At 41.1% G+C, this 230,686-nt stretch carries 218 protein-coding genes and 1 other annotated feature (2 of these 219 only partly in view); of the genes, 179 read left to right on the top strand and 39 right to left on the bottom strand.

The window, feature by feature from the left end; translation table 11 throughout:
- The 11 genes from atpA to PXH68_RS05580 form a co-directional block, all read left to right on the top strand.
- Positions 1-1,060, top strand: the 3' portion of a protein-coding gene (atpA, locus tag PXH68_RS05630; RefSeq protein ID WP_248028378.1) for a F0F1 ATP synthase subunit alpha. The gene continues 446 nt to the left of window position 1, outside the view; the window shows 1,060 of its 1,506 coding nt (coding positions 447-1,506); its start codon lies beyond the left edge, outside the window; the stop codon is at positions 1,058-1,060.
- Positions 1,061-1,071: 11 nt separating this feature from the next.
- Positions 1,072-1,950, top strand: coding sequence for a F0F1 ATP synthase subunit gamma (locus tag PXH68_RS05625; RefSeq protein ID WP_002936012.1), 879 nt, complete (start codon positions 1,072-1,074; stop codon positions 1,948-1,950).
- Between the two features lie 19 nt (positions 1,951-1,969).
- Positions 1,970-3,376, top strand: coding sequence for a F0F1 ATP synthase subunit beta (gene atpD, locus PXH68_RS05620; RefSeq protein ID WP_248028370.1), 1,407 nt, complete (start codon positions 1,970-1,972; stop codon positions 3,374-3,376).
- 9 nt (positions 3,377-3,385) lie between these two features.
- Positions 3,386-3,802 (top strand): F0F1 ATP synthase subunit epsilon, encoded by a 417-nt coding sequence (locus PXH68_RS05615; protein ID WP_158456956.1) that lies wholly within the window; start codon positions 3,386-3,388, stop codon positions 3,800-3,802.
- A gap of 100 nt (positions 3,803-3,902) precedes the next feature.
- The gene (locus PXH68_RS05610; protein ID WP_158456954.1) at positions 3,903-4,124 is read left to right on the top strand and encodes a DUF1146 family protein; all 222 of its coding nucleotides are present in this window, start codon (positions 3,903-3,905) and stop codon (positions 4,122-4,124) included.
- 14 nt (positions 4,125-4,138) lie between these two features.
- Entirely contained in the window at positions 4,139-5,422 is a 1,284-nt protein-coding gene (murA, locus tag PXH68_RS05605; RefSeq protein WP_248028369.1) for a UDP-N-acetylglucosamine 1-carboxyvinyltransferase, read from the top strand.
- Positions 5,415-5,606, top strand: a complete 192-nt coding sequence (locus tag PXH68_RS05600) for a DNA-directed RNA polymerase subunit beta (protein WP_172043436.1) — start codon at positions 5,415-5,417, stop codon at positions 5,604-5,606. The genes murA and PXH68_RS05600 overlap by 8 nt, the downstream gene beginning before the upstream one ends.
- A gap of 29 nt (positions 5,607-5,635) precedes the next feature.
- Positions 5,636-6,475 carry a DNA/RNA non-specific endonuclease gene (locus tag PXH68_RS05595; RefSeq protein ID WP_248028368.1) on the top strand — a complete coding sequence of 280 codons (840 nt, stop codon included), beginning with the start codon at positions 5,636-5,638 and terminating at the stop codon, positions 6,473-6,475.
- A 251-nt stretch (positions 6,476-6,726) separates the two neighbouring features.
- On the top strand, positions 6,727-7,770 hold the full coding sequence (gene pheS, locus PXH68_RS05590; protein ID WP_205031236.1) for a phenylalanine--tRNA ligase subunit alpha: 1,044 nt from the start codon (positions 6,727-6,729) through the stop codon (positions 7,768-7,770).
- 466 nt (positions 7,771-8,236) lie between these two features.
- A complete protein-coding gene (gene pheT, locus PXH68_RS05585) occupies positions 8,237-10,636 on the top strand; it encodes a phenylalanine--tRNA ligase subunit beta (RefSeq protein WP_248028367.1) in 2,400 nt (799 codons plus the stop codon).
- A gap of 54 nt (positions 10,637-10,690) precedes the next feature.
- On the top strand, positions 10,691-10,957 hold the full coding sequence (locus PXH68_RS05580; protein WP_248028366.1) for a DUF2087 domain-containing protein: 267 nt from the start codon (positions 10,691-10,693) through the stop codon (positions 10,955-10,957).
- Positions 10,958-10,977: 20 nt separating this feature from the next.
- Here PXH68_RS05580 and PXH68_RS05575 read toward each other — a convergent pair whose 3' ends face one another.
- Together PXH68_RS05575 and PXH68_RS05570 are read right to left on the bottom strand one after the other, a co-directional pair.
- Positions 10,978-11,280 carry a hypothetical protein gene (locus PXH68_RS05575; protein ID WP_024384807.1) on the bottom strand — a complete coding sequence of 101 codons (303 nt, stop codon included), beginning with the start codon at positions 11,278-11,280 and terminating at the stop codon, positions 10,978-10,980.
- A 73-nt stretch (positions 11,281-11,353) separates the two neighbouring features.
- Positions 11,354-12,394: an endonuclease/exonuclease/phosphatase family protein gene (locus PXH68_RS05570; protein WP_248028365.1), complete on the bottom strand. Its 1,041-nt coding sequence runs from the start codon at positions 12,392-12,394 to the stop codon at positions 11,354-11,356.
- A gap of 149 nt (positions 12,395-12,543) precedes the next feature.
- Here PXH68_RS05570 and PXH68_RS05565 point away from each other — a divergent pair, with 149 nt between their 5' ends.
- Both PXH68_RS05565 and PXH68_RS05560 read left to right on the top strand, forming a co-directional pair.
- Positions 12,544-13,293 carry a polyphosphate polymerase domain-containing protein gene (locus PXH68_RS05565; RefSeq protein WP_248028364.1) on the top strand — a complete coding sequence of 250 codons (750 nt, stop codon included), beginning with the start codon at positions 12,544-12,546 and terminating at the stop codon, positions 13,291-13,293.
- A gap of 43 nt (positions 13,294-13,336) precedes the next feature.
- Positions 13,337-14,038 carry a DUF4956 domain-containing protein gene (locus tag PXH68_RS05560; RefSeq protein WP_316715499.1) on the top strand — a complete coding sequence of 234 codons (702 nt, stop codon included), beginning with the start codon at positions 13,337-13,339 and terminating at the stop codon, positions 14,036-14,038.
- A 31-nt stretch (positions 14,039-14,069) separates the two neighbouring features.
- On the opposite strand, the gene PXH68_RS05555 is transcribed toward PXH68_RS05560, so the two are convergent.
- Positions 14,070-14,552, bottom strand: coding sequence for an NUDIX hydrolase (locus PXH68_RS05555; RefSeq protein ID WP_248028362.1), 483 nt, complete (start codon positions 14,550-14,552; stop codon positions 14,070-14,072).
- Between the two features lie 180 nt (positions 14,553-14,732).
- Between PXH68_RS05555 and folE the strand changes: the two genes are divergently transcribed.
- From folE to PXH68_RS05530, 5 genes are read left to right on the top strand one after another with little or no spacing between them, the layout of a single operon-like run.
- Positions 14,733-15,296: a GTP cyclohydrolase I FolE gene (gene folE / locus PXH68_RS05550; protein ID WP_248028361.1), complete on the top strand. Its 564-nt coding sequence runs from the start codon at positions 14,733-14,735 to the stop codon at positions 15,294-15,296.
- Between the two features lie 8 nt (positions 15,297-15,304).
- On the top strand, positions 15,305-16,117 hold the full coding sequence (gene folP / locus PXH68_RS05545) for a dihydropteroate synthase (protein WP_248028360.1): 813 nt from the start codon (positions 15,305-15,307) through the stop codon (positions 16,115-16,117).
- Positions 16,110-16,472, top strand: a complete 363-nt coding sequence (gene folB / locus PXH68_RS05540) for a dihydroneopterin aldolase (RefSeq protein ID WP_248028359.1) — start codon at positions 16,110-16,112, stop codon at positions 16,470-16,472. The genes folP and folB overlap by 8 nt, the downstream gene beginning before the upstream one ends.
- Positions 16,469-16,963 carry a 2-amino-4-hydroxy-6-hydroxymethyldihydropteridine diphosphokinase gene (folK, locus tag PXH68_RS05535; protein ID WP_248028358.1) on the top strand — a complete coding sequence of 165 codons (495 nt, stop codon included), beginning with the start codon at positions 16,469-16,471 and terminating at the stop codon, positions 16,961-16,963. Before folB ends, folK begins: the two co-directional genes overlap by 4 nt.
- Before the next feature lie 21 nt (positions 16,964-16,984).
- Complete coding sequence (locus PXH68_RS05530; protein ID WP_205031226.1) at positions 16,985-18,295, top strand: GntP family permease; 1,311 nt, start codon at positions 16,985-16,987, stop codon at positions 18,293-18,295.
- Positions 18,296-19,042: 747 nt separating this feature from the next.
- Here the strand turns inward: PXH68_RS05530 and PXH68_RS05525 are convergent.
- On the bottom strand, positions 19,043-19,576 hold the full coding sequence (locus PXH68_RS05525; protein WP_248028357.1) for a TetR/AcrR family transcriptional regulator: 534 nt from the start codon (positions 19,574-19,576) through the stop codon (positions 19,043-19,045).
- Positions 19,577-19,746: 170 nt separating this feature from the next.
- Between PXH68_RS05525 and PXH68_RS05520 the strand changes: the two genes are divergently transcribed.
- Both PXH68_RS05520 and PXH68_RS05515 read left to right on the top strand, forming a co-directional pair.
- Entirely contained in the window at positions 19,747-32,364 is a 12,618-nt protein-coding gene (locus tag PXH68_RS05520) for a collagen-flanked surface repeat-containing protein (RefSeq protein WP_316715498.1), read from the top strand.
- A 215-nt stretch (positions 32,365-32,579) separates the two neighbouring features.
- On the top strand, positions 32,580-36,122 hold the full coding sequence (locus tag PXH68_RS05515) for a pneumococcal-type histidine triad protein (RefSeq protein ID WP_316715497.1): 3,543 nt from the start codon (positions 32,580-32,582) through the stop codon (positions 36,120-36,122).
- A 97-nt stretch (positions 36,123-36,219) separates the two neighbouring features.
- On the opposite strand, the gene PXH68_RS05510 is transcribed toward PXH68_RS05515, so the two are convergent.
- On the bottom strand, positions 36,220-37,368 hold the full coding sequence (locus tag PXH68_RS05510; protein ID WP_248028354.1) for a cobalamin-independent methionine synthase II family protein: 1,149 nt from the start codon (positions 37,366-37,368) through the stop codon (positions 36,220-36,222).
- 247 nt (positions 37,369-37,615) lie between these two features.
- Here PXH68_RS05510 and PXH68_RS05505 point away from each other — a divergent pair, with 247 nt between their 5' ends.
- Positions 37,616-38,743, top strand: a complete 1,128-nt coding sequence (locus PXH68_RS05505) for an MFS transporter (protein ID WP_248028500.1) — start codon at positions 37,616-37,618, stop codon at positions 38,741-38,743.
- Between the two features lie 534 nt (positions 38,744-39,277).
- Here the strand turns inward: PXH68_RS05505 and PXH68_RS05500 are convergent.
- The gene (locus PXH68_RS05500) at positions 39,278-39,448 is read right to left on the bottom strand and encodes a DUF3042 family protein (RefSeq protein ID WP_032502441.1); all 171 of its coding nucleotides are present in this window, start codon (positions 39,446-39,448) and stop codon (positions 39,278-39,280) included.
- A gap of 68 nt (positions 39,449-39,516) precedes the next feature.
- On the opposite strand from PXH68_RS05500, the gene miaA reads away from it, so the two are divergent.
- From miaA to PXH68_RS05320, 36 genes are all read left to right on the top strand, one after another.
- Positions 39,517-40,401, top strand: a complete 885-nt coding sequence (miaA, locus tag PXH68_RS05495; RefSeq protein WP_248028353.1) for a tRNA (adenosine(37)-N6)-dimethylallyltransferase MiaA — start codon at positions 39,517-39,519, stop codon at positions 40,399-40,401.
- Positions 40,394-41,644: a GTPase HflX gene (gene hflX, locus PXH68_RS05490; protein WP_248028352.1), complete on the top strand. Its 1,251-nt coding sequence runs from the start codon at positions 40,394-40,396 to the stop codon at positions 41,642-41,644. The genes miaA and hflX overlap by 8 nt, the downstream gene beginning before the upstream one ends.
- Positions 41,628-42,257, top strand: coding sequence for a cystathionine beta-lyase (locus PXH68_RS05485; protein WP_248028351.1), 630 nt, complete (start codon positions 41,628-41,630; stop codon positions 42,255-42,257). Before hflX ends, PXH68_RS05485 begins: the two co-directional genes overlap by 17 nt.
- A 10-nt stretch (positions 42,258-42,267) precedes the next feature.
- A complete protein-coding gene (gene rnz / locus PXH68_RS05480) occupies positions 42,268-43,197 on the top strand; it encodes a ribonuclease Z (RefSeq protein WP_248028350.1) in 930 nt (309 codons plus the stop codon).
- Positions 43,194-43,949 carry an SDR family NAD(P)-dependent oxidoreductase gene (locus PXH68_RS05475; RefSeq protein ID WP_248028349.1) on the top strand — a complete coding sequence of 252 codons (756 nt, stop codon included), beginning with the start codon at positions 43,194-43,196 and terminating at the stop codon, positions 43,947-43,949. The genes rnz and PXH68_RS05475 overlap by 4 nt, the downstream gene beginning before the upstream one ends.
- A gap of 78 nt (positions 43,950-44,027) precedes the next feature.
- Entirely contained in the window at positions 44,028-45,575 is a 1,548-nt protein-coding gene (gene cls / locus PXH68_RS05470; protein ID WP_248028348.1) for a cardiolipin synthase, read from the top strand.
- A gap of 113 nt (positions 45,576-45,688) precedes the next feature.
- Positions 45,689-47,905 carry a single-stranded-DNA-specific exonuclease RecJ gene (recJ, locus tag PXH68_RS05465; RefSeq protein WP_248028347.1) on the top strand — a complete coding sequence of 739 codons (2,217 nt, stop codon included), beginning with the start codon at positions 45,689-45,691 and terminating at the stop codon, positions 47,903-47,905.
- 11 nt (positions 47,906-47,916) lie between these two features.
- Complete coding sequence (locus tag PXH68_RS05460; RefSeq protein ID WP_248028346.1) at positions 47,917-48,981, top strand: DUF3114 domain-containing protein; 1,065 nt, start codon at positions 47,917-47,919, stop codon at positions 48,979-48,981.
- A gap of 77 nt (positions 48,982-49,058) precedes the next feature.
- Positions 49,059-49,571 carry an adenine phosphoribosyltransferase gene (locus PXH68_RS05455; protein WP_158455273.1) on the top strand — a complete coding sequence of 171 codons (513 nt, stop codon included), beginning with the start codon at positions 49,059-49,061 and terminating at the stop codon, positions 49,569-49,571.
- Positions 49,572-49,663: 92 nt separating this feature from the next.
- On the top strand, positions 49,664-50,596 hold the full coding sequence (metA, locus tag PXH68_RS05450) for a homoserine O-acetyltransferase MetA (RefSeq protein ID WP_248028345.1): 933 nt from the start codon (positions 49,664-49,666) through the stop codon (positions 50,594-50,596).
- 7 nt (positions 50,597-50,603) lie between these two features.
- Positions 50,604-51,290 (top strand): DnaD domain-containing protein, encoded by a 687-nt coding sequence (locus PXH68_RS05445; protein WP_248028344.1) that lies wholly within the window; start codon positions 50,604-50,606, stop codon positions 51,288-51,290.
- Position 51,291: 1 nt separating this feature from the next.
- Complete coding sequence (locus PXH68_RS05440; RefSeq protein ID WP_248028343.1) at positions 51,292-51,978, top strand: tRNA (adenine(22)-N(1))-methyltransferase; 687 nt, start codon at positions 51,292-51,294, stop codon at positions 51,976-51,978.
- A complete protein-coding gene (locus PXH68_RS05435) occupies positions 51,965-52,759 on the top strand; it encodes a Nif3-like dinuclear metal center hexameric protein (protein WP_248028342.1) in 795 nt (264 codons plus the stop codon). Before PXH68_RS05440 ends, PXH68_RS05435 begins: the two co-directional genes overlap by 14 nt.
- Before the next feature lie 107 nt (positions 52,760-52,866).
- The gene (locus tag PXH68_RS05430; RefSeq protein WP_248028341.1) at positions 52,867-53,691 is read left to right on the top strand and encodes a ZIP family metal transporter; all 825 of its coding nucleotides are present in this window, start codon (positions 52,867-52,869) and stop codon (positions 53,689-53,691) included.
- 75 nt (positions 53,692-53,766) lie between these two features.
- A protein-coding gene (locus PXH68_RS05425) for an IS3 family transposase (RefSeq protein ID WP_316715495.1) occupies positions 53,767-55,112 on the top strand; the annotation gives its coding sequence in 2 pieces (ribosomal slippage) (positions 53,767-54,208 and positions 54,208-55,112; 1,347 coding nt in all).
- 111 nt (positions 55,113-55,223) lie between these two features.
- Positions 55,224-56,093 carry a glucose-1-phosphate thymidylyltransferase RfbA gene (gene rfbA, locus PXH68_RS05420; RefSeq protein ID WP_158455261.1) on the top strand — a complete coding sequence of 290 codons (870 nt, stop codon included), beginning with the start codon at positions 55,224-55,226 and terminating at the stop codon, positions 56,091-56,093.
- A complete protein-coding gene (locus tag PXH68_RS05415; protein WP_002937119.1) occupies positions 56,093-56,686 on the top strand; it encodes a dTDP-4-dehydrorhamnose 3,5-epimerase family protein in 594 nt (197 codons plus the stop codon). Before rfbA ends, PXH68_RS05415 begins: the two co-directional genes overlap by 1 nt.
- Entirely contained in the window at positions 56,686-57,171 is a 486-nt protein-coding gene (locus tag PXH68_RS05410) for a phosphoribosylanthranilate isomerase (protein WP_248028503.1), read from the top strand. Before PXH68_RS05415 ends, PXH68_RS05410 begins: the two co-directional genes overlap by 1 nt.
- A gap of 189 nt (positions 57,172-57,360) precedes the next feature.
- On the top strand, positions 57,361-58,407 hold the full coding sequence (gene rfbB / locus PXH68_RS05405; protein ID WP_248028504.1) for a dTDP-glucose 4,6-dehydratase: 1,047 nt from the start codon (positions 57,361-57,363) through the stop codon (positions 58,405-58,407).
- 54 nt (positions 58,408-58,461) lie between these two features.
- Positions 58,462-59,313 (top strand): dTDP-4-dehydrorhamnose reductase, encoded by an 852-nt coding sequence (gene rfbD / locus PXH68_RS05400; RefSeq protein ID WP_248028505.1) that lies wholly within the window; start codon positions 58,462-58,464, stop codon positions 59,311-59,313.
- Between the two features lie 88 nt (positions 59,314-59,401).
- Complete coding sequence (gene cps2T, locus PXH68_RS05395; protein ID WP_248028506.1) at positions 59,402-60,550, top strand: beta 1-4 rhamnosyltransferase Cps2T; 1,149 nt, start codon at positions 59,402-59,404, stop codon at positions 60,548-60,550.
- Positions 60,547-61,488, top strand: coding sequence for a glycosyltransferase family 2 protein (locus PXH68_RS05390; RefSeq protein WP_248028507.1), 942 nt, complete (start codon positions 60,547-60,549; stop codon positions 61,486-61,488). Before cps2T ends, PXH68_RS05390 begins: the two co-directional genes overlap by 4 nt.
- Positions 61,485-62,207 carry a glycosyltransferase family 2 protein gene (locus PXH68_RS05385; RefSeq protein ID WP_248028508.1) on the top strand — a complete coding sequence of 241 codons (723 nt, stop codon included), beginning with the start codon at positions 61,485-61,487 and terminating at the stop codon, positions 62,205-62,207. The genes PXH68_RS05390 and PXH68_RS05385 overlap by 4 nt, the downstream gene beginning before the upstream one ends.
- A gap of 1 nt (position 62,208) precedes the next feature.
- A complete protein-coding gene (locus tag PXH68_RS05380) occupies positions 62,209-62,565 on the top strand; it encodes a DUF2304 domain-containing protein (protein ID WP_158455249.1) in 357 nt (118 codons plus the stop codon).
- Positions 62,555-64,306, top strand: a complete 1,752-nt coding sequence (locus tag PXH68_RS05375; RefSeq protein WP_248028509.1) for a hypothetical protein — start codon at positions 62,555-62,557, stop codon at positions 64,304-64,306. The genes PXH68_RS05380 and PXH68_RS05375 overlap by 11 nt, the downstream gene beginning before the upstream one ends.
- Positions 64,307-64,309: 3 nt before the next feature.
- A complete protein-coding gene (locus tag PXH68_RS05370) occupies positions 64,310-65,275 on the top strand; it encodes a glycosyltransferase (RefSeq protein WP_248028510.1) in 966 nt (321 codons plus the stop codon).
- Positions 65,276-65,294: 19 nt separating this feature from the next.
- A complete protein-coding gene (locus PXH68_RS05365; protein ID WP_248028511.1) occupies positions 65,295-66,116 on the top strand; it encodes a LicD family protein in 822 nt (273 codons plus the stop codon).
- A gap of 2 nt (positions 66,117-66,118) precedes the next feature.
- Positions 66,119-66,841 carry an IspD/TarI family cytidylyltransferase gene (locus tag PXH68_RS05360; RefSeq protein WP_248028512.1) on the top strand — a complete coding sequence of 241 codons (723 nt, stop codon included), beginning with the start codon at positions 66,119-66,121 and terminating at the stop codon, positions 66,839-66,841.
- Positions 66,842-67,900 (top strand): NAD-dependent epimerase/dehydratase family protein, encoded by a 1,059-nt coding sequence (locus PXH68_RS05355; protein WP_158455239.1) that lies wholly within the window; start codon positions 66,842-66,844, stop codon positions 67,898-67,900.
- Positions 67,901-67,902: 2 nt separating this feature from the next.
- A complete protein-coding gene (locus PXH68_RS05350; RefSeq protein WP_248028513.1) occupies positions 67,903-68,847 on the top strand; it encodes a glycosyltransferase in 945 nt (314 codons plus the stop codon).
- A 6-nt stretch (positions 68,848-68,853) separates the two neighbouring features.
- A complete protein-coding gene (locus PXH68_RS05345) occupies positions 68,854-69,792 on the top strand; it encodes a glycosyltransferase (RefSeq protein ID WP_158455235.1) in 939 nt (312 codons plus the stop codon).
- A gap of 12 nt (positions 69,793-69,804) precedes the next feature.
- A complete protein-coding gene (locus PXH68_RS05340; RefSeq protein WP_248028514.1) occupies positions 69,805-71,157 on the top strand; it encodes a DUF2142 domain-containing protein in 1,353 nt (450 codons plus the stop codon).
- A 2-nt stretch (positions 71,158-71,159) separates the two neighbouring features.
- Complete coding sequence (locus tag PXH68_RS05335; protein ID WP_205031634.1) at positions 71,160-72,572, top strand: oligosaccharide flippase family protein; 1,413 nt, start codon at positions 71,160-71,162, stop codon at positions 72,570-72,572.
- Complete coding sequence (locus PXH68_RS05330; protein ID WP_158455229.1) at positions 72,569-73,399, top strand: glycosyltransferase; 831 nt, start codon at positions 72,569-72,571, stop codon at positions 73,397-73,399. Before PXH68_RS05335 ends, PXH68_RS05330 begins: the two co-directional genes overlap by 4 nt.
- Positions 73,392-74,537 (top strand): glycosyltransferase family 4 protein, encoded by a 1,146-nt coding sequence (locus PXH68_RS05325; protein WP_158455227.1) that lies wholly within the window; start codon positions 73,392-73,394, stop codon positions 74,535-74,537. Before PXH68_RS05330 ends, PXH68_RS05325 begins: the two co-directional genes overlap by 8 nt.
- 1,333 nt (positions 74,538-75,870) lie before the next feature.
- Positions 75,871-76,359, top strand: coding sequence for an EbsA family protein (locus PXH68_RS05320; RefSeq protein WP_248028515.1), 489 nt, complete (start codon positions 75,871-75,873; stop codon positions 76,357-76,359).
- On the opposite strand, the gene PXH68_RS05315 is transcribed toward PXH68_RS05320, so the two are convergent.
- Positions 76,348-76,545, bottom strand: coding sequence for a ferredoxin (locus tag PXH68_RS05315; RefSeq protein WP_158455223.1), 198 nt, complete (start codon positions 76,543-76,545; stop codon positions 76,348-76,350). The two genes, PXH68_RS05320 and PXH68_RS05315, sit on opposite strands and share 12 nt — an antisense overlap.
- A gap of 46 nt (positions 76,546-76,591) precedes the next feature.
- Between PXH68_RS05315 and PXH68_RS05310 the strand changes: the two genes are divergently transcribed.
- The 5 genes from PXH68_RS05310 (at position 76,592) to rplT (ending at position 79,121) form a co-directional block, all read left to right on the top strand.
- Positions 76,592-77,104: an SAG1386/EF1546 family surface-associated protein gene (locus PXH68_RS05310; RefSeq protein WP_248028516.1), complete on the top strand. Its 513-nt coding sequence runs from the start codon at positions 76,592-76,594 to the stop codon at positions 77,102-77,104.
- Between the two features lie 9 nt (positions 77,105-77,113).
- Positions 77,114-77,791, top strand: a complete 678-nt coding sequence (gene cmk / locus PXH68_RS05305; RefSeq protein ID WP_248028517.1) for a (d)CMP kinase — start codon at positions 77,114-77,116, stop codon at positions 77,789-77,791.
- A gap of 26 nt (positions 77,792-77,817) precedes the next feature.
- Positions 77,818-77,947: a sequence feature (ribosomal protein L20 leader region), on the top strand.
- A 25-nt stretch (positions 77,948-77,972) separates the two neighbouring features.
- Positions 77,973-78,494 (top strand): translation initiation factor IF-3, encoded by a 522-nt coding sequence (infC, locus tag PXH68_RS05300; protein ID WP_158455217.1) that lies wholly within the window; start codon positions 77,973-77,975, stop codon positions 78,492-78,494.
- Positions 78,495-78,518: 24 nt separating this feature from the next.
- Complete coding sequence (gene rpmI / locus PXH68_RS05295) at positions 78,519-78,719, top strand: 50S ribosomal protein L35 (RefSeq protein WP_012027223.1); 201 nt, start codon at positions 78,519-78,521, stop codon at positions 78,717-78,719.
- A 42-nt stretch (positions 78,720-78,761) separates the two neighbouring features.
- Positions 78,762-79,121: a 50S ribosomal protein L20 gene (rplT, locus tag PXH68_RS05290; RefSeq protein WP_024531755.1), complete on the top strand. Its 360-nt coding sequence runs from the start codon at positions 78,762-78,764 to the stop codon at positions 79,119-79,121.
- A 58-nt stretch (positions 79,122-79,179) separates the two neighbouring features.
- Here the strand turns inward: rplT and PXH68_RS05285 are convergent.
- Positions 79,180-80,525 (bottom strand): IS3 family transposase gene (locus PXH68_RS05285; RefSeq protein ID WP_316715493.1). Its coding sequence is split into 2 segments (ribosomal slippage): positions 79,180-80,084 and positions 80,084-80,525, totalling 1,347 coding nucleotides; the frame shifts between segments, so codons are not numbered across the junction.
- A 483-nt stretch (positions 80,526-81,008) separates the two neighbouring features.
- Positions 81,009-83,189 carry an LTA synthase family protein gene (locus tag PXH68_RS05280; protein ID WP_248028108.1) on the bottom strand — a complete coding sequence of 727 codons (2,181 nt, stop codon included), beginning with the start codon at positions 83,187-83,189 and terminating at the stop codon, positions 81,009-81,011.
- Between the two features lie 120 nt (positions 83,190-83,309).
- Between PXH68_RS05280 and PXH68_RS05275 the strand changes: the two genes are divergently transcribed.
- The 9 genes from PXH68_RS05275 (at position 83,310) to PXH68_RS05235 (ending at position 91,948) form a co-directional block, all read left to right on the top strand.
- Entirely contained in the window at positions 83,310-84,473 is a 1,164-nt protein-coding gene (locus PXH68_RS05275; protein ID WP_248028110.1) for a class I SAM-dependent rRNA methyltransferase, read from the top strand.
- Entirely contained in the window at positions 84,470-85,144 is a 675-nt protein-coding gene (gene aroD, locus PXH68_RS05270) for a type I 3-dehydroquinate dehydratase (protein WP_248028112.1), read from the top strand. The genes PXH68_RS05275 and aroD overlap by 4 nt, the downstream gene beginning before the upstream one ends.
- Positions 85,145-86,311, top strand: a complete 1,167-nt coding sequence (aroC, locus tag PXH68_RS05265; RefSeq protein ID WP_205031627.1) for a chorismate synthase — start codon at positions 85,145-85,147, stop codon at positions 86,309-86,311.
- Positions 86,312-86,319: 8 nt separating this feature from the next.
- Positions 86,320-87,423 carry a prephenate dehydrogenase gene (locus PXH68_RS05260; protein ID WP_248028114.1) on the top strand — a complete coding sequence of 368 codons (1,104 nt, stop codon included), beginning with the start codon at positions 86,320-86,322 and terminating at the stop codon, positions 87,421-87,423.
- Positions 87,424-87,432: 9 nt separating this feature from the next.
- Complete coding sequence (locus PXH68_RS05255; RefSeq protein WP_248028115.1) at positions 87,433-87,771, top strand: YlbF/YmcA family competence regulator; 339 nt, start codon at positions 87,433-87,435, stop codon at positions 87,769-87,771.
- A 464-nt stretch (positions 87,772-88,235) separates the two neighbouring features.
- The gene (locus PXH68_RS05250) at positions 88,236-89,195 is read left to right on the top strand and encodes an ABC transporter substrate-binding protein (protein ID WP_248028117.1); all 960 of its coding nucleotides are present in this window, start codon (positions 88,236-88,238) and stop codon (positions 89,193-89,195) included.
- Positions 89,196-89,219: 24 nt separating this feature from the next.
- On the top strand, positions 89,220-90,194 hold the full coding sequence (locus PXH68_RS05245) for an ABC transporter substrate-binding protein (protein WP_248028120.1): 975 nt from the start codon (positions 89,220-89,222) through the stop codon (positions 90,192-90,194).
- Between the two features lie 50 nt (positions 90,195-90,244).
- Entirely contained in the window at positions 90,245-91,138 is an 894-nt protein-coding gene (locus PXH68_RS05240; RefSeq protein WP_205031623.1) for an ABC transporter permease, read from the top strand.
- Between the two features lie 9 nt (positions 91,139-91,147).
- Positions 91,148-91,948: an ABC transporter ATP-binding protein gene (locus PXH68_RS05235; protein WP_158455197.1), complete on the top strand. Its 801-nt coding sequence runs from the start codon at positions 91,148-91,150 to the stop codon at positions 91,946-91,948.
- Between the two features lie 144 nt (positions 91,949-92,092).
- Here PXH68_RS05235 and aroB read toward each other — a convergent pair whose 3' ends face one another.
- Genes aroB through PXH68_RS05215 form a run of 4 tightly spaced genes read right to left on the bottom strand, consistent with a single transcriptional unit; the run spans position 92,093 to position 96,142 of the window.
- Positions 92,093-93,160 carry a 3-dehydroquinate synthase gene (aroB, locus tag PXH68_RS05230; protein WP_248028122.1) on the bottom strand — a complete coding sequence of 356 codons (1,068 nt, stop codon included), beginning with the start codon at positions 93,158-93,160 and terminating at the stop codon, positions 92,093-92,095.
- Between the two features lie 12 nt (positions 93,161-93,172).
- Entirely contained in the window at positions 93,173-94,042 is an 870-nt protein-coding gene (locus PXH68_RS05225; protein WP_248028124.1) for a shikimate dehydrogenase, read from the bottom strand.
- Between the two features lie 42 nt (positions 94,043-94,084).
- A complete protein-coding gene (locus PXH68_RS05220; RefSeq protein ID WP_248028125.1) occupies positions 94,085-95,110 on the bottom strand; it encodes a 3-deoxy-7-phosphoheptulonate synthase in 1,026 nt (341 codons plus the stop codon).
- Positions 95,111-95,119: 9 nt separating this feature from the next.
- Positions 95,120-96,142, bottom strand: a complete 1,023-nt coding sequence (locus PXH68_RS05215; RefSeq protein ID WP_248028174.1) for a 3-deoxy-7-phosphoheptulonate synthase — start codon at positions 96,140-96,142, stop codon at positions 95,120-95,122.
- A 261-nt stretch (positions 96,143-96,403) separates the two neighbouring features.
- Between PXH68_RS05215 and aroA the strand changes: the two genes are divergently transcribed.
- From aroA to PXH68_RS05055, 32 genes are all read left to right on the top strand, one after another.
- Complete coding sequence (gene aroA / locus PXH68_RS05210; protein WP_248028126.1) at positions 96,404-97,684, top strand: 3-phosphoshikimate 1-carboxyvinyltransferase; 1,281 nt, start codon at positions 96,404-96,406, stop codon at positions 97,682-97,684.
- Positions 97,685-97,692: 8 nt separating this feature from the next.
- Positions 97,693-98,184 carry a shikimate kinase gene (locus PXH68_RS05205; protein ID WP_248028127.1) on the top strand — a complete coding sequence of 164 codons (492 nt, stop codon included), beginning with the start codon at positions 97,693-97,695 and terminating at the stop codon, positions 98,182-98,184.
- Positions 98,175-99,002 (top strand): prephenate dehydratase, encoded by an 828-nt coding sequence (gene pheA, locus PXH68_RS05200; RefSeq protein WP_248028128.1) that lies wholly within the window; start codon positions 98,175-98,177, stop codon positions 99,000-99,002. Before PXH68_RS05205 ends, pheA begins: the two co-directional genes overlap by 10 nt.
- Positions 99,003-99,017: 15 nt before the next feature.
- A complete protein-coding gene (locus PXH68_RS05195) occupies positions 99,018-100,385 on the top strand; it encodes an LCP family protein (protein WP_248028129.1) in 1,368 nt (455 codons plus the stop codon).
- 85 nt (positions 100,386-100,470) lie between these two features.
- Positions 100,471-101,829 carry a 23S rRNA (uracil(1939)-C(5))-methyltransferase RlmD gene (gene rlmD / locus PXH68_RS05190; protein WP_248028130.1) on the top strand — a complete coding sequence of 453 codons (1,359 nt, stop codon included), beginning with the start codon at positions 100,471-100,473 and terminating at the stop codon, positions 101,827-101,829.
- 209 nt (positions 101,830-102,038) lie between these two features.
- Positions 102,039-102,530: a hypothetical protein gene (locus PXH68_RS05185; RefSeq protein WP_248028131.1), complete on the top strand. Its 492-nt coding sequence runs from the start codon at positions 102,039-102,041 to the stop codon at positions 102,528-102,530.
- Between the two features lie 20 nt (positions 102,531-102,550).
- The gene (locus PXH68_RS05180) at positions 102,551-103,081 is read left to right on the top strand and encodes an HNH endonuclease (protein ID WP_248028132.1); all 531 of its coding nucleotides are present in this window, start codon (positions 102,551-102,553) and stop codon (positions 103,079-103,081) included.
- A gap of 724 nt (positions 103,082-103,805) precedes the next feature.
- Complete coding sequence (locus tag PXH68_RS05175) at positions 103,806-104,582, top strand: nucleotidyltransferase domain-containing protein (RefSeq protein ID WP_248028133.1); 777 nt, start codon at positions 103,806-103,808, stop codon at positions 104,580-104,582.
- Positions 104,583-104,646: 64 nt separating this feature from the next.
- Positions 104,647-105,285 carry a hypothetical protein gene (locus PXH68_RS05170; protein ID WP_248028134.1) on the top strand — a complete coding sequence of 213 codons (639 nt, stop codon included), beginning with the start codon at positions 104,647-104,649 and terminating at the stop codon, positions 105,283-105,285.
- 2 nt (positions 105,286-105,287) lie between these two features.
- Positions 105,288-106,319, top strand: coding sequence for a hypothetical protein (locus tag PXH68_RS05165; RefSeq protein WP_248028135.1), 1,032 nt, complete (start codon positions 105,288-105,290; stop codon positions 106,317-106,319).
- A 15-nt stretch (positions 106,320-106,334) separates the two neighbouring features.
- Entirely contained in the window at positions 106,335-107,699 is a 1,365-nt protein-coding gene (locus PXH68_RS05160; protein WP_248028136.1) for an AAA family ATPase, read from the top strand.
- Positions 107,700-107,764: 65 nt separating this feature from the next.
- The gene (gene pynA / locus PXH68_RS05155; protein ID WP_248028137.1) at positions 107,765-108,460 is read left to right on the top strand and encodes a pyrimidine 5'-nucleotidase PynA; all 696 of its coding nucleotides are present in this window, start codon (positions 107,765-107,767) and stop codon (positions 108,458-108,460) included.
- Positions 108,461-108,470: 10 nt separating this feature from the next.
- A complete protein-coding gene (ldcB, locus tag PXH68_RS05150; RefSeq protein WP_248028138.1) occupies positions 108,471-109,238 on the top strand; it encodes an LD-carboxypeptidase LdcB/DacB in 768 nt (255 codons plus the stop codon).
- A 71-nt stretch (positions 109,239-109,309) separates the two neighbouring features.
- Complete coding sequence (locus PXH68_RS05145; protein ID WP_205030815.1) at positions 109,310-109,756, top strand: VOC family protein; 447 nt, start codon at positions 109,310-109,312, stop codon at positions 109,754-109,756.
- 76 nt (positions 109,757-109,832) lie between these two features.
- Positions 109,833-110,288 (top strand): ATPase, encoded by a 456-nt coding sequence (locus tag PXH68_RS05140; RefSeq protein WP_248028139.1) that lies wholly within the window; start codon positions 109,833-109,835, stop codon positions 110,286-110,288.
- A gap of 23 nt (positions 110,289-110,311) precedes the next feature.
- On the top strand, positions 110,312-111,565 hold the full coding sequence (locus PXH68_RS05135; RefSeq protein ID WP_248028140.1) for a DUF2130 domain-containing protein: 1,254 nt from the start codon (positions 110,312-110,314) through the stop codon (positions 111,563-111,565).
- A 93-nt stretch (positions 111,566-111,658) separates the two neighbouring features.
- Positions 111,659-112,534, top strand: coding sequence for a tRNA pseudouridine(55) synthase TruB (gene truB / locus PXH68_RS05130; protein ID WP_248028175.1), 876 nt, complete (start codon positions 111,659-111,661; stop codon positions 112,532-112,534).
- A gap of 35 nt (positions 112,535-112,569) precedes the next feature.
- Positions 112,570-113,490: a bifunctional riboflavin kinase/FAD synthetase gene (locus PXH68_RS05125; RefSeq protein ID WP_248028141.1), complete on the top strand. Its 921-nt coding sequence runs from the start codon at positions 112,570-112,572 to the stop codon at positions 113,488-113,490.
- Positions 113,487-114,221, top strand: coding sequence for a potassium channel family protein (locus PXH68_RS05120; RefSeq protein ID WP_248028142.1), 735 nt, complete (start codon positions 113,487-113,489; stop codon positions 114,219-114,221). Before PXH68_RS05125 ends, PXH68_RS05120 begins: the two co-directional genes overlap by 4 nt.
- 88 nt (positions 114,222-114,309) lie before the next feature.
- Positions 114,310-114,711: a Spx/MgsR family RNA polymerase-binding regulatory protein gene (locus tag PXH68_RS05115; RefSeq protein ID WP_205030810.1), complete on the top strand. Its 402-nt coding sequence runs from the start codon at positions 114,310-114,312 to the stop codon at positions 114,709-114,711.
- An 8-nt stretch (positions 114,712-114,719) separates the two neighbouring features.
- Positions 114,720-114,998 (top strand): UPF0223 family protein, encoded by a 279-nt coding sequence (locus PXH68_RS05110; protein ID WP_158455107.1) that lies wholly within the window; start codon positions 114,720-114,722, stop codon positions 114,996-114,998.
- On the top strand, positions 114,979-115,761 hold the full coding sequence (locus PXH68_RS05105) for an inositol monophosphatase family protein (RefSeq protein WP_316715491.1): 783 nt from the start codon (positions 114,979-114,981) through the stop codon (positions 115,759-115,761). Before PXH68_RS05110 ends, PXH68_RS05105 begins: the two co-directional genes overlap by 20 nt.
- On the top strand, positions 115,746-117,050 hold the full coding sequence (locus tag PXH68_RS05100) for an RsmF rRNA methyltransferase first C-terminal domain-containing protein (RefSeq protein ID WP_248028144.1): 1,305 nt from the start codon (positions 115,746-115,748) through the stop codon (positions 117,048-117,050). The genes PXH68_RS05105 and PXH68_RS05100 overlap by 16 nt, the downstream gene beginning before the upstream one ends.
- Before the next feature lie 136 nt (positions 117,051-117,186).
- Positions 117,187-118,056 (top strand): phosphate ABC transporter substrate-binding protein PstS family protein, encoded by an 870-nt coding sequence (locus tag PXH68_RS05095; RefSeq protein WP_248028145.1) that lies wholly within the window; start codon positions 117,187-117,189, stop codon positions 118,054-118,056.
- 2 nt (positions 118,057-118,058) lie between these two features.
- Positions 118,059-118,976 (top strand): phosphate ABC transporter permease subunit PstC, encoded by a 918-nt coding sequence (gene pstC / locus PXH68_RS05090; protein WP_172044202.1) that lies wholly within the window; start codon positions 118,059-118,061, stop codon positions 118,974-118,976.
- The gene (gene pstA, locus PXH68_RS05085; RefSeq protein ID WP_158455092.1) at positions 118,966-119,850 is read left to right on the top strand and encodes a phosphate ABC transporter permease PstA; all 885 of its coding nucleotides are present in this window, start codon (positions 118,966-118,968) and stop codon (positions 119,848-119,850) included. The genes pstC and pstA overlap by 11 nt, the downstream gene beginning before the upstream one ends.
- Positions 119,851-119,875: 25 nt before the next feature.
- On the top strand, positions 119,876-120,679 hold the full coding sequence (gene pstB, locus PXH68_RS05080) for a phosphate ABC transporter ATP-binding protein PstB (RefSeq protein ID WP_158455090.1): 804 nt from the start codon (positions 119,876-119,878) through the stop codon (positions 120,677-120,679).
- Positions 120,680-120,690: 11 nt separating this feature from the next.
- Positions 120,691-121,449, top strand: a complete 759-nt coding sequence (gene pstB / locus PXH68_RS05075) for a phosphate ABC transporter ATP-binding protein PstB (RefSeq protein WP_158455087.1) — start codon at positions 120,691-120,693, stop codon at positions 121,447-121,449.
- Positions 121,450-121,493: 44 nt separating this feature from the next.
- The gene (gene phoU / locus PXH68_RS05070; protein WP_158455084.1) at positions 121,494-122,150 is read left to right on the top strand and encodes a phosphate signaling complex protein PhoU; all 657 of its coding nucleotides are present in this window, start codon (positions 121,494-121,496) and stop codon (positions 122,148-122,150) included.
- A gap of 245 nt (positions 122,151-122,395) precedes the next feature.
- Positions 122,396-122,749 (top strand): hypothetical protein, encoded by a 354-nt coding sequence (locus PXH68_RS05065; RefSeq protein ID WP_248028146.1) that lies wholly within the window; start codon positions 122,396-122,398, stop codon positions 122,747-122,749.
- 121 nt (positions 122,750-122,870) lie between these two features.
- On the top strand, positions 122,871-123,545 hold the full coding sequence (locus PXH68_RS05060) for a response regulator transcription factor (protein ID WP_158455078.1): 675 nt from the start codon (positions 122,871-122,873) through the stop codon (positions 123,543-123,545).
- Positions 123,535-124,932, top strand: coding sequence for a sensor histidine kinase (locus PXH68_RS05055; protein ID WP_248028147.1), 1,398 nt, complete (start codon positions 123,535-123,537; stop codon positions 124,930-124,932). The genes PXH68_RS05060 and PXH68_RS05055 overlap by 11 nt, the downstream gene beginning before the upstream one ends.
- 103 nt (positions 124,933-125,035) lie before the next feature.
- On the opposite strand, the gene rpsT is transcribed toward PXH68_RS05055, so the two are convergent.
- The gene (rpsT, locus tag PXH68_RS05050) at positions 125,036-125,284 is read right to left on the bottom strand and encodes a 30S ribosomal protein S20 (RefSeq protein ID WP_187321597.1); all 249 of its coding nucleotides are present in this window, start codon (positions 125,282-125,284) and stop codon (positions 125,036-125,038) included.
- A gap of 58 nt (positions 125,285-125,342) precedes the next feature.
- Positions 125,343-126,263 (bottom strand): type I pantothenate kinase, encoded by a 921-nt coding sequence (gene coaA / locus PXH68_RS05045; RefSeq protein WP_158455069.1) that lies wholly within the window; start codon positions 126,261-126,263, stop codon positions 125,343-125,345.
- Positions 126,264-126,371: 108 nt separating this feature from the next.
- On the opposite strand from coaA, the gene PXH68_RS05040 reads away from it, so the two are divergent.
- From PXH68_RS05040 to PXH68_RS05000, 9 genes are all read left to right on the top strand, one after another.
- Positions 126,372-126,962 carry a class I SAM-dependent methyltransferase gene (locus PXH68_RS05040; protein ID WP_248028148.1) on the top strand — a complete coding sequence of 197 codons (591 nt, stop codon included), beginning with the start codon at positions 126,372-126,374 and terminating at the stop codon, positions 126,960-126,962.
- Positions 126,959-128,236, top strand: coding sequence for a pyrimidine-nucleoside phosphorylase (locus tag PXH68_RS05035; RefSeq protein ID WP_248028149.1), 1,278 nt, complete (start codon positions 126,959-126,961; stop codon positions 128,234-128,236). Before PXH68_RS05040 ends, PXH68_RS05035 begins: the two co-directional genes overlap by 4 nt.
- A 15-nt stretch (positions 128,237-128,251) precedes the next feature.
- Positions 128,252-128,914, top strand: a complete 663-nt coding sequence (gene deoC / locus PXH68_RS05030) for a deoxyribose-phosphate aldolase (RefSeq protein ID WP_248028150.1) — start codon at positions 128,252-128,254, stop codon at positions 128,912-128,914.
- Entirely contained in the window at positions 128,901-129,290 is a 390-nt protein-coding gene (locus tag PXH68_RS05025) for a cytidine deaminase (protein ID WP_205030801.1), read from the top strand. Before deoC ends, PXH68_RS05025 begins: the two co-directional genes overlap by 14 nt.
- Positions 129,291-129,373: 83 nt before the next feature.
- A complete protein-coding gene (locus PXH68_RS05020) occupies positions 129,374-130,435 on the top strand; it encodes a BMP family lipoprotein (protein WP_205030800.1) in 1,062 nt (353 codons plus the stop codon).
- A gap of 134 nt (positions 130,436-130,569) precedes the next feature.
- On the top strand, positions 130,570-132,105 hold the full coding sequence (locus tag PXH68_RS05015; RefSeq protein WP_248028151.1) for an ABC transporter ATP-binding protein: 1,536 nt from the start codon (positions 130,570-130,572) through the stop codon (positions 132,103-132,105).
- Entirely contained in the window at positions 132,098-133,159 is a 1,062-nt protein-coding gene (locus tag PXH68_RS05010; protein WP_248028152.1) for an ABC transporter permease, read from the top strand. The genes PXH68_RS05015 and PXH68_RS05010 overlap by 8 nt, the downstream gene beginning before the upstream one ends.
- A 1-nt stretch (position 133,160) precedes the next feature.
- Positions 133,161-134,114 carry an ABC transporter permease gene (locus PXH68_RS05005; protein WP_158455046.1) on the top strand — a complete coding sequence of 318 codons (954 nt, stop codon included), beginning with the start codon at positions 133,161-133,163 and terminating at the stop codon, positions 134,112-134,114.
- Between the two features lie 573 nt (positions 134,115-134,687).
- Positions 134,688-135,221 carry a dihydrofolate reductase family protein gene (locus PXH68_RS05000; protein WP_248028153.1) on the top strand — a complete coding sequence of 178 codons (534 nt, stop codon included), beginning with the start codon at positions 134,688-134,690 and terminating at the stop codon, positions 135,219-135,221.
- Between the two features lie 34 nt (positions 135,222-135,255).
- Here PXH68_RS05000 and PXH68_RS04995 read toward each other — a convergent pair whose 3' ends face one another.
- A complete protein-coding gene (locus tag PXH68_RS04995; protein WP_158455040.1) occupies positions 135,256-136,239 on the bottom strand; it encodes an L-lactate dehydrogenase in 984 nt (327 codons plus the stop codon).
- Between the two features lie 190 nt (positions 136,240-136,429).
- On the opposite strand from PXH68_RS04995, the gene gyrA reads away from it, so the two are divergent.
- From gyrA to radC, 3 genes are read left to right on the top strand one after another with little or no spacing between them, the layout of a single operon-like run.
- The gene (gene gyrA / locus PXH68_RS04990) at positions 136,430-138,874 is read left to right on the top strand and encodes a DNA gyrase subunit A (RefSeq protein ID WP_248028154.1); all 2,445 of its coding nucleotides are present in this window, start codon (positions 136,430-136,432) and stop codon (positions 138,872-138,874) included.
- 1 nt (position 138,875) lies between these two features.
- A complete protein-coding gene (locus tag PXH68_RS04985) occupies positions 138,876-139,619 on the top strand; it encodes a class A sortase (RefSeq protein WP_248028155.1) in 744 nt (247 codons plus the stop codon).
- Between the two features lie 60 nt (positions 139,620-139,679).
- Positions 139,680-140,372 carry a RadC family protein gene (gene radC, locus PXH68_RS04980; protein WP_205030794.1) on the top strand — a complete coding sequence of 231 codons (693 nt, stop codon included), beginning with the start codon at positions 139,680-139,682 and terminating at the stop codon, positions 140,370-140,372.
- On the opposite strand, the gene PXH68_RS04975 is transcribed toward radC, so the two are convergent.
- From PXH68_RS04975 to PXH68_RS04950, 6 genes are all read right to left on the bottom strand, one after another.
- Entirely contained in the window at positions 140,369-141,004 is a 636-nt protein-coding gene (locus tag PXH68_RS04975; RefSeq protein ID WP_158455031.1) for a redox-sensing transcriptional repressor Rex, read from the bottom strand. The two genes, radC and PXH68_RS04975, sit on opposite strands and share 4 nt — an antisense overlap.
- A 145-nt stretch (positions 141,005-141,149) precedes the next feature.
- Positions 141,150-141,350 carry a DUF4649 family protein gene (locus PXH68_RS04970; RefSeq protein ID WP_158455028.1) on the bottom strand — a complete coding sequence of 67 codons (201 nt, stop codon included), beginning with the start codon at positions 141,348-141,350 and terminating at the stop codon, positions 141,150-141,152.
- Positions 141,351-141,352: 2 nt separating this feature from the next.
- The gene (locus tag PXH68_RS04965) at positions 141,353-141,700 is read right to left on the bottom strand and encodes a DUF1831 domain-containing protein (protein ID WP_158455025.1); all 348 of its coding nucleotides are present in this window, start codon (positions 141,698-141,700) and stop codon (positions 141,353-141,355) included.
- Between the two features lies 1 nt (position 141,701).
- On the bottom strand, positions 141,702-142,817 hold the full coding sequence (locus tag PXH68_RS04960; protein ID WP_248028156.1) for a cysteine desulfurase family protein: 1,116 nt from the start codon (positions 142,815-142,817) through the stop codon (positions 141,702-141,704).
- An 8-nt stretch (positions 142,818-142,825) separates the two neighbouring features.
- Positions 142,826-143,803: a ribose-phosphate diphosphokinase gene (locus PXH68_RS04955; protein ID WP_158455019.1), complete on the bottom strand. Its 978-nt coding sequence runs from the start codon at positions 143,801-143,803 to the stop codon at positions 142,826-142,828.
- Positions 143,804-143,913: 110 nt separating this feature from the next.
- Positions 143,914-144,492, bottom strand: a complete 579-nt coding sequence (locus tag PXH68_RS04950) for a CYTH domain-containing protein (protein WP_205030791.1) — start codon at positions 144,490-144,492, stop codon at positions 143,914-143,916.
- Positions 144,493-144,678: 186 nt separating this feature from the next.
- Here PXH68_RS04950 and PXH68_RS04945 point away from each other — a divergent pair, with 186 nt between their 5' ends.
- The 8 genes from PXH68_RS04945 (at position 144,679) to mutY (ending at position 153,166) form a co-directional block, all read left to right on the top strand.
- Complete coding sequence (locus PXH68_RS04945; protein ID WP_205030790.1) at positions 144,679-145,350, top strand: GTP pyrophosphokinase; 672 nt, start codon at positions 144,679-144,681, stop codon at positions 145,348-145,350.
- Positions 145,334-146,152, top strand: coding sequence for an NAD kinase (locus PXH68_RS04940; RefSeq protein ID WP_248028176.1), 819 nt, complete (start codon positions 145,334-145,336; stop codon positions 146,150-146,152). The genes PXH68_RS04945 and PXH68_RS04940 overlap by 17 nt, the downstream gene beginning before the upstream one ends.
- On the top strand, positions 146,153-147,046 hold the full coding sequence (locus PXH68_RS04935) for an RluA family pseudouridine synthase (protein WP_248028157.1): 894 nt from the start codon (positions 146,153-146,155) through the stop codon (positions 147,044-147,046).
- 20 nt (positions 147,047-147,066) lie between these two features.
- Positions 147,067-148,053 (top strand): phosphate acetyltransferase, encoded by a 987-nt coding sequence (gene pta / locus PXH68_RS04930; protein ID WP_158455007.1) that lies wholly within the window; start codon positions 147,067-147,069, stop codon positions 148,051-148,053.
- 1 nt (position 148,054) lies between these two features.
- Complete coding sequence (locus PXH68_RS04925) at positions 148,055-149,779, top strand: ABC transporter ATP-binding protein (protein WP_248028158.1); 1,725 nt, start codon at positions 148,055-148,057, stop codon at positions 149,777-149,779.
- Entirely contained in the window at positions 149,776-151,500 is a 1,725-nt protein-coding gene (locus PXH68_RS04920; RefSeq protein WP_248028159.1) for an ABC transporter ATP-binding protein, read from the top strand. Before PXH68_RS04925 ends, PXH68_RS04920 begins: the two co-directional genes overlap by 4 nt.
- Positions 151,493-151,909, top strand: a complete 417-nt coding sequence (locus PXH68_RS04915) for a PaaI family thioesterase (protein ID WP_248028160.1) — start codon at positions 151,493-151,495, stop codon at positions 151,907-151,909. The genes PXH68_RS04920 and PXH68_RS04915 overlap by 8 nt, the downstream gene beginning before the upstream one ends.
- 102 nt (positions 151,910-152,011) lie before the next feature.
- The gene (mutY, locus tag PXH68_RS04910) at positions 152,012-153,166 is read left to right on the top strand and encodes an A/G-specific adenine glycosylase (protein ID WP_248028161.1); all 1,155 of its coding nucleotides are present in this window, start codon (positions 152,012-152,014) and stop codon (positions 153,164-153,166) included.
- Between the two features lie 596 nt (positions 153,167-153,762).
- Here the strand turns inward: mutY and PXH68_RS04905 are convergent.
- The 4 genes from PXH68_RS04905 to PXH68_RS04890 all read right to left on the bottom strand — a co-directional run bounded on the left by PXH68_RS04905 (position 153,763) and on the right by PXH68_RS04890 (position 157,367).
- Positions 153,763-155,481 (bottom strand): phospho-sugar mutase, encoded by a 1,719-nt coding sequence (locus PXH68_RS04905; protein ID WP_248028162.1) that lies wholly within the window; start codon positions 155,479-155,481, stop codon positions 153,763-153,765.
- A 90-nt stretch (positions 155,482-155,571) separates the two neighbouring features.
- Entirely contained in the window at positions 155,572-156,141 is a 570-nt protein-coding gene (locus PXH68_RS04900) for an ECF transporter S component (protein WP_248028163.1), read from the bottom strand.
- Positions 156,131-156,676, bottom strand: a complete 546-nt coding sequence (gene coaC / locus PXH68_RS04895; RefSeq protein ID WP_158454995.1) for a phosphopantothenoylcysteine decarboxylase — start codon at positions 156,674-156,676, stop codon at positions 156,131-156,133. Before coaC ends, PXH68_RS04900 begins: the two co-directional genes overlap by 11 nt.
- A 4-nt stretch (positions 156,677-156,680) precedes the next feature.
- Entirely contained in the window at positions 156,681-157,367 is a 687-nt protein-coding gene (locus PXH68_RS04890) for a phosphopantothenate--cysteine ligase (RefSeq protein WP_248028164.1), read from the bottom strand.
- Between the two features lie 202 nt (positions 157,368-157,569).
- Here PXH68_RS04890 and PXH68_RS04885 point away from each other — a divergent pair, with 202 nt between their 5' ends.
- Positions 157,570-159,240, top strand: coding sequence for a formate--tetrahydrofolate ligase (locus tag PXH68_RS04885; protein ID WP_248028165.1), 1,671 nt, complete (start codon positions 157,570-157,572; stop codon positions 159,238-159,240).
- Positions 159,241-159,284: 44 nt separating this feature from the next.
- On the opposite strand, the gene PXH68_RS04880 is transcribed toward PXH68_RS04885, so the two are convergent.
- Entirely contained in the window at positions 159,285-160,094 is an 810-nt protein-coding gene (locus PXH68_RS04880; RefSeq protein ID WP_248028166.1) for a PrsW family glutamic-type intramembrane protease, read from the bottom strand.
- 184 nt (positions 160,095-160,278) lie between these two features.
- On the opposite strand from PXH68_RS04880, the gene PXH68_RS04875 reads away from it, so the two are divergent.
- Positions 160,279-161,595 (top strand): FAD-containing oxidoreductase, encoded by a 1,317-nt coding sequence (locus tag PXH68_RS04875; protein ID WP_248028167.1) that lies wholly within the window; start codon positions 160,279-160,281, stop codon positions 161,593-161,595.
- A 66-nt stretch (positions 161,596-161,661) separates the two neighbouring features.
- On the opposite strand, the gene PXH68_RS04870 is transcribed toward PXH68_RS04875, so the two are convergent.
- Positions 161,662-162,438 (bottom strand): DUF6261 family protein, encoded by a 777-nt coding sequence (locus PXH68_RS04870; RefSeq protein ID WP_248028168.1) that lies wholly within the window; start codon positions 162,436-162,438, stop codon positions 161,662-161,664.
- Positions 162,439-162,789: 351 nt separating this feature from the next.
- Between PXH68_RS04870 and PXH68_RS04865 the strand changes: the two genes are divergently transcribed.
- Genes PXH68_RS04865 through PXH68_RS04850 form a run of 4 tightly spaced genes read left to right on the top strand, consistent with a single transcriptional unit; the run spans position 162,790 to position 164,856 of the window.
- Complete coding sequence (locus PXH68_RS04865) at positions 162,790-163,407, top strand: DUF5052 family protein (RefSeq protein ID WP_248028169.1); 618 nt, start codon at positions 162,790-162,792, stop codon at positions 163,405-163,407.
- Complete coding sequence (locus PXH68_RS04860) at positions 163,408-163,905, top strand: GNAT family N-acetyltransferase (RefSeq protein ID WP_248028170.1); 498 nt, start codon at positions 163,408-163,410, stop codon at positions 163,903-163,905.
- 1 nt (position 163,906) lies between these two features.
- The gene (locus PXH68_RS04855; RefSeq protein WP_248028171.1) at positions 163,907-164,560 is read left to right on the top strand and encodes a DNA alkylation repair protein; all 654 of its coding nucleotides are present in this window, start codon (positions 163,907-163,909) and stop codon (positions 164,558-164,560) included.
- 8 nt (positions 164,561-164,568) lie between these two features.
- On the top strand, positions 164,569-164,856 hold the full coding sequence (locus PXH68_RS04850) for a DUF1905 domain-containing protein (RefSeq protein ID WP_248028172.1): 288 nt from the start codon (positions 164,569-164,571) through the stop codon (positions 164,854-164,856).
- Between the two features lie 363 nt (positions 164,857-165,219).
- On the opposite strand, the gene PXH68_RS04845 is transcribed toward PXH68_RS04850, so the two are convergent.
- Positions 165,220-166,422 (bottom strand): IS110 family RNA-guided transposase, encoded by a 1,203-nt coding sequence (locus tag PXH68_RS04845; RefSeq protein WP_316716070.1) that lies wholly within the window; start codon positions 166,420-166,422, stop codon positions 165,220-165,222.
- Between the two features lie 339 nt (positions 166,423-166,761).
- Here PXH68_RS04845 and PXH68_RS04840 point away from each other — a divergent pair, with 339 nt between their 5' ends.
- From PXH68_RS04840 to PXH68_RS04795, 10 genes are all read left to right on the top strand, one after another.
- Positions 166,762-167,838: an aspartate-semialdehyde dehydrogenase gene (locus PXH68_RS04840; RefSeq protein WP_248028653.1), complete on the top strand. Its 1,077-nt coding sequence runs from the start codon at positions 166,762-166,764 to the stop codon at positions 167,836-167,838.
- A 76-nt stretch (positions 167,839-167,914) separates the two neighbouring features.
- Positions 167,915-168,850 (top strand): 4-hydroxy-tetrahydrodipicolinate synthase, encoded by a 936-nt coding sequence (gene dapA / locus PXH68_RS04835; RefSeq protein WP_205030767.1) that lies wholly within the window; start codon positions 167,915-167,917, stop codon positions 168,848-168,850.
- 355 nt (positions 168,851-169,205) lie between these two features.
- On the top strand, positions 169,206-170,540 hold the full coding sequence (locus PXH68_RS04830; RefSeq protein ID WP_248028652.1) for an FAD-dependent oxidoreductase: 1,335 nt from the start codon (positions 169,206-169,208) through the stop codon (positions 170,538-170,540).
- On the top strand, positions 170,540-172,012 hold the full coding sequence (locus tag PXH68_RS04825) for a helix-turn-helix domain-containing protein (protein WP_248028651.1): 1,473 nt from the start codon (positions 170,540-170,542) through the stop codon (positions 172,010-172,012). The genes PXH68_RS04830 and PXH68_RS04825 overlap by 1 nt, the downstream gene beginning before the upstream one ends.
- A gap of 207 nt (positions 172,013-172,219) precedes the next feature.
- Positions 172,220-173,731 (top strand): glycerol kinase GlpK, encoded by a 1,512-nt coding sequence (gene glpK / locus PXH68_RS04820; RefSeq protein ID WP_158454967.1) that lies wholly within the window; start codon positions 172,220-172,222, stop codon positions 173,729-173,731.
- 21 nt (positions 173,732-173,752) lie between these two features.
- Complete coding sequence (glpO, locus tag PXH68_RS04815; protein ID WP_248028650.1) at positions 173,753-175,582, top strand: type 1 glycerol-3-phosphate oxidase; 1,830 nt, start codon at positions 173,753-173,755, stop codon at positions 175,580-175,582.
- A gap of 94 nt (positions 175,583-175,676) precedes the next feature.
- Positions 175,677-176,030 (top strand): Lin0368 family putative glycerol transporter subunit, encoded by a 354-nt coding sequence (locus PXH68_RS04810; protein ID WP_205030763.1) that lies wholly within the window; start codon positions 175,677-175,679, stop codon positions 176,028-176,030.
- Between the two features lie 12 nt (positions 176,031-176,042).
- On the top strand, positions 176,043-176,378 hold the full coding sequence (locus PXH68_RS04805) for a Lin0368 family putative glycerol transporter subunit (RefSeq protein ID WP_248028649.1): 336 nt from the start codon (positions 176,043-176,045) through the stop codon (positions 176,376-176,378).
- A 131-nt stretch (positions 176,379-176,509) separates the two neighbouring features.
- Positions 176,510-177,472: a VOC family protein gene (locus PXH68_RS04800; RefSeq protein ID WP_316716057.1), complete on the top strand. Its 963-nt coding sequence runs from the start codon at positions 176,510-176,512 to the stop codon at positions 177,470-177,472.
- Positions 177,465-178,073, top strand: coding sequence for an alpha/beta hydrolase (locus PXH68_RS04795; RefSeq protein WP_248028647.1), 609 nt, complete (start codon positions 177,465-177,467; stop codon positions 178,071-178,073). Before PXH68_RS04800 ends, PXH68_RS04795 begins: the two co-directional genes overlap by 8 nt.
- Before the next feature lie 23 nt (positions 178,074-178,096).
- On the opposite strand, the gene pepF is transcribed toward PXH68_RS04795, so the two are convergent.
- Positions 178,097-179,887 carry an oligoendopeptidase F gene (gene pepF, locus PXH68_RS04790; protein WP_248028646.1) on the bottom strand — a complete coding sequence of 597 codons (1,791 nt, stop codon included), beginning with the start codon at positions 179,885-179,887 and terminating at the stop codon, positions 178,097-178,099.
- A gap of 128 nt (positions 179,888-180,015) precedes the next feature.
- Between pepF and PXH68_RS04785 the strand changes: the two genes are divergently transcribed.
- The 3 genes from PXH68_RS04785 (at position 180,016) to PXH68_RS04775 (ending at position 182,852) form a co-directional block, all read left to right on the top strand.
- Positions 180,016-180,354, top strand: a complete 339-nt coding sequence (locus PXH68_RS04785; protein WP_158454955.1) for an ATP cone domain-containing protein — start codon at positions 180,016-180,018, stop codon at positions 180,352-180,354.
- A 185-nt stretch (positions 180,355-180,539) separates the two neighbouring features.
- On the top strand, positions 180,540-181,535 hold the full coding sequence (locus tag PXH68_RS04780; protein WP_248028645.1) for a YhdH/YhfP family quinone oxidoreductase: 996 nt from the start codon (positions 180,540-180,542) through the stop codon (positions 181,533-181,535).
- A gap of 165 nt (positions 181,536-181,700) precedes the next feature.
- A complete protein-coding gene (locus PXH68_RS04775) occupies positions 181,701-182,852 on the top strand; it encodes an iron-containing alcohol dehydrogenase (RefSeq protein ID WP_248028644.1) in 1,152 nt (383 codons plus the stop codon).
- An 80-nt stretch (positions 182,853-182,932) separates the two neighbouring features.
- Here the strand turns inward: PXH68_RS04775 and PXH68_RS04770 are convergent, their stop codons facing one another.
- Entirely contained in the window at positions 182,933-183,886 is a 954-nt protein-coding gene (locus PXH68_RS04770; protein WP_248028643.1) for a polysaccharide deacetylase family protein, read from the bottom strand.
- A gap of 92 nt (positions 183,887-183,978) precedes the next feature.
- On the opposite strand from PXH68_RS04770, the gene PXH68_RS04765 reads away from it, so the two are divergent.
- From PXH68_RS04765 to PXH68_RS04710, 12 genes are all read left to right on the top strand, one after another.
- On the top strand, positions 183,979-185,265 hold the full coding sequence (locus PXH68_RS04765) for a homoserine dehydrogenase (RefSeq protein ID WP_205030757.1): 1,287 nt from the start codon (positions 183,979-183,981) through the stop codon (positions 185,263-185,265).
- Between the two features lie 2 nt (positions 185,266-185,267).
- Positions 185,268-186,131 (top strand): homoserine kinase, encoded by an 864-nt coding sequence (thrB, locus tag PXH68_RS04760; RefSeq protein ID WP_205030756.1) that lies wholly within the window; start codon positions 185,268-185,270, stop codon positions 186,129-186,131.
- 123 nt (positions 186,132-186,254) lie between these two features.
- Positions 186,255-187,163, top strand: a complete 909-nt coding sequence (murB, locus tag PXH68_RS04755) for a UDP-N-acetylmuramate dehydrogenase (RefSeq protein ID WP_248028642.1) — start codon at positions 186,255-186,257, stop codon at positions 187,161-187,163.
- Between the two features lie 17 nt (positions 187,164-187,180).
- On the top strand, positions 187,181-188,335 hold the full coding sequence (locus PXH68_RS04750) for an ABC transporter ATP-binding protein (protein ID WP_248028641.1): 1,155 nt from the start codon (positions 187,181-187,183) through the stop codon (positions 188,333-188,335).
- The gene (locus PXH68_RS04745; RefSeq protein WP_158454941.1) at positions 188,319-189,119 is read left to right on the top strand and encodes an ABC transporter permease; all 801 of its coding nucleotides are present in this window, start codon (positions 188,319-188,321) and stop codon (positions 189,117-189,119) included. The genes PXH68_RS04750 and PXH68_RS04745 overlap by 17 nt, the downstream gene beginning before the upstream one ends.
- Entirely contained in the window at positions 189,119-189,889 is a 771-nt protein-coding gene (locus PXH68_RS04740) for an ABC transporter permease (protein WP_158454940.1), read from the top strand. Before PXH68_RS04745 ends, PXH68_RS04740 begins: the two co-directional genes overlap by 1 nt.
- Positions 189,889-190,959 carry an ABC transporter substrate-binding protein gene (locus PXH68_RS04735; RefSeq protein ID WP_248028640.1) on the top strand — a complete coding sequence of 357 codons (1,071 nt, stop codon included), beginning with the start codon at positions 189,889-189,891 and terminating at the stop codon, positions 190,957-190,959. Before PXH68_RS04740 ends, PXH68_RS04735 begins: the two co-directional genes overlap by 1 nt.
- 177 nt (positions 190,960-191,136) lie before the next feature.
- Positions 191,137-195,981, top strand: a complete 4,845-nt coding sequence (locus PXH68_RS04730) for a S8 family serine peptidase (RefSeq protein ID WP_248028639.1) — start codon at positions 191,137-191,139, stop codon at positions 195,979-195,981.
- Positions 195,982-196,164: 183 nt separating this feature from the next.
- Complete coding sequence (gene nth, locus PXH68_RS04725) at positions 196,165-196,788, top strand: endonuclease III (RefSeq protein WP_248028638.1); 624 nt, start codon at positions 196,165-196,167, stop codon at positions 196,786-196,788.
- Positions 196,789-197,079: 291 nt separating this feature from the next.
- Positions 197,080-198,063, top strand: coding sequence for a GMP reductase (gene guaC, locus PXH68_RS04720; protein ID WP_205030751.1), 984 nt, complete (start codon positions 197,080-197,082; stop codon positions 198,061-198,063).
- Between the two features lie 91 nt (positions 198,064-198,154).
- A complete protein-coding gene (locus tag PXH68_RS04715; protein WP_248028637.1) occupies positions 198,155-199,498 on the top strand; it encodes an MATE family efflux transporter in 1,344 nt (447 codons plus the stop codon).
- Entirely contained in the window at positions 199,495-199,866 is a 372-nt protein-coding gene (locus tag PXH68_RS04710; protein WP_248028636.1) for a hypothetical protein, read from the top strand. The genes PXH68_RS04715 and PXH68_RS04710 overlap by 4 nt, the downstream gene beginning before the upstream one ends.
- Before the next feature lie 45 nt (positions 199,867-199,911).
- Here PXH68_RS04710 and PXH68_RS04705 read toward each other — a convergent pair.
- Positions 199,912-201,263, bottom strand: a protein-coding gene (locus PXH68_RS04705) for an IS3 family transposase (protein WP_316715559.1) whose coding sequence is annotated in 2 segments (ribosomal slippage) — positions 199,912-200,807 and positions 200,807-201,263 — 1,353 coding nt in all. Because the reading frame shifts where the segments join, the coding sequence is not laid out codon by codon here.
- A gap of 74 nt (positions 201,264-201,337) precedes the next feature.
- The gene (locus tag PXH68_RS04700) at positions 201,338-201,520 is read right to left on the bottom strand and encodes a 4-oxalocrotonate tautomerase (RefSeq protein WP_002934978.1); all 183 of its coding nucleotides are present in this window, start codon (positions 201,518-201,520) and stop codon (positions 201,338-201,340) included.
- A gap of 116 nt (positions 201,521-201,636) precedes the next feature.
- On the opposite strand from PXH68_RS04700, the gene PXH68_RS04695 reads away from it, so the two are divergent.
- The 10 genes from PXH68_RS04695 (at position 201,637) to PXH68_RS04650 (ending at position 211,316) form a co-directional block, all read left to right on the top strand.
- Positions 201,637-202,941 carry an excalibur calcium-binding domain-containing protein gene (locus PXH68_RS04695; protein WP_248028877.1) on the top strand — a complete coding sequence of 435 codons (1,305 nt, stop codon included), beginning with the start codon at positions 201,637-201,639 and terminating at the stop codon, positions 202,939-202,941.
- A gap of 384 nt (positions 202,942-203,325) precedes the next feature.
- Complete coding sequence (locus PXH68_RS04690; protein WP_158454926.1) at positions 203,326-203,901, top strand: thymidine kinase; 576 nt, start codon at positions 203,326-203,328, stop codon at positions 203,899-203,901.
- A gap of 328 nt (positions 203,902-204,229) precedes the next feature.
- Positions 204,230-205,309 carry a peptide chain release factor 1 gene (gene prfA, locus PXH68_RS04685; protein ID WP_029998270.1) on the top strand — a complete coding sequence of 360 codons (1,080 nt, stop codon included), beginning with the start codon at positions 204,230-204,232 and terminating at the stop codon, positions 205,307-205,309.
- The gene (gene prmC / locus PXH68_RS04680) at positions 205,309-206,142 is read left to right on the top strand and encodes a peptide chain release factor N(5)-glutamine methyltransferase (RefSeq protein ID WP_248028878.1); all 834 of its coding nucleotides are present in this window, start codon (positions 205,309-205,311) and stop codon (positions 206,140-206,142) included. Before prfA ends, prmC begins: the two co-directional genes overlap by 1 nt.
- Positions 206,129-206,731, top strand: a complete 603-nt coding sequence (locus tag PXH68_RS04675; protein WP_205030746.1) for an L-threonylcarbamoyladenylate synthase — start codon at positions 206,129-206,131, stop codon at positions 206,729-206,731. The genes prmC and PXH68_RS04675 overlap by 14 nt, the downstream gene beginning before the upstream one ends.
- Before the next feature lie 118 nt (positions 206,732-206,849).
- Positions 206,850-208,109: a serine hydroxymethyltransferase gene (glyA, locus tag PXH68_RS04670; RefSeq protein WP_248028879.1), complete on the top strand. Its 1,260-nt coding sequence runs from the start codon at positions 206,850-206,852 to the stop codon at positions 208,107-208,109.
- Entirely contained in the window at positions 208,109-209,083 is a 975-nt protein-coding gene (locus PXH68_RS04665) for a nucleoid-associated protein (RefSeq protein WP_248028881.1), read from the top strand. The genes glyA and PXH68_RS04665 overlap by 1 nt, the downstream gene beginning before the upstream one ends.
- Positions 209,080-209,685, top strand: coding sequence for a lysozyme family protein (locus PXH68_RS04660; RefSeq protein ID WP_248028899.1), 606 nt, complete (start codon positions 209,080-209,082; stop codon positions 209,683-209,685). Before PXH68_RS04665 ends, PXH68_RS04660 begins: the two co-directional genes overlap by 4 nt.
- 67 nt (positions 209,686-209,752) lie before the next feature.
- Positions 209,753-210,532 (top strand): SDR family NAD(P)-dependent oxidoreductase, encoded by a 780-nt coding sequence (locus tag PXH68_RS04655; protein WP_248028883.1) that lies wholly within the window; start codon positions 209,753-209,755, stop codon positions 210,530-210,532.
- Positions 210,525-211,316, top strand: coding sequence for a DUF6287 domain-containing protein (locus PXH68_RS04650; RefSeq protein WP_248028884.1), 792 nt, complete (start codon positions 210,525-210,527; stop codon positions 211,314-211,316). Before PXH68_RS04655 ends, PXH68_RS04650 begins: the two co-directional genes overlap by 8 nt.
- A 390-nt stretch (positions 211,317-211,706) precedes the next feature.
- Here PXH68_RS04650 and PXH68_RS04645 read toward each other — a convergent pair whose 3' ends face one another.
- Together PXH68_RS04645 and guaA are read right to left on the bottom strand one after the other, a co-directional pair.
- On the bottom strand, positions 211,707-212,465 hold the full coding sequence (locus tag PXH68_RS04645; RefSeq protein WP_248028885.1) for a hypothetical protein: 759 nt from the start codon (positions 212,463-212,465) through the stop codon (positions 211,707-211,709).
- Between the two features lie 236 nt (positions 212,466-212,701).
- The gene (guaA, locus tag PXH68_RS04640) at positions 212,702-214,252 is read right to left on the bottom strand and encodes a glutamine-hydrolyzing GMP synthase (protein WP_248028886.1); all 1,551 of its coding nucleotides are present in this window, start codon (positions 214,250-214,252) and stop codon (positions 212,702-212,704) included.
- 256 nt (positions 214,253-214,508) lie between these two features.
- On the opposite strand from guaA, the gene PXH68_RS04635 reads away from it, so the two are divergent.
- The 12 genes from PXH68_RS04635 (at position 214,509) to PXH68_RS04580 (ending at position 223,954) form a co-directional block, all read left to right on the top strand.
- A complete protein-coding gene (locus PXH68_RS04635) occupies positions 214,509-215,207 on the top strand; it encodes a GntR family transcriptional regulator (RefSeq protein ID WP_158454906.1) in 699 nt (232 codons plus the stop codon).
- An 86-nt stretch (positions 215,208-215,293) separates the two neighbouring features.
- Positions 215,294-215,626, top strand: a complete 333-nt coding sequence (locus tag PXH68_RS04630; RefSeq protein WP_158454904.1) for a putative DNA-binding protein — start codon at positions 215,294-215,296, stop codon at positions 215,624-215,626.
- Positions 215,627-215,636: 10 nt separating this feature from the next.
- The gene (gene ffh / locus PXH68_RS04625; RefSeq protein WP_248028887.1) at positions 215,637-217,211 is read left to right on the top strand and encodes a signal recognition particle protein; all 1,575 of its coding nucleotides are present in this window, start codon (positions 215,637-215,639) and stop codon (positions 217,209-217,211) included.
- Positions 217,212-217,404: 193 nt separating this feature from the next.
- Complete coding sequence (locus tag PXH68_RS04620; RefSeq protein ID WP_044681634.1) at positions 217,405-218,073, top strand: SatD family protein; 669 nt, start codon at positions 217,405-217,407, stop codon at positions 218,071-218,073.
- Between the two features lie 3 nt (positions 218,074-218,076).
- The gene (locus PXH68_RS04615; RefSeq protein ID WP_172061737.1) at positions 218,077-218,817 is read left to right on the top strand and encodes a DUF3307 domain-containing protein; all 741 of its coding nucleotides are present in this window, start codon (positions 218,077-218,079) and stop codon (positions 218,815-218,817) included.
- Between the two features lie 65 nt (positions 218,818-218,882).
- Positions 218,883-219,404 (top strand): AAA family ATPase, encoded by a 522-nt coding sequence (locus PXH68_RS04610; protein ID WP_248028888.1) that lies wholly within the window; start codon positions 218,883-218,885, stop codon positions 219,402-219,404.
- Between the two features lie 547 nt (positions 219,405-219,951).
- Positions 219,952-220,428 carry a Panacea domain-containing protein gene (locus PXH68_RS04605; protein WP_044692863.1) on the top strand — a complete coding sequence of 159 codons (477 nt, stop codon included), beginning with the start codon at positions 219,952-219,954 and terminating at the stop codon, positions 220,426-220,428.
- Positions 220,428-220,940: a hypothetical protein gene (locus tag PXH68_RS04600; protein ID WP_052506624.1), complete on the top strand. Its 513-nt coding sequence runs from the start codon at positions 220,428-220,430 to the stop codon at positions 220,938-220,940. Before PXH68_RS04605 ends, PXH68_RS04600 begins: the two co-directional genes overlap by 1 nt.
- Before the next feature lie 125 nt (positions 220,941-221,065).
- Positions 221,066-222,076 carry a hypothetical protein gene (locus PXH68_RS04595; protein ID WP_248028889.1) on the top strand — a complete coding sequence of 337 codons (1,011 nt, stop codon included), beginning with the start codon at positions 221,066-221,068 and terminating at the stop codon, positions 222,074-222,076.
- Positions 222,077-222,098: 22 nt separating this feature from the next.
- Positions 222,099-222,488: a hypothetical protein gene (locus PXH68_RS04590; protein ID WP_248028891.1), complete on the top strand. Its 390-nt coding sequence runs from the start codon at positions 222,099-222,101 to the stop codon at positions 222,486-222,488.
- A 72-nt stretch (positions 222,489-222,560) separates the two neighbouring features.
- Entirely contained in the window at positions 222,561-222,860 is a 300-nt protein-coding gene (locus PXH68_RS04585) for a hypothetical protein (protein ID WP_248028892.1), read from the top strand.
- Positions 222,861-222,925: 65 nt separating this feature from the next.
- Positions 222,926-223,954, top strand: a complete 1,029-nt coding sequence (locus tag PXH68_RS04580) for a restriction endonuclease PLD domain-containing protein (RefSeq protein WP_248028893.1) — start codon at positions 222,926-222,928, stop codon at positions 223,952-223,954.
- 66 nt (positions 223,955-224,020) lie between these two features.
- Here the strand turns inward: PXH68_RS04580 and PXH68_RS04575 are convergent, their stop codons facing one another.
- The 3 genes from PXH68_RS04575 to PXH68_RS04565 are packed head-to-tail and all read right to left on the bottom strand — an operon-like array spanning position 224,021 to position 226,536.
- The gene (locus PXH68_RS04575) at positions 224,021-225,241 is read right to left on the bottom strand and encodes a DNA cytosine methyltransferase (RefSeq protein ID WP_248028895.1); all 1,221 of its coding nucleotides are present in this window, start codon (positions 225,239-225,241) and stop codon (positions 224,021-224,023) included.
- The gene (locus PXH68_RS04570; RefSeq protein ID WP_316716039.1) at positions 225,231-226,325 is read right to left on the bottom strand and encodes a DNA cytosine methyltransferase; all 1,095 of its coding nucleotides are present in this window, start codon (positions 226,323-226,325) and stop codon (positions 225,231-225,233) included. Before PXH68_RS04570 ends, PXH68_RS04575 begins: the two co-directional genes overlap by 11 nt.
- A complete protein-coding gene (locus tag PXH68_RS04565; RefSeq protein ID WP_248028925.1) occupies positions 226,312-226,536 on the bottom strand; it encodes a helix-turn-helix domain-containing protein in 225 nt (74 codons plus the stop codon). The genes PXH68_RS04570 and PXH68_RS04565 overlap by 14 nt, the downstream gene beginning before the upstream one ends.
- Before the next feature lie 168 nt (positions 226,537-226,704).
- On the opposite strand from PXH68_RS04565, the gene PXH68_RS04560 reads away from it, so the two are divergent.
- A complete protein-coding gene (locus PXH68_RS04560; RefSeq protein ID WP_248028926.1) occupies positions 226,705-227,754 on the top strand; it encodes a restriction endonuclease PLD domain-containing protein in 1,050 nt (349 codons plus the stop codon).
- A gap of 12 nt (positions 227,755-227,766) precedes the next feature.
- Here PXH68_RS04560 and PXH68_RS04555 read toward each other — a convergent pair whose 3' ends face one another.
- Complete coding sequence (locus PXH68_RS04555; RefSeq protein WP_316716036.1) at positions 227,767-228,453, bottom strand: helix-turn-helix domain-containing protein; 687 nt, start codon at positions 228,451-228,453, stop codon at positions 227,767-227,769.
- Positions 228,454-228,582: 129 nt separating this feature from the next.
- On the opposite strand from PXH68_RS04555, the gene PXH68_RS04550 reads away from it, so the two are divergent.
- Both PXH68_RS04550 and PXH68_RS04545 read left to right on the top strand, forming a co-directional pair.
- On the top strand, positions 228,583-229,845 hold the full coding sequence (locus PXH68_RS04550; protein WP_248028928.1) for a site-specific integrase: 1,263 nt from the start codon (positions 228,583-228,585) through the stop codon (positions 229,843-229,845).
- Positions 229,845-230,686 carry the 5' end (the start) of a hypothetical protein gene (locus PXH68_RS04545; RefSeq protein ID WP_316716035.1) on the top strand. It continues 1,009 nt past the right edge of the window, so the window shows 842 of its 1,851 coding nt (coding positions 1-842); its start codon is at positions 229,845-229,847; its stop codon lies beyond the right edge, outside the window. Before PXH68_RS04550 ends, PXH68_RS04545 begins: the two co-directional genes overlap by 1 nt.

Genomic DNA, 230,686 nt, shown 5'->3' with positions numbered 1-230,686 from the left:
TCTTAAGGCTATTGACGCTTTGGTTCCGATTGGTCGTGGTCAGCGGGAATTGATTATCGGGGACCGTCAGACAGGTAAAACATCAGTTGCTATCGATGCCATCCTTAACCAAAAAGGACAAGATATGATTTGTATCTATGTGGCGATTGGTCAAAAGGAGTCAACGGTTCGTACTCAGGTGGAAACCCTTCGTCAGTACGGTGCCTTGGATTATACTATCGTGGTGACAGCTTCGGCTTCACAACCGTCTCCATTGCTTTTCTTGGCTCCTTATGCTGGGGTTGCGATGGCAGAAGAGTTCATGTATGAAGGCAAACATGTCTTGATTGTTTATGATGATTTGTCAAAACAGGCGGTAGCCTATCGTGAGTTGTCCCTCTTGCTTCGTCGTCCTCCAGGTCGTGAGGCTTATCCAGGGGATGTCTTCTACTTACATAGCCGTTTGCTTGAGCGTTCAGCTAAAGTTTCAGATGAATTAGGTGGCGGTTCCATTACAGCTCTGCCATTTATCGAAACCCAGGCAGGGGATATTTCAGCCTACATCGCAACTAACGTGATTTCGATCACAGACGGTCAAATCTTCTTGAAGGATGACTTGTTCAACTCTGGTATCCGTCCAGCCATTGATGCGGGTTCTTCTGTATCTCGTGTAGGTGGTTCAGCTCAAATTAAAGCTATGAAGAAGGTGGCAGGTACTCTTCGTATCGATTTGGCTTCTTATCGGGAACTAGAAGCCTTCACTCAATTTGGTTCGGATTTGGATGCAGCAACTCAGGCCAAACTCAACCGTGGTCGTCGGACTGTGGAAGTGTTGAAACAACCATTGCATAGGCCACTTCCAGTTGAAAAACAGGTTTTGATTTTGTATGCTTTGACAAATGGCTTCTTGGATTCAGTGCCAATTGATGATATTTTGGCATTTGAAGAAGAACTGTACGCATATTTTGATTTGCACTACGATAGTCTTTTGGATGTTATTCGCACAACAAAAGATCTTCCTGATACAGATGAATTGAATGCTGCTATCCAAGCTTTCAAAGACCAGTCTGTCTTTAAGTAAAGGAGTGAATAATGGCAGGTTCTCTCAATGAAATCAAGTCAAAAATTGCATCTACTAAGAAAACCAGTCAAATCACCGGTGCCATGCAGATGGTTTCGGCTTCTAAATTAGCCAAATCAGAGCAATTAGCGCAATCCTTTCAAATCTACGCTAGCAAGGTTCGTCAGATTACAACGGACCTCTTGCGTGGAGAATTGATGGCTTCAGATACAAGCAATCCAATGCTGATTCGTCGTCCAGTTCAAAAATCTGGTTATATTGTCATTACCTCTGACAGTGGACTAAAAGGTTCTTATAATTCCAGTATTTTGAAGGCTGTGATGGGGATGATTGAACAGGACCATGACTCGAAAGATGAGTATGAGATTATTGCTATTGGTAGTATGGGAGCTGATTTCTTCCGTGCTCGTGGTATCAATCCTGTCTTTGAATTGCGTGGTTTAGCAGACAATCCAAGTTTTGAAGAGGTTCAAAAAATCATTTCTAAGTCTGTTGAGATGTACAAGAATGAACTCTTTGATGAGTTGTATGTTTGTTATAACCACCATGTCAATAGTTTGACCAGTCAGGTGCGTGTACAACAGATGCTTCCTGTAGAAGATTTGGACCACAATGAAGCAGATGGTTATACAGCTACCTTTGAGTTGGAACCAAACCGTGAGGTTATTTTGGAACAACTCTTGACTCAATATGCAGAATCAACTATTTATGGAGCGATTTTGGATGCCAAAACTGCTGAAAATGCAGCAGGTATGACAGCCATGCAGACAGCAACGGATAATGCTAAGAATGTCATTAACGATTTGACAATCCAATACAATAGGGCTCGGCAGGCAGCGATTACTCAGGAAATTACTGAGATTGTAGCTGGTGCCTCAGCCCTTGAGTAATAGAAATAGAGGAAATAGAATGAGTTCAGGCAAAATTACTCAGGTTGTCGGACCAGTTGTAGACGTTGCGTTTGCAGCAGAAGATAAACTTCCTGAGATTAACAACGCACTCGTTGTATATAAAAATGATGATTCCAAACAAAAAGTCGTGCTTGAAGTGGCTTTGGAACTTGGTGATGGCGTTGTACGGACCATTGCCATGGAATCAACGGATGGATTGACACGTGGGATGGAAGTTCTCGATACAGGTCGTCCCATCTCTGTTCCAGTCGGTAAAGAAACGCTGGGTCGTGTCTTCAATGTGTTGGGAGATACCATTGACCTTGAAGAGTCTTTTCCGGCAGATTTTGAACGTGAGCCTATCCATAAGAAAGCGCCGGCTTTTGACGAATTATCTACTTCAAGCGAAATTTTGGAAACAGGGATTAAGGTTATCGACCTCCTAGCACCTTATCTAAAAGGTGGTAAGGTTGGTCTCTTCGGTGGTGCCGGTGTTGGTAAAACCGTCCTTATCCAAGAATTGATTCACAATATTGCCCAAGAACACGGTGGTATCTCTGTATTTACCGGAGTTGGCGAGCGTACCCGTGAAGGGAACGATCTTTACTGGGAAATGAAGGAATCAGGTGTTATTGAAAAAACGGCCATGGTATTTGGTCAGATGAATGAGCCACCAGGAGCTCGTATGCGTGTTGCTCTTACTGGTTTGACCATTGCGGAATACTTCCGTGATGTGGAAGGGCAGGATGTTCTTCTGTTCATCGATAATATCTTCCGTTTCACGCAGGCTGGTTCAGAAGTGTCTGCCCTCTTGGGTCGTATGCCATCAGCCGTTGGTTATCAGCCAACACTTGCGACAGAAATGGGACAGTTGCAGGAGCGGATTACTTCAACGAAGAAGGGTTCTGTTACATCCATTCAGGCTATTTATGTGCCTGCCGATGACTATACAGACCCAGCCCCAGCAACTGCTTTCGCCCATTTGGATTCAACAACTAACTTGGAACGGAAATTGACCCAACTGGGTATCTATCCAGCGGTTGATCCATTAGCATCCTCTTCACGTGCCCTTGCTCCAGAGATTGTGGGCGAGGAGCATTATGCCGTTGCCATGGAAATCAAACGTGTCCTTCAACGCTACCAAGAATTGCAAGATATTATTGCCATCTTGGGGATGGATGAATTGTCTGATGAAGAGAAGACTTTGGTTGGTCGCGCTCGTCGCATCCAATTCTTCTTGTCACAGAACTTTAATGTGGCAGAGCAGTTTACTGGGATGCCAGGTTCTTATGTTCCAGTTAAAGAAACCGTCAAAGGCTTCAAGGAAATCTTAGAGGGTAAACATGACCATCTTCCAGAAGATGCCTTCCGTAACGTTGGTTCAATTGAAGATGTACTTGCCAAAGCGGATAAGATGAAGTTTTAGAGGTGAATCATGGCTCAAATGACCGTTCAAATCGTAACGCCGGATGGCATCAAATACGATCACCACGCTGCCTTTGTTTTGTGTAAAACAAAAGAAGGGGAGTTGGGAATCTATCCAGGTCACTTGGAATTGATTGCTGTTTTGGAAATCGATGAAATCAAAGTTCGTCGGGTAGATGATGAAAACCATGTGGACTGGATTGCGGTCAATGGTGGTATCATCGAAGTAAATAAAGACCTGATTACCATTGTTTCTGACTCAGCAGAGCGGGAACGTGATATTGATGTCAGTCGTGCAGAACGTGCCAAATTACGGGCTGAAAGAGAGCTGGAAGAAGCTCACAATGCCCACAATATTGATTTGGAAATGCGCGCTAACATTGCTTTGCAACGAGCTATTAACCGGATTCGTTGTGGTAATCGTTAACAGCTAGGAATTTTCCTAGCTTTTTTTGTTTGATAGGATTTCAGAGGAGGGGCTGTGTTTCTTTTGGCAAATTTTTGGGGAAGTTTGTTATAATAGAGTCATGCTTAATTCATTATTTCAATTATTCAGTCACTTGTTATTTATATACCTCTCCCATATATTGTTGACATCGGTCATTGATTGGAAATCAGTTTTTAAGGGGAGTCGAGAGACTGGAAAGATTCAGGTCTTACTTCTCTTTTTCGCCATTGCTTTGGGCTATATCGTGTCAGGCTTCTTCCTAGATATCGTTGCCCTCAGTAAGCTATTTGTACTTCAATAGAAAAGAGAGAACTTATGGATCAAATTATAGTAACTGGAAGTAAAAATCCCTTGCAAGGAAAGGTCGCGATAGAAGGAGCAAAAAATGCTGTTCTGCCCTTGTTAGCAGCAACGATTTTAGCTTCAGAAGGGACTTCAACTTTAACCAATGTTCCTATTTTATCGGATGTATTTACCATGAACAACGTTGTACGTGGTTTGGATATTGATGTGACCTTTGATGAGGAAGAAAAACAGGTTATCATTGATGCAAGTGGTCAGATTGGTAGTCAGGCACCCTATAAATATGTGAACCAAATGCGGGCTTCAATTGTTGTACTCGGTCCAATTTTGGCACGAAATGGCTATGCCAAGGTCTCTATGCCAGGTGGCTGTACAATTGGCAGTCGTCCCATTGATTTACACTTACAAGGTTTAGAGGCGATGGGGGCACGTATTACGCAACGCTCAGGTTACATTGAAGCGCATGCGGAGAAATTAAAGGGAGCACATATCTTCATGGATTTCCCAAGCGTAGGTGCTACTCAAAACCTGATGATGGCAGCTTGTTTGGCTGAGGGAAAAACTGTTATTGAGAATGCGGCTCGGGAACCTGAAATTGTTGATTTGGCGATTTTCTTGAACAAGATGGGAGCCAAAGTACGTGGTGCAGGTACCGAAACTATTACCATTCAAGGTGTTGAACATCTTAAAGGAGCAGTTCATCAGGTAGTTCAAGATCGGATTGAAGCGGGAACATTTATGGTTGCAGCTGCCATGACAGGTGGTGATGTACTGATTCAGGACGCTATTTGGGAACATAATCGTCCCCTTCTCTCAAAACTTCAGGAGATGGGAGTCGAGGTGCTTGAGGAAGACGAAGGTATTCGAATTCGATCAACGGTGACTGACCTTAAACCTGTTTCTGTCACAACCCTGCCTCATCCAGGATTTCCAACGGACATGCAAGCCCAATTTACAGCCTTGATGTCAGTTGTAAAAGGTCAGTCAACCATGGTTGAGACAGTTTTTGAAAATCGCTTCCAGCACTTGGAAGAAATGAGACGGATGAATGTCCATTCAGAAATCTTGCGTGATACGGCCATTATCCATGGAGGTCAAGCCTTGGAGGGAGCTCAAGTCATGTCAACAGATTTGAGAGCAAGTGCTGCTCTGATTTTGGCTGGCTTAGTAGCAGAAGGCCAAACAATCGTCGGAAAACTTAGTCATTTGGACCGAGGATATTATAAATTTCATGAAAAACTAGCCCAACTTGGTGCTCGAATTGAACGAATCAAAGGAGAAGACAGTGATGTTTAAAGAAAATCTTGGCTTTGTCGGACGACAATGGTTGATTGTCTTTCTAGTTTTCATATTGGCTCTATTATTTTTAGCGGCAGGTCTCATGGTGGGCTACGGTGTTGTCGGAGATGGAGACAATGCCTGGGCTATTTTATCACCTGATAAATGGCAAGAATTAATGAGTAAATTTACAGGAAAGTAGGCTAGACCTACTTTTTTGACGGGAGATATATGGCAAAGAAAAATGTAAAAAAACAGGCCATGAGCCTACTTAGTTTGATAGCAACTATTGTTGTAGTAGGCGGAGGCTATTTTTTAAATAATTCGAGTAGCAATAATACAGCTAGTTATTCGTACTATGTGAATCAATCGCAGGCAAGTGAGTCTACCCCGAGTGAGGAATTAGCTAGTTCTGTTTTAACAGAGAGTGTAAAAAAACAACTGGGCAATTCGATTGACTGGAATGGAGCTGGCGCTTTTCTTGTCAATGGGAATAAGACTGACCTAGATGCTTCTGTGTCCAGCCTGCCTTATGCAGATACCAAAACTAAAACAGTCCAGGGAGAAACAGTTCCAACGGTAGCCAATGCCTTGATGACTAAAGCAACCAGACAATACAAGGACCGTAATGAGACTGGAAATGGTGCTACATCCTGGACTCCAGCAGGTTGGCATCAGGTTCATGATTTAGCTGGAGAATATGACCATGCTGTGGATCGTGGGCACTTGCTAGGATATGCAATCATTGGCGGTCTATCTAGCTTTGATGCTTCAACCAGCAATCCTCAAAATATTGCAGTTCAAACAGCTTGGTCCAACCAAGCTAACGACCAAACTTCAACTGGGCAGAATTATTTTGAAACCTTGGTACGAAAAGCATTAGACAAGAACAAACGTATCCGATACCGTGTCACCTTGATCTATGCCCAAGAGAATGATTTAGTCGCAGTTGGTCGACAAATTGAAGCTAAATCTTCTGATGGTAGCTTAGAGTTTAATGTATTTGTTCCCAATGTACAGAGCGGCCTCAGCATTAACTACCATAGTGGTGAAATCACGGTGAATGAATAAAGAAATCAGTTGCTAAACTGCCTATATTTTGTTAAACTAGAAATAATTGAATAGAAGTCTGTGAGACTAGTACACCTATGGAAACTGTCCAGGGAGTTGAGCCGTGACTGTAAGCTCAATCAGTGAAAGTTGGTCGAATTCACTCACGCAAAGACTTAGAACTAAGGTCTGCCTAGCAGATGAAAACGGATGGTACCGCGTGACAACGCTCCGATACGAGTGGCGTCATGCGTTTTTTTATTGGAGGAATTATGTCAAATCTTGAACAACAGTTGGTGGAGTTACGCCAAACTACACTTGAACAATTAAAAGAAATCCAGCACCAAGGCGAAAAAGAACTACAAGACCTGCGTGTCGCAGTTTTGGGTAAAAAAGGGTCCTTGACTGACTTGTTGAAAGGCTTGAAAGACCTATCTAACGACATGAAACCAATCGTTGGTAAGCAGGTCAATGAAGTACGTGATGTGCTGACAGCTGCCTTTGAAGAAACCGCTCAGAAGGTTGCAGCCGCAAAAATTCAACAGCAATTAGCTTCCGAAACCATTGATGTGACCTTGCCAGGTCGCCAGGTCAAGGTCGGAAAACGCCATGTCCTGACTCAAACTTCTGAAGAAATCGAAGATATTTTCTTGGGCATGGGCTTCCAAATCGTTGACGGATTTGAAGTGGAAAAAGATTACTACAACTTTGAGCGCATGAATTTGCCAAAAGACCACCCAGCACGTGATATGCAGGATACCTTCTACATCACAGAAGAAATCCTTATGCGGACCCATACGTCGCCTGTTCAGGCACGGACCATGGACCAGCATGATTTCTCAAAAGGTGCCTTGAAGATGATTTCGCCAGGCCGTGTTTTCCGTCGTGATACGGACGATGCGACCCACAGCCACCAATTCCACCAGATTGAAGGTTTGGTTGTCGGTGAAAATGTATCCATGGGGGATCTCAAAGGTACGCTTGAAATGATTATCAAGAAAATGTTTGGTGAAGAGCGTCAAATTCGTCTCCGTCCATCTTACTTCCCATTCACTGAGCCATCTGTTGAGGTGGATGTTTCTTGCTTCAAGTGTGGTGGTGACGGCTGTAACGTATGTAAGAAAACAGGCTGGATTGAAATTCTCGGTGCCGGTATGGTCCACCCTCAAGTATTGGAAATGAGTGGGATTGACTCAACCAAGTACTCTGGCTTTGCCTTCGGTCTTGGTCAGGAACGCATTGCCATGCTCCGCTACGGTATCAACGATATTCGTGGATTCTATCAAGGCGATGTACGATTCTCGGAGCAATTTTAACGTAGCACTACTTAAGGCTGACAAAGTCAGCTCTTAAGTAGACGGGAATCGCTATTCTGCGACTTCCCTAGCTACCTTACTAGGATTTCAAGCAAAAGATATCGTTTTGCTTGAAATCCGTCGTAATCTGATAAAGTTAGTAAATTGTTGTTTGAGAGAAACGGTAGTCGCTTTAGCGGTCTACCTACTCCCCTCACTAGTTCTAAGGTTGAAAAAAATGTCGTTTTCAACCTTAGAACGTCGTAACTCCGCAGGAGTGAGTAGAAGGAAATCGTATTAAGCGACTTCCTTAGCTACCTTACTAGTATTTCAAGCAAAAAATATTGTTTTGCTTGAAATCCGTCGTAATCCGAAAAAGTTAGTAGATTGGGAGAAGCGGTAGCTGATCTAGCAGTTTACCTACTCCTCTCACTAGGTTTACAGCTGAAAAAGTAGTGTTTTCTAAAAAAATAAAGAAAGAAAAGTTATGTTAGTAAGTTACAAATGGTTAAAAGAACTCGTTGACTTTGATGCGACAAGCCATGACTTGTCTGAAAAAATGTCAACAACAGGGATTGAGGTAGAAGGGGTTGAGCAAAAGAGTGCTGGCCTGTCTAAGTTGGTTGTCGGTCAGGTTGTGTCTGCTGAGCCAATTCCAGATACCCACCTCAACATCTGCCAGGTCAATGTCGGTGAGGAAGTCACGCAAATCGTTTGCGGTGCTCCAAATGTCAAGCCAGGTATCAAGGTGATCGTCGCTCTGCCAGGTGCGCGTATCGCTGGCAACTACAAGATCAAGAAAGGCAAAATCCGCGGCGTTGAGTCCTTGGGGATGCTCTGCTCATTGAGCGAAATCGGCGTGTCCGACTCTGTGGTACCAAAAGTCTATGCGGACGGAATCTACCACCTGCCTGAAGATGCAGTCGTGGGTGAGCCAGTCTTTTCATACCTTGACCTCGACGATGAGATTATCGAGCTGTCTATCACGCCAAACCGTGCCGACGCCCTCTCTATGCGTGGTGTGGCGCACGAAGTGGCAGCTATCTATGACAGCAAGGTCAACTTCAAGCCTGTGACCTTGGAGGAAAGCGACAAGAAGGCCAGCGATGTAATTGAAGTGGCTATTGAGTCAGACAAGGCGGCTGCCTACACGGCCCGTGTCATTGAAAATGTGACCATCGCACCGAGCCCACAGTGGTTGCAAAACCTGCTCATGAACGCAGGTATCCGCCCGCTCAACAACGTGGTGGACATCACTAACTACATCTTGCTCTATTTCGGTCAGCCAATGCATGCCTTTGACTTTGATAAGTTTGACGGCAAGAAAATCGTGGCTCGTCAGGCAAAAGAAGGTGAGAATTTGGTAACGCTTGACGGCGAAGAGCGTGACTTGATTGCTGATGACATCGTCATTTCCGTTGCGGACAAGGCAGTTGCCCTTGGTGGTGTCATGGGTGGTGCTAACACAGAGATTGACAACAACTCTAAGACGGTTGTACTGGAAGCTGCCCTTTTTGACGGCAAGTCTATCCGCAAGACCTCAGGTCGCCTCAACCTTCGCTCAGAGTCCTCTTCTCGCTTTGAAAAAGGCATCAACGTGTCAACCTTGACGGAGGCTATGGATACAGCAGCGGCTATGATTGCAGAACTAGCTGGCGGTCAGGTCTTGTCTGGTATCGTTTCTGCGGGCAGCGTGGACACATCGGATGTCCCAGTCACAGCGACTATTGAGTACGTTAACCGCTCGCTCGGGACCAATCTGGACTATGCTCAAATCGCAGACATTTTCCGTCGTTTAGGTATGGAAACAACTGGCGATGCAAGTCAGTTTACAGTAGCAGTACCGCGTCGTCGTTGGGACATTCGCATTCCAGCGGACTTGGTAGAGGAAATCGCACGTATCTATGGCTATAATAATCTGCCGACCACTCTTCCAAAAGAGGACGGAACAGCAGGTGAGTTGACCCTGACCCAGAACATCCGTCGCCAAGTGCGTAGCCTGGCAGAAGGTGCAGGACTGACAGAAATTATTTCTTATGCCCTAACAACACCTGAAAAGGCAGTGGAGTTTGCGGTTCGTCCAACCACAGTCACCGAACTCATGTGGCCGATGACCGTTGACCGCTCTGCCCTTCGTCAGAATATGGTGTCTGGTATGCTGGAAACAGTGGCTTACAACGTGGCTCGTAAGAATAAGAACTTAGCCCTCTACGAAATCGGAAAAATCTTTGAACAGTCTGGCAATCCAAAAGAAGACTTGCCACAAGAAATTAATAAGTTTGCCCTTGTCTTAACAGGTTTGGTGGCTGAGAAAGACTTCCAGACACCTGCTGTACCAGTTGATTTCTTCCATGCCAAAGGTATTTTGGAAGCTATCTTTGGTCATTATAAGTTGGCAGTTGACTTTGTGGCAACCAGTGAGATTGCTGCCTTGCATCCAGGTCGTACAGCTGAAATCCATTTGAATGGGGCGGTAATCGGCTTTGTCGGTCAGGTACACCCTCAAACGGCTAAGGACTACGGTATCCCTGAAACTTATGTGGCTGAAATCAATCTGGATGCGATTGAAGAAGCTCTCCAGCCTGCTCAGCCATTTACGGAAATCTCCAAATTCCCAGCGGTTAGCCGTGATATTGCCCTGCTTTTGAGCAGTGATGTCAAACATCAGGATGTCCTGGATGCCATTGCTGGTGCTGGCGTGAAACGCTTGACTAAGGTGACCCTCTTTGACGTTTATGCTGGCAGCAATATTGAGGCTGGTAAGAAGTCTATGGCTTACAACCTGACCTTCCAAAATCCTGCGGACAGCCTGACGGATGAGGAAGTGGCGAAGTACATGGAGAAAATCAGTAAGGCGCTCGAAGCAATTGGAGCTGAAATTCGTTAATTTGTAAATATTGTGAAATCCTAGTCTGCGGGCTAGGATTTTTGGGAGGATGATATGAGTACTCAAGATATTCAAGAAAAATTTTTCCGAGATGGGAAGTTGCTTGTCATTCCGAAAAAGCTGAGAAGTAAGCAGGTCTTGTTTGCCTATTTGCAAGAAGAATTAGCTAAGAAAGGCTCAATATTCACCGAAAAAGAGGTTAATGCCTTTCTAGCTGAGTTTTATGATGACTATGCTATATTGAGACGCTACTTGGTGGATTATGGCTATCTATCGCGTGATCAGTATGGTTTGGAATACAGAATAGAAGAAAAGAGATGATTGCGGTCATCTCTTTTGTCTTACAAAATAAAGGGTTCAATCTTCAACTCTATCTGGTTACCATACTTGGCTAGTAAATCGTCTGCCAGGGGATGATAGAGTGCTCGTAGTTGTTCAATCTTGTCAGGGAATTGCTTGCCGATGTAGTCAAACTTGCATTCGATGGTTAAGAAAAGTTGGTGGAAGAGTTCGTTCATCTCATTCAATCGGGCAATCATTTCTTCGTCTTCTTTGAGAAAATCAGGGATTTCTGAGCGATTGTTGACAAAACCGTCGATGAGTTTTACGGGGAAAGAGCCGTATTCTAGGACAAATTCGTACATGGGTTTCTCCTTGCGTTCGTTTTCTTTATTCTAGCATAGTTGCAAGCCTTTTCCTACGATTTTGATTATGGGGTTATTGGAGCCGTATGGTCATTAGGACAGGATGGTGGTCGCTGGACGCAAAATCGTTTGAAAGAGTCTCAATCGTATCAACAATGATATTGTCTGAAAGGATAAAACCATCGATGGTTCCTGTCAGGGTAGTATTGGGATTGTAGGGTTGGTCGATATTGCGGACAGTTGGTACATTACTTGGAGCGGCTAGGATAAATCCTGCTGGCAGCTGGTCAACTGGAAAGGCCTTCATCCAGGTCAGATCGTTGCGGGCATTGTCATCAAGTGCGTGGTTGAAATCTCCGCCAACGATAACATAGTTGCCTTTGGCATACTCGCTTTCCATAGTCTGACTAATTTTTGCCAGCTGTGCCTTTTGGATACTCGCGTTCTTAGTATAGGCAGAAAGGTGGACATTGATAACTACCAAATCCGCTCCGCTATTGGTCCCATAACGATTGACCGAGTAGGCACGGTCAAGGTCGAAGAACTTATTGATGTCCGTGTCAATAGGCAGTTGGTAGCGGGTGGCCTCTTGGAAATTAATCTTAGAGAGGGTCAGCAGTCCAGAAGTCGCTTGGCCAATCGGGTCGGTGACGGGGTAGAAGAGGTAGGAAGAGTCGTAGTTCTGAGCAAAAGACCAGGAATAGTCGGTCAACCCCTGTGTAAAATAGTCCACCTGATTGACGTGCTGGGAACGGTCACCGTCCAGATCCACCTCCTGAAAGAGAAGGAGGTCGGGATTGGCAGAAGTTATCAGGTCCTTATCAATAGCCAGAGCCTCCTCTACAGCCTTTTTGCTCCGAGCTCGGACCTCATCACCCCCGTCCATAAAGAAGGAGTAGTCGCTCGGATAGGAGCCGTAGCCGATATTAAAGGTCATCATAGAGTAAGTTTGACCGACCGCAAACTCGTCCTGACTGGTCTGATTGGTCACCTCCAGAGCAAGATTGTCTTCGAGTCGGTGGTAGTCAAGAAAGAGGTAGGCTACATAGGAGCCGACGGTCAGTAGGATAAGAGCAAGGATGCTCAGGGACCATTTGATAATCTTTTTTAACATGATTTTCTCCTTTGCTTTATTGTAACATAGCAGAGCTGTTGCGTTAAGGTTTCTTTAACATTTCTTTCAGCTTCTTTTAACTTTTTGCCGTTAAACTAATACCTGTAAACGAGACAGGTGCTCGAAGAAAGTGAAAAGAAGGTAAAGCCATGAAGACAAGAATCGTACAAAAACAGTTTAAACGCATTGAATCAAAATACATTTTGGACAAGGCAACTTTTGCTCTCTTAGCAGAAGATTTGAAAGAATATATGGTGGCGGATGAATATGCTCAATCAACTATTACAAATATATATTTCGATAATGAAAACTTTGATATGATCCAAGACTCGATTGCCAAAAAGAATGGCAGAGAAAAGGTGCGCATGCGTGTCTATGATGCCCAACCAACAGGTGCTAGTCAAGCATTTTTGGAAATTAAAAAGAAAGAAAATAAAATCGGCTACAAGTACCGTTTGACATCTACTCCAGACTCTGTGACTCATTTTATGGCGACTGGTGAAAATGATAAATCGATCCAGGATGAAAAAGTCATGTTCGAGATTGAAATGCTTAAAGAACGCTACGGTCAAATCCATCCTAAAATGTATATCTACTATGACCGTGTTTCCTTCAAAGGAAAAGAGGACAAGAAAATTCGCTTGACCATTGACCAAAACCTTCTCTACCGGGACTACGATGTAGCAGTTGAGGAAGGAAAATTTGGTAAAAATCTCTTAGACCCAAACAAGGTTATCATGGAGGTTAAAGTACCAGAAGTTTGCCCAAAGTGGCTGGAGGAGCTTCTTGAAAAATATCAGATTGAAAAACAATCATTTTCTAAATACGGAAACGCCTATAAATTGGCCCACAATATCAGCCTAACTAGAGAGGAAGAGCAGAAACATGCAACTGTTTAATAGTATCTTTACAACCAGTAACTCAAATATAACTCTTTTGCAAATGGCACTGACTTTAGGTTCAAGTTTGGGGCTGGGGATCCTATTAGCTGCAGTTTATAAGTATAAATCCCTCTATTCAAAAGAGTTTGTTATGACGCTCAGTCTCTTACCCACCCTGATTGCGGTGATTATCTTCCTAGTTAACGGAAATCTAGGAACAAGTGTTGCGGTGGCAGGAACCTTTAGCTTAATCAAGTTCCGTTCTGCTGCGGGAAGTTCCAAGGACTTGCTAGCTGTTTTCATGGCGACAGCTATTGGTCTTGCAACAGGGATGGGCTACATCGGACTGGCAGTTTTGGTTACTTTAGTCCTTTCATTGGCTATTCTCCTATTTGAAAATACCCCATTTGCTCAGGTGGATCAATCAAGCCGTCATTTACTAGTGACAGTTGATAAGGAATTTGACTATGATCAGTTTTTCGAGAAGAGCTTTGGAAAGGAGTTAAAGGCTGCTAAGCTACTTTCTATCAAGTACAAGAAAAAGAAAGAGAAGCTGGTTTTGGAATACCACATTCAAGTAAGTCAACGTATTTCAGACAAGCATATTCTCGACACCCTTTTGGCAGCTGGTCCAAAGGATGTTGTCCTCAACAAACAAGTTCCTAAAAAAAATTTCTATAAAAAATCAACAATCGTTTCAGTGATAGGTCCGCAAGGACCTTTTTTTCATGCAAAAACTCCTAGCATGTATGTACAAAACTAGGAGTCGTGTTCCAAATATAATGAAAAAAGAGTTAATCTTCATAAAAATCAACGCTGTAATCCAGCAGTTTGTCCCCATCATAGCGGAAGCAGGCAGAGAAGAAGGGACGGTTTTCCAAGAGCCACTCTTGAAAATGGCGGTCGCCTTCCCAGGTTGGCTTGGTTAAGACCTGGTCGTAAGGAACCCACTCCAGATCGCCTTCGTTGCATTCTATTAGGTTTCCCTCAAAACCAGTTATCTTAAAGACATAGGTGTACCAGTCAGTGTTTGGAGTAAAGTCTGGAAAGGTGATGACTCCTTTGAGGGCATGCTTGGTGACGGTCAAGCCTGTTTCTTCAAAGACCTCGCGGATGGCACAAGCTTGCGGTGTTTCACCAGGCTCCAACTTGCCACCGACCCCAATCCATTTTCCGTGGTGGACATCGTTTTCTTTTTTATTGCGATGGAGGAGGAGAAATTCCTTGCCATTATCAATGTAGCAAATCGTCGCTAGTTGGACAGGTTTTTTGGTCATAGTAGCTCCTTGAAAATCATTTCCTCCATTATATCACAAAGCTATATCACAAAGCCAGTCGATGGGAATGGGCTAGATGATGGTTGGTCGGGGACAGTTTCTGCATTAGGAAGTTGAAAGCCCTTTTCTGAAAGGGGATTTTACGGTATAATAAGAACATCAAATTATTTAGGATGTAGTATGTCAAAACAAGAACAAATTGAACAAACCATTTATCAATTATTGGAATTATTAGGAGAAGATCCAAACCGTGAGGGTTTGCTAGATACACCAAAACGTGTAGCTAAAATGTATCTAGAGATGTTTAACGGCCTACAAGAGGATCCTAAGGACCAATTTACGGCTGTCTTCTCAGAGGGTCATGAAGAGGTTGTTTTGGTCAAGGATATTCCTTTCCACTCCATGTGTGAACACCATTTGGTGCCCTTTTATGGCATTGCTCATGTAGCCTATATTCCGAGCAAGGGTCGAGTGACAGGTCTGAGCAAGTTAGCGCGTGCAGTAGAGGTGGCAAGCCGTCGCCCTCAATTGCAGGAACGCTTGACTCATCAAGTGGCTCATGCACTTCAAGATGCCCTTGCCCCAGAAGGCGTTTTTGTCATGGTTGAAGCAGAGCATATGTGCATGAGTATGCGTGGTATTCGCAAGCCAGGTAGTAAGACAGTGACCACAGTTACCCTTGGCAAATACAAGGAAGATGCCATCTTGCGCCGTGAACTCTTGTCCATGATTCACAATAAATAGGAGGTTCTATGTCTATTGAACGATTAGCCCATCAAGTAACCATTATGGGGATTCTCAATGTGACCCCAGATTCATTTTCAGATGGGGGTAACTATAATGAGGTAGAAGCAGCCCTGGCTCAAGTAGAAAAGTTGTTGGCAGACGGCGCGACTGTCATCGATGTTGGTGGTGAGTCCACTCGTCCAGGTGCAAGCTTTGTGTCTGAAGAGGATGAGATTGCTCGTGTGGTTCCGATTATCCGCGCTATCAAAGAAAACTATGACTGTCTTGTCAGCATCGATACCTATAAAACAGGAACAGCACGAGCAGCGCTTGAAGCAGGCGCAGATATATTAAATGATGTCTGGGCAGGACTTTATGATGGAGATATGCTAGCACTGGCTGCGGATTACAAGGTACCAATTATTCTCATGCACAACCAGAAAGAAGAAAGCTATGCGGATGTTGTTGGAGAGGTCAAAAACTTTCTAGCCGAGCGTGCCCAAGCAGCACTTGATGCTGGTGTTTCCGCAGACCGGATTTGGTTAGACCCAGGATTTGGTTTTTCAAAAAATGTCCAACATAATCTGGACCTCTTGCAAGGTCTGGAACAGATTACTGCTCTTGGTTATCCCGTTCTATTTGGAATATCTCGTAAGCGCGTGGTAGATTATCTGCTTGGTGGAAATAGCTTACCGACTGACCGCGATCAAGCAACGGCAGCCTTGTCTGCCTGGGCAGTCCAAAAAGGCTGTAAAATGGTCCGTGTTCACAATGTCGCTGCCAACCGTGACATCGTTAAAGTTTGGGACCAATTGACTTCTGGAGGTCAACATGGATAAGATTTCTCTTAATAAATGTCGCTTTTACGGCTACCATGGTGCCTTCAAAGAAGAACAAGTTCTTGGTCAAATTTTCACAGTTGACTGTGATTTGTTTGTTGACCTGACAGCAGCTTTACAAACTGACAATTTAGAAGACACAGTTCACTACGGTATGGTCTTTGATACCATTAAAGCAGTTGTGGAAGGCAAGCCCTACATCCTTATAGAAAAGGTAGCAGGTGTTATTTGTCAGGAGATTTTTGATCAATTTCCAAAGGTGGAGAAGATTCGCTTGGCCATTTACAAGGAAAATCCGCCCATTGCTGGACACTATGATTCTGTCGGAATTGAATTGGAGCGTGAACGACCATGAAGCATCTAGCCTATCTCAGCATTGGCGGAAATATGGGGGACCGTCTAGCTTATTTAAAGGCGGCTTTAGAAGCTTTAGACCATCATCCTGACTGCCGACTAGGTTTGGTTTCTCCCATCTATGAAACACCAGCCTGGGGCAAGACAGATCAGGCTGATTTCCTCAATCTGGCCTGTCAGGTTGAAACAGATTTATCTGCCCAAGACTTTTTAGCCCTTTGCCAGAAGATTGAACTGGACCTGGATCGGGTCAGGATTGAAAAGTGGGGCCAACGTACCATCGATTTAGACATTATTTTTTGGGATGAGGAGAAGATTCAAGAAGAGAATCTGATTGTTCCCCATCCCTACGCCCATGAAAGGGCATTTGTTCTTTTACCACTGGCTGATATTGCAGCAGATTATCGACATCCAAGTTTTGGTCAAAGAGTAGAAGAGCTAGTAAGTAATTTAGGAGATACGTCAGATATTAAAAAAATCTCTCTTGACTAAGAAGGGAAAATAAGGAGAACTATGGAAATTTTAGCAATTTTAGGAGTTTTACTGGCCGTTGTGGCCATTATTTATTGGACTGCAAAGAATCTACATGTAATTGTTGCAGCGCCATTGGCTAGTTTGATTATCATCTTGACCAATCAGATGAATGTGTTAGAGGTCATGTTTGGACAGGAGAAGTCCTATATGACTGGTCTAGCAGGCTTTTTAATTAATAACTTTGCTATCTTTATGCTGGGCTCAATTTTGGCACGTTACATGGAAGCAAGTGGAGCTACCCAGACCATCGCCAATAGTATTTTGAAACTTGTCGGAAAAGATAGTCCCTATAAGGTTTTATTGGCAATTACCTTGATTACAAGCCTATTAACCTATGGTGGTGTCAGTATTTTTGTGGTGATTTTTACCCTACTTCCACTTTCTCGACCACTTTTTAAAGAGTTGAATATCAATTGGGCCCTATTTCCCCTCCCCGTTTTTCTCGGAGCAAGTACCTATACCATGACATCCTTGCCAGGAACACCTTCCATTCAAAACGTGATTCCAACCAAGGTTTTGGGAACGAGTCTGACAGCAGCTCCCCTACTTAGTCTAGCGGCCAGTGTGACCTTGTTGCTCTTTGGTCTATTTTACATGGCATATTGCCTTAAGCAAAGTCTTGCCAAGGGAGAAACTTATACAGAGGTCGAAGAAGCATCTGTCTCGACGGAAGAAGGCAAGCAACCTAGTGTTGTGCTTTCTATCTTACCATTGCTGAGTTTGATTGGAGTGATTTTCGTATGGAGTCAAACACCAAATATCTTGGTCATTGGACTGACAGTCTCTATTCTATTGGCAGCCCTGATTTTTCATTCCTATCTTCCAAATCAAAAAGATATGTTGAACTCAGGCGCGACAGCTTCTATTGTCCCAGCCTTTGCTACATCTAGCACAGTAGCTTTTGGAACAGTTCTTGCCATGTCGACAGGTTTTGCCGTCATTCAAGACTGGATCCAACAGATTCCAGGATCTCCACTGATTAGTTTGTCACTATCAACAGCCTTGATTAGTGGTATCATCGGATCTTCTTCTGGAGCGGTAGGCATTGCCTCTAATAACTTCTTGCCAGCCTACTTGGAAATGGGGATTAATCCGGAAGTCCTCCATCGTGTGGTTGTCGTAGCTTCGGCTATCTTGACTGTTGTACCACAATCCGGTGTTATGATTACCTTCCATAACCTGTCAAAAATCAGCATGAAGCGTGGTCTCAAGTATTCATTTGTACTGGTGACAGTTGGTCATTTGTTGGCCTTGGTGGTCATGTTCGTTTTGATTGAACTAATATATTAGGAAAAGCTTTGGAATTATGAATTAGATTTCACATTTTTATAGTAAGGGAGTGCTTTTCTAGAAGTGGACCAACTTGGTCCGCTTTTTTTATTTTAATTAATATATTTTTTAATGATTATTTTGAGTTGCAATAATATCATTATTTTCTTTAGATTGATGAAAAATCTTATTTAAAAACAGAAAAATAGTTAAGTAAAGATATTAAAGTGAAATAATGATATCAAATTACTTAATAATATGTCTATAGTCACATAAATCTATTAAATGAATGATCAGCTATCAAGCAAAGAGTGAAAAATTATTTTTCAATACAATTGTTGTAAATTGAAGTTGATAGTTGAACAAACCACAGAAGAATTGAGAGTAGAATAATGATTTTGCAAGAAATGATTATAGTTTTTCGATTTATATCTCATTAGAATAACTGTGCAGAGAAATAAATACGGAGTAGGTATGGAGAAGTTTGTTTATCGACCTTATCTACCGAAAAAGTATTTTTTGTAAAAAAACAAACCATCGGTTTAAACTGATGGTTTTGGTTATTCTATGGCTTAATTTGTAGCTATAGACTTTTGAAAGTTCTTGAAACTTCACTTAATTAATTAGTTTAGATTTCTTGTTATAGAAATGGAATGACAAAACTTATTGATTATTTATTTAGAATACTTCGTAAATTAGAAAGTTATCAAGTAAATTAATGAGTATGTTTGAAGCTGCAATAATAGAAAAACTTTATTGCAAGAAATATTAAATACGAACAATGGATAAGATATAGCTCTGAATGGTTTCAGGTGTTTCTTTACAACCATTTTGTATCCAATACTTGATTATGCTGTCAATAGTTGAAGTATAAACACTTAAAGCATAGGGATATGGAATTCCATACGCCTGTTCTAACTGTTGAGGAAGGTTTGGTATGCTAGAATGTTCAACGACTTCAGTAATATACTTGGTTACTTCCAAAGAAATATGTGGAAAAAAGTTGACAAAATCTATAGCAATTTCCTGATTTTGATAGAGGAATGTTAACATTTCTCTCACAACATCATCGCTAAGGGTAGGATCTTTTTCAAGAATAATATTGATCTCATTCAGAATATATTCAAGCGATTCTTCTAAAAAAGTTTCTTTTGAATTGTAGTAGTTGTAGAAAACCCTCCGACTTAATTCGGCCTGTTCAGCTATCTTATTTACTGTAAAACTCTTACAATCGTTAGATTTCTTGAGCTTAAAGTAAGCTTTTAGAAATTTTTTACTAGTTTTAAAAGACTTTTTTTCCACAAAAGTTCCCCCATTTTCAATTTTATAAGTAATTTCCCCAAAAATTTAAATAGTATTTTCACAAAATAATATATGTTGTGAATAGGTACTATTTCAATTAGTATATAATGAAAAATGTAATCTAGCAACTATTTATCTGTAAAATTGTTGCATAATAGAAAGGAATTCTTATGTTTTTTAATAATAAACAGTTTGAAAGTGAAGCACTGCGTTCTAAACAACGGTTTACAATTAAAAAGTTTAAATCTGGTGTTGCATCTGTTTTAATTGGTTTCTTATTTATGTTTAGTGGAGGGGCTGTAAAAGCGGCTGCTGAAGAAATAGACACTGGACAAATAGGGCAAGCCAATTCCAATATAGAACTGATTGAAAAAGTTTTGGATTCAACTACAAACGCGAAAGAAAGCGCTCCAAAATTAGAAGGTGTTGAACCAAGTGGGGGTGAAACTGGAGTAGATTCAACCCCCATCACAGCTGAAGCAAACTCTACTGCAAAAGAGGTAAACGGTGTTTCTGAGTTGGGTACAGCAGTTACTTCATCAGAAACTTCTACAGGTGAGCAAATTGGCAATGAAGTTGAAAAAGAAAGTCATCAAACAAGTAGGGAAAATCAGACAGAGACTTCGCCGGAAGCTATTTCTAATTACAATGACGTAGGAATTACTACCGAGGAAGGAAGGAATGCTCTTTCAGTAAGTTCTGCTGTAACTAAAATGGATAGCCATGAAGTTCCCAATTCATCTGATTCAACTCTAGACCTAAGTCAGTTAGATTTGGCAAATATGAGTTTTGCTGACTTAGAGGCTTTAGGACTTTCCGAAGAAGAGAAGCTGACTTTGTTTAACCAAATTGTAGCTCAACAAACTGGAACCAATTCAGTTCAATTGACAGCAGAAGAGATAAAAAGTTTGGCTGGTTTCAGTGAGGCTGAGAAGAAATTTTACATCCAAAATAAATTAGGAAATACAAGCCTTCCAAAACCTCTCAATCTGGTAGTTATGTCAGAAACACTGATTAATCCCAATAATCAGAATAAGTATGTGGTCAATGGGAAAGGACAGACCTTCTCATATGGACCTGCTAATTATACCCTGACGGTGACACCGAACAGATCCAGAAATACCATGGATTTCGAATTGAACTATAAATTAGATGGTATCAATAGTCGTTCTGGTACACATGTGGGAGATTTCGTTGTCAATTTAGGAGCTGCATACGGAACTCCGACAAATGCTTCAGTGCGTGCTGGATCTAATATTTCAAGTATTGCTCTTGTTAATGGAGGTAGAAGAAATACCATTGCAGGTTATAGCCCATCGGCACCGATCCAGTACACGAATGCCCAGGTGATGTCTGGTCCGCTTAATATAAAATTTTCAGTTCCTGTTCGTAATTGGAATGGAGATTTGAGTATTGATAGCCATATCGGAATGTTCTCATTAGATAATGGTGCTAATAATACCAAGGATTTCTTCTCTTCTGATAACTACTTTTGGAATAAGAGTGTTGTAACAATTGATCCAAATCCAAGTCGAAATGAAGTGACGACGGAGTTGCCTCCTATTGCCATGCCTATTCCGTTTCAAACCGAATATCGCTTTGTAGTGATGCCTGACCAAGCACCTGGTTTCACTAGACAAATTGAGTCTGGTGTAAATGGAATTATGCAAATTCCTGTTAAGCGAATTGCTTATATTGGTGCAAATGGGACGGAAGAATCCTCCCGCTATGAATATGGTCAAGCAACTATTCACACACAGCCTCGAAATCAAATTATTGAGGTTAATATTAAAGATGGTGAACAACCTCAAGTTGTTGATTCGAATATCGATGTTACAACAGTTAGGAAGCAGGGATCTGTAGATGGCGGGCCATTGGTAAACGGTACTGAAATAACCTTTAGAGATGGTCCAAATGGTAGAATTATACGACAAGTCTTTATTCCGGACGGGTTACAAGGTGAAAGAGGTCTTGATGGACGTAATGCAGATGTTAGTATTGAACCTGCACAAGATATAGATGGAGCATCTGGTTATAATATCACTATTTCTAAGGCTGATGGTAGTAGATATACACGCTTTGTCCGTAATGGGCGCGATGGGAGGAATGCTGATATCAATGTGACACCAGGCGTTTCATCTGATGGAACATCAGGCTATAATATTACCATTACTAGACCAGACGGAAGCGAATATACTCGTTTTGTTCGAGACGGTAGAAATGGTATTGATGGAAAAACACCTAGTGTAGAGCTAGAGCCGTACACTGGTCAAGATGGACATGTGCTTGGAACAACAGTCATTGTTAAAGATGGTGATGGACGCATTATTTCTCGTAGAAATATCTTAAATGGTAATGATGGTAGGGATGGAAAAACACCGACCATTGAACAATTACCTGTGATGGATGGTAATAGGGAGATTGGAACTTTAATCATTGTTCGTGATGGTGATGGGAGAGAAATAAATCGTCAGACCATCTATAATGGCCGACATGGTACCAACGGAAGTTCTGTTATTTCAGAACGTCAACCAGATGGCAGTGTCAAAGTATACAATGTCTCTGCAACAGGTGAACGCACTGAAATCACTACCATCCGTAATGGAGTAGATGGCACAAACGGTACCAACGGTCGTGATGGCGCAAACGGAAGCTCGGTTATTTCAGAACGCCAGCCAGACGGCAGTGTTAAAGTATACAATGTCTCTGCAACAGGTGAACGCACTGAAATCACAACTATTCGCAACGGCGTAGATGGCACCAATGGTCGCGACGGAGCAAACGGAAGCTCGGTTATATCAGAACGCCAACCAGACGGCAGTGTCAAAGTCTACAACGTTTCCTCAACAGGCGAGCGCACTGAAATCACTACCATCCGTAATGGAGTAGATGGCACAAACGGTACCAACGGTCGTGACGGAGCAAACGGAAGCTCAGTTATTTCAGAACGTCAACCAGATGGCAGTGTTAAAGTATACAATGTCTCTGCAACAGGTGAACGCACTGAAATCACTACCATCCGTAATGGAGTAGATGGCACCAATGGTCGCGACGGAGCAAATGGAAGTTCTGTTATTTCAGAACGTCAACCAGATGGCAGTGTCAAAGTCTACAACGTTTCCTCAACAGGCGAGCGCACCGAAATCACAACTATTCGCAACGGCGTAGATGGCACCAATGGTCGCGACGGAGCAAACGGAAGCTCAGTTATTTCAGAACGCCAGCCAGACGGCAGTGTTAAAGTATACAATGTTTCCTCAACAGGTGAGCGCACCGAGATTACTACCATCCGAAATGGAGTAGATGGCACAAACGGTACCAACGGTCGTGACGGAGCAAACGGAAGCTCAGTTATTTCAGAACGCCAGCCAGACGGCAGTGTTAAAGTATACAATGTTTCCTCAACAGGTGAGCGCACCGAGATTACTACCATCCGAAATGGAGTAGATGGCACAAACGGTACCAACGGTCGTGACGGAGCAAACGGAAGCTCAGTTATTTCAGAACGTCAACTAGATGGCAGTGTCAAAGTCTACAACGTTTCCTCAACAGGTGAGCGTACTGAAATCACTACCATCCGTAATGGAGTAGATGGCACAAACGGTACCAACGGTCGTGATGGCGCAAACGGAAGCTCGGTTATTTCAGAACGCCAGCCAGACGGCAGTGTTAAAGTCTACAACGTTTCCTCAACAGGTGAGCGTACTGAAATCACTACCATCCGTAATGGAGTAGATGGCACAAACGGTACCAACGGTCGTGATGGCGCAAACGGAAGTTCAGTTATTTCAGAACGTCAACCAGACGGCAGTGTCAAAGTATACAATGTCTCTGCAACAGGTGAACGCACTGAAATCACAACTATTCGCAACGGTGTAGATGGCACCAATGGAACCAACGGAAGTTCTGTTATTTCAGAACGTCAACCAGATGGCAGTGTCAAAGTATACAATGTCTCTGCAACAGGTGAACGCACTGAAATCACTACCATCCGTAATGGAGTAGATGGCACAAACGGTACCAACGGTCGTGACGGAGCAAACGGAAGCTCTGTTATTTCAGAACGCCAGCCAGACGGCAGTGTTAAAGTCTACAACGTTTCCTCAACAGGTGAGCGTACTGAAATTGCCACCATCCGCAACGGTGCAGATGGAACCAATGGAACCAACGGCCGTGATGGCGCAAACGGAAGTTCTGTTATTTCAGAACGCCAACCAGATGGTAGTGTTAAAGTCTACAACGTTTCCTCAACAGGTGAACGCACTGAAATCACTACCATCCGTAATGGAGTAGATGGCACAAACGGTACCAACGGTCGTGATGGCGCAAACGGAAGCTCGGTTATTTCAGAACGCCAGCCAGACGGCAGTGTTAAAGTATACAATGTCTCTGCAACAGGTGAACGCACTGAAATCACAACTATTCGCAACGGTGTAGATGGCACAAACGGTACCAACGGTCGTGACGGAGCAAACGGAAGCTCAGTTATTTCAGAACGTCAACCAGATGGCAGTGTCAAAGTCTACAACGTTTCCTCAACAGGTGAGCGTACTGAAATCACTACCATCCGTAATGGAGTAGATGGCACAAACGGTACCAACGGTCGTGATGGCGCAAACGGAAGCTCGGTTATTTCAGAACGCCAGCCAGACGGCAGTGTTAAAGTCTACAACGTTTCCTCAACAGGTGAGCGCACCGAGATTACTACCATCCGAAATGGAGTAGATGGCACAAACGGTACCAACGGTCGTGATGGCGCAAACGGAAGTTCAGTTATTTCAGAACGTCAACCAGACGGCAGTGTCAAAGTATACAATGTCTCTGCAACAGGTGAACGCACTGAAATCACAACTATTCGCAACGGTGTAGATGGCACCAATGGAACCAACGGAAGTTCAGTTATTTCAGAACGTCAACCAGATGGCAGTGTCAAAGTATACAATGTCTCTGCAACAGGTGAACGCACTGAAATCACTACCATCCGTAATGGAGTAGATGGCACAAACGGTACCAACGGTCGTGACGGAGCAAACGGAAGCTCTGTTATTTCAGAACGCCAGCCAGACGGCAGTGTTAAAGTCTACAACGTTTCCTCAACAGGTGAGCGTACTGAAATTGCCACCATCCGCAACGGTGCAGATGGAACCAATGGAACCAACGGCCGTGATGGCGCAAACGGAAGTTCTGTTATTTCAGAACGCCAACCAGATGGTAGTGTTAAAGTCTACAACGTTTCCTCAACAGGTGAACGCACTGAAATCACTACCATCCGTAATGGAGTAGATGGCACAAACGGTACCAACGGTCGTGATGGCGCAAACGGAAGCTCGGTTATATCAGAACGCCAGCCAGACGGCAGTGTTAAAGTATACAATGTCTCTGCAACAGGTGAACGCACTGAAATCACAACTATTCGCAACGGTGTAGATGGCACCAATGGAACCAACGGAAGCTCGGTTATATCAGAACGCCAACCAGACGGCAGTGTCAAAGTCTACAACGTTTCCTCAACAGGCGAGCGTACCGAAATCACAACTATTCGCAACGGCGTAGATGGCACCAATGGAACCAACGGAAGTTCAGTTATTTCAGAACGTCAACCAGACGGCAGTGTCAAAGTATACAATGTCTCTGCAACAGGTGAACGCACTGAAATCACAACTATTCGCAACGGTGTAGATGGCACCAATGGAACCAACGGAAGTTCTGTTATTTCAGAACGTCAACCAGATGGCAGTGTCAAAGTATACAATGTCTCTGCAACAGGTGAACGCACTGAAATCACTACCATCCGTAATGGAGTAGATGGCACAAACGGTACCAACGGTCGTGACGGAGTAAACGGAAGCTCTGTTATTTCAGAACGCCAGCCAGACGGCAGTGTTAAAGTCTACAACGTTTCCTCAACAGGTGAGCGTACTGAAATTGCCACCATCCGCAACGGTGCAGATGGAACCAATGGAACCAACGGCCGTGATGGCGCAAACGGAAGTTCTGTTATTTCAGAACGCCAACCAGATGGTAGTGTTAAAGTCTACAACGTTTCCTCAACAGGTGAACGCACTGAAATCACTACCATCCGTAATGGAGTAGATGGCACAAACGGTACCAACGGTCGTGATGGCGCAAACGGAAGCTCGGTTATTTCAGAACGCCAGCCAGACGGCAGTGTTAAAGTATACAATGTCTCTGCAACAGGTGAACGCACTGAAATCACAACTATTCGCAACGGTGTAGATGGCACCAATGGAACCAACGGAAGCTCGGTTATATCAGAACGCCAACCAGACGGCAGTGTCAAAGTCTACAACGTTTCCTCAACAGGCGAGCGTACCGAAATCACAACTATTCGCAACGGCGTAGATGGCACCAATGGAACCAACGGAAGTTCAGTTATTTCAGAACGTCAACCAGACGGCAGTGTCAAAGTATACAATGTCTCTGCAACAGGTGAACGCACTGAAATCACAACTATTCGCAACGGTGTAGATGGCACCAATGGAACCAACGGAAGTTCTGTTATTTCAGAACGTCAACCAGATGGCAGTGTCAAAGTATACAATGTCTCTGCAACAGGTGAACGCACTGAAATCACTACCATCCGTAATGGAGTAGATGGCACAAACGGTACCAACGGTCGTGACGGAGCAAACGGAAGCTCAGTTATTTCAGAACGTCAACCAGATGGCAGTGTCAAAGTATACAATGTCTCTGCAACAGGTGAACGCACTGAAATCACTACCATCCGTAATGGAGTAGATGGCACAAACGGTACCAACGGTCGTGATGGCGCAAACGGAAGTTCTGTTATTTCAGAACGTCAACCAGATGGCAGTGTCAAAGTATACAATGTCTCTGCAACCGGTGAGCGTACAGAAATCACTACCATCCGTAATGGAGTAGATGGCACAAACGGTACCAACGGTCGTGATGGCGCAAACGGAAGTTCTGTTATTTCAGAAAGCCAACCAGATGGCAGTGTTAAAGTCTACAACGTTTCCTCAACAGGTGAACGCACCGAAATCACAACTATTCGCAACGGTGTAGATGGCACCAATGGAACCAACGGAAGTTCTGTTATTTCAGAACGTCAACCAGATGGCAGTGTCAAAGTATACAATGTCTCTGCAACAGGTGAACGCACTGAAATCACTACCATCCGTAATGGAGTAGATGGCACAAACGGTACCAACGGTCGTGACGGAACCAACGGAAGTTCTGTTATTTCAGAACGCCAACCAGATGGTAGTGTCAAAGTATACAATGTCTCTGCAACAGGTGAGCGTACTGAAATCACTACCATCCGTAATGGAGTAGATGGCACAAACGGTACCAACGGTCGTGACGGAGCAAACGGAAGTTCTGTTATTTCAGAACGTCAACCAGATGGCAGTGTCAAAGTATACAATGTCTCTGCAACAGGTGAACGGACTGAAATCACAACTATTCGCAACGGCGTAGATGGCACCAATGGAAGCAACGGAAGCTCAGTTATTTCAGAACGTCAACCAGATGGTAGTGTCAAAGTATACAATGTCTCTGCAACAGGTGAACGCACTGAAATCACTACCATCCGTAATGGAGTAGATGGCACAAACGGTACCAACGGTCGTGATGGCGCAAACGGAAGTTCTGTTATTTCAGAACGTCAACCAGATGGCAGTGTCAAAGTATACAATGTCTCTGCAACAGGTGAGCGTACAGAAATCACAACTATTCGCAACGGCGTAGATGGCACCAATGGTCGTGATGGCGCAAACGGAAGCTCAGTTATTTCAGAACGTCAAGCAGACGGCAGTGTCAAAGTATACAATGTCTCTGCAACAGGTGAACGCACTGAAATCACTACCATCCGTAATGGAGTAGATGGCACAAACGGTACCAACGGTCGTGATGGCGCAAACGGAAGCTCAGTTATTTCAGAACGTCAAGCAGATGGTAGCGTTAAAGTCTACAACGTTTCCTCAACAGGCGAGCGCACCGAAATCACAACTATTCGCAACGGCGTAGATGGCACCAATGGAACCAACGGAAGCTCAGTTATTTCAGAACGCCAACCAGACGGCAGTGTCAAAGTGTATAATGTTTCCTCAACAGGTGAACGCACCGAAATCACAACTATTCGCAACGGCTTTGATGGCACCAACGGAAGCTCTGTAACTTCAGAAGTTCAAGCAGATGGCAGTGTCAAAGTATACAATGTCTCTACAACAGGTGAACGCACTGAAATCACTACCATCCGTAATGGAGTAGATGGCACAAACGGTACCAACGGTCGTGATGGCGCAAACGGAAGCTCAGTTATTTCAGAACGTCAAGCAGATGGTAGCGTTAAAGTCTACAACGTTTCCTCAACAGGCGAGCGCACCGAAATCACAACTATTCGCAACGGCGTAGATGGCACCAATGGAACCAACGGAAGCTCAGTTATTTCAGAACGCCAACCAGACGGCAGTGTCAAAGTGTATAATGTTTCCTCAACAGGTGAACGCACCGAAATCACAACTATTCGCAACGGCTTTGATGGCACCAACGGAAGCTCTGTAACTTCAGAAGTTCAAGCAGATGGCAGTGTCAAAGTATACAATGTCTCTACAACAGGTGAACGCACTGAAATCACTACCATCCGTAATGGAGTAGATGGCACAAACGGTATCAACGGTCGTGATGGCGCAAACGGAAGTTCTGTTATTTCAGAACGTCAACCAGATGGCAGTGTCAAAGTATATAATGTCTCTGCAACTGGAGAGCGTACTGAAATCACTACCATCCGTAATGGAGTAGATGGCACAAACGGTACCAACGGTCGTGACGGAGCAAACGGAAGTTCTGTTATTTCAGAACGTCAACCAGATGGCAGCGTCAAAGTCTACAACGTTTCCTCAACAGGCGAGCGTACTGAAATTGCCACCATCCGTAACGGTGCAGATGGCGCTCGCGGTCAAGATGGAACCAACGGTACCAACGGAAGCTCTGTAATCTCCGAACTTCAGCCAGATGGAAGTGTCAAAGTATATAATGTCTCTGCAACTGGAGAGCGTACTGAAATCACTACCATCCGTAATGGAGTAGATGGCACAAACGGTACCAACGGTCGTGACGGAGCAAACGGAAGTTCTGTTATTTCAGAACGTCAACCAGATGGCAGCGTCAAAGTCTACAACGTTTCCTCAACAGGCGAGCGTACTGAAATTGCCACCATCCGTAACGGTGCAGATGGCGCTCGCGGTCAAGATGGAACCAACGGTACCAACGGAAGCTCTGTAATCTCCGAACTTCAGCCAGATGGAAGTGTCAAAGTATATAATGTCTCTGCAACTGGAGAGCGTACTGAAATTGCCACCATCCGCAACGGTGTAGATGGAATCAACGGTACCAACGGTCGTGACGGAGCAAACGGAAGTTCTGTTATTTCAGAACGTCAACCAGATGGCAGCGTCAAAGTCTACAACGTTTCCTCAACAGGCGAGCGTACTGAAATTGCCACCATCCGTAACGGTGCAGATGGCGCTCGCGGTCAAGATGGAACCAACGGTACCAACGGAAGCTCAGTTATTTCAGAACGCCAACCAGACGGCAGTGTCAAAGTGTATAATGTTTCCTCAACAGGTGAACGCACCGAAATCACAACTATTCGCAACGGCTTTGATGGCACCAACGGAAGCTCTGTAACTTCAGAAGTTCAAGCAGATGGCAGTGTCAAAGTTTACAATATTTCTCCAAGCGGCGAGCGTACTGAAATTGCCACCATCCGCAACGGTGTAGATGGAATCAACGGTACCAACGGTCGTGATGGCGCAAACGGAAGTTCTGTTATCTCAGAACGTCAACCAGATGGTAGCGTTAAAGTCTACAATGTTTCTTCAACAGGTGATCGCACCGAGATTACTACCATCCGCAATGGTGTAGATGGAGCTCGCGGTCAAGATGGTACCAACGGTCGTGATGGCGCAAACGGAAGCTCAGTTATTTCAGAACGTCAACCAGATGGTAGCGTTAAAGTCTACAACGTTTCCTCAACAGGTGAGCGCACTGAAATCACAACTATTCGAAACGGCGTAGATGGCACCAATGGTCGTGATGGCGCAAACGGAAGCTCAGTTATTTCAGAACGTCAAGCAGATGGCAGCGTTAAAGTCTACAACGTTTCCTCAACAGGCGAGCGCACCGAAATCACAACTATTCGCAACGGCGTAGATGGCACCAATGGTCGTGATGGCGCAAACGGAAGTTCTGTAATCTCCGAACTTCAACCAGATGGCAGTGTTAAAGTTTATAATATTTCTTCAGGTGGTGACCGTACTGAAATTGCAACAATCCGTGATGGTAAAGATGGTAAGGACGGAATAGATGGCAAAGATGGCAAATCACCGTTAGTTGAACAAATTGAAGTTCGAGAAGGTGACAAAGTTATCGGAACAACAATCATCATCAAGGATGGCGATGGCAATGAAATTAGTCGTCAAACCATCCTCAACGGTCGTGACGGTAAGAATTCGGAAGTCACTGTTACACCAGGTACCGATCAAGATGGCAACAGCGGTCAAACAATTACCATTGTTAAACCAGACGGCAGTCGAGAAACCACCTTTATCCGTGATGGTAAAGATGGTAAGGACGGAATAGATGGCAAAGACGGTAAATCACCTCTAGTTGAACAAATTGAAGTTCGAGAAGGTGACAAAGTTATCGGAACAACAATCATCATCAAGGATGGCGATGGCAATGAAATTAGTCGTCAAACCATCCTCAACGGTCGTGACGGTAAGAATTCGGAAGTCACTGTTACACCAGGTACCGATCAAGATGGCAACAGCGGTCAAACAATTACCATTGTTAAACCAGACGGCAGTCGAGAAACCACCTTTATCCGTGATGGTAAAGATGGTAAGGACGGTGTAGATGGTAAAGATGGCAAATCACCGTTAGTTGAACAAATTGAAGTTCGAGAAGGTGACAAAGTTATCGGAACAACAATCATCATCAAGGATGGCGATGGCAATGAAATTAGTCGTCAAACCATCCTCAACGGTCGTGACGGTAAGAATTCGGAAGTCACTGTTACACCAGGTACCGATCAAGATGGCAACAGCGGTCAAACAATTACCATTGTTAAACCAGACGGCAGTCGAGAAACCACCTTTATCCGTGATGGTAAAGATGGTAAGGACGGTGTAGATGGTAAAGATGGCAAATCACCGTTAGTTGAACAAATTGAAGTTCGAGAAGGTGACAAAGTTATCGGAACAACAATCATCATCAAGGATGGCGATGGCAATGAAATTAGTCGTCAAACCATCCTCAACGGTCGTGACGGTAAGAATTCGGAAGTCACTGTTACACCAGGTACCGATCAAGATGGCAACAGCGGTCAAACAATTACCATTGTTAAACCAGACGGCAGTCGAGAAACCACCTTTATCCGTGATGGTAAAGATGGTAAGGACGGTGTAGATGGCAAAGACGGTAAATCACCGTTAGTTGAACAAATTGAAGTTCGAGAAGGTGATAAGGTTATCGGAACAACTATCATCATCAAGGATGGCGATGGCAATGAAATTAGTCGTCAAACCATCCTCAACGGTCGTGACGGTAAGAATTCGGAAGTCACTGTTACACCAGGTACCGATCAAGATGGCAACAGCGGTCAAACAATTACCATTGTTAAACCAGACGGCAGTCGGGAAACCACCTTTATCCGTGATGGTAAAGATGGTAAGGACGGAATAGATGGCAAAGACGGTAAATCACCGTTAGTTGAACAAATTGAAGTTCGAGAAGGTGACAAAGTTATCGGAACAACAATCATCATCAAGGATGGCGACGGCAATGAAATTAGTCGTCAAACCATCCTCAATGGTCGCGACGGTAAGAATTCAGAAGTCACTGTTACACCAGGTACCGATCAAGATGGCAACAGCGGTCAAACAATTACCATTGTTAAACCAGACGGCAGTCGGGAAACCACCTTTATCCGTGATGGTAAAGATGGTAAGGACGGAATAGATGGTAAAGATGGAAAAGACGGTAGAGATGGTAAAGATGGTAAAGATGGTAAAGACTGTGGTTGTGTACCAACCCCACCAGTTGTACCAACTCCACCAGTCGTACCAACTCCACCAGTCGTACCAACGACACCAGTTGTACCAACGGTACCAGTCGTACCAACGACACCAGTTGTACCAACTCCACCAGTCCCACCAGTTGTACCAACGGTACCAGTCGTACCAACGACACCAGTTGTACCAACTCCACCGGTCGTACCAACCCCACCAGTCGTACCAACGACACCAGTTGTACCAACGACACCGGTCGTACCAATCCCACCAGTTGTACCAACTCCACCAGTTGTACCAACGGTACCAGTCGTACCAACTCCACCGGTTGTGCCAACGACACCGGTCGTACCAACTCCACCAGTCGTACCAACGACACCAGTTGTACCAACGACACCGGTCGTACCAATCCCACCAGTTGTACCAACTCCACCAGTCGTACCAACGACACCAGTTGTACCAACGGTACCAGTCGTACCAACGACACCAGTTGTACCAACGGTACCAGTCGTACCAACTCCACCGGTTGTGCCGATACCATCAGTTCCATTTGTTAATCCAAATATTCCAAGCCAACCGAGGAATCCAAAAGTTGTCGTAACGCCTGGGATTGATGTTACAGTATTACCAAGTACGGGTGAGTCGGACACAACACTTGTATTGATTACTTGTGGAAGTGCTCTCTTAGCTAGTTTATCTTTTGTGGGAGCTGTCGTAAGAAAAGATGACTAAAACGTGAAATTTTCAAGTAACATTGGTTATATTTATTAACAATTACTATTTTTCACTATTTGAAAAGAGAGGACAAAATTTGTTCTCTCTTTTTTCGTGTTAAAAACACCAAAATATAAACCAGTTAATTACTAACCAGTTGACTAATAAATGATAAAATCATATACTTAACTGGTGAATTATTTTTGCGTTGAAAGAAGGAGAAAATGGTGAATATGAAAGGGAAGTTTTTTCTAGCAGGAATTTCTCTTATGTGTGGACTGACACTTATGGCTTGTCAGCAAGAACAGCAGGCACAAGAAATTAGCACATCGCTTGACCAGCATCAGGCTCAAAAGGAAGACATTGTTTATGTGGTTGCTGCCTTAAGTGAAGATGGATACGTATTAGTTCATGGGGACCATCAACATTTTGAAAAGGGTTCTGTACCTTATGAAGCGAAATTCTTAAAGGAAACACTTTTAGATGATTCAAGCTACAGATTAAATGAAAGTGATATTCTTTATAAAGTTCGGACAGGCTATATTATTCGTGTTAAGGGGAAAATTTATTACTATCCTAAAAAAGCTGGAGATGGAATTGTTTCTTTGGAAGAGGCGAGAAAGTTGACCGAAAACAATCCAGAACATGATCATCACCATCATGATCACGGCCATGACCATGAATCAGAAAGTCAGTCTTCAACAAGTCATACAGGAGTTGCTGGAATTGACAGACCAACCACAGATGGCTTTTTATTGACAGATGAAAAACAAGTGGAAAGTAAAACAGCGACAGGTATTGTCGTGCTGCATAATGGTCACAGGCATTTTATTTTTTATGGCGATTTGAAAGGGAGCAAGTGGGAATATCTGATCCCAGTTGGTATGGATTTCACCAAGCAATCGGATTTTCGAGCAGATTCTCGGGTATCTAGTGCTTCCCATCAAGATCATTATCAATTTAACCCAGCAGATATCATAGCTGAAGATGCAAATGGCTACACAGTTCGACATGGAGATCATTACCATTATATTTTAAAACAAAATAGGGGAGTAGTTGCTAATGGTCCAGTAACATCCACAATAAATCCTATTCATACCATAGAAGTTGGACAGCCACATCAACCTGTAGTTCCTGTGGCACCAAGGATTCAAGCAATTGCTGGGCTTGATTACCCGACTAGTGATGGTTTTTTGTTTGATGGAAAAGGTATTGTCGGTCAAAATGCCGTAGGCTTGCTTGTTCAGCATAAGGGCCATACCCACGTCCTTAGAAAAGAAGACCTTGCTCGATCAAAATGGGCTTATCTCTTGCTAACCAATCCTCAAGCTGACTCAGAGGCGCTAGACAATGACAAGAGTGAAGCTAGTGATTCTACAAGCAATCCAATTACAGTTGATGATAGTAAGGGTCAGGAATCCTTGGTACCATCAAAAGAAGATGCAGTGATTACCAGCAAGCGTGACTATCTTGCCCAGGCACTTGGTTTACCTGTAAGTTCAATTAGCCTTTTGGATACTCCGCAGGGTCAAGCCTTTATGTATCCGCATGGGGATCATGATCATCTGGTACTTTTGAAAGATATTGATTTAACCAAACCGTTTGAAAGCAACGAGGATTTGGAAAGAAAAATCGACTACATTTCTAAGGTCTATGGTGTACCAAAAGAAGCTATTCGAGTTTCAGATACGACCTTTAGCTTCAATGATCCTAGTCACGCCTATGATCCGACTCATGTGCATCCATATGTGATCTTACGGTCTATGTTAGTCATTCCAGAGGTGACTGGTGATCCGGAAATGGACTTTGAAGCGGAGCTTTTGGCGGTAGCCAAGCGGACAGGTATTGCACCTTCTAAATTGATAATCCGAGATAAGAAGTTCACTCTTCCACATGGAAGTCATGATCATGTCTTACATATTCAAGCAGTGGATGGCATCGAACCTTATCTTGCTAATAAATTACCAAGTATTGTAGGAAGTTACCGAGAGGGAGAGTTTGCTCGAGCGATCGTAGATCAAGAAGTGGATCGTTTGCGTCAAACTGCGCTTGAAAAATATGATCAAGCGAGCAAGGAATACCGTCGTATTGAACGAGCTTTGGAGGAGTTTTCAAGCCATTTAGATGAATTGGTTACCAATTCGACGGAAGGTTATCTTGCTATGTTGACTCAATTTGAGAAGGTTCATATTTTGAAAGAAGAGACCAGCCGTCATGAAGATCAAGCTGATAGCCTTTATCAATCAATTCTTGAAAAGATTCGCATGTTAGATACTAGCAACTTGCCAGTTAATAAGGAAGAATTGACCAATCAACTCAATCAAGCCAGTCAGGATAAAAATAGGCAGTCATTGCTTAATTTAGAACATATCTTGCAAGAGTTGAAGCATTTCCAAGACCGTCCAGATATCACGGCAATGGAGTATATGGATTACATGCTTATTCAGTTGGATCAAACGTATCTGTCACCTGATTTGCGGGAAAGATTGGCAGGCACCTTAGATCGTCTGTTCCAAGCAACCTTGGGAGGAAATAGTACCGTCAAACCTTTGGATTTGTCCAAAGAATTGGTGGAAGTGAAAATCGCTCTCCATTTTGCAAAGGTCGCTCATCAAACCTACCCTATTCAGACTAGTCCTGCATTAGAAAAACTGCAAGTAAATAGGGCATTTATGGAGGCATTTGTAGCAGACATCCGCGAGATGTTTACAAGACAGATGACCTTCCCAGATATTGTAGAGCAAGTACAAGATGAAAAAGCGCTTGAAGAGACCGAACCAGGTTCCGAGGTAGAAAATCAAACTTATCAGGACCTCCTTGCTTTGTTGAGAATGACCAATCTAACTGGGACAGCAACGTCACAGACTGTTTGGGTGGAACGAATTAATCAGGCTAGTCTCAAGAGAGATGAGAAAGAGTTGGCTAGAATTTCCCATAGTTTGAAGGAAATTCAGCAGTTCCAAGATCGAGCAGAAATTCGATTGATGGAATACATGGACTACCTTTTGGCGCGAATTGACAGTCCGTATCTGAAGCCAACCACTCGCCAAGAGGCAGCTCGTCTCATTAACCAGATTTATGGCATGGTTGTGAGAAGAGAATTGGCAGCTAGTCCTATTTCGTTAGCTGAAGACTTGATAGCCAGCAGCATCGCAATGACTAATGATATCAAGAGTCAGGTTCAGCAGCAATTGGAAATGTCTGAAGAGTATGGTGTCTTGCAGATGAATCGTCTGGAAATGAATATGTTTGTCGAGGGGACTAGAGACTTCTTTGTCAATTCTTTGAGTTTGCCAGAAATTGTATTGGTGGAAGCAAATCAACCAGCCCTAGTTCAACCTATCGAAGTAGAAAGTGCACCAGCTGAGATTCATCCGAGTCATGCACAAGCTTCAAGTTCTACAGAAGCATCAGAGGTTTCAAATGCAACTAATAATCAAGTGCTGGCAAGTCAACCTGAAGCAACTTCTGAAGAATCAGCTTCAACAGAAACTCCTACATTCACTGAAAATGAAGGTGAGACTGAAAAACCTAGCCAACCAGCACCATCAACCGAAACGACAGCTCCAAGTTCCCCTATAGAGGATCATCTGGAAACCACTGATGAATCAAGTGAGGAAGACATCGAGTTATCCGATGAAGATCTAGAGTGGTTATCCGATATTTTCGGAGAATATACAAGTTCAGTTTCTGAGGAGGACAATGAAGACATTGGTTTGACTTGGAAGCCACTAGGGAGTTTGTTAGATTCTTTTGAAAATGAATCAGCTTACTAGACACTTCGAACCAATTTCTAGTTTTAAGACTTCAGAAGAACAAACAACAGCCCCATCAAAGATGGGGCTGTTGTGGTGCACGAATAAGGAGAAGAGGCTATGCCCAAAACTTCTCTGCAATTTCTTGGCCTTGTTTAATTTTCGCCCATTGTTCTGGGATGGCCAATTCATTACCTGAATCACATGAGGCGAATCCACATTGATGTGACAAGTAGAGACGCTCTTTTGGAATAATCTTGCTTGCTTCTTCCAAGAGACGGAATACGCGTTCTTCATCGTCTAGGTCAGTTGTTTTACTAGATAGAAGACCTAAGACAACTTCAACATCTTTATCACGCAAGCTTTCCAAAGCTTTTAAATCACCAGCTCGCTCATCATCCCATTCGAGGAAGAAGCGGTCATATTGCTGGTCACGAAGGAATTTCTCTGCAATGGCTTCATAAGTTCCGCCAGCAGCGTGCCGACTTTCATAATTACCACGGCAGTTGTGTGTCCAAACTGTTAGACCTAAGTCATGACCGATAGCAATGACTGCGTTGTTGATGGCTACGAATTCATCAGCAAGTGCAGCCAAGGCTTCTGGATCATCCTGTGGTAAAAATGGAACAGGGTTTGCTGGGTCAAACAATTCCCAAAGGCAGTCATCGAATTGTACGATTTCACCACCTGCTACCTTGTAGTCCGTCAGAAATTCCTTGTAGGCTTGGATCAAGCCTTCTTTCAACTCTTCGCGTGTTTGATAGACTTGGTCAGGACCAACTTGACCATTGAAGACTGCAATTTCTGTAAAGGCGTGTGCTGGTCCCCAAACTGTCAGCTTGGTAGCTGCATCACCAGCCTCAGCTTTGACAATCTTGTAGATGTCAATGAAATGATGATTTTTACCAGACAGTTTATCGACGATACGCAGGCCGATATCTTTTCGGGTTTCATAGATATTCCCATCATGGTCCTTGAAAGGGTAGCCATGCTCAGCGATGTAACGCTCAATGCCATGCAAGCCCCAGGCAAAATCAAGGTGCCACATTGATTTTGAGAACTCACCATCTGTTAGATAAGGAATACCGTGTTCTTTTTGCTCCGCAATGACAGCCTTGATGTCTGCCAGTTCTGTTTCTTGGTAGCCTGCAAAATCTTGGTAAAATGGATAGGAGATGTCGTCTCGTACTTCAATCTCACGCTTGTATTTTACTAAGTCAGATGGTCGTAACAAGGAACCAACTAATTGAAATCTAGAACTTGTCAAATCATTTCTCTCTTTTAAAGTGATGGTTTTATTCTACCTGAAACTCTCCAACTTGAAAAATAGTTAAATAGTCAACAAATATATAGTTCTAAACTATAGGTAAAGCTTTCTTTTTTGTGATTTTTGATAAATTTACTTGGGAAGCAAGGGGACTTATGGTATAATCTAGAGTGCATTTTTATGGAAAATGGAAGGAAAGAATTACTTGAAAAAGAATCAATTATTACTAACTACCTTGGGAATTGTGATGCTTGGGGTCGTCATGCGTGCTCCCTTTACAGCTTTACCGGCTATTTTAACGGATGTTGCTGCAGATTTGGGAGTAAACGTTAGCTCGTTAGGTATTTTAACCTCTATCCCCTTGATTATGTTTGCCTTGTGCTCTTCTTTGGCACCAAAGTTAGCTGAAACGTTTGGGATGGAAAAACTCATGGCGATTGTATTGTTTGTCATGGTTATTGGATCAGGGATGCGCATTTTGGGACTCCCATTCCTATTTTTAGGAACTGTCATTGTTGGTGCGACGATTGCTTTTATCAACGTTTTGTTACCTAGTTTGGTAACAGCTAATTTTCCAAAGAAAATCGGGCTTTATACGACCATCTACATTACCCTGATGGGGGTGGCAGCAACAGTTGCAGCGATGATTGCTGTGCCAATTGTTTCATCAAGTTCTTGGCAGTTCTTTGTCCTTTTGATCACAGGCGTAGTCTTTTTGGCATTTATTATTTGGTTGCCTACGACGCGCAACAATCACCGCTTCGAGGCTAAAAAACAGAGTACGCAAAGTAGTTCCATCTGGAAAAATAAGGCAGCCTTGGCCTTTCTGATTTTCGGAGGGTTGCAGTCGGTTCTCTACTATACAGAGATTACTTGGCTACCGACGATTTCCCAGTCTGTTGGTTTTAGCAAGGCGGAAGCAGGACTGATGGCTGGTTTCTTCAACATGACAGCCATTCCCATGTCCATGATTATCCCAGCAATCCTCTCTCGTCAAAGCAAGGAAATGCGTCGAAACATCATGTTAGCTATCTCGTCAGTGACCCTTTTAGGTTTGGTGATGATGGCAATAATTCCAGCCAATTTTGTTCTCTGGTCAGTCCTCCATATTATTCTAAGCTTTTCAAATGCAGCCCTCTTCCCATACATGATGTTGGGCTTTACCTTGAAAACCAGCAACAGCCAGGCGACTGCTCAGTTATCTGGTATGGTACAGACAGGTGGCTACTTGATTGCTGCCTTTGGTCCAGGTCTTCTTGGCTATAGCTTCCCTCTATTTGGAAGTTGGATGCCTTTAATTCTGGCACTAGCAGTCGTGACCATTTCCATGATGTGGACCATTGTCCTGATCGAAAAAGAAGATATCATTGTCTAAATGTATAGGTTGGCAACTGCCAGCCTTTTTTTATGTCTGTTATCGTTGACGAGTAGACTAGAAAACTTTATACTCTTCGAAAATCAAAATCAGACGTTGTTGACTTGATTTGATGAACTTCAGTTCTATCTGCATCTGCGTCGCCTAGTCTGTTTTTGATTTTCATTGAGTATTAGAAATCCTAATAGGAACTCAGAGAGCATGATTAGGTCATTAAAACTGTAAAATGCATCAAAATAGTTACATGATCTATTTTAAACATTTAAAATAAGCCACAGCAGTGTATTGACATGTTTTAAAATGTAAAAATACGCAAATACATTGAAATGACATGTTTTAACAATTTAAAATACGCAAATACATTGAATTAACATATTTAAAAATTGATTTTCCTGTCACAACAATGTATTCACGTGTTCTAAACATTTATTTTTAAGTTTTCGGAAATGAAACTGTTCGTAAAAAAACCTATCTCGTATAGGAGATAGGTTTTTAAAGCGATCTGAAAAGACAAGTCAAGCTTCCCTTTTCTAATTAGTGTGCGACACGTTTGCGCGCGGCTTTTTTACGGTTTTCTTCGATGAAAGCCTCTTTTTTCTCTTCTGGTTCAATGATTGTTTTATGAACGGTGAAGATAGCACCTGCGGCAAGAGCAACGGTTGATAAAACGCCAGTTAAAAATCCTTTACCAAAACCTTTAGCCATAGTGAATTCTCCTTTACTTGTGTTATAATAGATTTTAGCGAAAAAACAAAATATTTTCAAGGAAAAAGATGAAAACAAAAGTAATTGTGGTCATTGGACCGACAGCGGTAGGAAAGACTGCCTTAGGCATTGAGTTGGCCCAGCGCTACAATGGAGAAATTATCAGCGGTGATAGCCAGCAAGTCTATCGCAAACTAGATATTGGTACGGCAAAAGCTAGTCCTGAAGAGCAGGCTGCTGCGGTTCATCACTTGATTGATGTCCGAGATGTAACCGAGGGCTATTCGGCTTATGAATTTGTAGCAGAAGCCAAGGCCTTAATTGCAGACATTACTAGTCGTGGAAAGTTGCCCATTATCGTGGGTGGAACAGGCCTTTATATCCAAAGTCTACTTGAAGGCTACCATCTGGGCGGGCAGGTTGATCAGGAGCAAGTTCTTGCTTATCGGGCGGAACTCGACTGCTTGTCTGACGAGGTTTTGGAAACAATGGCAGAGCAGGCAGGTTTGATGGTCGAGGGAAACAGCCGACGGAGAATCATTCGTGGGTTAGAGTTGAAAAAATTTGGCAAGAACTTAGAAAATACAGAGTCAGAATATGAGCCCCTATACATCTGCCTGACGGATGACAGACAGGTTCTTTACGACCGCATCAATCAGCGAGTGGATAAGATGATGGCGGCGGGCTTACTAGATGAAGTCAGCTGGCTCTACCAAGAACATCCCCAAGCCCAAGCTGCTATGGGAATTGGCTACAAGGAGTTTTTTCCATACTTAGCAGGTCAAATCAGCCTAGAAGAAGCAGTTGATAAGGTCAAGCAAAATAGCCGCCGCTTTGCCAAACGCCAATTGACCTGGTTTAGAAATCGCATGCAGGTTCCCTTTTATTCAGTGGGCGAGCCAGATTTCAAGTCACAGATTTTCACCGCCGTGGAGGAATTTTTAAATGATTGAAACCCAGAAAGAACAAGAACGCGCCCTCCTGGTTGGAGTGGAATTACAGCAGACAGACAACTTTGACATGTCCATGGAGGAGTTGGCAAGTCTTGCTAAGACGGCTGGTGCTCTGGTCAAGGGAGTCTACACTCAAAAACGTGAAAAATATGACAGTAAGACCTTTGTCGGCTCAGGGAAACTAGAAGAAATTGCCCAGATGGTCGAAGCTGATGAGATTGATACCGTCATTGTCAATAACCGACTGACACCCCGTCAGAATGTCAATTTGGAGGAGATTCTGGGGGTTAAGGTCATCGATCGCATGCAGTTGATCTTGGATATCTTTGCCATGCGAGCACGAAGTCACGAGGGTAAACTGCAGGTTCACTTGGCCCAGCTCAAGTATATGTTGCCGCGCTTGGTTGGACAAGGTATCATGCTCAGCCGTCAGGCGGGTGGTATCGGTTCTCGTGGACCAGGTGAAAGCCAGTTGGAGCTCAACCGTCGAAGCATTCGTAATCAGATTCACGACATTGAACGCCAACTCAAAACGGTGGAGAAGAACCGAGCAACTGTCCGTGAACGCCGTCTGCAATCAGGTGTTTTCAAAATCGGCTTGATTGGCTATACCAATGCTGGTAAGTCCACCATTATGAATGCCATGACCGATAAGCGGCAGTACGAGGCGGATGAACTTTTTGCTACGCTTGATGCCACGACCAAGCAGATTAACTTGGCTGACAAGTTCAACGTGACCTTGACCGACACGGTTGGTTTTATTCAGGACCTGCCGACCGAGTTGATTTCTGCCTTCAAGTCCACCTTGGAGGAGTCTATGAATGTGGACCTCTTGCTCCATGTCATCGACGCCTCTGACCCCAATCATAGCGAGCAGGAGCAGGTAGTCTTGGATATTTTAAAAGACCTGGATATGCTGGACATTCCACGTCTGGCTCTTTACAACAAGTTGGACAAGACCGATGACAGCTTTACCCCAAGTCAGTTTCCTCATGTCATGTTGTCCGCCAAGGATGACAATGCCAAAGGCCATATACAGATGATGGTCTTGGCCAAGATTAAGACCATGTTTGAACGATTTGAGGTCAGGGTTCCACTTGCTGAATCTTATAAAATGCATGATTTAGCTACTCTAGCCCTGATTGAAAATCGGACTTATGAAGAGGATGTGGAAGTGGTATCAGGCTATATCGCTTCCAGCAATAAATGGAAGTTGGAAGAATTTTATGACGGATTATCTTGATTTGGCAATCAAATACGGTGGCTTTACCAGTCTAGACAAGGTCTATCTGGCTAAGAAATTAGCTGACTTGAGCGACCAGCAGAAGTTGGACTTCATCACACCACCGCCTTCAGTTATCAATGCTTATTTTGCGGAAATCTACCAGAAACAAGGAGCAGAAGAGGCGACGGATTACTATCTCGCCCTATCTCAGCAGCTGAGCCTTTTTCCAAAAAAGCCCAGCTTTGAAGAAGATAAGCCCTTTGTCCGTCTCAATTTATCAGGTAAGTCTTTCGGATTTGCCTATGTGTCAGCGGATGGTCTGGCTCAGGTTTTTTCGGAGCAAGACGAGGAAGTGACGGATAGCTTGCTCTTTGAAATTGCCCAAGTCTTCCCCCACTATGTTGTCTTTGTGGAGGAGGGCAAGATTTTCATGAAAGCCAATCCTTTTAAGGACACCGAGTTAGAGGAAGTTGAAACAAACTATCTCTTGACCCAAGTGGAGACGACAAAAGGTTTGGTCAAGATTTCTGGCTTTAATCAGGAAGAAGTGCTGGAAGTGGCGGACGGATATGCTGGTCAGAGCTATTATGCTTGGTCGGGTCGCTCTGCAATTTTATATATAAAACATTAGAAAGTAAACAATGCAAATTCAATTTTTAGGTACGGGGGCTGGACAGCCCTCCAAGGCACGTAATGTATCCAGTTTGGCCTTGAAACTCTTGGATGAAATCAATGAAATTTGGCTTTTTGATTGTGGAGAAGGGACGCAAAATCAGATTTTGGAAACTTCTATTCGTCCGCGAAAAGTGTCAAAGATTTTCATTACCCACTTGCATGGGGACCATATCTTTGGGCTTCCTGGTTTTTTATCGAGCCGTGCTTTTCAGTCCAGTGAGGAGCAAACAGATATTGAACTGTATGGGCCAGAGGGAATCCGTTCCTATGTGTTGACGAGCCTGAAGGTATCAGGAACGCGACTTCCCTATCGCATTCATTTTCATGAGTTTGAAGTGGAGACGGTTGGTCAGGTCTTAGAAACCGATAAATTCATGGTATTCGCTGAGAAGTTGGACCATACTGTTCCATGTGTCGGCTACCGTGTTATTCAAAAAGATTTAGAAGGTAGTCTGGATGCGGACGCCTTGTTGGCAGCAGGTGTCCCTTTTGGTCCCTTGTTTGGACAGATTAAAAATGGCCAAAATGTGATTCTTGAAGATGGCAGAGAGATTATTGCTAGTGACTATCTTTCTCCACCACGACCTGGTAAGGTGGTGACCATATTAGGCGATACACGCAAGTGCTATGCTAGTGTGCGTTTGGCAGTTAATGCTGATGTATTGGTTCATGAGGCAACCTACGGCAAAGGAGATGAGCAAATCGCTCGAAAACATGGACACTCGACCAATATGGAAGCTGCTCAGGTTGCCAAGGATGCAGGTGCCAAACAGCTGCTTCTCAACCACATTAGTCCTCGATTTTTGGCCAAGGATGTTAGCCAGTTGAGAAATGATGCCAGCAAGGTTTTTGATCATGTTCATATTGTTAAAGATTTAGAGGAAATCGAAGTATGAGAACCATTCTGATAACAGGTGCTTCTGGCGGCTTGGTACAGGAAATGGTACCTTTGCTCAAAGATGATTTCTTGATTTTATTAGGGCGAGATGTAGAGAAAATCGAGCAACTCTATACCTTTCATGACAAGAAGGCTGTATTTGATGTGGATATCCGAGATGAAGCAGCTCTGACGGCATTCTTTGAGGAAGTGGATAGCCAGTTTGCGCAGATTGATATCTTGGTCAATAATGCAGGCTATGCCATTTACGATGATTTTGAGAATTTTTCCAGTCAGCAGGTGCAGGCCATGTTTGATATCAATACCTTTGCCTTGATGACCCTATGTCGTTTGGTGGGCAAGCGTATGAAGGCTAGACGGAGTGGGCAGATTATCAATATCATTTCCATGTCAGGTTTGATCGCATCAAGCAAGTCATCCGTTTATTCTGCGACCAAGTTTGCGGCCATGGGATTTTCCAATACCATTCGCTTGGAACTGGCTCAGTATGGTGTGACAGTTACTACGGTCAATCCAGGTCCAATCGCGACCAGCTTTTTCGATCAGGCTGACCCGGATGGAAGCTATCAAGAGAGCGTCAAGGCTTTCTTACTCCAGCCAGACTATGTTGCCAAGAAGATTGTTTCAGCTATGGGCAAGAAAAAGCGGGATATCAACCTGCCCTGGACCCTGGCAGCAGCTCATAAACTCTATACGCTTTTTCCAAGACTAGCGGACTTTCTTGCCAGCACGGTTTTTAATTATAAGTAGCAGAAAATCTAGGTTAGCCTAGATTTTTTTGAAAATTCCTTGTATAATAGTTGAAATTACAGTCAATACGGAGGAGATATGAGTAAATTTTGGAGATTGGTTTATAGTCGGACGTTTATCGTACTGAGTTTAATTGTCTTGACAGTAGTAGCTATATTTTGGGCGGTGGGCTCACTGGCTGTATATGTTCCGGCTATGTTGACCGTATTGCAACTGTTTTCCATTATCGTAGCCATTTCCATTATCAATCGTCCCATGAACGCTAGTTTTAAGCTGACCTGGATTTTGTTTGTTATTGGCATTCCTATTTTTGGCGCCCTCTTTTACTTTATCCTGCAGTCCAATATCGAGACCCAGCGCTATCGAAAAACCTTTCAGCGCCAGGCAGAGATTTTGCGTCAGTATGGTAAGACCTCTGAAAAGGTGATGAAAGGTCTGGCAAAAGAAGACAGAGAGCAGCTGAAGTTGGCTCACTACATGAGTGAATATGTCGGCTATCCTCTTCATACCAATACCGATGCGGTTTATTTCTCATCAGGAGAAGCCAAGTTTGAGGCCCTGTTGGAGGAGTTGAAAAAAGCAGAGCAGTATATCTTTATGGAGTATTTCATCGTGGATTTCGGCTATATGTGGGAATCGATTTTGGATATACTGAAGGAAAAAGCAGCCCAGGGTGTGGAAGTCCGGTTTATGTATGATGGAATGAATTCCCTCAGCACCTTGCCTTATACCTACTACAAGACCCTGGGTTCCTACGGTATTAAGACTCGAGTATTCTCACAGATTATCCCTGCCTTATCTACCGTTCAGAACAACCGTGACCACCGTAAAATTGCTGTGATTGATGGCAAGGTGGCCTTCACGGGTGGTGTCAATATTGCAGACGAATACATCAATAGACGAGAGCGTTTTGGCTACTGGAAGGATGCGGCCATCATGATTAAAGGCGAGGCAGTATCCAACTTTACCCTTATGTTCTTGCAGATGTGGAACCACAATGAGAAAAAGCCAACTGACGACTTGAAATACTTGAAAGCGGCACGTGAAGCTGAGGCAGAAGTCGTTGGTGGTGAAGGCTATTTCTTGGCCTATGGAGAAAGTCCATTTGATAATGATGAAGTTGCCAAGCGGGTCTATCTTGACATGATCCAGTCGGCGACAGACTACATCTATATCATGACCCCTTATTTGGTTTTGGATGATGAGATGATTGATAACCTGACCTATGCCGCCAAGCGGGGAGTGAGGGTTAAATTGCTCTTGCCACATATCTACGACAAACAGTCTGCTTATCTGGCTGCGCGTACAGATTTTAGAACCTACCTGGAATCAGGTATTGAAATTTATGAATTTACGCCAGGATTTGTCCATTCTAAGGTTGTCTTGGTCGATGATAAGAAGGCAACTGTAGGCACCGTCAACATGGACTTCCGTTCCTTCTATCTCAACTTTGAGTGTGGTTTGTATGTCTACAACCACAAGCAGGTCTTGACAGATATTTTACAGGATTTCGAGGACTCCTTTGCCCAATCTGAGCGAATTACTCTGGTTGGTTTTGAAAATACCTATCCTTGGTATAAACGTTTAGGAGGTGCCTTGATGAACATTATTTCACCACTTTTATAGACTGAAATGAGAGTAGACAACCTTTGAATATAGTGAAGAGTCAGGTAGAGTCCTGGCTCTCATTTTTTGGAGAAAAATGATATAATAGTAGCCTATGATTAAAGGAGAAAAAAGTGATTACATCAAACTATAACTGGGAGATTCTTCCAGGTTTTTCCGATAATGATTTTATCAAATTAGCAAAAAAAGAAGGCTTAGATCCGCTTGCAGCTAAGCTCCTCTATGAGAGAGGTATCCAGACCAAGGAAGCCTTGACCAGATTTTTGCAACCGAGTTTAGAGGATTTACATGATCCCTATCACCTCCATGATATGGATAAGGCGGTGGAGCGGATTCGTCGGGCGATTGAGGACTATGAGCAAATCTTGATTTATGGGGACTACGATGCAGACGGCATGACTTCGGCATCAATCCTTAAGGAAACTTTGGAGGAATTAGGAGCAGAGGTTCGGGTCTATCTTCCCAATCGTTTTACGGATGGTTACGGCCCCAATCAGTCAGTCTATAAGTATTTCATTGAACAGGAAGGGATTTCCCTGATTGTTACCGTAGATAATGGTGTAGCTGGTCATGAGGCTATCGCCTATGCCCAAGAAATGGGTGTCGATGTCGTAGTGACAGACCACCATTCTTTACAGGAGACCTTGCCCAATGCCTATGCCATCGTTCACCCAGAACACCCAGCGGGCAACTATCCTTTCAAACATTTGGCGGGCTGTGGTGTGGCTTTTAAGCTAGCCTGTGCGCTTCTTGAAACAATCCATGCAGACTTGCTGGATTTGGTTGCTATTGGTACCATTGCGGACATGGTCAGCTTGACTGATGAAAACCGAGTCATGGTCAAATATGGTTTATCACTTCTCAAGCAGACAGAACGAGCAGGTTTACAGGAGTTGATGCAGATTGCAGGGATTGAGCCCGCTAGTCTAGATGAAGAAACCGTTGGTTTTCAAATTGCTCCACGCCTGAATGCTCTTGGGCGTTTGGACGATCCCAATCCAGCCATTGATTTGCTGACAGGCTTTGACGAGGAAGAAGCTCATGAGATTGCCCTCATGATCGATGCTAAAAATACTGAACGTAAGGAAATTGTACAGGACATTTATAACCAAGCCAAGGAAATGATTGACCCCAATCAACCTGTTCAGGTTCTTGCCAAAGAGGGTTGGAATCCTGGTGTTCTGGGAATTGTTGCAGGTCGTCTCTTAGAAGAAGTACAACAACCTATTATTGTTTTGTCCATAGAAGATGGTCGTGCCAAAGGTTCTGCCCGTTCGGTTGAAGCAGTTGACATTTTCCAAGCTCTTAAGGAACATCAAGATCTCTTTATCGCCTTTGGCGGTCATGCTGGAGCAGCTGGAATGACCTTGGAAGTAGACAAGCTCGATACCTTATCTGAAACGCTCGCAGACTATATTCGGACCAATAACCTCGAAAATGCCAGCAAGTCTAGCTTGGTCATAGACGAAGAATTGGACTTGGAAGAATTAACCTTAGATACGCTCAAATCTTTTGACAAACTGGCGCCATATGGTATGGACAATAAAAAACCAGTTTTTTATGTGAAAGATGTGCAGGTTGAGTCTGCAAGAACTATGGGACAGGGGAATGCCCACCTCAAAGTCCGTCTGGTCAAGGGACAAGCAGCTTTTGATTTAGTAGCTTTCGGTCAAGGGAACAAAGCCTTGGAGTTTTCTCAAGCAAAGAATTTGGAGTTGGCAGTGACCCTGACGGTCAACCAGTGGAACGGCAATACCAGTCTTCAATTAATGCTGGTTGATGCTCGAGTAGAAGGTGTCCAGCTCTATAACATCCGCAGTAAGCAACAAGCCTTGCCGGATGGCGTTCCTGTTCTGGATATGACTGATTTAAGTCCTCTAGTTGGAGCCCAATCACTAGTTCTAGCCCAGCTACCAGAAAATCTGTCTGACCTTAAATCCGTTTTTCAAGACCATGATTTTCAGGCCATCTATTTCAAAAATGAGATCAAGACGCCTTATTATCTAGATGGATACGGTAGCCGAGACCAGTTTGCTAAACTTTACAAGACCATTTATCAATTTAAAGAGTTTGACGTCCGATACAAGCTGGCAGAATTGGCAAACTACTTGAAAATCAAGCAACCGCTCTTGGTTAAAATGATTCAGATTTTCCAAGAACTTGGCTTTGTCACCATCACGGATGGTGTCATGACGGTCAATTCTGAGGCTGAAAAACGTGCCATTGCAGACAGTCAGATTTACCAAGAGTTGAAACAGCAGGTCATGGAACAAGAACTTATGGCCCTTGGAACGGTACAAGAAATCTATAATTGGCTGATGGAAAACTAGGAGAAGGGTCTATGTCAAATTGGATCATATACCTTAGCTTGTTTGTCCTTTTGCTTTTGAGTGCCTACAAATTGACGGGCAGAGAAACAAGGGGCAAGCAACAGGAGGATGTGCAGTTTGAGAAAAGCGATACCGTTTTGCAAGAATTGTCTCAGATGGGGTGGTCGCAAACTGCTCTAAGTAGGGTTAAGGGCCAAATAAACAGTGCAGAAGCAGGTCTGTTTGCTAGCTCTAGCTTTCACCGACTCTGCTTAGCCCAGTGGCAAGGGTCTAAGCAAGAAAAACAACAGCATCTGGCCTTCTTCCTTTCTTTTCTAGATTTTCCAAAGGAATGGAAGGGAAGTGCAGAAGAAGCAGCTACTTTGTTGGAAAAGATGTCGAAAGAAACTCCGCCTCACCATCCATTTTGGAAAGATTTTGCAGGTTTTGTTGCCGAATGCTTTTCAGATGAATCGCAGGAGGGACTGTGGAGAGACTTGCACCAACTTCGGTATTTAATTGCCAATCAGCAAGCTAATTGGGTGCGACAACACCATGGAGAAAATGGACAATCCGACCGTGATGCTCTCATTTCTTATCTAAAAACTTTGAAAAAAAAGGTTTATCGCTTGGACGAATCTGCCCGCCTCCACAATAAAGTTTTCCTAGCAGCAAATGGACATCAAGTCTGTCATTTTTCGCCAAACCTGAAGATTCTGGTCCATTTCCATTCCGAGTTTATTCTGTCAGCGGAAGGGCAATTCCTATTGATTGGGGATGGTCAGTTTGATAAAAATGGAACGATAAATGGTGCTTCATTTAATTATGCCAGTCGCAACAACCGACTGCATTGGCTTTTGGATATCGCTCCTGTTAGAAAGATGGATCCAGTCTTTCGAAAAAATATGATGAAGACCAAAGCAGGCCGCTACCTATCCCCTAGCTTGTTCCCTAGGAAAAACTTGTCATTTTCATTGAAAAACTGGGCTTTTCATTATAAAAACCCAAGGGGGTTAACAGCACTTAATGGTGTCAGCAAGTACAGTCAAGTCCAGCGAGAAATCAAAAAGCTGAAGAGAGAAGTGGAATCTGGTTGATAAGTGGGATTTTTGTCCCCAAAATAGGAATTTCATGCTATAATGAAGAGTAGAATAAAAAATAAAGAGAGAATAAAATGAAACTTGAAAATTACATTGCCTCCATTGAAAACTATCCAAAAGAAGGAATTACCTTCCGCGATATCAGCCCCTTAATGGCTGATGGCAATGCGTATAGTTATGCCATTCGTGAAATTGTCCAATATGCAACGGACAAGAAAATCGATATGATCGTTGGTCCCGAAGCGCGTGGATTCATTGTTGGATGTCCAGTGGCTTTCGAATTGGGAATCGGCTTTGCCCCTGTTCGTAAACCAGGAAAATTGCCTCGCGAAGTGATTTCAGCAGACTACGAAAAAGAATATGGTGTTGATACCTTGACGATGCACTCTGATGCCATCAAACCAGGTCAACGTGTCTTGATTGTGGATGATTTGTTGGCTACTGGTGGAACTGTTAAAGCCACAATCGAAATGATTGAAAAATTGGGTGGTGTTGTTGCTGGTTGTGCTTTCTTGATTGAGTTGGACGACTTAAAAGGCCGTGAAGCAATCGGAGACTACGATTACAAGGTTTTGATGCACTACTAATATAGCTTGAAACTATAACAATTCCTATTTTTATTCTAATTGAAAAGTATAGCTTCCTCTTTTATAATAGATAAAAAGAGATGGAGGTTGCTATGCCCATTAAGCTAGAGAAAAATTTGCCAGCGGTAGATATCTTACGGACAGAAAATATTTTCGTAATGGATCATCTCCGCGCAGGCAGTCAGGATATTCGGCCAATCAAAATTCTCATTCTGAATTTGATGCCTAATAAGATTGTGACGGAGACTCAGTTACTCCGTCTTTTAGCCAATACTCCCCTGCAGTTGGAAGTTGAGTTCCTCTATATGGCTAGTCATGAATCCAAAAATACCCATAGCGATCATCTGGACCAATTTTACAAAGATTTTTCTGAAGTTCGTGAGGAGTACTTTGATGGTTTGATTGTGACTGGCGCCCCTGTTGAGAATCTACCTTTTGAGGAGGTGGATTATTGGTCTGAATTACTAGAGGTCTTTAATTGGGCAAAAAGCCATGTTTATTCAACACTTCATATATGTTGGGGAGCGCAAGCTGGTCTCTATGCTCGTTATGGCGTTGCAAAACATGCCTTGAAGGAGAAACTCTCTGGAGTTTATTCTCAGCAAGTCTTGGCGACGCATTGTCCATTGATGCGAGGGTTTGATGACCAGTTTAAAGCACCGCATTCACGTTATACGGAAGTTCGAAAGGAAGATATTCAATCGCTGGCGCATTTGAAAATCTTGTCTGCAGGTCCAGAGGTGGGATTATCCATTCTAGCCAGTCATGATTTGCGCGAGGTTTATAGTTTTGGGCATTTAGAATATGACCGAGACACCTTGCAAAGAGAGTATCAGCGTGATTGTGCCGCAGGGAAATCTCCCAACCTACCTCACCAGTATTTTCCAGAAGATGATTTGAATCGACTGCCTTGTTTAACATGGAATTTGGCAGCGGCGCAATTTTTCACCAACTGGATAAATTATGCTGTTTACCAAGAAACTCCGTTTGATTGGAGTCAATTCGATAGCACAGAAAGGGATTAAGAGGAAAATGTCCACTTTTCGTCATTTCAAAGAAGGTCACCTGGTTTTGCCAGCTGACCTCCTCTTTCGTTTTCAGGAAATTTTTGATTCTGCTCAAGAATTCCTCGTTTGGCAATTTTTCTATTTTCAAAATACCAGTTCGCTAGAGGCCATTGCACCTAGCGAAATCGCCCAGGCAACTGGGCAAGACCTGATGATCATTAATGACTTGATTGAAGGTCTGGTAGAAAAAGGCCTCTTGGAATTAAAAGAAATTAGCGTTGCTGGAGAAGTAGATATCTTGTTCAATGCCTTTCCACTCTTTGATCGCTTGGAAGATTTGCATCAGCCGCAAGCAAGTCTGCCACTTGAGGAGACAGCTCCACCTTTGCTTGAGAATGATTTGTTGCAGCTGGTGTCTGATTTCGAACGAGAATTGGGCAGAATGCTCTCTCCGTTTGAGTTAGAAGATTTGCAACAATCCTTGGAGGAAGGTACAGCTGCTGACCTGATTCGAGCAGCACTTCGTGAGGCGGTCTTTAGTGGTAAGACAAACTGGCGTTATATTCAAGCCATTTTGCGCAACTGGCGTCGGGAAGGAATCACAACAGTCGCTCAAGTAGAAGCGAAAAATGCAGAGCGGGAACAAGTCAATCCCAAACAAGTAACAGCATCAGCTGAATTCTATGATGCAATGAATCTTTGGAAAGATTAATATGGAAACAAAATTATCAAGACGATTAGAGGCAGTAGCCTCCTATGTGCCTCAAGGGGCTCGATTAGCAGATGTAGGGAGTGACCACGCTTATCTCCCTCTTTTTTTGGTGGAACAGGGCAGGATTGATTTTGCGGTCGCAGGTGAGGTGGTCCAAGGACCTTACCAGTCAGCCCTACAAAATGTGGAGCAGGCTGGTCAGTCAGATAAGATTTCTGTCCGCTTGGCCAATGGTCTGGCGGCAGTTGAGCTAGATGACCAAGTAAGCACTGTGACCATTGCAGGAATGGGTGGTCGTTTAATTGCCGAAATCTTGGAAGCTGGGAAAGACAAACTTGGTTCGGTTGAGCGATTGGTTTTACAGCCCAATAACCGAGAAGATGATGTCCGACGTTGGTTGGTTGAGCATGATTTTCAGTTGATTGCCGAGGAAATATTGGAAGAAAATGACAAGATTTATGAAATCTTAGTGGCAGAGAAAGGAAATGTTGGCTTGACTGCAGACCAGTTGCGGTTTGGTCCTTATTTGCTGGAAGAGCAGTCTGCAACCTTCCAGAAGAAGTGGCTCAAGGAGTTGGACAAGTTGACCTATGCCTTGGAACAAGTGCCTCTAGAACGCCAGGCTGACCGCTCTGCTATTTCCCAAAAAATCCAACAAATTCAGGAGGTGCTTCATGTTAGCAAGTAAAGTGATCGAGCGGTATCAGGCTTTTTGTCCGCCGGCCTTGGCCATGGAAGGTGATGTCAAGGGGGTGCAAATCGGCACGCTCAAGAAGGACATCAGTAGGGTTATGGTGGCTCTGGACATTCGAGAAACGACGGTGGCAGAGGCCATTGACAAGCAGGTGGACCTGATTATTGTCAAGCATGCTCCGATCTTCCGTCCAATCAAGGATTTGGTGGCAGACAATCCACAAACTAAAATGTATCTTGATTTGATTAAGCACGATATTGCAGTCTATGTCAGTCATACAGATATTGATGTGGTTGAGGGTGGTCTCAACGACTGGTTCTGCGACCATTTGGGGATTCAGGATACTACCTACTTGATTGAAACTGCCGAGGGGCAGGGGCTTGGTCGTGTGGGGACTATAGCAGAGCAGACCTTGGAAGAATTAGCTTTGAAAGTCAAGGAGGTCTTTGGTCTAGATGCTGTTCGTCTGGTGACCTATGGGCATCAAGCCCAGCAGTATGTCAGTCGTGTGGCGATTTGTGGTGGAAGTGGCGGTTCCTACTACCATGAGGCTCTTGCCAAGGGGGCAGATGTTTACATAACAGGTGACATTTACTACCATACAGGTCAGGATATGCTGACACAAGGCTTGCTGGCGATTGACCCAGGTCATCATATCGAAGTCTTGTTTATCAAGAAAATTGCAGATTTACTGGAAACTTGGAAAGCAGAAGAGGGTTGGGATGTGGACATTCTTCCTTCAACTGTTTCGACCAATCCATTTAGACACCTATAAAAGTCACAAAATTGTGGCTTTTTCTTAGATTCTCTTGATTTTTTAAGATTGTTAGGGTATCCTAACAAAAGGAATATGTTTGATTAAAAATAGGATAGGATGATGACATGACGTGGTTTACAGAACAGTCTGTAGTTATACAGGCGCTAATAGGTGGTTTGTTTACATGGTTTTGTACGATTGTCGGTTCAGCGATAGTGTTTTTCTTTCGTACAGTTAGCCGGCGATTATTAGATACAATGCTTGGCTTTGCTGCAGGGGTCATGATTGCAGCTTCTTTTTGGTCTTTATTAGCTCCATCGATTGAGTATGCTGAAAGTTCATATGGCAATTTGGCTTGGATACCAGCAGCAGTAGGTTTTGCAGCAGGTGGTATTTTTTTACGCTTGGTAGATGCCTGGGTTCCGCATTTGCATTTGGGCAATGAACGAGAAAAGGCAGAAGGTGGCGGTGAGAAGGAAAGGAAGAATCTGTCCAAGACAGCTTTACTATTTTTAGCAATTACTATTCACAACATTCCAGAAGGATTGGCTGTTGGGGTGACCTTTGGTGCATTAGCAAGTAATTATACGGCTGCAGCCTTTATTGGTGCCGTAGGTCTGGCTTTAGGGATTGGATTGCAAAATATTCCAGAGGGGGCGGCGCTTTCAATCCCAATTCGCACTGATGGAAAGTCGCGCAAGGAAGCCTTTTTCTGGGGATCCATGTCAGCGATTGTCGAGCCAATTGCTGCTGTGATTGGTGCGCTTGCAGTGACTATGATGACTCCTATCTTACCCTATGCGCTTTCCTTTGCTGCTGGGGCAATGATTTTTGTTGTAGTAGAAGAATTGATACCTGAATCACAAACAAACGGCAATACGGATATTGCTACACTTGGCTTGATGGCAGGTTTTGTCATTATGATGATTTTAGATGTCGCTTTAGGGTAAAAAGGAGAAGCTTGTAGGTATTGAACTGCACCCCAAAAGTTAGACACAAAATCTAACGATTGGGGTGTTTTTCTTATGAAATTAAGTTATGAAGATAAACTAGAAATATATGAGCTGAGAAAGAGTGGCGTGTCGTGGGTCAACCTTAGCCAGATATACAAGGTCACTATTGCCAATCTCACATACATGATAAAACTCATGGATCGATATGGCGTGGAAAGCGTTGAAAAAGGTAAAAATAGGTATTATTCACCTGAATTAAAGCAAGAAATAATGGATAAGGTCTTGATTCATGGGTGTTCTCAACTCTCAGTTTCCCTTGATTATGCCTTGCCAAATCGAGGAATGCTTCCCAATTGGATAGCACAATACAAGAAAAACGGGTATACTATTCTTGAAAAACCAAGAGGGAGACCGAGCAAGATGGGACGTAAACGCAAGAAAACCTGGGAAGAGATGACGGAATTAGAGCGCCTTCAAGAGGAAAATGAACGTCTTCGAACTGAGGTGGCCTTCCTAAAAAAGTTGAGAGAACTTCGCTTGAGGGACGAAACACTAGTGCGCGAACAGCAGAAACAATTAGAGATATGGTCCAAGGAGGATTCCGACTAGACCTCCTACTTGCGACAGCTAAAATGCCTCGCTCAACTTATTATTATCAAGTCAAGCAACTGGATAAACCCGACAAGAACAAAGCCATTAAGGCTGAAATTCAAGCCATTTATGATGACCATAAAGGTAATTACGGCTATCGTCGGATTTATTTAGAACTCAGAAATCGAGGTTTCTTCATCAACCACAAAAAGGTGCAGCGCTTGATGACAGTCATGGGCTTAGCGGCTCGTATTCGTCGTAAGCGCAAGTATGCTTCTTACAAAGGTGAGTTGGGTAAGAAGGCTGATAATCTGATTAAACGTCAGTTTGAGGGATCTAAGCCTTATGAAAAATGTTATACCGATGTGACGGAGTTTGCTTTGCCTGAAGGGAAACTCTACTTATCGCCTGTTCTTGACGGCTATAATAGTGAGATTATTGATTTTACCCTGTCTCGGTCACCTGACTTGAAACAGGTTCAAACCATGCTTGCGAAGGCTTTTCCAGCAGATTTATACAGTGGGACTATTCTCCACAGCGATCAAGGTTGGCAATACCAGCACCAGTCTTACCATTACTTTTTGGAAACCAAAGGCATTCGACCATCCATGTCCCGCAAAGGGAATAGCCCAGATAATGGGATGATGGAGTCTTTCTTTGGCATTCTCAAATCTGAAATGTTTTATGGACTCGAGACATCTTATCAATCACTTGATGAGCTTGAAGAAGCTATTACAGATTATATTTTTTACTACAACAACAAACGAATAAAAGCAAAATTAAAAGGACTTAGTCCTGTCCAATACAGAACTAAATCCTTTCAATAATTATTTGTCCAACTTTTTGGGGGCAGTTCATATGCAGGCTTTTTCCATATGACATTTTCAGAAAAAATATGGTATAATGAACTGATATTAATTTAGGGAAGGTACTCTTATATGAAAGGTATTATTCTAGCTGGTGGGTCAGGTACACGCTTGTATCCTTTAACGCGTGCAGCTTCAAAACAGTTGATGCCAATTTACGATAAACCAATGATCTATTATCCATTGTCAACATTGATGTTGGCTGGAATCAAAGATATTTTGATTATTTCAACTCCGCAAGATCTTCCACGTTTTAAGGATATGTTAGGAGATGGTTCTGAACTTGGAATTTCACTTTCATATGCAGAACAACCAAGTCCAGATGGTTTGGCGCAAGCCTTCATCATCGGCGAAGAGTTTATCGGTACGGATAGTGTTGCTCTTATTTTAGGTGATAATATTTACCACGGAAATGGTTTGACCAAGATGTTGCAACGTGCAGCAAGCAAAGAAAAGGGCGCGACTGTCTTTGGTTACCAAGTAAAAGACCCAGAACGCTTTGGTGTTGTCGAGTTTGACGCTGATATGAATGCCATCTCTATCGAAGAAAAACCAGAAGAGCCAAAATCAAACTTTGCTGTTACTGGTCTTTATTTCTATGACAATGATGTTGTGGAGATTGCTAAAAATATTAAACCATCTCCTCGTGGCGAGTTGGAAATCACAGATGTCAACAAGGCTTACTTGGACCGTGGTGACTTGTCTGTGGAACTCATGGGCCGTGGATTTGCCTGGTTAGATACAGGTACGCATGAAAGCCTCTTGGAAGCTGCACAGTACATCGAAACGGTTCAACGTTTGCAAAACGTTCAAGTGGCTAACTTGGAAGAAATTGCTTACCGCATGGGCTACATTACAAAAGAACAAGTACATGAATTGGCACAGCCACTTAAGAAAAATGAATACGGACAATACTTGCTCCGTTTGATTGGAGAAGCCTAATGACAGAAAACTTTTTCGGTAAAACACTAGCAGCTCGCCCAGTTGAAGCTATTCCAGGAATGTTAGAATTCGACATTCCTGTTCATGGCGACAACCGTGGCTGGTTCAAGGAGAACTTCCAAAAGGAAAAAATGTTGCCTCTCGGCTTCCCAGAAAGCTTCTTTGCAGAAGGAAAATTGCAGAATAACGTTTCCTTCTCTCGCAAAAACGTTCTTCGTGGTCTTCACGCAGAGCCTTGGGATAAATACATTTCAGTGGCAGATGGCGGTAAGGTTTTAGGAACTTGGGTTGATCTTCGTGAAGGCGAGACCTTTGGTAATACCTATCAAACCGTTATTGATGCTTCAAAAGGTATCTTTGTCCCACGTGGCGTTGCCAATGGTTTCCAAGTTTTGTCAGACTTCGTGGCTTACAGCTACTTGGTCAACGACTACTGGGCTTTGGAACTCAAGCCTAAGTATGCCTTCGTCAACTACGCTGACCCTAGCCTTGACATCCAGTGGGAAAACCTAGAAGAAGCGGAAGTTTCAGAGGCAGATAAAAACCACCCACTCCTCAAGGACGTTAAGCCTTTGAGAAAAGAGGACCTCTAATGTTTCAAGCCTTTTTGGAAATAGCAGAGCAGTTAAACAAGTTAGGAATCACTCCCTTGTTAATGGGTTCAGTTGGTTTGGAAAGGCGCACAGGGAAGGACTGGCAGGCAGGAGATTTAGATATTCATGTTCCAAGTGATCCACGTGGCTGGGAAGCCCCAGACGACGAACGGATTTACCGTGCAGATGTGTTGATTGCCATGATGAACCAACTCGGCTATGTCCTTGTTGACCGTCACGAACATGAATTTCATAAAGATGGCTTATCTGTTGAATTCGGAGGCCTGTATTCACTGCCTGAATTTGCTGGAGTAGAGCTAGAAGATTTGGAAGAACTAGAAACAGCAGGTGTTCGCTATTACCTACCGACACTTGAACAATACCTAAAAATATATCAAGCCTCCTCCAAAGATTCCTACCGTGCAGAAAACAACAATCAAAAAGACTTTACCAAGATTGCTTACTTGGAAGAAATCTTGAAGTAAAGAAAGCGAGCATAGCGAGCCGCTCCGTGTGTCATCGCCGTAGTGAAGAAGCTCCTTTGCTTTGCTAAGGAGCGGGGGAACCCATGAGACCATGGGCTCATGGGTTAGTAATGAAACACCTTGGTGGTTGCTTACGCCCCCACTACTTAAGATGACACACAAAAAAGAAAAAACTTTTCGGAGAAAAAAATGTCTCAATTTAAAAATATTATCGTAACTGGTGGAGCTGGTTTCATCGGTTCAAACTTTGTACACTATGTTTATAACAATCATCCAGACGTACACGTAACTGTTTTGGATAAACTTACTTATGCAGGAAACAAGGCTAACTTGGAAGCTATTCTTGGTGACCGTGTTGAGCTGGTTGTTGGTGATATTGCTGATGCTGAATTGGTTGACAAATTGGCTGCTAAGGCAGATGCAATCGTTCACTATGCGGCAGAAAGCCACAATGACAACTCCCTCAACGATCCAAGTCCATTCGTCCATACCAACTTTATCGGTACTTACACTCTTCTTGAAGCGGCTCGTAAATATGATATTCGTTTCCACCATGTATCGACTGACGAAGTATATGGCGACCTTCCTTTGCGTGAAGATTTGCCAGGTCATGGTGAGGGTCCAGGTGAGAAATTCACTGCGGAAACCAACTACAACCCATCATCTCCATATTCATCAACTAAGGCTGCTTCAGACTTGATTGTCAAAGCATGGGTGCGTTCATTTGGTGTCAAAGCAACGATTTCAAACTGTTCAAACAACTACGGTCCATACCAACACATCGAGAAATTTATCCCACGCCAAATCACCAACATCTTGGCAGGTATCAAGCCAAAACTATACGGTGAAGGTAAAAACGTCCGTGACTGGATTCATACCAACGACCACTCGACTGGTGTTTGGGCAATCTTGACAAAAGGCCGTATGGGTGAAACGTACCTAATCGGTGCTGACGGTGAGAAGAACAACAAAGAAGTGCTTGAATTGATTCTTGAAAAAATGGGTCAACCAAAAGATGCTTACGATCACGTGACTGACCGTGCAGGACACGATTTGCGCTATGCTATTGACGCAAGCAAGCTTCGTGATGAGCTTGGTTGGACACCACAATTCACAGACTTCTCTCAAGGTTTGGAAGAAACAATCCAGTGGTACACAGACAACCAAGACTGGTGGAAGGCTGAGAAAGAAGCTGTTGAAGCCAACTATGCTAAGACACAGGAAGTTATTAAATAAGACTATTAAAGGCTAGGGCTCTTGCCCAAGCCTTTCTTGAAATAAGGAGTAAATATGATTTTAATTACAGGTGCAAATGGTCAGTTGGGTACAGAGTTGCGTTATCTCTTGGATGAGCGTGGTGTTGAGTACGTTGCCGCTGACGTAGCAGAAATGGACATCACGGATGCAGACAAGGTGGATGCCTTTTTTGCAGAAGTAGAACCAAGCGTTGTTTACCACTGTGCAGCCTACACAGCTGTTGATATGGCTGAAGACGAGGGCAAGGAACTCAACTACAAGATTAACGTAACAGGCTCTGAAAATGTTGCCAAGGCAGCAGCTAAATACGGTGCAACCCTCGTTTATATCTCAACAGACTATGTTTTCAACGGTGATTTGCCAGTCGGTCAAGAGTGGCAAGTAGATGACCAACCAGATCCTCAATCTGAATACGGTCGTACCAAGCGTCTGGGTGAGGAAGCAGTTGAGAAATTCGCAGACAAGTTCTACACTGTTCGTACAGCTTGGGTCTTTGGCAACTATGGTAAAAACTTTGTTTTTACTATGCAAAATCTTGCTCAAACCCGCGATACTTTGACGGTTGTCAATGACCAACACGGTCGCCCAACCTGGACACGCACCCTTGCGGAATTCATGATTCACTTGGTGGACACCAAGCAAGCATTTGGTTACTACCATTTGTCAAACGATGCAGCAGAAGATACGACTTGGTTTGACTTTGCGACAGAAATTCTCAAGGATACCAACACCAAGGTATTGCCAGTGGATTCGAGCCAATTCCCAGCCAAGGCTAAGCGTCCATTCAACTCAACCATGAGCTTGGACAAGGCAAAAGCTACAGGCTTTGTCATCCCAACCTGGCAAGAAGCACTTGAAGCTTTTTATAACCAAACTAAAAAATAAGGAAAGCGAGCATGGACTCGCTTTTTTCATGAAATCCAGTCGAAAATATGGTATAATTATCTGATTACAATTTTTAAGCGAAGGTAATATGAAACATATTTTTATCATTGGAAGTCGAGGACTTCCGGCTAAATACGGTGGTTTTGAGACTTTCGTTGAACAGCTAGTGACCCATCAACAAGATTCGACCATTCAATACCATGTGGCTTGTCTCTCAGACACTGAGCATCAGACACATTTTGATTTTAAAGGGGTTGATTGTTTTACCATTAATCCACCTAAACTCGGTCCAGCTCGTGTAATCGCTTATGATATGCAGGCTATCCACTATGCAATTTCCATTGTTAAAAAACAGGCAATCGATTCTCCTGTTTTCTACATTTTGGGAAATACCATAGGTGGCTTCATCGTTCCCTTTGCTCATATGATTCACTCTGTTGGTGGGAAACTCCTTGTAAACCCTGATGGATTGGAGTGGAAACGTGCTAAATGGCCCAAACCAGTTCAAGCCTACCTGAAATTTTCTGAGAAAATGATGGCACAAAAGGCTGACTTGATTGTTGCTGATAACCAGGGCATTGAAGACTATTTACACCAGGCCTATCCAGGTGTCAAGACCCAGTTCATCGCCTATGGTACCGATCAAACGCCCTCCCAACTCACCTCGGAGTCATCTCAAGTTCGAGAATTGTTTGAACAGTGGGATTTGAAGGAAGGCCAGTATTTCTTAGTGGTCGGTCGATTTGTACCTGAAAATAACTATGAGTGGATTCTTAAGGAGTTTCTACAATCCAAGACACAGATGGATTTAGTGATTGTCTGCAACTACCAAGGATCTGCATATTTTGAAAAGCTAGATGAGAAGACAGGATTCTCAAAAGATAAACGAGTGAAGTTTATTGGTACCATCTATCAGCAAGATCTCTTGAAGTACCTTCGCCAGGCATGTCGTGCATATATACATGGTCACGAGGTCGGAGGAACTAATCCAGGCTTACTAGAGGCCCTTGGCCATACCGAAGAAAACTTGGTATTAGGTGTTGATTTTAATAAAAAAGTCGCCTTAGATACGGTTTACTACTGGGATAAATCCCCATATGAGCTAACAAAATTGATTGACCATATGACTGAATCTAGTGCGCAAAAAGACCGAGGTATTGCTGCCAAAAACTTGATGGCAGAACGATATACTTGGGATATAATTGTGGAACAATACGAGGCTTTATTTCAAGAATGAAAGTAAATATTCTCATGTCCACCTATAATGGTGAACGATTTTTAGCAGAGCAGATTGAGTCTATTTTGGCCCAGACATTCCAAGACTGGAACTTATTGATTCGTGATGATGGTTCAACAGATAAAACCTGTGATATCATTTCATCTTTTTGCGAACAAGATTCTCGCATTCGATTTATCAATAAGGATGTCAAACAAAATCTCGGAGTCATCGCTAGTTTTCACGCAGTTTTGACAGAAGAAGCTGCTGATTATTATTTTTTATGCGACCAGGATGATGTGTGGTTGCCAGATAAGATGCAAGTTTGTCTAGACGAGGCTGTAAAACATCCTCAGGATCTACCTGTGATGGTTTATATGGATCTCAAAGTGGTTGACGAAAACCTGAGAATTTTAAACGAAAGCATGATTCGAAGCCAGTCCCACCATGCCAACACGCAATTGGTCCAAGAATTGACGGAAAATACCGTAACAGGTGGCGTTGCTATGTTCAATCATGCCCTAGCACAACTCTGGCAAGGTGACGAAACGATCATCATGCATGACTGGTACCTAGCCCTCCTCGCCAGCGCCCTCGGTAAACTCATCTATATCGACCAACCTGGCGAACTCTACCGTCAACACGGTAATAATGTATTAGGGGCTAGAACGTTGGGGAAGCGATTTAAAATTTTTAGATTAGGTCCAAGATATATATTTACTCGCTATTGGAAATTAATTCACGATACTCAAAAGCAAGCAAATTATCTTCTTAAATTTTCAGCTCTTCCAAAAGATGCTCGTGAAATGATTGAAAATTTTAGTGATATCGATAAGCAAAGTTTTATAGGACGCTTATCAAGGATTTTGAAATACAAGTATTCTAAAAATCAATGGAAACATATTTTTGTTTTTAGATTTTTGTTACTGACAAATATTTATAACGAAAGAAACAAATGAAAAAAGTTCTAATTATCATTCCAGCTTACAATGAAGAAGGAAGCATCTTAAGAACCGTTCAGTCTATTGAAAGTTTTAAAAAGCGAAATCATCTAGCCTTTCAAATAGACTACTTGGTTATCAATGATGGATCAAAGGATAAGACATCTCAAATTTTAGATGAATATAATTTAAATCATGTGGATTTGGTTCGAAATCTAGGAATTGGCGGAGCTGTACAAACTGGTTATATCTATGCTGAGCGCAACAACTACGATGCTGCAGTTCAGTTTGATGGTGACGGACAGCACGATATTGCCAGTATTGTAAATCTAGTTACTCCTGTCCTAGATGGCAGTTGTGATTTTGTTATTGGTTCTCGTTTTGTGGACAAATCCAAAGAAAATTTTCAGTCAACAGCTATGCGTCGTATGGGGATTAATCTGATTTCCAACTTGATTAAGTTGACAACACATAAGCGAATCTATGATACCACTAGCGGTTATCGTGTGGCCAATAAAGAAATTGTTTCTTACTTTGCTAAACGTTATCCAGTTGCTTATCCTGAGCCTGAGACGATTGTTCGAATTCTAAAAAAAGGCTATAGTGTTGAAGAAATTCCTGCCAACATGTTTGAACGAACAGAAGGAGTCTCTAGCATTAGCGCCTTAAAATCTATTACCTATATGGTTGATGTACTGTTATCAATCATCATGGCAGCTTATATGAAGGAGAATTAACATGAGTTTACTGTTACAAGTAGAGATGATTGTTCTAGCGGTATTGCTGATGTTTTTCATTGTCCGAATGGTCAATCGCCATTCCTTTTCAGTAAAAAAAGCGTTACCGTGGCTCTTGATTGGTCTGATACTCATCTTTATCAGTATTTTTCCGACAAGTGTTGCCTACGTTGCTCACAAAATAGGCTTTGGATTTACAATTAATTTTTTGCTCTTCTCTGCATTAGTTTTTCTATTTTTCTTAGAAATTAGTGATACGACTCATTCTGCTCAGCGGGAACAAGAAATTAAAACCTTAATACAGGAAGTTTCCCTCCTCAAAAAAGAATTACATGAACGAGACAAAGATGGTAAATAAGAAAAAAATGGCGTTTATCGCTCTAATTTTGGGATTGTTTTTACCAATGCCAGCAGCACAGGCCAAAGTACAAAATCAAACTTCACAAGTTAGTGCCTATTACTATTATAATAACAATCCTATTTATAGTATTCAAATTCAGGCGACGAATTATCAAATTGCCTTTGAAAAAATCCAATCTGGTACGTTTGAGAATAATGAACTTGACCACTATACTGTAGACGATTTCAAAAAACTTTATGAAGTTAATGGGAAGATAATTCGATTATCAGACACACTTGTGTTTGGAGAGGGAGTTGAACTCACCGAAGAGGAGAGTAAGGCTGTGTTGGAAGTTTTGTATAGAGACAACCGGCCCTTTCTAAATGTACTTAACGAGTTTCAAATGCAAGTTCCTCTTCATATTCCAGAAAATGCTCGATACCGGTTTACTTCAGAGGAGGGGCTATCTATTGCAGAACTTAAACAAGGATGGACGATTTTCCAAAACTCAAATGATAATAGCTTTGAAGTAATCAAACTTGATGATAAAGAAGAGACAGTACATTTAGGGAATACGCTCATTGACCAAGGGAATATCACTGTAGATGCAACTGAAATTGATGGATATCATACAGCTGATATTGGGGAAAGCGTGACCTATAAAATTCCGTTAGAAAGTATTTCCTCTCTTGAACTCGAAGTATCTCCAAATTTTATTATTGATGAGATCAATGCACCATTTACTGAAGAAGTTCATTTTGTACGTGAAAAAAAGGGGCAGGATGGGACATTGGTGAATATTGAGCCTTTACCTGAAAATGTAAGCTTAGATGGTGAGATTTTTAAACTTTCAAAACGATACATTGAGACTGATGAACAAGAATTTGAAACTGCCTTATCTAAGTTACAATCGATAAAAAAAATAAAGGTTGATATTAATAGTAGATCTGATGAATTTATAACAGTTACAGGACATGTTGTATCTACAGCTTCGTATCTTATTGATATTTATCAATCCGATACAGAGGAAGAAAAAAGGTTTACTAAGAATTTAGTTGTTGAAAATCAAAATAATCGTCAAGGTATTTATGTCATAGCGGATGGAAAATATCTGTTGACTCCACAAGTTTATAGTAACAACGTTAACTTTGTTATGACAGATGGGAACAGTCACCAGCTGTTGACGGGCGCAGAGTATATTCTTGGACGCTTTGATAAATCAGGTCAAGTATATATTTTGAATTACAATTCTGAAAAACAGATAATCTGGGAGAAATCAGGACTTGAAAAAGAGAGGTTAGTAGAGGCTGAGTCGAATTTTACTATTTCAGGCAATCAAGTTATTTACTTGGATGGCTACAAGTCTGTTCTGCCATTTAACGAAAAAATCTGGGCATATGATGAAAGTAATCAAACAAAGAGTAATGAGGCCTTATTCAAATTGCGAGGTCTATCTAGTGAATACACCTATTTTTTAAAGCAAGTCAAAGTACCTGAGGGATATGCTACGGCCACTGATGTTCAATTATTTAAAGTAGCTAAGGATAGTGAATCAAAAGCACAGTTTGGAGATTATCAGGTTAATGGATTTATCCTTGATTTAGATTATGGAAAAATGGAGTATAATGCATTACAGATTCTCAAGGAAGGTCAGAATGCAACTTTGCTGCCCAACCCATACTGGATGGCATTGATTTTTATAGTGGTAACAATTTTGGTGGTAGCTGTTATTGCCTACCTTGTGATTAGGAAAGGATAGAAAATGATTCGTGTAACCATTGCCATGTCAACTTACAATGGTCAAGAATTTTTAAAAGAACAGCTAGATAGTATTGTCCAGCAAACGATTCTAGACAATCCAGAAGTATCTGTTACTTTTCTCGTTCGAGATGATGGGTCAAGTGATAATACGTTGGCAATTTTGAACGAATATGCTGGTAAGCATCCAAGACTATTATGGAATATTATTTCTGGTAAGAATATAGGCTGGAAAAAATCCTTTATAGCTCTAATGGAGGCTGTTTCAAGTGACTTTGTATTTCTATGTGATCAGGATGATATTTGGAACTTGAATAAGTGTCAAGTCATGCTAGATACCATGCAAAGTAATCCTCAAATCGAGGTGCTTATGCATCGCATCGAATATTATTACACTTCAGATGTCGGTGTTAAAAAGATTTTGAACGATTCTTATGAAAAATTAGGAATTTCTAAGAATGATGGTGAGATTGAAAAGGTTCCTCAGGCAGCTCATTTTTCACATCATCCTTTTCTAGGGTGTTGCTTCTTGTTTACGGATACCATTCGTCAAGAATTTTTAAAAGTGCAGTCTCATCGAGATAATTCGATTGCGCATGATGTGGGCTTGTTTATTTTGGGATCCGCTCGTAATAGTACTTACTATCTTAATAGACAATTAATTAAATATCGTCAACATTCAAGTAATGCTACAAGTGTTCAAAAGACTCCAAGTATTATTCAACAAGTAAAAAATCAGAAAAAAACAACAAAGATTTTTTATGAAAACCTAATGACAGTCCTAACTAGTATTCAAGAACTCACATCTAATTCTAGTATCAAAACAGATGCAAGACAGATGTACTTAAGGATTGAGAAAGAGTACAAAGCTCTTATCCATCGTAGAGGTCTGCAATTTACAAAACTAAAAAGAGGAGAATTCGGATTTAATAAGTTGATGTTGATTGACATTCTTGTTGCTCTAATCTAGTCTATCCGAAAATAAATTCATGCGTCAAATAAGTCAAGCAGAAATGCGTCAGATTCAACTCGATATGCTATCATACATTGATCTGGTTGCTAGGGACAACCAGATAGAATATTCTCTTGGTGGGGGGAGTCTTCTTGGAGCTATGCGTCACAAAGGTTTTATTCCTTGGGATGATGATATTGATTTAATGCTGGAACGTAGTCACTATGAACGGCTAATGAAGGTTCTTGCTGAAGATAATAATCCTGATTTTAAATTGCTACACCATTCGAGAGAGCGTAATCTCTGGCCTTTTGCAAAGCTTTATCATAGCAAGTCTTGTTATATTAGTAAGACTGACCGTATTCACCCATGGACAGGATTATTTATTGATATCTTCCCAATTGATAAATTGCCAGATAGTCAAGAAGAACGCAACCGCTTTTTCAAAAAAGTAAGGTCAGCAGCAGAGAATCTTAAGTGTACGACCTTTCCCAATTTTGCTAGCGGTTCAAACTATCTTTTCGCTTTTGCTCGCCTGATTTTAGGTATGCCTCGTTTTGCTCTTTATCACGGTAAAGCTAAGCAAAAAGCAGAGCAAGTGGATAAAGTGATGTCAACTTATAATGCAACAAGCGCAAAATACAGAGGGTACACAGATTCACGCTATCGATTGAAAGAATGTTTCCCAGCTGAAATCTTTGATACATATGAAGATATCATTTTTGAGTATCTGACTGTTCGTAAAATAAAAAATGAAAAAGTGTACCTCAATCAGCTCTATGGAGCTTCCTACATGGAATTGCCGCCAGAGAATAAACGTGAAAGTCACGATTATTATACATGGTATTGGAAGGAGTAGTCATGAATATTGGTGTTATTTTTGCCGGGGGTGTTGGCTCACGTATGCAATCAAAAGGTTTGCCTAAGCAATTTTTAGAAGTTCATGGCAAACCAATTATTGTTCACACTATTGAACTTTTTGAAAATCACCCTGAGATTGATGCCATTGTAGTGGTTTGTGTGGCTGATTGGTTGGATTACATGGAGCGATTGGTGACCAAGTTTTCTTTGACAAAGGTCAAAGCAGTTGTTTCAGGTGGAGAAACGGGCCAAATGTCTATTTTCAATGGTCTTGAGGCTGCTGAGAATGTGGTTGGTGATGAAGAATCTATTGTTCTTATTCATGATGGTGTGCGTCCTCTTATTAATGCTCAGACTATTTCTGATAATATCGCTACAGTGAAAGGATATGGCTCTGCAATTACTTCTGTACCTGCAAAAGAAACGGTTGTTTTAATTGATGCTGACAACAATATCGATGAAGTAGTTGATAGAACGCGCTCTTTTATTGCAAAGGCACCGCAGAGTTTCTATTTAAAGGATATCCTTGAGGTGCAACGCGATGCTATCACTAAAGGAATTACTAATGCGATTGACTCAAGCACTCTGATGGGAATGTATAATCGCAAGTTGAAAATTGTTGAGGGTCCTTTTGAGAACATAAAAATCACGACTCCAGACGATTTTTATACCTTCAAAGCACTTCATGATGCTAAAGAAAACGCACAAATTTTTGGGTTGTAAATGATGATTTCATATAAAAATACGATTGTTCAAGATGATATAAATCGAATTCTGGACGATAAGGCGATTGCCTGGGATAAGTTAAAAGGAAAAACGGTGCTTATTACTGGTGCTAACAGTATGTTAGCAACATACATGATTTACGCATTAGTAGCACTCAATGAACAAAAAAATAGCCAAACCAAGGTTGTTACTACAGCTCGAAATATTGAAAAGGCCACGTTGAGGTTTGCTGATGTGTTAGGTCACGATTATTTTGAATTGTTGGAACATGATGTTACAAAACAATTTGTTTATGAGGCAGAGATTGATTATATTGTACATGCTGCTAGCAATGCCAGTCCGCACTTTATTCTCAATGATCCAGTCGGTATCATTGAGGCTAATACGATTGGAACGCTTCATCTATTGAATTTTGCGCGGGAGAAAAAGTTAACGAATTTTTTATTTTTATCTACTCGTGAAATTTATGGAAAACCGATTGCTGAAACAATCAATGAGGAAGCCTATGGTGCTTTTGATATTTTAGAAAGTAGAGCTTGTTACCCAGAAAGTAAGCGGATGGCTGAGACTCTTCTTCGTTCATATTACGATCAGTATGGGGTGCCGTTTACTGTGGCTCGAATTGCACATTCGTACGGTCCTGGCATGGAAACGGTTAATGATGGTCGCATTATGAGCGATCTCATCAATAATGTTCTCAAAAATGAAGATATTATTCTAAAAAGTGATGGTACTGCTGAGCGTGCATTTTGTTATTTGTCTGATGCTGTGGCAGGACTTTTTGTGATCATGCTAAATGGTGAGCTCACACAGGCCTATAATGTAGCAAATGAAGATAGACCTATTATGATACGTGAGCTAGCGCAGCTTTTAGTTCAACTTTTTCCAGAAAAAGCTATGAAAGTTGTTTTTAATATTCCAAAAGAAATGAGTGCTGGTTATAGCAAGATGGGGGATAGCCATTTGGATACTGGTAAAATTGAAAATTTGGGTTGGACAAAGCAAGTTCCTCTTGAAGTGGGACTTATTAAGACTGTTCGAAGTTTTGAGGAATAAAAATGGTAAAAACAGCAGTTTTGATGGCTACCTATAATGGCAGTCAGTTTATTGAGAAACAATTAGATTCAATTCGCAAGCAAACTCTGGTTCCAGATTATGTCCTAATGCGGGATGATTGTTCGACAGACGACACGGTAGAAGTTGTAAAAAATTATATCCAGAAATATAATTTATCTGGCTGGTCAATACAGAGGAACGCCAGCAATTTAGGTTGGCGTCTAAACTTTCGCCAGTTGATGTTAGATGTTGTTTCCTATGGTGTTGACTATGTTTTTTTCTCAGATCAAGACGATATATGGTATTTAGACAAAAATGAACGACAAGTTATAGTCATGGAAGAGCGACAAGATATTGATTTGTTAAGTGCAGATATTGATATAGAGGTTCGTTCCGATCGGGCAACGGTTCCAGATCAGTTCCAATTTGATGAGCAGCAACAGGTATCACCCTATCCTAATATTCTCACCTATAGAACTTACCGTCCGGGTTGGACATTCTGTTTACGGAAAATATTTTCTGACATTGTAGTAAGCTCCTGGAAGGAGGGAGATCAGATTTCTCATGATAATCTGACTTCAATTGCGGCAGCAATGACTGATCGGGCGGCTAACATGAACGTTAAAGTTGGGAGCCATATTCGATATGAAAACAATGCGAGCGGAAATAAGAAATATGTCTTTACGATTAAATCTTCAAAACAGAAACACATAGATGGACTTTATGTTTTTTATCGCTTTTATGAAGTTATTGCACAAGTAGCAAGTTATTACAGGCATGATAATAGTAAGATTTTGAATGAAGTTAGTGAGTTTTACAAAGAGCGATATGAAGTGGCGCACTCTAATAAAGTAATGGAAAATCTCTTCTTTGTTATTTTTCACTTATCATATTATGAAAATATGAATGCAGTAGCGAGAGACTTGATTTTTTCATTTAAAAAGTAAGGAATTATGGTAAAAACAGCAGTTTTGATGGCTACCTATAATGGCAGTCAGTTTATTGAGAAACAATTAGATTCAATACGCAAGCAAACTCTGGCTCCAGATTATGTCTTAATGCGGGACGATTGTTCGACAGACGACACGGTAGAAGTTGTAAAAAATTATATTCAGAGATATAATTTATCAGGTTGGTCAATTCAGAAAAATAACTTCAATTTAGGTTGGCGCCGAAATTTTCGTCAGTTGATGCTAGATATTGTTGTCTATGATGTTGACTATGTTTTTTTCTCAGATCAGGACGATATATGGTATTTAGACAAAAATGAACGACAAGTTACAGTCATGGAAGAACGTGCAGACATTGACTTATTAAGTTCAGATATTGATATTGAAATTACTGGACAAGAGGCAACTGTCCCTAAAAATTTTGAATTTGTTGATAGGGAAAACAAACTTTCACAATATCCAAAAGATTTTTCTTATCATAATTACCGTCAGGGTTGGACTTTTTGTCTCCGAAAAACTTTTCTTGATATTGTTGTTAAATACTATACCGAAGAGTTGATAACCTCACATGATAATTTAATGGCTGGTATCTCAGGGATTTTGGAAACAGGTTATAATCTGAATCAACCGGTTGGACTTCATATTCGTCACGGTGGAAATGCTAGTGGAAATATTCTTGGTCTACATAGTAATTATGACAGACATATCGCTGAGCTTCATATTGTAAAAAGTTATTATCAAGTACTTGTCTCAGTCCTAAAAGAAAAAAAAAGCTTAGCTTTATCCAGGGCACAAGCCTATTTGGATTTTAACCGTAGACGCTTGACAAATGCAAAGCAGAAGAAATTTTTTGCAACTTTAACACAGATGGTGACGGATGGAAACTATTACGACAGTCTGACAAATCGCTTACGCGATGCTATTTTCTTATTTAAAAAATAATATGGAGTTAGAATGAAAAAATTGATGCAGGTCTTTGAACCAAAGCATATTCATAAAACATATCTGGTTTTGGCTTTGACCATAGGTACCATTTTCAGCCTTTTCATGCCCTTTTTTAATGAACCAGATGGACAATATCATTTGGCAGTTTCAGGGAAAGTTGTTAATAATATTATTGATACTTCAAGATACGGAGAGTATAGGATTGACTCTGGTATGGCAAGACAGGGGAGTTCTTATAAAAATGGAACGCGTTTTGAAAAGTACTACCTGAATAAAGCAGTCTTTATAGAAGATAGCGATATGCCACGTGACATTAGATACAGCTATCTTGACTTTACTTTCTGGGGGCACTTTGTGCCGGGGATTGGACTTCTTATCGGTAAATACATATACCCTTCTATGGGAGTTATGATTACTATAGCTAGGCTTTTATCTGTGATAGTGAATAGTATACTAATAGGTCTCATTATAAAAAAAGCCAAATTTGGGAAGTTGATTTATTTTGCTATTTTCTTAAGTCCTGTGGCATTAAACTCTTTTGCAAGTCTTTCCTATGATTCTACAGGATATGTTGCGGTTGCATTTCTCTTGATGGTGGTCTTCAATACTATAGCTGAACAGAGAATTACTCGTCAGAATCGCAACAAATTTTTATTGGGCTGTTTCTTTATTATTACAGCTTCCAAATGGAACTATTGGCTTCTAATTGCTTTGTGGCCGATTTTAGAATTGAGTTTTACGGAATCGTTTGATAAAATCCGTCAGAAAATCATACAGTCAGGACAAAAAATAGTTTTACGTAAACGAAATATTGTTTTTTCAACTTTGGCAGTATTAGGAATAGGTTTTATTGTGGCTATTTTTCTAACACGGAATCATGGCGGTTTATTTTACGTTATTCAACGCTATTTGATGACTTTTGGTTACAATTATGCAGGTCTTGATTTACTTTCTAATGATATCACTTCTTGGTTAGCAGCTCCATATCCTAGCCAGAACTATATACCGATTTGGGTATCAGCTGTCTGGTATTTAATGATTTTTCTTGTTATTTTTTCAGAACAAAAATTTGTTAAAATTAAGTACCTAGGATATGTTGCCTTTTTATTCTTTACGATAGGTGTTTTAGGTGTTTATTACACAATGCTTGGCTATAACGGTGCTAGAACGAGTTATATTGAAGGAGTTCAAGGTCGCTATTTCACACCAACCTTGTTACTCTTGCAGTTGTTGGGGTCGGCTGTGATGCCACAATTAAATCGTTCGGCACGTCAGGTTGTACCGGTCTTTGTGACCCTATTGGTTATTGTTTCAAATGTCTTATTGATTTTTGATACGACCATTGGACTTATAATGAGGTAAGTATGAAATTAGTTAAAAATATAATTTATAATGCCTCATATCAAATTTTGGCATTATTATTGCCACTGATTACAACACCTTATGTTGCAAGAGTTCTATCTCCAGAAGGAATTGGAATCAATGCATATACTGGATCCATAGTTACTTATTTTACATTGGCTGCAGCGCTTGGAGTTGGCCTTTATGGGAATCGTGAAATTGCGTATGTTCAAAGAGATAGAGAGAAGCGTAGCAGAGTTTTTTGGGAATTGGTTTTTCTAAAATTTGCCTCAACTGCAGCCTCTAGTCTGGTGTTTCTAGTATTGGTTATAGCTAGTAACAAATGGAAATTTTATTTTCTTATTCAAGGACTTAATCTTTTATCTGTTGCAACGGATATTTCCTGGTATTACACTGGTCGGGAAGATTTCAAGAGAATTGTTGTTAGAAATACAATTGTTAGACTAACGACAGTGGTTCTGACTTTCTTACTTGTTAAGACCGCAGAAGATCTCTGGATTTACATGGCTTTAATTGCTGGTTCTACTGTTCTAGGAAATTTAACAGTGTGGCCTTATCTAAAGACAGAGGTTATATGGCTTCCGCTGAGGGAACTCAATATATGGAGACACTTCCTACCAACCTTAGGTCTTTTCTTGCCTCAAATTACCATGCAAATTTATTTATCTCTCAATAAAAGTATGTTAGGTTTGATGGATACTGTCGTCAGTGCAGGATATTTTGATCAGTCAGATAAGATTGTGAGAATTATGTTCACTTTGGTAGCTTCTATTGGTGGAGTTTTTCTTCCTCGATTATCAGCACTCTTTTCGGAAAATAAAAGAGAGGATGCCAGAAGTCTTTTGCTGAAGTTGATTGACCTTAGTAATGCGATTTCAATGCTCTTGATTGCAGGATTAGTAGCTGTTTCTGGGACTTTTGCTACGTACTTTTTTGGTAATGAATACGGCCCTGTTGCTTCTTTGATGCAAGTTCAATCATTAATGATTATTCTCATTTCTTACGGAAATGCTTTAGGGACACAATATCTCCTAGCTTCCAAGAGAACTAAAGACTATACCATTTCGGCTGTTGCAGGATTGGTGACAAATATTATTTTAAATATAATTTTGATTCCAAGAATGAGCGCCATGGGTGCAGTAATTTCAACAGTTCTCACTGAGTTAGTTGTGTCTGGTTATCAAGCTTATTCCCTCAGAGATGTCTTTAGTTTCAGAGAATTGACAAATGGTATGTGGAAATACAGTCTATCCGCATTTGTAACAATGGGTGTTGTTCACTATTTGAATAGTCATATGTCTGTCAATCTATTGCACTATACCTTACAAGCGGTTCTAGGTGCTACAATTTATATATGTATGGTGCTTCTATTAAAAGCACCAGTTATTACGTTAGTAAAGGATTTTAAACGATGAAATTTTTGGCAGGAATTGTGACCTTTAATCCTGAAATGGAGCGTCTGAGAAAAAATGTAGAAGCAGTCATTTCTCAAGTTGATAAATTAGTTATTGTCGATAATGGTTCAGATAATCTATCACTCCTCCAGACTACTTTTTCGGAAGTGGAAGTCATTCCTTTGCACTCGAACAAGGGGATTGCCGCTGCTTTAAATATTATCGGTCAATATGCTATTGATAATCATTACAATTGGTTTTTGACTTTGGATCAAGATACGGTTATTAATGATGATTTAATGCAGATTTATATGCCATATTTGGATTTACCTCAAGTAGGAACATTATCCTGTTTATATCGAGATTTGAATCAGGAAGATTCAAGAATCTATAGTGATAAATTTGAGGAGGTTTCATGTGTGATCACCTCGGCTGCCTTGATGAAAACGTCAGTTTTTGAAATCTCCAAGCGTTTTGATGAATGGATGTTTATTGATATGGTGGATTACGATATTAACTTTGAGTTTCAACGTCTTGGTTATAAAGTTTATAGGGTCAATCAAATTGGATTTATCCATGAAATAGGTGAAGCTAAGAAAATAAATTTCTTAGGTAGAACAGCCTATACCTCTAATCACTCTGCACTTCGAAAATATTATCGCGTTAGAAATAGTGTTTATTTATATAAAAAATATGGGAAAAATGCTACAACAAAATCTTTTTTAGTTCAATGCCGTGATGAGTTTATTAAAATTTTTCTTTATGAAAATCAGAAATGGCAAAAATTGTCAGCTATGGTTCGTGGTTTGATTGACGGTTTAAAAGTAAAGGTTGAAAAAAATGTCTAACCAAAAAACAATTGTTTTTTTTTCAGGGTACTATCTGCCTTTTTTAGGAGGTATTGAGCGTTATACTGATAAGTTGACGGAGGAACTGACAAAGATGGGATACCGCATCATCATGGTGACTAGTAAGCATGATGAGAGTTTAGCTGACAGGGAGGAAATGCTTGACGGCCGTGTGATTTATCGCCTACCTGTTAAGAAACTTTTCAAGCAACGTTATCCTATTTTAGATATTAACGCTACCTATCGCCAGTTGATGACTGCTTTGTCAGAGGAAGAGATTGACTATGTTATCTGCAATACCCGATTTCACCTCACAACTCTTGCGGGACTTCGTTTTGCTAAAAAGAGCGGTATTCCTAGCTTAGTCATTGAACATGGATCGAGTCATTTTACGGTAAATAACCGTTTTCTTGATTTCTTTGGTGCTATCTATGAGCATGTGCTAACTGCCTATGTGAAACAATTGACCAAGTATTTTTATGCAGTTTCAGAGCGCTCTACTCAATGGTTGATGCATTTTGGGATAGAAGCTGAAGGGGTGATTTATAATTCGGTGTCAGCTGACCTTGCTCTTAATTTTTCAGAAAGTTATTTGCTGGACAAGTCTGAGGATGAAATTTTTGTCACTTATGCTGGACGCTTGCTTAAAGAAAAAGGAATAGAAGTTCTTTTGGAAGCTTTCGAACTTAATCAGTTTCCGGATACAGTTAAGTTGAATATCGCTGGAGACGGTCCCTTGTTTGAGGAGTTGATAGCACAATATGAATCAGACCGTATTCGTTTTCTTGGGAAATGTGATTTTAAGGACACTATGTCTTTGATGGCGCAGACGGATATTTTTGTCTATCCGTCAATGTATCCAGAAGGATTACCGACTTCTATCCTAGAAGCTGGTATGTTAAGTTCTGCCATAATTGCTACTGATAGGGGTGGAACTATCGAAGTCATCAATTGCGATGATTTGGGAGTTATCATTGAAGAAAATGTGCAATCTTTAGCAGAGGCTTTGAAGGATTTGGTAACTGATGAGACTAAAAGGCTAGCTTTACAAGTTAATATCCATAAACGGATTTTAGAGAATTTTACTTGGACACAAACAGCTAAGCACGTGGAGAGTATATTGAAAGGTATGCGATGAAGGTATAAAAAGATGTTCTGGAATAACCAAATAATGAAGTATATTGAAAAAACATTCCAAAGTCAATTAACGCTCTCTATCAACTGTAATTAGATAAGCAAAACTTAACATTTTGAGAGGACCCATTTGGTCTTCTCTTTTTAATAGTTGGGGCAATCAAAATCCGTTTTTTACACTTTTGGAATTTACTGAAACTATAGGCATTGTGTTTAAAGACTTTGATAAGGCTGTTAGTAGCATATAATTTTGTGTTGATATTAGGGAATTCAATGGAGTTTTAAATCTTGTCTTTATCCCATAGATAGAAATGTCTTAAATATCTTCTGAAATATAGAATTAACCAAGGTCATTTTCTGTTCGATGATGGAAAAGAAGTGTTTTGATTTCTTTTCTCGGTAATGAAATAAGTGTAACTGGCAACGTTCTTAATACTATTGAAACTCATCTGAAGAGGAGTAGAGATTTTCTAGGATTTCAAGTGCACTCGCAACATAGAACGATAAAATTGTCTATTACTGTGCTTGTGGCAATCCCATTGTATTAAAGTTTAAGTGTTATATTCGTGAGATTTTTATCGAATTGATTCAAGATTTTGATCCGAATACGGTTAACGTGACTGAGATTCTACACGATGTGGAAACGGTGTAGAATAACTTTAGTGTTAGGTGATGGTTATTTATCCAATTTGTAGTAGGTGCAAAATTCTGACTTTGCTCGATTTCTTACCTTTTTAGTAGGGGTTAGAGAGTGGTTTCAGCTAATTAATTTGGCTCTTCTATCAGGGAGATTGATGATATCTAGGGAGTTGAAACTTTGTACAATTAAATTTATTTTTCTTCATTCTTTGCATTTGAATAGATGCTTTGGGAGGAGAATAAGTAGCGCGAAGCTAGCGGATTCTAGGTGATAGTCAATGTAATCCAAGTGAATGAGTGCTCATGCTATATTCATCAATGGTGATTCTTTGTCTCTAATTCTGAGGAAATTTTGGATAGAATCTTCGCTTTTCAATTAATAAGTTCAAGACTCACCTCCTTGATTCTCGTGTTATCTCCATAGGAGTTTTTCTAATGTGAGTATATTAGCGAGGGAGTTTTTTACTCTCAAAAAGCAACAAATAACAAATATGGAAATTTTTCAAAAAATTCTGTTGTGCGGCTATTGCTTTTATTTGCTAAACTGTACAAAAGTGGTATTTGAAGTTATTAATTTTATGAGGGAGGGAATGCTTTAGAAAGTTTTTTCTACCAAAAATCCAATTGTTCTATAAAAAGACTGAATTTTTCGTATGAAAATATTTCTTTTTATGCTAAAATAATATGAAGGTGGTACTATGATTAAAATCTTTGGTAAGGTTCGCTACCATTGGCAGCCGGAGTTGGCCTGGGCTGTGATTTATTGGTCAATGGCTGTGGCGCCGGTATTTATTGGGCTGTCGCTTTTGTATGAAAAAGCTCGGATTCCAAATGTGATTTTTATCCTCTTCTTGATATTTATCGTTTTGTTTGGAGCGGGTTTTCATCGCTATTTCGTCTTGGAAGAGGGAGATTTGAGAATTGCTTCTGCAAATCCTTTTCGGAAAAGTCGTATTGCGATTGCTAGTATAGAAAAAGTAGAGGTATCGGTTCTTTCGATCACGCTCTACTCTAGTGATTATCCGTCGGGCTTGTCTTTCTGTATGCGAAAATGGCCCAAGAAATATTTTATTAACGACTTGGCCCGTCATACTCACTTCCGGGGGGAAGTGGAGTTGGTTGACCATTTGAAAAAACAAGACTATTTTGAAGTGTATTATTCAGAAAAAGCCAAATCAGTCCGCTAAAATGGCTTTGGTTGGACAGGATTTGGCTGCAAGTAATAATTCTGCTTGGTTTGGAAATTCTTTTTCTAGGGATGCTGGGGCGGATGCTAAAAGGACAATTCCGTCATCGTCGTAGTCAAATTCATTTGAGATGGTTTGGCAGAGGCCGCAAGCGATACATTTTTCTGGAATTAATTGAATTTTCATACCTATATTTTAACGATTTATAATAAAAAAGACAAGGAGAAGCATTATGTCTCAAGAACCATGGAATGAAGAAATTTATGAAGCAACTGAAACCAGTCGTAAGAGTCGCGTGATGAAGGGCTATTCTAGTTCGAAGATTTTTACAATTTTAGCCGTCATTTTCGCGATTATCGTATTGGCAATTATAATCACTGCCTTGTATTTGTCGATGGGTGGTAGCAACACAAACTCAACAGAAGGATTTTATAATGCTAGTGCAAGTAGCGCAGTAGTAAGTTCTACAACTGAGTCCAGCTCTTCATCAACTTCGACAGAATCAAGTACGAGTATAGAAGAGTCGACTGAAGTTTCTAGCACGGAAACAACTGCTTCATCAAGTAGCTCGACTTTGACAGATACAGGAGATGGTTCGACATTGACTGTTCAAGCTGGCGAAGGTGTAGGATCCATTGCAGCACGTGCAGGTATTTCGATTGCTCAGTTAGAAAGTTTGAACCCTGAAAAGATGACCACTGGTTCTTGGTTAGCTCATCCGGGTGATGTTGTTCGGATCAAATAAAGGAGTACGATGAAATCAATTCAAATTGCAATTGACGGACCAGCTTCGAGTGGTAAGTCAACCGTCGCGAAAATTATTGCCAAACAGTTGGGTTATACCTATCTTGATACTGGTGCCATGTACCGTGCGGTCACTTTGTTGGCATTGGAACACCAATTGGCTGAAGATCAGGTTGGTCAACTCTTGGAACTTGTTGATCAGGAGCCGATTTCGTTTGATCGGAATCAGGATGGTCAACAGCGCGTCTTTCTCGGTCAAAGAGATGTTAGCTTGGCTATTCGTGACAACGATGTGACCAACAATGTATCTTGGGTTTCAGCGCTTGCGCCTGTTCGAGAGAAACTAGTTGCCTTGCAGCAGGAGATTGCAAAGGCTGGTGGGATCGTGATGGATGGTCGCGATATTGGAACAGTTGTTTTACCACAGGCGGAACTCAAAATATTCCTTATTGCCTCTGTTGAAGAGCGTGCACTTCGACGTTTTAAGGAAAATACGGAACGTGGTATCGAGACAGACTTGGAAACCTTGAAAGAGGAGATTTCGGCTCGTGACTATAAAGATTCTAATCGGGCAGTTTCTCCCCTGAAAGCTGCAGATGATGCCATTACCTTTGATACAACAGGTGTTTCTATCGAAGGCGTTGTAGCATTTATCTCAGAAAAAGCAAAAGAAATCCTTGACAAGTAAGTTTAGACATGTTAGAATAGTCGTATTGAGAAAAGCAGAAGTGAGAGCTTCTCGCCTTGCGACTAACGTTGTCTGGCCCTACATGTTCAAGATTTCTTCGGAAAGACTAATGATGTAGTGCGGACTTGTTTAGCAAGTCCGTTTCGTTTTTCTCGAAAAAAATAAAATGAGGTGAAAAGCCATAGCAAAGCAAGATTTGTTCATCAATGATGAAATTCGAGTGCGTGAAGTTCGTCTTATCGGCCTTGAGGGTGAACAGTTGGGTATTAAACCACTCAACGAAGCACAAGCATTAGCTGACGCTGCTAACGTTGACCTTGTGTTAATTCAACCGCAAGCGAAACCACCTGTTGCAAAAATTATGGACTATGGAAAGTTCAAATTTGAGTACCAGAAAAAACAGAAGGAACAACGCAAGAAACAAAGTGTTGTCACTGTAAAAGAAGTACGTCTTAGCCCAACTATTGATAAGGGCGACTTTGAGACAAAACTTCGTAATGCTCGTAAATTCCTTGAAAAAGGAAACAAGGTCAAGGTATCCATTCGCTTTAAGGGGCGTATGATTACCCATAAGGAAGTTGGAGCAAAAGTTCTAGCAGAGTTTGCTGAAGCAACTCAGGATATCGCTATTATCGAACAGCGTGCTAAGATGGACGGTCGTCAAATGTTTATGCAATTGGCCCCAGCTTCAGACAAAAAATAAGCTTTTTAGCAAAAGGAGAATATCATGCCAAAACAAAAAACTCACCGCGCATCAGCTAAACGTTTCAAACGTACAGGTTCTGGTGGCTTGAAACGCTTCCGCGCATATACTTCACACCGTTTCCACGGTAAAACTAAAAAACAACGTCGTCACCTTCGTAAAGCAGGTATGGTACATGCTGGTGACTTCAAGCGTATCAAATCAATGCTTACAGGACTTAAATAAGTCGATTACTAGAAATTAGAGAATTATTCGGAGGAAATATACATGGCACGTGTTAAAGGTGGCGTTGTTTCTCGTAAACGCCGTAAACGTATTTTAAAATTAGCAAAAGGTTACTATGGAGCGAAGCATCTCTTGTTCCGCACTGCGAAAGAACAAGTAATGAACTCTTACTACTATGCATACCGTGACCGCCGTCAGAAAAAACGTGATTTCCGTAAATTGTGGATCACTCGTATCAACGCGGCTGCTCGCATGAACGGTTTGTCATACTCACAATTGATGCACGGTTTGAAATTGGCAGAAATCGAAGTAAACCGCAAAATGCTTGCTGACTTGGCAGTTAACGATGCAGCAGCTTTCACAGCTCTTGCAGATGCTGCTAAAGCAAAACTTGGAAAATAATCTTTGAATATTTTCAAAAGACTGGCTTTGAACTGCCCCCAAAAAGTTGGACAAATAATTATTGAAAGGATTTAGTTCTGTATTGGACAGGACTAAGTCCTTTTAATTTTGCTTTTATTCGTTTGTTGTTGTAGTAAAAAATATAATCTGTAATAGCTTCTTCAAGCTCATCAAGTGATTGATAAGATGTCTCGAGTCCATAAAACATTTCAGATTTGAGAATGCCAAAGAAAGACTCCATCATCCCATTATCTGGGCTATTCCCTTTGCGGGACATGGATGGTCGAATGCCTTTGGTTTCCAAAAAGTAATGGTAAGACTGGTGCTGGTATTGCCAACCTTGATCGCTGTGGAGAATAGTCCCACTGTATAAATCTGCTGGAAAAGCCTTCGCAAGCATGGTTTGAACCTGTTTCAAGTCAGGTGACCGAGACAGGGTAAAATCAATAATCTCACTATTATAGCCGTCAAGAACAGGCGATAAGTAGAGTTTCCCTTCAGGCAAAGCAAACTCCGTCACATCGGTATAACATTTTTCATAAGGCTTAGATCCCTCAAACTGACGTTTAATCAGATTATCAGCCTTCTTACCCAACTCACCTTTGTAAGAAGCATACTTGCGCTTACGACGAATACGAGCCGCTAAGCCCATGACTGTCATCAAGCGCTGCACCTTTTTGTGGTTGATGAAGAAACCTCGATTTCTGAGTTCTAAATAAATCCGACGATAGCCGTAATTACCTTTATGGTCATCATAAATGGCTTGAATTTCAGCCTTAATGGCTTTGTTCTTGTCGGGTTTCTCCAGTTGCTTGACTTGATAATAATAAGTTGAGCGAGGCATTTTAGCTGTCGCAAGTAGGAGGTCTAGTCGGAATCCTCCTTGGACCATATCTCTAATTGTTTCTGCTGTTCGCGCACTAGTGTTTCGTCCCTCAAGCGAAGTTCTCTCAACTTTTTTAGGAAGGCCACCTCAGTTCGAAGACGTTCATTTTCCTCTTGAAGGCGCTCTAATTCCGTCATCTCTTCCCAGGTTTTCTTGCGTTTACGTCCCATCTTGCTCGGTCTCCCTCTTGGTTTTTCAAGAATAGTATACCCGTTTTTCTTGTATTGTGCTATCCAATTGGGAAGCATTCCTCGATTTGGCAAGGCATAATCAAGGGAAACTGAGAGTTGAGAGCACCCATGAATCAAGACCTTATCCATTATTTCTTGCTTTAATTCAGGTGAATAATACCTATTTTTACCTTTTTCAACGCTTTCCACGCCATATCGATCCATGAGTTTTATCATGTATGTGAGATTGGCAATAGTGACCTTGTATATCTGGCTAAGGTTGACCCACGACACGCCACTCTTTCTCAGCTCATATATTTCTAGTTTATCTTCATAACTTAATTTCATAAGAAAAACACCCCAATCGTTAGATTTTGTGTCTAACTTTTGGGGTGCAGTTCACTTGACCAGTCTTTTTTGTATGAAGAAGAGAAAATCATTCAAAAATTGAAAATGTGAAATTTGTTTGTCAATAAGAAAATGGGAGTTGGAAAGAACTTGATTAAGTCAAAAAAAGAGTTCACCCTCACTTCCAAACAGTAGGTTCGAGCTAAAATAGTCCACTGGACTATTTTACTCCCATCCCTGCATAGCTCCAACAGTCAGATTAGTGACTGTTGGAGGTTGGAAATGAAGTGAACTCTGTTCGCATCAGTCGTAGAGGCTAGATTTGGAGTGCAAAGCACGAATTGCTGAGATTTGCTTCGCAAATCTTATCTCTAACCTTTAACAGTCCACTGGACTGTTAAACCCAATCAACCACTGCGCTGAGATGTTGACACGAACTCTGAGAAGTGTCCCTAGGCTTTTTGCCCAGTCTCATTTTTTTAATTATTCTCCGCTTGTCGAAGAGGTTGAAGTTGTCGTGCTTGTACTTGTAGAAGTAGAGGAAGAAGCACTTGTTGAACTATGTAGTTCCTGATAGCTTGGTGCCTTAAAGAGGTTCACCGTTGATTGATTGCCATTTTGACTATATAGGCTGGTTGATTGATTGCCCAGAGCTTTTTCAATGGCCAATTCTGCCTCTAGAGAATTGAGGTAGGAGAACTGGCTAGTATCCACTGTTGGGAGGCCATTGTCAAAGAAACGAATCAAGTCACCTGTTTGAATAGCATCACTCGCTGCTAATTGGGCAGCGGCAGCGGCCTTGAGGGCCTCAACTTCGGCAATTGTTGTTTCATCTGGATTGGTGATTTCCTCACCGGTTTCTGTATAGTACAATTTCCCTGCATAGCTGGTGTATTTTGGACTAATAAAGGTTCCAGAAGTACGCATGGCGACAACTTGGTCATTTTCAGGAGACAAGAGGTCTTGGCCGACCTGAAGGAAATTATTTGCCTCAATACCAAGCAGGTGTTCAAGGGTTGGTAGGGCATCGATTTCCCCTCCGTAGGTATCGATAATCTTGCCAGTTGTCATACCAGGAATAACAACCATGTAAGGTACACGTTGCAACATGGCATTGTCATAATCAGACCATGTTTCAGAATCCTTGCCGATCAAAGGTGCTAAGTCAGGGTTGCGTGAATTTGAGATCCCGTAATGGTCTCCGTAGAGAACAATTACGGATTTTTCATACAAGCCAGTAGCTTTTAAGTAATTAAAGAAAGCTTCGATGGAAGAATCCAAGTAGTTAGCGGTAGCAAAGTAACCATTGATAGTTTCATCATCTGTTTGGGCCAATGGGAAGCCGATCTCATCTCCGATCAAACTGGTTGTATAAGGATAGTGATTGGATACAGTGATGTATTTTGCGTAGAAAGGTTGTTGCATATGCTCTAGATATTCGATAGAGTCAGCAAGCATGATTTTATCGTTCAGTCCGTATTGGAAGGAGTTTTCATCCGTTTGTTCAGTGAAATAGGATTGATCAAAGAAGTAATTGTAGCCCCACTGTTTGTAGGTATTGTTACGGTTCCAAAAACTTCCTGCATTTCCATGGAAGACAGCCGAGCTATAACCTCCGTTTTGAGCTAAGATATGAGGGGCAGCTTGTTGGGTATTGGTGCCTCCGTATTGGACCATAAAGGACCCTTGGTTGAGTCCAAATAGAGAAGTTTCAATCATGGTCTCAGCATCAGAAGTTTTACCTGCCTTAACCTGGTTAAAGAAGTTTGAAAAGGCGAGAGTGGATGAAGAGTGGTAGAGGGAATTGAGGAAGGGAGTCACTTCGTAGTCAACCCCATCGACATTCAACTTATAGTCAATGACGAACTGTTGCAAACTTTCTAAGTGGATATAGATAACATTTCGACCCTTGGCAATGCCAAAATACTGGTCGTTTGGTGCAGCATAGTGTTCAGAAATGTACTCCTGAACAGGAACCAAATCTTCAGCAGTAGCTCCTGAACGGTCTTGATGGGCCTTATAGGTCTGGTTAGCATTATAGCCGAGAAAGGCTGGTAATCCAAGAGCTCTGACGATATAGGTATTTGAAAAACCGCGAGACAGTAGTTCTGGGCGATCGATTTCAGCCAGAAAGAGGTTAGCTGAAGCAAGCATAACAGATAAGGCTGTGATAGCAAAGCTTTGGCGGATTGGGAAAGCCTTTTTATCCAACACCACCATTTTCTTAACGAGTAGAACACCAAAGATGATGAAATCCAGCAGATAAACTAGGTCCCAGATCCGAAAGAGTTTTAAAGCGGCTTCGCCCAAACCTGCGGAGACACTTGAAGTCGCCATCATAGTCGAGATGGTAATGAAATCAGAAAATTCCCTGTAATAGATGGCATTTGAAAACAGCCAAGAGAATAAAATAAAATAAATAGCAAAGGCAAATCCATAAAATACCTTGGTCTTACGGATGTAAAGGGAAGCGCCAATTAGCAGTAATCCAAATGGAATAGGATTGATGAAGGCCAGCATGTTTTGGTAGAAGCCCTTCATATCCAAGTCAAAGTCAATGTAGTAAGCCCAAATCGATTTTAGCCAATAAATGCCTACCAATAGTAGGACAAAACCTAGTCGTGTTTTCAACCCTTTTTTCAGGGAGTTCAAAAGTTTATTCAAAAATCTATTCCTCTTCGAGTAAAAATAAAATCTCAGTCCATTATAACATACTTTCAAAATTAGGATAAAAGATAGAAGTTTTTTTAAATTTAATTTCAGAATTTCTGATATAATTAGTATATGAAGAAACTGACAGTTGGGGCACAGGTTGCCAAGAAAATAAGAAAAGGGATCCAATTGTTGGATGCGGGAGATTTTCCTGAATCCTTGGAGATGGAAACGGTAGTTGAATTGCAAGATCAGTCCGGTCAATTGCTCGGAACAGCCTATCTATCACAGCAAAACAAGGGAATCGGCTGGTATATTGGAACTGGTAAACGAAAACTGGACTCTGTTTTCTACCATAATCTATTTCAAGCTGCCAAGTCCAAGCGTCGGGCATATTTTGAGGATTCTCATACAACGGCTTTTCGGATTTTTAACCAAGATGGAGATGGTTTTGGTGGCTTGAGCATTGATCTATATGGAGATTTTGCTCTCTTTTCTTGGTACAATGCCTTTGTTTATTCGCAGAAAGAAACGATTGTAGCAGCTTTTCAGTCCGTCTATCCAGAGCTGGCTGGTGGTTATGAAAAAATTCGGTTCAAGGGATTGGACTATGAATCAGCCCATCTTTTCGGTCAGGAAGCTCCTGCTAACTTTACCATTCTAGAAAATGGTGTCTCTTATCAGGTCTTTCTAAATGATGGATTGATGACGGGGATTTTCTTGGATCAGCACCAAGTCCGTGGTAGCCTAGTGGATGGTTTAGCCGCTGGTAAATCAGTCCTCAACATGTTCTCTTATACAGCAGCTTTTTCTGTTGCTGCTGCTATGGGTGGAGCAGTTGAGACCCGCTCAGTTGACTTGGCTAAGCGATCAAGAGAATTGTCTCAAGCGCATTTTGTTGCCAACCATATCGACTTGGAGCAGCATTTCTTCCATGTCATGGATGTGTTTGAATATTTTAAGTATGCTCAGAAAAAAGGTCTTGGTTTTGATGTCATTGTCATCGATCCACCAAGCTTTGCTCGCAATAAAAAACAAACTTTTTCAGTTGTGAAAGATTACCACAAACTGGTTTCGCAGGCCTTGACGATTTTAAATCCCAAAGGGGTATTGATCACCTCGACCAACGCATCCAATCTTTCGATTGAAAAATTTAAAGCGCAAATTGAAAAAGGTTTTGCAGGTATTCCTCACAAATATCTTGCCACCTACCGCCTCCCAAGTGATTTTGCGGTGAATCAATCTGATGAAAGTAGTAATTACCTCAAGGTATTTACGATACAGGTAGAAAAATGAAAATTATCGTCCCCATCATGCCCCAAAATATGGAAGAGCTCTTAGCACTGGATGCTGAGCGTTTGGCAGATGCCGACATCATTGAATGGAGAGCAGATTATCTTCCAAAAGAACAGATTTTGACAGTTGCGCCAGCTGTTTTTGAGAAATTTGTCGGCCGTGAAATTCTTTTCACTCTTCGAACGACCAAAGAAGGTGGTTTGATTGATCTATCGAACCAGGACTATGTGCACTTGATCAAGGAAGTGGCAGCTCTTTATCAGCCTGATTATATCGACTTTGAATACTATAGTCATCGGGATGTCTTTGATCAGATGTTGGAATTTCCAAATTTGGTTCTCAGCTACCATAACTTCATTGAAACACCCGATAATTTTATGGAGATCATTTCAGAGCTGACTAGTCTATCTCCTGCTGTGGTGAAGATGGCTGTGATGGCTAACACCGAACAGGATGTACTGGATGTGATGAACTTTACACGTGCCTTTAAAAACCTCCACGCCGGCCAAGCCTTTGCGACTATGTCAATGGGGCGTTTTGGAAAACTGTCGCGTATAGCAGGAGTTGTAACAGGTTCCTGCTGGACCTTTGCTAGCCTGGACGAAGCTAGTGCACCAGGACAAATGTCCCTAGCAAATACACGCAAATTTTTAGAAATACTGGAGAACTAGATGAGATATTTAACAGCGGGAGAATCCCATGGACCACGATTAACAGCCATTATTGAGGGAGTGCCTGCTGGACTACCTTTAACAGCAGAGCAGATTAATGAAGACCTGAAACGCCGTCAGGGAGGATACGGTCGAGGTGCTCGCATGCAAATTGAAACCGACCAGGTGGAAATCACTGCCGGTGTCCGACATGGGAAAACAACTGGAGCTCCTATTACACTCAATGTCACTAATAAAGACCATCAAAAATGGTTGGAAATCATGTCAGTCGAAGATATTGATGATAAGTTGAAAAGTAAGCGCCGCATCACGCGACCACGACCTGGGCATGCTGACCTAGTTGGTGGTATTAAATATCGATTTGATGATTTGCGCAATTCACTCGAACGATCAAGTGCGCGCGAGACCACTATGCGTGTGGCAGTTGGCGCTGTTGCCAAACGAATTTTAGCAGAATTAGACATGGAAATTGCCAATCATGTAGTCGTCTTTGGTGGTAAAGAAATTGATGTCCCAGATGGCCTAAGCGTTGCTCAAGTACGGGAGTTGGCTGCTCAATCGGAGGTATCTATTGTCAACCAAGAGCGTGAAGACGAGATCAAAGCCTATATCGACCAAATCAAACGTGATGGGGATACCATTGGTGGCGTTGTTGAAACCATCGTTGGAGGAGTGCCAGTTGGTTTGGGTTCCTATGTACAATGGGATAAGAAATTGGATGCCAAACTAGCTCAAGCGGTTGTTTCCATCAATGCTTTTAAAGGGGTTGAATTCGGCGTAGGGTTCCAGGCGGGCTACTTAAAAGGCAGTCAGGTCATGGACGAAATCGTATGGTCTGAAGAAGCAGGCTATACGCGTCGTACCAATAACCTTGGAGGATTTGAAGGCGGGATGACCAACGGAGAACCTATTGTGATTCGTGGTGTTATGAAGCCGATTCCGACTCTCTATAAGCCACTCATGTCCGTAGATATTGAAACCCACGAGCCTTATAAGGCAACGGTTGAACGCTCAGATCCTACGGCTCTTCCTGCAGCAGGCGTTGTAATGGAAGCTGTCGTAGCAACCGTACTTGCAACTGAAATTTTAGAAAAATTCTCTTCTGATAACATGGAGGAATTGAAAGAAGCGGTTGACAAACACCGTCAGTTCACGAAAGAATTCTAGGTGAGTCTATGTCAAAAACGATTTATATCGCTGGGCTCGGCTTAATAGGAGCTTCCATTGCTCTTGGAATTCGACGTGACCATCCGGAATACCGTTTGTTAGGTTACAATCGAAGTCAGGAATCACGGATTATCGCGCTCGAAGCTGGGATGATTGATGCTGCGACGGATTGTTTTGAAAAGTTTGCGGCTGAGGCAGATGTCATAATCTTATGTCTTCCCATTAAGCAAACCATTCAATTTATCAAAAAACTGGCAACTCTTGATTTGAAAGAACAGGTCTTGGTTACGGATGCAGGTTCTACCAAGGCAGAAATTGTTGCAGCAGCAGATACCTATTTGGCACCTAAGAATGTGAATTTTATCGGTGGTCATCCAATGGCTGGTAGCCATAAGACAGGGGCGGCGGCAGCAGATGTCCACTTGTTTGAAAATGCTTATTACATTTTCACCCCTTCTTTAGCAACGAAAAAGGACGCGATAGCCCGGATGACAGATTTGTTATCTGGCCTCCGAGCACGCTTTATTGAGATTTCTGCCCAGGACCATGACCGCATTACCAGTCAAGTTTCTCATTTTCCGCATGTTTTGGCTTCCAGTTTGATGAATCAAGCCGGGGCCTACGTTTCTGACTACCCCCTGACCAACAATTTTGCAGCAGGTGGTTTTCGGGATATGACGCGGATCGCTGAGAGCGAGCCTGGTATGTGGACTAGCATTCTTTTGTCCAACCGTGAGAGTATCTTAGAGAGAATGCAAGAATTTCAAGCTAGGCTAGACCAAGTTGCACACATGATTCAAGCAGGCGATGAAGAAGCAATCTGGCAGTTCTTTGAAGCAGGTCGGCAGACACGAAAAGCTATGGAAATCCATAAGCGAGCTGGTGTCGATTCCTTCTATGATCTGTTTATCACAGTTCCAGACCAAGAGGACATCATTCTTGCCATACTTGAAATTCTACGTGGTATTTCAGTCGTCAATATTCGTATTAATGAAGAAAATCGAGAAGATATTCATGGTATTTTACAAATAACGTTTAAAAATAAACGAGATCAACAAGAAGCTTTTCGTCGATTGGAGGAGAAGACTTCTTATAGTATCTCGATAGAATAGGAGCAACTTATGTCAACAAATGTCTATGATATTGCCAACCAATTGGAGCGCGCCATTCGAAACTTACCTGAATACAAGGCAGTCGAAGCGATTAAGGTTTCAATCGATGGCAATAAGGAAGCCAAAACAATCTTGGAAAACTATGTCAATTTCCAAAAAGATGTCCAAGCACAGTTGCAGGCTGGTCAAATTCCAGGTGAGGATGTTCAGAAAAAAATGGTTGAGTTTAATAAACAAGTTCAGGCCAATCCATTACTTGTTGAATATTTCAGTAAACAACAAATTCTTGGAACCTATGTAGCTGATTTGGAACGCATTATCTTCCAACCATTAAATGAATTGCTGTAAAATATGGCCGAAAGGCTATATTTTTTTTCATATTTGAAATATTTTCAAAAAAGTTGAAAAAATCTGACAATTCTGGATAAAATTGCTTGACAAATCCATCAAAAAGTTTTATTATTTTACTAACCTAAATGAAATGAGAAAAGGAGACACAGTATGAAGACAGCTTGTCAAACACAATCAGTCAATCAGAAGTATTTCTACAGCTATTTTAGATAGTGTTTGTAGACATGAAGTTCATGGATACAAACACGGGAACGTAAAGTTTGTATCTATGTGGCTGTGGTTGTTTTGACGTTGCCTACATAGATGTTATATCTAAATAGGCCAGTCGCTCATTCTGTTTTTCTTATACAGTAGAATTGGGACCGTTTAGATATATCTAGGACGGTCCCATTTTTGTATCCTGCATGCTACAGACCGATGATAAATGGCATCATTTCAAAAAATTAAAGGAGATTAAACTTATGGGGTTTAAAAAAATTGTATTGAGCTCAGTAGCTCTATTGTCAGCAGTAACTTTGGCGGCTTGTTCGGCAAGCTCTTCCGATTCTGAATCTGTAAAACTTGGTATTATCCAATACGCTGAGCACGATGCGCTTTCTGCTTCACGTGAAGGATTTTTAGAAGCCTTGGCAGAAGCAGGATACGTGGAAGGTGAAAACATAACAGTTGATTACCAAAATTCACAGGGTGATCAAGCTAACCTCCAAACTATGGTGGAGCAGTTGGCAGGAGAGAACAATGTAAACTTTGCTATTGCGACTCCAGCTGCCCAGGCCTTGTTGAGTGTTGATTCGGAGACACCGTCAGTATTTACTGCTGTAACGGATCCAGTAGAAGCAGGTTTAGTGAATTCAATGGAAGCACCTGGTGGAAATATGACAGGTTCAGTCGATTCGACAGATGTTGAAGGTCAAATTGAGATGTTGCTCAAAGTTGTACCAGAAGCTAAAACAGTTGGTATCTTCTACAACTCAAGCGAAGTAAACTCAGAGGTCCAGGCCGAAACAGCTAAGAAAGCCCTAGAAGCAGCTGGCGTTTCCGTTGTTATCAAAACAGTTACATCTACCAATGATGTACAACAAGTGATGACGTCTCTTGCTGGTCAGGTTGATGCAATCTATCTTCCAACAGACAATACAGTAGCTTCAACAGCTTCTACAATCGGTGAAATTTTGAAAGAAGCAAAAGTCCCTGCAATGGGTTCCGATGCCGCTGTCCTAGATGCAGCCCTCTTCACATACGGAGTTGATTACCACGCTATCGGTGTTCAGGCTGGTGAGTTGGCTGTTCAAATCCTTGAAGGTGCTGATCCAGCAGAATTGGCAGTTGAAACACCTGAAACGGCAGCGATTGCAGTGAACGAAGAAATGGCTAGTGCGGTGGGAATTGATCCTGCAACGATTGAAGCATTAGCGAAATAAATAAAAAATAGCTAGGAGAAATGTATGTATTCGTATTTGGTTAAAAAATTAACAGGAATTTCAGTTATCGGTTTGAGCGCCTTGGCTTTAGCAGCATGCTCAACATCTTCAAACAGTTCATCTAGTGAAACCGTTGCTGTTGGTATTTTGCAATATATGGAGCATGATTCTTTGACAGCAGCACGTGAAGGGTTTGTGGCAGAATTGGCTGCAAATGGTTATACAGAAGGTGACAAGATTACCTTGGACTACCAAAATGCTCAAGGAGATCAGGCCAATCTTCAGACCATTTCAGAGCAATTGGTCGGTGATAATGATATCGTCCTAGCGATTGCAACACCTGCAGCACAAAGTTTGGCAACTGTTTCGACGGAAACACCGATTCTGTTTACTGCAGTAACGGACCCACTTTCAGCTGACTTGGTTGAATCAATTGAACAACCTGGTGGATTATTAACAGGTACATCTGACCAGGCACCAATTGATAAACAAGTTGAATTGTTGGGACAGGCTGTGCCAGATGCGAAAACAGTTGGTATTCTCTATACGACCAGTGAGCGAAATTCAGAAGTACAGGTTGAGCAAGCGCAAAAATTACTTGAAGATGCAGGTTATACAGTTGTTGTTAAGGGCATTTCTTCGACAAATGAAGTTCAAGACGCAGCAACTATCTTGATGCAAGATGTAGATGCTGTCTTTGTTCCAACGGACAATACTGTTGCATCAACGATGTCAATGATTGGTGAATTATCTGTTGAGTATAAGGTGCCAGTTATTGGTGGTTCGACAGACATGGTAGATCAAGGTGGTCTCCTAACTTACGGTACTAACTACGAAGCGCTTGGGCGTCAGACTGCTAAGATTGCTATCGAAATTCTCGAAGGTGCTGATCCAGCAGAAACAGCTGTTCAGTATCCAGAAACTGTTGAATTGCATGTCAATACTGATATGGCAGAAAAACTCGGTATTGATGTATCTAACCTTACCGTTTCAGAATAAGAAAAACTAGAAGACCCCAATTGATGACGGGGCAATAAAAGGAGTAAATCGTGGATTTGATTTTATCAAGTATTTCTCAGGGTCTCCTTTGGTCAATTATGGCCATCGGTGTTTACCTGACCTTCCGTATTTTAGATATCGCAGACTTGACAGCAGAAGGTGCCTACCCGCTTGGCGCCGCTGTCTGTGCAACTGGAATTGTTAATGGGCTGAACCCTTTGCTTGCGACCTTCCTAGGCTTTGTCGCGGGGATGCTAGCTGGTTTAGTGTCGGGCTTGCTTCATACCAAGTTGAAAATTCCAGCCCTTTTAACAGGTATCGTAACCTTGACGGGCCTCTACTCGATTAACCTCAAGGTTTTGGGAAAGGCAAACGTAGCCTTGCTAAAACAGGAAACATTGGTGACACAATTACAAGATTTGGGCCTTACGAAGACAAATGCTGTTTTGCTGATTGGAGCAGTCTTCGTTATTGTGGTGATCCTTTTATTGACCCTTTTGCTCAATACGCAAATTGGTTTGGCCATTCGTTCAACAGGTGACAATATCCCGATGAGTGAGGCCAACGGCATCAATGTTGATAATATGAAAATCTATGGTTATATGTTGTCCAATGGCTTGATTGCCCTCTGTGGTGCCTTATTGACACAAAACAATGGCTATGCAGATTTGAACTCTGGTACAGGTACCATTGTTATCGGCTTGGCTTCTGTGATTATCGCAGAAGTGGTATTGCGCAATTTGAAAATTGGACAACGCTTGGCATCTGTCGTACTAGGAGCTGTTATTTACCGCTTGATTATTTTGACTATCTTGGAAATTCCAGGTATGGATGCTGACCTTGTGAAACTCTTCTCTGCCATTCTCTTGGCAACGGTTCTCTATGTGCCAGAATTGCAGAAAAAGCTCAACATTCGTCGTCCAAAGTTGAACGGAAACGCTTAGGAGGAAGTAATGACAACTATTTTATCGATTCAAAATATTCATAAAACCTTCGAAGCAGGAACGGTTAATGAGAACCATGTTCTTCGAGGTTTAAACTTGGATGTACAAGAAGGTGATTTTATCTCCATTATCGGTGGTAACGGTGCAGGTAAATCAACTTTTATGAACTCACTTGCAGGTGCTTTGACAGTTGATTCAGGTGATATTTTACTTGAAGGAAAATCCATCAAAAATGTCTCAGCTGCTAAACGCTCAAAAGACATTAGTAGAGTTTTCCAAGATCCTAAGATGGGCACGGCTTCCCGCTTGACCATTGAAGAAAATATGGCCATTGCCTACCGCCGTGGTTTATCTCGTGGTCTAGGCTGGGGTGTGAAAGACAGTGAACGTGCTATTTTCAAAGAGGCCTTGAAAGAACTTGGTTTGGGCTTGGAAGAGCGTATGAAAGTGGATACGCAGTTTCTTTCAGGGGGGCAGCGTCAGGCACTGACCTTGATGATGGCTTCGCTCGTGAAACCAAAAGTTCTCCTCCTAGATGAGCATACTGCGGCGCTAGATCCAAAGACCAGTGACATGGTGATGGAATTGACCAAGAAAATCGTGGAAAGTCATCAATTGACAGCCCTTATGATTACCCATAACATGGAAAATGCCATTGAATATGGAAACCGTTTGGTCATGTTGCACCGTGGTCAGATTGTTGTCGATGTTCGTGGTGAAGAAAAGAAAAACTTAACCGTTCAAGACCTTATGGAACTCTTCCATAAAAATAGCGGTGAAAAACTCATTGATGATGAGATGATTTTGTAAAAAAAAAAGACTACTGATTTATTCAAATCAGTAGTCTTTTTTTATATCGTCATTTGAATTAACCTTGATATATCGTCACTCTCAGCTTGCCGTACTCTAGTACTGCAAGCTCTTCAGTTCTTGTCTGAAAGCTAATTTATTTGACTATACTTGTAGATATTCCAGCATTTCTCCCATTGGGATTTGATGGATGGCTGCCTTGCCTAATTGTGGTACGATGACAAGTTTGATGGTCTTGCCTCGTGCTTTTTTATCTCGTGTTAAGGCAGCGTACAGTTCATCTACATTCCAAGGTTGGTGTGTAGTTGGCAAGCCGAATTTTTCGCACATGGCGATAATTTTTTCAGTAATACCAGCTGGCATGAGTCCTTTTTTCTCAGCTACACGTGCAATCTGGACCATACCGATGGCAACAGCTTCACCGTGCATGACTTGGCCGTAGCCAGCGGTAGCTTCGATAGCATGTCCAATGGTGTGACCGAAATTTAGGTAGAGTCTGACACCGTTGTCCAATTCATCCTCGACAACGACCTTGCGTTTAACTTCGCAGGAGTGGTAGATGATATAGTCAGCATGCTCCAAAATGCTCTTGACAGATCCATCTAGTTGGTCTAGGGTTTCCCAGAGCTCCACGTCATCTATTAAGCCATATTTGACAACCTCGCCCATTCCTTCAATCAATTCTCGTTTACCGAGTGTTTTTAGGGTATCAGGGTCGATGAGTACGCCGTCTGGCTGGCAGAAAGTGCCCACCATATTTTTGGCAAATGGGGTGTTCACGCCAGTTTTTCCCCCGATAGAAGAATCGACTTGGGCAGTTAGGCTGGTCGGGATTTGTAGGAAATGAATGCCACGCATGTAAGTTGACGCAACAAAGCCTGCCAAATCGCCAACGACTCCCCCGCCGAGAGCAATGATTCCGTCACTGCGTGTCATGCCATTTTTTACGAGAAATTCGTAGGCCTGGTTGACGGTATCAAGATTTTTTGAGACTTCACCTTCTGGAAATTCAAAGACAATGGTTTCAAAACCAGCTTGTTTTAAGCTTGACTGGACTGTTTCACGGTAGAGTGAGCCAACGTGGTCATCTGTAATAATGGCGATTTTCTGAGGTTTCCAAAGTTCTTTGACCCATGTACCTGTCTGTGCTAAACTTCCTCTTTGGATAAGGATGTCGTAGGGAGTGTTGGGAAGATTGACGGTCAGTTTCATCAGATTTCCTCTCTATTTGATGTCGTATTTCTGGACTAATTGGTCCCAAATTAAGTCAGTCGGCATTTCCTTATCAGTCCAGGCTTGGAAGGCTTCAGCTGCTTGAAAGAGGAGCATGCCCAAACCATTGATAGTTGGGTTGCCTTGTGACTGGGCAAGCTTCATTAAAGGTGTTTCAAATGGTTGATAGATCACATCTGCAACCAAGAGCTTTTCTGGGAATTGTAGGCTGGCAGGGACAGGTAAAGAAACTCCGTCCATACCGACACTGGTACCGTTGACCAACAAGTCTGACTTGGTAATTTCTTCTTGCATCAACTTGCTATCATCGTTGACTAGAACCTTCATGGGCACTCCAGTAGCTTGTGTAATTAGCGCAATACTTGCCTGTGTTCTTTCCAAGCTTTGTTGACGGCAGAAAATGGTGATCTCTTTGGCACCGTCCAGTGCAGCCTGAGCTATGATAGCAGTAGATGCGCCACCACCTCCAAGGATGGTTAGGCGTTTGTTGTCTACTTGAAATCCTTTTAGCTTTTCCAAGCTTTTGAAAAAACCAATGCCGTCAGTATTGTGCCCAATTAGCTTTTCATCCTGATGAATAACGGTATTGACAGCTCCAATCAAGCGAGCAGAGTCAGTCAGGCCATCGAGATAAGGGATGACAGCTTGTTTGTAGGGCATAGAAAGATTGATACCAAACATATCGTATCGTTTGATATTTTCTAGCGTAATAGCCAAGTCTTCCTCAGGAATTTCCCAAGCAACATATACTCCATTTACACCTGTATCTTGAAAAGCCAGATTATGAATAAAGGGGGAAATAGAGTGTTTGATTGGCTTGGCTACAACAGCAGCTAGACGAGTATATCCATCAATAGTCACAGGTTTCCTCCATTTTTGATCTGATTCTTTTAATTGTTGAGCTTATAAAGTTTGGTGGATTTCCCGGATAAGGGCTTCCGTTTTATCCCAGCCCAAACAAGGGTCGGTAATGGATTTTCCGAATACCTCAGGGCTATCTTGACGGCCGTCTTCTAAGTAGGATTCAATCATGAAACCACGGACATATTTGCGAATGGGTTCATTCCAATCACGGTTGATGAGGGTCTGACGGACGATACGGATTTGTTCCAGGTAGTTTTTACCAGAATTGTCGTGGTTGGTATCAATAACGATAAATGGATTTTGAAGACCAAATTGTTCATACTGTTTGATAGTTTTCAAGAGAATATCGTAGTAGTAGTTTGGTTCATAGGTTCCTTGCTCAGTATTGGCGCCACGAAGGATAGCATGGGCAAGCGGGTTTCCGTCTGTATCAACTTCGGCATCACGGTAGATAAAATTCTGTTTGTTTTGTGCGGCGTAGATACCATTGAACATAACGGTCAAATTACCAGAAGTTGGGTTTTTCATACCAGTTGGCATATCGACACCTGATGCAACAAATCTGTGTTCTTGGTCTTCAACCGAACGTGCTCCGATAGCATGGTAGGACACCAAGTCTTCCACAAGAGGGTAGTTGGCAGAGTAGAGCATTTCATCAGCAGTTGTGAGTCCGGTCTCAGTAATGACGCGGTAATGCAAATTGCGAACGGCAGCGATACCGTTTATCAGGTCTGGTAATTTAGAAGTATCTGGCTGATGAACCAGTCCTTTATAGCCTTCCCCATTGGTACGTGGCTTAGCTGTGTAAACCCGCATGACCATGAAGATTTTATCCTTGACTTCCTCTTGAAGTTTGGAGAGACGACGTGCGTATTCCAAAACGGCCTCTTCATTATCTGAAGAGCAAGGGCCGATAACCAAGAGCAAACGGTCATCTTCACCTCGGATAATTCTTTTCAGTTCTTCATCGCGCTGATTTTTTGCAGCCAGAAATTCTCCTTCTAACTTGGAAAGTTCCTTTACTTTATCGATGTCTAAACTGGTGCTACGTTTGTGAATTCCCATAATATCTTCCTATCTCTTGTAAATTTCTCGGATGAGTCCTTGTGTTTTTTCCCAGCCAAGGCAAGGGTCTGTGATGGATTTTCCATAGACATCTGGATTGTCTTGGCGACCGTCTTCAATGTAGGATTCAATCATGAAGCCGCGAACGTAGTTACGAATGGATTCGTTCCAGTCACGGTTGATTAAGGTTTGACGGACGATACGGATTTGTTCCAAATAATTTTTCCCAGAATTGTCATGATTGGTATCAATGATGATGAATGGATTTTTCAAGCCAAATTGGTCATAGAGGTCAATGGTTTCCAACAGATTATCGTAGTAGTAGTTTGGTAAATATTTGCCATTTTCATTGACTGCGCCACGAAGGATAACGTGAGCAAGTGGGTTACCAGATGTTTCAACTTCCGTATTATTGAAGAGGAATGATTGTTTCTTCTGAGCGGCAAAAAGACCATTGAACATGACTTTGAGGTTACCTGATGTCGGGTTTTTGAGGCCAGTTGGAACGTCGATGCCTGATGCAACAAAGCGGTGTTGTTGGTTTTCCACCGAACGTGCTCCGATAGCGATGTAGGAAACCAAGTCATCAACCAAAGACAGGTTTTCAGGATAGAGCATCTCGTCAGCAGTAGTTAAACCTGTTTCCGTAATGACACGATAGTGGAGGTTACGAACTGCTTTGATTCCGTTGATGAGGCTTGGTGCAGCATCTGTATCTGGTTGGTGCATGAGACCCTTGTAGCCGTCACCATTTGTACGTGGCTTGGCAGTATAGACGCGCATGACCATGAAAATTTTATCTTTGACCTCTTCTTGGAGCTTTGCCAAACGGTGTGCGTAGTCCAAGACGGCTTCTTCATTGTCTGATGAACATGGACCAATTACTAGGAGAAGACGATCATCTTCACCTTTTAAGATGGCTTCAAGTTCACTGTCACGAGCTTGTTTTTTAGCAAGTGTTTCTGGAGAAAGTTTTGAATGTTCTCGTACTTGATTGATGTCAATTTTTTCGCTGATTGGTGTAAACAATATAGAAGTCCTCTTTCATTGGTATATTCCTTAATTTTACCATTATTCTGAAGATTTTTAAACTAAAATAAATTCATTTTGATAAAATTTTCAGTAAATTCTGGAAATTCTGAGGTTGATATGATACAATCTGAGCTTCACATATATTTTTATGATTCTAGAGGAATTTTCTTTTTAGAAATTAATCTGAAATTGTCAAAAAAATCTGAAAACTCTTTGAAAATATGCTAGAATAGAACTGAAACTGTTTTGAGGTACAATGAAATGAAATTAAAAACCAATGTTCAAGCATTAAAAGGAACTATCCGAGTACCGGGAGACAAATCGATTAGTCACCGTTCTATTATCTTTGGTTCCATCGCTAAAGGTGTTACCAAGGTCTATGATATCTTGCGTGGGGAGGATGTCTTGTCCACCATGCAGGCCTTTCGTGATTTGGGTGTAAAAATAGAAGATAAAGGTGATGTGGTTGAAGTACATGGTGTTGGTTTTGAAGGTTTGCAAGCTCCTAAAAATCACCTAGATATGGGAAATTCAGGCACCTCTATTCGCTTGATTTCAGGTGTTTTGGCTGGTCAGGACTTTGAAGCGACTATGTTTGGTGATGATTCCCTTTCTAAGCGACCAATGGACCGTGTGACCATTCCTCTTAGTCAAATGGGTGTCGAAATCGCTGGACAGACAGATCGTGATTTGCCACCTCTGGTCATCAAGGGTAGCAAGAATTTACAAGCAATCCACTACAAACTCCCTGTAGCATCAGCCCAAGTCAAGTCTGCTCTGCTATTTGCAGCCTTACAGGCTGAAGGGGAGAGTATCATCATCGAGAAAGAGTTGACCCGTAATCACACGGAGGATATGATTGTCCAGTTTGGCGGTCAGTTGGATGTCAATGGTAAGGAAATCCGTATCCGAGGTGGGCAGGAATTTACAGCCCAGGAGATTACGGTGCCGGGCGATATTTCTAGTGCGGCCTTTTGGCTGGTAGCTGGTCTGGTGGTGCCAAATTCCAAGATCGTTCTGGAAAATGTCGGTATCAATGAAACACGGACTGGGATTTTAGATGTTATCAAGGCAATGGGAGGCAAGATTAGCCTGTCCCATGTGGATGAGCTGGCAAAATCTGCGACCATTACAGTGGAAACTTCTGACTTGCAAGGGACAGAGATTGCTGGCGACCTCATTCCACGCTTGATTGATGAATTGCCGATTATTGCTCTCCTAGCCACCCAAGCCAATGGCACAACGGTCATTCGGGATGCGGAGGAGCTGAAAGTTAAGGAAACAGACCGTATTCAAGTGGTAGCAGATGCCCTGAATAGTATGGGAGCAAACATTGAGCCGACCGAAGATGGTATGATTATCCATGGAAAAACTAGCTTGCACGGTGCGACTGTCAATACCTTTGGCGACCACCGTATCGGGATGATGACAGCTATTGCGGCCCTTTTGACTCAGGATGGAGAAGTGGACTTGGAAAGAGCGGAAGCGATCAATACCAGCTATCCAGCCTTCTTTGACCACTTAAATAGTTTGATAGACTAGGAGAAATTATGCCAATCGTTTTACTTGGATTTATGGGAGTAGGAAAAACCACTACTGCAAATTTGCTAAATCTACCTGTTTACGATATGGACCAAATCATTGAAGAACGAATTGGCATGTCCATCGCTGATTATTTCAGATTTAAAGGTGAAGCCGCCTTTCGTCAAGTTGAAACGGAAGTCTTGAAAGAATTGTTGGCCTTGTCAGCTGACTGCCTTGTGTCGACAGGTGGCGGTGTAGTCAAATCAGAGTTCAATCGTCAGTTATTGCAAAAGAATAAGGAAAATAATGTCTTATTGACGGCATCATTTGATGTTGCCTATGAGCGAATTAGCCAAGATAGTCAATCCCAGCGTCCCCTCTTTTTAGAAAATAGTAAGGATGACTTTGAAACAATTTATCAAGAGCGAATGTCTCTCTATCAAGGATTGGCTGATACCGTCATTGATACGGATGATTTAAGTCCAGAACATGTAGCAAGGAAAATTCTATGCAAGTAGCTTACTTAGGCCCTCGCGGGTCCTTTACTCACCACGTTGCCCAGCAAGCCTTCCCAGAGGCTGATTTGCTAGCTTATGGAACCATAACGGAAGTCATCAAGGCCTTTGAATCAGGGCAAGTAGAGTATTCAGTTGTTCCTGTTGAAAATTCCATTGAGGGCAGTGTTCATGAGACCATTGATTATCTTTTCCATCAGGCGGAAATTCATGCAGTTGCGGAGGTTGTGCAGCCCATCGCCCAACAACTCTTGGCGACCAGTGCAGATAAGCCGATTGAGGTTATTTACTCGCACCCACAGGCCATAGCTCAAGGCAAGAAGTACGTCCAGGAGCATTATCCGCAGGCAAGATTAGAGATGACAGCCAGCACCGCCTACGCGGCACGATTTGTAGCGGAGCATCCCGAGCAACCCTTCGCAGCCATTGCTCCTCATGCAGCAGCGGATGAGTATGGTTTGGAAGTGGTGGCTCAAGATATTCAGGAAATCAGCCAGAACTTTACACGTTTTTGGCTACTGGGACAAGATAAACCAAGTCTTTCATTGCCAGCGGATGAGAAAAAAGTATCTTTGGCTTTGACATTACCGGACAACTTACCAGGTGCTCTTTACAAGGCCATGTCTGTTTTTGCTTGGCGGGGGATTGACCTGACCAAGATTGAAAGTCGGCCTCTCAAAACGGCACTTGGTGAGTACTTCTTTATCATTGACGCGGAGAAGCAGCAGGATGAATTGCTCAGCTATGCCTTAAAAGAATTGACAAGTTTGGGGATTTCTTATAAAATTTTAGGGAACTATATGGTCTATCAGATCAAATAAGTCAGGGGAAAAGTGATGACCAAATACAAGGGAATCCTCAGTCATCATGAGGAATTACGAATTGATTATTTACAAAAAAATATCCACTATTTAAACGACAAGGAAAAGCGAGAGTTAGCTTATCTGCAACAAAAACTAGAGTTGCGTCAGACCTATGGTTCGCAAACTAGTCCTGTTCAGGAATCGAGACCTTCCAGACGAAAATCTCGGTCTCGTAGTTTACCTGTCGAAGAGGATGAGGATCTTCTCCCAGATTGGAATGAAGACCATGGAAAGGATAAGTGGAAGAAATCTGCTCAGGTGGTGACTGACTGGGAGGAAAATGGTGAGGAAGAGTTGCCAACATACCCCAAAAAAGAGCGGATGCGCAAACCCTTCTTTGTCAAAAAAGAACCAGTAGCTAAGCCTAAAAAGAAAAAGCGAGGCTTCAAAACCTATTTTAAATGGTTTTTAATGGCTATCGGTTTGGTCTTGTTGGCCATGGGCTTTATGGCCTTGAAAGGCTATACTTCTGTTGAGAATAAAGCTACTAGTGAGGTCTTTTATGGTGAAAATACCAGTAATGGTGTCAATATTTTGATTCTAGGAACGGATGGTCGAGTCGGAGAAACATCAGACGCTACCCGAACAGACTCTATCATGGTCTTGAATGTCAATAACAGTGACAACAAGGTGAAAATGGTTAGCTTTATGCGGGATACTTTGATTGACATTGGTGGCTATGACTATAAGCTAAATGTTGCCTATACCTTTGGAGAGCAAAATAACCAGCAAGGAGCTGAAAATGTTCGTCAGGTCTTAAAAGAGAATTTTGATATTGATATTAAATATTATGCCATGATTGACTTTTCAACCTTTGCGACAGCTATCGATACACTTTTTCCAAATGGAGTCACTATTGACGCACAGTTTGGAACCGTAAATGGCTACGATGTCACAGAGGTTGATGTCCCTGATGATCTCAATATGGAAAATGGTGTTGTGCCAAGTCAGACCATTCAAGAAGGTGTACAGCAAATGGATGGCCGTACCCTGCTCAACTATGCTCGATTCCGTAAAGATGATGAGAATGACTTTGGTCGAACACGACGCCAACAACAGGTTATGGCAGCCATTTTGTCACAGGTTAAAAATCCAAGCAAACTCTTTACAGGTGCTGAGGCAATCGGTAAAGTCTATGCTCTCACATCTACCAATATCCCGGGTAGTTTTGTCTTTACAGATGGAATTGCCACTGTCTTAGATGGTGCTAATGGGATTGAGCAAACCACAATTCCAGAATATGGGGATTGGATAGATGAGTATGATGTTTATGGTGGACTGGGTTTGAAAATTGATTTCTATAAATACCAAGAAAAGCTTGCAGCACTTGGTTTACGGTAGTAGAGAGGCTCTTTGGCCGTAAATATGATATACTAGAAAGTGACTTCGGTCACTTTTTTCGTGACCTCATTTAGAAAGTAGAACTATGTTAGAAAAAAATCAAATTGTTGAAGTAGATATTATTGACTTGACTCACGAGGGCCAAGGGGTTGCCAAGTTAGACGGCTTTGTCTTTTTCGTGGACAATGCCCTACCAGGTGAGCGTATCAAGATGAAAATCCTCAAGCTCAAAAAGAATATCGGTTTTGGTAAGGTGGAAGAATGGTTGAGTATCTCAGCTGACCGCAATCAGGACTTGGATTTAACCTATCTAAGAACGGGGATTGCTGATTTGGGGCATTTGAACTATCCTGCCCAGTTGGCTTTCAAGAAGAAGCAGGTGGAAACTAGCCTGCGTAAAATTGCAGGTCTGACAGATATAACTGTTGCAGATACGATTGGTATGGATAGTCCCTTTGCCTATCGTAATAAGGCTGCCGTTCCTGTCCGTCGTGTCAATGGACAGCTAGAAACAGGTTTTTTCAGAAAGAATTCTCATGATTTGATTCCTATTGAAGACTTTTACATCCAGCATCCAGAGATTGATCAGGTCATCGCATTTACCCGTGATCAGCTACGTAAACTGGATCTCAAGCCCTATGATGAAAAAGAGCAGACAGGCCTGATTCGCAATATCATCGTCCGCCGTGGGCATTATTCTGGTCAGCTCATGCTTGTTTTGGTGACGACACGTCCAAAGATTTTCCGTGTAGAAACCTTGGTGGAACGCTTGACAACCGCCTTTCCAAATCTGGTGTCCATTATCCAAAACATCAATGATCAGAACACTAATGCGATTCTTGGCCAGGAATTTCGTCTTTTGCATGGCTCTGAAACCATTGTCGATACCATGTTGGGCAATGAATTTGAGATCTCTGCCCCATCTTTCTATCAGGTCAATACGGAAATGGCAGAGCATCTTTACCAAGTGGCCATTGACTTTGCAGCGGTCGATTCTGAGGATATTGTCATCGATGCCTACTCTGGAATCGGCACTATTGGCCTCTCCTTTGCCAAGCAAGTCAAGCATGTCTACGGCGTAGAGGTCATTCCAGAAGCGGTGGCTGATTCCCTGAAAAATGCCGAGCGAAATGGCATTTCCAATGTAACCTATGTTTGCGATAGTGCAGAAGCTGCCATGCAAAATTGGGTCAAGGAAGGTATTCAACCAACAGTTATCGTCGTTGACCCACCACGAAAAGGCCTGACAGACAGCTTCATCAAGGCAAGTGCCTCTGTCCAGCCAGACAAGCTAGTCTATATCTCCTGCAACGTAGCCACCATGGCGCGTGATATCAAGCTCTATGAAGAATTGGGCTACAAACTGACCAAGGTACAGCCAACTGATTTATTTCCAAATACGCATCATATCGAAGTAGTTGGTTTATTGGAAAAACGCAACTAGATTGTCGAACTTGCTCTCTCATTTTTTGTCAAGCTGCTTCCAAGTTCCACAGGACCTTGGAACTCCCAAATACGTAGTACGTTGAGGTAGTATTACGTATTTGGGAGTTATGCTATCCAACGAGTCAACTACTATAGAATATATCCTGTAATAATAGCAAAGCTATATAAAATCACGAAAGTAACAAACATTTTTCATAGAGGGAGTTAATGAAGTTTAACATCGATTTAGGCAATTTATGGGAGATGCTATCAGCTATCGGAACAGTGGGGGCCGTGATTATTTCATTATGGTTAGCTCGAAGAACAGAGAGACCAGTACTGTATATTTACGATTGTTGCAACTATGATATTGATAGTGAGGAGCCGACTTATATTTTTGAAATTCTAAACATTGGACAGGTTCCAACAACTCTTCTTGAAGAGGGGCTATCGATGCATAAAAGAATAAAATTTAGTCGACAAGTTGATTTTGATGGTGTCTTGGACTGGACATACAATGAAAAAAATTTGCCTACCCATTATTCTAGTACCTTACGACCAGGAGAAAGTGTTTACCTAGAAATTGAAGATAGTGTGATGAAACAAACAATCCATAACTTAATTGGTCAGCGAAAAAAAGAAACGGTTTATTTTTATGTTGTTGATAACATGAATAAAGCACATTTTGTAGAGGTATCGGTCAAAGATGCCTTAGAGTGAACGTCTTGAGGAGTATGGGGTTGAGTAAAAGGTCAACGATAAAGACGACAATCACAGAAATAGTAGATTATTGGACAAATAAAGTCTATGAAGGTGATTTAAGTGTTGATTGGTCGGAAGCACACGAGAGATGCTGGCGATGTGCACATAAGACTAGGCTAGAACGATGTCATATTATTCCACATGCAAGTGGGGGAGAAGATAGGTCTTCGAATTTGGTCTTGTTATGTAAAAGATGTCACCTAGAGAATCCAAATGTTGTAGACCCAGAGATTATGTGGGATTGGCTTAAAGCTTATCAAACATCCTTGTACGATACTTTTTGGATTGTACAAGGTTTTAAGGAATACAAAAAGATATATGGTAACGACTTCTTTGAACAGTTACAGGAATTTGGAGTGACAGAAGTAGAGCAGGTCAAATCTCTAATGAGTGAAAAAATGAAAGGCAGTATTCGTCACTTTGGGGAACCTCATCTCAATATAGCAACAGTTGCAGGCATCCTTAGAATAATTTATAAGGACATCACTAAAAATAACTCAGGGCAATAAGAAGACTTGAGTTTTTTTTAATGTATCAATATCAACTTGTATAAAATTGCTTGTCCAACCAATGACTGAAATGATAGGAATTTTGTGCATCAAGATAGAAATCGGAATAGAGAAAGGTGTAGACATCCATATCATCAAAAAGGTCGAACGCTCAGGTATTGGGGTAGATAAATTCATCTAGTTCTTCTTCGGATAACTGTTTCGCAATACTCTACATAATAATTGTTGATTCTTTCATAATAAGATAGAGGCATAGTTCTTCTAGGACCGTATGGGCAATGAGTTCTGTACCAGTACGTGCTTTCAATTTCATCAGATTTACCATTTTTGAAAGAAGGTACATAAATTGGTAATCATATTCCATGAGGAATTGTTCAGGAAGTAGGGAGCTGATGAAAGAGGTACCTAATTCTCCAATGTGTGTCCCTTTTGGCTTCTCTGATAAGGCTGAGAGGTCCTCGTTTATAGAATCTGAAATTATATCTGAGCCTATTTATTTAATTAAATCACTGACGCGTAATAATATCAAATATTTATATAATAAGGAAATTGGATGAGCTATCAATAAACCTTGATAAACGGTAATGTTTTTTTGATTTAAAATTTTTAAGTGAAAAAATAATAAATTTCTAACGAGGAAACCTTTAACTACAACCATAAAGTTGTAGTTTTTTTGCTGTCTGGGAGAGATAGATGATATAATAAAGAGAAAGAGGAGATTAGTATGCACAGTCAAGAAGAGATGAATCGTTTAGTCCCCCAAAAATTGCGGGAGATTGAGAAGGAATTTGATGTCGAGGTCTTGTGGGCAATCGAATCAGGTAGTCGTGCTTGGGGTTTTGAATCACCAGACAGTGACTTCGATGTTCGTTTTATCTACAAACATAAGCCAGGTTTTTATCTAGCTTTGGATAAAGGCCGAGATGTGATTGAATTGCCGATTGATGAAACCTGGGATGTGAGTGGGTTGGATCTAGACAAAACCTTGAAACTCTTGTTTAAGTCAAACCCAACCTTATTTGAATGGTTGCAGTCGCCGATTGTCTATCATCAGACAGATTTTATTGAGCGAATTCGCCAGTATGCTCAGACCTATTTTTCTGAGAAAAAGATGCTCCATCATTATCTCAACACTGCAAAAGGCCAGATGCAAAAATACTTACTTGGTGAACAGGTCAAACCTAAAAAATATTTTTATGCTTTGCGCCCTATTTTGGCCTGTCGTTGGATTGAGAAGTATCATACCATTCCCCCTATTTTGTTTGATGACCTTGTTCAGGATTTGCTTCCAGAGGAAATGAAACCCCATGTCGCAGCATTGCTGGATTTGAAAATCAACCATCCAGAAGAAACACTCATTTCCCCCTTACTTCCGATTCAAAACTATGTGGAAGAAAGCATTCGAGAAATTGAAGTCTATATCCAAACTGTTCAGGATGAGAGACAGGATATCTTACCACTGAATCGCTTCTTTTTGGATGAATTAGGGATGGAGAGTTAGGGCAATTTTTATATAAAAATATGATGAGTAGAATGTATAAATTTTGTGAAAAAAGGTAGAATGAATGAATTTTAAAGACTTTATAAACAACACGATAATGGATTTCAGTACCAAAGAGTTTCAGAATGTTAAAAAATTACTAATTGGTGAGTATTTACAGTTTAACTTTTTAGAAAACAATCAGATTGATAAGTTGATTTTTTCTGAAAAATTGTATGATTATTTAGAAAAATTGGAATTGAAGACCAAGATACCTTTTCAAAAACACTTGGTTTATTACAGCATTTTCTTAGATAAATTGGTTTCTAATAAAATTGCCAAAGCACCAAAAGGGAATAAGAAGGTCATGGATCCCCCGCTCATACCACGAGCTAGACGGTATTATGATAAAGCTAAGGTAGCTGGAAAAAAACAATTCCATTCTGTCCATCAATTAATTGATTATTGCAGGGTTATGTTTTGTCTTTACAATTCTGCTCTCCAATCTGATTCAAAGCAACTTGAAAATTTTGATTTATCTATTGATGCTCTTTCTATTGAACAAATTATTCTCAATATGAAGCAGGAACAAGCTAAAAAATTGAATTTTCAAGTAGCAGAATTTTTCTCAATGAATGGAATCTATTCAAGTGAAGTATTCTATCTGATCATGACCATTATCGTATATTGTAAGCTTATGGAGAGTAAAATTCAAGGAGATTAACAATGTCTAACGTAATAAATATTCATAGTCTGCATGAACTGTATAGTTTTCTTAATGAAAAAGGTGTCCTTGAGATAGTATTGAGAGGGAATAATAAACAAATACGAGCGATTCAGAAAGTTGCGATTAATCAAGTTCAAAATAAAGAGGCTGCTCAATTGGTAAACCAGGCCTTTCAAGCAATACATAAAAATTTACAATTAACCAATAATGGGCTTCAATTGCTTCAAAATGTTACTGTTTTACAAAATATAACCCTTGCGTTGAATTGTTTGAATCTGGTTGCAACCTGTGCAGGCTTTGCAATTTTATATGCTAAACTCGAACAAATGAGTGAGGAAATCGCTCAACAAATTCAACATCTCCATCAAACTGTAAAACAGGGACATGATATTCAGACTGGCTATGAATTTAATAAAGTTCTTTCTTCATATACAGACATGTTGGATGCTAGAAGACGTCAAAATCCATATTCTGAAGAAAAAATGCGTGAACTAGTTGATCAACTATACAATGTCTTACAGTTATTAATTGCTGTTTTTAAGAAGGAAATTGCAACAGATAAAAGTTCAATCATTTTGTCAATTTTCTCGCTTCTTTCTATGTTAACCATGTCATTACGGTTTTATGACGAGCTCTACTATTTTAATAACAAGGCAAAATTAAATAGTGGAAGTGTATGGCATTCTTCTCATGATAGATGGATGAGTGTATATGATATTTTACAATCAGGTTGGTTTCTTGAAAGATTACAAGACTATGCTTTTTTGGAGTCCAATATGACAACAGTTGAAATGGATATCTACTGTGCAGAATTAATGGAAGAAGTTTTCTCGCAGAAAGAAGTGATTGAAGATAATCAAAACTTAATTCTTGCTTTAGATGATCAACAAACTTTCCAAACTTTAAATCAAGTTAATACAGCTGAATTAAAAGAAACTATTGTATCCAGTTTGGAAGAAACCTTAGTTCAAGATTTGGCAGCCTCGCGTCAAGTCTATCATACGATTATGGATCAAGTCGCTCTGCTTTAAATTTGAGGTTTGAAAATGGATTTAGAAATCAAAAATGCTATAGACAGACTTCTATATGCTTGTGATAGTGTTGATACAAAACACTTATCGAAACAAGGACCAATTTCCTTGAAGCAGATGGTCTGTCAAGATCTCCTAACCTTTATTCAAAAAATATCTCTTAAAGATAGCGAAGAACGCATCAATCTTTTTATGATGACCTATTTCTCAGAGATTCAAGTTGAATGCATAGGAGATGAAAATGAGAATATTCATTCTTCCTTCAAGATGCTTTGTCAAATTGATCAAGTCAAGGAGAAAAGTAACGGCTTCATACTCTCTGACCTCTATATAAAATCAATCATTGTGATTGGGCAGCACTATAGTTTAAGTAAAAAACATAAAAAATCGATAAATGTACAAGGATTTATCGACTATGTAAAAAATCTGAAAGAGTATGTGAAGAATGTTCCAGATTTAGATAAAGAATTTGGACATGAGTTTGAAAAAACATCAGTCAACACTAACACTGAACCAATTAGTATATCAGAAGAAAGTTCTTCGATTTCTTCTTCTCGAGCTGAAACAATTGAGGATGTGTTAGAGCAGATTGACCGATTGATAGGATTGCAAAATGTAAAGAGTGAGGTTCGTAATTTAATAAACTTGCTAAGACTCAATAAAATCAGAAAAGAACGAGGTTATAAGCAAATAAAAACTTCCAATCATTTGGTTTTTCTAGGAAATCCCGGAACTGGTAAGACGACCATTGCCCGATTAATCGCAAAGATATACAAAGCATTGGGAATTCTGTCGGAGGGGCAATTGGTTGAAGTCGATCGGTCTGATTTGGTAGCGGGTTATGTCGGTCAAACTGCGATAAAGACTAGAGAGGTGATTGACAAGGCAATGGGTGGCATCTTGTTTATTGATGAAGCTTATACTCTTGCTAAAGGTGGATCTGATTTTGGGCAAGAAGCAATTGATACGATTCTAAAAGCTATGGAAGATAAGCGTGATGATTTTGTCGTGATTGTTGCTGGATATTCTGGACCAATGAGTGACTTTCTGGCTTCAAATCCTGGATTGGAATCAAGATTTAACAAATCCATCCACTTTCCTGATTATACAGCAGAAGAACTGTTTGATATCTTCAACCTATATTGCCAAAATTATGAGATGCAGCTAACAACTGATGCAAGCCTTTCGTTGAAAGATTACTTACAAAAGCTCTGTAATAAGAAACCATCAAATTTTTCAAATGGACGAGCAGTTCGAAATCTTTTTGAAGCTTCATTGTCGCTCCAAGCAAATCGTCTAGCAGAAAAAGAAGCTATTGGAAATGAAGACTTGACCATGCTCATGGAGAAGGACCTTTGCCTTAATTTGCCAGACATGTGAGTGTTTAATAATGAATTAAATTTTTAGAATAACCTATAAATAGCTTATTTAAGAAAGGAACCAAATTGCATTACAAACATATTTTATTTGATTTAGACCATACTTTGCTGGATTTTGCGCGTGGGGAAGAACTGGCTTTGACCCAGTTTTTGCAGGCTATGGATGTGACTGATATTCAGGCCTTCAAGGATGTCTATCGTCCAATTAACCAGGCTATGTGGAAGGATTTGGAAAAGGGTTTGATTAGCAAGAAGGAGTTGATTGATACACGTTTTTCCAAAACCTTTGCCCAGTTTGGCCGCCAAGTGGATGGCCGCCAGATGGCTCTGACCTATCAGGAATTTATCGGTAAGCAGGGACAAATTTTTACAGGGGCAGACCAGCTGTTACGCCAGTTGACCCAAAACGGCTACCAGCTGTATGCGGCGACAAACGGTATCACCTACATCCAGGAGAACCGCCTGCACCATTCTCCCATCCAGCAGTATTTTACAGATGTCTTCATTTCAGAAAAGATGGGGACCCAGAAGCCTGCGGCTGCTTTTTTTGATAAAATAGCAGAGCAGGTTTCAGGTGGTGATAAGACCAGTCTTTTGATGGTAGGGGACAGCTTGACTGCAGATATTCAAGGTGCCAATAATGCAGGAATCGATTCTGTTTGGTACAATCCAACCAAGCAAATCAATCACGGGCCTGCTCAGCCAACCTACACTATTTCACATTATAGTGAACTTTTTGATATTTTATCCATCAAAGAATAGGAGAAGGGATATGAAACAGAGATATTGGATTTTGTTAGGTATTAGTTTAATAACGCTGGCTGCTTGCGGAAATTCTCAAGAAAAGCAAACTAGCGAAAGTAACAGTCAAAGTAGCCAGACTTTAGCTAGCTCAAACAGTTCCCAAGAGGTAGCTTCCAGTTCGACTCAAGCAGAGGCTGACACGAGTAGTTCTTCAGAAGCAAGCCAAGCAGGTCAGGTCAGCCAAGATGCTGCCTATAATGGGTCTTATTACTATGTTGAAGGCAAGTATGGACCGGTCATTATTGTCAATAAAAAACATCCTCTAGCAAGCTCTTATGCACCTGGAGAGGACCCAACTGCCCTTGCTTCCTTCTTGGAGTTACTAGCCAATATGCAGGCGCAAGGCTTTGCGGTATCCAATCAATACTCGGGTTTTCGTTCCTATGAAACACAGGCTTCGCTCTACCAAAACTATGTCAACCAAGACGGTCAAGCAAATGCCGATCGCTACTCAGCTAGACCAGGTTATTCAGAACACCAAACTGGACTGGCCTTTGATCTGATTGATACTGCGGGCAACCTTTTAACGGAACCGACAGCTTGTCAGTGGTTAGCTCAGCATGCCCATGAATATGGCTTTGTGGTTCGCTATTTGGAAGGAAAAGAAGCGTCAACAGGCTACATGCCAGAATCTTGGCATATCCGTTATGTAGGTCAAGAAGCGACAGAGATCTACCAATCTGGCTTGACTCTGGAAGAGTATTATGGGGTTGAAGGCGGGGATTACGCTCAATAGCACTAATTAGTTGTACGGACAATTTTCCTGTGGTATAATGAGGAGCCTAAATTGGCAAGGAGGAAATATACATGCTAAAAGCAATGGAAGTCTATTTGGTTACAAATGGTAACGGATTAGAAGCAATTGAATTTTACAAGAACGCGCTAGGCGCAGAAGTTGAACAAGTGAATTTGTTCAAAGATTTCTTGCCGGATTGTCCACCAGAATTGGAAAACTTTGTCATGAACGCACAATTTCGTTTGAATGGTCAACGTTTTATGTTGTCAGACAACAACCCAGAGATGCCTTATGCGGTGGGCGACAACATTACAGTTGCTTTGATTACCGATGATGAGGCAACAGCCAAAGACCTATTTGCTAAATTATCTGAAGATGCAAAACAAATCACAATGGACTTACAAGCAGTACCTTGGTCACCAGCTTATGGATCATTGCAGGACAAATTCGGTATCCATTGGCAAGTCAATGCGGAAGTAGCTGGCTTTGGTCAAGAATACTACGCAGATCAAAACTAATCATAAACCAGGGTCTCCTGGTTTTTTGATTGCTAAGAATAAATTTGCTATAATATAAACCACAAAAGGAGCTGCCATGGAAGTAGAAATCAAACAAGCTGAAAATCAATATATCTTACGCCTGAAATATGAGGTCCAAGCCAGTCCCTCTGATAGTTGGAACCTCCTTGCCACCAACAAAGGATTTGAAAAGTGGTTTCCGCAGCTAAGTGTGAAAAGTGACCATTTGGTTTTTGAGATGGAAGATTTTCGAGAGGTCATGCCCCTGCTTAGTTACCAACCAGAATCGCACCTTGCTTACGAATGGGACAGGGCACAGGTTAGTTTTCACATTAAGGACCAGCAGATTGTTTTTGAAGAAATCATTCCATTTGATTTTGGGAATGAATTTGCAGATGCTAAAAAAGATATGACTGGCTGGTTGGTACAAAATGACTGCATCAAGGCTCTATTGAATGCTAAGAAACTGCCAGATAGAGCCGCTCTTAGAGAAAAATGGTCGGCCTATTTGGAAAAAGAATTGAATCTTTAGTTGAAATTGGAAAGGAATCACGTATGCATCAAATTACTTGTCCGCATTGCTCTACTATTTTTACTGTCAATGAAACTGAGTATAGTCAACTCCTGGCCCAGGTACGTGGTGCGGAGTTTGAAAAGGAAATCCACGACCGTTTGGAGCGGGAACGGGAATTATTGTCCCAGAAGGCAGAAAATGACTTGCAAGCTAAACTGGGAGATAAAGACAAGGAAATCCTTGAACTGACTGCACGTTTGGACAAGTTGTCTAGTCAGACGGAGCTAGAAATCAGCTCTGCCCTTTCAAAAAAAGACCAAGAAATCCAAGAGTTGAAAGCCAAATTGGAGCAGATCGGCTTGGCTAAGGATTTGGAGTTGCAACAGGCTGTCGCTCAGGTGGAAAAAGAGCGAGATGCGGCTCAAAATGCCTTGGTTGTGCAGGAACAAAAGCAGGAGTTGGCGCTTGCGACCACTCGTCAGGAGTACGAGGTACGGCTCAAGGCAGCAGATGAGCAGGTGGAGTTTTACAAGAACTTCAAAGCCCAGCAGTCCACCAAGGCAATCGGCGAGAGCCTGGAGCAATTTGCAGAGGCAGAGTTTAACAAGGTTCGTTCTTATGCCTTTCCACGGGCAAAATTTGGCAAGGACAATGCGGTTTCCGCTTCTGGTTCCAAGGGGGACTACATCTATCGGGAGTTGGATGAGAACGGTGTGGAAATCATCTCCATCATGTTTGAGATGAAGAATGAGGCGGATACAACCAAAACCAAGCATAAAAACGCAGATTTCTTCAAAGAATTGGATAAGGACCGTCGCGAAAAGGAATGCGAATATGCCGTTCTAGTGACTATGTTGGAAGCGGACAACGATTATTACAATACAGGGATTGTCGATGTCAGCCATGAGTATGACAAGATGTACGTGGTCCGTCCTCAGTTCTTTATTCAGCTAATTGGGCTTTTGCGAAATGCTGCGCTGAACAGTTTGCAGTACAAGCAGGAGTTGGCAATGATTAAAAAGCAAAATGACGACATCACCCAATTCGAAAAGGAGCTAGATGCCTTTAAAACAGCCTTTGCCAAGAACTACAACTCGGCAAGTAACAACTTTAAAAAAGCTATTGATGAAATTGACAAGTCCATCAAGCGGATGGAAGAAGTCAAACGCTTCCTAACAACCAGCGAGAACCAGCTCCGCCTTGCAAATAATAAACTAGACGATGTCTCCGTCAAAAAATTAACCCGCAACAACCCTACGATGAAAGCTAAGTTTGAAGCTTTGAAGGAGGACTAGAAGTCCCTGTTATACAGACTATAATTAGGAAATAAGTAGAATCGACGAGGGACCGCCCAAAAGAGCGGTCCTTTATGTTATAATGAAAACATGATTTCAGGAATTATTAATGTGAAAAAAGAAGCGGGAATGACCTCCCACGATGTGGTATTTAAATTACGCAAGATTTTGCAGGAGAAGAAGATTGGGCATGGTGGGACCTTGGACCCAGATGTGACAGGCGTTCTGCCCATTGCAGTCGGCAAGGCCACGCGCATGATTGAGTATATGCAGGAAGAGGGCAAGATTTACGAGGGGGAGATTACCCTCGGCTATTCGACCACGACCGAAGATGCATCGGGCGATGTCGTTGAGCGGACACCGGTTTTGGAAATAGCAGAGCAGGCAGTTGATGAGGCCATGGCTAGCTTTATCGGTACTATTACCCAGATTCCGCCTATGTATTCTGCTGTCAAAGTAAAGGGTCGCAAACTTTATGAGTACGCACGGGCGGGCGAAGAAGTCGAACGTCCTCAACGCCAAATTGACATTTACAGTTTTGAACGGACCAGCCCGATCGAGTTGGCAGATGACTGTGCACGATTCACTTTTCGAGTTCGCTGTGGAAAGGGCACCTATGTCCGCACCCTTTCTGTTGACTTGGGCTCTAAGCTAGGCTACGCTAGTCATATGTCCAAGCTAGAGCGAACAGGTTCTGCAGGAATGACCCTGGCTGACGCCCTGACAATCGAGGAAATTGCTGATAAGGTATCGCAAGAAGACTATTCCTTCCTTCGTCCCATTGAACAAGGAGTTGGAGACCTACCGGTCGTTGAATTAACAAGCTCGCAGGTAGAAGGAGCTCGATTCGGGAGATTTTTGACCGTAGAACATCAAGAAGCCCTGCTTGCAGGTTTCCATCAGGGAAGATTAATCGCAATTTTAGAACAAAGGGAAGACTATTATAAGCCCAGAAAGGTTTTTCTCTAGTGATGGAGTAGAAACCTATGATACAATAAAGTGATATGGAAATTAAGTATATAAAAAATTATAAGGACCTGATGAATCAGGTACCAACTGTTTTGGTCTTGGGGTATTTTGATGGTCTCCATCTTGGCCACAAGGCGCTCTTGGACAGGGCTAGGAAAGTAGCGGATGAGCAAGGTCTTACCGTTACAGTTTTAACTTTTCCTGAAACACCACGATTAGCATTTGCTCGTTTCAGTCCGGATTTGTTGCTGCATTTGACCAGCCAGGAAAAACGGTTTCAATTGATGGAACAATATGGCGTTGATCAATTGGTTTTGACGGATTTTACGAGTGAGTTTGCAGCAAACAGTCCTCAGGAGTTTATCGATCGCTACATTAAAGGAATCAATGCTCGAGTTTTGGTGGCTGGTTTTGACTATCATTTTGGAAATTGCAGAGCAGACGTGTCTGATTTGACCGCCTTGTTTGAGGGGCAAGTCGAGATTGTTGAAGAAGTGCAGGTTGATGGACTCAAAGTATCCTCTTCGCGCATTCGTCAGGAAATCCAAGCTGGCAATATGTCCCTTGTCAATCGGCTTCTAGGCTATTCATTTTCTACGGAGGGAATTGTGGTGCATGGGGATGCCAGAGGTCGTACCATCGGCTATCCAACTGCTAACTTAACTCCTTTTGACCGCGTGCATTTACCACCAGCAGGTGTTTATGTTGCTGATGTAGAAGTAGATGGTGAGCGTTTTCGTGCTATGGCAAGCGTGGGAAAAAATGTGACATTTGATGGTACTGAAATGCGAATCGAAGCCCATATCTTCCAGTTTAATCGCTATATATATGGTGAAAAGATGACGATTTACTGGCTGGATAAAATCAGAGATATGGTAAAATTTGACGGCATAGATAGTTTGATGGAGCAGATGAAAGAAGATGAGAAAGTAGCTCTGCATTGGGAGGGAACATGATCAAGCGCTTGATATCTCATCCGCGTTATGAACCGATGGTGACCTTTTTTGCCATCTGTTATATTGTGCTCTTAGTCGGTGAATTTTTTTCATGGTTTTCAGCGACTAGTTTTTTCTATAAGGGCTTGGATCTGATTTTCTGGGGGATTTTTGTATTTGATTATCTAGCCAATCTCTTTTACGCCAGTAATCGGAAAGAATATGCAAAAAGTCATATTTTTGATCTAATTGCCATTTTGCCTTTTGATCAACTCTTTGGCTTCTTACAATTAGGTAGAATTGCTCGTTTGTTCCGTCTTTTGCGCCTAACCAGAGTTATCGCCTTGTCCAATCGATTTTGGGATACCATCAAAAAACTTCTACATACCAATGGTTTGTATAAGGTTTTGATCTTGAATATTTCAGCTGTCCTGATTTCAAGCCTTCTTTTGTCTATCTTGGAGAAAAAATCGATTTTCGACTCACTTTGGTGGTCCATTGTAACGATGACAACCGTTGGTTATGGCGATATTGTACCGCAAGATGCGATTTCAAAAGCTATTGCAATCATTTTGATGTTGGTAGGTATCTGTACCTTTGGTATGGTCACTTCGACCATCACACGTTTTTTTACAGAAAATGAAAAAGATACCAAGATTGATCTATTATTAGAAAAATTAGAAAACCAGGAACAAGTCTTGAAAGAACTGTCAGATAAGTTGGATAAAATGACAGAAATCGACGGAAATTAGTGAATATTACTCGGTTTTTATTGAATTTTCTAGAAATATGGGGTATAATGATATGTGGGAACGAGTATGTGGAAAGGGGTGAATATTGATGATTACTTTGTTTTTATCGCCAAGTTGTACGAGCTGTCGAAAAGCACGCGCCTGGTTAACCAATCATCAAGTTCCGTTTACTGAGCATAATATTATGACCAGTCCCCTGACTGCGGCTGAACTAAAAACGATTTTGTCTTTGACAGAAAACGGGACGGATGACCTTATTTCGACGCGCTCTAAGGTTTTCCAAAAACTAAATATCGATGTTGAAGAATTATCTGTTTCAGAACTGATTCATTTGATTGAAACCTATCCAAGTCTTCTTCGTCGTCCGATTATTTTGGATGATAAGCGGATGCAGATTGGATTTAACGAAGATGAGATTCGTGCCTTCTTACCGCGTAATTACCGAAAACAAGAGTTAAAAAATGCTACTTTGCGAGCAGAAATTGGATAAGGAACGATATGAACAAACAATATTCATATCCGCTTGATATGATGTGGAGCACCGAGGAGATTTCCTCCGTGCTTTCTTTTTTGAATCAAGTGGAGGCAGCCTATGAGGGTGGCACTCAAGCAGAAGCCCTGCTGACTAGCTACTCAGTTTTTAAAAAAGTAGTGCCAGGCAAGGCACAGGAAAAACAAATCGATCGAGAATTTCAAGAGTCATCTGGTTACTCAACCTATCAAGCTGTGAAAATGGCCAAGGAGAAAGGGAGAGGAGTTGTTCGACTTGGAAACTAAGCTAAGATTTGCCCAACAAATAGTCTTAAAGGCCGGGCGATGGCTACGTGAACATATGAACCAGCAAGTGGAAATTACTGAAAAAGCAGATTTTAAAGATTTGGTGACAAACTTTGATCAGTCTATTCAGGATCAATTGAGTCAGGACATCTTACAAGCCTATCCTTTGGATGCCATTTTAGGTGAGGAGTCACAAGAACATATCTCTATTTCCAAAGGCTGTGTCTGGGTCTTGGATCCGATTGATGGCACGACAAATTTTATTGCCCAGCAGACTGATTTTTGCATCTTGCTTGCCTATTTTGAACAAGGGGTAGGTCAGTTTGCCCTGCTTTACAATGTCATGGCAGACCAGCTTATTTGGGGAGGAGGAGAATTTCCAGTTTTCCTAAATGATTGGCCTCTTTTAGGCTATCAAAAAGGGGAACTTAAGCGTTCCTTACTGGGGTTGAATGCTGGACTCTTTGCATCAAATGCTTTCGGATTGGCCCGATTGGCTAATCACTGTTTGGGGACACGATCCTATGGTAGTGCTGGCATTAGTTTTGCCTATGTTTTAGAAGGGCGGTTAGTTGCCCATGCTTCCTATTTATACCCATGGGACTATGCAGTTGCCGCTATTTTAGGACCCAAGCTCGGTTATGAATTGTTGAGTTTGGAAAATGGAAAACCAAGATTTGAAGGAAGAGAGTATGTACTTTTTCTTCCCAGTCTTCTGAAAGATGAGATCACAGGATATTTAGACGAATGGAATTACCAGTAGAATTTAGAAAAAAGTATGAAACTTTGTTAGGGGCTGACTCAGAAAAATTTTTCCAAAGTTTTGATGAGCCAGCTGTTTCAGCATTTCGGACCAATCCACTGAAAGCGCAGCTTCCAGACTATTCGGAAAAGATTCCGCATTTGGAATGGTCTTATTATGGAAAAGTGAGTGGCAAAAGCTGGGAGCATGTAGCTGGTTTAGTCTATTCACAAGAGCCAGCTGCACAAATTGTTGGTCAAGTGGCTCAACCTCAACCAGGTATGAAGGTCTTGGACTTAGCTGCTGCACCTGGTGGCAAATCTACCCATCTCCTTTCTTATCTGAAAAATACAGGTCTGCTTGTAAGCAATGAAATTTCTCAGAAACGGTCCAAAATATTGGTCGAAAATATTGAACGATTTGGCGCTCGTAATGTCGTTGTGACCAATGAATCCGCTGACCGACTGGCTCGGGTATTTCCCAAGTTCTTTGACCTGATTGTTCTGGATGCGCCATGTTCAGGAGAGGGCATGTTCCGTAAGGATCCTGCAGCTATACAGTATTGGGATAGCGACTATCCAAGTCAGTGTGCTGTCTTACAAAAGGAAATTTTAGAATCGGCACTCGAAATGTTAGCTCCTGGCGGTCAATTGGTCTATTCGACATGTACCTGGTCGCCTGAAGAAAACGAAGATGTTGTTGCCTGGTTGTTAGAAGAATATCCCTTGAGTTTGCTTCCCGTTGAGAAAATCAATGGCATGTTGGAAGGGATTGCCTTTCCAGAAACGGCACGTATGTATCCCCATCACTTTAAGGGAGAGGGACAATTTGTTGCCAAGTTCCAATTAGATCAAGAAGGAAAAACAAAGAAAATAAAAGCTAGCAAGTCAAATCTAAAGCCAGAACAGAAACAGTTGTGGCTGGATTTTGCGAAAAAACATCTGGCAGTTGAGTTAACCGGGACCTTACAAGTCTTTGGAGATCATCTGTATCTGTTACCAGATGGATTGCCAGATTTGTCCAAGATCAAACTGGCAAGAAACGGTTTGCATCTAGGTGTTTTTAAAACCAAACGATTTGAACCTTCTTTTGCTTTGGGGCTTGCATTATTGCCGCGTGAGGTGAAAAATAGGGTCGAAATCAGCCAAGAATCCTTTGTGGACTATGCTGCAGGACAGCCATTAGCTGTCTCTAAAGAATTGCCCAACGGATGGTACCAAGTTGTCATTCATGGAAACGGGCTTGGTTTTGCAAAAATCGTCTCAGGAACCCTTAAAAATAACTTTCCAAAAGGGCTTCGTTTTTCGTAAGAATGAGCAGAAATATTTTGCATGTTAGTTGGTTATATGTTATATTGGTTTTGTGGAAATTTATTGTAAAATAACCTGAAAAATAGAATAAAATTACAGTAAAATTTTCACTGAAAAATGTAAAGGAAACATAGAAATGAAAAAAAAGCATAAGCTTGGTCTTGCTGCTCTCTTATTGACAGCAAGTCTCTCATTGTCTGCCTGTTCAGCTTGGATTGACCGAGGTGAATCCATTACTGCAGTTGGCTCAACTGCCTTGCAACCCTTGGTAGAAGCAGCAGCTGATGAATTTGGCTCAACTAATCTTGGTAAGTCTGTCAATGTCCAAGGTGGTGGTTCGGGTACTGGACTTTCACAGGTGCAGTCAGGAGCTGTACAGATTGGTAACTCTGACGTATTTGCAGAAGAGAAAGATGGTATTGATGCCACTGCTTTAGTAGATCACCAAGTCGCTGTTGCAGGTCTTGCTGTAATTGTCAACGAAGAAGTTACTGTTGATGATTTGACGACTGAGGAGTTGCGTAAAATCTTCACAGGTGAGATTTCTAACTGGAAGGAACTCGGTGGAAAGGATTTGGAGATTTCCATTATCAACCGGGCAGCAAGTTCAGGATCGCGTGCGACATTTGACAACATTATCATGAATGGTGAATCTGCTATTCAAAGTCAGGAACAAGATTCAAACGGGATGGTAAAATCCATCGTTAGTCAAACGCCAGGAGCAATTTCCTATCTATCATTTGCATATGTTGATGACAGCGTTCAAACCATTAAATTAAACGGATTTGAACCAACCACTGAAAGTGTTACAACCAATGATTGGCCAATCTGGTCATACGAGCACATGTACACCAAGGGTGAACCTACGGACTTGACTAAAGAGTTCTTGGATTACATGATGTCGGATGAAGTCCAGTATGGTATCGTTGAGAGTATGGGATACATCTCTATACATGATATGAAGGTAGAGAAATCTGTTGATGGTACAGTCACAGTTAAGGAGTAGAAATGAACAATCAAAAACTTGCAAAAGAATTGAGTTCGCCTTCTAAAAACTCTCGCTTAGAGAAATTTGGTAAGGTTCTCACCTTCCTTTGCTTATCACTTATTGTGTTTATCGTTGCAATGATTTTGATCTTCGTTGCACAACGTGGTCTATCCACTTTCTTTGTGGATGGCGTGAGCATTACAGACTTCTTATTTGGAACAAAATGGGAACCAAGTTCCAAGATCTTTGGTGCCCTTCCAATGATTTCAGGTTCCTTCATCGTTACCATTCTTTCGGCGGTTATTGCTACACCGATTGCTATTGGTGCAGCTGTCTTTATGACAGAAATTTCACCAAAACATGGAGCAAAGATTCTACAGCCTGTTATTGAATTGCTTGTAGGGATTCCATCTGTTGTTTATGGATTTATCGGCTTGCAAATCGTCGTTCCATTCGTTCGTTCTATCTTTGGTGGAACTGGTTTTGGTATCTTGTCAGGTGTATTCGTACTCTTTGTTATGATTTTGCCGACAGTAACCTTTATGACAGTTGATAGTTTGCGTGCAGTACCACGTCACTATCGTGAAGCGAGTTTGGCTATGGGAGCAACTCGCTGGCAAACAATTTGGCGGGTTATCCTAAACGCTGCCAAACCAGGTATTTTTACAGCAGTTATCTTTGGTATGGCTCGTGCCTTTGGTGAAGCTTTAGCTATTCAAATGGTGGTAGGGAACTCGGCTGTGATCCCGACTTCATTGACAACCCCTGCGGCGACCCTAACATCTGTTTTGACAATGGGTATTGGTAACACTGTCATGGGTACAGTTCAAAACAACGTTCTTTGGTCTCTTGCCTTGGTACTCTTGGTGATGAGTCTGGTATTCAATATGGTTATGAAATTTATTACAAGAGAGGGTAAGAAAAACTATGCACGCTAAAAAAATGGACAAGCTTGCAACAGCGACACTTTACTCGATTGCAGGCATTATCGTTGTCATTTTGACAGCCCTTATTCTCTTTATTCTGGTTCGTGGTTTACCACATATCAGTTGGTCTTTCCTAACAAGCAAATCTTCTTCTTATAAAGCAGGAGGAGGGATTGGGATTCAGCTTTACAACTCATTCTTCCTACTGGTTGTTACTTTGTTGATTTCGATTCCACTTTCTACAGGAGCAGGTATCTACTTGGCAGAATATGCTAAGAAAGGTCCTTTGACAAACTTTATCCGTACCTGTATCGAGATTTTGTCTTCTCTTCCATCTGTCGTAGTTGGTTTGTTTGGTTACTTGATTTTCGTTGTGCAATTTGAATACGGCTTCTCGATTTTATCTGGTGCCCTAGCTTTAACAGTCTTCAACTTGCCGCAAATGACACGGAACGTTGAAGATAGTTTGCGCCACGTTCACCACACGCAACGTGAAGCAGGACTTGCCCTTGGTTTGTCTCGTTGGGAAACAGTTCTTCACGTGGTAATTCCTGAAGCTCTTCCAGGTATCGTTACGGGTATTGTTTTGGCTTCTGGTCGTATCTTCGGTGAAGCAGCAGCTCTTATCTATACTGCAGGTCAATCTGCACCAGCTCTGGATTGGTCAAACTGGAATCCACTCAGTGTTACTAGTCCGATCTCTATTTTCCGTCAGTCTGAAACGCTGGCAGTGCATATCTGGAAAGTAAACAGTGAGGGAACCATTCCTGATGGAACGGAAGTAGCGGCAGGTAGTGCGGCAATCCTCCTCATCTTTATCTTGATATTTAACCTTTCTGCCCGTTACATCGGTAAGAAATTGCATTCAAAAATGACCTCTGCCTAAGAAGTCAATCAGTTAAGGAGATAAAATGGCAGATTATAACTGGAATGAACGCCATATCATTACCTTCCCTGAAGAGAACTTGGCTCTTTCAACCAAAGACTTACATGTCTATTATGGAAAGAATGAAGCAATCAAGGGAATTGATATGCAGTTCGAAAAAAATAAAATTACAGCCCTTATTGGGCCGTCTGGTTGCGGTAAATCGACTTACTTACGTAGTTTGAACCGCATGAATGACACCATTGATATTGCAAAAGTTACAGGTCAAATCCTCTATGAGGGAATCGACATCAACAAACCAGAAATGAATGTTTATGAAATTCGTAAGCACATTGGTATGGTGTTCCAACGTCCCAACCCATTTGCGAAATCAATTTACAACAATATCACCTTCCCACATGAGCGCGCTGGAGTAAAAGACAAGAAAGTCTTGGATGAAATTGTTGAAACATCACTTAAGCAAGCTGCACTTTGGGATCAGGTCAAAGATGATTTGCATAAATCAGCCTTGACCCTATCAGGTGGTCAGCAGCAACGTCTTTGTATCGCTCGTGCTATTTCGGTTAAACCAGAGATTTTGCTCATGGATGAACCTGCTTCAGCCTTGGATCCGATTGCAACGATGCAGTTGGAAGAAACTATGTTCGAGCTCAAGAAAAACTATACCATTATCATTGTGACGCACAATATGCAACAAGCTGCCCGTGCTAGTGATTACACAGCATTCTTCTACCTTGGGGATTTGATTGAGTATGATAAAACGACCAATATCTTCCAGAATGCTAAGTTGAAATCCACCAACGATTACGTTTCAGGTCACTTTGGTTAGAGAGGTAAAAAATGACATCACCTATTTTACAAGTAAAAGATTTGTCTGTTTACTATAACAAAAAGAAGGCCTTAAACAATGTTTCTATGGAGTTTTATCCAAATGAAATCACTGCCTTGATCGGTCCCTCTGGTTCAGGAAAATCGACCCTATTGCGTTCCATTAACCGCATGGGTGATTTGAACCCAGAAGTGACCTTGACAGGTGCCATTGACTACAACGGCAAAAATATTTATAGTCCACGTACGGATACAGTTGATCTCCGTAAGGAAATTGGGATGGTTTTCCAGCAGCCAAACCCATTCCCAATGTCTATCTATGAGAATGTGGTCTATGGTTTGCGGATTAATGGGGTAAAAGATAAGGCTATCTTAGATGAAGCAGTTGAGAAATCCTTGATTGGTGCTTCTATCTGGAACGAAGTGAAAGATCGTTTGCATGATTCTGCCATTGGTTTATCTGGAGGTCAGCAACAGCGTGTCTGTGTAGCTCGTGTTTTGGCCACAAGTCCAAAGATTATCCTCTTGGACGAGCCGACATCAGCTCTTGACCCAATTTCCGCAGGAAAAATCGAAGATACCTTGTATGGCTTGAAGGACAAATATACTATGGTATTGGTAACACGTTCGATGCAACAAGCCTCACGGATTTCAGATCGAACAGGTTTCTTCCTGGATGGTGACTTGATTGAGTACAACAAAACCAAGGAAATGTTCTTGAATCCTGCCCACAAAGAAACTGAAGACTACATCACAGGTAAATTTGGATAAGCCTGTATTCCGCGTCCGACTGGACTGTCAAAAGGAGAAAAGATATGTTAAGAACACAATTTGAAACCGAATTGGACAAATTGCACAATCAATTCTATGCAATGGGCAATGAAGTGGTTGTACAGATAAACAATGCCGTCCGCGCTTTTATCACTCATGACCGTGAATTGGCAAAAGAAGTCATCGAAGCTGACAAGAAAATCAACGAGTTTGAAATCAAGTTGGAGAAGAAATCACTTGAGATTATCGCCCTTCAGCAACCTGTATCAACTGACCTTCGGACAGTTATCACCGTTTTGAAGGCAACCAGCGACATGGAGCGTATGGGCGACCATGCGGTGTCGATTGCAGAGGCGACTATTCGTATGAAGGGCGAAGTGCGCAGCCAGATTGTTGAGGAAGAAATCAATAAAATGGGCCGCGAAGCTCGTAAATTGGTAGAAGCAGCGCTTGATTTGTACTTGAACGATGCTGATGTGGAGCAAGCTTATGAAATTGCTGCTCATGATGAATTGATCAATGCTCACTATGATCGCATTCGTGATTTGGCAACAGAAGAAATCAAGAAGAATCCGGATGCATTGATTGCTGGTCGAGATTATTTCCAAGTGATTTCGTATTTGGAGCGTATCGGAGACTATGCTAAAAATATCTGTGAATGGGTTGTTTACCTTAAAACAGGTCATATTACTGAACTTTAAAAAGAGCCGAAAGGCTCTTTTTTTACCTATAATTTTAGATTGATTTAAGTTAAGGACAGTATAATTTTCCCATAAGCAAAGAAAGGAGATGACAAAATGCAACAACTAAAATCAAATTATATTCGTGCCTTCCTGCTTTTATCAGGATGTAAATTTCTCTTAGTAGCTCTTTTTATCATCACTCATCCAAGCTTAGCCGACTTTTTTGGTCAACTATATTCATAAGAAAAGAGGTATACTCATTCATGTCAATTATTGAAAAAGCCAAGGCTCATCCGAAAACATTGTTAGCTACTGTTGCGATTGCAAGTTTGACAGCTGGCTTTGCCGGTGGAATGGGAGTTGGGAAACTATCAACTGCAACTGCCCAATCAGCCTTGGCTAACCAAGCATTGCAGCAAGGAACTGTTCCACCAACTGGAACAGAGCAAGGGATGATGCCTCCGGATCGTGCTGGAAGAGGTATGACTCCACCAGATGTGACAAGTGGGGCGACAGAATCATCCACAACAACCAACCCTAATTCTTCCGATGAAGTAAATGCTTTAAAAGAAAAAAACCAGGAAATCAAGGCTCGGATTGAAAGCAGTAATCAGTAAGTAAATCTATTTATGAAATGTCAATTCCATGATATAATGAATTGGCACAATAATTCCAATCACAATGTCGAAGCCAACCAACTCAAAGTTGGTTGAACGGATTATACAAAGAGGAAAAGGTATGATAAAGATTTTGCTTGTAGAGGATGATCTTAGTTTATCCAATTCAGTATTTGATTTTTTAGATGATTTTGCAGATGTGATGCAAGTTTTTGATGGTGATGAAGGCTTGTATGAAGCCGAATCAGGTGTTTACGATTTAATTCTCCTTGACTTGATGTTACCAGAAAAAGATGGTTTCCAAGTCTTGAAAGAACTGCGTGAAAAAGGAGTGACGACTCCAGTACTGATTACGACTGCTAAGGAAAGTTTGGATGATAAGGGACATGGTTTTGAATTGGGGGCAGATGATTATCTGACAAAACCATTCTACTTAGAAGAGCTAAAAATGCGGATTCAAGCCTTGCTCAAACGCTCTGGAAAATTTAACGAAAACATTCTGACTTATGGAGATATGACAGTGGATCTTGCGACCAATTCTACGCATGTAGATGGGAAAGAGGTTGAACTTCTAGGGAAGGAGTTTGATTTATTGGTCTATTTCTTGCAAAATCAAAACGTTATCTTACCAAAAACACAAATTTTTGACCGTATTTGGGGATTCGATAGTGACACTACCATCTCAGTTGTCGAAGTATATGTGTCGAAAATTCGTAAAAAATTGAAAGGTTCAGCATTTGGTGAGAATCTACAGACTCTCCGAAGTGTTGGTTACATTTTGAAAAATGTTGACTAAATCAAAAAAACTTTTTTCAACGGATAATTTTTCGTATTTTATCCGTTATTTTGCTGTTTTTACATTGATTTTCGTCTCGATGACCATCATGATTTTCCAAGTCATGCGCGCGACCATGTATCGCTCGTCAGATGAAAATTTTCAACTAATTGCCAGTGACCCTGGCATGATTATGGGATTTGCCATGGCGAGAGGGCTTTCACCGGATGTCGATGTAGTCTTTGAGCAATCCAATCAAGAATCGACTAACTCATCAGAGACAGAGTCATTTGAAACGACTAGTTCTTCTTCAAAGCAGAATTTTATGCCTCCCTATCAGCCACAGACAAAAATTCGTCTCAATACCAATTACCATATCATTCTTTTTGATGGAGAAGGTAATCGTTTGAATGCGGTTGATGATGTCTCAGGTCTTGCTGATGTTTCACTAAATACCAAGGATTTGAATCAAATCGAAGAAATAGAAGTGACTACGGCATTTGAGGATGTGGAGTACTATCGGACGATGACGATTCAATTGGACAGTTCAGCCTATGCGGCCTATTCCGATTTAGGAGTGGAGTATGCGACGATTTTATTCAATACGAGTCAAATCAAGTCTTCGATTGCATCCTATGAAACAACAGTAGTGGTTGTGATGATCAGTTTCTGGTTGATTTCGATATTTGCTAGTTTTTATCTAGCCAATCTAAGCATGCGTCCTATTTTGATTAGCTTTCAAAAGCAGAAGGATTTTGTAGAAAATGCCAGCCATGAATTGCATACACCCTTGGCTGTTTTACAGAATCGCTTGGAAAGCCTTTTCCGTCATCCAGAGGCAACCATTCTAGAGAGTAGTGAAAATATTGCCTCCAGTTTGGAAGAAGTACGAAATATGCGCTTATTGACAACGAATTTGCTCAATCTTGCGCGCAGGGAAGATGGCCTGAAGCCTGATTTATCTGAAGTGGGTCCGGAATTTTTTGAAGATGTTTTTGAAAATTATGGCATTATTGCTGAAGAAAATGGCAAGGAATTGACCGTTACCAATCATGTTCATCAATTGGTGAAAACCGATAAGGTTCTTTTAAAACAACTGATGACCATTTTATTTGACAATGCCATGAAATATTCCGATGAAGATGGGAAGATTGAATTGACAGTCTTTATTAAAGACCGCAATCTACACTTGCTTGTTTCTGATAATGGAATCGGTATTAGTGCAGAAGATAAGAAGAAAATCTTTGATCGTTTTTATCGAGTTGATAAGGCGCGTACACGCCAAAAAGGTGGGTTTGGATTGGGCTTATCTCTCGCCAAACAAATTGTACAGTCTTTAAATGGTGATATTCAAGTAAAAAACAACCAACCAAAAGGAACTGTTTTTGAAGTGAAATTGCCAAGATAAAATCAGCCAGTATAGTATACTGGCTGATTTCTTTTGATTATGTGACGGTAGAGCAGTTGAGCACTCTTTTTGAAAAATAAAAAAAGCCCAAGGGCTCTTTCTATTAAGCAAGTTTTGATGCAAGACGTGCTTTATCGCGACTCGCTTTATTTTTGTGAATCAAACCTTTTGTTTCTGCTTTATCGATAGCTGAACTTGCAGCGCGGTAAAGCTCTTCAGAAGGGTTAGCTTCGAATGCTTTGATTGCAGTACGCATAGCTGATTTTTGAGCTGAGTTTTTCTCGTTTTGTTTAACGTTCAATTCAGCGCGTTTGATAGCTGATTTAATGTTTGCCAATGGTTTCACCTCCACCCTTTTCTGTACTAACTATACCATTATATCTGAAAATATCCTGTTTGACAAGAGAAATTTATTTTTTTAAGAAAATTTCATCGATTTCATGATTTTGCCCCTTATGAAGGATAATGTCTGCACGATTTCGAGTCGGTTCGATGTAACGTACCAAATTGGCTAAGTTGATATTAGTCCAAGTGTCATGAGCAACAGCTAAAATCTGGGTAAAGGATAGGCGGGTAAAGCGATGATAGTAGTTGTTTGGATCGTTCTTCGCTCGAGAGAGTAGTTTTTGGAATCGTTCGATGTACCAATTTTCAATATCCTTGACATCAGCATCAACATAGATAGATAAATCAAAATAATCGCTCACATAAAGGCGCTGGTTTTGTGGATTTTGGAAGACATTGATTCCTTCAACGATTAAGAAATCGGGATTGGAAATCAATTGTCCTTGGTCGCTTACGATATCATAGACCTCATGGGAATAGACAGGAATTTGAACATCGTCTCCATTTTTTATATGATCTAAAAAATCAAGCAGCAGCTCCATATTATAGGATTCTGGAAACCCTTTTCGGTTCAAAATGCCTCGCTCTTCCAAGATGGCGTTAGGATAAAGGAAACCATCTGTTGTAACCATTTCAACTTTGGCATGTTTAAAGGTGCGGGTTAAGAGAATTTGCAAAAGGCGACTTGTAGTTGATTTTCCAACAGCAACGCTTCCTGAAATGCCAATGATGAATGGCTGAGATTTGATTTTTTTCTGCAGGAAGAGACTTTTTGAAAAGGACAGGTCTTCACTTGCCTTCTTATGAATACGGATTAGATTGATAAGCGGAAGATAAACGTCCAAGACTTCTTGGAGGCTAATTTTATCGTTAAAACTTTTAATCGAATTCAATTCTTCCTCTGTTAAAGGCACGGTTGTATTGCGGTGGAGTTGTTGCCAAGTTTTACGGCTGATTTTCTCAAAATTCATAAATTCGTTTTTCATAGCCTTATTGTAGCACGATTTTTCTATCAAGTAAAACGCATGTAACCGGTTTTAGTAAATAGGGGTAAAACTCTTGTAAACGTTTTTAGTAAATGTTATAATAGGAACATGTCTAATATGTATTTCGAAAATAATCCCGATTTAGCACATGATATTCATGAACTCCAGGTCCAATTGCTGGGACACAACTTCAGATTACGAACTGATGCAGGTGTCTTTAGTAAGAAAATGGTTGATTATGGAAGTCAGGTGCTTTTAAGCGCCCTTGAAGTTGATGAAGGAGCACGATTATTAGATGTTGGATGTGGCTATGGTCCATTGGGACTCAGTTTGGCAAAGGCCTACCAACTGGAAGTCACAATGGTGGATATTAATAACCGTGCGATTGAATTGGCAAAATGGAACGCAGAAAAAAATGGAATTCAAGCAACCATCTTCCAATCTGATCTATATCAAGCTGTTCAAGGGCAATTTGATGCTGTTATTTCTAATCCACCGATTCGAGCAGGTAAAACTGTAGTTCACCAGGTTATCACAGGAGCAAAAGAGCACTTGAAATCAGGTGGACGACTGACAATTGTCATCCAGAAAAAGCAGGGAGCACCAAGTGCCAAAGCTAAAATGGAGGAAACGTATGGCAATTGTGAAATTATCAAAAAAGACAAAGGATACTATATCCTCGAAAGTGTGAAAGAATGAGAACAGTTGATTTAATTCAAAAAAAACGTGATGGCTTGGAATTAAGTACGGAAGAAATTCAATGGTTGATCGATGGCTACGTTGATGGAAGTGTTCCAGATTATCAAATGTCAGCATTGGCGATGGCAATTTATTTCCGTGGTATGTCAACTCGAGAGATTTCAGATTTGACAATGGCTATGGTTCATTCAGGTGATGAGATTGACTTATCCGCTATCCCAGGTATCAAAGTCGATAAGCATTCGACAGGTGGTGTGGGAGACAAGGTGACCTTGATTTTAGCTCCACTTGTTGCAAGTTTTGGTGTGCCAGTCGCAAAAATGAGTGGCCGTGGTTTGGGCCATACTGGCGGAACCTTGGATAAATTGGAGTCTATAAAAGGCTACAAAATCGAAGTCAACCAAGAAGATTTTATCAAACAAGTTCAGGAAACAGGTATTGCAGTTATTGGCCAATCTGATAACTTAGTAAAGGCTGATAAACTTCTTTATGCTCTTCGAGATGTGACGGCAACGGTAGATATTATTCCATTGATCGCAAGTTCTGTTATGTCTAAGAAAATCGCTGCTGGAGCAGACGCCATTCTCTTAGATGTGACAGTTGGAGAAGGCGCCTTCATGAAAAATATTGAAGATGCTCGTATTCTCGCACAAACAATGGTGGATCTAGGTAAAGCAGTCGGTCGTAAAACAGTTGCAGTATTGACAGATATGTCTCAACCTGTAGGTCGGGCAATTGGTAACCGTCTCGAAATCTTAGAAGCTCTTGAGATTCTTCAAGGGAAGGGGCGAGAAGATGTTTCTGAGTTTATTTGTGAACTGGCTCAGATTATGCTCAGTCTTGCAAATGTAGAGAAATCACTTGAAGAAGTTCATCAACACCTTGTTAACGGTGCTGCCTTGAAGAAATTTGAGGAAATGGTTGTGGCTCAAGGAGGCGATTTGGACGATCTCTATCGTTCCGTTCAAGTTAGTCACCAAGTAGATGTCCTGGCGGAAGAAGAAGGGTATATCTCAGCTCTTCCGGCCTTGGAATTTGGTTTGTTCGCCATGAAACTGGGTGCAGGACGTGCTGTTAAAACGGATGAACTAGACTATGAAACAGGTATTGTCTTCCATAAAAAAGTTGGCGAAGCCGTAAGTCCTGGACAAGCGATTGCAACAATTTATGCTAATGAAAATATTTCGGAAAATATGCTTACAAATTTCCGAAAAAATGTTAAAATAGAAGCAGAAAGAGTAAATACGAAAGAAATTCTAGAAATTATTTCGTAATGTACGGAGAATCACATGAAATTAAATAAATATATTGACCACACCGTTTTGAAGCCTGAGACGAGTCAAGCACAAGTTGAACAGGTTTTAGCAGAGGCAAAAGAGTACGACTTTGCAAGTGTCTGCATCAATCCAACTTGGGTGGCTTTTGCAGCTAATGGTTTAGAAGATAGCGATGTAAAAGTATGTACTGTTATCGGCTTCCCTCTGGGTGCGAATACCCCAGCTGTGAAGGCATTTGAAACCAAAGAAGCTATTGCAAATGGTGCTGATGAAATCGATATGGTGATCAATATCGGCGCTCTGAAAGATAAGAATTACGACCTTGTTTTAGAAGATATCAAGGCAGTAGTAGAAGCGAGCGGAGACAAACTTGTCAAAGTCATCATTGAAGCTTGTCTATTAACTGATGAAGAAAAGGTAAAAGCTTGTGAATTGTCAAAAGAAGCTGGTGCTGATTTTGTGAAGACTTCAACTGGCTTTTCAACTGGAGGTGCAACTGTTGAAGATGTTGCACTTATGAGAAAAACTGTTGGACCTGATATGGGGGTTAAAGCATCAGGAGGTGCACGTTCATACGCAGATGCTATTGCCTTTATCGAAGCAGGTGCAAACCGTATCGGTGCTTCATCTGGTGTTGCGATCATGAAGGGAGAAAAGGCGGATGGCGACTACTAATTTAATTGACAAACTTGTTGAAAATAGTCAGTTTGCCTATGTCCCTTATTCGCATTTTCCAGTTAGTGCACTTCTTGTGACAAAGTCTGGTGAAATCTATACTGGTGTTAATATAGAAAACGCTAGTTTTGGATTGACCAATTGTGCAGAGCGTACTGCCATCTTCAAAGCCGTTTCAGAAGGTGTTCTTGATTTCACTGAAATTTTGATTTATGGTGAAACAGAGCAGCCGATTTCACCTTGTGGCGCTTGTCGTCAAGTGATGGCAGAATTTTTTAATCCTGATCTCAAAGTGACCTTGGTCGCTAAAGATAAATCGACAGTCGAGACGACAGTCGGGGAATTACTTCCATACTCTTTTACAGATCTTAAATAGATTTGTAAGCAGTCTTACGACTGAGAAACCATTGCACTGCAACTCGTGTTGCGAAAAAGAAATTTTTTTAGGAGGGTTCAGAAATGAACAAGAAACTTGTTGGTTTGGGTGTTGTATCACTCGCTGCGCTTACGCTTGCTGCTTGCGGTAGCCGTACTTCTACTAGCTCATCAAGCGAATCATCTTCAGATTCAGCAGTAAAAGCTGCTATTGTTACTGACGTTGGTGGTGTTGATGACCGTTCATTTAACCAGTCAGCTTGGGAAGGTATGACAGCTTGGGGTGAAGAAAATAGTTTGACTGAAAACACAGACTATACTTACTTCCAATCAGCTAGCGAATCAGATTACGTAACAAACCTTGATTCAGCAGTTTCAGGTGGATACAACTTGATTTTTGGTATTGGTTTCGCTTTGGAAAGTGCGATTGCTGAAGTTGCTCCAAACAACCCAGACACTCACTATGTTATCGTTGACTCAGTTGTTCCTGACCAAGATAACGTTGTTAGCGTAGGATTTGCTGACCATGAAGCTTCTTACCTTGCTGGTGTTGCTGCAGCTAAATCAACTAAGACCAACCACATTGGTTTCATCGGCGGTATGGAAGGTGTGATTATTGACCGTTTTGAAGCTGGTTTCGTAGCCGGTGCAAAATCAGTTAACCCAGACATTAAGGTAACTGTTGACTATGCAGGTTCATTTGCTGACGCAGCTAAAGGTCAAACACTTGCTGCTGCTCAATACGCAGCAGGTGCTGACGTAATCTTCCACGCTTCAGGTGGTACTGGTAACGGTGTATTTGCCGCAGCTAAATCAGAAAACGAAACTCGTAATGAAGCAGACAAAGTTTGGGTTATCGGTGTTGACCGTGACCAATCTGCAGAAGGTGAATACACATCTAAAGATGGCAAATCTTCTAACTTCGTATTAGCTTCAACTTTGAAACAAGTTGGTACATCTGTTAAAGATATCGCAAACAAAGCGCTTGCAGGTGAATTCCCTGGCGGTGAAGTTCTTCAATTCACTCTTGCTGACGGTGGTGTAGAATTGGCTGAAACTAACCTTTCAACTGAAGCATCAGAAGCAGTTGCAGCTGCTAAAAAAGCAATCTTGGATGGTTCTGTAACTGTTCCAGAAGCTCCATAATCTTTTATTAAACGAATTCCGAATCGGCGGCCGAACTCGGTCGCCCTTTTCGGACTGAGAATTTTTCTCAGTAAAGCCTATCACTCTGTGGTAGGTTTTACTGACAAAAATGATAGTCAGAAAGGAACTAGATTATGACTAAGGATTACGTCATTGAAATGCGCGAAATCACAAAAATATTTGGTGAATTCGTGGCAAATGACCACATCAATTTGAATGTCAAACGTGGTGAAATCCATGCCCTTCTTGGTGAGAATGGTGCCGGCAAATCAACATTGATGAATATGCTTGCAGGTTTGTTGGAACCAACAAGTGGCGAAATTGCAATTAATGGACAAGTGGTTTCAATTGATTCCCCATCAAAAGCTGCCCACCTGGGAATTGGGATGGTTCACCAGCACTTTATGCTGGTTGATGCTTTTACAGTTGCAGAAAACATCATTCTTGGTTCGGAAACGACTAAGGGTGGTGTGATTGATATCAAAAAGGCAATCGAAGACATTAAAGAATTGTCTGAGCGTTACGGCTTGGAAGTAGATCCAACTGCAAAAGTTGCGGATATTTCTGTCGGTGCTCAACAGCGTGTCGAAATCCTCAAAACACTTTACCGTGGTGCAGACCTCTTGATTTTCGATGAACCTACGGCAGTATTGACTCCTGCGGAAATTGCAGAGCTTCTTAAGATCATGAAGAAATTGATTGAAGAAGGCAAATCCATCATCTTGATTACCCACAAATTGGATGAAATTCGTGCCGTTGCGGACCGTGTAACTGTCATTCGCCGTGGTAAGTCTATCGAAACAGTTGAGGTTGCTGGTGCTACAAACCAGGATTTGGCTGAATGGATGGTAGGCCGTACCGTTTCTTTTAAAACAGAAAAAGTAGCTTCAAATCCAAAAGAAGTGATTCTGGATATTAAAGACTTGGTGGTAAATGAAAACCGTGGAGTTCCTGCAGTTAAAGGTTTGAATCTTCAAGTGCGAGCAGGTGAAGTTGTCGGTATTGCAGGTATTGACGGAAACGGTCAAAGTGAATTGATCCAAGCTATCACAGGCTTACGTAAAGTTAAATCTGGTGAAATTCTCATCAAAGGAGAAAATATTGTCGGAAAAACACCTCGTAAGATCACAGAGATGCAAGTCAGCCATGTTCCTGAAGACCGCCATCGCGATGGATTAGTCCTTCAAATGTCAGTTGCAGAGAATATTGCTTTGCAAACCTACTACAAAGAACCAAATTCGAAAAATGGTATCTTGAACTATGCGAAAATCAATGAAAAAGCCCGTCAATTGATGGAGGAGTTTGATGTTCGCGGTGCAAGTGAATTGGTTCCTTCTAAAGCTTTGTCAGGTGGTAACCAGCAGAAAGCCATTATCGCTCGTGAAATCGACCGAAACCCTGATTTGCTCATCGTCAGCCAGCCAACACGTGGTTTGGACGTTGGTGCAATTGAATATATCCGTAAACGCTTGATTGGAGAACGTGATAAAGGAAAAGCTGTCCTTGTAGTCAGCTTTGAATTGGACGAAATTCTAGATGTTTCTGATAGAATTGCTGTTATCCATGATGGTTCAATTCATGGCATTGTAGATCCTGCTACAACCAATAAGCAGGAGTTAGGTGTCTTGATGGCAGGCGGAAAATTAGAGAAGGGAGAAGGTCATGCCTAAGAAATTTCAAAATGTTGCCCTACCTTTACTAGCCGTTCTTTCAGGACTCTTGCTTGGGGCCATTATCATGCTTGTGTTTGGTTACGATCCAATTTGGGGTTATGAGGAGTTATTCTATTCTGCATTTGGTTCGGTAAAATCTATCGGTGAAATATTCCGTGCTATGGCACCACTTGTTTTCACGGCCCTTGGTTTTGCAGTCGCTAGCCGAGCAGGATTCTTCAACGTTGGTCTTTCTGGTCAAGCTCTTGTTGGCTGGGTATTTGCTGGATGGTTTGCTCTAGAAAATCCTGACATGTCACGTCCAGTTTTGATTCTTGCAACAGTTGTAATCTCAATGGTTGCTGGAGGTATTGCTGGAGCAATTCCAGGCATTCTTCGTGCTTATCTTGGAACCAGTGAAGTCATTGTGACCATTATGATGAACTATATTCTTCTGTACTCATGTAACTATTTAATTCGTGATGTATTTGCAGAAAATTTAATGAAAAATACTGACTCAAGTGTTAACGTTTCAGTTAATGCTTCCTACCAAACAGAATGGTTGCGTGCTCTTACAGATAACTCACGGATGAACCTTGGTATTTTCTTTGCTATTATCGCGGTTCTTGTGATTTGGTTCCTATTAACTAAAACAACTCTCGGTTTTGAAATTCGTTCGGTTGGTTTGAACCCAACGGCTTCGGATTATGCTGGTATGTCAGCAAAACGTACAATCATCCTATCAATGATTATCTCAGGTGCTCTTGCAGGCTTAGGAGGAGCAGTTCAAGGTTTGGGAACTTTCCAAAATGTCTATATTCAAGGTGGAAGTTTAGACATTGGTTTTGATGGTATGGCAGTTGCATTGCTAGCTTCTAACTCACCACTTGGTATTCCATTTGCAGCTTTCCTATTTGGTGTCCTTTCAATCGGTGCACCAGGTATGGTTCGTGCACAAATTCCTTCAGAGTTAATCAACGTTGTGACAGCTTCCATCATTTTCTTCATTGGTGTCAAATTCATTTTCGAACAATTATTGAAACCAAGAAACAAAGCGAAAGGAGCGAAATAAGATGAATACAACTATACTTGCTTTACTCGTTTCGCAAATGCTCATTTATTCTGCACCATTGATTTTCACAAGTCTGGGTGGTGTCTTCTCTGAAAGAGCCGGTATTGTTAACGTCGGTCTGGAAGGGATCATGGTAATTGGTGCTTTTGCAGGCGTTGTTTTCAACATCGAGTTTGCAGAAGTTTTTGGTAAATCCACTCCACTTTTGGCTATTTTGGTTGGTGGACTTGCTGGTTTGCTGTTTTCTATCATTCATGCAACAGCAACTATTTATTTCCGTGCAGACCACGTTGTTTCTGGTACGGTACTAAACCTTTTGGCGCCAGCTTTAGGTGTATTCCTTGTCAAAGTTATTTATAACAAAGGTCAGACAGACAGCATTCGCGAGTCATTTGGTAAATTCTCTTTCCCTGTCTTGGCAGATATTCCTTTAATTGGAGATATTTTCTTCAAAAATACGAGTTTGATGGGCTACGTGGCTATTGCAACAGCTTTCCTTGCTTGGTTTATCTTGTATAAGACAAAATTTGGATTGCGTTTGCGTTCGGTTGGTGAGCATCCACAAGCAGCTGATACTCTTGGTATCAATGTTTACCTTATGCGTTTTTCTGGCGTTATTATTGCCGGATTCTTAGGTGGTGTAGGTGGTGCTGTTAGTGCACAATCTGTAAACATCAACTTCTCAGCAACGACAATCGTTGGTTCAGGTTTCATTGCCCTGGCAGCGGTAATCTTTGGTAAATGGAACCCAATTGGTGCTATGTTAGCCAGCCTCTTCTTTGGGTTGTCACAAAGTTTGGCAGTTATCGGAAGCCAGTTACCAGGTTTGAAAGATATTCCAACTGTTTATCTTCAAATCGCACCATATCTCATTACAGTAGTTGCTCTCTCAGCTTTCTTTGGAAAAGCAGTAGCACCTAAAGCCGACGGCGTAAACTATATCAAATCGAAGTAAAAAAACAACCCTGTTGGGTTGTTTTTTCACGAGCACGAAAACAGGAAGGCGAGTAAAGGTCCAGTGGACCTTTTTATCATGAGCTTGAGAACCAAGAACGAATAACAACCCTGTTGGGTTGTTTTTTCACGAGCATGAAAACAGGAAGGCGAGTAAAGGTCTGGTGGATTGAAACAGTTCAGTGAACTGTTTCAACCTGAGCCAAAAAATGAAAAAGCGAAGTACAGTTCAGTTAACTGTTTCAACCTGAGCCAAAAAATGAAAAAGCGAAGTACAGTTCAGTTAACTGTTTCAACCTGAGCCAAAAAATGAAAAAGCGAAGTACAGTTCAGTGAACTGTTTCAACCTGAGCAAATAAATGAAAAAGCGAAGTACAGTTCAGTGAACTGTTTCAGCCTGAGCCAAGAAATGTAAAAGCGAGGTATAATTCAGTTAACTGTTTCAGGTTTATATTTGAATGAAGAAGGAGTGGTACGACTAGAGCTTTGATTGATGCATTGCTAGTTTCTTTTTCTGACGGTCGATATTTTTTATGATATACTAGGTTACTGTTTATTTATTCGGAGGACTATTATGGCTAGAAGTTTGGTGTTGAATATTGCAATGAGTTTGGATGGTTTTATTGCGCGGTCAGATGGTCGATATGATTGGATTGAAGGCCAAGGCACATCTGACTACGATACTAGTTTACAATTTGATAATCCTGCATTTTTTAAAGGATGTGATACGGTTATTATGGGACGAAAATCTTTTGAGGATTGTCCCTTGGAGATGATTGAGGGCTACCAGGATAAAGAGTTTATCATTGCCAGTCGTGTTGAACATGCTAATTATGAGAATGTTCGATTTGTGCAGGATATTGTTGTAGAGATTGAGCGACTGCGAGCAGAAGAAGGTGGTGACATTTGGCTTTTCGGAGGAGCAGGGCTTGTACAGACCTGTTTGGAAGCCAAATTGATTGACCATTTCATCATCGGCATTATTCCAACAATCTTAGGAGAAGGGATTTCCCTTTTTGACAAACTAACAGAGGAGCAGAAGTTGACCTTGGTAGAGTCAACAGTTACAGACGGAATTGCTATGTTGCGTTATGACGTGCGAGCATAGAAAAAAGGTGGACCTGAGGTTCACCTTTTCATCTTTAGTTTTTAACGCCAGCAGCAATTTCTGGGTTAGCGAAAGCATCGTCGATGATGTCTTTCAATTGTTTAGCAGATGCTTGCATTTTTTGCAATTCTGATTCGTTCAATGGGATATTTACTGGACGAACGATACCGTGTGCACCGATGATAGCTGGTTGACCGATGAAGACATCTTCAACACCTTCGTATTGACCAGCTTGGTAAACTGACAATGGAAGTACTGCTTTTTCATCGTCAAAGATTGCTTTAGTGATACGGGCAAGGGCTACACCGATACCGTAGTAAGTTGCACCTTTTTTGTTGATGATAGAATAAGCTGCATCACGAACAGATACAAACAAGTCAACAAGACCTTGCTCGTCGATGTCGCGGTTGTCTTGCAACCAGTCGTACAATTTCACACCCGCAACGTTAGCGTGTGACCAAACTGCAAATTCAGAGTCACCGTGCTCACCCATGATGTAGGCGTGAACAGAACGTGCGTCGATGCCAATTTTGTCAGCCAAGGCTTGACGGAAACGAGCTGAGTCAAGTGAAGTACCTGAACCGATAACGCGTTCTTTAGGGAAACCTGAGAATTTCCAAGTTGAGTAAGTCAAAACGTCAACTGGGTTAGCAGCAACGAGGAAGATACCGTTGAAACCTGATTTAACGATTTCTGTAACGATTTGTTGGTTGATACGGAGGTTTTTCTCTACCAACTCAAGACGAGTTTCACCTGGTTTTTGTGGCAAACCTGCTGTCAATACAACCAAGTCTGCATCGTGAGCGTCAGAGTACTCAGCAGAGTAGATTTTTTTAGGTGAAGTGAAGGCTAATGCGTGGCTCAAATCTTCTGCGTCACCTTGTGTACGGTCTTTGTTGATATCGATGATACCCAATTCTTGACCAATACCTTGGTTAACAAGAGCGTAAGCATAAGCAGAACCTACGGCACCGTCACCGACAAGGATTACTTTTTTGTGTTGTTTAGTTGCAGTCATGTTCTAAACATCTCCTTAGTTTTATTGTGGGAGTAAATCCCTAACAGATAACATTCTAGCACTTTTTGTGCCTTTTGTCACTTGTTAATCGGTCTTTGAAAATGTTTACATTGCTATTCATTAGCAAGAAATTTAAGCCTATTTATGATATAATAGACTAGATAAATACTGTGGAAAAGAGACTGATTGAATGCAGGATAAAAACCTAGTAAATGTAAATTTAACCAGTGAAATGAAGACATCATTCATTGACTATGCGATGAGTGTCATCGTTTCACGTGCCCTGCCAGATGTTAGGGATGGACTCAAACCAGTTCATCGTCGCATTTTGTATGGAATGAACGAGTTGGGCATTACACCAGATAAGCCTCATAAGAAATCTGCCCGTATTACAGGGGATGTAATGGGTAAATACCACCCACACGGGGATGGGGCTATTTATGAAGCTATGGTACGTATGGCGCAGTGGTGGAGCTATCGCCATATGCTAGTTGATGGGCATGGGAACTTCGGTTCCATGGACGGTGACGGTGCCGCTGCTCAACGTTATACCGAAGCCCGCATGAGCAAGATTGCTTTGGAGATGCTTCGTGATATTAACAAAAATACTGTTAACTTTGCTGACAACTACGATGCAAGCGAGCGGGAACCAGAGGTTCTGCCAGCACGTTTTCCAAACCTTTTGGTCAATGGTACAACAGGTATTGCAGTTGGTATGGCGACCAATATTCCACCACATAACTTAGGTGAGACCATTGATGCAGTTCACTTGTTGATGGACAATCCTGAAGCCACAACCAGAGAAATCATGGAGGTTTTGCCTGGGCCTGACTTCCCAACAGGTGCATTGGTGATGGGGAAATCGGGTATCCATCGTGCCTATGATACAGGTAAGGGCTCCATTACCCTTCGTTCACGTACAGAAATCGAAGAATATGGAAATGGTCGTGAGCGAATTGTAGTAACTGAATTTCCATATATGGTCAACAAGTCCAAGGTGCAAGAGCACATTGTCCGTTTGGTCCAAGAAAAGCGGATTGATGGTATTACCGCTGTTCGGGATGAGTCAAACCGCGAGGGTGTCCGTTTTGTTATCGAAGTTCGCCGAGATGCTTCTGCCAATGTCATTTTGAACAATCTCTTCAAGTTGACGCAGTTGCAGACCAACTTTAGCTTCAATATGTTGGCAATTCAAAATGGTGTTCCTAAAATTCTCTCTGTTCGCCAGATTTTAGGAGCCTATATTGAGCACCAAAAAGAAGTCGTAACTCGTCGGACACAATTTGACAAGGAAAAAGCAGAGGCACGTGCTCATATTTTGGAAGGCTTGCTGATTGCCCTTGACCACATCGACGAAGTGATTCGCATTATCCGTAATTCAGAAACGGATGCCATTGCCCAGGCAGAATTGATGGAAAAATTCAACCTATCTGAGCGTCAAAGTCAAGCTATTCTTGACATGCGTCTGCGTCGTTTGACAGGATTGGAACGTGATAAGATTCAGTCAGAGTACGATGATTTGGTGGCATTGATTGCTGATTTGGCAGATATTCTTGCGAAACCAGAACGTGTCGTTTTGATTATCAAGGAAGAATTGGAAGAAGTCAAACGTAAGTATGCAGATCCACGCCGTACAGAATTGATGGTTGGCGAAGTTCTCTCGCTAGAAGATGAAGATTTAATCGAAGAAGCGGACGTATTGATTACCTTGTCAAACCAAGGCTATATCAAACGTCTTGCGCAAGATGAATTCCAAGCACAAAAACGTGGAGGTCGTGGCGTACAAGGGACAGGGGTCAAAGATGATGACTTTGTCCGTGAATTGGTATCGACCAGCACCCATGACCGTCTCTTGTTCTTCACCAATAAAGGCCGTGTTTACCGACTAAAAGGCTATGAAATTCCAGAATACGGTCGAACTGCTAAAGGTTTGCCAATTGTCAACCTCTTAAAACTAGAAGAAAACGAATCTATTCAGACTATCATTAACGTTACTAAGGATCAAGAAGCAGACCACTATCTCTTCTTTGCAACGCGTCAAGGTTTGGTCAAACGAACAAGTGTGTCTGAATTTGGCAATATCCGTCAAAATGGTCTGAAAGCTTTGAACTTGAAAGATGATGATGAGCTGATTAATGTTTTCTTAACAGATGGTCAAGCAGATATCATCATGGGAACTAAGTTTGGCTATTCGGTACGCTTTACGGAAACTGCCGTTCGAAATATGGGACGAACAGCAACGGGGGTTCGAGGTATTACCTTACGTGACCAAGACCATGTTGTTAATGCAACAGTTGTTTCAGAAGATCAAGAAGTTCTGGTCTTGACTGAAAATGGTTACGGGAAACGAACCCCTGCCAGCGAATACCCTACAAAAGGCCGTGGCGGTAAAGGGATGAAGACTCTCAAAGTGGCAGAGAAAAATGGCTACCTTGCTGGTCTAACTACAGTTAATGGTGATGAGGATATCATGGTCATTACAGACACAGGTGTCATTATCCGAACCAGTATTGCCAATATTTCGCAAACAGGTCGTTCGACTATGGGGGTTAAAGTCATGCGCTTAGACCAAGATGCACACATTGTGACATTTGCTTTAGTAGAAGCAGCTGATGAAAAGGAAACTGAGGAATAAGATGGGAAAAGACCAAACAACAAAAAAGAAGCGCTCCTCTCTTTGGAGAAATATTCTATCGGGAATTTTGATTATTCTTGCGCTCTGCTTGATTTTTAATAGCTCTATTCGAAATATGATTATCGCCTGGAACACTAATCGTTATCAGGTGACACAGGTGTCTGAAGAGGAAATTGAGCAAAACAAACAAGCAAGCTCTACTTTTGATTTCGAACAAGTAGAATCTATTTCAACTGAAGCAGTTTTGAAGGCCCAGTGGGAAGCTCAAAATTTGCCTGTAATTGGTGGAATTGCGGTTCCAGATTTAAAAATTAACCTGCCGATTTTTAAAGGTTTGGACAATGTGGCGCTTATGTACGGAGCCGGTACAATGAAAGAGGACCAAGTCATGGGTCAAGGAAACTACGCTCTTGCTAGCCACCATATATTTGGAATGGCTGGAGCTAGTGATACCTTATTTTCACCTCTGGAACATGCAAAAGAGGGGATGAAAATCTACTTGACGGACAAAACAAATGTTTATACCTATGTTGTAACTAGTGTTGAAGTTGTGACACCAGAAAGCGTCTATGTGATTGATGATGTTGAAGGGAAGAACCAAGTAACGCTTGTAACTTGTGAAGATGCAGCAGCCACTATGCGAACCATTGTCAAAGGAGAGCTTGAGACGGTAACAGCTTTTGATGAGACAGATGCAGAGATTTTAGATTCATTTGAAATTTCTTACAATCAAATTCAACTTTAAAAAGAGAGCCTTGCTCTCTCTTTTTTTTTTCGAATAGAAGAAGTAGGAGGATGAGAAATAATGTATAGTATTTCATTTCAACAGAATTCATTATTACCAAGAGAGCGACTTCTGGAAGTAGGACCTGAAGGACTTAGTAATCAAGAATTGCTGTCTATTTTTATTCGAACTGGCACCAAGCAGCACCCAGTCCAGGAATTGGCTACAAAAATCCTAAAAGAGGTGGATCATCTGGCAAATTTGAAGGGAATGTCCATCGAAGAATTACAATCGATCTGCGGAATTGGTCGCGTCAAAGCAATCGAAATTCAAGCCATGATTGAATTGGGGCGTAGAATTCACCAGTCTGAAATCACTCTCCAACAAAAAGTTTTAGGCAGCGAAAAACTAGCTTCTCGCATGATGCAGGAGTTGGGAGATAAAAAGCAAGAGCATCTGGTAGCTATTTATTTGGATACCCAAAACCGCATTATTCAGCAGAAAACGATTTTCATCGGAAGTGTCAATAAGTCCATCGCAGAACCAAGAGAGATCCTCTACTATGCTGTCAAAAACATGGCAACAAGTGTGATTATTGTTCATAATCATCCATCTGGCTCTGTTCAGCCAAGTAAGAATGACCTCTTGTTTACGCAGGCATTAAAAAAGTCCTGCAATATGCTAGGACTTGTGCTTTTGGACCATCTAATTGTTGGAAAGTCGCGTTATTTTAGTTTTCGAGAAGAGGGGGAATTGGTTGATACCTTCAACTAGTCTTTTCTCATAAAGTAGAGCAAGGTTTGTAGTTCACTTGTCAAATCAACGTACTGGACTACAACATCTTTTGGAACAGAGAGATTGACAGGTGAAAAGCTCAGAATGCCTTTTACACCAGCAGCCACTAAGATATTTGCAACCTCTTGTGCCTTATTACTTGGGACAGTTAAGATGGCAGTTTGTGACTTGGCTTCCTTGATTTTTTCTTCAATTTCAGAGATCGCATAGATAGGAATTCCTGCATCCACAGTTCCAACTGCAGGATTTTCATCTGCTTCAAAGGCCATCACGATTTTCATTTTATTGCGCTCATGGAAGCGATAGTGAAGTAGGGCTCGTCCCATATTACCAACTCCGACTAGCATAACATTAGTAATGGAATTATCGTTTAGGATGTCTGCGAAAAATTCCATTAGTTTTTTCACATCATAACCGAAACCACGGCGACCTAATTCACCGAAATAAGAAAAGTCCCTTCTGACAGTTGCGGCATCAATACCAATGGCTTCAGCGATTTCTTTGGAACTAGCTTTTTCAATATTTTCTGCATTAAAGCGTTTAAAAATACGGTAGTAGAGCGACAGACGCTTGGCTGTTGCTCTTGGGATAGACGATTTTTCGTTCTTCACTCGATATTCTCCTTCAGTTTCTAAAAATATTCTAGAGTAAGTTTGTGAATATTGCAACAGATTAGCTTGGAAAATGACAAGAAAAATCTGGTTTTCCAAAAGCAGAGGATTTGTGAAATCGTTGCTAAGAAAACCAGATAGTTGATTATAGACTTTGTAAAAAGTGGTAAACTTGACCAATCGAACCAGTAAAGCCCAAGTCCTCACTGTCTTTTGTCAGTGACAGAACAGGATAGTAATCGGGTAAGGTAAGGCAGCCAGAAAATGCTAGCTGAGCAGCTGCCAAATCAGGAAACTCTTGACTTCGAACTTGCTGATAGGCATCTTTATAGGTAATTTTAATCATATTTATCTCTCAATCTTGTTGAAGATATTTCGATCAACAAGACTTTCTAGCAAAAAGTAAAATTTTTCTTGAATAACGGGGTTGCTATTTTCTTTGAAGATATTGACAATACGCAAACCGGATTGGTCTGTAATATTGATTTTAAAGGCAGTCAAATCTTTATTAATTATGATTTTCAACAGAAATCCTTTTTTTGAATTTGGAATTTCTTCAAGAAGGCGAGTTAATTGAAAATGCCCTGCCTTGGTTTCTTCGAAAGTGGTGTCCTTTAAAGTATATTTTTTAATCTGAGGACTGATCTCGTAGGTATATAAACAGTCTTTCAAGCTGACGGATGTTTCAAAAGCCATATTAAACTCCTAATATAAGTGATAGTTGGTGAATTAATTGATCAATTTCTTCCTTGGTGTTGGATTCCGCCAAGCTAATCCGGAGGGATTCTTTCAAACGATGCGACTTCTTGCCGTATAGCGCTTCTAAAACGTGACTGGTTTGGATGACACCAGAGGTACAGGCAGAGCCACTAGAGAGGGCAATACCTGCTAAATCAAGCCGCATAAGTACCTGTTCGTTAAGCGTATCTGGTAAACCAACATTCAAGACATATGGAAGATGATTCTTTGGTAAATTTAGATAATGGGGGAGTGAACTCAGCTGTTCAAGCAAATAGTCTTTTAAATCTTGGACAAGCTTCGTATTGCTCTCCATGTTTTCTAACTGCTGTGTCAAGGCTGTTGCCATAGCAGCAATACCTGCAAGGTTTTCAGTTCCGGCTCGACGTTGTCCCTCCTGCTTGCCTCCGTGTATCAAGGCATGGAAATGCATGTCAGCGGCAAAGAGAAAACCGACTCCTCTAGGTCCATGAAATTTATGGGCCGATGCTGAAAGAAAATCAACAGCTAGATTTGTTAGCTGAATCGGTAGTTTGCCGATAGCCTGGACAGCATCCACGTGGAAGCGAGCTGGGTGATCAGCAAGAACTGTGGCAATCTCTTCGATGGGAAGAATCATACCAGTTTCATTATTTACATACATGATTGAAACGAGAATGGTATCAGCTCTTAGTGCCTCTTTCACTTGTTGAGCCGATATGTTACCATCTACTGGTTGAAGATAGGTTACCTCAAAACCGTGTTGTGTTGCTAAATAGTCCATGGTTTCCAAAACGGAATGGTGTTCGATAGCAGTGGTTATCAGGTGTTTTCCCTTACTTTGGTTAGCCAAGGCATAGCCTTTAATGGCGAGATTGTTGGCTTCAGAACCTCCAGATGTAAAGATAATCTGGTCAGCATGAACACCAATAGCAGTTGCGATAGTTTGTCGTGCCTGACGCAATTCTTTATGAGCCAATCTGCCCGCACTATGAATACTGGATGGATTGCCATAAACTGTTTGGGCGATGGATAAATAAGTTTTTAAGGCTGCTGATGACATGGGAGTCGTTGCAGCATGGTCGAAATAAATCAAACGATCTCCTAGTTGTTTTTTTCAGGATGAGCGACATTGAAGAGCGGGCTGATTGGACGGCGTTCTTGGATACGAATAATGGCATCCGCAATCAAGTCACTTGCAGTAAGGAAAGCAATATTTTTGGGATGTTGTTCTTTGCTTGCAACAGAGTCAGTTACCAAAATTTCTTTGATAGGTGCTTGATCTAAGAGTTGAGCAGCAGTTCCAGCGAATAAGCCATGGCTAGCAACTGCATAAATTTCAGTAGCTCCACCTTCTTGAACAATTTTAGCGGCTTCTGAGAAGGTTTTACCTGTATTTAGGATATCATCAATTAAAATCGCACGTTTACCGGCAACATCGCCGATAATATACCCTTCTGCACGGTCAGAATCATCTTGAGCGTAGTCGATAATGGCAATTGGCGAGTCCAAATGCTCAGCTAAGCCACGCGCACGCTTGATACCAGAATTTTTTGGACTGACGATAACAACATCTTCACCACACAGCCCTTTTTCCAAATAGTGGCTCGCAAAAAGAGGTACAGTAAAGAGGTTGTCGACTGGAATGTCGAAGAAACCTTGAACTTGAACTGCATGAAGGTCAAGTGTCAAAACGCGGTCCACGCCAGCTTTCACCAGCATGTTGGCTACCAATTTTGCTGTGATTGGTTCACGAGGAGAAGCTGTACGATCTTGACGAGCATAGCCAAAGTAAGGCATAACAACGGTAACGGTGTTAGCTGATGCACGTTTGCAGGCATCAACCATGATGAGTAGTTCCCAGAGGTGGTTATTTACTGGGTAGCTAGTAGATTGGATGATATAAACGTCAACACCACGAACACTTTCTTCAATGTTGATTTGGATCTCTCCATCAGAGAATTGACGTGACGAGACCTTTCCAAGTGGAATGCCAGCAGACTGAGCAATTTTTTCTGCAATCTGAGGATTTCCGTTAAGAGTAAATAGTTTGATTTGCTTGTCACCGTATGGCTGTACCATGAAATAAACTCCTTTTTTGTTTTCAACTCTGTCCAAGCCTTTTGGACTCTAACTGTTTTCTATTTTATCAAAAAAATCCATATTTTTCAGTAAAAAAAATCTATTGTCCTTTATTTTGCGGACAATAGATTTTTTGCTGTTCGTGCTACTTTGCTCTGAGCATAGCGAAATGGAATATCATGTTTGGCCAGAAAGTCTTGGAAATCTTTTTCACCTTTGCTAGCTTGATGAACTTCAAGTTCCAGTTCAAAATCAATCTGATCACCATAAGTATTTTTGTCTAAGGCCATCAAGCCAATGTCAGACTCCATTTCCTTTCGCTGGGTGGTAAGGGAGCCCCATACAGATAAGGGGAGGTGATTTAGATGTTTTTGTTCAAGGCAGGCTTTGACGGGGCCGTCCGGCAACTGAAAATTTTCAAGAAGTCTTTTAGCCTCTTTTAGTTCCAGTACTTGATTGATTTCCAAATTGCCGATTTCCTGTGGAATTTTTAAAGTCAATTCTGCCTGCTCAACAAAGGTACGAATACGGAGAGAGCATCTATTAGTTCTCAACTGAAAATCTGGACTATCAATGTAGTGATTGGTCTGCTTGACCAAAGGAACGTTCTGAAATAAGGGCAGGAGTGCCTGATAATCCGCTAGTGAAAGCAGTGTTTTAAACTCAATTTCTAAATTTGTCTTGTCCATTCTTTTTTCCTCAATTTATTTCAAAATATTATACACCAAAAAAACGATTCTGACTAGTTTATAAGCTAGAAAGATGCACTGGAAAAGGAAAAATCATAGCAGTGATTTCAGGCTATTTATATACTAAAATCTAGTATATGTGGTATAATATTCCTTGTGCGTATCAATCATTTTTAGGAGGTGCGGATGGAATTTAACTGGGAAAGTTTTTTAGATCCCTATATCCAAACAGTTGGAGAATTGAAAATCAAGTTGCGAGGTATTCGCAAACAGTACCATAAGGCCAACCGTCACTCACCGATTGAATTCGTGACAGGTCGAGTGAAGCCTGTTGAGTCCATTAAAGAGAAGATGGCCCTACGCCATATTTCTTACGAGCAGCTAGCGCAAGACATGCAAGATATTGCGGGAGTTCGGATAATGGTCCAATTCGTTGATGATATCGAAGAAGTCCTAGCTATCTTGAGAAAACGCAAGGACATGCAGATTCTCCATGAAAGAGATTACATCAACAATATGAAGTCTTCCGGCTACCGTTCCTATCACGTTGTTATCTCTTATCCTGTTGATACCATAAATGGCAATGAAACTGTTTTAGCAGAAATTCAAATCAGGACCTTATCAATGAATTTTTGGGCAACCATTGAACATTCATTGAATTATAAGTACAAGGGTAAGTTCCCTGAAGAAATCAAGAAACGCTTGGAAATTACAGCAAAAATTGCTTACCAATTAGATGAGGAGATGCGGCAAATCCGAGATGATATACAAGAAGCCCAGGTGCTTTTTAATCCACCAAATCGTAAGGTAAACGATGGTGTCGGAAACAGCGACGATACTGATGAAGAATACAGATAGACTAAAAGTAGCCTTGATGGCCAGCCGCAATCCGAAGAGTCAAGAAGTCTTGCAAAGTCTTTGGATGAAGTTAAAAGAAAAAAAATTCATTCTAACTCCTAAAAATCCAGATGTTGTCATCTCGATAGGTGGGGATGGAATGTTGCTTTCTGCCTTTCACAAGTACGAAAAATTGATTGACCATGTTCGATTTGTAGGGATTCATACTGGTCACCTGGGTTTCTATACAGATTACCGTGATTTTGAAGTCGATAAACTGGTGGATAATCTTGCACTCGATACTGGAGCGCGGGTGTCCTACCCTATTTTAAATGTGAAGGTGAAATTGATGGATGGTCGGGTATTGACCATGCGTGCCTTGAATGAAGCAACCGTTAAGCGCCTGTCGAAAACCATGGTTGCCGATGTTTTTATTAATGGTGTAGCTTTTGAGCGTTTTCGTGGTGATGGGATTTCGGTTTCGACACCAACTGGATCTACGGCCTACAATAAATCCTTAGGAGGAGCAGTCCTGCATCCGACTATCGAAGCGCTTCAGATTGCAGAAGTAGCTAGTTTGAATAATCGTGTTTATCGAACTCTTGGATCATCGATTGTGGTTCCAAAGAAAGATAAGATTGTCATTGAGCCTAAGCATGATGATCGTTATTCTATCTCCATTGACAACAAAAACTACACTTATGACAAGATCCAGCAGATTGATTACCAGATTGATCAGAAAAAGATTCATTTTGTAGCTAGTCCAAGTCACACCAGTTTTTGGAATCGGGTCAAGGATGCCTTTATTGGAGAGGTTGAATAGATGCGGTTTGAATTTGTTGCGGACCAACATGTCAAAATCAAGGTTTTCTTGAAAAAACATGGGGTTTCAAAGAGTTTGCTTGCCAAAATCAAATATACAGGTGGTTTGATTTTAGTAAATGGCAGAGAAGAAAAAGCGACCTACTTGCTTGATATCGGTGATAAGGTTACGATTGATATACCGGCTGAGGAAGATGTGACAGGTCAACTGGAGCCAATTGATTTTCCTCTAGAGATTCTCTACGAAGATGAGAATTTCTTAGCTATAAACAAGCCAGTTGGTTATGCATCGATCCCTAGTTCCATTCATTCTTCGACCATAGCCAACTTTGTCAAGGGCTATTTAGTCAAGCAAAACTATGAGAACAAGCAGGTGCATATTGTCACGCGCTTAGACCGGGATACTTCCGGCATCATGTTGTTTGCAAAACATGGCTATGCGCATGCTCGCTTGGACAAACAGCTACAAGCTAAGACCATTCTCAAACGGTATTTTGCCTTGGTTCAAGGTTCGGGCCAACTTGATGCAGTTGGAGAAATTATTGCTCCGATTGGTCGTCCGACAGATAGCATCATCACGCGCTGTGTGACAAAGGATGGCAAGTATGCCCATACTTCCTATCGTGTCGTTCAGTCTTGGGGAGATGTTCATCTAGTGGATATTCAACTTCATACTGGTCGAACCCACCAGATTCGGGTGCATTTTTCCCATATCGGTTTTCCTTTACTGGGAGATGATCTGTATGGGGGGAGTTTAGAATTAGGTATTGAACGACAGGCATTGCATTGTCATAACTTGGCCTTTGACAATCCTTTTACAGCCGAAAGGATTGATTTAGAGTCGATCTTACCAGATGATTTTCAGGCTGTTATCAATTTGTTAACTAATAAATAATATTTTAAAGGAGAATTTTCATGGAAATTCGGAGTTTATTTGGTGAAATGAAGCAAAAAATCGTAGGTAAAAAACTACGTATCGTTTTCCCAGAGGGGACAGATGAGCGTGTTGTTCGTGCGGCAGCTCGTTTGAAATTTGAAGGTTTGGCAGAGCCAATTATCCTTGGCGTGCCAGAAGAAGTCCACAATTTGTTGACAGACTTTGGTTTCTCTAACCCAGGTATCACAGTGATTGATCCAAATAACTATGCTAACTTTGATGCTATGAAGCAGGAGTTTGTGACGCTTCGTAAGGGCAAGGTGGATGAAGCACAGGCTGATGAAATCTTGCGTGATGTCAACTACTTTGGTGTGATGTTGGTTCAACTTGGTTTGGCAGAAGGTATGGTTTCAGGAGCAATTCACTCAACTGCTGATACTGTTCGTCCTGCTCTTCAAATCATTAAGACAAAACCAGGTGTAAAACGTACTTCAGGTGTCTTCTTGATGGTAAAAGACCAGCATAAGTTTGTTTTTGGTGACTGTGCTATCAACATTGAGCCAGATGCAGAAACCCTGGCTGAGATTGCAATTCAATCAGCAGAAACAGCTAAAACATTTGGTATCGATCCAAAAGTGGCTATGATTTCTTATTCAACCAAGGGTTCTGGTTCAGGTCCTCGTGTAGACAAGGTTGTTGAAGCTACTCGTATTGCTCAAGAACTTCGTCCAGATCTTTTGATTGATGGCGAATTGCAGATGGATGCTGCCTTGGTTCCAGATACAGCTCGTTTGAAGGCGCCTGGAAGTCCAGTAGCTGGTCAAGCCAATGTCTTTGTTTTCCCAGCTATTGAGGCAGGAAATATCACTTACAAGGTTGTAGAACGTCTTGGTGGTTACGAAGCGGTTGGTCCTGTTTTGCAAGGTTTGAACAAGCCAGTTAATGACCTTTCACGTGGATGTAGTTCAGAAGATGTCTACAAACTTGGTATTATCACAGCTGCACAAGCAGTAGCAGCTTTGTAATATGAAAGAACTGGTTCGATATTTTCATGCATATCTCAAAGAGGCGATCTTAGCTCCCCTCTTCAAACTACTGGAAGCCAGTTTTGAATTGGTGGTTCCGCTTATTATCGCCATGATTATTGACCAGGTAATACCCAATAGCAACCAAGGAAACTTGGTTGCTATGATTTTATATCTGGTTGCTTTGGCAATTGTTGGCGTAGTGGTTTCCTTGACAGCTCAGTATTTTGCAGCCAAGGCAGCAGTTGGCTTTACCAAGGATTTGACTCAGGATCTGTATCAAAAAATATTATCTCTTCCCAAGGCTTCTCAAGACAGTTTATCTTCTTCAAGCATCTTTACTAGACTGACTAGCGATACTTTACAGATTCAGTCTGGAATCAACATTTTTCTTCGTCTCTTTCTGAGGGCTCCGATTGTCGTCTTCGGTTCCCTGGTGATGGCTTACCTAATTAGTCCAAGCTTGGCAACCTATTTTGTCAATATGATTATCCTGCTTTTTCTAGTAGTTACAGTCATCAGTTGGGTTACAAGTCGTCATTACCAGAGTATTCGTAAGTTGTTGGATAGTTTGGTTGGCCAGGTGCGTGAAACAGTGACTGGCATTCGAGTTATTCGGGCTTTTGGGCAAAAACTGCGTGAAAAAGAAGCATTTGAAAAAGGAAATCAAGCCTATCTTGGTCAGTTAGTGCGAGCAGGAAGATGGTCGTCAAGTCTGACTCCCTTGACCTATCTGATTGTCAATCTGACCTTGATTTTCCTCATTTGGCAGGGGAGTTTTGCAATTACCTTTAACCAATTGGAACAAGGAATGCTGATTGCCCTTATCAACTATCTCTTGCAAATTTTGGTAGAATTGGTCAAAATGGTCATGGTTATCTCCAGTTTGAACCAAAGTTTCATCGCTGCTAAACGTGTCCAGGAAATCTTTGACCAGCAGTCAGAAGATGTAGAAGCGCCTCTATCAACAACTCAAACGGATCAAATGAATCTCGTCTTATCTGTCCAAAATCTGACCTTTACCTATCCCAGATCATCTCGGCCAGCCTTGGAAAATCTCAGTTTTCAGCTAGAGAAAGGACAGTTTATGGGGATTATTGGTGGAACGGGTTCTGGTAAATCGACCTTGATTGATTTGCTCTTGGGTTTGTATCCATCTGGTGATAATCAGGTGCAAGTTTATATAGAGGGACATAGTCCACAGACACTGGCAGACTGGCGTGGTCGGTTCGCTCTGGTTCCTCAACAAGCTCAGCTGTTTTCAGGAACGGTTCGCAGCAATCTGACACTCGGAAAGGATTATTCAGATCAAGCTTTATGGAAGGCGCTGGAAATGGCTCAGGCTAAGGATTTTCTCTTAGAGAAAGATGGCTTAGACACAGTAGTTGAAGCCTTTGGTCGCAATTTTTCTGGCGGCCAACGCCAACGGTTGACCATTGCAAGAGCTTTGGTACAAGAGGCTTCGATTTTGATTTTGGATGATGCTACTTCTGCTTTGGACTATCTGACCGAAAGTCGTTTATTTGCTGCGATCCGTAGGGAACTACCTCAGCAGACCTTGATTGTCATTAGCCAACGAACTAAGAGTATCAAGGATGCCAATCAGATTTTAGTGCTGGACAAGGGGAAACAAGTAGGACTAGGCTGTCACCAAGACCTGTTAGAAAGCTCTGCTATTTACCGAGAAATCGATCGATCGCAACAGAGTCAGGAGGTAGAGTCATGAGAAAAAGTACATTCAACTCTTTAGTGGCTCTGTTAGGACGTAAACCCATATTTTTGCTATCCTTGATAGCTGGAACGCTTTGCCAGGTTTTGTTAACTGTTTATCTGCCGATTTTGATGGGACGGGCCTTAGATTTGATTCTGGACGGAGATGGACAAGCTTTATTTGGCGTCTTGGTTCAGATGGGGGTGGTGGTATTTACCAATACTCTGGTCCAATGGTATCTCCCTTTGGCAAGCAATCGTTTGATTTACGGTCTGATGGCGGAACTACGCCAGCAAGTTTATGATAAATTGCATCGCTTGCCTTTATCTTTTCTTGATAGGCAATCAGTCGGAGATCTGGTTGCAAGGATTTCGACAGATAGCGAGCAGTTGACCAATGGACTATTGATGATTTTTAACCAATTTTTCCTTGGTATCTTCACAATCTTATTGACAATTGTTACTATGGCACGTTTGGATTGGATTATGATGCTTGTTGTAGTGGCTTTGACACCTTTGAGCCTCTTGGTGGCTCGAACTATTGCTCGAAAAAGTTATAATTATTATCAGCAGCAAACCGCTGCGCGTGGCCGTCAAAGCCGCTTTCTGGAGGAAAGTATTAGCCAACTGAGCTTGATTCAGAGCTTTAATGCTCAAGAGCAGTTTCAGAAAGATTTTGTCAAAGAAAATTCTCAATATGCTCATTATTCACAAGCTGCCATCTTTGTCTCCTCAACTATAAACCCAAGCACCCGATTCATCAATGCCTTGATTTATGCGCTTTTGGCTGGCTTAGGAGCTCTACGGATTATGGCTGGTAGCTTCACGGTTGGTGAATTAACGACCTTCCTCAACTACGCAAGCCAATACACCAAGCCTTTCAACGATATATCTTCGGTTTTGTCAGAATTGCAGAGCGCTTTAGCCTGTGCCGAGAGGCTTTTTGCAATTCTTGACCAGGATGATGTGGAAGAAGGGCAGAGCTTGGAAATGCGTGAAGTTCAGGGGAAGATTGATTTCCAAGAGGTTGATTTTTCCTACGACCCCAGCAAGCCCCTCATTCAGAATCTCAATCTATCCGTACCAGCAGGTGCCAAAGTGGCCATTGTGGGACCGACCGGAGCTGGTAAGTCTACCCTCATCAATCTACTTATGCGCTTTTATGAAGTCAATCAAGGGCAGATTTTGCTAGATGGTCAGCCTGTGACCAAGTATAGTCGAGAAGACCTACGTCAGCAAATTGGCATGGTCTTGCAGGAAACCTGGATTAAGTCAGCCAGTATTCATGATAATATTGCCTACGGCTATCCCAATGCTACTCGAGAATTGGTGATAGAAGCAGCCCAGGCTGCTAATGCAGATTTCTTTATCCGACAGTTACCAGAGGGATATGATACGATTCTGATAGACGGAGGAGCCTCATTATCCCAAGGACAACGACAACTTTTGGCAATCGCTCGAGTTTTTGTTAAATTACCAAAAATCTTAATCTTAGATGAAGCAACCTCTTCAATCGATACGCGAACGGAGATTTTAGTGCAAGAAGCTTTTGCCAAACTCATGAAGGGGCGTACCAGCTTTATCATCGCCCACCGCCTTTCCACCATCCAGTCTGCAGATATCATTTTGGTGATGGTTGATGGACAAATCGTAGAGCAGGGGAATCACCACCAACTCATGACGGCAAAAGGGGTCTATTATCAAATGCAAAGTAGTCAAGGGAGTAATTATGAATGATATAAAAAAAGAACTGCAGGGTTTTCGATTAAAACCTATTCAGGTTTTAGATGAATATAGCATAGTCGATGTTCAGCCAGGAAAGGTTGTCATGGAGACGACAGTTAAAAATGATTCCTTAAATCCATACCAAATGGCACATGGAGGCTATCATTTTACACTTGCTGATTCAGTTGCAGGCTTGACAGTGTATAGCTTGGGATACTATGCAGTCACCCTTCAATCAAACATTAACTATATGAAAGCTGCCAAGCTAGGGGATTGCTTAACAATAAGTGGCAAATGCCAACATGATGGACGGACTACAAAGGTTATTGATGTCCTGATTCAAAACCAGGATGCTGAATCCATCATTAAAGCCAGTTTTACAATGTTTGTTACCAGAGAAGTAGGAAGCAAAAAGAACTAGTAAGGTTGAGAAATCGCCCCTTGTTATAAGACTCAGTTTACTAGTTTTAGAAGAGAGGTTGGGCTTTTTGCCCAGCCTCTCTTTTTTTGTTATACTAGACCTATGTTAGATTTGAAAAAATACGGAGTGACCATGTGGGAGGAGGAGAAAATCAAATCCTTCCGCAAGGCGCTTTTAGATTGGTATGATGCCAACAAGCGTGATTTGCCTTGGCGTCGCACACGAGATCCCTATGCAATCTGGGTGTCGGAAATCATGTTGCAACAGACACGGGTTGATACCGTCATTCCTTACTACGAACGCTTTTTGCACCATTTACCAACCATTCGAGATTTGGCGGTGGCAGAAGAGGAGGTCATTCTCAAACTCTGGGAAGGTCTGGGCTATTATTCTCGCGTCCGTAATATGCAAAAGGCAGCTCAGCAAATGGTGGAGCAGTTCGATGGTCAGTTTCCACGGACTTACGAAGAGATTGCTAGCCTCAAGGGAATTGGGCCCTACACTGCGGGAGCCATTGCCAGTATTGCCTTTGACCTGCCTGAGCCAGCTGTTGACGGTAATGTCATGCGAGTCTTGAGCCGACTTTTTGAAGTCAATCACGATATCGGAGTGCCTGCCAATCGCAAGATTTTCCAAGGCATGATGGACATCCTGATTGACCCAGACAGACCAGGCGACTTTAACCAAGCCCTCATGGATCTGGGATCAGACATTGAGGCACCTGTCAATCCACGACCAGAAGATAGTCCCGTCAAAGCCTTTAGCGCCGCCTACCTCAACGGCACCATGGGCAAGTATCCGATTAAGGCACCCAAGAAAAAGCCAGTCCCCGTTGCCTATCAAGGCATGATTATCCGCAACCAGCACAATGAATTTCTCCTAGAAAAAAATCAAAGCAGCCAACTGCTTGCAGGTTTCTGGTCCTTTCCACTTTTGGAAAAAGGGGCGGTCCTAGACAAACAAGTCTCCCTCTTTGAAGTTGCAGAAGAGCCTGTTCAGCCAGATACAAGGCAGAGCTTTACAGACCAGTATGGACTGATAGTCGACTGGCAGGATGAAGAATTTTCCCCCGTTCAACACATATTCAGCCACCGCAAATGGCTGATTGACTTGACAGAAGGGATCGCCACCGCAGGCAGTCTCCCCGCCGATCGCGAACTCAAATGGGTAGCAGTAGTTGATTTTCATTCCTACCCATTCGCGAAGCCCCAACAGAAGATGTGGGAATCCTATTTGGCAACTAAAAATAAGAAATAAAAAATTTGTTTGTTTAGAGCATACAATTTTTTGATTTATTTTTTTAAAGGTGGTAAGATAGACTTAGATAAGGAAAGCGGTTGCTAAATGATAAGAAGGAGGGAAGGGTTTAGCAATCCGATAAAATATGACTACTGATTTCCAGAAGGGAAATCAATAGAGGAAAAGTCTGTTGTTCCATTCTCACATACATTTCACATATATAACTCACGCTCCTGAGCTAGCTGTCTGAAAAAATTTGCCACCATTCTTATCTTGGATTCAGAAAATATTGAGTTCAAGAGGGGTTGGACTGTCCGAGATAAGGATAGAATCATTATAAAACTTTAACATGCAAACTCCGCACTTTATGACAAGTAGTATGATACCTCTTTGTAAATGGTAGGAAACGACTAAATAAAAAAGTAATTAGCAGCAATGGACTTTTCCGATTTATGAAATAAAGTGGAGGCTTTCGCCTCCATTTTTTATTGAATTTCTGCACAGAAGGTTCCGAAAGGTGCCTGATAAATAAACGCCACGCTTGATGATCGGCTTTGTTTAAATAACAAAAAAGACAAACAATGAATTGTTTGTCTTTTGTTGAACCTAAAGGTTTAGCCAACGAATTCGTTGATTTCTTTTTCGATATTAGCGATTTTTGCTTCTGCTTCAGCTAGGGTTTCGCCAACGGTTGCGATGTAGAATTTGATTTTTGGTTCTGTTCCTGAAGGACGAACTGCAAACCAAGAATCATCTGCCAAGGTGTATTTCAAGACATCTGATGGAGGAGTAGTGAGTTTTTCAACGTTTCCATCTTTATCTGTTTTGGTTTGAAGGGCAAAGTCTTCAAAGACTGCGATGTCCGTTGCGTTGAATTGTGCAGGTGAGTTATCGCGGAATTTAGCCATGATTGCCTTGATTTGTTCTGCACCGTCTTTACCAGAAAGAGTAACAGAGATTGTTTTCTCAGCAAAGTAGCCATATTCTTTGAAGATTTCATCGATACCGTCAGCCAAGGTCCTGCCACGTGAACGGTAGTAGGCAGCAATTTCAGCAACCATAAGCACAGCCTGGATAGCATCCTTGTCACGCACGAATGGTTTGATGAGATAACCAAAGCTTTCTTCAAAACCAAACATGTAAGTATGGTTGTGTTTTTCTTCGAACTCTTGGATTTTCTCAGCGATGAATTTGAAACCAGTCAAGACGTTGAACATGGTAGCGCCGTAGCTTTCAGCAATCTTAGTTACCAACTCAGTGGATACGATTGACTTAGCAAGGGCAGCGTTTGCAGGAAGTGTGCCTGCTTGCTTGTGGGCTTCAAGGATGTACTTAGCAATGATAGCGCCGATTTGGTTACCAGAGAGGTTCCAGTATGAACCGTCAGCTTGACGAACTTCAACACCAACACGGTCAGCATCTGGGTCAGTTGCAAGAAGGACATCTGCACCGACTTCACGGCCGAGTTCTTCTGCAAGGGCAAATGCAGCTTGGCTTTCTGGGTTTGGTGAAGCGACAGTAGAGAAGTCAGGGTCAGCAGTTGCCTGCGCTTCAACAACTTGAACAGACTCAAAACCAGCTTGTGCAAGTGCACGACGAGCCAACATTTCACCAGTACCATGAAGCGGTGTGTAGACAATCTTCATGTCTTTACCGTATTCAGCAATCAATTCAGGGTTGATGTTGAGGTCTTTGAGTTCTTCAAGATATTTAACGTCAGTTTCTTCGCCAAGAACTGTAATCAAGCCATTTTCCTTACTTGCTTCAAGGTCAGCCAATTCAACTGTAAATGGATTGTCGATGGCACGGATGAAGTTAGTAAGAGCATCTGCATCAGCTGGTGGCATTTGTCCGCCGTCTTCACCATAAACCTTGTAGCCGTTGAATTCTTTCGGGTTGTGGCTGGCAGTTACCATGATACCTGCGATGGCATTGTAATGTCGTACAGCGAATGACAACTCAGGAGTTGGACGTAGGCTTTCAAATACATAGGATTTGATACCATGTGCTGCCAAAACTTGAGCTGATTCAAAGGCAAATTCTGGAGAGAAGTGACGTGAGTCGTAAGCGATGGCAACACCACGTTTTTTAGCTTCTTCACCTTTTGATTCTACCAATTTTGCCAAACCTTCAGTAGCTTGACGGACTACGAATACGTTGATACGGTTGGTACCAGCGCCAATATAGCCACGCATACCAGCTGTACCAAATTCAAGATTTGTATAGAAGGCGTCTTCTTTTGTTTTTTCATCCATTGCGACTAATTCTTTACGCAAGTAATCTGGAAGGCCCGCAAAGTCGAGCCATGTTTGATAGGTTTCTTGATAAGTCATCGCATATCTCCTTAAAAATTTTTCTATTAAACGCTTTCATTATACCATGTTTGAAAAGAAAAATCACGCTTTCACGTGATTTTCTGATATTTATTTTTTAACTTTCTGTAAAACCGGAACAATGGCCAAAACAAGACTGATAGAAATAATCAACTCTGCCAAGGTATTGAAGGAAACAATTGAAGCTAGGAGAGCTTGAATATTGCCAGCATAGACGGATCCGAACAGGAAGAAGATACCTGAAAGAACAAACAAGGTATTTGTCAAAGTTCCAGTTGCAGCAGCCAAAGCCAATCCCGTGCGGTTTGACATGGCTTTATAGACATAGAATGGGGTAATCCCGATGAGGATACGAGGAAGAACTGCGATGAGAATGGAATAGAAATTACCATTTTCTACAAATGGAGAGAAAATATAACTCACGGGACCCAGCAAGATAGTGTTGCGAATCATACTCATAACCCCCATGAAGCCTCCCAACTGTGCTCCAATCTTTGGACCATAGATGATACTGGCAACGATGACTGGAATATGGGTAATGGTTGGTTTAATAGGGAGAACAAAAGCTGAAAAGATAGCTTGACTGATGGATTCAAGAACAATCATAATGGCAATAAAAATAGCTAGGGTTGCAACTTGATTGGATTTTTTATTTTTCACGAAGCGTTTGACTCACTTTCTCTAAAATAATATCAATTTCGGCGAGGGCGCCAGTCCCAAAATCACCACAAGCCAGCAAGGCTTCTCGAGGTTTGATTTCTTGAAAACCAAATTCCTCAAGTAAATGGAGATTGCGTTGGGTAGCTGGATTCAGATACATGTTGGTATTCATTGCAGGAGCAAGAAGTTTAGGTACTCCAATAGGTAGAGCCAAGGCAACAGCTGAGACAGGATCGTCAGCTAAGCCATGGGCTAGTTTAGCAATACTATTAGCAGAAGCTGGAGCTAGCAAAAACAAATCCGTTCCCTTTGCTATATCGATGTGCTTGATGGAACGGGGCTCCTCTTCTTGCATAACATTAGTGTGAACTATATTTTTCGACAAAGCTTGCAAGGTTAAGGGAGTAATAAACTGTGTAGCTGATTCCGTCATCAAAACCGTCACTTTATGACCTTGTTTGGTCAGTTGGCTGGTCAAATCTGCCGCCTTATAAGCAGATATGGAACCAGAAACAGCTAGAGTGATGTTCGCCATTACTTTATTCTCCTTTCTGAACACTTGTCAAAATCAATTCTGCAATTTCTTCTTTAGTCTTTGCCAAAACAGCATCGTCTTTTGATACCAGATAGGCATGGTGATAATTGGGACCAATTTCTAACAAATCATTTGCCACGATATAGTCTGCTTTGTTCTTATCAAGACTTTGTCTTGCAACCGCAAAGAGCTGATCTTTTGACACATCGACCAAGAGTTTAAAGCCAATTAATTGGATAGCAGGATTCCAGTCTTTTACAAGTGAAATAACCTTTGGTGTTTTCTTGAGAAAAAGAACTTGATAGTCATCCTTGGAAGAAATTTTTGTTTCAGTATTGCTTCTGGTCAATAAGTCTGAGAGATGCTCGGCTTGCTCAGCCTCTTCTAAGCCCGTCATATAAACAGGGGTATAGTCAGAAACCGCCATACTATGGATGAGGACTTGGTGCTGAGGAACAAGTTCTTCTAAACAAGTTTTGAGGCTATCTACATTGGTAATTTCGTGGATGACTAAACCAGAGGTCGGCGAGGGTTTTACCGCAGTCTTGGTTGTGACCAATGTGACTTGATGCCCAGCTTTTAAAAAGGTCTCGGCCACTATTTTTCCCAAGTGACCTGTTGCATGGTTGGTGATGGAGCGAACGCGGTCGATGGCTTCACTCGTTCCGCCAGATGTAATCAAGATTTTCATGGTCCTATTGTACTAGAAATTACTTTTTTCGTAAAGTTTTCAAGACCAAGTTCTGTTTAGAATTACTAAAACAAGTTATTAATCAAGGTGATACAGAGAAAAGCCCGCAAAAATCCGTACGATCTTTAGAAAATTGCATCAAAATTTAGTAAAAAGCAAAATTTTTGATATACTACAACTAACAAAAAGAATGGAGTTAGTAATGAAAACCGATATTGAAATCGCTCAAAGTGTAGAATTAAAGCCCATCACAGAAATCGTAGAAAAAGTTGGCATCAGCTTTGATGATATTGAACTCTATGGAAAATACAAGGCTAAATTATCTTTTGATAAGATCAATGCTGTTAAGGACAATGAACCAGGCAAGTTAATTTTGGTGACGGCTATCAACCCAACACCTGCTGGTGAAGGTAAGTCAACCATTACCATCGGTTTGGCAGATGCTCTTTCTAAAATTGGCAAGAAAACCATGATTGCCCTTCGTGAGCCTTCTTTGGGACCTGTCATGGGGATCAAAGGTGGAGCTGCAGGTGGTGGCTATGCTCAGGTCTTGCCAATGGAAGACATCAACTTGCATTTTACAGGCGACATGCATGCCATTACCACAGCAAACAACGCCCTGTCTGCCTTGATTGATAACCATATTCACCAAGGGAATACAATCGGCATTGACCAACGCCGTATCATCTGGAAACGTGTTGTGGATCTTAACGACCGTGCTTTGCGTAAGGTAACTGTTGGCTTGGGAGGTCCGCTCAATGGTATTCCGCGTGAAGATGGTTTTGATATCACGGTCGCTTCTGAAATCATGGCAATTTTGTGTTTGGCGACAGACATCAATGACTTGAAAGAACGTTTGGCAAATATTGTTATCGGTTATCGTTTCGATCGAAGTCCTGTCTACGTGCGTGATTTGGCAGTGGAAGGTGCTTTGACCCTCATTTTGAAGGACGCTATCAAGCCAAACCTAGTCCAAACCATCTATGGCACGCCAGCTTTTGTCCATGGCGGTCCATTTGCTAACATTGCCCACGGCTGCAACTCAGTCCTCGCTACTACAACCGCTCTGCGATTGGCCGACTATACCGTCACAGAAGCAGGCTTCGGGGCTGACCTTGGAGCAGAGAAGTTCCTTGACATCAAGGTGCCGAACTTGCCTAAGGCTCCTGATGCTGTGGTGATTGTAGCGACCTTGCGTGCGCTTAAAATGCACGGTGGTGTAGCTAAGACAGAACTTTCTGTTGAAAATGTAGAGGCAGTCAAAGCTGGTTTTGACAACCTCAAACGTCACGTGGAAAATATCCAGAAGTATGGTATTCCAGCGGTGGTTGCTATCAACGAATTCGTCTCAGATACAGCTGATGAAATTGCTACTTTGAAAGAGCTTTGCGCTGAAATTGGTGTACCTGTTGAGTTGGCAAGTGTTTGGGCAAACGGCGCTGACGGTGGTATTGAACTGGCTGAGACAGTTGTTGCTACTATTGATAATCAAGCGGCTAACTACCGGGGTCTCTACAAGGCTGAGGATAGCTTGGAAGAGAAAGTGACCAAGATTGTTACGCAAATCTACGGTGGTACAGGCGTTGTCTTTGAGAAGAAGGCTCGTAATCAGCTGGCTGAGTTTGCTAAGAATGGTTGGGATAAGTTGCCAGTCTGCATGGCCAAGACCCAATACAGCTTCTCGGATGATCAGTTTGCCCTCGGTGCACCAACAGGATTTGACATTACAGTCCGTGAATTTGTGCCAAAATTGGGAGCAGGCTTCATTGTCGTTCTGACAGGTGATGTCATGACCATGCCAGGACTTCCAAAAGCCCCTGCTGCCCTCAATATGGACGTGGCAGAAGATGGGACAGCAATTGGTTTGTTCTAATCAGATTGAACAGAAAAAATCCGCCAAAGAGCGGATTTTTTCTGTTACTCTGTTAACTGATCAACTGTTCGATAGGCAAGAAGTCCCAGCAAGACACTAGCCATCGGAAGCAGGGTTGTCAAAATACCTGTATGCAATGGGGAGTTGAAGAAGAAATGTAGACCGATACTTGCCGCAATCCAAAATAGACCTTGAACTGTTGACATGGATTTTTGTTTGGTAAAAAGTGCCACCATACCAATAGCAAAGAGCATGGTAAATACCCAGTGAGTCCAACCAGCCTGTCCCACACGACCGATAATAGTCTCAAATCCATCTAGTTTACCAATAAACATATCACGAAAAGTGAACATGATATCTTCAACGATTTGGAAACTAAGACCAGCGATGATACCACTGACCAAGGCATGTTTGAGAGTCATTTTTCTTGCAATTAGTAAAACTAAGACAACTACTAGAGCTTTGCCAAACTCTTCTGCAAACGGGGCAGAAACAGCAGCCCCCCAGTCATAACGAAAATCATCACTGACCTTAACAATCTCTAGCAAAAAGTAGCCGATAGCAGTGTGTCCATAGTCTGAAAAAGCCACTCCGGCAGTTAGTCCCAAAATCCAACTCAAATGACTGACTTTTTTAGAAATTGCATAGCGTTTTTCCAAGTAGCGGATAAAATAGACCAGAGGAATGATATAAAGAGCAGCAACAGAAATAGTCAGCAAAAATAAGGGATACTTGGCTTCCATCCCATTTGGTTTAGCCAATTCTTCAAAGATAATTTGACAGCCTTTTACAAAGCCAAAGCTGGCTAAAAGAATCGGGAAATAGGTTTTACAATAGTGTAATATGGTTCGCATTGAAAACTCCTTTGTATTAATCAATTAGTGTATGAATACATTGTATCAAAAATTATGATATCTTGTCTAATTTTTATCTGTTTTTTTCGCTAAAATGTTGCAAGATTTCACTGCCGTAGCAGAATTGTGCCAAAAATTTTCTTTTTTGATAGACTAATGGTGAAAAATAATGAAGGAGTATTTTATGGAACAATATGATTTAGTAGTCATTGGTTTTGGAAAGGCTGGTAAGACCTTGGCAGGTAAGTTGTCAGCAGCTGGGAAGAAGGTTGCCTTGGTGGAAGAAAATCCTACTATGTTCGGTGGGACTTGTATCAATATCGGCTGTATTCCAACCAAGACTCTCTTGGTAGCTGCAGATAAAAACTGGACGTTTGAGCAGGTCATGGAGCAAAAGGAAACAGTCACCACTCGCTTGCGGAACAAAAACGAGGCAGTCTTAAAAGGCAGTGGTGCTAGTTTGTACCAAGGACATGCGCGTTTTGTGGCGGATAAGGTTGTGGAAGTGTCAGCTGGTGAGGAATCCCTCCAACTGACTGCGGAGACTATTGTCATCAATACAGGTGCTAAGTCGCGCGTGCTTCCAATTCCAGGTTTGTTGGATACAGCTCACGTGTATGATAGTACAGGTATTCAGAACTTGGAAACTCGTCCTGATAAGTTGGCTATTATCGGCGGAGGTAACATCGGTCTGGAATTTGCTGGACTCTACAGCAAACTCGGTAGTCAGGTGACGGTATATGAAGCTAGCTCTGCTATTTTACCAAGAGAAGAGGAAGTGGTGGCTAAGTTAGCCAAGGAGTATATGGAAGAAGCTGGCGTGACCTTCGTCTTGGGTGCGAAAATTGAGCAAGTAGCAGCTGCGAGCGAGCAAATTGCTGTGACGGTAAATGGCGAAACGGCAGTCTTTGACGCTGTCCTCTATGCGACAGGTCGTGTGCCAAACACTGCTGACTTGGGCTTGGAAAATACAGCGATTGAGCTTTTGGAAAATGGTGCTGTCAAGGTGGATGACTACTGCGAAACCATCGTTCCAGGTGTCTATGCAGTGGGCGATGTCAATGGCGGTCCACAATTCACTTACACATCCTTAGACGACTTCCGTATCGTCTTCGGCAAGTTGACTGGAACAGGAACTTATAGCTTAAGCCAACGTAAGTCTATTCCAACCAGTGTCTTTATCACGCCTGTGTTGTCTCGTGTCGGTCTGACCGAGAAAGAGGCCAAGGAAGCAGGTTACGACTACATTGCCAATGAACTGCCAGTTGCCAATATGCCGCGTGCCCATGTCAATAATGACCTCAAAGGTATTTTCAAGGTTATCGTGGATAAGGAAACGAAGCTTGTTCTGGGGGCGACTCTCTTTGGTCGCAATTCAGAAGAGTTGATCAACCTGATTGCTATGGCAATTGACAATAAGATTCCTTATACCTACTTCAAAACACAGATTTTCACCCATCCGACTATGGCTGAGAATTTGAATGATGTCTTTAATTTTTAATCATTTTTTAGGATGATTTTGTTGAAATATAATATCCCCCTAATCATTTCGACTAGGGGGAATTTTCTATCTTGCCTCCAACTCTTTTCCATGCGGTAAGGTTGTTACAATGTTTATGGTAGCGGTATTTGCTCCTGTTTGATTTCTCTGTCGAGTCCGTTCTGAAAAATCTTGGCGAATATCGTTTAGGACTTGTAAGATAACTTTTTCTGGGGCTGTTGGGTCATAACTTATTTTATTGACCAAGTGGCTATAGAGTAGAGTATAGTGTTTGAGAGCTGCTTTTCGAACCTCAAAACTGTTGATCTTTTCACGCGTGCTGGTGTCTTGACTTCTTTTTAGATAGAGACGATAAGTGCGTTCGTGGCTTTCACGGAGATTGGCGACAGCCTCATCTAAGAGAAGGAGATTAACATCTTCTGCGTAAGGTGGTTTTGCCAGTCGGGCTAGCAGGGAATCGATCAAAGCAGACGATTCTTGCATGTTACTAGACCGTGTATATTTGTATAATTTGATGAGTTCTTGCAGGCGGTGATAGGCTTGTAATTTCTCTGGTGTTCGCGTATTTTTAAAGAGTTTTAATCCATTGACAAAGGCAGTGTAGTCGGCCTTCCGATTCTTTACGGCCTTGTTTAGTTCGCTAGTCATGTCTGAGCCACGTTTTTGTTTTATACTTTTTTTCAACATGGGCAAGGATTCTTCTAGCTGATTGATGAGGTCAGTTACCATAGAATCATTGGTAGATGAACGATACTGTTTCAAGGTATCTACACTACTAGTGATGAGTTGTGTAAATTCTGCTTGATTCAATCGTTGTGTATATAAAGGGATTCTGATTTTCATTTGTGTTCCTCACTATCTTTTTTGTGGTCATCTATTTATTCGTAAATATGTAGGAGAAAAATATGAAATAGAAAAAAATTTTTTAAAAACTTGTCAAATCATACGGTTTTCCTATAATACAATTTTATTTTTTAAAAATCACAATGAAATACAATGATATAAATGTTTAAAAGTAGTGAATCAATTTGATTTGCATATTTAAAAATTGTTTTTGAAATAAAATCATTGGTTTGGCTTGTTTTCAAATTGAAATGATATGATCTCAGTTTGTTTATTGCATACCTTGCACACATTTTTCTTTGTTTAGGCAATTCCGTGGTACAATAAAGTATCAACTATTGGAGGTTTTATATGAAATGGAATAAAAAGTTAGTACTTGGTGCTGTATTAGCAACCAGTCTAGTCACCTTGTCTGCTTGTCAATCAATTTCAAATTGGTGGAAAAATACCAAGGAAGAATGGATTGGCTTGGAGATGACGGTACGGACTTATGATGAAAATTCTCAATTAATCGATGAAATGTCTGGCAAGTCCCTATCGATTTCGCGGAATCAGGAATTTGACTCAATGGATGCCGAGGGCTATTCCAATGCGGATTCGTCTGTTTTGAAAGTCACACTTGGCAATTATGAAATTGACCATGTTGGTTCGTCCTTGATTGCGGCAGAAGAGGGCTTAGAGGATTTGTTTGCCAAGTATCAGACAACGGTTGACATGTCCAATTATGATTATGCTATTCCTGTTGTCAATCGGATGGTCTCTAGCCTGAAAAATGATTTTACAGGCAAAGCCAAGGTGGTCTTGATTCGTTCACAAAATGGGACACCGCTTGCTACTTATGTAGGTGATAAAGTGTCTCTTTATGCCTCTGATGCACCTAAGACTTCTGAACTCTTGATTGATGACAAGCGTTTGATCATCTATCGTTGTGACTATACCATTTATGATAGAGAATTACTGGAGAACTAGATGATAGACATTCGTTCCGCAAGGATAGAGGATGCTGCAGACCTGGTGGCAATTTATGCTCCTTATATAGAAAAGACAGCTATTACCTTTGAGACTCAAGTACCGACTGTAAGTGAATTTGCAAGTAGGATTGAGAAGACTTTGGGGAAGTTTCCCTATCTGGTCGCAGTAGAAGAAGGGAAAATTCTTGGCTATGCCTACGCTTCGACCTATTATGCCCGTGCTGCTTATGATTGGACGGTGGAATTATCTGTCTATATCAATCAAGAAGCACGAGGAAAAGGGATCGGTACTATGCTCTATGATGCCTTGGAAGAGGAATTGATCGTGCGTGGTTTTAAGAACTTCTTAGCCTGCATTGCTCTTCCAAATCCTGCTTCCCTTGCCCTCCATAAAAAAAGGGGCTATGAACAGGTGGCACATTTCAAAAAAGTTGGTTATAAATTTGATACATGGCATGATATTGTTTGGCTTCAAAAATCTCTTGTAGGTAAGTAAAATGAAGATTGAAGAATTAGAAAAACGTTTGTTGGCTGTGGCGGATGCCAGTCAAGCTCAACCCATGAAAGCCTATATGAAGAATCACTTTGACTTTCTAGGTGTTCGGACACCTGTTCGCCGAAAAGTTGCTAGGCAATTTTTCAAAGAATATAAGGCTCAGGGAATTGACTGGGACTTTGTAGAGGCTTGCTGGGCCAAACCCTACCGTGAGTTTCAGTATATTGCCATTGATTATCTGGTCTCCAAGAAAAAAGACCTGGTCTTCGCTGACCTGCTCCGCTTGAAAAAGCTGGCTCAGACCAAGTCTTGGTGGGATAGCATTGACGGACTGGACAAGTTAGTTGGTAAGATTGTGTTGGACAATCCAGAGGCCAAGGAGACAATCTTGGAATGGAGTGTGAATGATGATTTCTGGTTGAGGCGAATTGCCATTGACCACCAACTCTTGCAGAAAGAAAAGACAGATACAGAGCTGTTGGAGAAAATCCTGGTCAATAATCTTAATCAGACAGAATTTTTCATCAACAAGGCAATTGGCTGGAGCTTACGGGATTATTCTAAGACCAATCCTGCCTGGGTCCGAACTTTTCTTGACAAATACCGTTCCCAAATGGCAGGCTTGTCCATCCGTGAGGCTAGTAAGTATATATAGGAGGAGCCATGTCTAAAGTCTATGAATTTGAAGCCCTTATCCATCCAGTGCCAGACAAGGGTGGAGCCTATGTCATCTTTCCTTATGATATACGAGAAGAGTTTGGCAAGGGGAGGGTAAAGGTCCATGCCAGATTTGATGGTCATCCCTATGATGGCTCCATTGTCAATATGGGAGTTAAGGATGAAGCAGGCAATATCTGTTACATTATTGGCGTTCAAAAGGCTATTCGAGTGACTATTGGAAAACAGGCTGGTGATAGAGTACAAGTAACCATTCAAGAACGAATGGAGTAATCAGGCTTGCAAATCCTTGAGATTATGGTAGAATAGATTCATGCGATGAGCCGAGTAGTGACTTTGTCACATTCGACGCTAGGGAGGTCTTCATTTAATTGAAACGCAGGAGCGGACCTTGAATAGTTGTGTGAACCTTCTATTCTCATCGGAAACGATGCCCTTGCCCACTTAGGTGGGCTTTTTTCTACCATTTGTCAAGCCTATCAAGGTATTTGATGAAAAATATTTTGAGTTCAATAGTCAAAATAAGGAAATTGTTTTCTTTTGGACTAAAGTTTCGTGTAAAAAAGAGTACACGAAATTAACACCTTATGTTGAAAATTTTTGATAAGGTGTTACAATAATATTGCATAAACAATCTTACTGATTTTGGGTTAAAGTGTAATCGTAAAGTTTGTTATGCGTTATGAGGTAATACATTGTCCGAATGAGACGATGTATGGAGGCAATCGTGTGTGGCTTTGTAGAAGTCGTTTGCGATTGTCTTTTTCGTTTCTCATAAAAGTCGGCGATATGGCAAGGATTGGTGTGACTGGCTGAAGCGATATTGTGAATGCATTTGAACAGAATCTTTCTAGCGTAGGGATTGCCACGCTTGGTAATGTGTTCCTTAGCGAGGAAGTTACCAGATTCATAGTGTCTCAGGTCAATACCGATAAAGGCATTGATTTGATTGGCAGACTGAAAACGGCGAATATCTCCCAGTTCACCAATAATACTTGTTGCAGTAGTCTCAGCTATTCCAGGAATAGAGAGCAGAATGTCATATTCAGGTAATGGCTGAGCTAGTTCCACCATTTGGTCTAGGACAGTTTGTCTCTGTTCAGAAAGCCGAAGCAATTCTTTTCCATAGTAACGCACCTCTTCCAGCATTGGAGAGGTTTTCTTGACGGCACAATAAGATTGATTAGCTAGTGCTATCAGCTTCTCAGCTAAGTACGCCACACGCTTGTCAGAAATCCGTTTTGAGGTGGACTGACGAATGCTCTCTGAGAGTTCGTCCTTGCTTAAATGAAGCACGAAGTCCTTGCAAGGAAAAGCTATGACCAGGTTCCAGTATTGTTCGCCAGATGGTGTTGATAAGATATTTTCCAATTCAGGAAAAGTGACTTGTAAGACCTTGTGCAGACGGTTTTTAGCTCGAACAATGTCCTCGGTCAGATTCTGATAGAAACGGCTAAGATCCCGCAAGTTTTGGTAGACTTCTTCTTGGACATAAGTGGGTTTACGATTCAGCACAAATTGAGATTGAGCCAGTTTTTCGGCGTCAATTTGATCTGTTTTCCGCACACGCAAGCTATCCAGTTGCTTCTTAGCTTCTAAGGGATTAAGCCGTGTATAAGCATAGCCATTATCTTCTAGAAAAGTTTGGAGACGGCGAGAGTAGACACCTGTTGCTTCAAAGATGATTTCTGGCTTATGGACGGTTCTCAAATCGCCAAGTAGCCAAGCAAAGCCTAAGGCGTCATTGGATATGGTATAGCCATGAACTTTCTCACCATTGACTAGAATGGCCACTTCTGAACTTACCTTACTCACATCAATCCCAAAAACTGCACGCATGATATTACCTCTTTGTCTTGAATGATTCCTTGTTTTAGTGATGTCATTTTCAATACTCGACGTCTGGCGTCCCACATACTTTGATAACATTCTTTCTAAAACAGGTGTCTTGCCAGTTTTTGTTGCGACGTCTAGCGTCAAAAAGCCCTACGACTTAACAAGACACCTCTACTTTATCATAAAGAAAAAGTAGTGAGTACTCTCTCCCGTCGGAGATTTCCTCACTACTAATCTTAGTATGTTTTTGTATTTCAGACTTTCCATTTATTGAAATTGTGGTATAATTATGAAATAACAAATTTTTAGAAAATTTTGAAGAATTGACTAAAGGAGATTTCTATGGCTTATGTAGTAGCTGTTGTTGGTGCAACTGGTGCAGTTGGTGCCCAAATGATTAAAATGTTGGAAGAGTCAACACTTCCAATCGAGAAAGTGCGTTTCTTGGCTTCTGCTCGTTCAGCAGGCAAGACTTTGCAGTTTAAGGGACAGGACATTGTCATTGAAGAAACAACAGAAACAGCCTTTGAAGGAGTAGATATTGCCCTCTTCTCAGCTGGTGGCTCTACATCTGCCAAGTATGCTCCATATGCGGTAAAAGCAGGAGCGGTTGTCGTAGACAATACTTCGTATTTCCGTCAAAATCCAGATGTGCCTTTGGTTGTTCCTGAGGTAAATGCTCACGCGCTTGATGACCACAATGGTATCATTGCTTGCCCTAACTGCTCAACCATTCAAATGATGGTTGCCTTGGAGCCTGTTCGTCAAAAATGGGGCTTAGAGCGGATCATTGTATCTACTTATCAGGCAGTTTCTGGTGCAGGTATGGGAGCTATCTTGGAAACGCAAGCACAGCTTCGTTCTGTCTTGAATGATGGTGTGGAACCAAAAGCGGTAGAAGCTAACATTCTTCCTTCTGGAGGCGATAAGAAGCACTACCCAATCGGTTTCAATGCGATTCCGCAAATCGACCTCTTCACAGACAATGACTACTCTTATGAAGAGATGAAGATGACAAAAGAGACTAAGAAAATCATGGAAGATGATAGTATTGCTGTTTCTGCAACCTGCGTCCGTATTCCAGTCTTGTCAGCTCACTCTGAGTCTGTTTACATCGAAACTAAAGAAATTGCACCGATTGATGAAGTGAAGGCAGCTATTGCATCCTTCCCAGGAGCTGTTTTAGAAGACGATGTGGCTAATCAAATTTATCCGCAAGCCATTAATGCTGTTGGTAGCCGTGATACCTTTGTCGGTCGTATCCGTAAAGATTTGGATAAGGAAAACGGTATCCACATGTGGGTTGTTTCTGATAACTTGCTCAAGGGTGCTGCATGGAACTCTGTGCAAATCGCTGAGACTCTTCATGAACGTGGTCTAGTTCGTCCAACTGCAGAATTGAAATTTGAATTGAAATAATTAATGGATAGGCTTGATTGAGAACCATTGGTTCAAATCAGCCTTTTTTGGAAAGGAAGTATAAGAGAGGAATGCCATGTCTATTCAAGAGTTACGAGATGTAAAAATTATTACAGCTATGATTACACCATTCAATGAGGATGGTTCGATAAATTATGCAGTCTTGCCCGAGTTGGTTGAGCATCTGTTGTCCCATCACACAGAAGGGATTCTGTTGGCAGGAACAACTGCTGAAAGTCCAACCCTTACTCACGCGGAAGAATTAGAATTATTTGCTGCCGTGCAAAAGATTGTCAATGGTCGTGTCCCCTTGATTGCAGGTATCGGTACCAACGATACGCGCGATTCGATTGAGTTTGCTAAGGAAGTAGCGGCATTCGGAGGCTTTGCGGCTGGTCTTGCCATCGTGCCTTATTACAACAAACCTTCTCAAGAAGGAATGTATCAGCACTTTAAGGCCATTGCAGATGCTTCAGATTTGCCAATCATTATCTACAATATCCCAGGTCGTGTCGTTGTTGAAATGACGCCAGAAACCATGTTGCGTTTGGCAGAACATCCCAATATCATTGGGGTCAAAGAGTGTACCAGCCTTGCCAATATGGCTTACTTGATTGAAAACAAGCCAGAAGATTTCTTGATTTATACAGGTGAGGACGGAGATGCCTTCCATGCCATGAACTTGGGAGCAGACGGTGTAATTTCAGTGGCTTCCCATACAAATGGTGATGAGATGTATGAGATGTTCACAGCCATTGAGCAACAAGATATCCGAACAGCAGCCGCAATTCAACGTAAGTTTATTCCGAAAGTCAATGCCCTCTTCTCCTACCCAAGTCCTGCACCGGTTAAGGCAGTTCTTAATTATATGGGATTTGAAGTTGGCCCGCTCCGCTTACCATTGGTACCATGTCCAGAAGAAGATGCCAAACGCATTATCAAAGTCGTAGTGGACGGCGACTACGAGGCAACTAAAGCCACAGTAACAGGAGTCGTACGACCAGATTATTAAAACAGTCAGGGAAGTGACTGTTTTAACGCGAGCCTAAAAATATGAAAGCGAGCTAGTCCAGTGGACGTTTTTAACCCGAGCTCAAAAACCCGAAAGCGAGGATAGTCAGGGAAGTGACTGTTTTAACCCGAGCCTGAAAATACGAAAGCAAGGACAGTTTTATGAAAAAAAGATTTTATTTTAATTCATAAGACACCATTTTCACTCGATCCAAACCAAGGTGTTAACTTCCATTTTAGACGTTTTATTTAAGTTTATTCAAACATATCAGATATCTGGTGTGTTTTTTAGTTGCAAGCCTTTTCAATTTCGGGTAATTCTTGTTATAATAGCAAAAAACAAATAAGGATCTTGTATGGAAATTATTATTATTGGAGCTTCTTTTGCTGGATTAGCTGCAGCAGTAGAGGCAAGAAAAACCTATCCTCAGGCTAATATTTGTCTGATTGACCAGGAAAAAGAAGTTGGTTTTTTTCCAAATGCTTTTAATTGGCGAATGAAAAATCGTATTTCGACTTGGGAAGAAGCTACTTGTCAACTCTATGAGGAAGTTGTTGCTTCGGACATTGAGCTACTCTTGGAAACGCGATTCTTAAGCTTATCTCATGAGGAAAATGTAATCCAAATCAGTCAAAATGGTCAAGTAAAGAGTCTTTCTTTTGATTATTTGATTCTTGCTATGGGCTCCTGTCAGGTCTGGGAATACCAAAGTCAGGATAGCAGGGAGAGAATGCTGTCTTGTAAATCGAAACGAGAGGCTTTATCAGCATTTGAAAAAGTCGCTACTGCCAAAAAGATTTCAGTTATTGGCGCAGGGCAAATTGGCTTGGAAACCATTGATGCTTTATCGGAGTATCCCATTGAATTGCAGTTGATTGAGTCACAAGAGTGGCCGCTGGCAAAGTATTTTGATCAAGAGATGACAGAGTTTATTCTAGAGGAATTAGACAGACGAAATATCAAAACCTATTTCGGTCAAACAGTTAATAGGCTAGGGATTGAGGATGGTAGTCTTGTCTGTGAAACTTATGAAGAGAGCATTCAGGCGGATTTTGGCCTCCTAGCAACGAATTTTAGACCCAATAGTCAGTTCTTGCAAGGGCAATTAGAACTCGATCCAGATGGTTGCTTGGTTGTTGATGCCTTCCTGGAAACCAGTCGACCAGGAGTTTTTGCGGTCGGCGACCTTATACGACTTCCATTTGCTTTTTTTGGTCAAGCCTATCTTCCAATGATTAACCATGCAATTTTAACAGGTCGCTTAGCGGTTGCAAATTTACAAGAGAAGAAGCGTCCCTTAAAAGACGTTGTGCGTATTGTCTCCAGTCGGATTTTTGGGGTAAATATGACAAGCGTTGGTTTGACAGAAAAAGAGGCGCAATTGTGGCTGGACACAGATGTTGTTCGTATCCAGCAACCTTATAGTCAATGGGATAAGGAAAAATTGGATTTCAAGCTGGTTTTGAGCCAGACCGATGGTCGTCTTTTGGGTGGGCAATTGATTTCAAAATCGGATCATCTGGCACAAATGAATCAGCTGGCTTTTGCTATTCAGCAAGGTTTAAGGATTGAGGATTTGTTGCAACAATCTTGGCTTTGTCTGCCACAACAAACTGCTCTGGTTCCCATTTTAATAGAAGCTGCCAACTATTATTACCATGATAGACGGAGAAGGGAGGGGGACTTGTAGTGCATATTGCCCACTTATTAGAAAAACGAGAAAATGCCATTCTTCATCTGATGCTAGATTTGCAAAGAATGGGGCATGCTCTTAGTTTGAAAGAAGCATGCCGACGTCTTGATGTGTCACGATCAACTCTTCTTCGCTATATTACAACTTTTAATGAAGATGCGGGCGTAGATGAATTAGGCTTGGAATTTTCCTTAGAAGACGAAAATCTTACTTTGAAACGGTCTGCAAGTTTGTCTAGTCAGGAATTGTTGGGCTATCTCTGTCGTCCGAGCTTACGCTACCAGCTTTTACTTTGTTTACTCGATCGCAATGATGTATCAATTCCACTATTGGCTCAAGAATTGTTGGTTAGCGAAGCAACGATTAGCCGTCAATTAGCCAGTCTCAATAAACTGCTCAAGGAATTTCAAATTGGAATCAAGGGTGGGAAATTAAAAGGGAGTGAACTACAGATACGCTATTTCTATTTTAATTTACTGTGGCTAACCCAGCCAGCTTCTGATTTTGAACTGGATCGGGTTTACCAGGAACAATTGGCCTACTTACCTATTTTTGAAAGACAGTATCAATCATCCTTTAATCCTCGTCAAGCCCACCAATTAGGCCTGTGGTTGACCTTGGTACAAAAACGCATGCGCTTAAAGGATCTGGATTTCCAGTCGACTTATGAAATAATGAAGCCCTATCATCAGCATAAATTTTACCGTCAATTGCGCAGCCTTTTTCTCACCATGAGTCAACAAAAATCAAGCTCCTTTCAAGAAGGAGATGCCATGACGATTTTTGCTTTTCTATTTAGTCAAGGTATCTTGGCTGCCCATCAATTAGAGCAATTACTAGGTTTTGGTGGCCCAATCATGGAAGCGACAAGTTGGAGTTTTCAGGAACTAAAAACTTCAATGCAGATGGAGTTGATGATGGAAGAAGAGAGCCTTTATCAACTCAATCAAGTCTTTAGTCAGCTCTATTTTTTTCAATCTTGGATTGAAACAGGCTTTGAAGAATGCCCTTCCTGTCCGACAGCCCTACAGGATTTAGCCAAGCAAATACTGATTTCAGTTCAAGAAAATTGGTTTCAGCATGTGACAAAACCAATTGCTGACCAGCAGTTTCAAGCTATGGTCCAACTCATTGTTTATCTTTTACAAGTTGAGAGAACCAAGGTTCGCCTCGCTTTGGCTTCTAGTTATTCCAAAGTAAGGAATCTTCCCTTGTTCCAATACTTGCAACAGGAATTAGACGGGAATGGTGCTCTGCAGTTTGAATTCTTCGAAAAAGGAAAAGACTATGACCTGATTATATGCTTGGATTACCCTCTGACCAGCTCTCATACCTATCAGCTTTTTTCCTATCCACATCCATATGATATTCTCGCTCTAAAAAAGATTATTTCCTCTCTACATCTTCAAAAACTTGACCAAGCCAAGCGATTGTTGGAAGGAGAGTATTATAAGATTGAGCGCCGATAATCAATCAGCTTCCTAGAAAAATCTAGGAAGTTTTTGTATGTTTTGTATGATTCATAAGTTGGTTTAATCCTTGATAGAAGGATGTTTTATCAGATTTTTTGTAAAATGTAAAAAAAATGATAAGGAAAAATTCACAAAATAGTTTACAATAAAGTCACAAGGAAAACGGAAGCGTTTTCAAGAAAACAAAAATGGGGAGGACAGGATATGTCTGCAGAAAAATACATTATGGCCATTGACCAAGGTACAACGAGCTCACGCGCCATCATCTTTAACAAAAAAGGTGAAAAAGTGGGTAGTTACCAAAAAGAATTCACGCAAATTTTCCCTAAACCAGGTTGGGTAGAACACAATGCCAATGAAATTTGGAATTCCGTCCAGTCTGTCATTGCGGGATCCTTTATTGAAAGTGGTGTTCGTCCAGACCAGATTGAAGGGATTGGGATTACTAACCAACGTGAAACGACAGTTGTTTGGGACAAGGAAACAGGACTTCCAATTTACAATGCCATTGTCTGGCAATCTCGCCAGACAGCTCACATTGCAGATCAGTTAAAACAAGATGGGCATGCAGACCTCTTCCATAAGAAGACAGGTTTGGTTATTGATGCCTACTTTTCAGCAACCAAGGTTCGTTGGATTTTGGATCAAGTTCCTGGAGCCCAAGAGCGTGCAGAAAAGGGAGAAATCCTCTTTGGAACCATTGATACTTGGTTGGTATGGAAATTGACAAATGGCAAGTGCCATGTGACGGACTACTCAAACGCGGCACGTACTATGTTATACAATATCAAAGAGCTCAAGTGGGATGATGAAATCCTTGAATTGCTCAATATTCCAAAAGCTATGTTGCCTGAAGTTCGTTCCAACTCAGAAATCTACGGAACGACAGCTCCATTCCATTTCTACGGAGCAGAAGTACCAATCTCTGGTATGGCAGGTGACCAACAAGCAGCCCTATTTGGTCAGTTGGCCTTTGAACCAGGTATGGTGAAAAATACCTATGGAACAGGTTCTTTTATCGTTATGAATACGGGAGAGGAAATGCAGCTTTCTGATAATAGCCTCTTGACCACTATCGGTTATGGTATCAATGGCAAGGTCTATTATGCGCTAGAAGGTTCAATCTTTATAGCAGGATCAGCTGTGCAATGGCTTCGTGACGGAATGCGGATGGTCAAAGAGTCACCTGAATCGGAGGAGTTGGCTCGTAAGTCCACTAGCAATGATGAAGTCTATGTTGTACCAGCCTTTACTGGCTTGGGAGCTCCTTACTGGAATTCAGATGCGCGTGGATCTGTTTTTGGATTGACGCGTGGAACAACCAAGGAAGATTTTGTGAAGGCAACTCTTCAATCTATTGCCTACCAGGTACGAGATGTTATTGATACCATGCAGATTGATTCAGGTATTGATATCTCTGTTTTGAAAGTAGATGGAGGCGCGGCTATGAACAGTCTTCTCATGCAATTCCAGGCTGATATTCTTGGCATTGAGATTGCGCGTGCGAAAAACTTGGAGACAACTGCTCTTGGTGCAGCCTTCCTAGCAGGTCTGGCAGTTGGTTTCTGGAAAGACTTGGATGAATTGAAAGAATTGAATGCAGTTGGCCAATCCTTCCAACCAGCTATGAATGAAGCTCGTAAAGAACAGCTTTATAAAGGCTGGAAAAAAGCAGTTGCTGCAACGCAATTATTTGCACAATTGGATGAAGAGTAAAGAAATAGAAAGTGTGAAAACATGGAATTTTCAAAAGAAACACGTCGCTTAGCGATTGAAAAAATGCAAGATAGACAGTTGGATCTCTTGATTATTGGTGGCGGTATTACGGGGGCTGGAGTAGCCCTCCAAGCTGCTGCTAGTGGCATGGAGACAGCCTTGATTGAAATGCAAGACTTTGCCGAAGGGACATCCAGCCGTTCAACCAAATTGGTTCACGGTGGACTCCGCTACCTCAAACAATTTGATGTAGAAGTGGTTTCCGATACAGTTTCAGAACGTGCGGTTGTACAAAATATTGCGCCTCACATTCCCAAGCCAGACCCAATGTTGCTTCCTGTCTATGATGAAGAAGGTTCGACCTTTAGTCTCTTTCGTTTGAAAGTGGCTATGGACCTCTATGACCTCTTGGCTGGTGTTAACAATACAGACCTTGCCAATAAGGTTTTGACGAGAGAAGAAGTCTTAGAGCGGGCACCTCACCTGAAAAAAGAAGGCTTGCTTGGCGGTGGAGTTTACCTTGACTTTCGTAACAATGATGCTCGCTTGGTTATTGAAAATATCAAACGTGCAGCTAAAGATGGTGCCTTGATTGCTAGCCGTGTCAAAGCTGAGAAATTCATCAAGAATGAGGTTGGAAAAGTTGTTGGTATCGTCGCGCGCGACTTACTGACAGACAGCACCTTTGAAATTCGTGCACGATTGGTTATCAATACAACAGGACCTTGGAGCGATGAAGTGCGAAATCTTGGTGGCGAAGGTTCAGGTGTCTTTCAAATGCGTCCAACCAAGGGTGTACACCTAGTTGTCGATAGTTCTCGTTTGTCTGTTCCTCAGCCAACTTACTTTGATACAGGTCACGCAGATGGTCGCATGGTCTTTGTCCTTCCACGCGAAAATAAAACCTACTTTGGTACGACAGATACGGACTATACTGGCGATTTGGCGAATCCGACGGTAACCCAAGAAGACGTTGACTATCTTCTTGAAATTGTCAACAATCGCTTCCCAGAAGCTAATCTGACCATTGATGATATCGAAAGTGGTTGGGCGGGACTTCGGCCGCTCTTGTCTGGAAATGGTGCTTCTGATTACAACGGTGGAAATAATGGTAAACTTAGCGATGATAGTTTCAATAGCTTGATTGAAACAGTCAAAGCTTATTTGAACAATGAAAAGACACGGGACGATGTGGAACATGATTTGAGCCATCTCGAAGGCAGTGTTTCTGAAAAACATTTGGATCCGTCTGCTGTATCACGCGGTTCTGCCCTTGATCGTGATGACAATGGTTTGCTGACTCTTGCTGGTGGTAAAATCACAGACTTCCGTAAGATGGCAGAAGGTGCCTTGGAAAAAGTAGCAGACATCCTCAAAGAAGAACATGGGCGCAGCTTTAAACTCATCAATTCTAAGACCTATCCTGTTTCTGGTGGAGAATTGAACCCTGCAAACGTAGCAGAAGAAATTGAACACTTGGCACAATTAGGGGTGAAAAAAGGATTGGACTACGACGATGCCCTCTATCTTGCTAACTTGTACGGTTCAAATGCGCCAAAAGTATTTGCCTTGAACCATAAAGTAGAGGCTGTGTCTGACCTTAATCAACGTGATTTGCTTTCTCTTCATTATGCCATGAAAGAAGAAATGACTTTGACAGTAGTGGATTATCTGCTTCGTAGAACAAACTATATGCTCTTTATGCGGGAACAACTGGATGGAGTTGCTCCAGAAGTGATAAAAGAAATGGCAGCTTACTACGGTTGGACGACAGAAGAAGTAGCACAACAAGAAGCCTTGCTTATAGCTACTCTAAATAAGAATGATTTGACCTACCTAAAAGAAAAATAATATACTGGAAAAGGAAGTAATTTCGAATCTGCTAGGAAATCAAGGTCAAAGAAATTGTTAGCCTAGCTGACGAATAGAAGTTGGAGGAGGAAGAATGAAATTTTTACGTTCTACAATCGGCTATATGATTGCCGGTATGATTGTTATGAGTGTATGGGGTGCTTTTGCAAATGCCTATGGTATCGCAGGTGGCTACTTTGCTGCATTTATTATTATAGGTCCCATGTGGTTTATGAACCATTACCTTGGCTTAATCAAACATGATCCAGATTCAGCATTTGTTGATATGGGATTAGGAATTGCCTTGTGCGGAATTTTCCGTGATGCCTTTCTGTATGGTTTTGGCAGTGTGGTAGATTCACTACCAACCATCCTTTTGGTCCTAGTCGGAGCAGTTTTGGGTGGATTGGTAGCAGCAAAAGTTGAAGAAGATATGGAAAAAGATTAAGGAGGAGCTGTGATGACAATTCAACAAGCAATTGCAACTGTTGTTGGTGCATTTATCTTTCCCTTCGTCATTCGAATGATGTGGGGAAAAATGGTGGATAGCTGGGGCCCGATCGGTGGTTGGGTAGCAGCAGCCATGATTGTTGGTACCATCTGGACCTTGAATCATGGAGTTGGTTTAATGACCCAATCCGGTGACGTTTGGGTCGATATGGGACTTGCAGCTGGTGTTGGCGTCTTTGTGGCGTCGGCTGCAAGAGGTGGAAAAATTGGAAAAGCCAAAGGAAATATTCTAGCAGCAGTTGTTGGTGGTTTGATTGGCGGTTTGCTCCTCTCATTCATTTTATAGGCCTATAAACAGTTGAATCCTTTCATTTGTGGAAATGAATAGTATAGAAGTCTGGACTAGATCCAGGCTTTTTTGAGCATTTTAGTTTCTTTTGTCTTTAACTAGTGATAAAATAATTTCAGAAAGAAGGAATGAGCATGAACAATACAGGTATTCATCATATCTCTAGTTTGGTTGGAAACATCTACCAAGCCTATGACTTTTATCACCGTATTTTGGGAATGGATTTGATCCTAAAAACAGTTAATCAGGAAGATTCCAACATGTACCATCTCTTTTTTGGTGACCAAAAGGGGAGAATTGGCACAGAGTTTACCATTTTTGATATGCCCAATAGTCCTACTAGACGACCTGGTTCGAACGCTTTAGAACGAACCGTTTTTTTAGTTTCAGACCAAGCCAGTCTTATTTATTGGATGAAGCGTTTGGACTCTTTTGGTGTCGAGCATTCTGGAATACAGGTATTTGGTAAAAGAGATATGTTGTTTTTGCAAGATGGTGATGGACAAGAACTAGGTTTTACCTATCATGAAGTAGTAATAGAGAGGATGTTTCCTTCAAAAGAATCAGAAGTGCCACAAGAACATGCTATTCTTGGTATTGCTGGTTTACAAATGCGAATTCGAGAAGTTGAATCCTTACGAAAACAGCTTGTAGAATTGTATGGATTTAAAGTGGAGGAGTCTTTTGTTTATCAGGGACAACAAGTTTTGACAGTCGGTTTTGATAATGATTTTCACCATAGACTTGATTTGATTTTGGATCTCGAAGCACCGATCAGTGTGATGGGGGTGGGAAGTATCCATCATATTGCCTTTGGGGTGGAGAATCATTCTGATTTAGAAGATTTAGTAACACGTTTAAATCTGATGGAGCGTCCTCACACGGGGATTATCAACCGTGATTTCATGCATTCGCTCTATTATCGTGCCCCAAACTATCTGATGTTTGAAGTGGCGACAGCATCTGGTCACCGTGAAGCTCCTATTCCTCAGCAAAGGGAGCTCTTAGATCAGATACCGCTTTTTCTACCGACTTTTCTTGAAGAAGATCGGGCAGATATCGAAAGTAGCTTGGCAGAACGGTATGAATAAAATGAAAGAATACTATCTTCAGGGGGAAAATCGTCATTTATTGGTCCTTTTTCATGGGACTGGTGGCGATGAAACCTCTTTGCTTTTTATGAGGAAGCTTTTGGACCCATCTGCCAGTATCCTATCATTTCAAGGAACCTGGTCAGATCAGGGAAGGATGAGACGCTTTTTCAAACCGCTTATCAATGGTCAGCTCGATCAAGAGGATTTTGAAGAGCGCATCCAGGATTTTTTTCAAAACTGGCGGGAAAGAGATTTGTCGAGCTATGATAAAATCAGTTTGATTGGCTTTTCAAATGGAGCCAATTTTGTCATAGGCTTGTTAGCAAAGGGAATTGAATCAGTCAATCAAGTTCTCTTGCTCCATCCATCAGCCCTCTCTTATCCGCTTCCAATCATTTCTTCCCAGCTTCCTATTCTAATGACAGCAGGTCGAAATGATGAGATGATTAATCTGAAAGAGTTGGAAAAGCTTTGTGAGGCTTGGAAGATACATGCTTTTGAAAACTTGACCTTATGGCTATTTAATGGCGGGCATTTTTTGACAGAGCCCGAAAAAGAAGTTCTCATTCAATGGTACAGGGACGAAAAAATCACCTAGTCAGAAAGACTAGGTGTTTTGGTTTAGATCAGTTGTTCAAGTTTGTCAACTAGCGAACCAACATAGGCGATGGTTTCTTTGAGTGGTTGGTCAGTCGAAACGTCGACACCTGCGTGTTTAGCAAGGTCTTGGGCAGAAAGACTTGCACCGAGTGAGAGGGTTTCCAACCATTTTTCAACAACTTCTTCAGGATTTTCTTCTAGTTGTTTAGCCATAGCCGTACCGATGGTCAAACCAGCTGAGTAGGTATATGGATACAAACCAATGTAGTAGTGTGGTTGACGCATCCAGATAAGACCTGCATCGTCACCGATTTCAAAGTCTTCACCCCAGAATTTCTTGATGACATCCAACTTGATTTGGCAGAGAATATCACCATTGAGGTATTCTTCATTGTCCAAACGAGTATAAACTTCACGTTGGAAGGCTGCTTCAAGCAAGTGAGTGACCATGTTGTGGAAGTAAGTACGGCTGATCAACTCGCTAATCAAGTAAGCCTGGAAGCCAGGGTCTTGGTTGTTTTTCAAAAGGGTGTTACATGTCAAGACTTCATTAGCTGTAGAAGGAGCCTCGATGAAGTAGAGGGATGGATCGTAGCTGAGGACGCTTTGTTTCTTAGCCAATTGGAAATGACCAGCATGTCCCAATTCGTGAGCTAATACCAAGACTTCGTTCATCAAACCTGTCCATGATAGTAGGATATAGGATGGTCCATCGTAAAGAGTAGCACAGAAGCCACCTGTTGCCTTACCTTCGTTTTGAGCAAAGTCAATCCAACGCTCGTCAAATGATTGTTCAATCATTTTTACATAATCTTCTCCAAGAATACCCAAGCAGTCAATCAAGAATTGTTTGGACTCTTCAGGAGTAATGCGTTGATTGTATTCAGATGGTAGACTGATTTTCAAGTCAGCATGAGTGATTTTATCCAAACCATGAGCCTTAGCAACCAATTTGACATAGCGACGCATGTGAGGAGCTAATTCCTTCATGATAACATCAATTTGACGGTCGAAGAGATCACGAGAGACATTTTGACTATGCAAGAGGAAATCAATTGTGCTGTCAAAACCACGTAAGCGAGCTTCGATTTGTTCGTTTTTGATATGAGACAAATAAGTCGCAGCAGTTGTATTTTTGTATTTCTTCAAGGTTGAATAGAAGCCAGCAGCTGAATTGCGACGAATTTCGGTATCATGGCTGAGTTCATAATCATTTTCAAAGAGCACATAGCTGTTGCCGAGCGTTTCGCCATTTGCCTCGAAGTTATCAAAGGTCATATCTTCAAACTTGGTCACACCGTAGTTATTATATGGCTGACCAAAGGTTGGTGCGAAGTTAGAGAGAAGTTCTTCTTGTAGTGGATGAAGCTGATGAGGCTTGTCACGTAGGATTGCATCAAAGAAGGCAGCCCATTGTAGCTGTTCTTCTTTTAATTCAAGAAGAAAGGCTTCATCTAATTGACCAAGTTCTGAATAGAGGAAATCTCGTTGAGGACGTGCCTTGGCAGAAACGAGGTCGTATTCATTGGCCAGGCTCGCCAATTCAGTATTCATCTTGTCAACTTCTAATGGCAAAAAGGCATAGTGGGAAAGTCTGCTATCAAGAATAACGATTTTTTCGTATTCTGTCAGAGCAGCAACAATGATTCCCTTGTCCGCTAATTTTCCTTTGAAGTTAGATTCAAAAGCAGCAACTTGTTCCGCATAAGCTACCAAGTTTTCTTTGTAATTTTCAGGGCTTGGAAAGAGCAAATCTGTATTCCAAGTTAATTGAACATCAATTTCTTGACGTTTTGGCATTGCAGATGTCATATGTTTCTCCTTTTTCATGTATTCTCCATTATTATATCATATTTATGAAAATAAACTTGACAAAAATTCAGAAAACCTAGATAATAGAAGTGTGAAAGGGTTTACTGAAAACCAGAAAGGAGCTCCTTATGCAAGTCATTAAACGAAGTGGCGAAGTTGTAGAATTTAATCCAGATAAGATTTATCAAGCCATCATCAAGGCTGCTCAAACAGTCTACGTTATCGATGATAACTGGCGTAAAAACCTTGCCCAAGTCACCAAAAAAGTTGTACTAGACTTGGAAGAGGCTCATACTGAACGTCCAACCATTAGTATGGTGCAATCATTGGTGGAGCATCGTCTCTTGGATGCGGGTTATATCACGATTGCGGAACATTATATTTCCTATCGATTGCAGCGTGATTTGGAACGCAATGGCTATGCTGATAAAATTATTGTTCACTTGAGTTTTGAGCAAATTCGTTAATTCATAGAAGACGTCCAACGGATAGTTGGTCGTTTTTTTATAAGTTGGGCTAATGGATTTCTATAAGGAATTCTTGGAGTTTAGCATATGGAAATATCATCATTTTCCTTTTATAATGATAGTATAGAGTTTTTGGTTGAAAAGACCAATTAAGTCAGGTAACAACTTTAATGGAGGACAGTAAAATGAAGCAAGATACTTTTACCGCAATGGTCGTAGAAGAGCAAGGAGATGCCTTGGTTTTTGGCCCCAAAACCATCGGTCTGGATGATTTACATCAAGGTGATGTCCTTATAAAAGTCGCTTATAGTTCAGTCAATTACAAGGACATGCTTGCTGTTCAGAAAAATGCTGGTGTTATTCGAAACTATCCTATGATTCCAGGTATTGATCTAGCTGGAGTGGTTGTTTCGTCCGATTCTCCTGATTTTTCAGTTGGACAAGAAGTATTGGTTACAGGCTATGAGATGGGGATGTCTCACACGGGTGGTTTTGCTCAATACGCTCGAATTCCTCATGAATGGGTAGTTCCCTTGCTAGCCGGCCTTAGTATGAAGGATGCAATGATTATTGGGACTGCAGGATTGACAGCTGGTCTATCTGTATTGGCATTGGAAAATGCTGGTATGAAGCCCCAGAATGCTCCTCGGCTCTTAGTGACAGGTGCAAGTGGTGGAGTTGGAAGTGTGGCCTTGGCTATTTTGAAGCACCTTGGCTATCCACAAATAACAGCTTTAACACGTAAAGATACCCAGGATGAGTTGGTTCGAAAACTTGGGGCAACGGATATTATCAAACCAGAGCAGATCTTCTTAAAAGAAAATCCTCTCCTCTTAAAAGGAATCTATGATTACGTATTGGATACAGTTGGAGGAGATGTTGTTTCGCATCTCATTCCGCAAATTGACTATGATGGGGCAATTAGTCTATGTGGAAATGCTGCTGGAGTAAAAGTTGCAACCAACGTTCTTCCATTTATCTTACGAGGAGTCCAGGCTTTGGGTATTGATTCTGTTCAAATCAGTCATGAAAAACGCTGTAAGGTCTGGGAGAAATTTGCTTCGGAATGGAAAATTTGTGACAATTTAACCTATAATGAAATCCGTTTGGAAGAATTGCCAAATGTTATTCAAGAACTAAAAGAAGGTAGACATTTGGGGCGTACCATTGTGGTATTCTAGTTGTTTTCTATTAAGCAAGAGAAAGAAGGAGCTGTTTGCCTTCTTTCTTTTTTAGAAAAAAACAAATGAGAAAAACTTCACATATTAATTGATAAAACTAGGAAAAAGGTGTATGCTAATAGTGTAGAAAAAACATAATAATATACTTTAAACGGAGGTTTTGCTATGGCAACTTTTTATGTTCCAGCGGTCAACTTAATTGGTCGTGGTTGTGTCAATGAAATTGGTGGCTATGTCAAAGAACTGGGCTACAAGAAAGCTCTTCTTGTAACGGATGAATTTTTGTTGACAAGCGACATTCTACCCAAAGTAACCAAGCCGCTTGATGAAGCAGGTGTAGATTATGTGGTCTTCAGTCATGTGGACCCAAACCCAACCTGTAAAAATGTCTATGACGGACTAGCTGTTCTGCAGGAAAATGACTGTGATTTTATTATCTCGGTTGGTGGCGGCTCTCCACAGGATGCGGCAAGCTGTATTTCCATTATGGCAACAAACGGCGGAAAACCTCAAGATTATGAAGGTCTTCATAAGTCTGAGAAAAAAGGCTTGCCAGTTGTCGCTATCAATACAACTGCAGGTACTTCTGCTGAGATTACCATTAACTATGTTATTACGGATGAGGAACGTAAGGTAAAAATGGTAATGGTAGATAAGAATAGCTTAGCCGTGATGTCAGTTAATGATCCAGAACTCATGCTTTCTAAACCAGCAGCTTTAACGGCAGCAACGGGTATGGATGCCTTGACCCATGCAATTGAAGCTCTAGTAACTCCAGGAGCATATGGTGTGACTAAGAAACTGTCTATGGGTGCTATTGAACTGATCAAGGAATATTTGCCTCGTGCAGTTGAAAACGGTCAGGATATCGAAGCTCGTGAGGCTATGGTTCATGCAATTTTCCTTGGAGGTATGAGCTTTAATAATGCTGGTCTAGGCTATGTTCACTCTATGGCTCACCAGTTGGGGGCTGTATATGATTTACCACATGGTGTCTGCTGTGCCATGATTTTACCAATTATCGAACGGGAAAATGCTAAACGTGTACCAGCAGCCTTTCGAGATGTGGCAAAAGCATTGGGGCTAGACATCGCAGGCAAATCTGACGAGGAATGTGCAGACTATGCAATCGCTCAAATTGAAGAACTGTCTGCCGAAGTCGGTATTCCGAAAAAACTGACTGAGTTGGATATCAAAGAAGAAGACTTCGACTTTGAATACCTCTCCAAGAATGCCTTGATCGATGCCTGCGCACCAGGCAATCCATTTATGCCGACACTGGAAGAAACTATTGCCTTCTATAAAGAACTCTTCTAGATGTCTATTTGTTATAGATTTTGAGGAATAAAAAAGCACCCCAACTCTCAAAAACGGGGTGCTATTTTTGTTCATTCATCTTACTGTGCAATTGTTTGTAGGAGTGTCTCAGGAGTGGTGGTTGGTAGGATGCGGACACGGTTGAGACTGAGTAAGCCATCAGCAGCCGAAGCAAGCCCTTCATTGGTAGTGACGCCCAACTTGTAACCTATACTTTCAGCGATGGATAAGGTGTCAGTTGAATATCGTCCAGCTGGATAGGCCACTGCAAGGGTATCTTGATTGAGATTGGTGTCTAGGTAGGTCTTGGAAAGTTGAAGTTCTCTAGTCTGGTCCTCTAAACTCGAGTATTCCAAATCAGGATGTGTCACGGTGTGTCCTTGGAAGGAGATGCCATTTGCTTGCATCTCTTTTAATTGGTCAAGTGTGAGATGGCCAGTCATACCACTTTCTGTCCGACCTGTAATGACATTATTGGTAGCCTTCATTTTATATTTTTTCAAAATCGGATAAGCAATGTCATAAAAATCCCAGAGGCTGTCATCAAAGGTTAACCAAACCACTTTTTTTCCAGCAGGCAAGACATTTTCCGTCAACACTTTATAGGCTTCTTCGGGAGACAAACTATAATAACCAGCTTCCTGCAAAGCTTGGAGATGGGATTCAAAAGTAGTTGGATCCACTATCAAATTTGCATTGGCACTTTCTTCAGGAGACATGACATGAATGGCATGATACATAAGAATAGGTATTTTAACCGGCTCTGCTTGTTGCTCCCAAGGAATATCAGAGGAGTTAGTGCTGTCATCTTGACTAGTACTCGTTTGGGATTCACTTGTGGTTGAGCTCGTTACAAAACTAGAGATGGAAGTGCTTGCTTGACTATCCTGCCTGAAAAGACTGGTACCTTTGATAAAAAGAATCATGGTTCCAAGGATAAGTAAAAGACTGAGGAGCATGCCTAGCCAAAGGGCAAGTTTGGGGCCGCTTTTCTTCCTGCGTCTGCGACTGGTTCGTGTATGCTGGGCGGTCATTTTTTCCTCCTATATTTATTCTTAAATCTATTGTAGCAGAATTTTCTAAAAATTTGTGCTATAATGGGAAAAATAGATTTTAAGGAGTATTTATGACAATTAATATTGCCCTTTTAGGCTTTGGAACAGTAGCGAGTGGCGTTCCGTTTTTGTTGAAAGAAAATACTGAGAAAATTCAACAAGCTGCTCAAGAAAACATTCAAGTTGCAAAGGTTTTGGTGAAAGACCAAGCGGAAAAAGAGCGATTACTTGCAGCTGGACATGATTATCATTTTGTAACCAATATTGACGATATTCTATCTGATGATACAATTCAAATCGTTGTAGAATTAATGGGCCGTATCGAGCCTGCTAAAACCTTCATTAGCCGTGCATTAGAAGCAGGGAAACATGTTGTTACTGCAAACAAAGACTTGTTAGCTGTTCATGGTAGTGAATTGCGTGAATTGGCTGTAAATAATGGGGTAGCTCTTTATTATGAAGCAGCAGTCGCTGGCGGTATTCCAATTTTGCGGACCTTGGCAAATTCGCTTACTTCTGATAAGGTTACCCGCGTCCTTGGAGTATTGAATGGTACTTCAAACTTCATGATGACTAAAATGGTCGACGAAGGATGGACCTATGATGAAGCCTTAAAAACAGCTCAGGAATTGGGTTATGCAGAGTCAGACCCAACCAATGACGTTGAAGGAATTGATGCGGCTTACAAGGCTGTGATTTTGAGTCAATTTGCATTTGGTATGACCATTGATTTTGAACAAGTTGCACACAAGGGCATCTCAGGAATCACACCAGAAGATGTAGCGGTAGCGCAAGAGCTGGGCTACGTTATTAAACTCGTGGGTGATATTCAAGAAACCACCTCAGGTATTGCTGCCGAAGTATCTCCAACATTCTTACCAAAATCACACCCTCTTGCAAGTGTCAACGGGGTCATGAACGCCGTCTTTGTTGAATCAATCGGAATTGGCGAGTCCATGTACTACGGACCGGGAGCAGGTCAAAAGCCAACCGCAACAAGTGTTGTGGCAGATATCGTTCGAATCGTTCGTCGTTTGAATGATAAGACCGTCGGCAAAGCCTTTAATGAATACAGCCGTCCTCTTCAGTTGGCCAAACCTGAAGATGTCGTAAGTGAATACTATTTCTCCATCTTAGCGCCTGATAAGACAGGTACCTTGCTTCGCTTGGCTGAAATCTTCAATAGCGAATCCATTTCCTTTAAACAAATCTTGCAAGCTGCTTCACTTGGAGACCAGGCACGTGTAGTCATTGTTACTCACGCAATGAGTAAAACTCAGTTGGAAAATGTGCAAGCTAAATTAGCTGCGGCGGAAGCTGTTGAAGTTCAAAATACCTTCAAAGTTTTGGGGGATTAAATATGAGAATTACGGTACCTGCAACCAGTGCCAATATTGGTCCTGGTTTTGATTCAGTTGGTGTTGCCTTGAGCAAGTATCTGTATATCGACATCCTTGAACCGGCAGACCAATGGGCAATCGAACACAACTTGGAATACGTGCCAAGTGACCAAAACAATTTATTGATAAAAACCGCTTTGAAGGTTTGTAAAAATTTGCAACCCCATCGGCTCAAGATGACTAGCGATATTCCTCTGGCTAGAGGACTTGGTTCATCTAGTTCTGTCATTGTTGCTGGTATTGAACTGGCAAATCAACTTGGAAATCTACAACTGACAAAGGAAGAAAAGTTGACCATTGCGACTGAAATAGAAGGCCATCCTGACAACGTAGCGCCAGCTATTTATGGAAATTTGGTGATTTCAAGTTATGTCAATAAAAAGGTAGCAGCAGTTGTGGCAGATTTTCCTGAGACAGGGTTTCTTGCCTTCATTCCGAATTACCCCTTGCGCACAAGTGAAAGTCGCGGTGTCTTGCCTAGTCAATTATCAGCCAAGAAAGCCGTTGCTGCCAGTAGTATTGCAAACGTGGCAGTTGCAGCTCTATTAAAAGGGGATATTGAAACGGCTGGTAAGGCTATTGAATCCGATATGTTCCATGAGCCTTTTCGTCAAAAATTGGTTCAAGAATTCTACCCAATTAAACAAATTGGTCATGAAGAAGGGGCCTATGCGACCTATCTTTCTGGCGCAGGTCCAACTGTCATGGTCCTTGCAGCCAAAGAAAAACTGGAGAGTATTTCAGAAAAAATTACTGCCCTACAACTAGATGGTAGCCTCCATGTCCTTGAAGTTGACCAAGAAGGCATCCAGATCCAATCATAAGAAAAATCCACCTCGGTGGATTTTTCTTTTGGTCTAATGAGAAAGGAGGGAAATAGGATGGAAATTCATACCAAAGTTTGGTATAATGTGTTAGATATTCTATTTTTTGAAAAGAGATGTAATATGAAAGATAAAATCAGGCAAGAACTTGAAGGAATCGATATTCGTTTCGACGAGCCGTTGAAAGACTACACCTATACTAAAGTAGGGGGATCAGTAGATTACTTAGCATTTCCACGCAATCGCTATGAGATTGTACGGATCGTGGAATTTGCTAATCGTGAACAGATCCCCTGGATGGTTTTGGGGAATTCCAGCAACATCATTGTAAAAGATGGGGGTATTCGTGGTTTTGTCATCCGAATGGATGAACTCAAGTCTGTGACCGTTTCTGGTTATACAATTGAAGCAGAAGCAGGAGCTAATTTGATTGAAACAACTAAAGTAGCCTTGTTCCATTCGCTTTCAGGTTTTGAGTTTGCTTGTGGTATCCCAGGAAGCGTCGGTGGTGCTGTTTATATGAACGCAGGTGCCTATGGTGGGGAGATTGCGCATATCTTGGTTTCCGCCCAAGTTTTGACTCCAGCTGGATATGTTGAAACTTTGGATGGACGTGATTTGCGTTTTGGCTACCGTTCGTCCATTTTGCAAGAAAATGGTGCCATTGTTTTATCTGCCAAGTTTGCTTTGAAACCAAGTAATCACACGGTTATTAAACAAGAAATGGACCGTCTAACGCATTTACGTGAGTTAAAACAACCATTGGAATGGCCATCTTGTGGTTCTGTCTTCAAGCGTCCGCTTGGTCATTTTGCTGGTCAATTGATTATGGAGGCCGGTCTAAAAGGTTACCGAATCGGTGGTGTTGAAGTATCTGAAAAGCATGCCGGATTTATGGTCAATGTGGACAATGGTACTGCCAAAGATTACGAAGACTTGATTGCCCACGTGATTTCTGTTGTTGAAAAAGAATCTGGCATCGTGTTAGAAAGAGAAGTCCGCATCATCGGTGAGGATTCGTCAGCCAATTAAGAAGGAATTGATGAAAATTGAAAAAACCAATTATTGAATTTAAAAATGTCTCAAAAGTTTTTGAAGATAGCGGCACAACCGTTCTCAAGGATATTAACTTTGAATTAGAAGAAGGAAAATTTTATACTTTGTTGGGTGCGTCTGGTTCTGGAAAATCAACCATTTTGAACATTATTGCTGGCTTGTTGGACGCGAGTTCAGGCGATATTTTCCTAGATGGTCAACGTATCAACGATCTTCCAACCAATAAACGTGATGTGCATACCGTATTTCAGTCTTATGCCCTTTTCCCACATATGTCAGTATTTGAAAATGTGGCCTTTCCTTTGAAGTTGCGAAAGGTAGATAAGGCAGAAATTGAACGCCGAGTTACGGAAGCCTTGCAAATGGTCCGTCTTTCGGGTTACGAGAAGCGTTCGATTCAGAAACTGTCGGGTGGTCAACGTCAACGTGTGGCTATTGCTCGTGCCATCATTAATCAACCACGTCTTGTCTTACTTGATGAGCCCTTGTCTGCCTTGGACCTGAAATTGCGGACGGAGATGCAGTATGAATTGCGTGAACTCCAACAACGATTAGGCATTACTTTTGTCTTTGTTACCCATGATCAGGAAGAAGCCCTTGCCATGAGTGACTGGATTTTCGTCATGAATGAAGGCGAGATTGTCCAATCTGGAACGCCAGTTGATATTTATGACGAACCGATCAACCACTTTGTTGCAACCTTTATTGGAGAATCCAATATTTTGCCAGGTCGCATGATTGAAGACTACCTCGTAGAATTCAATGGCAAACGCTTTGAGGCGGTCGATGGTGGTATGCGTCCAAATGAAGAGGTCGAAGTGGTCATTCGTCCAGAAGATTTGCGGATTACTCTACCAGAAGAAGGGAAGTTGCAGGTAAAAGTGGATACCCAGCTTTTCCGTGGCGTTCACTATGAGATCATCGCTTATGACGATTTAGGCAATGAATGGATGATTCACTCGACTCGTAAGGCCATTGTCGGAGAAGTAATCGGGCTTGATTTCGAGCCAGAAGATATCCATATCATGCGTCTCAACGAAACGGAAGAAGAATTTGATGCTCGTATTGAAGAGTATGTGGAAATTGAAGAAGTCGAAGATGGCTTGATCAATGCCATCGAGGAGGAGAGAAATGAAGAAAACCTCTAGACTGTTTGCTATTCCCTATGCTCTATGGGTTTTCCTCTTTGTCTTAGCTCCAGTTGTCTTAATCATCTACAAGTCATTTTTTGACTTGGATGGAAATTTGACCCTAGCTAACTACGCGAGTTATTTCAACTCTCCAAACATGACTTACTTGCGTATGAGTTTCAACTCGATTTTCTATGCAGGCATTATCACCTTGGTCACCTTGCTTGTTTCATACCCAACTGCATATTTTTTGACGCAACTCAAGCATAAGCAGTTGTGGCTGATGTTGATTATTTTACCGACCTGGGTCAATCTCTTGTTGAAAGCCTATGCCTTCATCGGGATTTTTGGTCAAAATGGCTCGATAAATTCCTTCTTGGAGTTTGTCGGCATTGGTGCCCAGCAGATTCTCTTTACAGATTTTTCTTTCATAGCAGTAGCAGCCTACATTGAAATTCCCTTTATGATTTTACCGATTTTTAATGCGCTAGATGATTTGGACCCAAATCTTATCAATGCCAGTCGGGATTTAGGTGCGACTTCTTGGCAAACCTTTACTAAAGTGATTTTCCCCCTTTCTATGAATGGCGTTCGTTCAGGTGTGCAGGCAGTTTTTATTCCAAGTTTAAGTTTGTTTATGCTGACACGCTTGATTGGAGGAAACCGCGTAATAACCTTGGGAACGGCTATTGAGCAACACTTCCTCACAACGCAAAACTGGGGAATGGGCTCTACAATTGGTGTCGTCTTAATTGTGGCCATGCTCTTTACCATGTGGTTGACGAAAGAGAGGAAAAAATAATGAAGAAATTTGCAAAAATTTATCTCACGGTAGCCTTTCTTGTCCTCTATCTTCCTATTTTTTACTTGATAGCTTATGCCTTTAACGAAGGCGGTGACATGAACGGGTTTACTGGTTTTACCTTGGATTATTTTTCTTCCATGCTGGGGGATAAGCGTTTGATGCTTATCCTTGCTCAAACCTTTTTCCTAGCTTTCACTAGTTCCTTGATTGCGACGATTATTGGTACTTTTGGAGCAATTTATATCCATCAGGCTCGTCCTCGTTTTCAAAATGCTCTTTTATCTATCAATAATATCCTAATGGTAGCGCCCGATGTTATGATTGGTGCCAGTTTCTTGATTCTCTTTACCATGATTGGCTTCCAATTAGGCTTTGTGTCTGTTTTACTCAGCCATATCGCCTTTTCCATTCCGATTGTGGTGTTGATGGTCTTGCCTCGTCTAAAAGAAATGAATGCGGATATGGTGTCTGCTGCCTATGATTTGGGAGCTACCCAGTTTCAGATGCTGCGAGAAATCATGTTGCCGTATCTAACCCCTGCTATTATTGCAGGATACTTTATGGCCTTTACCTATTCCTTGGATGACTTTGCCGTTACCTTTTTTGTGACGGGAAATGGCTATTCAAACCTCTCTGTTGAGATTTACTCCCGAGCTCGTCAGGGGATTTCTTTGGAAATCAATGCCCTGTCAACTCTTGTCTTCCTCTTTTCAATCTTGTTAGTGGTGGGCTATTATTTTATCTCGCGTGAAAAGGAGGCGGAATAATGAAACGACTTTATTCATTCCTAGCAGGCGTAGTGGTGATTGTTCTTGCTTTGTGGGCAATTAGTCAAAACTTAGAGGAGCAATCAACACAAGGCACAACTGATAAGTTGGTGATTTATAATTGGGGTGATTACATTGATCCCACTCTTTTGGAAGAATTTACAGCCGAAACAGGTATCCAGGTTGACTACCAAACCTTTGATTCCAACGAAGCCATGTATACCAAGATTAAGCAAGGTGGCACAACCTATGATTTAGCTGTTCCATCAGAGTATATGATTTCTAAAATGATTGAAGAAGACATGTTGATTCCATTAGACAAGTCGAAAATCACTGGCATAGAAAACATTGATCCGCAATTTATGGGACTCAGCTTTGATGAGAAAAATGACTACTCTGTCCCTTACTTCTGGGGAACCTTAGGGATTGTTTATAATGAAACCATGGTGGAAAATGCCCCTGAAGAATGGGAGGATCTCTGGTCAGAGGAATACCGTGATAATATCATGCTAATTGATGGCGTGCGCGAAGTGATGGGTTTTGGACTCCAATCCTTGGGATATAGTCTGAATTCAAAAAGTCTATCCGAGCTAGAAGAAGCTGCTAATCATCTCTATAACTTAACTCCAAATGTTAAGGCAATCGTAGCCGATGAAATCAAAGGTTACATGATCCAAGATGCAGCAGCCGTTGCCGTTAGCTTCTCTGGAGAGGCTAGCGAGATGCTCGATGGAAATGAAAATCTACGTTACGTTGTACCATCAAAAGGTTCTAACCTTTGGTTTGACAATATGGTTATACCAAAAACAGCCAAGAACATTGATGGGGCACATGCCTTTATCTCCTTTATGCTTCGTCCAGAAAATGCCTACCGTAATGCGGAGTATGTAGGCTATTCAACACCAATTCCTGAGGCTAAAGCCATGCTCGATGAGGAAACACAAAATGATGAAGCCTTCTATCCATCGGAAGAAACTATGGAGAATATGGAAGTCTACGATAACCTTGGAGCCAAGCTCCTTGGAGCCTATAACGACCTCTTTCTTCAGTTTAAAATGTATCGCAAATAAGAGAAGAACCAGTATTGGTTCTTTTTTTGTGTAAGGGTATAGTTAAAAGCTATGGAACGTTCTAAAAGTTGGATAATGCTGAATATTCAGAAAATACTTGAAATGCCTCCTATTTTATGTTTAACTATATATATTGGTTCAGCCAATAAAAAAGGAGAATTATTAGGAGGAGATTACATGAAAAAGAAAGAGAGATTCTCACTTCGTAAATACAAAATAGGGGCTGTGTCCGTTCTTTTGGGTGCGGTATTTTTGTTTGGAGGGCCAAGCGTTTTGGCGGCAGAACAAGGTCAGATTTCCTCATCTGAAGCAACGGTAACTAGTCTTTCACCAGGAACGAAGAGCCAAGCAGTTACTGAAACTACAACTGGGACAACATCGACTGTTACTGAGTCGACTGAAATTAACACTGTACCTGTTCTTGAAGAGGCAAACGCCTCAACAGAAGTTACTCCAGCTGAAGAAGTAGCAACAGAAACAGTAACTAGTCCTGTCTCTACTGAAACAACTGTCGTTCAAACAGCTGTAACAGAAACCGCTGAAGAAACACCAGCACTTGTTGCGACTGCTGAAAGTAATGAAGTTGCTCCAGAATCAGTCTCTAGTTCTGTTGATACAGCAACAGATTCTGCTGTATCTAATCCGTCAACTGAAAAGCCACAAAATATCGACAGTAACACCATTATCACCGTTCCTGAAGTTTGGAACAATGGCTACAAGGGTGAGGGAACTGTCGTTGCAATTATCGATTCTGGCTTGGATGTCGAACATGATGTGCTGCATTTGACAGATGCTAGCAAGGCAAAATATAGCACAAAAGAAGAACTAGAAGCTGCTAAAGCAGCCGCAGGCATTAACTATGGTGAATGGTTTAGTGAAAAAGTCATCTTTGGTTACAACTATGTGGATGTCAACGCAGTATTGAAAGAAGCTGATAAAACATCACACGGTATGCACGTAACCAGTATTGCTGCAGGAAACCCAACTATCCCAAATGGTGGGGAATTAATCTATGGTGTTGCTCCTGAAGCACAAGTGATGTTCATGCGTGTTTTCTCTGATCTTAAGTCAACAACAGGTCCAGCACTTTATGTAAAAGCGATTGAAGATGCCGTCAAATTAGGTGCTGACAGTATCAACCTCAGTCTCGGTGGTGCAAATGGTTCCGTGGTCAACATGGATGCAACTGTTGATGCTGCCATTGCTGCCGCTCGAAAAGCTGGTGTAACAGTTGTCATTGCGGCTGGTAATGACGGGACATTTGGTTCTGGACATGCCAATCCAGCAGTTGAAAATCCTGACTATGGTTTGGTTGGTAACCCATCTACTGCTCGTGATGCGATTTCAGTTGCATCTTATAACAATACAACCGTGAGCAGCCAAGTCATCAATATCATCGGTCTTGAAAACAATGCAGAATTAAACAACGGAAAAAGTTCCTTCAACAACCCTGAAATGAGCCCGGTTAAGTTCGAAATTGGTAAATCATATGATTATGTTTTTGCTGGTTTAGGTCAAGCTGATGACTTCAACGGACTAGACTTAACTGGTAAATTGGCCCTGATCAAACGAGGTTCCATCACCTTCTCTGAAAAAATTGCCAATGCAACAGCAGCAGGAGCAATCGGTGTTGTTATTTACAACAGCAGACCAGGAGAAGCAAATGTCAGCATGTCCCTCGATGATACTGCCATTGCAATTCCATCGATCTTTATTCCGTATGAATTTGGAGAAGCACTTGCTGCGAATCAGTACCAAATTCAATTTAACAATCAATCTGATAAGAAACCAAACCCAGAGGCAGGGATCTTGTCTGATTTTTCAAGCTGGGGCTTGTCTGCTGATGGTGAGTTGAAACCTGATTTAGCGGCTCCAGGTGGTTCAATCTATGCAGCCATCAATGACAATGAATACAGTAGCATGAACGGAACTAGTATGGCGGCTCCTCACGTTGCTGGTGCGGCTGTTCTTGTTAAACAATACCTCTTGCAAGCCTATCCAGAAAAGTCTGCTCAGGAAATTGAAGCCTTGGTCAAACATTTGCTTATGTCTACTGCTAAAGCACATTTCAACACTGAGACTCAAGCCTACACTTCTCCAAGACAGCAAGGTGCAGGTATTCTTGATACGGCCGCAGCCATTTCGAATGGTGTCTATTTGACAGGGGCTGACGGCTACAGCAGTATTACGCTTGGAAATGTAGCAGATCGTTTCAGTTTTGAAGTGACCTTGCACAATATCACAGACCAAGATAAGAGCTTTACCTATGTAACGGATTTGAACACAGATACGGTAGCAGATGGTTCCTATAGTTTGACACCGCGATTGCTGGAAAGGACTGCAGGCCAGACTGTTACAGTAAAAGCAAACAGTTCAACTACTGTCACTATTTCCTTAGACGCTAGTGCCTTTGCACAAGAATTGTCTCAATTAATGCCAAATGGTTACTACCTAGAAGGCTTTGTTCGTTTCACAGATCAAGTTGATGGCGTCGATGTTGTCAGCATCCCTTATGTCGGCTTTAAAGGAGCTTTCCAAAACCTTCCTGTACTTGAAGAACCAATCTATAACCTCATCGCAGATGGAAAAGGTGGTTTCTATTTTGAGCCAGTTGCTGAAGAGCCATTGACAGTTGATAGCACTCATCATTATACAGGTCTTGTCACAAGTAGTTCAGAACTGATTTATTCAACCGATGAACGTACAGATCTTGCCATTAAGACACTTGGAACCTTTAAGAATGAAGCTGGCTATTTTGTTCTTGAGTTAGATGAAAACGGGAAACCGCATTTGGCAATTTCTCCAAACGGAGATAATAACCAGGATTCCTTGGCCTTTAAAGGGGTCTTTCTTCGAAACTATACGGAATTAGTAGCTTCTGTTTATGCTGCGGATGATACGGAACGTAAAACACCTCTTTGGACAAGTGAACCTGACTATGGAGAGAAAAACTACTTTAGTGGGGATCCAAAGAATCCAAAATCAACGATTGTCTATCCGACAGAGTGGGCTGGAACAGACCAAGAGGGGAATGATTTAGAGGACGGACGCTATCAGTACGTTTTAACCTACTATTCAGAAGTTCCAGGTGCAGATGTTCAAACAATGGCATTTGATGTCATCATTGACCGTCAGGCGCCAGTAATTACAACTGCAACATACGATGAAACAAGTCAAGTGTTTGATCCACGTCAAGCAGTTGAAAATGGTCTGTCTGGCATTTTTAGAGAGCAAGTTTTCTACCTTTCAACCAATGATGCTGGTTTAACAATGGCTATTGATCTGGACGAAAATGGTCAGGTTGTTGTCAAAGACAACAAGGTGTTTGTTGCCCAAAACGCAGATGGCACCTTTACCTTGCCACTTGACTTGGCTGATATTTCCAAATTCTACTACACCGTTGAAGATTTTGCGGGTAACCTTGTATCTGCAAAAGTAGCGGATTTGATTAGCATTGGAAACAATCTCGGATTGGTCACTGTCAACCTCCTAGACCAAGCAACCAATGCTCCAACACCAATTACCTATTCTTACTCTGTCAAGGATGAAACAGGTAAAATTGTGACAGAACTACCTCGCTATGCAGGTGATGATACTATCCTGAAATTGCCATTTGGTACATACACCTTTGATCTCTTCCTTTATGATACAGAATGGTCAACTGTGGCAGGGGAAACTAGCGTAACAGTTACAATTTCTGAAGAAAATAGCACTGCGGCTGTGAATTTCTATGTTACCTTGTTGGAAAAAGCTAGCCTTTTGGTCGATGTGGACCAAAACTTACCAACTGGAACAAGTCTTGCTTTGGTAACTGAAACAGGTCAACTAATTGCACTTCCAAATGCAAAATACTCTACAACAGACTTTGGAAAATTTGTCCCTGTTGGCTCTTACACACTGGCAGCAAATCTTCCAACTGGCTATGAATTTTTGGAAGACTTGAGTGTAACTGTCCTTGATAACAAACGCAATGTAAAAACATTGACCTTGATCAACAAAACAGGCTTATTATCCAATATCGCCTTGCTAGAAGGCATCGAGAAAACAGCGGTTTACTACAATGCAGATACTACTTTACAAGATGCATATGACACAGCCCTTGCAAATTCCCAAGCGGTTGTTGCTGCAAAACACAATCAGTCAGAAGTAGATGCTGCGCTCGCAAATCTTTTGGCAGCTAAAACTGCACTAAATGGTTTCGCAACAGACACAAGTGCCTTAGTTGCAGAAATCACTCGCTATGATGAAGTTCGTAAAGAAGCTGTTTACTATAATGCAGACCCAGCCAAACAAGTTGCCTATGATACCCTCTTGCGTGCTGCACAATTGGTAGTAGCAAGTGAAAACGTAACCCAAGCAATTGTCGATCAAGCATTAGCTGACTTGAATCAGGCAAAATCTACTTTAGACGGTCAAGCAACTGATTATGCAACATTGCGTAATCTAGTTGCAGTAGCATCAGTCTTGAAAGCAACAGATGCCAAGTATCTCAATGCTACTGACCTACGTAAAACAGCTTATGATCAGGCTGTTGAAGCTGCTCAAACAGTCTTAGCAGATGCGACGGCGACACAAAGTGCGGTAGATCAAGCTCTTGCAAGTCTTAAAGCGGCTCAGGATGCTTTGGATGGTGTTGCAAGTTCAAGCAACAGTGGCAATCAAGCACCAGTTGAAACACCAACAAAACCAACGACAGGTGTTCAGACACCACCTGAAGATGTCGAAACGACCAATACGACTAAACAACCAATAGCTCCAGTTGATGCACCAACTAGTCCGCCAGTGAATCCTGAGACTAAACCACAACCTCTCCCAAACAACCAAAAGAAGCAAGCTTCTGTACCTCAGAAACCAGTACTTCCAAGGGCTGGGAAAGTAGCAGTGAATCCAGCTCTTCCAAGTGAGTCTAAAGCTCAATTGCCAACGACTGGTCAAGCCCAGACAACCTCATGGAATCTGCTTGGTCTTGCTGGATTGTTCATCATCGGATTTAGCTTTGCAAAGAAAAAAGAAATGAAATAAAATCAAGTTTGTCAATGAGAAAATTGAATATTTCCTTGGAGAAACCTAGTCACAAGTCTGACTAGGTTTTTTCTAGGATTTGAAAAAAACAAGTCATGCAGATTCTATTGAAAAAACAAACACTAGGGAACTTTCTCACTAGGAATTCATGATATAATATTAAAAAACTAGAAAGAGTATGACATGGTATTATCAAAGAAACGTGCAAGAAAAGTTATTGAAGAAATTATCGCCCTCTATCCTGATGCTCAACCAAGTTTGGATTTCCGCAATCATTTTGAATTGGTCTGTGCGGTGCTCTTGTCTGCTCAGACAACGGATGCTGCCGTTAACAAGGCAACACCTGGTTTATTTGCAGCTTTTCCAACACCCCAGGCTATGGCAGCAGCAGAAGTAAAGGACATCGAGCCCTACATTTCTCGTTTGGGCTTGTATCGTAATAAAGCCAAATTTTTGAAAGAATGCGCTCAGCAGTTATTGGATCGACATGATGGCATTGTACCTCAAACTCGTGAAGAATTAGAAGCCTTGGCTGGAGTTGGTAGAAAAACGGCTAACGTAGTGTTGAGTGTTGGATTTGGCATTCCTGCCTTCGCAGTTGATACCCATGTGGGACGCATTTGTAAACACCACGACATTGTCAAAAAGTCAGCGACACCTTTGGAAACTGAGAAGCGGGTCATGGAAGTCTTGCCGCCAGAATTGTGGCTCCCAGCCCATCAGGCTATGATTTATTTTGGACGAGAAGTCTGCCATCCAAAAAATCCTGACTGTGATAAATTTCCACAATTATATAAATTTGATTAAAAATCTTCAGTTTCTGAAGATTTTTTTCGTTTTCTTGTAAGAAATACCTAGCTAAATCAGAACATTTTTTAAATTTTTCTAGAAAAATACTATCAAAACGAAACTATACGAATGTTTGGTTGGGTTCTATTTGAATATTTCTCATAAAAACGAATATTACATTGTAAATACTCTTTGATATTGACAAAACACAAACAATGAGATATAATTTTAGATGTCGGTTAAGGAAAGGCGAACAAATATGCCTTTCTTATGTAAACAATCATTAAAAAACGAACTGAGGAGAAAACCATGTTTAATGAAACGCCTGTTTTTGACTACGAAGATATCCAGTTGATTCCTAATAAATGCATCATCAATAGCCGTTCGGAGGCAGATACATCTGTCACTCTTGGAAAATATAGCTTTAAATTACCAGTTGTTCCAGCTAATATGCAGACTATTATTGATGAAGATGTGGCAGAAATGCTTGCCAAAGAAGGGTATTTCTATATCATGCATCGTTTCGATGAAGCTGGTCGTATTCCATTTATCAAACGCATGCACGAGCAAGGTTTGATTGCCTCCATTTCGGTTGGTGTAAAAGACTATGAGTACGACTTTGTTTCTAGTTTAAAAGCTGACGCACCTGAGTTTATTACCATTGATATTGCGCATGGGCACGCTGATAGTGTCATTAAGATGATCAAGCATATCAAGAAAGAATTGCCTGAGACATTTGTCATTGCTGGTAATGTCGGTACTCCAGAAGCAGTTCGTGAACTAGAAAATGCTGGTGCGGATGCGACAAAAGTTGGTATTGGTCCTGGTAAGGTATGTATTACCAAGGTCAAGACTGGTTTTGGTACTGGCGGTTGGCAGTTGGCTGCCCTTCGTTGGTGTTCAAAAGCTGCTCGTAAGCCAATTATTGCGGATGGCGGTATTCGTACCCACGGAGATATTGCCAAATCCATCCGTTTCGGTGCTAGCATGGTCATGATTGGCTCGCTCTTTGCAGGTCATATCGAGAGTCCAGGTAAAACGGTAGAAGTGGATGGCAAACAGTTCAAGGAATACTACGGTTCTGCATCTGAATATCAAAAAGGTGCATACAAAAACGTTGAAGGAAAGAAAATTCTCTTGCCAGCTAAGGGACACTTGAAAGACACTCTAGTAGAAATGGAACAGGACTTGCAATCCTCTATTTCCTATGCAGGTGGTCGTGATATTACCAGCTTGAAACACGTGGACTATGTCATCGTAAAAAATTCAATCTGGAATGGTGATTCTATTTAATATAGGTGAAGACGGACCCCAAAGAGTCCGTCTTTGATTTGCACTTTTTTCTAGGATTGTTACAATAGAAACGAAAAAATAAGGAGATATTATGTATAAAACTGGCAATACTAGAGAGCGTTGGGCACTTTTTCTCAAACTCTTTATTCCAATCTTAATCTATCAATTTGCAAATTTTTCTGCCTCATTTATAGACACCATGATGACGGGCCGTTTTAGCACGACCGATTTAGCTGGTGTTTCTATGGCAACCAGTCTTTGGAATCCGCTTTTTTCCTTCTTAACTGGAATTGTCTCTGCCCTGATTCCTATGGTTGGTCAAGAATTGGGTAAGGGAGATAAGGAAAAGGTTCGGACGATTTTTCATTCCTTTATTTATATCGGAATTGGGCTGTCCATTTTCTTCTTAACCTGTCTTCTCTTTTTGGCTCGGCCGTTTTTAGCCAATCTGCAACTAGAAACAGCAGTTAGACAGGTAGCAGAGACCTATCTTTTTTACATGGCATTTGGACTGCCTCCCTTTCTGTTGTTCAGTATCTGTCGCTCTTTTTTTGATAGTATAGGCCTGACAAAACTGTCCATGTACTTAATGTTGCTATTGGTGCCTTTGAATTCTCTCTTTAACTATTTATTGATTTATGGGAAAATGGGGCTTCCAGCCCTCGGAGGAGCAGGTGCTGGTCTGGGTACAAGTCTTGCTTACTGGTGCCTATTGATCATCATTCTCTTAGTGACCAAGTTTCACTCGACCATTCAATCATTTTCGATGTGGAAATGGACGCCTATCCATAAAAAATGGATGAAAGAAGGCCTGCGCATTGGCTTACCGATTGGTTTACAAGTTTTTGCAGAAGTCGCAATTTTTGCAGTTGTTGGCCTTTACATGTCAAACTATGCATCTTTGACCATTGCTGCTCACCAGGCAGCCATGAATTTTGCGACTTTGCTCTATGCCTTTCCTTTGAGTGTGTCTATAACCTTGCCGATTGTCATTTCGTATGAAATCGGTGCAAGTGATGGTGAATCAGTGCGTTCCTATACTCGGATTGGACGTTTGACTGCCTTATTATTCGCTTGTTTAACCCTGTCCTTTTTGTATTTCAATCGTCAATGGGTGGCCAGCCTCTACGGTCAAGAAGCGGCCTTTATCCAGTTAACGGCTAATTTCCTCACTTTTGCCCTCTTTTTCCAATTAGCAGATGCCTTCACAGCGCCTATCCAAGGAATCCTGCGTGGCTACAAGGATACTAGCGTTCCTTTCGTTTTAGGATTGGTCTCTTACTGGTCCATCACCTTTCCCCTTGCTTGGTTCCTGGATGCCTGGCTAAAACTTGGTCCAAAAGCTTTTTGGATTGGTCTGATAACCGGTATTTTCTGTTGTGGTATTAGTCTTAGCTTACGATTAAAATGGATTCAAAAGGAGTCTGGTTTATGAAAAAATCATTCACTTTCTATTTATGTATCATTATTCTTGTAACCCTGCTGATTTTTAGCCAAGTCAAATGGTCGGTTGATCTACCCAATTCCCAATCTCTTGTCTTGACAGAAAATAACCAGCTTGTTAAGGAACTATCTGGAAAAGATGTCCAACTCTTTTTGCTTCAGTTGGAATCTACCAAACCCTATTTCTTCAATAATGCCAGTGCAACAGATCAACCAAGTAATCCTGACCGACTGCTGGTGTTGGAAGTGGAGGAAGAGACTTATTATTTGTATGAAAAAAATCAAAAAACATTTTTGATGAAACCTTATCAATACACCGTTGAATTACCATCCGACCTGGATGCCATCTTAACAAACTAAAAATCCAGAAATTTGTACTGACCCCAAAAAGTTAGATAAAAAATATTAGTGAAAGGATTTAGTTCTGTACTGAACAGGACTAAGTCCTTTTAGTTTTGCTTTAATGCGTTTATTGTTGTAGTAAAAAATATAATCAGTGATAGCTTGCTCTAGTTGATCGAGAGACTTGAAAGTCTTCTCAAATCCGTAAAACATTTCTGTTTTCAATATGCCAAAGAAGGACTCCATCATACCATTATCCGTGCTAGTTCCCTTGCGAGACATGGAAGGACGTATAACTTTACTGTCAAGAAAATGATGGTAGGCTTCGTGTTGGTATTGCCAACCTTGGTCACTATGGAGAATGGTATTTGGGTAAGTTTCCTCAGGAAAGGCCTTCTCAAGCATGGACTTAACTTGCATGAGATTAGGTGAGCGGGACAAGGTAAAATCAATAATTTCGCTATTATAGCCATCCAGAACAGGTGACAGATAGAGTTTTTCAGAACAATTTGGCAGAGCGAACTCCGTCACATCTGTATAGCACTTCTCAAAAGGCTTAGTCCCTTCAAAGGCTCTCTCAATGAGATTAGGAGCTTTCTTGCCCACATCCCCCTTGTAAGACTTGTATTTCTTACATCGGCGAATACGAGCTGATAAGCCTAGTTCTTTCATCAGCCGTTGTACTTTCTTATGATTGATAGAAAATCCACGATTTCTTAACTCAAGGTGAATGCGACGGTAACCATAGTTTCCCTTATGTTCATCATAAATAGCTTGAATTTCAACTTTTAAGTCCTTGTCTTTATCCGGTTTGTCCATTTGTTTGACGTGATAGTAATAGGTAGAAGGAACTAATTGGGAAATAGTCAGAAGGATGTCTAGTCGGAATCCTTCTTCGACCATCTCTCTAACTGTTTGAGTCTTTCTTGCTCTCTGGCTTCGTCCCTTAAACGAAGCTCCCTCAACTTTTTTAGGTAAGCTACCTCAGTGCGTAAGCGTTCATTTTCCTCCTGAAGTCTCTCCAACTCCGTCATCTCTTCCCAGGTTTTCTTTGATTTACGCCCCATTTTTGGTGGCCTCCCTCTTGTTTTCTCAACAATAGTATACCCGTTTTTCTTGTATTGTGCTATCCAGTTTGAAAGGGTTCCACGATTTGGCAAGGCATAATCAAGTGAGACGGAGAGAGCTGACTGCTTATTAAGAAGTACTTTGTCAATCATTTCTTGCTTTAATTCTGGGGAATAGTAGTTATTGTTCTCTTTTTTAACAATACTTAAGCCATATCTCTCAATCAATCGAATCATATATTTAATACCAGATTGAGCAATACCGAACTGTTTTGACAAGGAATTGAGGGAGTTACCATTTTGACGTAACTCATAAATTTGGACTTTGTCTTCATAACTTAATTTCATAAAAATAGCACCCCATAAGTTAGATTTTTTCATTCTAACTTTTGGGGTGCGGTTCAATTTCTTTCTGGATTTTCTTATTTTCGTTTCATTTCGCCTTGTGGGTAGTAGGTTCCTTCAGGCATATCATTGATAAAAACATGGATTGCTTCTTTGGGTGCGTTGGTATTACGAGATACAACTTCGGTCACTTCACGCGCCAGAGCAATTTTCTGTTCTTCCGTGCGTCCTTCAAATAAATCAATTCGTACAAATGGCATAAGTTACTCCTTTGAATAAGATAAGCATAGTATAACATGGAATTCAAAAAAATGGTAGAAAGGATAGCATCTAGGACTTTTTTAAGTTATAATATTAATGTAACAGAGGTGGTTATATGGAACAGGAATTTAGATATACTCAGAAAAAAAGTTTGTTGAAAAAAGTAGTCAATAAGAAAACCGGTCTAGGCATAGGAGCAGTTGCTGTCACAGCTATGGCTGGAAATGCCTTCTTTTTTGCTGAATTGCCAAAGAGAGACCTAGTCTATGGTCAACAGATTGAATCTGCTATTCAACTGTATGAAGATGCTGGTTTCACAAACATTCAGAAAATAGAAATGCCAGATTTAGAATACGGGCAATATTTTGAGAGTGAAGTTGTCGATAGGGTTGTTAGTGAAGATACCATCTGGCAAGAGGGGACTGTTTTTAAATCTACTCCGATTACCATTTTTTACCATGTCGCCAAAGGCGATGCCAAAGAAATAGCTATTTCATTTGACAAAAAAGTCCAGCAAATTGAACGAACTTTTAAAAACGAAGGGTTTACAGATTTGGAGCTTGAAGCCATCTTACTTCCAAAAAATGGAAATGAAGAAAAGACTGACGTGGTGGAATCCATTACAATCGGTAATTATACCTATAACTCAGACTATTTTTATTCCAGTTCTTTGCCTGTCTTTATACGCTATTATGATGTCAGCGAAGACAATAAAGTTGTTCCTAAAACTCTGCAATTAAAACAACAAAAAAAGGAAGCTGAGAAAATTCTCAAAGATGCAGGATTCAACAATCTTCAGTTTGAAGGCGTGGAAGAGAAGGATCTTTCAAAGAATGGTCAAATTCTCTCTATTACCTTAGATGGTATTGACTATGATTTCGAAAACCAAACAGAACTGGTTCTCAAAAATAACAGTCTGGTGAAACTACGTTTTTCTGACTCATCAAGCTTTGCCAAACTACCAACTATAGCACCAGCTACGAAAAGTTCCGATGTCAAAAAGCAACTGGAAGAAGCTGGTTTTACAAAAATTCAACTTGAAAAAGAAGAGACAGCTGATATTTCCAGACACGATACTCTATCTTCTATTACGATAGATGGCCAAGTCCAATCTGACACTACCGAAACGGTATTTAAGAAAGAAAGCAAGGTGACAATTCGCTATTATTCTGCGGAAAAAGCAATTGCTGAAGAAGCCCGCAAAAAGGAAGAAGCTAGACTTGCTGAGGAGGCTAAGCAAGCCGCAGTAGTAAGTCAACAAGCTAGCCAGATTCAACAGTTTGCCCAAGCCCCTTCTCAAAGTGTTTATTATAAAAACTGTACAGCTGCTCGAAATGCAGGAGCAGCGCCGGTTCGAATCGGTGATCCTGGTTATGCGCCCCATCTGGACCGAGATGGGGACGGAATTGGTTGCGAATAGGAAAAAGCGTTGTCAACGCTTACATCGTTTGTTATGCTATCCTTATAAGGAGGGTTTACTCATGGCCTATAAATACCGTATGATTTTATCGTTCCTACTCGCTGGATTATTTTTGTATCTTGTAACAACTGTTTTTGACAAGAGTATATGGGAAGGACCTTTATTGATTACCTTTTCCTTCCTCAGCTTAATCTATGGATGTGTCATGCTCTACAAGTGGAAACCAAAGGCAGCAAAAATCATTTTTGAGTGTGTCGGAAATTTCTTATCATTACCCTGGTCTTAATATTAAACAAGCTCAAAACGGGCTTGTTTTTCTGTTTCCTAAATGGTCAAATTATGATAAAATGGAAGGAGTGAAATTTTAAGATTGGAAAGTGAAAAGTGGCTCAATTATACTATAAATATGGGACGATGAATTCTGGCAAAACCATTGAAATTCTTAAAGTAGCCCATAACTACGAAGAGCAAGGCAAGCCTGTTGTCATCATGACCTCTGCCTTGGACACTCGTGATGCCTTTGGCGTTGTTTCCAGCCGTATCGGTATGAGAAGAGAGGCTGTGGCCATTGACGATGAAATGGATATTTTTGGCTATATCGAAAAGATGGAGCCACGTCCCTATTGTGTCTTGATTGATGAAGCGCAATTTCTCCGCCGTCATCATGTCTATGACTTGGCACGAGTGGTGGATGAACTAGGTGTACCAGTCATGGCGTTTGGTTTGAAAAATGATTTCCGCAATGAGCTCTTTGAAGGCTCTAAACATTTGTTGCTTTTGGCTGACAAATTGGATGAGATTAAAACAATCTGCCAGTATTGTTCCAAAAAGGCGACTATGGTGTTGCGAACACAAGACGGCAAGCCAACCTATGAAGGTGCCCAGATTCAAATCGGTGGAAATGAAACCTACATTCCAGTTTGCCGCAAACATTACTTTTCACCGGAGATTGAATTGTAACCCAAGGTTATAAATCAAAGGCTGAAGGTACGATTTTTGAAAACCGAAAACAGGCTAGGAACTGTGCCTGTTTCACGACCTACATATTACAGAAAGGAAATGAACACGCCCTACAAGCTAACAAGAAGTGTGTTCTTTCCAATTTTTTAGAAAGGAACTGAATACGGGCTACGAACTGTGCCTGTTTCATGACCCACATATTACAGAAAGGAAATGAACACGCCCTACAAGCTGTGTCAAAAAGATAATTTCTCCTAGTGTTGTAAAACACTTGGTCGAAATTCCTATTTTGACTGTGCTTGCTTAACGGGCTTTGTATCTTAATTTTATGAACATCTATGATCAATTACAGGCGGTGGAAGATCGCTACGAGGAACTTGGTGAATTGTTGTCTGACCCTGATGTAGTCAGCGATACCAAGCGTTTTATGGAGTTGTCTAAGGAAGAAGCTGCAACTCGTGATACAGTAACAGCCTACCGCGAATACAAGGTTGTTCTTCAAAACATTATCGATGCAGAAGAGATGATTAAAGAATCTTCTGGTGATGCTGACTTGGAGGAAATGGCTAAGGAAGAACTCAAACAAGCTAAGGCTGATAAAGAGGCTTACGAAGAAAAGCTGAAAATCCTTCTTTTACCAAAAGACCCTAACGATGACAAAAACATCATCTTGGAGATCCGTGGTGCCGCAGGTGGTGATGAAGCTGCCCTCTTTGCAGGCGACCTCTTGACCATGTACCAAAAGTATGCAGAAGGTCAAGGCTGGCGTTTTGAAGTCATGGAGGCTTCTTACAATGGTGTCGGCGGTATCAAGGAAGTGGTTGCAATGGTCTCTGGTCAATCTGTTTATTCAAAACTCAAGTATGAATCAGGAGCTCACCGTGTCCAACGTGTCCCTGTGACAGAAAGCCAAGGTCGTGTCCACACCTCAACAGCAACTGTCCTCATCATGCCAGAAGTGGAAGAAGTGGAATACGATATCGATCCAAAAGATCTTCGTGTCGACATCTACCACGCATCTGGTGCTGGTGGACAGAACGTCAACAAGGTTGCGACTGCCGTGCGTATCGTTCACTTACCAACCAACATCAAAGTAGAGATGCAGGAAGAACGGACCCAGCAGAAAAACCGTGAAAAGGCCATGAAGATCATCCGTGCCCGTGTTGCGGACCACTTTGCACAGATTGCCCAAGATGAGCAGGATGCAGAGCGTAAATCAACCATTGGTACTGGTGACCGTTCAGAGCGTATCCGTACTTACAACTTCCCACAAAACCGTGTGACAGACCACCGTATCGGCTTGACCTTGCAAAAGCTGGATACTATCTTGTCCGGTAAGATGGACGAAGTCGTAGATGCTCTTGTACTTTACGATCAGACGCAAAAACTAGAAGAGCTTAACAAATAATGAATTACGCTCAATTATTTGCAGCATACGAAAAACAATTAGTCGCAATCGGTGAAGAGGCAGAATCCCTGTCCTTCACCTTTCGTGGCTTAAAGGGATTGAACTTTACGGAATTTCTCCTCCTGCTCCGTCAGGAAGTCACACCGACCGACAAAGAAGAGATTGAGGCGATTTTTCAGCAACTTTCCCAGCACCGACCTGCCCAGTACATTATCGGCAAGGCTGATTTTCATGGCTTGGAGTTTGCGGTAGATGAGCGAGTCTTGATTCCAAGACCTGAAACGGAAGAATTAGTTGATTTGATATTGCAGGAAAATAGCGGAGCAGATTTGCGTATCTTAGACATCGGTACAGGAAGCGGTGCCATAGCTATTTCCCTTGCAAAAGCTAGACCTGATTGGGACGTTGTAGCGGTTGACATTTCAAAGGATGCCTTAGCAGTGGCTCTGGAAAATGCAAAAACCAATCAAGTCTCTGTCCACTTTCTAGAATCGGATGTCTTGCAAGCAGTGACAGGGCATTTTGACATCATTGTTTCCAATCCGCCCTACATCTCGCCAGATGACACAGACGAAGTTGGACTCAATGTATTGACTTCCGAGCCACATCTGGCCTTATTTGCGGAAGAAGATGGTCTGGCTATCTATAGACAAATTGCAGAGCAAGCAGGGGCATTTTTGAAGAAAAATGGAAAACTCTACTTTGAAATTGGCTACAAGCAGGGGCAAGACCTAACTGACTTACTCGCTCTGCATTTCCCCGAAAAACGAATCCGAGTCCTCAAAGACCAATTTGGTCAGGATAGAAAGGTTGTCGCGGATGACAATGGATAAACTCCGAACAATCCTCGAAAATGGTGGAGCCGTGGTTTTGCCGACTGAGACAGTCTACGGACTCTTTGCTCAAGCCTTAAATGAAGAAGCGGTCAATCGTGTCTATCAGTTGAAACAGCGTCCGAGGGATAAGGCAATGAACTTAAATGTCTCAAATCTGAACGATATTTATTTTTTCAGTCAAAATCCACCCCATTATCTGGAAAAACTGTATAATAGGTTTATGCCAGGACCGCTAACAATTATCCTAAAAGCAAACAAAAATGTTCCTTTTTGGGTCAATTCCGGACTGGATACCGTTGGATTTCGTCTTCCAAAGCACGAAAAAACTTTACGTTTGATTGCGGAAACGGGTCCCTTAATCGGACCATCAGCGAATGTTTCAGGACAAGAAAGTGGTAAGGAGTTTACTAAACTTCTATCACAATTCTCCGAAAAATTGGAAGGAATTGCCGATGACAAGGCCTTGACTGGAATTGATTCAACCATCTTAGATCTTTCAGGACCAAAAGCTAGAATTCTCCGTCAAGGCAGTATTAGCCAGGAAGAAATCCAAGCTGCTATCCCTGAAATAGAATTCGGGGATTGAATTTACTTACTTCCAGCTGAGCACCGAAAACAAGCCCATCGTTTTTACGAGCATTTGGGATATGAATCTGACAGATTACACTATCGCTTTATCAAGCACTTATAAAGGAGTACCGCACATGATTTTTGACAAAGTTGACTACAAAGATTTCGACAAAGAAGTTTGGGAAGCTATTCAAGCTGAAGAAAACCGTCAACAAAATAATATCGAGTTGATCGCGTCTGAAAACGTTGTTTCTAAAGCAGTTATGGCTGCTCAAGGTTCTATTTTGACCAACAAATACGCTGAAGGATATCCAGGCCGCCGTTACTATGGTGGTACAGAATGCGTTGATGTCATCGAAAGCCTTGCCATTGAACGTGCAAAAGAAATCTTTGGTGCTCAGTATGCCAATGTTCAGCCACACTCAGGTAGCCAAGCTAACTGTGCTGCTTACATGGCCTTGATTGAACCAGGTGATACAGTGATGGGGATGGACCTGTCAGCTGGCGGTCACTTGACTCACGGTGCTGCGGTTAGTTTCTCAGGACAAACCTACAATTTCGTTGCTTACAATGTAGACGAAGAGACAGGTTTGCTGGATTACGATGCAATTCTAGAGCAGGCAAAAGAAGTGCAGCCAAAATTGATTGTCGCAGGTGCTTCAGCCTATGCACGTACAATCGACTTTGCTAAATTCCGTGAAATTGCTGATGCTGTTGGTGCAAAATTAATGGTGGACATGGCCCATATTGCAGGTCTTGTAGCTGCTGGTCTCCATCCAAACCCAGTTCCTCACGCTCATATCACAACAACAACAACCCACAAAACTCTTCGTGGACCTCGTGGTGGTTTGATTTTGACCAATGATGAAGCCCTCATCAAGAAAATCAATTCAGCTATCTTCCCTGGTATCCAAGGGGGGCCACTTGAGCATGTTATTGCTGCAAAAGCTGTGTCTTTCAAAGAAGTCTTAGATCCAGCCTTTAAAGATTATGCTCAAAAAATTATTGACAACAGCAAGGCCATGGCAGAAGTCTTCCTTGCCAACCCTAATTTCAAGGTCATCACAGGAGGCACAGACAACCATCTCTTCTTGGTAGATGTGACAAAAGTTGTTGAGAACGGTAAGGTTGCACAACATCTCTTGGATGAAGTGAACATCACTCTCAACAAAAACTCAATTCCTTACGAAAAACTCTCACCATTCAAAACAAGTGGTATCCGTATTGGCTCTGCAGCCATTACTGCTCGCGGTTTTGGAGTAGAAGAAGCTCGCAAGGTTGCTGAGTTGACAATCAAAGCCCTTGAAAACGCAGAAAATGAAGCCGTTCTAGAAGAAGTTCGTCAAGAAGTACGTGCTTTGACAGACCGCTTCCCTCTATATGAATTGGATTAATGGATATTTATATTAAACAAGCGATTATACACCAATTTTCCCCTGATGATACAGAGCTTCATTTGGCAGACGATTTTGTACAAATTACTCCCAAAATTGAGGAGTATCTTCGCAAGAAAATTGAACGTGTTTATTCAGATGAAGCTAAAACTGGCCAACTTGGAGCTGAAAGTCCTTTCTTGGACTTATTGACTGATGATTTATTGGAAAGTTCGAGAAAAATAGCCCAAGTCTGGAAAGAAGAGTTTTCTGTATCTGAAAATCTCAAAACAAATGATTTGATTTTTGTTCATTTTGAGAAAAATGGTCAAGAACACCTGGCTTTTATGCGCATTGCTCTACGAGAGAATCTGGTACATTCACAAACTGACAGCCAAAATCCTTATACGCTCACTCAAAATAATTTGCCTAGTGCTGGCTCCGCTCCAGACGAGGCATTTATTTTGAACCGTTTTTCATTCAAATACCATTTGATTGAAAAACGTATTAAATACAACGGTGCCTTTCTTCACTATTTCTCAGATAATTTGTTACAGGATAATCCTCGTATTTCTGCTAAAAAATCCATCAAAGCAGTAGAGCAAACAGCCCAAAAAATCGCTGAAAAGTTCAATCAGGATGATTTTCAATTTCAATCCAAGGTTAAGGCTGCTATTTTCAATCATTTAGAGGAAGAAAATGCACTTTCACCTGAAAAATTGGCAGACCAGTTGTTTGATCAAAATTTAACAGCTCGACTGTCTTTTGTCGATGAACTAAAGGAAGTAGTGCCAGAGCCTATTTCGTTCGAAGAGATTGACTCTAGCCGTCAACTCAAAAAATTTGAAAATCAAAAACTCTCCTTGTCAAACGGTATAGAACTCTTAGTACCAAATGCTGTTTACCAGGATGCAGAAGCGGTTGAGTTCATTCAAAATGATAATGGAACCTACTCCATCCTAATCAAAAATATAGAGGATATTCAAACAAAATAATGAAAAAAATAACAAGAACGATTTTTCTTGTCGTACTTGTTTTCTTAGCCTATCAGTTTTATGTGATTCGTACAAACGTGAAACAGGTTCTGAGCTTTCAAAGCACTGTACAAGAAGTATTGATTTCAAGCCAAAGTCCGGCAAGTGAGGACTTGATTCTGGCAATGATATATACGGAAACAAAGGGGCTGAAGGCAGATGTCATGCAGTCTAGTGAAGCTGAAACAGGGACGACAAATACTATTTCAGATAGTCGAGAAAGTATCCAAGTAGGAGTAGCTTATCTCAATCAGATGTTTGCAGCAGCAGAAGCTGCTAATTTGGACAGTTGGACAGCGGTGCAAGCCTATAATTATGGGCCAGGTTATATTTCTTATGTTGCTGCAAATGGTGGTGAAAATACTATCGAATTATCAAAGAACTATTCCCTTACCATCGTTGCTCCTAGTCTGGGAAATTCTGATGGTGAGACCTATACCTATTACCACCCGATTGCGGTGCTAAATGGGGGAAAGTTGTACGTGAATGGCGGAAATATCTACTATTCTCGACAAGTTGAATTCAACCAGTACCTCATTCGGTTTATGAAGTTGTTTATATAATTTGATTAGCGGGATTATCCCGCTTTTTTGTGGAATGTGCTATAATACTAATGAAAGAGGTGATTGAATGAATCGGACAGTGCTCATTACAGGTGCATCTAGTGGTATTGGAAGAGCGATGGCGCAAACCTTTGCCGCAAATGGTGACAAATTGATTTTACTAGGACGCCGCTTAGAACGATTAGAGGCCTTGAAATCAGAGTTAGAATCGCAATTTTCAATTGATGTTTGGGTTTACCAGCTCGATGTCACTCAGATTGAAGCTGTTAAAGAGGTTTCATCTCTTATTTTAGCTCAACATGGGTCAATTGATATTCTGATAAACAATGCCGGCTTAGCTCTTGGCCTAGAACCCTATCAGGATAGTAAATTGGACGATAGTCTGATTATGATCGACACCAATGTTCGTGGGCTATTAGCTGTGACACGCCAGTTTTTACCAAAAATGGTGGAGAAAAATCAGGGACATATCATCAATATCGGTTCAACGGCGGGGATTTATGCCTACGCTGGTGCTGCTGTTTATGCGGCCACCAAGGCAGCTGTACGTTTTATTAGTGATGGTATTCGGATTGATACCATGGCCTCCAATATCAAGGTGACGACATTACAACCTGGCATTGTTGAGACAGATTTTAGTCAGGTTCGTTTCAAAGGTAATCAAGAAAGGGCAAAGTCAGTTTATGCAGGTGTCGAGGCCTTGCAGGCAGAGGATATCGCAAATTGTGCTCTTTTTGTCGTCAATCAACCAGCACATGTACAAATTTCTGATATGACCATTATGGCGCGCCAACAAGCTACTGGTTTTTTAATCCATCGTGAAGAGAAGGAGAACAAGCATGAATAAACACTTTATAAAAACTTTGAGTCTGTCTCTACTGGCTAGTCTCTTTTTAACTGCCTGCAGCATAACTTCCAAGCAAGAAAGTGGCAGCAGTTCTTCAACCAGCCAAACAAGTTCACAAACAACTACTAGCAGTACTGAAGTGACTTCTACGACTAGCTCATCAACGTCATCTAGTAACTTAGAAACTCAAACGGATACGGCATTAGATTTAGATGCAATTGCTGCTGGAGATTTTTCTAGTCTGGCGGGATCATGGATGAACAGCCACGGAAATGTATTGGTATTTGACCAAACTGGCCTTGTATCTGAAGATTCATTTTGGTCAGGAGAGTTTGTATGGTCAAATGGTTTATTGACAACCAGTGTGCAAGCTAGTTCTGGCGTTGGAGGCTATGCTTTGGTACTAGTCCCTAAAGGGATGGCTATCCCGTCTGAATTTTTTACAGATGGTTCTGATCCTTCTGACCAAACAAAAGACCGACTTTTTGGAGCGCAAAACGTTCTCTCAACTGAAAACTTTGATCCATTTTATCGTGTATCAACCGCTCTCCCCCATTCTCAAAGCAACCTGGAAACTGGTGTGACACTTGAAAGTGGACAGGTCAGCATTGATTATGCGACTGAGAAAATCGGTGACAAGGCTTGGATTGTGTTAGAAGGAAACTACACTCGCACAGAATCAGTTCCATACAATCTCCTACAAGGTTCCGATGGTAGCTTAATCTGGGTCTATCAAAACGGTGTGATTTACGGAGACAACAACCAACTACTTTATACACCTTGAGCTTTCTAATATTGCTCGAAAGACTGGTGTAGATAAAAGACGATGTTCTCACATTCAGAGAGCATCGTCTTTTTTAGTTCTTTCAAGTAAATATCGTCCTATTTTACATATAAGTATCTCAAACAATTGCAGATTGTACTGTTCCTATTTTTAGGACTTTTGACTATGTAGCAGACCAAGAAAATGCTAGAGTCAGACTGCATCAGTTGAAACCTGAAATTGCTTTGATTGTGGTATGGTCGTAGACTACAAAATTCAGACGAGCCAGCATATTGGATAGCAATTGCCTTCAAAATATTCGTCCTGCTCCAAGACTACCAGATAAATGTCCACAGAAATAGTCGAGACGGCAATTAAGAAAGACCTACCGAAAAAGAATCCTCGGACTGTTTATGGATAATCAATTATAGTTTCAGAAGAAGTTTGGGATCGAAATACTGCCAAAGTCTGCTCTGAAAAATAAGTGTCATTCAAACTCTCTACAAAAGCGGACATAGAGATAATAGCAGTTGGCAACACAAGGCTTTGTTGTTCATAGCGAAAGGAAATATCAGACCAATCATCTGCTGCAAATGTTTTGATGAGTTCCTCATTGACTTTCTGAGCAGCAACACTTGCAGTAGAAGATGATGCCAAAACCTTCTCTAATTGAGCACGAAAAATATCCTTGTCTGCAATCAAATCCTCAAGGGTCAGCAAGCTTTCATCAGTCTTTTCATAAAAGATTTCCAATTCCTCCTCTTGGCTTGTCGTCACTTGGAGACCGTCTGCCTTGATATTTGTTTTCATAACTGCATAAGAAGTCGCATTTTCAAAAGGGCTAGTACGAGTTTGCGGATAGAGAATAATCCATTCTTTCTGAGTCAAACTATCAGCTTTAGCCGTTTTCAGTGTTTCGTCAGCAGCAGCACTGATTCGTTGGCTGATCGCAGTCTGGTTATCTCGCTGTAGAAATTCAATAATTCTCGGATTTTGTGGACCACCAATAGCATCAATCTTAGTCCCCATGTCATCAATAATCCGCAGATTCAAAGGAACAAACTGCTCATTTAGTAACCGATTTTGTTCTTGGCCGAACCAGTGAAGACCAAAACCAGCTAAACCAATGATAAAAAATCCCAAAGCAAGCCTTTTCCAATTTTTTTGCATAAGAACCCCTACCTTTCTACACTTATATATTATCATATGAAAATAAAGGAGACAAGTAGATATAAATCAGTTTTTATAAAAAATAAGCCCATAGAAAATTGACTCTCTATGGGCTTACAACTTTTCAAGCATTGGGTAAATTAGTCTTGATGGACCGGCTGATAGAGCCTCTCCCCAGGCTTGCGACACTTTCTTGTTTTCAGGTGTCGGGTAAAACAGTCTATCCCCAGACTGTTTTACTCCCACTCAACGGTTGCTGGTGGTTTACTTGTGATATCATAGACGATGCGGTTGACGTGGTCGACTTCGTTTACGATACGGACAGAGATTTTCTGTAGGACTTCCCATGGAAGTTTGGCAAAGTCAGCTGTCATTCCATCGACAGAAGTGATAGCACGGATAGCGATAGTGTAGTCGTAGGTACGACCATCTCCCATGACACCTACGGAGCGAACGCCAGTATTAACCGTGAAATATTGCCACACATCGCGGTCAAGACCCGCTTTTGCAATTTCCTCACGCAAGATAGCGTCAGATTCGCGAACAGTTTGAAGTTTTTCCTCCGTGATTTCACCCATGACACGAATGGCAAGGCCTGGTCCTGGGAATGGTTGGCGCCATACAACTTCATCCGGCATACCAAGAGCAGTACCAAGGGCGCGAACTTCGTCCTTAAAGAGAGTATTGAGTGGCTCTATTAACTTGAACTGCATATCTTCTGGCAGACCACCAACGTTGTGGTGAGATTTGATTGTCTCAGCAGTATCCGTTCCTGACTCGATAATATCGGTATAAAGTGTTCCTTGCGCTAGGAATTCAACATCAGTCAACTTGCTCGCCTCATCGTCGAAGACGTAAACAAATTCATTACCGATGATTTTACGTTTCTTCTCAGGGTCAGATACGCCAGCAAGTAAATCCAAGAAACGCTTAGCAGCATCAACGCGAATAATATTGAGACCAAACTTGCCACCCAACATCTCCATAACCTGATCACCTTCATTCTTACGAAGAAGACCGTGGTCAACAAAGATACAGGTCAACTGGTCACCAATAGCGCGTTGGAGAAGAACCCCAACAACAGAAGAATCAACACCACCTGACAAACCGAGCAAGACTTTCTTGTCCCCAACAGTCTGGCGGATTTTTTCAATCTCTGTATCGATAAAGTTTTCCATTGTCCAGTCACCCTTTGCTCCACAGATAGAAAGAGCAAAGTTTTTTAAGATATCATTTCCATAGACAGAATGACGAACTTCTGGGTGGAACTGGATACCGTAGATACGGCGTTCCGTGTTTTCAATGGCAGCGTAAGGGCAGTCAGCAGATAGGCCAACCAGGTGGAAATCAGCAGGGATTTCAGTTACTGCATCACCGTGGCTCATGAGAACCAATTGCTCTTCAGGCGTTCCAGCAAATAGGGCTGATTCAGCCTTGAGTTGAAGCTTTGATTGACCATATTCACGATTTCCAGCCTCACCAGCAGGAACAACCTTACCTCCCAATTTATGGGTAATTAACTGCATACCATAGCAAATCCCTAAGATAGGAATACCCAATTCAAAGATTTCTGGATCAATATCAAAGGCATTTTCAGCGTAAACGGAGTTTGGTCCACCTGAAAGTACGATACCAATCGGAGCTAGCTCACGGATTTCAGCTGCAGTAATTTTGTGGCTTTTTAATTCAGAAAAGACCCCAAATTCACGAATACGACGTGAAATGAGTTGATTGTACTGGCTACCGTAATCCAGAACAATAATCTTTTGAACATCTTGTTTAGTCATTCTGTCCTCATTCCTTTTGAAAATTTTAAATGTATGTTTTTTATTCTAACATAAATCCAGACTATTTTCCACAAGAAGCTATAAAACATGTAAAGCCTATCGAAGTAAGAAATATGTTTTTTATTTGTTCGGAAATTGCAGTTGTATCACAAAATATTTTAAGAAAGTTTTCGACTACTCTGTTTGAGGATGATTTTGGGAAATTCTAGTTAAATTGTATTTTTTTTGATAAAATAGAAGGGATAAAGGAGCCAGGATGAAAGCAGCTTATATAACGATTCACGATAAAATTAAGGAACAAATTGATCAGGGCATTTGGGCCATCGGCCAAAGACTGCCGAGTGAACGAGATTTGGCAGAAGAATTTGGTGTTTCCCGTATGACCTTGCGCCAGGGAATTACCCTCTTAGTAGAAGAAGGTGTGTTGCAACGAAAAGTTGGATCAGGAACCTATGTTGCCAATACCCGTGTTCAAGAAAAGATGCGCGGAACGACCTCTTTTTCTGAAATTGTCCAACTTCAGGGAAAAGAACCTTCAAGTCGTGTCCTGTCTTTCGTTAAAACAAAACCGAATGAAAAAGAGATTGACTTATTGGGCTTGGAAAAAGGAGAGTTTGTGATACGAATGGAGCGCGTGCGGTTTGCGGATGCGGTTCCGGTTGTCTATGAAGTAGCTAGTATTCCCGCTCGGCTTATCCAAGACATGAAAAAAGAAGAGGTCACCAATCAGTTCTATAAAACCCTAACCAAAAACGGATTTAAACTTGGGAAAACTCAGCAAACCATTTATGCCCGCCTTGCAAATGACAAAATTGCCAAGCTGTTGCACATTTCAAAAAACCATCCTATCCTAGCATTGCGCCAAGTTTCCTATTTGGAAAATGGTCAGGCTTTTGAATTTGTCAATAGTCAGTATGTCGGGGAACGTTTTGAGTTCTACCTAGAGAACAATTGATGTTGCATAACAAAAATTATGTAAACAAAATAAGAAACTGATTTGAAAAGTTATCAAGAGAAGAGATTTTTGGTATAATAAATCTTATGGAAATTGAAAAAACCAACCGAATGAACGCCTTATTTGAATTCTATGCTGCCTTACTAACAGACAAGCAGATGAATTACATCGAGCTCTACTATGCGGATGATTATAGTTTAGCTGAGATCGCAGAAGAATTTCAAGTAAGCCGTCAAGCTGTTTATGACAATATCAAACGGACCGAAAAGTTATTAGAGGATTATGAAATGAAACTGCACATGTACTCTGATTATGTAGTCCGGAGTCAAATTTTGGATGAACTTTTAGAAGCTTATTCAGATGATGAGGCTTTAAAAGAAAAATTATTGATTTTGTCCAGTATAGATAATCGCGATTAAGGAGAAGAAAATGGCATTTGAAAGCTTAACGGAGCGTCTACAATCCGTCTTTAAAAACCTTCGCCGTAAGGGAAAAATTTCTGAGAGTGATATTCAGGAAGCAACCAAGGAAATCCGTCTGGCCTTACTAGAAGCCGACGTAGCCCTTCCAGTTGTCAAAGATTTCATCAAAAAGGTACGTGAACGTGCTATCGGTCATGAAGTCATTGACACTCTGAACCCTGCTCAACAAATCATCAAAATCGTTGATGAAGAATTGACGGCAGTATTGGGTTCTGAAACTTCAGAAATTATCAAATCACCCAAAATTCCAACTATCATTATGATGGCTGGTTTGCAGGGTGCTGGTAAAACGACCTTCACAGGTAAGTTGGCTAACAAACTCAAGCAGGAAGAGAATGCCCGTCCACTCTTGATTGCTGCCGATATTTATCGTCCAGCTGCCATTGACCAGTTAAAGACCCTTGGTCAACAAATTGATGTACCTGTTTTTGAATTGGGAAACCAGGTTCCAGCACTTGAAATCGTTCGTCAAGGTTTGGAGCAAGCTAAAGCCAATCACAATGACTATGTCTTGATTGATACGGCCGGTCGTTTGCAGATTGACCAAGCCCTTATGGCCGAATTGAGAGAAATCAAAGAGTTTGCTCAGCCAAACGAAATCCTCCTGGTCGTCGATGCCATGATTGGTCAGGAAGCTGCCAACGTTGCGCGTGAGTTTAATGATCAACTGGCTATTACTGGTGTGATTTTGACCAAGATTGACGGCGATACACGTGGTGGTGCAGCCTTGTCTGTCCGTCACATTACTGGTCAGCCAATCAAATTCACCGGTACTGGTGAAAAAATCACCGACATCGAAACTTTCCACCCAGACCGTATGTCCTCACGTATTCTGGGCATGGGTGACATGCTGACCTTGATTGAAAAAGCCAGCAAAGAATATGATGAGAAAAAATCATTGGAACTCGCTGAAAAAATGCGTGAAAATACCTTTGATTTCAACGATTTCATCGATCAATTGGACCAAGTTCAGAATATGGGACCAATGGAAGACCTGCTGAAGATGATTCCAGGTATGGCTGGTAACCCAGCCCTTGCCAACTTGAAAGTTGACGAGTGTGAAATTGCACGAAAACGAGCTATCGTATCTTCTATGACACCAGCCGAACGTGAAAATCCTGAATTGTTAACACCTAGCCGTCGTCGTCGTATTGCTAACGGTTCTGGAAATAGCTTTGTCGAAGTCAATAAATTTATCAAGGATTTCAACCAAGCGAAAACCATGATGCAGGGTGTCATGTCAGGCGACATGAACAAAATGATGAAACAAATGGGAATTAACCCAAATAATCTCCCTAAAAACATGCCAAACATGAACGGTATGGATATGTCTGCTCTTGAAGATATGATGGGCGGTGCAGGCATGCCGGATATGAGCCAACTGATGGGAGGGGCTGGTATGCCTGACATGTCCCAAATGTTTGGAGGCGGCTTGAAAGGTAGAATCGGCGAGTTTGCTATGAAACAAGCCATGAAACGCCAAGCCAATAAAATCAAGAAAGCCAAAAAGAAGAGAAAATAATCTCTTCTTTTTTACTTTTTATTCGAAGAAGTAAGATACAGCAATATAAAATAGAAGTAGCAAAGCAGAAAAAATCATTTTCGAGCCCAATTACTTTCCATTATAACGGAAATAATTTAAATTGTCCCTTTTGGTGGACAATATTTACATTGTCCGTTATAATGGAAATATAATAGAAAACAGAGGACAAGTTATGAATTATATCGCAATAATAGGAGATATTGTCAATTCAAAACAGACTTCCAACCGCTCTAGTATTCAAGAGCGGCTAAAACAACAGCTGAATAGAATCAATCATTCCTTCGCTCCGGACTTCGCATCACCTTTTACCATTACAAAGGGAGATGAATTTCAAGCTTTATGCAAGCCTAACTCTTATATCTTTTTGATGATTGACCAAATCCAATTAGCCTTTCGTGATGAGGTGGAGATTCGATTTGGAATTGGTTTGGGTGAGATTCTAACAGCTATCGATCCCAAGCTAAGTATTGGAGCAGATGGTCCAGCTTATTGGGAAGCACGCAAGGCTATTGACTTCATTCATGACAACCATGACTACGGCACCAGCAAAATTGCATTTTCATCTGAATACAAGCAAATCGATCGTGTGATCAACCCCTTGCTAACTTCTAGCGATTTCATCAAAGCTGCCTGGAATCGTTCACAAACGGATCTGTTTGAAACCTTAATCTCCCAAAAAATCTATCAAGAAGATTTCACACAAAAGCCAATTGCTGAGAAAATGAAACTCAGTCAAAGCGCCTTTACCAAACGTTTGAAATCCAGTGGAATCAAACTCTACCTGCGTAATCGTCAAACTGCCATGAATTTGATTCTCCAGCTCAGTCAGAAAGAAGGATAAAGCATGTCATTTTCAGTTATTTCTAGCTATCTTATTCAACATCCAGTTTTAACCGCCTTGCTTATTGCTCACTTTTTAAGTGATTTCACCTTCCAAAGTCAAGCACTGGCAGATGATAAAAAGCTTCATTTAAAAGCTCTTTTCATGCACCTTTTCATTGTTGCTATCCCTCTTCTTATTCTAGCCTTACTGCCCCCCGTTCAAAACGGAGATTTATTTTTTCAAGTTTGGCTGAGCCATCTTGCGATTGACTATGTCAAATATTTTCTCAACAAACACCATTGGATAAAGGACTCCTGGGAAGCTGGAGCATTCCTAGCGGATCAATTGCTACATATCATCTCTGTCATCATTCTTTATCACACTATCGGTGTCAATGTCGCTTCACACTCACTCTGGATTGAACCAAATTATATCCTCCTGCAAATCCTTTTTATCCTTCTAATCAGTAAGCCCGTCAATATTCTTTTCAAACTCTACTTTAGCAAATATCAGGTAGTGGAAGGAGAAGAAGAGCAGACTGTGACAGGTGCAGGAGCCTTGATTGGTCAGTTGGAGCGCCTCATAATGGGAATTTTTCTGCTTCTAGGACAATACACAGCTATCGGACTGGTATTTACAGCAAAGTCCATCGCACGCTATGATAAAATATCCAAAAGCCAAGCCTTTGCTGAATACTATTTAATTGGTTCGCTATTTAGTATCATTAGTGTCCTAGTATTGTACGTTTTATTGATTTTATAGAAGAAAAAAGTTTACATAATTTATTTTGTGTAAACTTTTTTTGTAAAAATAGAAAGGAATACTGTATGATTATTTGGTTAAACGGCCCATTCGGTGTCGGCAAGACTACTTTAGCAAATATATTACACAAACGAATAGAAAACTCGTATCTATATGATCCCAAGTTACTAGGTGATTTCTTACAACATCAATTACCTCAGACTGTATGTCCTGAAGATTTTCAAGATTATTCCGTTTGGCGACAGATTACTTATAAAATAGTATTTGATTTAGCGGCTAAAACTGATAAGACTATTATTATTCCCATGACAATCTATAAGAAAGAATATTATCAGGAGATTATTCAGCAATTGATAAAGGATAAGATTCCTTTGGAACATTATATTTTGTTAGCTGACAAAACAACCATTTTAGAACGTTTAGACAATCGAGTCAATGAAGACAACATCTGGGCCAAAAAACATCTTGATGTTTGTTTAAAAGCTTTTGAAAGTCATATTCCTGGGCAAAGGTTAAACACAGACAGTTTGAAGCCAGAAGAGGTTGCGAAGGAGATTCTAATGCTCAGTAAGTTTACCGTGAAATAATGTAGATTTTTGAAATTTTGGGCGTGAAAAAAATTTCTAGTTATATAGCAGTAAAACTAAAAATTTATGAACAATTGACCTAACATGGACTAAACCCTTGATAATACTGAGATAGAAGTATAAAGTACATTCTTCAAAAAATGTACTTTATTTTTGTTTTGTACTTTTGAATAGGGTTATTTATTGTACATAATGATTAGTTTATATTATTCTTTATATCTCTTTTGAAAAGTACATTTAGCATCCACAATTTGATGAAGTTCAGCACTTTCAAAAGTACATTTTTTCAGCTACATTCTATTATAAAGGATTTTGGGGGATAATTCTATTTTTTATTTCTTGTTAAAATCAACATTCAAAGTGTAGTTCTTTAATATTAGGCTATCCATCAAATAGTTCTACCTTTATTTTAAAAACAAACAATATATTGTGGATATTTAAAAACTTCAACCCTACATGTAGTACTTGACAAGTGTGATACAATATTATTAGGAATATTGTTTTTGTTACTAATAAGATCTCTCAAATCTTTAATAGGGGGCAAAAAATGGATAATAAATTAAAAGCTACTATCAATTATTTAATTTCTGAAGCACCTGAAGTAACTCCTAAAAAATTGCAGAAATTACTTTATTATGTTCAATCATGGCATCTAGCATTAACGGCGGAGAATGTGTCCGAAGATTTTGAACAATATCTTTTATTCAAGGCTGATTTTGAGGCATGGGTACACGGTCCTGTTATACCTGAAGTATACACTTGCTTTAAAGAATTTGGTGGCAAAGTTATTTCTAAATCTCCTTACTTTACTGATGTTGAAGTAGATTTTAATGGCGATGAAATTGAAAATATTAATGATGTGCTAGAGATATATGGGAAATTTAATGGAAGTGATTTAGAATTGCTCACTCACAATGAACTTCCTTGGCAAGAAGCTCGAAAGGGGTTATCACCACTCGAAAGCTCAAATAAGAAGCTGTCTTATAAAACTATCTTCGAATATTATTCAACTAGATTGGTCTAATGAAAAAACGAAAAAAGATTCCAAATGTAAGCAAACCTAATGGGAGTCGAATACCTACAGCAGAGTTACCAAAATCAAATGTGACATTCGATTTTCAATATAAAAATTGGTTACAGTCATTTAAGAAGGGTGAATTCACTACTTTTTTAAAAGATAGTGATGAATACGCAGACTTTATCACTCAAATTTTAACTGAATTGATACCCAAAATAACTAAAGATTGGGAGCCTGGGAAACAGGGATTTAAACATTGTCACACTATTCCCATGGAAGATGATGCTTATCAATTGTATAGTTCAGCCATTAAACGATTGCATAATTTACATACCGAACAATTAACTTTATGGCAATTTGGTCTATCACAAGGTTGCAGATTAATTTGTTATCTTCAAGGCAAGACTATCTACCCTCTTTTAATTGATTACCATCATCTAGGATATCCTTCTTTATACTATAACCAGAAAGATTTTAAAAATTATAACTATTGTCCAATGACAAAAAATAAGATTTAATTCTAATCAACTCCAGAAGCTGAGATTTTCTCTCAGTTTCTTTTTTTGGAGGAGATTAGAAAAGTAAACCGACTAAATAAGTTTTTCATGATATAATAAATTTATATTTTGAGGAGGAGTAGTCTATGACAAATATTGAACCTGAAAAGCTCAAAGATGGAATAAGTCTTCCAACAATTAACCAAAAAGCAATTTCTAACATTGTCAATAATACTGCACTGATATCAGCAGTGAACTCCCTTCAAGATTCTATAGAACGAATAAACGCGTCTTCTTTAGCTTCATCAGCTCTCGCTGCAAATCTTGTAGCAAAGACTTATCTTCCATCAAATTTTAATTCGATTATTGATACTAAGCTTATAAATGCTATCTCTTCCTCAATACCTAAAATTTACCCAATCGTAAACGAAGAGTATCTGGCAGCCATGAATTCGATAACTGAATCTGTTAAAGGACTGCTGGCAAATGTAGATTTAAGTTATTCAAAAGTATTTTCTGATGTAGCAAAAATACTCAAGAAGTTTAATACTGAGTATAGTCAGGAAGAGATTGACGAGATTGTTATAAATGTTCGTCAACTTGCAAAAAATGGATGGGTAATTTTTTTTAATGAGATTGGAATTTATGACAGGCTAAGGAACAGAGAATTTGCTGAACTGGAAAAAGATTGGATCAATGCTCTAGATGAATTTCTTTCTGAAGAGAGCGAAATTCAAGGAATTTACGAAGTTGGATGTTACCCAGCTACTTTACTAGATTCAATGCTAGATTGTTACAAATCAAATAATTACTACGCTGCGTATTCTCTTGCTACATTAGCAATTGATGGGGCACTGACAAGATTCTCTGAAATATTAAGTGATGCACCTAAAATGCCTGTTGGAACGGGTGCAGTATCTAAGTTAGACAAATCACTACTAAGTAAGTCATTTGCAGATTTAGGTTTCTTTGAGTGGTTGTATCAATTTTTCAAAGATACAAAACGTTTTACGTTAGACAAACCTAACCGACATATGATTGGCCACGGGAGATGGGCAGGTGAAATTTCAAAAACAGAATTCTTGAAGTTGTTCAATGTAATGCTATATATTAGCTTGAAATTTAAAACTTGGACATCAGAAATCAATCCAACATAATCATAAATCAAGGAATTAAGGAATGAATTCAACTATAAATAGCAACACTCACTCAGACCTTCCTAAATCGTTTTCTAACGGTGTTTTAGATATTCTGTACCAATATGCTACATTCAATGATGTCGAGGCTTGTAAAGATGCATTAAGAGATCATATTCGCCCATACTTATTCGATTACTCAGTTAATCAACTTGATATAGCTTTAAAAGAAGTAAGAGAACAATTGGTTAAACAGCAAACTAATCAATCTGATATGTCAAATGCCTATTGGAACGAAATGATTGAAAGTTTGAATGATGCTTTTAGTGAGCCAGAAGGCAAAGTATCAAATTATATTGATAAAGCTAGGTTTGATCAAGCTTTGAATGAGGCTCAGAAGATATTTCCTGGTCTATTTAAAAAAATGGATTAAAACTGCGATTAAGATCGCAAAGTTTCTAGATATAAAAATAGAGGAACTAACTGAATAAAATTGGAGGATAATATGGATTTTGAAGATATTTTTGATAATTTAGATAGTGAGCTTGGCAATTTAAAAATTCGTCTAAGTAAAAATGTCTATGGAACAGATAACATCGAAACATTATCAACTTTTCTTGATGATTTTAGCAATCTTTGCAAAGTGAAGAGATTTGATGTGGAATTGTCTGAGGTAGAGCAATTGACAAGTTATACAACCCTTCTGCAAAATACTAAGTCAGAAAGTCACGAATATGTTTCTGCTAGCATTAGGAGATTCTATACTGAATTTATTGAATCACTAAAAGATGAATTATATTATTAATTTCGGTTACATCAGTAACTAGATGAGCGTTTGCTGATGTTTTTCAAAGAGAAAAGGAGAGGTATATGTTATTTACGAAAGGGTTAGAAGAAATTATTTTTGCTAAACATGAATTACTATCTGATTATCCCGATGAATTTATTATCATTAGTGGTTTTCTAGGACCCGCACCAATTAAAAGATTGGAACAATTAGAAAATATAAAAGTCACTGTGATAGGGGGAATGTACCCTAGCGGATTAGATGCTAGATTATGGAATTCATTAGTAACTATCGAACAAAGCAATCCAAATTTAAACTTACTTTTCACCACAAGGGAGATACACTCTAAAATTTATATCTGGAAAAAGAACGGTAAAACATTGTCTGCACTGATAGGCTCAGCTAATTTTTCATCAAATGGTCTAAGGACTGATTATAGGGAATCGTTAGCGGATGCAACGAGAGATACTTTTGAACCACTTGATGACTATTACAAATTTATTATCGAAAATTCTGTAAGCTCACCAATTTTGAAAAAGAATCAACAAATTGTTGATTTTCAACCAAATACAACAGTTCGATCGGATAGTTTTCAAGATAATGTAAACTACTCAGTTAATATACCGCTTTTTGATCCTAAGAAAGGCATAGTTCCTAGAAGTAGTGGATTAAACTGGGGACTAAGTAATGGTCATGTCGCTCCGGGTGATGCATACATTCGCATTCCAAAAGAAGTAATCAAGAACAACGATAAACTAATAAAACCTCTTGATCCTGAATTTACTACACCTGAAGGACGAAGGAAACGAAATTCAGACCCTATCGAATTAATATGGGACGACGGGGTCATAATGGAGGCATCTTTAGAAGGAGTTCAAACTTTTGAAGAAAAAAAATATCCAAAACAGCTTGCATCATACTCACAAAAACAGGTGTTTATGGATGGAGAAAGAGTTTCTAAAAAAAGTATCTTAGGTAGATATCTAAGAAAACGATTAGGAGTAGGACTAACGGAAGAAATTACAATGGAAACATTGAGAGCATATGGTCGTAATACTGTTACACTATCTTTAGTTGGAGAAGGTGTCTATTATGCTGATTTTTCGGTATAAAAAATAAAATGGTGAAGCTTTAAAGCGTTCACCACATTTGGAAGGCTTTCGAATTGCCTTCTTTTTTTATTCTATTTCTTCTAATTTTATTTGCTTTAAAAATTGCGGGAGTAGGTCACCGATAACTTTTGCAAAGAGAGGGGGTACGGCGTTGCCAATCATTTCAAAATTTGCCAACTGAGACTCATTAAATTCAAAATCATCATCAAAAGTTTGTAAACGCGCTGCTTCCCTAACAGTAATACTACGTTTTTGATTGGGATCAGGATGAATATGCCGAAGTCCATCTTTTTTCAAATGTGCAGGTATTGTATTGCTTGGTTCATCCCAACGTAAAACATGATACTTATGTACATTTGAATTTTTTCCAGTTGTTTCAAAGTATAATTGTTTCAAAGCCTCTGCCGAGGTATATTTTTTTGTACCATCTACAATATCTTGTGCTAGTAAATTGAATATTTTTTGATCTCGTAGACTATGGAATCGTGATGAGTGACCATTTACAGCATTAGAATTATCATAAGCATTTCTACCGATTTGTTCTTTTAAGGGATAAATTGGAGGTAAATCACTTATAGCATCTCTGACTGTTTTTACTTTAGTCATCCTACTTGGAAGTAACTCTGTATAAAATGACCGAAGAATTTTTTGATAGTCGGTATCTTTAGAGTCTCTTCTGACCCCAAGAATAATTACACGCTTTCTCTTCTGAGGAACACCATAATTTGATAAATCTATTAGCGCGTATTTTCTAAGATCATCAATAATTTCATAGCCTATTGAATCAAATCCATTTCTAATCAGGTCAGTAATATTTTCACCAGTAGGGATTGCACTTAACATCCCTTCAACATTCTCAAACAATATTATTTTAGGCTTGTAATAATCCACAAGTCGAATATAAGACTCGAAAAGGAAGTTACGATAGTCATCTTTCATGCCGTTCTTATCCCGTATTCTACCTGCAAGTGAATAAGCCTGACAAGGAGGACCGCCAGAAATCATATCAACTGATTTCCCACCAATCAATTTGTCTAATCCAACTGAGGTTTCAAATTCTGTATCGTTATTCCAACCATTAATAAGCTCTTCAGTCCGTTGAATATCGAAATTCAAAACTCTTTCCGAAGCATCTTTAATACTATATTTTGTTTCTAATCGTTTCCTTAAAGTTCTAACTTGTGGTTTTAACCACTCTACAGATGCTAGCAAATGGACATTTCCTGATTGTTCTAATCCATCAGCTAAACCACCTGCACCTGCAAATAACTCAATGTTATTTATCATTCACTTTCCCTTCTTTCAAGTGTTCTGCCATTTTCTCCCCTATAGCTTGTGCTAATAGAGGCGGAACAGCATTTCCAACCTGTTTATTTTGCTGTGTCTTTGTCCCTAAAAATTCGAAATCATCAGGGAAAGATTGTAATCGAGCATTTTCTCGTACAGTAGGAACGCGATTCCATTTGTAATGAAAATGGTTTCTATGACCAGTATCAATTGTTTTGGAAGGTTTTTGGCTGTGATATCTTGTCCATGCTTCATTGAATTTACGAGAGGTACCTACACCTTCTGGGAGATCTTTATGATTGCCGCCTTCAGGCACTTGGCTTATGACCCATTTGACCTCATCAGTATGTTTTGTGCCAATATGATTATGTATGGTCGAAGAATTTTTTCTCATAAGCTTTTGGTAATCGCTCTGAGCAGCTGTAAAATATGGAATATTTTCTTCACCCATATCATCAACTAATGAAGGTAAATCTGAAATTGCATCTGCAGTACCGATGTAATCTTCAGGAGTGAGTGTAGGTTCTGGAAATGTGAAATAATCATAGCCCAAATCTTTTCTGAATCCAACAAAAAACATTCTTTTTCTCATTTGAGGAACTCCATAGTCAGCGGCTAACAATGGTTTATCAGTAACACTTACATTGTATCCCATATCCTCAAACGTATTAATAATTTGCTCTTTAACTTTTCCTTTATAAAGAGTAGCCATTCCAGGAACATTCTCAATCAAAAATGCTTTTGGTTGAAAATGCTTTACTGCATGAACTACAGCTACATAAAGTTTATTTCGGGAATCATTAATATCTCTAGAACCTGTTAAACTAAAGCCTTGACATGGGGGACCTGCAATCACAACGTCTACTGTGTTTCCATTCAGATTTTCTTCGATTTCTTTTATCGCGGTTTCCTCATCAAAAAGATCCGCTTTCAGAGCAATAGAATCTTTTAGATTATGACCATAAGTTCTGAGAGCAGCATCATCAAAATCTACTCCCATTAAAATATTATAACCTGCTTGTTTAAAACCTTGACTTAAACCACCTGCACCAGAGAACAGGTCAATTACATTATTTTTTGTCATCGTTATCTCCTGTTAATTCAATTATTTCATTTAATTCACATTGTAAAGCAATACATAATTTTAGGATAGTATCAGTTGTAACACAATCATCATTGCGAAGATTGGTTAATGTGCTTGAACCCAGTCCTGTTACAGTTTGCAATTCTTTTTGGGTCATATTTAATGAAGCAATTTTTCTCCATAATGGTGAGAAAGAAATTTTTAGATTCATTTGGTTCCTCTAGATTAGATATTATTTTAACTTTGAATTTACATTATATCATAAAACAACCGTTTACGGTTGAATTTAGACCATATTAAAAGACACAAAAAATATTTTCCTAATTTGATTCAAATCGATTAATTGTTTTGATATAATTTAGCTAAAAGGAGATTTTTTATGTCAGTTTATACAGAAGAACTAGAAAGTGTCATTTTAGACTATGCAAATTTTGCTGATGAGCTAATAATAATTAGTGGTTATTGTTCACCTGATATTATTGAAAAATTTGCTAAATTAGGGAAAAAATTAGAATTTTTCTTTGGTATGTATCAGAAAAATGCTTTAACATTTTCAACGCACAACAAACTAAAGGAGATAGATAATAAATACTCGAACTTAAATATTAATATCGTATATGATTATCACGTTCATACTAAATGCTATATATTTAAAAAGAAAAACGTGATAAATAATATATTAGTTGGTTCTGCGAACTTTTCAATATACGGGCTAAAGAGTGGGAAGAATTCTGAAATGCTTGTTGATGTTGAGCCAGGTATTCATTTCAGGGAGATTGAAGAATACTACCAAGAAATTCAAGACGCTTCAAAAAGATGCGACGATGCAAGTATTATCGTCCTTCCAAAACAGTCTAAGAAAAAAAGAATTGGTAAATCTAAGAAATATAAAGTTTCAACCAATCCTTTTGTTGCTTTAATTCCATTATTTATCTATGAAAAAAATAAAAAAATAGTACCCAAAAGTAGTGGATTAAATTGGGGGAATCAATCTGGGCACTCTAAAAATAGTGGCTATTTGGAATCATATTTTGCAATAACAGCTAATTTAATCGACAACCATCCTCTTGTATTTCCGTTCAAGCCAGAAAAAAGGACTACAACAACTGGAAAAATAACCAGAGATTATGATCCTATCACTATACTTTGGGATGATGGATATGTTATGGAAATGACTTTTCAAGGTAAAGGAGTTGAAAGACCGACTAGTGGCAAGAGAAATGATGGAGATCCATATAGATGCTATCCAAAGCAATTGACTAGTGCATCGGGAGGTTCAGAATTAGGGGAATATATTCGAAAAAGAATGAACTTATCTCAAAGAAAAGTGATAACTCTTTCAGATTTAAAAAAATATGGACAGGAGTATATTGAGTTAACGTACATTCAAGATGGATATTATGAAGCTGATTTTTCTCCTAAAAAATAGCATGTAAGTTGTTTATTTCTCAATCGGTTTAAAATGTCCAACAATCTTACCAATTATTTCTGGTTTTTCTTCAAATGGAGCAAAGATGGTATCATATTTATTATTGATAGGCACGAACTTGTAGTATGTGCTATGCTTATATACTCTTCTAAACATAGGTTGTCCGTTAAACACAACTAGATAGAGTTTGCCGTCTTCAACTTCATTTTCAAATTTAAGTAGAACAACCTCACCCATAGGTATTTCAGGTTCAAGGGAATCATCTTGCATCCAAAGGGCAAACTGATACAGAGTCTTTGTGTAATCATAATTCAAAGTGAAGCTAGGAACTTTACTGGAATCATTCAAGGTCTCTAAGAATGAATCCATGTTGTATGTCTTATATGGATATTTGGTCGTTGAAGCTGGATTATTTAGCTCTTGTTGTTTTAGCATTGTAGCAGCATATTCAATCAACCTTCCTTGAAGGGCAGGGTTTAACTTATTGAAAATAGTAAGCAACTCCCCATAGGAGTAGAAATAGTGAACATCTACATCGAAAACTTTAGCAATCCTTTCAAGGTTTGCCTCACTTGGGACAGATTTCCCAGTCTCCCAATTGGAGATTGCAACTTTAGAAACTTCTAGTAATGAGCCAAGTTTATCTTGGCTCAATTTTTTATTTATTCGTAAATCTTTAAGACGTTCTCCTAAAAACATTTCAGCCTCCTGTTTACATAAAATTATACAAAATGTAACTTTTGTTAACTTTTTACTTTACAAAAAGTATATCAAAAAGATATAATATACGCAAGGAGTTAAGTCTATAATTAACCAAAAGGAGATTCGATGAAGTTTTCTCTTTACAAACATTCGTTGATTCTAGGTGATAATCGCATAGTAACAAAACAGTTTATTGTTCTGAAGCATACAGATGGCAGTTTGCAATTCACAAATTTCCATCGGTATGTTAAGACCTCATCCAAGATAAAGTCTATCTCGGATGATGGTAATAAACGTTTTTCTTATGTGACGAAATTTTTAAACTATGTCTTCGGAGAGATAAAAATAACAAACCTAGATTACTTAACACTTGATATGGTGAGAGAGTTTCTGATGCACTATGGCTTAGGAACCTTGCCTGGCGATACCAAGCACAGAAAGAAAAGTACAGTAGAGATTTGTGTAAACACCGTACTTGATTTTTTAACACTCTATCTTAATGAACGAAAAGGGAAGGCAATGCTGACATCTAAGGAACTCTATACGACTACCTCCTTTACAAATAAGCGAGGAAGGTTAATCAAGCGTAAGGAGCCGAGTTTTGAGGTGTTTTATGACGACAGCAACACTGAACAAGTAATCTTTCGTGACATGCCAAATGCTGCCTTTGAAATGCTCTTTGCTCATATCGCCAAAAATCACAAAGACATACTCATGGTAGTTGCACTTGGGGCATTTGTTGGTTTACGACCATCTGAGGCTTGTAATGTGAGAAGAGAGGATAGCCCGTTAGGTCCAGGTATTATTTTCCATCAAAGCTACGGTGAAACTTTCAAAGTTGAAATAGACTTAAGAAAAGAAATCCCCCTCAGAAGCGATTTAAAGCCCACAGGACGCATCAAGAAGGAGCGTATGCAGGCAGTTCCATATATCTTTCTAGAAGTGTTTGTGGACACCTACAATGATTATATGGCGTATCTAGAAGGTCAGAAGTATGAGAAGGACTACGGTCCATTGAATTTGAACAAACAAGGAAAGGCTCTGACTTATGATGTCTATTATCAGCGTTTCCGAAAGATTATCCGAGAAGAGATGATCCCAATTTTTCTCAACTCTGATGATGAAGAAGTTGTGTTTTTCGGTCATTTATTGCAAGAGCATAATATCTCACCTCATATCTTCAGGCACTGGTACACAACGCAGTTAGTGCTTTCTGGGGTGAATGAAATCAGTGAGTTGATGTCAGCAAGGGGTGACAAATCTCCTGAAAGTGCTTGGGTGTATCTACAAAATAAAGGTGAGATAGCTAAACAATATGCACAAGTGAATAGCGGGGTGTTTGATTATCTTAGTTGGAGAGCAAATGATTTATTTAGAGGAGGAGAATAGTGGCAGTTTATTTAAAAGAATATTTGGAAAAAATTCTCAATGAACTGGAGCAGAACAATCAAAAAACAAAGGAAAAAGTGAGTCAATTCATATTAGATAACAATTGGTTTAGCATTAAGGTAGATTCTTCTAATTGGAGTATTGATGAAGCAGATGCTGCTAAGTTAGGGCAAGAAATTAAAAACTATTTGTTAAAAGACGGAGGTGTGGAGGGGATAAAATCTATATTTTCAAGTAAATTTCCTGAGACGTTTAATGAGTTTCAAAAATACATAAAATCAGCAAAGATAGACGAAGAATCTCAATTCTACATCCAAGATTTTTTTGCATATTATCTTGAAAAAGACCTATTTCTTTACAGTGATTATGAAATTGAGGAACTAATAGAGTGTGCAACAAATAGTTTGAATAAAAATTATGGAATGGATCTGACTCGCTTTATCAATTGGTTGTTAGAAAAAAGTAAGACGAGATATCGTAGAAGTTATAAGATGACTCAACGATATACTTTTAAAGATGAAAATGGGGCATACGACCTAGATGATTATTTGGAGTTAATGTATCGCTTATTCAATGATAGCTACATCGAGAAAAACAATATGCTGTATAAGGCTGCCTCATCTAAGAATTATGCTGATACTTGGCTATTCCTATCCATACATTTTATATGCGCTCTCAGAACTACGGATTTAGTAAGACTTGGACATCCCCGACTACCTGATAAGCCAGAAAAAATATTAGAATCCATAAAGAAAGGGAAATGGAGGTCAGTTGATGCTAGAAAGACGTTATTAAGTATCACGACTAGACTGACATATCTAAATATTACACCCAATAAGAC

The sequence above is a fragment of the Streptococcus sp. 29896 genome, assembly GCF_032594915.1.
GTDB lineage: Bacteria > Bacillota > Bacilli > Lactobacillales > Streptococcaceae > Streptococcus > Streptococcus suivaginalis.
This window is presented reverse-complemented; position numbering and strand designations above follow the sequence as displayed.

Excerpts from the sequence above, each read along its gene's own strand:
- cps2T (WP_248028506.1), top strand. The coding sequence starts at position 59,402 with ATGAAACATATTTTTATCATTGGAAGTCGAGGACTTCCGGCTAAATAC.
- PXH68_RS04965 (WP_158455025.1), bottom strand. The coding sequence starts at position 141,700 with ATGGCTTTTGAAACATCCGTCAGCTTGAAAGACTGTTTATATACCTAC.
- deoC (WP_248028150.1), top strand. The coding sequence starts at position 128,252 with ATGAAATTAAATAAATATATTGACCACACCGTTTTGAAGCCTGAGACG.
- PXH68_RS04650 (WP_248028884.1), top strand. The coding sequence starts at position 210,525 with ATGAATAAACACTTTATAAAAACTTTGAGTCTGTCTCTACTGGCTAGT.
- PXH68_RS05565 (WP_248028364.1), top strand. The coding sequence starts at position 12,544 with ATGAAGACAAGAATCGTACAAAAACAGTTTAAACGCATTGAATCAAAA.
- PXH68_RS04700 (WP_002934978.1), bottom strand. The coding sequence starts at position 201,520 with ATGCCATTTGTACGAATTGATTTATTTGAAGGACGCACGGAAGAACAG.
- PXH68_RS05195 (WP_248028129.1), top strand. The coding sequence starts at position 99,018 with ATGACCAAATACAAGGGAATCCTCAGTCATCATGAGGAATTACGAATT.
- pta (WP_158455007.1), top strand. The coding sequence starts at position 147,067 with ATGGAAATTCGGAGTTTATTTGGTGAAATGAAGCAAAAAATCGTAGGT.
- phoU (WP_158455084.1), top strand. The coding sequence starts at position 121,494 with ATGTTAAGAACACAATTTGAAACCGAATTGGACAAATTGCACAATCAA.
- PXH68_RS05475 (WP_248028349.1), top strand. The coding sequence starts at position 43,194 with ATGAGAACCATTCTGATAACAGGTGCTTCTGGCGGCTTGGTACAGGAA.
- PXH68_RS05065 (WP_248028146.1), top strand. The coding sequence starts at position 122,396 with ATGTCAATTATTGAAAAAGCCAAGGCTCATCCGAAAACATTGTTAGCT.
- PXH68_RS05370 (WP_248028510.1), top strand. The coding sequence starts at position 64,310 with ATGATTCGTGTAACCATTGCCATGTCAACTTACAATGGTCAAGAATTT.
- prfA (WP_029998270.1), top strand. The coding sequence starts at position 204,230 with ATGAACATCTATGATCAATTACAGGCGGTGGAAGATCGCTACGAGGAA.
- PXH68_RS04925 (WP_248028158.1), top strand. The coding sequence starts at position 148,055 with ATGAAAGAACTGGTTCGATATTTTCATGCATATCTCAAAGAGGCGATC.
- mutY (WP_248028161.1), top strand. The coding sequence starts at position 152,012 with ATGTTAGATTTGAAAAAATACGGAGTGACCATGTGGGAGGAGGAGAAA.
- hflX (WP_248028352.1), top strand. The coding sequence starts at position 40,394 with ATGATTGAAACCCAGAAAGAACAAGAACGCGCCCTCCTGGTTGGAGTG.
- PXH68_RS04735 (WP_248028640.1), top strand. The coding sequence starts at position 189,889 with ATGAAACGACTTTATTCATTCCTAGCAGGCGTAGTGGTGATTGTTCTT.
- ldcB (WP_248028138.1), top strand. The coding sequence starts at position 108,471 with ATGAAACAGAGATATTGGATTTTGTTAGGTATTAGTTTAATAACGCTG.
- rfbA (WP_158455261.1), top strand. The coding sequence starts at position 55,224 with ATGAAAGGTATTATTCTAGCTGGTGGGTCAGGTACACGCTTGTATCCT.
- PXH68_RS04885 (WP_248028165.1), top strand. The coding sequence starts at position 157,570 with ATGAAAACCGATATTGAAATCGCTCAAAGTGTAGAATTAAAGCCCATC.
- PXH68_RS05500 (WP_032502441.1), bottom strand. The coding sequence starts at position 39,448 with ATGGCTAAAGGTTTTGGTAAAGGATTTTTAACTGGCGTTTTATCAACC.
- guaC (WP_205030751.1), top strand. The coding sequence starts at position 197,080 with ATGTTTAATGAAACGCCTGTTTTTGACTACGAAGATATCCAGTTGATT.
- PXH68_RS05165 (WP_248028135.1), top strand. The coding sequence starts at position 105,288 with ATGTCTAACGTAATAAATATTCATAGTCTGCATGAACTGTATAGTTTT.
- PXH68_RS05220 (WP_248028125.1), bottom strand. The coding sequence starts at position 95,110 with ATGGGAATTCACAAACGTAGCACCAGTTTAGACATCGATAAAGTAAAG.
- PXH68_RS04940 (WP_248028176.1), top strand. The coding sequence starts at position 145,334 with ATGAAGAATACAGATAGACTAAAAGTAGCCTTGATGGCCAGCCGCAAT.
- PXH68_RS04555 (WP_316716036.1), bottom strand. The coding sequence starts at position 228,453 with ATGTTTTTAGGAGAACGTCTTAAAGATTTACGAATAAATAAAAAATTG.
- pepF (WP_248028646.1), bottom strand. The coding sequence starts at position 179,887 with ATGACATCTGCAATGCCAAAACGTCAAGAAATTGATGTTCAATTAACT.
- PXH68_RS04605 (WP_044692863.1), top strand. The coding sequence starts at position 219,952 with ATGGATAATAAATTAAAAGCTACTATCAATTATTTAATTTCTGAAGCA.
- PXH68_RS04745 (WP_158454941.1), top strand. The coding sequence starts at position 188,319 with ATGAAGAAAACCTCTAGACTGTTTGCTATTCCCTATGCTCTATGGGTT.
- PXH68_RS05600 (WP_172043436.1), top strand. The coding sequence starts at position 5,415 with ATGTTTAAAGAAAATCTTGGCTTTGTCGGACGACAATGGTTGATTGTC.
- murA (WP_248028369.1), top strand. The coding sequence starts at position 4,139 with ATGGATCAAATTATAGTAACTGGAAGTAAAAATCCCTTGCAAGGAAAG.
- rlmD (WP_248028130.1), top strand. The coding sequence starts at position 100,471 with ATGTTAGAAAAAAATCAAATTGTTGAAGTAGATATTATTGACTTGACT.
- folB (WP_248028359.1), top strand. The coding sequence starts at position 16,110 with ATGGATAAGATTTCTCTTAATAAATGTCGCTTTTACGGCTACCATGGT.
- PXH68_RS05385 (WP_248028508.1), top strand. The coding sequence starts at position 61,485 with ATGAAAAAAGTTCTAATTATCATTCCAGCTTACAATGAAGAAGGAAGC.
- PXH68_RS05440 (WP_248028343.1), top strand. The coding sequence starts at position 51,292 with ATGGAAACAAAATTATCAAGACGATTAGAGGCAGTAGCCTCCTATGTG.
- cmk (WP_248028517.1), top strand. The coding sequence starts at position 77,114 with ATGAAATCAATTCAAATTGCAATTGACGGACCAGCTTCGAGTGGTAAG.
- PXH68_RS04915 (WP_248028160.1), top strand. The coding sequence starts at position 151,493 with ATGAATGATATAAAAAAAGAACTGCAGGGTTTTCGATTAAAACCTATT.
- PXH68_RS05040 (WP_248028148.1), top strand. The coding sequence starts at position 126,372 with ATGTCTAATATGTATTTCGAAAATAATCCCGATTTAGCACATGATATT.
- PXH68_RS04950 (WP_205030791.1), bottom strand. The coding sequence starts at position 144,492 with ATGGACAAGACAAATTTAGAAATTGAGTTTAAAACACTGCTTTCACTA.
- murB (WP_248028642.1), top strand. The coding sequence starts at position 186,255 with ATGAAAGATAAAATCAGGCAAGAACTTGAAGGAATCGATATTCGTTTC.
- PXH68_RS05170 (WP_248028134.1), top strand. The coding sequence starts at position 104,647 with ATGAATTTTAAAGACTTTATAAACAACACGATAATGGATTTCAGTACC.
- PXH68_RS04710 (WP_248028636.1), top strand. The coding sequence starts at position 199,495 with ATGAAAAAATCATTCACTTTCTATTTATGTATCATTATTCTTGTAACC.
- PXH68_RS04610 (WP_248028888.1), top strand. The coding sequence starts at position 218,883 with ATGATTATTTGGTTAAACGGCCCATTCGGTGTCGGCAAGACTACTTTA.
- PXH68_RS04600 (WP_052506624.1), top strand. The coding sequence starts at position 220,428 with ATGAAAAAACGAAAAAAGATTCCAAATGTAAGCAAACCTAATGGGAGT.
- pstB (WP_158455090.1), top strand. The coding sequence starts at position 119,876 with ATGGCAGATTATAACTGGAATGAACGCCATATCATTACCTTCCCTGAA.
- PXH68_RS04585 (WP_248028892.1), top strand. The coding sequence starts at position 222,561 with ATGGATTTTGAAGATATTTTTGATAATTTAGATAGTGAGCTTGGCAAT.
- PXH68_RS04890 (WP_248028164.1), bottom strand. The coding sequence starts at position 157,367 with ATGAAAATCTTGATTACATCTGGCGGAACGAGTGAAGCCATCGACCGC.
- PXH68_RS05530 (WP_205031226.1), top strand. The coding sequence starts at position 16,985 with ATGGAAATTTTAGCAATTTTAGGAGTTTTACTGGCCGTTGTGGCCATT.
- PXH68_RS04715 (WP_248028637.1), top strand. The coding sequence starts at position 198,155 with ATGTATAAAACTGGCAATACTAGAGAGCGTTGGGCACTTTTTCTCAAA.
- PXH68_RS04655 (WP_248028883.1), top strand. The coding sequence starts at position 209,753 with ATGAATCGGACAGTGCTCATTACAGGTGCATCTAGTGGTATTGGAAGA.
- dapA (WP_205030767.1), top strand. The coding sequence starts at position 167,915 with ATGTCTATTCAAGAGTTACGAGATGTAAAAATTATTACAGCTATGATT.
- PXH68_RS05410 (WP_248028503.1), top strand. The coding sequence starts at position 56,686 with ATGTTTCAAGCCTTTTTGGAAATAGCAGAGCAGTTAAACAAGTTAGGA.
- PXH68_RS05350 (WP_248028513.1), top strand. The coding sequence starts at position 67,903 with ATGGTAAAAACAGCAGTTTTGATGGCTACCTATAATGGCAGTCAGTTT.
- PXH68_RS04845 (WP_316716070.1), bottom strand. The coding sequence starts at position 166,422 with ATGCGTGCAGTTTTTGGGATTGATGTGAGTAAGGTAAGTTCAGAAGTG.
- cls (WP_248028348.1), top strand. The coding sequence starts at position 44,028 with ATGAGTAAATTTTGGAGATTGGTTTATAGTCGGACGTTTATCGTACTG.
- PXH68_RS04550 (WP_248028928.1), top strand. The coding sequence starts at position 228,583 with ATGAAGTTTTCTCTTTACAAACATTCGTTGATTCTAGGTGATAATCGC.
- PXH68_RS04995 (WP_158455040.1), bottom strand. The coding sequence starts at position 136,239 with ATGACTGCAACTAAACAACACAAAAAAGTAATCCTTGTCGGTGACGGT.
- PXH68_RS04730 (WP_248028639.1), top strand. The coding sequence starts at position 191,137 with ATGAAAAAGAAAGAGAGATTCTCACTTCGTAAATACAAAATAGGGGCT.
- PXH68_RS04780 (WP_248028645.1), top strand. The coding sequence starts at position 180,540 with ATGAAGCAAGATACTTTTACCGCAATGGTCGTAGAAGAGCAAGGAGAT.
- PXH68_RS04615 (WP_172061737.1), top strand. The coding sequence starts at position 218,077 with ATGTCATTTTCAGTTATTTCTAGCTATCTTATTCAACATCCAGTTTTA.
- PXH68_RS05100 (WP_248028144.1), top strand. The coding sequence starts at position 115,746 with ATGGAATTACCAGTAGAATTTAGAAAAAAGTATGAAACTTTGTTAGGG.
- PXH68_RS04630 (WP_158454904.1), top strand. The coding sequence starts at position 215,294 with ATGGAAATTGAAAAAACCAACCGAATGAACGCCTTATTTGAATTCTAT.
- PXH68_RS05340 (WP_248028514.1), top strand. The coding sequence starts at position 69,805 with ATGAAAAAATTGATGCAGGTCTTTGAACCAAAGCATATTCATAAAACA.
- PXH68_RS05175 (WP_248028133.1), top strand. The coding sequence starts at position 103,806 with ATGCACAGTCAAGAAGAGATGAATCGTTTAGTCCCCCAAAAATTGCGG.
- rfbB (WP_248028504.1), top strand. The coding sequence starts at position 57,361 with ATGTCTCAATTTAAAAATATTATCGTAACTGGTGGAGCTGGTTTCATC.
- PXH68_RS05135 (WP_248028140.1), top strand. The coding sequence starts at position 110,312 with ATGCATCAAATTACTTGTCCGCATTGCTCTACTATTTTTACTGTCAAT.
- PXH68_RS05330 (WP_158455229.1), top strand. The coding sequence starts at position 72,569 with ATGAAATTTTTGGCAGGAATTGTGACCTTTAATCCTGAAATGGAGCGT.
- PXH68_RS05145 (WP_205030815.1), top strand. The coding sequence starts at position 109,310 with ATGCTAAAAGCAATGGAAGTCTATTTGGTTACAAATGGTAACGGATTA.
- PXH68_RS05570 (WP_248028365.1), bottom strand. The coding sequence starts at position 12,394 with ATGTTAAAAAAGATTATCAAATGGTCCCTGAGCATCCTTGCTCTTATC.
- PXH68_RS04580 (WP_248028893.1), top strand. The coding sequence starts at position 222,926 with ATGTTATTTACGAAAGGGTTAGAAGAAATTATTTTTGCTAAACATGAA.
- pheS (WP_205031236.1), top strand. The coding sequence starts at position 6,727 with ATGTCAAATCTTGAACAACAGTTGGTGGAGTTACGCCAAACTACACTT.
- PXH68_RS05460 (WP_248028346.1), top strand. The coding sequence starts at position 47,917 with ATGTCAAATTGGATCATATACCTTAGCTTGTTTGTCCTTTTGCTTTTG.
- pheT (WP_248028367.1), top strand. The coding sequence starts at position 8,237 with ATGTTAGTAAGTTACAAATGGTTAAAAGAACTCGTTGACTTTGATGCG.
- miaA (WP_248028353.1), top strand. The coding sequence starts at position 39,517 with ATGAAAACAAAAGTAATTGTGGTCATTGGACCGACAGCGGTAGGAAAG.
- PXH68_RS05025 (WP_205030801.1), top strand. The coding sequence starts at position 128,901 with ATGGCGACTACTAATTTAATTGACAAACTTGTTGAAAATAGTCAGTTT.
- thrB (WP_205030756.1), top strand. The coding sequence starts at position 185,268 with ATGAGAATTACGGTACCTGCAACCAGTGCCAATATTGGTCCTGGTTTT.
- PXH68_RS05560 (WP_316715499.1), top strand. The coding sequence starts at position 13,337 with ATGGCACTGACTTTAGGTTCAAGTTTGGGGCTGGGGATCCTATTAGCT.
- PXH68_RS04775 (WP_248028644.1), top strand. The coding sequence starts at position 181,701 with ATGGCAACTTTTTATGTTCCAGCGGTCAACTTAATTGGTCGTGGTTGT.
- PXH68_RS05625 (WP_002936012.1), top strand. The coding sequence starts at position 1,072 with ATGGCAGGTTCTCTCAATGAAATCAAGTCAAAAATTGCATCTACTAAG.
- coaC (WP_158454995.1), bottom strand. The coding sequence starts at position 156,676 with ATGGCGAACATCACTCTAGCTGTTTCTGGTTCCATATCTGCTTATAAG.
- PXH68_RS05610 (WP_158456954.1), top strand. The coding sequence starts at position 3,903 with ATGCTTAATTCATTATTTCAATTATTCAGTCACTTGTTATTTATATAC.
- PXH68_RS05615 (WP_158456956.1), top strand. The coding sequence starts at position 3,386 with ATGGCTCAAATGACCGTTCAAATCGTAACGCCGGATGGCATCAAATAC.
- rnz (WP_248028350.1), top strand. The coding sequence starts at position 42,268 with ATGCAAATTCAATTTTTAGGTACGGGGGCTGGACAGCCCTCCAAGGCA.
- gyrA (WP_248028154.1), top strand. The coding sequence starts at position 136,430 with ATGCAGGATAAAAACCTAGTAAATGTAAATTTAACCAGTGAAATGAAG.
- PXH68_RS04830 (WP_248028652.1), top strand. The coding sequence starts at position 169,206 with ATGGAAATTATTATTATTGGAGCTTCTTTTGCTGGATTAGCTGCAGCA.
- PXH68_RS05010 (WP_248028152.1), top strand. The coding sequence starts at position 132,098 with ATGCCTAAGAAATTTCAAAATGTTGCCCTACCTTTACTAGCCGTTCTT.
- PXH68_RS05125 (WP_248028141.1), top strand. The coding sequence starts at position 112,570 with ATGGAAATTAAGTATATAAAAAATTATAAGGACCTGATGAATCAGGTA.
- PXH68_RS05235 (WP_158455197.1), top strand. The coding sequence starts at position 91,148 with ATGACAACTATTTTATCGATTCAAAATATTCATAAAACCTTCGAAGCA.
- folK (WP_248028358.1), top strand. The coding sequence starts at position 16,469 with ATGAAGCATCTAGCCTATCTCAGCATTGGCGGAAATATGGGGGACCGT.
- PXH68_RS04765 (WP_205030757.1), top strand. The coding sequence starts at position 183,979 with ATGACAATTAATATTGCCCTTTTAGGCTTTGGAACAGTAGCGAGTGGC.
- PXH68_RS04955 (WP_158455019.1), bottom strand. The coding sequence starts at position 143,803 with ATGGTACAGCCATACGGTGACAAGCAAATCAAACTATTTACTCTTAAC.
- rpmI (WP_012027223.1), top strand. The coding sequence starts at position 78,519 with ATGCCAAAACAAAAAACTCACCGCGCATCAGCTAAACGTTTCAAACGT.
- PXH68_RS05160 (WP_248028136.1), top strand. The coding sequence starts at position 106,335 with ATGGATTTAGAAATCAAAAATGCTATAGACAGACTTCTATATGCTTGT.
- PXH68_RS05335 (WP_205031634.1), top strand. The coding sequence starts at position 71,160 with ATGAAATTAGTTAAAAATATAATTTATAATGCCTCATATCAAATTTTG.
- pstA (WP_158455092.1), top strand. The coding sequence starts at position 118,966 with ATGCACGCTAAAAAAATGGACAAGCTTGCAACAGCGACACTTTACTCG.
- PXH68_RS04740 (WP_158454940.1), top strand. The coding sequence starts at position 189,119 with ATGAAGAAATTTGCAAAAATTTATCTCACGGTAGCCTTTCTTGTCCTC.
- PXH68_RS04575 (WP_248028895.1), bottom strand. The coding sequence starts at position 225,241 with ATGATAAATAACATTGAGTTATTTGCAGGTGCAGGTGGTTTAGCTGAT.
- PXH68_RS04870 (WP_248028168.1), bottom strand. The coding sequence starts at position 162,438 with ATGAAAATCAGAATCCCTTTATATACACAACGATTGAATCAAGCAGAA.
- pstC (WP_172044202.1), top strand. The coding sequence starts at position 118,059 with ATGAACAATCAAAAACTTGCAAAAGAATTGAGTTCGCCTTCTAAAAAC.
- pheA (WP_248028128.1), top strand. The coding sequence starts at position 98,175 with ATGCAAGTAGCTTACTTAGGCCCTCGCGGGTCCTTTACTCACCACGTT.
- PXH68_RS05595 (WP_248028368.1), top strand. The coding sequence starts at position 5,636 with ATGGCAAAGAAAAATGTAAAAAAACAGGCCATGAGCCTACTTAGTTTG.
- PXH68_RS05455 (WP_158455273.1), top strand. The coding sequence starts at position 49,059 with ATGAAACTTGAAAATTACATTGCCTCCATTGAAAACTATCCAAAAGAA.
- aroB (WP_248028122.1), bottom strand. The coding sequence starts at position 93,160 with ATGAAACTGACCGTCAATCTTCCCAACACTCCCTACGACATCCTTATC.
- coaA (WP_158455069.1), bottom strand. The coding sequence starts at position 126,263 with ATGAAAAACGAATTTATGAATTTTGAGAAAATCAGCCGTAAAACTTGG.
- PXH68_RS05095 (WP_248028145.1), top strand. The coding sequence starts at position 117,187 with ATGAAAAAAAAGCATAAGCTTGGTCTTGCTGCTCTCTTATTGACAGCA.
- PXH68_RS05485 (WP_248028351.1), top strand. The coding sequence starts at position 41,628 with ATGACGGATTATCTTGATTTGGCAATCAAATACGGTGGCTTTACCAGT.
- PXH68_RS05035 (WP_248028149.1), top strand. The coding sequence starts at position 126,959 with ATGAGAACAGTTGATTTAATTCAAAAAAAACGTGATGGCTTGGAATTA.
- PXH68_RS04770 (WP_248028643.1), bottom strand. The coding sequence starts at position 183,886 with ATGACCGCCCAGCATACACGAACCAGTCGCAGACGCAGGAAGAAAAGC.
- PXH68_RS05245 (WP_248028120.1), top strand. The coding sequence starts at position 89,220 with ATGTATTCGTATTTGGTTAAAAAATTAACAGGAATTTCAGTTATCGGT.
- PXH68_RS04570 (WP_316716039.1), bottom strand. The coding sequence starts at position 226,325 with ATGACAAAAAATAATGTAATTGACCTGTTCTCTGGTGCAGGTGGTTTA.
- PXH68_RS04860 (WP_248028170.1), top strand. The coding sequence starts at position 163,408 with ATGATAGACATTCGTTCCGCAAGGATAGAGGATGCTGCAGACCTGGTG.
- folP (WP_248028360.1), top strand. The coding sequence starts at position 15,305 with ATGTCTATTGAACGATTAGCCCATCAAGTAACCATTATGGGGATTCTC.
- PXH68_RS04805 (WP_248028649.1), top strand. The coding sequence starts at position 176,043 with ATGACAATTCAACAAGCAATTGCAACTGTTGTTGGTGCATTTATCTTT.
- PXH68_RS04970 (WP_158455028.1), bottom strand. The coding sequence starts at position 141,350 with ATGATTAAAATTACCTATAAAGATGCCTATCAGCAAGTTCGAAGTCAA.
- PXH68_RS05555 (WP_248028362.1), bottom strand. The coding sequence starts at position 14,552 with ATGACCAAAAAACCTGTCCAACTAGCGACGATTTGCTACATTGATAAT.
- PXH68_RS04695 (WP_248028877.1), top strand. The coding sequence starts at position 201,637 with ATGGAACAGGAATTTAGATATACTCAGAAAAAAAGTTTGTTGAAAAAA.
- PXH68_RS05315 (WP_158455223.1), bottom strand. The coding sequence starts at position 76,545 with ATGAAAATTCAATTAATTCCAGAAAAATGTATCGCTTGCGGCCTCTGC.
- atpD (WP_248028370.1), top strand. The coding sequence starts at position 1,970 with ATGAGTTCAGGCAAAATTACTCAGGTTGTCGGACCAGTTGTAGACGTT.
- glpK (WP_158454967.1), top strand. The coding sequence starts at position 172,220 with ATGTCTGCAGAAAAATACATTATGGCCATTGACCAAGGTACAACGAGC.
- PXH68_RS05375 (WP_248028509.1), top strand. The coding sequence starts at position 62,555 with ATGGTAAATAAGAAAAAAATGGCGTTTATCGCTCTAATTTTGGGATTG.
- PXH68_RS04875 (WP_248028167.1), top strand. The coding sequence starts at position 160,279 with ATGGAACAATATGATTTAGTAGTCATTGGTTTTGGAAAGGCTGGTAAG.
- prmC (WP_248028878.1), top strand. The coding sequence starts at position 205,309 with ATGAATTACGCTCAATTATTTGCAGCATACGAAAAACAATTAGTCGCA.
- PXH68_RS04595 (WP_248028889.1), top strand. The coding sequence starts at position 221,066 with ATGACAAATATTGAACCTGAAAAGCTCAAAGATGGAATAAGTCTTCCA.
- rfbD (WP_248028505.1), top strand. The coding sequence starts at position 58,462 with ATGATTTTAATTACAGGTGCAAATGGTCAGTTGGGTACAGAGTTGCGT.
- PXH68_RS05515 (WP_316715497.1), top strand. The coding sequence starts at position 32,580 with ATGAAAGGGAAGTTTTTTCTAGCAGGAATTTCTCTTATGTGTGGACTG.
- metA (WP_248028345.1), top strand. The coding sequence starts at position 49,664 with ATGCCCATTAAGCTAGAGAAAAATTTGCCAGCGGTAGATATCTTACGG.
- ffh (WP_248028887.1), top strand. The coding sequence starts at position 215,637 with ATGGCATTTGAAAGCTTAACGGAGCGTCTACAATCCGTCTTTAAAAAC.
- PXH68_RS04935 (WP_248028157.1), top strand. The coding sequence starts at position 146,153 with ATGCGGTTTGAATTTGTTGCGGACCAACATGTCAAAATCAAGGTTTTC.
- PXH68_RS04810 (WP_205030763.1), top strand. The coding sequence starts at position 175,677 with ATGAAATTTTTACGTTCTACAATCGGCTATATGATTGCCGGTATGATT.
- PXH68_RS05185 (WP_248028131.1), top strand. The coding sequence starts at position 102,039 with ATGAAGTTTAACATCGATTTAGGCAATTTATGGGAGATGCTATCAGCT.
- PXH68_RS05060 (WP_158455078.1), top strand. The coding sequence starts at position 122,871 with ATGATAAAGATTTTGCTTGTAGAGGATGATCTTAGTTTATCCAATTCA.
- PXH68_RS05205 (WP_248028127.1), top strand. The coding sequence starts at position 97,693 with ATGCCAATCGTTTTACTTGGATTTATGGGAGTAGGAAAAACCACTACT.
- PXH68_RS05110 (WP_158455107.1), top strand. The coding sequence starts at position 114,720 with ATGAACAAACAATATTCATATCCGCTTGATATGATGTGGAGCACCGAG.
- PXH68_RS05250 (WP_248028117.1), top strand. The coding sequence starts at position 88,236 with ATGGGGTTTAAAAAAATTGTATTGAGCTCAGTAGCTCTATTGTCAGCA.
- PXH68_RS05445 (WP_248028344.1), top strand. The coding sequence starts at position 50,604 with ATGTCCACTTTTCGTCATTTCAAAGAAGGTCACCTGGTTTTGCCAGCT.
- PXH68_RS04590 (WP_248028891.1), top strand. The coding sequence starts at position 222,099 with ATGAATTCAACTATAAATAGCAACACTCACTCAGACCTTCCTAAATCG.
- PXH68_RS04985 (WP_248028155.1), top strand. The coding sequence starts at position 138,876 with ATGGGAAAAGACCAAACAACAAAAAAGAAGCGCTCCTCTCTTTGGAGA.
- PXH68_RS05310 (WP_248028516.1), top strand. The coding sequence starts at position 76,592 with ATGTCTCAAGAACCATGGAATGAAGAAATTTATGAAGCAACTGAAACC.
- PXH68_RS05115 (WP_205030810.1), top strand. The coding sequence starts at position 114,310 with ATGATTACTTTGTTTTTATCGCCAAGTTGTACGAGCTGTCGAAAAGCA.
- PXH68_RS05345 (WP_158455235.1), top strand. The coding sequence starts at position 68,854 with ATGGTAAAAACAGCAGTTTTGATGGCTACCTATAATGGCAGTCAGTTT.
- PXH68_RS04850 (WP_248028172.1), top strand. The coding sequence starts at position 164,569 with ATGTCTAAAGTCTATGAATTTGAAGCCCTTATCCATCCAGTGCCAGAC.
- PXH68_RS05275 (WP_248028110.1), top strand. The coding sequence starts at position 83,310 with ATGAAGAAACTGACAGTTGGGGCACAGGTTGCCAAGAAAATAAGAAAA.
- PXH68_RS05000 (WP_248028153.1), top strand. The coding sequence starts at position 134,688 with ATGGCTAGAAGTTTGGTGTTGAATATTGCAATGAGTTTGGATGGTTTT.
- PXH68_RS04920 (WP_248028159.1), top strand. The coding sequence starts at position 149,776 with ATGAGAAAAAGTACATTCAACTCTTTAGTGGCTCTGTTAGGACGTAAA.
- PXH68_RS04855 (WP_248028171.1), top strand. The coding sequence starts at position 163,907 with ATGAAGATTGAAGAATTAGAAAAACGTTTGTTGGCTGTGGCGGATGCC.
- PXH68_RS04560 (WP_248028926.1), top strand. The coding sequence starts at position 226,705 with ATGTCAGTTTATACAGAAGAACTAGAAAGTGTCATTTTAGACTATGCA.
- PXH68_RS05505 (WP_248028500.1), top strand. The coding sequence starts at position 37,616 with ATGCTTGGGGTCGTCATGCGTGCTCCCTTTACAGCTTTACCGGCTATT.
- PXH68_RS05325 (WP_158455227.1), top strand. The coding sequence starts at position 73,392 with ATGTCTAACCAAAAAACAATTGTTTTTTTTTCAGGGTACTATCTGCCT.
- PXH68_RS04675 (WP_205030746.1), top strand. The coding sequence starts at position 206,129 with ATGACAATGGATAAACTCCGAACAATCCTCGAAAATGGTGGAGCCGTG.
- PXH68_RS04840 (WP_248028653.1), top strand. The coding sequence starts at position 166,762 with ATGGCTTATGTAGTAGCTGTTGTTGGTGCAACTGGTGCAGTTGGTGCC.
- PXH68_RS05415 (WP_002937119.1), top strand. The coding sequence starts at position 56,093 with ATGACAGAAAACTTTTTCGGTAAAACACTAGCAGCTCGCCCAGTTGAA.
- PXH68_RS05255 (WP_248028115.1), top strand. The coding sequence starts at position 87,433 with ATGTCAACAAATGTCTATGATATTGCCAACCAATTGGAGCGCGCCATT.
- PXH68_RS05055 (WP_248028147.1), top strand. The coding sequence starts at position 123,535 with ATGTTGACTAAATCAAAAAAACTTTTTTCAACGGATAATTTTTCGTAT.
- glyA (WP_248028879.1), top strand. The coding sequence starts at position 206,850 with ATGATTTTTGACAAAGTTGACTACAAAGATTTCGACAAAGAAGTTTGG.
- guaA (WP_248028886.1), bottom strand. The coding sequence starts at position 214,252 with ATGACTAAACAAGATGTTCAAAAGATTATTGTTCTGGATTACGGTAGC.
- PXH68_RS05580 (WP_248028366.1), top strand. The coding sequence starts at position 10,691 with ATGAGTACTCAAGATATTCAAGAAAAATTTTTCCGAGATGGGAAGTTG.
- PXH68_RS04645 (WP_248028885.1), bottom strand. The coding sequence starts at position 212,465 with ATGCAAAAAAATTGGAAAAGGCTTGCTTTGGGATTTTTTATCATTGGT.
- PXH68_RS04665 (WP_248028881.1), top strand. The coding sequence starts at position 208,109 with ATGGATATTTATATTAAACAAGCGATTATACACCAATTTTCCCCTGAT.
- rplT (WP_024531755.1), top strand. The coding sequence starts at position 78,762 with ATGGCACGTGTTAAAGGTGGCGTTGTTTCTCGTAAACGCCGTAAACGT.
- PXH68_RS04880 (WP_248028166.1), bottom strand. The coding sequence starts at position 160,094 with ATGCGAACCATATTACACTATTGTAAAACCTATTTCCCGATTCTTTTA.
- aroA (WP_248028126.1), top strand. The coding sequence starts at position 96,404 with ATGAAATTAAAAACCAATGTTCAAGCATTAAAAGGAACTATCCGAGTA.
- PXH68_RS05120 (WP_248028142.1), top strand. The coding sequence starts at position 113,487 with ATGATCAAGCGCTTGATATCTCATCCGCGTTATGAACCGATGGTGACC.
- PXH68_RS05015 (WP_248028151.1), top strand. The coding sequence starts at position 130,570 with ATGACTAAGGATTACGTCATTGAAATGCGCGAAATCACAAAAATATTT.
- aroC (WP_205031627.1), top strand. The coding sequence starts at position 85,145 with ATGAGATATTTAACAGCGGGAGAATCCCATGGACCACGATTAACAGCC.
- PXH68_RS05430 (WP_248028341.1), top strand. The coding sequence starts at position 52,867 with ATGACGTGGTTTACAGAACAGTCTGTAGTTATACAGGCGCTAATAGGT.
- aroD (WP_248028112.1), top strand. The coding sequence starts at position 84,470 with ATGAAAATTATCGTCCCCATCATGCCCCAAAATATGGAAGAGCTCTTA.
- folE (WP_248028361.1), top strand. The coding sequence starts at position 14,733 with ATGTCAAAACAAGAACAAATTGAACAAACCATTTATCAATTATTGGAA.
- PXH68_RS05005 (WP_158455046.1), top strand. The coding sequence starts at position 133,161 with ATGAATACAACTATACTTGCTTTACTCGTTTCGCAAATGCTCATTTAT.
- PXH68_RS04565 (WP_248028925.1), bottom strand. The coding sequence starts at position 226,536 with ATGAATCTAAAAATTTCTTTCTCACCATTATGGAGAAAAATTGCTTCA.
- PXH68_RS05360 (WP_248028512.1), top strand. The coding sequence starts at position 66,119 with ATGAATATTGGTGTTATTTTTGCCGGGGGTGTTGGCTCACGTATGCAA.
- PXH68_RS04785 (WP_158454955.1), top strand. The coding sequence starts at position 180,016 with ATGCAAGTCATTAAACGAAGTGGCGAAGTTGTAGAATTTAATCCAGAT.
- PXH68_RS04635 (WP_158454906.1), top strand. The coding sequence starts at position 214,509 with ATGAAAGCAGCTTATATAACGATTCACGATAAAATTAAGGAACAAATT.
- PXH68_RS05140 (WP_248028139.1), top strand. The coding sequence starts at position 109,833 with ATGGAAGTAGAAATCAAACAAGCTGAAAATCAATATATCTTACGCCTG.
- PXH68_RS05390 (WP_248028507.1), top strand. The coding sequence starts at position 60,547 with ATGAAAGTAAATATTCTCATGTCCACCTATAATGGTGAACGATTTTTA.
- PXH68_RS04800 (WP_316716057.1), top strand. The coding sequence starts at position 176,510 with ATGAGCATGAACAATACAGGTATTCATCATATCTCTAGTTTGGTTGGA.
- pstB (WP_158455087.1), top strand. The coding sequence starts at position 120,691 with ATGACATCACCTATTTTACAAGTAAAAGATTTGTCTGTTTACTATAAC.
- glpO (WP_248028650.1), top strand. The coding sequence starts at position 173,753 with ATGGAATTTTCAAAAGAAACACGTCGCTTAGCGATTGAAAAAATGCAA.
- PXH68_RS04945 (WP_205030790.1), top strand. The coding sequence starts at position 144,679 with ATGGAATTTAACTGGGAAAGTTTTTTAGATCCCTATATCCAAACAGTT.
- radC (WP_205030794.1), top strand. The coding sequence starts at position 139,680 with ATGTATAGTATTTCATTTCAACAGAATTCATTATTACCAAGAGAGCGA.
- PXH68_RS05355 (WP_158455239.1), top strand. The coding sequence starts at position 66,842 with ATGATGATTTCATATAAAAATACGATTGTTCAAGATGATATAAATCGA.
- PXH68_RS05435 (WP_248028342.1), top strand. The coding sequence starts at position 51,965 with ATGTTAGCAAGTAAAGTGATCGAGCGGTATCAGGCTTTTTGTCCGCCG.
- PXH68_RS05380 (WP_158455249.1), top strand. The coding sequence starts at position 62,209 with ATGAGTTTACTGTTACAAGTAGAGATGATTGTTCTAGCGGTATTGCTG.
- PXH68_RS04905 (WP_248028162.1), bottom strand. The coding sequence starts at position 155,481 with ATGACTTATCAAGAAACCTATCAAACATGGCTCGACTTTGCGGGCCTT.
- PXH68_RS05520 (WP_316715498.1), top strand. The coding sequence starts at position 19,747 with ATGTTTTTTAATAATAAACAGTTTGAAAGTGAAGCACTGCGTTCTAAA.
- PXH68_RS05575 (WP_024384807.1), bottom strand. The coding sequence starts at position 11,280 with ATGTACGAATTTGTCCTAGAATACGGCTCTTTCCCCGTAAAACTCATC.
- nth (WP_248028638.1), top strand. The coding sequence starts at position 196,165 with ATGGTATTATCAAAGAAACGTGCAAGAAAAGTTATTGAAGAAATTATC.
- PXH68_RS04795 (WP_248028647.1), top strand. The coding sequence starts at position 177,465 with ATGAATAAAATGAAAGAATACTATCTTCAGGGGGAAAATCGTCATTTA.
- PXH68_RS05260 (WP_248028114.1), top strand. The coding sequence starts at position 86,320 with ATGTCAAAAACGATTTATATCGCTGGGCTCGGCTTAATAGGAGCTTCC.
- PXH68_RS05320 (WP_248028515.1), top strand. The coding sequence starts at position 75,871 with ATGATTAAAATCTTTGGTAAGGTTCGCTACCATTGGCAGCCGGAGTTG.
- PXH68_RS05020 (WP_205030800.1), top strand. The coding sequence starts at position 129,374 with ATGAACAAGAAACTTGTTGGTTTGGGTGTTGTATCACTCGCTGCGCTT.
- PXH68_RS04865 (WP_248028169.1), top strand. The coding sequence starts at position 162,790 with ATGAAATGGAATAAAAAGTTAGTACTTGGTGCTGTATTAGCAACCAGT.
- PXH68_RS04620 (WP_044681634.1), top strand. The coding sequence starts at position 217,405 with ATGAATTATATCGCAATAATAGGAGATATTGTCAATTCAAAACAGACT.
- PXH68_RS05365 (WP_248028511.1), top strand. The coding sequence starts at position 65,295 with ATGCGTCAAATAAGTCAAGCAGAAATGCGTCAGATTCAACTCGATATG.